Source organism: Magnetovibrio sp. PR-2, assembly GCF_036689815.1.
Lineage (GTDB): Bacteria > Pseudomonadota > Alphaproteobacteria > Rhodospirillales > Magnetovibrionaceae > Magnetovibrio.
Genome location: NZ_JBAHUR010000002.1, coordinates 1 through 227,657 on the forward strand (window position 1 = coordinate 1; position 227,657 = coordinate 227,657).

The 227,657-nt window shown below is 54.3% G+C and carries 235 protein-coding genes and 2 tRNA genes (1 of these 237 running past the window's edge); 91 read left to right on the forward strand and 146 right to left on the reverse strand.

Annotated elements, in window-relative coordinates; genetic code table 11:
* Positions 1–478: 478 nt before the first annotated feature.
* Positions 479–1,597, reverse strand: coding sequence for a YeeE/YedE family protein (locus V5T82_RS02375; RefSeq protein WP_332893988.1), 1,119 nt, complete (start codon positions 1,595–1,597; stop codon positions 479–481).
* A gap of 465 nt (positions 1,598–2,062) precedes the next feature.
* On the opposite strand from V5T82_RS02375, the gene dsrE2 reads away from it, so the two are divergent.
* From dsrE2 to V5T82_RS02405, 6 genes are all read left to right on the forward strand, one after another.
* Positions 2,063–2,560: a sulfur carrier protein DsrE2 gene (gene dsrE2 / locus V5T82_RS02380; protein ID WP_332893989.1), complete on the forward strand. Its 498-nt coding sequence runs from the start codon at positions 2,063–2,065 to the stop codon at positions 2,558–2,560.
* Between the two features lie 132 nt (positions 2,561–2,692).
* The gene (locus V5T82_RS02385) at positions 2,693–3,268 is read left to right on the forward strand and encodes a Tll0287-like domain-containing protein (RefSeq protein ID WP_332893990.1); all 576 of its coding nucleotides are present in this window, start codon (positions 2,693–2,695) and stop codon (positions 3,266–3,268) included.
* A 37-nt stretch (positions 3,269–3,305) separates the two neighbouring features.
* Positions 3,306–3,617 carry a ribbon-helix-helix domain-containing protein gene (locus V5T82_RS02390; protein WP_332893991.1) on the forward strand — a complete coding sequence of 104 codons (312 nt, stop codon included), beginning with the start codon at positions 3,306–3,308 and terminating at the stop codon, positions 3,615–3,617.
* A 77-nt stretch (positions 3,618–3,694) separates the two neighbouring features.
* On the forward strand, positions 3,695–3,919 hold the full coding sequence (locus V5T82_RS02395) for a sulfurtransferase TusA family protein (RefSeq protein WP_332893992.1): 225 nt from the start codon (positions 3,695–3,697) through the stop codon (positions 3,917–3,919).
* A 104-nt stretch (positions 3,920–4,023) separates the two neighbouring features.
* Positions 4,024–4,464, forward strand: a complete 441-nt coding sequence (locus V5T82_RS02400) for a thioredoxin fold domain-containing protein (protein WP_332893993.1) — start codon at positions 4,024–4,026, stop codon at positions 4,462–4,464.
* Between the two features lie 155 nt (positions 4,465–4,619).
* Complete coding sequence (locus V5T82_RS02405) at positions 4,620–7,553, forward strand: EAL domain-containing protein (protein WP_332893994.1); 2,934 nt, start codon at positions 4,620–4,622, stop codon at positions 7,551–7,553.
* Here V5T82_RS02405 and fliG read toward each other — a convergent pair.
* Both fliG and V5T82_RS02415 read right to left on the reverse strand, forming a co-directional pair.
* Positions 7,550–8,569 (reverse strand): flagellar motor switch protein FliG, encoded by a 1,020-nt coding sequence (gene fliG, locus V5T82_RS02410; protein ID WP_332893995.1) that lies wholly within the window; start codon positions 8,567–8,569, stop codon positions 7,550–7,552. The two genes, V5T82_RS02405 and fliG, sit on opposite strands and share 4 nt — an antisense overlap.
* Before the next feature lie 49 nt (positions 8,570–8,618).
* The gene (locus V5T82_RS02415) at positions 8,619–9,149 is read right to left on the reverse strand and encodes a glycine cleavage system transcriptional repressor (RefSeq protein ID WP_332893996.1); all 531 of its coding nucleotides are present in this window, start codon (positions 9,147–9,149) and stop codon (positions 8,619–8,621) included.
* Between the two features lie 130 nt (positions 9,150–9,279).
* On the opposite strand from V5T82_RS02415, the gene V5T82_RS02420 reads away from it, so the two are divergent.
* From V5T82_RS02420 to V5T82_RS02430, 3 genes are all read left to right on the forward strand, one after another.
* On the forward strand, positions 9,280–10,005 hold the full coding sequence (locus tag V5T82_RS02420; protein ID WP_332893997.1) for a DUF2927 domain-containing protein: 726 nt from the start codon (positions 9,280–9,282) through the stop codon (positions 10,003–10,005).
* A gap of 38 nt (positions 10,006–10,043) precedes the next feature.
* A complete protein-coding gene (locus tag V5T82_RS02425) occupies positions 10,044–10,451 on the forward strand; it encodes a Crp/Fnr family transcriptional regulator (protein WP_332893998.1) in 408 nt (135 codons plus the stop codon).
* A 116-nt stretch (positions 10,452–10,567) separates the two neighbouring features.
* Complete coding sequence (locus V5T82_RS02430) at positions 10,568–11,236, forward strand: DUF502 domain-containing protein (RefSeq protein ID WP_332893999.1); 669 nt, start codon at positions 10,568–10,570, stop codon at positions 11,234–11,236.
* On the opposite strand, the gene V5T82_RS02435 is transcribed toward V5T82_RS02430, so the two are convergent.
* Both V5T82_RS02435 and recG read right to left on the reverse strand, forming a co-directional pair.
* On the reverse strand, positions 11,230–11,856 hold the full coding sequence (locus V5T82_RS02435) for an SEL1-like repeat protein (protein WP_332894000.1): 627 nt from the start codon (positions 11,854–11,856) through the stop codon (positions 11,230–11,232). The two genes, V5T82_RS02430 and V5T82_RS02435, sit on opposite strands and share 7 nt — an antisense overlap.
* A gap of 76 nt (positions 11,857–11,932) precedes the next feature.
* Positions 11,933–14,014, reverse strand: coding sequence for an ATP-dependent DNA helicase RecG (gene recG / locus V5T82_RS02440; protein WP_332894001.1), 2,082 nt, complete (start codon positions 14,012–14,014; stop codon positions 11,933–11,935).
* Between the two features lie 65 nt (positions 14,015–14,079).
* Between recG and V5T82_RS02445 the strand changes: the two genes are divergently transcribed.
* Both V5T82_RS02445 and mfd read left to right on the forward strand, forming a co-directional pair.
* Complete coding sequence (locus tag V5T82_RS02445; RefSeq protein WP_332894002.1) at positions 14,080–14,340, forward strand: FAD assembly factor SdhE; 261 nt, start codon at positions 14,080–14,082, stop codon at positions 14,338–14,340.
* A gap of 3 nt (positions 14,341–14,343) precedes the next feature.
* Complete coding sequence (mfd, locus tag V5T82_RS02450; RefSeq protein ID WP_332894003.1) at positions 14,344–17,847, forward strand: transcription-repair coupling factor; 3,504 nt, start codon at positions 14,344–14,346, stop codon at positions 17,845–17,847.
* Here the strand turns inward: mfd and V5T82_RS02455 are convergent.
* Positions 17,844–18,482 (reverse strand): DsbA family oxidoreductase, encoded by a 639-nt coding sequence (locus V5T82_RS02455; RefSeq protein ID WP_332894004.1) that lies wholly within the window; start codon positions 18,480–18,482, stop codon positions 17,844–17,846. The two genes, mfd and V5T82_RS02455, sit on opposite strands and share 4 nt — an antisense overlap.
* A gap of 95 nt (positions 18,483–18,577) precedes the next feature.
* On the opposite strand from V5T82_RS02455, the gene cysC reads away from it, so the two are divergent.
* On the forward strand, positions 18,578–19,171 hold the full coding sequence (gene cysC, locus V5T82_RS02460; RefSeq protein WP_332894005.1) for an adenylyl-sulfate kinase: 594 nt from the start codon (positions 18,578–18,580) through the stop codon (positions 19,169–19,171).
* Positions 19,172–19,328: 157 nt separating this feature from the next.
* Positions 19,329–20,345 carry a hypothetical protein gene (locus V5T82_RS02465; protein WP_332894006.1) on the forward strand — a complete coding sequence of 339 codons (1,017 nt, stop codon included), beginning with the start codon at positions 19,329–19,331 and terminating at the stop codon, positions 20,343–20,345.
* Between the two features lie 9 nt (positions 20,346–20,354).
* Here the strand turns inward: V5T82_RS02465 and V5T82_RS02470 are convergent, their stop codons facing one another.
* Positions 20,355–21,695: a methyl-accepting chemotaxis protein gene (locus V5T82_RS02470; protein ID WP_332894007.1), complete on the reverse strand. Its 1,341-nt coding sequence runs from the start codon at positions 21,693–21,695 to the stop codon at positions 20,355–20,357.
* Between the two features lie 222 nt (positions 21,696–21,917).
* Between V5T82_RS02470 and V5T82_RS02475 the strand changes: the two genes are divergently transcribed.
* Positions 21,918–22,007, forward strand: a tRNA-Ser gene (locus V5T82_RS02475).
* A 171-nt stretch (positions 22,008–22,178) separates the two neighbouring features.
* Positions 22,179–23,360 carry a tyrosine-type recombinase/integrase gene (locus V5T82_RS02480; protein ID WP_332894008.1) on the forward strand — a complete coding sequence of 394 codons (1,182 nt, stop codon included), beginning with the start codon at positions 22,179–22,181 and terminating at the stop codon, positions 23,358–23,360.
* A gap of 10 nt (positions 23,361–23,370) precedes the next feature.
* Here V5T82_RS02480 and V5T82_RS02485 read toward each other — a convergent pair whose 3' ends face one another.
* Together V5T82_RS02485 and V5T82_RS02490 are read right to left on the reverse strand one after the other, a co-directional pair.
* Entirely contained in the window at positions 23,371–23,946 is a 576-nt protein-coding gene (locus V5T82_RS02485; protein WP_332894009.1) for a hypothetical protein, read from the reverse strand.
* A 13-nt stretch (positions 23,947–23,959) separates the two neighbouring features.
* On the reverse strand, positions 23,960–24,706 hold the full coding sequence (locus V5T82_RS02490; RefSeq protein ID WP_332894010.1) for a hypothetical protein: 747 nt from the start codon (positions 24,704–24,706) through the stop codon (positions 23,960–23,962).
* A 729-nt stretch (positions 24,707–25,435) separates the two neighbouring features.
* Here V5T82_RS02490 and V5T82_RS02495 point away from each other — a divergent pair.
* Positions 25,436–26,011 (forward strand): hypothetical protein, encoded by a 576-nt coding sequence (locus V5T82_RS02495; protein ID WP_332894011.1) that lies wholly within the window; start codon positions 25,436–25,438, stop codon positions 26,009–26,011.
* Positions 26,012–26,196: 185 nt separating this feature from the next.
* Here V5T82_RS02495 and V5T82_RS02500 read toward each other — a convergent pair whose 3' ends face one another.
* From V5T82_RS02500 to V5T82_RS02510, 3 genes are all read right to left on the reverse strand, one after another.
* On the reverse strand, positions 26,197–26,550 hold the full coding sequence (locus V5T82_RS02500; RefSeq protein ID WP_332894012.1) for a hypothetical protein: 354 nt from the start codon (positions 26,548–26,550) through the stop codon (positions 26,197–26,199).
* 100 nt (positions 26,551–26,650) lie between these two features.
* The gene (locus V5T82_RS02505; RefSeq protein ID WP_332894013.1) at positions 26,651–26,854 is read right to left on the reverse strand and encodes a hypothetical protein; all 204 of its coding nucleotides are present in this window, start codon (positions 26,852–26,854) and stop codon (positions 26,651–26,653) included.
* Positions 26,855–27,223: 369 nt separating this feature from the next.
* Complete coding sequence (locus tag V5T82_RS02510) at positions 27,224–27,610, reverse strand: hypothetical protein (RefSeq protein WP_332894014.1); 387 nt, start codon at positions 27,608–27,610, stop codon at positions 27,224–27,226.
* On the opposite strand from V5T82_RS02510, the gene V5T82_RS02515 reads away from it, so the two are divergent.
* Positions 27,595–29,349: a bifunctional diguanylate cyclase/phosphodiesterase gene (locus V5T82_RS02515; protein WP_332894015.1), complete on the forward strand. Its 1,755-nt coding sequence runs from the start codon at positions 27,595–27,597 to the stop codon at positions 29,347–29,349. The two genes, V5T82_RS02510 and V5T82_RS02515, sit on opposite strands and share 16 nt — an antisense overlap.
* 9 nt (positions 29,350–29,358) lie before the next feature.
* Positions 29,359–30,612 (forward strand): DUF2336 domain-containing protein, encoded by a 1,254-nt coding sequence (locus V5T82_RS02520; protein WP_332894016.1) that lies wholly within the window; start codon positions 29,359–29,361, stop codon positions 30,610–30,612.
* On the opposite strand, the gene V5T82_RS02525 is transcribed toward V5T82_RS02520, so the two are convergent.
* Complete coding sequence (locus tag V5T82_RS02525; RefSeq protein ID WP_332894017.1) at positions 30,597–30,878, reverse strand: hypothetical protein; 282 nt, start codon at positions 30,876–30,878, stop codon at positions 30,597–30,599. The two genes, V5T82_RS02520 and V5T82_RS02525, sit on opposite strands and share 16 nt — an antisense overlap.
* Before the next feature lie 6 nt (positions 30,879–30,884).
* Positions 30,885–31,325 (reverse strand): bacteriohemerythrin, encoded by a 441-nt coding sequence (locus V5T82_RS02530; RefSeq protein WP_332894018.1) that lies wholly within the window; start codon positions 31,323–31,325, stop codon positions 30,885–30,887.
* Between the two features lie 219 nt (positions 31,326–31,544).
* Between V5T82_RS02530 and V5T82_RS02535 the strand changes: the two genes are divergently transcribed.
* The gene (locus V5T82_RS02535) at positions 31,545–32,690 is read left to right on the forward strand and encodes a PP2C family protein-serine/threonine phosphatase (RefSeq protein WP_332894019.1); all 1,146 of its coding nucleotides are present in this window, start codon (positions 31,545–31,547) and stop codon (positions 32,688–32,690) included.
* Between the two features lie 9 nt (positions 32,691–32,699).
* Here V5T82_RS02535 and V5T82_RS02540 read toward each other — a convergent pair whose 3' ends face one another.
* Complete coding sequence (locus V5T82_RS02540; RefSeq protein ID WP_332894020.1) at positions 32,700–33,440, reverse strand: putative metalloprotease CJM1_0395 family protein; 741 nt, start codon at positions 33,438–33,440, stop codon at positions 32,700–32,702.
* A gap of 198 nt (positions 33,441–33,638) precedes the next feature.
* Here V5T82_RS02540 and V5T82_RS02545 point away from each other — a divergent pair, with 198 nt between their 5' ends.
* The 12 genes from V5T82_RS02545 (at position 33,639) to V5T82_RS02600 (ending at position 46,420) form a co-directional block, all read left to right on the forward strand.
* The gene (locus tag V5T82_RS02545; protein ID WP_332894021.1) at positions 33,639–34,040 is read left to right on the forward strand and encodes an ankyrin repeat domain-containing protein; all 402 of its coding nucleotides are present in this window, start codon (positions 33,639–33,641) and stop codon (positions 34,038–34,040) included.
* A 58-nt stretch (positions 34,041–34,098) separates the two neighbouring features.
* Positions 34,099–34,872, forward strand: coding sequence for a YdcF family protein (locus V5T82_RS02550; RefSeq protein WP_332894022.1), 774 nt, complete (start codon positions 34,099–34,101; stop codon positions 34,870–34,872).
* A 65-nt stretch (positions 34,873–34,937) separates the two neighbouring features.
* On the forward strand, positions 34,938–36,134 hold the full coding sequence (locus V5T82_RS02555; RefSeq protein WP_332894023.1) for a lytic murein transglycosylase: 1,197 nt from the start codon (positions 34,938–34,940) through the stop codon (positions 36,132–36,134).
* A 67-nt stretch (positions 36,135–36,201) separates the two neighbouring features.
* Positions 36,202–37,212 carry a septal ring lytic transglycosylase RlpA family protein gene (locus V5T82_RS02560; protein WP_332894024.1) on the forward strand — a complete coding sequence of 337 codons (1,011 nt, stop codon included), beginning with the start codon at positions 36,202–36,204 and terminating at the stop codon, positions 37,210–37,212.
* A 96-nt stretch (positions 37,213–37,308) separates the two neighbouring features.
* Positions 37,309–38,457, forward strand: coding sequence for a D-alanyl-D-alanine carboxypeptidase family protein (locus tag V5T82_RS02565; protein WP_332894025.1), 1,149 nt, complete (start codon positions 37,309–37,311; stop codon positions 38,455–38,457).
* Between the two features lie 29 nt (positions 38,458–38,486).
* On the forward strand, positions 38,487–39,128 hold the full coding sequence (gene tmk / locus V5T82_RS02570; RefSeq protein ID WP_332894026.1) for a dTMP kinase: 642 nt from the start codon (positions 38,487–38,489) through the stop codon (positions 39,126–39,128).
* Between the two features lies 1 nt (position 39,129).
* On the forward strand, positions 39,130–40,257 hold the full coding sequence (locus V5T82_RS02575; protein ID WP_332894027.1) for a DNA polymerase III subunit delta': 1,128 nt from the start codon (positions 39,130–39,132) through the stop codon (positions 40,255–40,257).
* A 38-nt stretch (positions 40,258–40,295) separates the two neighbouring features.
* A complete protein-coding gene (metG, locus tag V5T82_RS02580) occupies positions 40,296–41,855 on the forward strand; it encodes a methionine--tRNA ligase (RefSeq protein WP_332894028.1) in 1,560 nt (519 codons plus the stop codon).
* Positions 41,856–41,860: 5 nt separating this feature from the next.
* Positions 41,861–42,643 carry a TatD family hydrolase gene (locus tag V5T82_RS02585; RefSeq protein WP_332894029.1) on the forward strand — a complete coding sequence of 261 codons (783 nt, stop codon included), beginning with the start codon at positions 41,861–41,863 and terminating at the stop codon, positions 42,641–42,643.
* Between the two features lie 9 nt (positions 42,644–42,652).
* A complete protein-coding gene (locus tag V5T82_RS02590) occupies positions 42,653–43,426 on the forward strand; it encodes an MBL fold metallo-hydrolase (protein ID WP_332894030.1) in 774 nt (257 codons plus the stop codon).
* A 628-nt stretch (positions 43,427–44,054) separates the two neighbouring features.
* Complete coding sequence (locus tag V5T82_RS02595) at positions 44,055–45,917, forward strand: bacteriohemerythrin (protein WP_332894031.1); 1,863 nt, start codon at positions 44,055–44,057, stop codon at positions 45,915–45,917.
* Between the two features lie 14 nt (positions 45,918–45,931).
* The gene (locus V5T82_RS02600; protein ID WP_332894032.1) at positions 45,932–46,420 is read left to right on the forward strand and encodes a YchJ family protein; all 489 of its coding nucleotides are present in this window, start codon (positions 45,932–45,934) and stop codon (positions 46,418–46,420) included.
* A gap of 6 nt (positions 46,421–46,426) precedes the next feature.
* On the opposite strand, the gene V5T82_RS02605 is transcribed toward V5T82_RS02600, so the two are convergent.
* Positions 46,427–46,633 (reverse strand): hypothetical protein, encoded by a 207-nt coding sequence (locus tag V5T82_RS02605; protein ID WP_332894033.1) that lies wholly within the window; start codon positions 46,631–46,633, stop codon positions 46,427–46,429.
* A gap of 58 nt (positions 46,634–46,691) precedes the next feature.
* Between V5T82_RS02605 and V5T82_RS02610 the strand changes: the two genes are divergently transcribed.
* Positions 46,692–47,453, forward strand: a complete 762-nt coding sequence (locus V5T82_RS02610) for a YkgJ family cysteine cluster protein (RefSeq protein ID WP_332894034.1) — start codon at positions 46,692–46,694, stop codon at positions 47,451–47,453.
* Here V5T82_RS02610 and V5T82_RS02615 read toward each other — a convergent pair.
* Both V5T82_RS02615 and V5T82_RS02620 read right to left on the reverse strand, forming a co-directional pair.
* Positions 47,444–50,167 carry a cation-translocating P-type ATPase gene (locus V5T82_RS02615; RefSeq protein ID WP_332894035.1) on the reverse strand — a complete coding sequence of 908 codons (2,724 nt, stop codon included), beginning with the start codon at positions 50,165–50,167 and terminating at the stop codon, positions 47,444–47,446. The genes V5T82_RS02610 and V5T82_RS02615 overlap by 10 nt on opposite strands.
* 79 nt (positions 50,168–50,246) lie before the next feature.
* Positions 50,247–50,627, reverse strand: a complete 381-nt coding sequence (locus V5T82_RS02620; protein WP_332894036.1) for a hypothetical protein — start codon at positions 50,625–50,627, stop codon at positions 50,247–50,249.
* A gap of 71 nt (positions 50,628–50,698) precedes the next feature.
* Here V5T82_RS02620 and mazG point away from each other — a divergent pair, with 71 nt between their 5' ends.
* Together mazG and V5T82_RS02630 are read left to right on the forward strand one after the other, a co-directional pair.
* Complete coding sequence (mazG, locus tag V5T82_RS02625; protein WP_332894037.1) at positions 50,699–51,541, forward strand: nucleoside triphosphate pyrophosphohydrolase; 843 nt, start codon at positions 50,699–50,701, stop codon at positions 51,539–51,541.
* Between the two features lie 31 nt (positions 51,542–51,572).
* Complete coding sequence (locus V5T82_RS02630; RefSeq protein WP_332894038.1) at positions 51,573–52,202, forward strand: hypothetical protein; 630 nt, start codon at positions 51,573–51,575, stop codon at positions 52,200–52,202.
* Positions 52,203–52,250: 48 nt separating this feature from the next.
* Here the strand turns inward: V5T82_RS02630 and V5T82_RS02635 are convergent, their stop codons facing one another.
* The 15 genes from V5T82_RS02635 to V5T82_RS02705 form a co-directional block, all read right to left on the reverse strand.
* Positions 52,251–53,936, reverse strand: coding sequence for a methyl-accepting chemotaxis protein (locus tag V5T82_RS02635; RefSeq protein WP_332894039.1), 1,686 nt, complete (start codon positions 53,934–53,936; stop codon positions 52,251–52,253).
* Positions 53,937–54,089: 153 nt separating this feature from the next.
* Positions 54,090–54,968: an NAD(P)-dependent oxidoreductase gene (locus tag V5T82_RS02640; protein ID WP_332894040.1), complete on the reverse strand. Its 879-nt coding sequence runs from the start codon at positions 54,966–54,968 to the stop codon at positions 54,090–54,092.
* 12 nt (positions 54,969–54,980) lie between these two features.
* Positions 54,981–55,808, reverse strand: a complete 828-nt coding sequence (locus V5T82_RS02645; protein ID WP_332894041.1) for an inositol monophosphatase family protein — start codon at positions 55,806–55,808, stop codon at positions 54,981–54,983.
* A gap of 38 nt (positions 55,809–55,846) precedes the next feature.
* A complete protein-coding gene (locus tag V5T82_RS02650; RefSeq protein ID WP_332894042.1) occupies positions 55,847–56,110 on the reverse strand; it encodes a hypothetical protein in 264 nt (87 codons plus the stop codon).
* A 148-nt stretch (positions 56,111–56,258) separates the two neighbouring features.
* Positions 56,259–57,617 carry a GTPase HflX gene (hflX, locus tag V5T82_RS02655; RefSeq protein ID WP_332894043.1) on the reverse strand — a complete coding sequence of 453 codons (1,359 nt, stop codon included), beginning with the start codon at positions 57,615–57,617 and terminating at the stop codon, positions 56,259–56,261.
* 5 nt (positions 57,618–57,622) lie between these two features.
* On the reverse strand, positions 57,623–57,871 hold the full coding sequence (hfq, locus tag V5T82_RS02660; RefSeq protein WP_332894044.1) for an RNA chaperone Hfq: 249 nt from the start codon (positions 57,869–57,871) through the stop codon (positions 57,623–57,625).
* Between the two features lie 159 nt (positions 57,872–58,030).
* Positions 58,031–58,693: an HAD family hydrolase gene (locus V5T82_RS02665; RefSeq protein WP_332894045.1), complete on the reverse strand. Its 663-nt coding sequence runs from the start codon at positions 58,691–58,693 to the stop codon at positions 58,031–58,033.
* Complete coding sequence (locus V5T82_RS02670; RefSeq protein ID WP_332894046.1) at positions 58,690–59,538, reverse strand: D-amino-acid transaminase; 849 nt, start codon at positions 59,536–59,538, stop codon at positions 58,690–58,692. The genes V5T82_RS02665 and V5T82_RS02670 overlap by 4 nt, the downstream gene beginning before the upstream one ends.
* A complete protein-coding gene (gene trkA, locus V5T82_RS02675) occupies positions 59,539–60,915 on the reverse strand; it encodes a Trk system potassium transporter TrkA (RefSeq protein ID WP_332894047.1) in 1,377 nt (458 codons plus the stop codon).
* A 41-nt stretch (positions 60,916–60,956) separates the two neighbouring features.
* Positions 60,957–62,360: a nitrogen assimilation response regulator NtrX gene (gene ntrX / locus V5T82_RS02680; RefSeq protein WP_332894048.1), complete on the reverse strand. Its 1,404-nt coding sequence runs from the start codon at positions 62,358–62,360 to the stop codon at positions 60,957–60,959.
* 12 nt (positions 62,361–62,372) lie between these two features.
* Positions 62,373–64,586 carry a sensor histidine kinase NtrY-like gene (locus V5T82_RS02685; protein ID WP_332894049.1) on the reverse strand — a complete coding sequence of 738 codons (2,214 nt, stop codon included), beginning with the start codon at positions 64,584–64,586 and terminating at the stop codon, positions 62,373–62,375.
* A 93-nt stretch (positions 64,587–64,679) separates the two neighbouring features.
* Positions 64,680–66,119 carry a nitrogen regulation protein NR(I) gene (gene ntrC, locus V5T82_RS02690; protein ID WP_332894050.1) on the reverse strand — a complete coding sequence of 480 codons (1,440 nt, stop codon included), beginning with the start codon at positions 66,117–66,119 and terminating at the stop codon, positions 64,680–64,682.
* A gap of 9 nt (positions 66,120–66,128) precedes the next feature.
* Positions 66,129–67,295, reverse strand: coding sequence for a two-component system sensor histidine kinase NtrB (locus V5T82_RS02695; protein WP_332894051.1), 1,167 nt, complete (start codon positions 67,293–67,295; stop codon positions 66,129–66,131).
* Positions 67,295–68,296 carry a tRNA dihydrouridine synthase DusB gene (gene dusB / locus V5T82_RS02700; protein WP_332894052.1) on the reverse strand — a complete coding sequence of 334 codons (1,002 nt, stop codon included), beginning with the start codon at positions 68,294–68,296 and terminating at the stop codon, positions 67,295–67,297. The genes V5T82_RS02695 and dusB overlap by 1 nt, the downstream gene beginning before the upstream one ends.
* 122 nt (positions 68,297–68,418) lie before the next feature.
* Entirely contained in the window at positions 68,419–69,213 is a 795-nt protein-coding gene (locus tag V5T82_RS02705) for a cytochrome C assembly family protein (protein ID WP_332894053.1), read from the reverse strand.
* Between the two features lie 107 nt (positions 69,214–69,320).
* Between V5T82_RS02705 and V5T82_RS02710 the strand changes: the two genes are divergently transcribed.
* On the forward strand, positions 69,321–70,472 hold the full coding sequence (locus tag V5T82_RS02710) for a bifunctional 2-C-methyl-D-erythritol 4-phosphate cytidylyltransferase/2-C-methyl-D-erythritol 2,4-cyclodiphosphate synthase (RefSeq protein WP_332894054.1): 1,152 nt from the start codon (positions 69,321–69,323) through the stop codon (positions 70,470–70,472).
* 106 nt (positions 70,473–70,578) lie between these two features.
* Positions 70,579–71,526 carry a response regulator gene (locus V5T82_RS02715; protein WP_332894055.1) on the forward strand — a complete coding sequence of 316 codons (948 nt, stop codon included), beginning with the start codon at positions 70,579–70,581 and terminating at the stop codon, positions 71,524–71,526.
* A 1-nt stretch (position 71,527) separates the two neighbouring features.
* On the opposite strand, the gene cutA is transcribed toward V5T82_RS02715, so the two are convergent.
* Positions 71,528–71,860 carry a divalent-cation tolerance protein CutA gene (gene cutA, locus V5T82_RS02720; protein WP_332894056.1) on the reverse strand — a complete coding sequence of 111 codons (333 nt, stop codon included), beginning with the start codon at positions 71,858–71,860 and terminating at the stop codon, positions 71,528–71,530.
* 90 nt (positions 71,861–71,950) lie between these two features.
* Between cutA and V5T82_RS02725 the strand changes: the two genes are divergently transcribed.
* Complete coding sequence (locus V5T82_RS02725) at positions 71,951–72,238, forward strand: hypothetical protein (RefSeq protein ID WP_332894057.1); 288 nt, start codon at positions 71,951–71,953, stop codon at positions 72,236–72,238.
* Positions 72,239–72,532: 294 nt separating this feature from the next.
* Here the strand turns inward: V5T82_RS02725 and V5T82_RS02730 are convergent, their stop codons facing one another.
* From V5T82_RS02730 to V5T82_RS02770, 9 genes are all read right to left on the reverse strand, one after another.
* On the reverse strand, positions 72,533–72,889 hold the full coding sequence (locus V5T82_RS02730; RefSeq protein WP_332894058.1) for a hypothetical protein: 357 nt from the start codon (positions 72,887–72,889) through the stop codon (positions 72,533–72,535).
* A 313-nt stretch (positions 72,890–73,202) separates the two neighbouring features.
* A tRNA-Pro gene (locus V5T82_RS02735) sits at positions 73,203–73,279 on the reverse strand.
* Positions 73,280–73,358: 79 nt separating this feature from the next.
* The gene (locus tag V5T82_RS02740; RefSeq protein ID WP_332894059.1) at positions 73,359–73,799 is read right to left on the reverse strand and encodes a MerR family transcriptional regulator; all 441 of its coding nucleotides are present in this window, start codon (positions 73,797–73,799) and stop codon (positions 73,359–73,361) included.
* Positions 73,800–73,821: 22 nt separating this feature from the next.
* Positions 73,822–74,130: an integration host factor subunit alpha gene (locus tag V5T82_RS02745; protein WP_332894060.1), complete on the reverse strand. Its 309-nt coding sequence runs from the start codon at positions 74,128–74,130 to the stop codon at positions 73,822–73,824.
* 254 nt (positions 74,131–74,384) lie between these two features.
* Positions 74,385–75,356, reverse strand: coding sequence for a beta-ketoacyl-ACP synthase III (locus V5T82_RS02750; protein ID WP_332894061.1), 972 nt, complete (start codon positions 75,354–75,356; stop codon positions 74,385–74,387).
* Positions 75,356–76,408: a phosphate acyltransferase PlsX gene (gene plsX, locus V5T82_RS02755; protein ID WP_332894062.1), complete on the reverse strand. Its 1,053-nt coding sequence runs from the start codon at positions 76,406–76,408 to the stop codon at positions 75,356–75,358. The genes V5T82_RS02750 and plsX overlap by 1 nt, the downstream gene beginning before the upstream one ends.
* 41 nt (positions 76,409–76,449) lie before the next feature.
* The gene (gene rpmF, locus V5T82_RS02760) at positions 76,450–76,635 is read right to left on the reverse strand and encodes a 50S ribosomal protein L32 (RefSeq protein ID WP_332894063.1); all 186 of its coding nucleotides are present in this window, start codon (positions 76,633–76,635) and stop codon (positions 76,450–76,452) included.
* A gap of 119 nt (positions 76,636–76,754) precedes the next feature.
* Positions 76,755–77,333, reverse strand: a complete 579-nt coding sequence (locus V5T82_RS02765; RefSeq protein WP_332894064.1) for a YceD family protein — start codon at positions 77,331–77,333, stop codon at positions 76,755–76,757.
* Positions 77,330–77,899 carry a ubiquinol-cytochrome C chaperone family protein gene (locus V5T82_RS02770; protein ID WP_332894065.1) on the reverse strand — a complete coding sequence of 190 codons (570 nt, stop codon included), beginning with the start codon at positions 77,897–77,899 and terminating at the stop codon, positions 77,330–77,332. Before V5T82_RS02770 ends, V5T82_RS02765 begins: the two co-directional genes overlap by 4 nt.
* A gap of 214 nt (positions 77,900–78,113) precedes the next feature.
* Between V5T82_RS02770 and V5T82_RS02775 the strand changes: the two genes are divergently transcribed.
* Both V5T82_RS02775 and V5T82_RS02780 read left to right on the forward strand, forming a co-directional pair.
* Positions 78,114–78,500, forward strand: coding sequence for an outer membrane protein assembly factor BamE (locus tag V5T82_RS02775; protein WP_332894066.1), 387 nt, complete (start codon positions 78,114–78,116; stop codon positions 78,498–78,500).
* A 76-nt stretch (positions 78,501–78,576) separates the two neighbouring features.
* Positions 78,577–80,160: a tetratricopeptide repeat-containing sulfotransferase family protein gene (locus tag V5T82_RS02780; protein WP_332894067.1), complete on the forward strand. Its 1,584-nt coding sequence runs from the start codon at positions 78,577–78,579 to the stop codon at positions 80,158–80,160.
* A gap of 59 nt (positions 80,161–80,219) precedes the next feature.
* On the opposite strand, the gene V5T82_RS02785 is transcribed toward V5T82_RS02780, so the two are convergent.
* From V5T82_RS02785 to rpiB, 11 genes are all read right to left on the reverse strand, one after another.
* Complete coding sequence (locus V5T82_RS02785; protein WP_332894068.1) at positions 80,220–82,328, reverse strand: sodium-translocating pyrophosphatase; 2,109 nt, start codon at positions 82,326–82,328, stop codon at positions 80,220–80,222.
* A 212-nt stretch (positions 82,329–82,540) separates the two neighbouring features.
* Positions 82,541–83,029, reverse strand: coding sequence for a hypothetical protein (locus V5T82_RS02790; protein ID WP_332894069.1), 489 nt, complete (start codon positions 83,027–83,029; stop codon positions 82,541–82,543).
* Positions 83,030–83,150: 121 nt separating this feature from the next.
* Positions 83,151–84,146 carry a thiamine-phosphate kinase gene (gene thiL / locus V5T82_RS02795; RefSeq protein ID WP_332894070.1) on the reverse strand — a complete coding sequence of 332 codons (996 nt, stop codon included), beginning with the start codon at positions 84,144–84,146 and terminating at the stop codon, positions 83,151–83,153.
* Positions 84,147–84,172: 26 nt separating this feature from the next.
* A complete protein-coding gene (gene nusB / locus V5T82_RS02800; RefSeq protein WP_332894071.1) occupies positions 84,173–84,670 on the reverse strand; it encodes a transcription antitermination factor NusB in 498 nt (165 codons plus the stop codon).
* Positions 84,667–85,128, reverse strand: coding sequence for a 6,7-dimethyl-8-ribityllumazine synthase (gene ribH, locus V5T82_RS02805; RefSeq protein WP_332894072.1), 462 nt, complete (start codon positions 85,126–85,128; stop codon positions 84,667–84,669). Before ribH ends, nusB begins: the two co-directional genes overlap by 4 nt.
* 39 nt (positions 85,129–85,167) lie before the next feature.
* The gene (ribB, locus tag V5T82_RS02810; RefSeq protein WP_332894073.1) at positions 85,168–86,289 is read right to left on the reverse strand and encodes a 3,4-dihydroxy-2-butanone-4-phosphate synthase; all 1,122 of its coding nucleotides are present in this window, start codon (positions 86,287–86,289) and stop codon (positions 85,168–85,170) included.
* Positions 86,290–86,307: 18 nt separating this feature from the next.
* The gene (locus tag V5T82_RS02815) at positions 86,308–86,925 is read right to left on the reverse strand and encodes a riboflavin synthase (protein ID WP_332894074.1); all 618 of its coding nucleotides are present in this window, start codon (positions 86,923–86,925) and stop codon (positions 86,308–86,310) included.
* A gap of 5 nt (positions 86,926–86,930) precedes the next feature.
* Positions 86,931–88,028 carry a bifunctional diaminohydroxyphosphoribosylaminopyrimidine deaminase/5-amino-6-(5-phosphoribosylamino)uracil reductase RibD gene (gene ribD / locus V5T82_RS02820; RefSeq protein WP_332894075.1) on the reverse strand — a complete coding sequence of 366 codons (1,098 nt, stop codon included), beginning with the start codon at positions 88,026–88,028 and terminating at the stop codon, positions 86,931–86,933.
* The gene (gene nrdR / locus V5T82_RS02825; protein WP_332894076.1) at positions 88,015–88,470 is read right to left on the reverse strand and encodes a transcriptional regulator NrdR; all 456 of its coding nucleotides are present in this window, start codon (positions 88,468–88,470) and stop codon (positions 88,015–88,017) included. Before nrdR ends, ribD begins: the two co-directional genes overlap by 14 nt.
* A gap of 22 nt (positions 88,471–88,492) precedes the next feature.
* Positions 88,493–89,788 carry a serine hydroxymethyltransferase gene (gene glyA / locus V5T82_RS02830; protein WP_332894077.1) on the reverse strand — a complete coding sequence of 432 codons (1,296 nt, stop codon included), beginning with the start codon at positions 89,786–89,788 and terminating at the stop codon, positions 88,493–88,495.
* Between the two features lie 49 nt (positions 89,789–89,837).
* Entirely contained in the window at positions 89,838–90,281 is a 444-nt protein-coding gene (gene rpiB, locus V5T82_RS02835) for a ribose 5-phosphate isomerase B (protein ID WP_332894079.1), read from the reverse strand.
* Positions 90,282–90,593: 312 nt separating this feature from the next.
* Between rpiB and V5T82_RS02840 the strand changes: the two genes are divergently transcribed.
* Positions 90,594–91,211 carry an EF-hand domain-containing protein gene (locus V5T82_RS02840; RefSeq protein ID WP_332894080.1) on the forward strand — a complete coding sequence of 206 codons (618 nt, stop codon included), beginning with the start codon at positions 90,594–90,596 and terminating at the stop codon, positions 91,209–91,211.
* 134 nt (positions 91,212–91,345) lie between these two features.
* On the opposite strand, the gene V5T82_RS02845 is transcribed toward V5T82_RS02840, so the two are convergent.
* The 8 genes from V5T82_RS02845 to V5T82_RS02880 form a co-directional block, all read right to left on the reverse strand.
* Positions 91,346–91,846, reverse strand: a complete 501-nt coding sequence (locus V5T82_RS02845; protein ID WP_332894081.1) for a DUF4411 family protein — start codon at positions 91,844–91,846, stop codon at positions 91,346–91,348.
* Positions 91,843–93,033: an ImmA/IrrE family metallo-endopeptidase gene (locus tag V5T82_RS02850; RefSeq protein ID WP_332894082.1), complete on the reverse strand. Its 1,191-nt coding sequence runs from the start codon at positions 93,031–93,033 to the stop codon at positions 91,843–91,845. Before V5T82_RS02850 ends, V5T82_RS02845 begins: the two co-directional genes overlap by 4 nt.
* Positions 93,034–93,328: 295 nt before the next feature.
* Positions 93,329–93,781, reverse strand: coding sequence for an aspartate 1-decarboxylase (gene panD, locus V5T82_RS02855; RefSeq protein ID WP_332894083.1), 453 nt, complete (start codon positions 93,779–93,781; stop codon positions 93,329–93,331).
* Positions 93,782–93,924: 143 nt separating this feature from the next.
* Positions 93,925–94,899: a sensor domain-containing diguanylate cyclase gene (locus V5T82_RS02860; RefSeq protein ID WP_332894084.1), complete on the reverse strand. Its 975-nt coding sequence runs from the start codon at positions 94,897–94,899 to the stop codon at positions 93,925–93,927.
* Positions 94,900–95,111: 212 nt separating this feature from the next.
* Positions 95,112–95,906 (reverse strand): ABC transporter ATP-binding protein, encoded by a 795-nt coding sequence (locus V5T82_RS02865; RefSeq protein WP_332894085.1) that lies wholly within the window; start codon positions 95,904–95,906, stop codon positions 95,112–95,114.
* Positions 95,903–96,808, reverse strand: a complete 906-nt coding sequence (locus V5T82_RS02870) for an ABC transporter permease (protein WP_332894086.1) — start codon at positions 96,806–96,808, stop codon at positions 95,903–95,905. The genes V5T82_RS02865 and V5T82_RS02870 overlap by 4 nt, the downstream gene beginning before the upstream one ends.
* Positions 96,809–96,830: 22 nt before the next feature.
* Positions 96,831–97,799 (reverse strand): ABC transporter substrate-binding protein, encoded by a 969-nt coding sequence (locus V5T82_RS02875; RefSeq protein WP_332894087.1) that lies wholly within the window; start codon positions 97,797–97,799, stop codon positions 96,831–96,833.
* Positions 97,800–97,923: 124 nt separating this feature from the next.
* Complete coding sequence (locus tag V5T82_RS02880) at positions 97,924–98,151, reverse strand: DUF6898 family protein (RefSeq protein ID WP_332894088.1); 228 nt, start codon at positions 98,149–98,151, stop codon at positions 97,924–97,926.
* A 238-nt stretch (positions 98,152–98,389) separates the two neighbouring features.
* On the opposite strand from V5T82_RS02880, the gene hemB reads away from it, so the two are divergent.
* Together hemB and V5T82_RS02890 are read left to right on the forward strand one after the other, a co-directional pair.
* Entirely contained in the window at positions 98,390–99,358 is a 969-nt protein-coding gene (gene hemB, locus V5T82_RS02885; RefSeq protein WP_503629696.1) for a porphobilinogen synthase, read from the forward strand.
* Between the two features lie 86 nt (positions 99,359–99,444).
* Entirely contained in the window at positions 99,445–101,628 is a 2,184-nt protein-coding gene (locus tag V5T82_RS02890; protein WP_332894090.1) for an ATP-binding protein, read from the forward strand.
* Positions 101,629–101,694: 66 nt separating this feature from the next.
* Here the strand turns inward: V5T82_RS02890 and V5T82_RS18190 are convergent, their stop codons facing one another.
* Positions 101,695–102,333 carry a chemotaxis protein CheW gene (locus V5T82_RS18190; RefSeq protein ID WP_442917152.1) on the reverse strand — a complete coding sequence of 213 codons (639 nt, stop codon included), beginning with the start codon at positions 102,331–102,333 and terminating at the stop codon, positions 101,695–101,697.
* A 223-nt stretch (positions 102,334–102,556) separates the two neighbouring features.
* Between V5T82_RS18190 and V5T82_RS02905 the strand changes: the two genes are divergently transcribed.
* A complete protein-coding gene (locus V5T82_RS02905) occupies positions 102,557–103,780 on the forward strand; it encodes a threonine ammonia-lyase (protein ID WP_332894091.1) in 1,224 nt (407 codons plus the stop codon).
* A gap of 4 nt (positions 103,781–103,784) precedes the next feature.
* Here V5T82_RS02905 and V5T82_RS02910 read toward each other — a convergent pair whose 3' ends face one another.
* The 3 genes from V5T82_RS02910 to V5T82_RS02920 all read right to left on the reverse strand — a co-directional run bounded on the left by V5T82_RS02910 (position 103,785) and on the right by V5T82_RS02920 (position 105,399).
* Positions 103,785–103,988 (reverse strand): hypothetical protein, encoded by a 204-nt coding sequence (locus tag V5T82_RS02910; RefSeq protein ID WP_332894092.1) that lies wholly within the window; start codon positions 103,986–103,988, stop codon positions 103,785–103,787.
* Between the two features lie 93 nt (positions 103,989–104,081).
* On the reverse strand, positions 104,082–104,888 hold the full coding sequence (locus V5T82_RS02915) for a class I SAM-dependent methyltransferase (protein WP_332894093.1): 807 nt from the start codon (positions 104,886–104,888) through the stop codon (positions 104,082–104,084).
* Between the two features lies 1 nt (position 104,889).
* Positions 104,890–105,399: a flavin reductase family protein gene (locus tag V5T82_RS02920; protein WP_332894094.1), complete on the reverse strand. Its 510-nt coding sequence runs from the start codon at positions 105,397–105,399 to the stop codon at positions 104,890–104,892.
* A 310-nt stretch (positions 105,400–105,709) separates the two neighbouring features.
* Here V5T82_RS02920 and motA point away from each other — a divergent pair, with 310 nt between their 5' ends.
* From motA to V5T82_RS02950, 6 genes are all read left to right on the forward strand, one after another.
* Positions 105,710–106,573 (forward strand): flagellar motor stator protein MotA, encoded by an 864-nt coding sequence (gene motA / locus V5T82_RS02925; RefSeq protein ID WP_332894095.1) that lies wholly within the window; start codon positions 105,710–105,712, stop codon positions 106,571–106,573.
* Positions 106,574–106,608: 35 nt separating this feature from the next.
* Complete coding sequence (locus V5T82_RS02930; protein WP_332894096.1) at positions 106,609–107,538, forward strand: flagellar motor protein MotB; 930 nt, start codon at positions 106,609–106,611, stop codon at positions 107,536–107,538.
* Between the two features lie 90 nt (positions 107,539–107,628).
* Positions 107,629–108,366, forward strand: coding sequence for an arginyltransferase (locus tag V5T82_RS02935; protein ID WP_332894097.1), 738 nt, complete (start codon positions 107,629–107,631; stop codon positions 108,364–108,366).
* Between the two features lie 194 nt (positions 108,367–108,560).
* Positions 108,561–109,688: a TRAP transporter substrate-binding protein gene (locus tag V5T82_RS02940; RefSeq protein WP_332894098.1), complete on the forward strand. Its 1,128-nt coding sequence runs from the start codon at positions 108,561–108,563 to the stop codon at positions 109,686–109,688.
* A 102-nt stretch (positions 109,689–109,790) separates the two neighbouring features.
* Positions 109,791–110,822, forward strand: coding sequence for a TRAP transporter small permease subunit (locus V5T82_RS02945; protein ID WP_332894099.1), 1,032 nt, complete (start codon positions 109,791–109,793; stop codon positions 110,820–110,822).
* A 15-nt stretch (positions 110,823–110,837) separates the two neighbouring features.
* Positions 110,838–113,489 carry a TRAP transporter large permease subunit gene (locus V5T82_RS02950; RefSeq protein ID WP_332894100.1) on the forward strand — a complete coding sequence of 884 codons (2,652 nt, stop codon included), beginning with the start codon at positions 110,838–110,840 and terminating at the stop codon, positions 113,487–113,489.
* Positions 113,490–113,499: 10 nt separating this feature from the next.
* Here the strand turns inward: V5T82_RS02950 and V5T82_RS02955 are convergent, their stop codons facing one another.
* Together V5T82_RS02955 and parC are read right to left on the reverse strand one after the other, a co-directional pair.
* Positions 113,500–114,003 (reverse strand): DUF6314 family protein, encoded by a 504-nt coding sequence (locus V5T82_RS02955; RefSeq protein ID WP_332894101.1) that lies wholly within the window; start codon positions 114,001–114,003, stop codon positions 113,500–113,502.
* 62 nt (positions 114,004–114,065) lie between these two features.
* The gene (gene parC, locus V5T82_RS02960) at positions 114,066–116,309 is read right to left on the reverse strand and encodes a DNA topoisomerase IV subunit A (protein ID WP_332894102.1); all 2,244 of its coding nucleotides are present in this window, start codon (positions 116,307–116,309) and stop codon (positions 114,066–114,068) included.
* A 195-nt stretch (positions 116,310–116,504) separates the two neighbouring features.
* Between parC and V5T82_RS02965 the strand changes: the two genes are divergently transcribed.
* The gene (locus V5T82_RS02965) at positions 116,505–117,107 is read left to right on the forward strand and encodes a hypothetical protein (protein WP_332894103.1); all 603 of its coding nucleotides are present in this window, start codon (positions 116,505–116,507) and stop codon (positions 117,105–117,107) included.
* A gap of 91 nt (positions 117,108–117,198) precedes the next feature.
* Here the strand turns inward: V5T82_RS02965 and V5T82_RS02970 are convergent, their stop codons facing one another.
* Together V5T82_RS02970 and recO are read right to left on the reverse strand one after the other, a co-directional pair.
* A complete protein-coding gene (locus tag V5T82_RS02970; RefSeq protein ID WP_332894104.1) occupies positions 117,199–118,236 on the reverse strand; it encodes a M23 family metallopeptidase in 1,038 nt (345 codons plus the stop codon).
* Entirely contained in the window at positions 118,233–119,003 is a 771-nt protein-coding gene (recO, locus tag V5T82_RS02975) for a DNA repair protein RecO (protein WP_332894105.1), read from the reverse strand. The genes V5T82_RS02970 and recO overlap by 4 nt, the downstream gene beginning before the upstream one ends.
* A 102-nt stretch (positions 119,004–119,105) precedes the next feature.
* Between recO and V5T82_RS02980 the strand changes: the two genes are divergently transcribed.
* Complete coding sequence (locus tag V5T82_RS02980) at positions 119,106–120,293, forward strand: pyridoxal-phosphate-dependent aminotransferase family protein (RefSeq protein WP_332894106.1); 1,188 nt, start codon at positions 119,106–119,108, stop codon at positions 120,291–120,293.
* 57 nt (positions 120,294–120,350) lie between these two features.
* On the opposite strand, the gene V5T82_RS02985 is transcribed toward V5T82_RS02980, so the two are convergent.
* From V5T82_RS02985 to folK, 14 genes are all read right to left on the reverse strand, one after another.
* Positions 120,351–121,610 carry a S8 family serine peptidase gene (locus V5T82_RS02985; RefSeq protein ID WP_332894107.1) on the reverse strand — a complete coding sequence of 420 codons (1,260 nt, stop codon included), beginning with the start codon at positions 121,608–121,610 and terminating at the stop codon, positions 120,351–120,353.
* 74 nt (positions 121,611–121,684) lie between these two features.
* Positions 121,685–122,527, reverse strand: coding sequence for a DUF4349 domain-containing protein (locus V5T82_RS02990; protein ID WP_332894108.1), 843 nt, complete (start codon positions 122,525–122,527; stop codon positions 121,685–121,687).
* Positions 122,528–122,713: 186 nt separating this feature from the next.
* A complete protein-coding gene (gene era / locus V5T82_RS02995) occupies positions 122,714–123,613 on the reverse strand; it encodes a GTPase Era (RefSeq protein WP_332894109.1) in 900 nt (299 codons plus the stop codon).
* Entirely contained in the window at positions 123,610–124,290 is a 681-nt protein-coding gene (gene rnc / locus V5T82_RS03000; RefSeq protein WP_332894110.1) for a ribonuclease III, read from the reverse strand. The genes era and rnc overlap by 4 nt, the downstream gene beginning before the upstream one ends.
* A gap of 3 nt (positions 124,291–124,293) precedes the next feature.
* Positions 124,294–125,064: a signal peptidase I gene (gene lepB / locus V5T82_RS03005; RefSeq protein ID WP_332894111.1), complete on the reverse strand. Its 771-nt coding sequence runs from the start codon at positions 125,062–125,064 to the stop codon at positions 124,294–124,296.
* 23 nt (positions 125,065–125,087) lie between these two features.
* Entirely contained in the window at positions 125,088–125,495 is a 408-nt protein-coding gene (gene acpS / locus V5T82_RS03010) for a holo-ACP synthase (RefSeq protein WP_332894112.1), read from the reverse strand.
* Positions 125,492–126,241, reverse strand: coding sequence for a pyridoxine 5'-phosphate synthase (locus V5T82_RS03015; RefSeq protein ID WP_332894113.1), 750 nt, complete (start codon positions 126,239–126,241; stop codon positions 125,492–125,494). Before V5T82_RS03015 ends, acpS begins: the two co-directional genes overlap by 4 nt.
* Positions 126,238–126,831, reverse strand: a complete 594-nt coding sequence (locus V5T82_RS03020) for a DUF2062 domain-containing protein (RefSeq protein WP_332894114.1) — start codon at positions 126,829–126,831, stop codon at positions 126,238–126,240. The genes V5T82_RS03015 and V5T82_RS03020 overlap by 4 nt, the downstream gene beginning before the upstream one ends.
* 94 nt (positions 126,832–126,925) lie before the next feature.
* On the reverse strand, positions 126,926–127,684 hold the full coding sequence (locus V5T82_RS03025) for a methyltransferase domain-containing protein (protein ID WP_332894115.1): 759 nt from the start codon (positions 127,682–127,684) through the stop codon (positions 126,926–126,928).
* Positions 127,681–128,319, reverse strand: coding sequence for an alpha/beta fold hydrolase (locus tag V5T82_RS03030; protein ID WP_332894116.1), 639 nt, complete (start codon positions 128,317–128,319; stop codon positions 127,681–127,683). The genes V5T82_RS03025 and V5T82_RS03030 overlap by 4 nt, the downstream gene beginning before the upstream one ends.
* A 10-nt stretch (positions 128,320–128,329) precedes the next feature.
* On the reverse strand, positions 128,330–130,519 hold the full coding sequence (locus tag V5T82_RS03035; RefSeq protein ID WP_332894117.1) for a RelA/SpoT family protein: 2,190 nt from the start codon (positions 130,517–130,519) through the stop codon (positions 128,330–128,332).
* A 113-nt stretch (positions 130,520–130,632) separates the two neighbouring features.
* A complete protein-coding gene (gene rpoZ, locus V5T82_RS03040; RefSeq protein ID WP_332894118.1) occupies positions 130,633–131,058 on the reverse strand; it encodes a DNA-directed RNA polymerase subunit omega in 426 nt (141 codons plus the stop codon).
* A 220-nt stretch (positions 131,059–131,278) separates the two neighbouring features.
* Positions 131,279–131,911 carry an outer membrane protein gene (locus V5T82_RS03045; protein ID WP_332894119.1) on the reverse strand — a complete coding sequence of 211 codons (633 nt, stop codon included), beginning with the start codon at positions 131,909–131,911 and terminating at the stop codon, positions 131,279–131,281.
* A gap of 169 nt (positions 131,912–132,080) precedes the next feature.
* The gene (gene folK, locus V5T82_RS03050) at positions 132,081–132,617 is read right to left on the reverse strand and encodes a 2-amino-4-hydroxy-6-hydroxymethyldihydropteridine diphosphokinase (RefSeq protein WP_332894120.1); all 537 of its coding nucleotides are present in this window, start codon (positions 132,615–132,617) and stop codon (positions 132,081–132,083) included.
* 131 nt (positions 132,618–132,748) lie between these two features.
* On the opposite strand from folK, the gene V5T82_RS03055 reads away from it, so the two are divergent.
* Positions 132,749–133,411 (forward strand): LabA-like NYN domain-containing protein, encoded by a 663-nt coding sequence (locus tag V5T82_RS03055; protein ID WP_332894121.1) that lies wholly within the window; start codon positions 132,749–132,751, stop codon positions 133,409–133,411.
* A gap of 4 nt (positions 133,412–133,415) precedes the next feature.
* Positions 133,416–134,048 carry a uracil-DNA glycosylase gene (locus tag V5T82_RS03060; RefSeq protein ID WP_332894122.1) on the forward strand — a complete coding sequence of 211 codons (633 nt, stop codon included), beginning with the start codon at positions 133,416–133,418 and terminating at the stop codon, positions 134,046–134,048.
* Here V5T82_RS03060 and V5T82_RS03065 read toward each other — a convergent pair.
* Both V5T82_RS03065 and V5T82_RS03070 read right to left on the reverse strand, forming a co-directional pair.
* Positions 134,035–134,469 (reverse strand): hypothetical protein, encoded by a 435-nt coding sequence (locus tag V5T82_RS03065; RefSeq protein WP_332894123.1) that lies wholly within the window; start codon positions 134,467–134,469, stop codon positions 134,035–134,037. The two genes, V5T82_RS03060 and V5T82_RS03065, sit on opposite strands and share 14 nt — an antisense overlap.
* Positions 134,470–134,471: 2 nt before the next feature.
* The gene (locus tag V5T82_RS03070; RefSeq protein WP_332894124.1) at positions 134,472–135,038 is read right to left on the reverse strand and encodes a hypothetical protein; all 567 of its coding nucleotides are present in this window, start codon (positions 135,036–135,038) and stop codon (positions 134,472–134,474) included.
* Positions 135,039–135,303: 265 nt separating this feature from the next.
* On the opposite strand from V5T82_RS03070, the gene thrH reads away from it, so the two are divergent.
* Together thrH and V5T82_RS03080 are read left to right on the forward strand one after the other, a co-directional pair.
* Complete coding sequence (gene thrH / locus V5T82_RS03075) at positions 135,304–135,912, forward strand: bifunctional phosphoserine phosphatase/homoserine phosphotransferase ThrH (RefSeq protein ID WP_332894125.1); 609 nt, start codon at positions 135,304–135,306, stop codon at positions 135,910–135,912.
* 7 nt (positions 135,913–135,919) lie between these two features.
* Positions 135,920–136,114: a DUF4169 family protein gene (locus V5T82_RS03080; protein ID WP_332894126.1), complete on the forward strand. Its 195-nt coding sequence runs from the start codon at positions 135,920–135,922 to the stop codon at positions 136,112–136,114.
* A gap of 111 nt (positions 136,115–136,225) precedes the next feature.
* Here V5T82_RS03080 and V5T82_RS03085 read toward each other — a convergent pair whose 3' ends face one another.
* The 4 genes from V5T82_RS03085 to dapA all read right to left on the reverse strand — a co-directional run bounded on the left by V5T82_RS03085 (position 136,226) and on the right by dapA (position 138,577).
* The gene (locus V5T82_RS03085) at positions 136,226–136,468 is read right to left on the reverse strand and encodes a DUF4170 domain-containing protein (protein WP_332894127.1); all 243 of its coding nucleotides are present in this window, start codon (positions 136,466–136,468) and stop codon (positions 136,226–136,228) included.
* 146 nt (positions 136,469–136,614) lie between these two features.
* Complete coding sequence (locus V5T82_RS03090) at positions 136,615–136,980, reverse strand: response regulator (RefSeq protein WP_332894128.1); 366 nt, start codon at positions 136,978–136,980, stop codon at positions 136,615–136,617.
* Positions 136,981–137,189: 209 nt separating this feature from the next.
* Complete coding sequence (gene smpB / locus V5T82_RS03095; protein ID WP_332894129.1) at positions 137,190–137,678, reverse strand: SsrA-binding protein SmpB; 489 nt, start codon at positions 137,676–137,678, stop codon at positions 137,190–137,192.
* A 23-nt stretch (positions 137,679–137,701) separates the two neighbouring features.
* On the reverse strand, positions 137,702–138,577 hold the full coding sequence (gene dapA, locus V5T82_RS03100) for a 4-hydroxy-tetrahydrodipicolinate synthase (protein WP_332894130.1): 876 nt from the start codon (positions 138,575–138,577) through the stop codon (positions 137,702–137,704).
* A gap of 154 nt (positions 138,578–138,731) precedes the next feature.
* Here dapA and V5T82_RS03105 point away from each other — a divergent pair, with 154 nt between their 5' ends.
* Positions 138,732–140,738: a lytic transglycosylase domain-containing protein gene (locus V5T82_RS03105; protein ID WP_332894131.1), complete on the forward strand. Its 2,007-nt coding sequence runs from the start codon at positions 138,732–138,734 to the stop codon at positions 140,736–140,738.
* Positions 140,739–140,978: 240 nt separating this feature from the next.
* On the opposite strand, the gene V5T82_RS03110 is transcribed toward V5T82_RS03105, so the two are convergent.
* Positions 140,979–141,491 carry a bactofilin family protein gene (locus V5T82_RS03110; protein WP_332894132.1) on the reverse strand — a complete coding sequence of 171 codons (513 nt, stop codon included), beginning with the start codon at positions 141,489–141,491 and terminating at the stop codon, positions 140,979–140,981.
* On the reverse strand, positions 141,475–142,815 hold the full coding sequence (locus V5T82_RS03115; RefSeq protein WP_332894133.1) for a peptidoglycan DD-metalloendopeptidase family protein: 1,341 nt from the start codon (positions 142,813–142,815) through the stop codon (positions 141,475–141,477). The genes V5T82_RS03110 and V5T82_RS03115 overlap by 17 nt, the downstream gene beginning before the upstream one ends.
* Positions 142,816–143,149: 334 nt before the next feature.
* On the opposite strand from V5T82_RS03115, the gene V5T82_RS03120 reads away from it, so the two are divergent.
* Positions 143,150–143,644: a phosphatidylglycerophosphatase A family protein gene (locus V5T82_RS03120; protein WP_332894134.1), complete on the forward strand. Its 495-nt coding sequence runs from the start codon at positions 143,150–143,152 to the stop codon at positions 143,642–143,644.
* Positions 143,645–143,654: 10 nt separating this feature from the next.
* Positions 143,655–144,140, forward strand: coding sequence for a CinA family protein (locus tag V5T82_RS03125; RefSeq protein ID WP_332894135.1), 486 nt, complete (start codon positions 143,655–143,657; stop codon positions 144,138–144,140).
* A 9-nt stretch (positions 144,141–144,149) separates the two neighbouring features.
* On the opposite strand, the gene V5T82_RS03130 is transcribed toward V5T82_RS03125, so the two are convergent.
* The 11 genes from V5T82_RS03130 to V5T82_RS03180 all read right to left on the reverse strand — a co-directional run bounded on the left by V5T82_RS03130 (position 144,150) and on the right by V5T82_RS03180 (position 154,296).
* Complete coding sequence (locus tag V5T82_RS03130; protein WP_332894136.1) at positions 144,150–144,698, reverse strand: YaeQ family protein; 549 nt, start codon at positions 144,696–144,698, stop codon at positions 144,150–144,152.
* A gap of 542 nt (positions 144,699–145,240) precedes the next feature.
* Positions 145,241–145,690: a type II toxin-antitoxin system RatA family toxin gene (locus V5T82_RS03135; protein WP_332894137.1), complete on the reverse strand. Its 450-nt coding sequence runs from the start codon at positions 145,688–145,690 to the stop codon at positions 145,241–145,243.
* A 9-nt stretch (positions 145,691–145,699) separates the two neighbouring features.
* Positions 145,700–146,659: a lipoyl synthase gene (gene lipA / locus V5T82_RS03140; RefSeq protein ID WP_332894138.1), complete on the reverse strand. Its 960-nt coding sequence runs from the start codon at positions 146,657–146,659 to the stop codon at positions 145,700–145,702.
* Between the two features lie 39 nt (positions 146,660–146,698).
* Complete coding sequence (locus tag V5T82_RS03145) at positions 146,699–147,556, reverse strand: arsenite methyltransferase (RefSeq protein ID WP_332894139.1); 858 nt, start codon at positions 147,554–147,556, stop codon at positions 146,699–146,701.
* A 12-nt stretch (positions 147,557–147,568) separates the two neighbouring features.
* Positions 147,569–148,015 (reverse strand): GNAT family N-acetyltransferase, encoded by a 447-nt coding sequence (locus V5T82_RS03150; protein ID WP_332894140.1) that lies wholly within the window; start codon positions 148,013–148,015, stop codon positions 147,569–147,571.
* Between the two features lie 19 nt (positions 148,016–148,034).
* Positions 148,035–149,435: a dihydrolipoyl dehydrogenase gene (gene lpdA / locus V5T82_RS03155; RefSeq protein WP_332894141.1), complete on the reverse strand. Its 1,401-nt coding sequence runs from the start codon at positions 149,433–149,435 to the stop codon at positions 148,035–148,037.
* 12 nt (positions 149,436–149,447) lie between these two features.
* Positions 149,448–150,743 carry a pyruvate dehydrogenase complex dihydrolipoamide acetyltransferase gene (locus V5T82_RS03160; RefSeq protein ID WP_332894142.1) on the reverse strand — a complete coding sequence of 432 codons (1,296 nt, stop codon included), beginning with the start codon at positions 150,741–150,743 and terminating at the stop codon, positions 149,448–149,450.
* A gap of 17 nt (positions 150,744–150,760) precedes the next feature.
* Complete coding sequence (locus tag V5T82_RS03165; protein WP_332894143.1) at positions 150,761–152,140, reverse strand: pyruvate dehydrogenase complex E1 component subunit beta; 1,380 nt, start codon at positions 152,138–152,140, stop codon at positions 150,761–150,763.
* A gap of 18 nt (positions 152,141–152,158) precedes the next feature.
* Entirely contained in the window at positions 152,159–153,205 is a 1,047-nt protein-coding gene (pdhA, locus tag V5T82_RS03170) for a pyruvate dehydrogenase (acetyl-transferring) E1 component subunit alpha (RefSeq protein WP_332894144.1), read from the reverse strand.
* A gap of 355 nt (positions 153,206–153,560) precedes the next feature.
* Positions 153,561–153,884 carry an antibiotic biosynthesis monooxygenase family protein gene (locus V5T82_RS03175; RefSeq protein ID WP_332894145.1) on the reverse strand — a complete coding sequence of 108 codons (324 nt, stop codon included), beginning with the start codon at positions 153,882–153,884 and terminating at the stop codon, positions 153,561–153,563.
* Between the two features lie 55 nt (positions 153,885–153,939).
* Entirely contained in the window at positions 153,940–154,296 is a 357-nt protein-coding gene (locus V5T82_RS03180) for an FtsB family cell division protein (protein ID WP_332894146.1), read from the reverse strand.
* Positions 154,297–154,456: 160 nt separating this feature from the next.
* Here V5T82_RS03180 and V5T82_RS03185 point away from each other — a divergent pair, with 160 nt between their 5' ends.
* On the forward strand, positions 154,457–155,029 hold the full coding sequence (locus V5T82_RS03185) for an MOSC domain-containing protein (protein ID WP_332894147.1): 573 nt from the start codon (positions 154,457–154,459) through the stop codon (positions 155,027–155,029).
* Here V5T82_RS03185 and V5T82_RS03190 read toward each other — a convergent pair.
* The 8 genes from V5T82_RS03190 to tpiA form a co-directional block, all read right to left on the reverse strand.
* Positions 155,026–155,565, reverse strand: a complete 540-nt coding sequence (locus V5T82_RS03190; protein ID WP_332894148.1) for a tetratricopeptide repeat protein — start codon at positions 155,563–155,565, stop codon at positions 155,026–155,028. The genes V5T82_RS03185 and V5T82_RS03190 overlap by 4 nt on opposite strands.
* Positions 155,562–157,037: a polyphosphate:AMP phosphotransferase gene (gene pap / locus V5T82_RS03195; RefSeq protein WP_332894149.1), complete on the reverse strand. Its 1,476-nt coding sequence runs from the start codon at positions 157,035–157,037 to the stop codon at positions 155,562–155,564. The genes V5T82_RS03190 and pap overlap by 4 nt, the downstream gene beginning before the upstream one ends.
* 291 nt (positions 157,038–157,328) lie before the next feature.
* Positions 157,329–159,173 carry a PAS domain S-box protein gene (locus V5T82_RS03200; RefSeq protein ID WP_332894150.1) on the reverse strand — a complete coding sequence of 615 codons (1,845 nt, stop codon included), beginning with the start codon at positions 159,171–159,173 and terminating at the stop codon, positions 157,329–157,331.
* Between the two features lie 425 nt (positions 159,174–159,598).
* The gene (eno, locus tag V5T82_RS03205; RefSeq protein ID WP_332894151.1) at positions 159,599–160,873 is read right to left on the reverse strand and encodes a phosphopyruvate hydratase; all 1,275 of its coding nucleotides are present in this window, start codon (positions 160,871–160,873) and stop codon (positions 159,599–159,601) included.
* A 40-nt stretch (positions 160,874–160,913) separates the two neighbouring features.
* Positions 160,914–161,759, reverse strand: coding sequence for a 3-deoxy-8-phosphooctulonate synthase (gene kdsA, locus V5T82_RS03210; RefSeq protein WP_332894152.1), 846 nt, complete (start codon positions 161,757–161,759; stop codon positions 160,914–160,916).
* 167 nt (positions 161,760–161,926) lie between these two features.
* Positions 161,927–163,561, reverse strand: coding sequence for a CTP synthase (pyrG, locus tag V5T82_RS03215; RefSeq protein ID WP_332894153.1), 1,635 nt, complete (start codon positions 163,559–163,561; stop codon positions 161,927–161,929).
* 111 nt (positions 163,562–163,672) lie between these two features.
* Complete coding sequence (gene secG, locus V5T82_RS03220) at positions 163,673–164,032, reverse strand: preprotein translocase subunit SecG (protein WP_332894154.1); 360 nt, start codon at positions 164,030–164,032, stop codon at positions 163,673–163,675.
* A 117-nt stretch (positions 164,033–164,149) separates the two neighbouring features.
* On the reverse strand, positions 164,150–164,908 hold the full coding sequence (gene tpiA / locus V5T82_RS03225; protein ID WP_332894155.1) for a triose-phosphate isomerase: 759 nt from the start codon (positions 164,906–164,908) through the stop codon (positions 164,150–164,152).
* A gap of 230 nt (positions 164,909–165,138) precedes the next feature.
* On the opposite strand from tpiA, the gene V5T82_RS03230 reads away from it, so the two are divergent.
* The gene (locus tag V5T82_RS03230) at positions 165,139–165,696 is read left to right on the forward strand and encodes a flavodoxin (RefSeq protein ID WP_332894156.1); all 558 of its coding nucleotides are present in this window, start codon (positions 165,139–165,141) and stop codon (positions 165,694–165,696) included.
* Here V5T82_RS03230 and V5T82_RS03235 read toward each other — a convergent pair.
* Both V5T82_RS03235 and V5T82_RS03240 read right to left on the reverse strand, forming a co-directional pair.
* Positions 165,693–166,493, reverse strand: a complete 801-nt coding sequence (locus V5T82_RS03235) for a FecR family protein (RefSeq protein WP_332894157.1) — start codon at positions 166,491–166,493, stop codon at positions 165,693–165,695. The two genes, V5T82_RS03230 and V5T82_RS03235, sit on opposite strands and share 4 nt — an antisense overlap.
* A gap of 126 nt (positions 166,494–166,619) precedes the next feature.
* Positions 166,620–166,802, reverse strand: a complete 183-nt coding sequence (locus V5T82_RS03240) for a hypothetical protein (protein ID WP_332894158.1) — start codon at positions 166,800–166,802, stop codon at positions 166,620–166,622.
* Between the two features lie 274 nt (positions 166,803–167,076).
* On the opposite strand from V5T82_RS03240, the gene V5T82_RS03245 reads away from it, so the two are divergent.
* Positions 167,077–168,969 (forward strand): SurA N-terminal domain-containing protein, encoded by a 1,893-nt coding sequence (locus V5T82_RS03245; RefSeq protein ID WP_332894159.1) that lies wholly within the window; start codon positions 167,077–167,079, stop codon positions 168,967–168,969.
* 15 nt (positions 168,970–168,984) lie between these two features.
* Positions 168,985–170,502, forward strand: coding sequence for an anthranilate synthase component I (gene trpE, locus V5T82_RS03250; RefSeq protein WP_332894160.1), 1,518 nt, complete (start codon positions 168,985–168,987; stop codon positions 170,500–170,502).
* Positions 170,503–170,570: 68 nt separating this feature from the next.
* Here the strand turns inward: trpE and V5T82_RS03255 are convergent, their stop codons facing one another.
* Positions 170,571–170,720, reverse strand: a complete 150-nt coding sequence (locus V5T82_RS03255; protein ID WP_332894161.1) for a hypothetical protein — start codon at positions 170,718–170,720, stop codon at positions 170,571–170,573.
* A gap of 366 nt (positions 170,721–171,086) precedes the next feature.
* On the opposite strand from V5T82_RS03255, the gene V5T82_RS03260 reads away from it, so the two are divergent.
* On the forward strand, positions 171,087–173,015 hold the full coding sequence (locus V5T82_RS03260) for a penicillin-binding protein activator (protein ID WP_332894162.1): 1,929 nt from the start codon (positions 171,087–171,089) through the stop codon (positions 173,013–173,015).
* A 17-nt stretch (positions 173,016–173,032) separates the two neighbouring features.
* Here V5T82_RS03260 and V5T82_RS03265 read toward each other — a convergent pair whose 3' ends face one another.
* The 4 genes from V5T82_RS03265 to V5T82_RS03280 all read right to left on the reverse strand — a co-directional run bounded on the left by V5T82_RS03265 (position 173,033) and on the right by V5T82_RS03280 (position 174,834).
* Positions 173,033–173,191: a hypothetical protein gene (locus V5T82_RS03265; protein ID WP_332894163.1), complete on the reverse strand. Its 159-nt coding sequence runs from the start codon at positions 173,189–173,191 to the stop codon at positions 173,033–173,035.
* Positions 173,192–173,376: 185 nt separating this feature from the next.
* Positions 173,377–174,069, reverse strand: a complete 693-nt coding sequence (locus V5T82_RS03270; RefSeq protein WP_332894164.1) for a hypothetical protein — start codon at positions 174,067–174,069, stop codon at positions 173,377–173,379.
* Positions 174,070–174,080: 11 nt separating this feature from the next.
* On the reverse strand, positions 174,081–174,599 hold the full coding sequence (locus V5T82_RS03275; protein ID WP_332894165.1) for a thioredoxin family protein: 519 nt from the start codon (positions 174,597–174,599) through the stop codon (positions 174,081–174,083).
* A 34-nt stretch (positions 174,600–174,633) separates the two neighbouring features.
* Positions 174,634–174,834 carry a heavy-metal-associated domain-containing protein gene (locus V5T82_RS03280; protein WP_332894166.1) on the reverse strand — a complete coding sequence of 67 codons (201 nt, stop codon included), beginning with the start codon at positions 174,832–174,834 and terminating at the stop codon, positions 174,634–174,636.
* 149 nt (positions 174,835–174,983) lie between these two features.
* On the opposite strand from V5T82_RS03280, the gene V5T82_RS03285 reads away from it, so the two are divergent.
* Entirely contained in the window at positions 174,984–175,691 is a 708-nt protein-coding gene (locus V5T82_RS03285) for a hypothetical protein (protein ID WP_332894168.1), read from the forward strand.
* 109 nt (positions 175,692–175,800) lie between these two features.
* Positions 175,801–176,019 carry a hypothetical protein gene (locus V5T82_RS03290; RefSeq protein WP_332894169.1) on the forward strand — a complete coding sequence of 73 codons (219 nt, stop codon included), beginning with the start codon at positions 175,801–175,803 and terminating at the stop codon, positions 176,017–176,019.
* On the opposite strand, the gene V5T82_RS03295 is transcribed toward V5T82_RS03290, so the two are convergent.
* The gene (locus tag V5T82_RS03295; protein ID WP_332894170.1) at positions 175,998–177,296 is read right to left on the reverse strand and encodes a divergent polysaccharide deacetylase family protein; all 1,299 of its coding nucleotides are present in this window, start codon (positions 177,294–177,296) and stop codon (positions 175,998–176,000) included. The genes V5T82_RS03290 and V5T82_RS03295 overlap by 22 nt on opposite strands.
* Before the next feature lie 91 nt (positions 177,297–177,387).
* Positions 177,388–179,802, reverse strand: coding sequence for a heavy metal translocating P-type ATPase (locus tag V5T82_RS03300; RefSeq protein WP_332894171.1), 2,415 nt, complete (start codon positions 179,800–179,802; stop codon positions 177,388–177,390).
* Positions 179,803–180,005: 203 nt separating this feature from the next.
* Here V5T82_RS03300 and V5T82_RS03305 point away from each other — a divergent pair, with 203 nt between their 5' ends.
* From V5T82_RS03305 to V5T82_RS03340, 8 genes are all read left to right on the forward strand, one after another.
* Positions 180,006–180,248 carry a type II toxin-antitoxin system ParD family antitoxin gene (locus V5T82_RS03305; RefSeq protein ID WP_332894172.1) on the forward strand — a complete coding sequence of 81 codons (243 nt, stop codon included), beginning with the start codon at positions 180,006–180,008 and terminating at the stop codon, positions 180,246–180,248.
* Positions 180,249–180,251: 3 nt separating this feature from the next.
* Positions 180,252–180,542, forward strand: a complete 291-nt coding sequence (locus V5T82_RS03310; RefSeq protein WP_332894173.1) for a type II toxin-antitoxin system RelE/ParE family toxin — start codon at positions 180,252–180,254, stop codon at positions 180,540–180,542.
* A 177-nt stretch (positions 180,543–180,719) separates the two neighbouring features.
* On the forward strand, positions 180,720–181,304 hold the full coding sequence (locus V5T82_RS03315; RefSeq protein WP_332894174.1) for an anthranilate synthase component II: 585 nt from the start codon (positions 180,720–180,722) through the stop codon (positions 181,302–181,304).
* A 3-nt stretch (positions 181,305–181,307) separates the two neighbouring features.
* A complete protein-coding gene (gene trpD / locus V5T82_RS03320; protein WP_332894175.1) occupies positions 181,308–182,339 on the forward strand; it encodes an anthranilate phosphoribosyltransferase in 1,032 nt (343 codons plus the stop codon).
* A 4-nt stretch (positions 182,340–182,343) separates the two neighbouring features.
* The gene (gene trpC / locus V5T82_RS03325) at positions 182,344–183,141 is read left to right on the forward strand and encodes an indole-3-glycerol phosphate synthase TrpC (RefSeq protein ID WP_332894176.1); all 798 of its coding nucleotides are present in this window, start codon (positions 182,344–182,346) and stop codon (positions 183,139–183,141) included.
* A 3-nt stretch (positions 183,142–183,144) separates the two neighbouring features.
* A complete protein-coding gene (gene moaC / locus V5T82_RS03330; RefSeq protein WP_332894177.1) occupies positions 183,145–183,621 on the forward strand; it encodes a cyclic pyranopterin monophosphate synthase MoaC in 477 nt (158 codons plus the stop codon).
* A gap of 2 nt (positions 183,622–183,623) precedes the next feature.
* A complete protein-coding gene (locus V5T82_RS03335) occupies positions 183,624–184,844 on the forward strand; it encodes a molybdopterin molybdotransferase MoeA (protein WP_332894178.1) in 1,221 nt (406 codons plus the stop codon).
* Positions 184,844–185,344 carry a GNAT family N-acetyltransferase gene (locus V5T82_RS03340; protein ID WP_332894179.1) on the forward strand — a complete coding sequence of 167 codons (501 nt, stop codon included), beginning with the start codon at positions 184,844–184,846 and terminating at the stop codon, positions 185,342–185,344. Before V5T82_RS03335 ends, V5T82_RS03340 begins: the two co-directional genes overlap by 1 nt.
* A gap of 14 nt (positions 185,345–185,358) precedes the next feature.
* Here V5T82_RS03340 and V5T82_RS03345 read toward each other — a convergent pair whose 3' ends face one another.
* On the reverse strand, positions 185,359–185,787 hold the full coding sequence (locus V5T82_RS03345; RefSeq protein ID WP_332894180.1) for a hypothetical protein: 429 nt from the start codon (positions 185,785–185,787) through the stop codon (positions 185,359–185,361).
* Positions 185,788–186,078: 291 nt separating this feature from the next.
* Here V5T82_RS03345 and lexA point away from each other — a divergent pair, with 291 nt between their 5' ends.
* Complete coding sequence (gene lexA, locus V5T82_RS03350) at positions 186,079–186,789, forward strand: transcriptional repressor LexA (protein ID WP_332894181.1); 711 nt, start codon at positions 186,079–186,081, stop codon at positions 186,787–186,789.
* A 168-nt stretch (positions 186,790–186,957) separates the two neighbouring features.
* Here the strand turns inward: lexA and V5T82_RS03355 are convergent, their stop codons facing one another.
* Entirely contained in the window at positions 186,958–187,728 is a 771-nt protein-coding gene (locus tag V5T82_RS03355; protein WP_332894182.1) for a response regulator, read from the reverse strand.
* Positions 187,729–187,892: 164 nt separating this feature from the next.
* The gene (locus V5T82_RS03360) at positions 187,893–189,959 is read right to left on the reverse strand and encodes a ComEC/Rec2 family competence protein (protein WP_332894183.1); all 2,067 of its coding nucleotides are present in this window, start codon (positions 189,957–189,959) and stop codon (positions 187,893–187,895) included.
* A gap of 245 nt (positions 189,960–190,204) precedes the next feature.
* Between V5T82_RS03360 and gltX the strand changes: the two genes are divergently transcribed.
* The 4 genes from gltX (at position 190,205) to V5T82_RS03380 (ending at position 196,006) form a co-directional block, all read left to right on the forward strand.
* Positions 190,205–191,608 (forward strand): glutamate--tRNA ligase, encoded by a 1,404-nt coding sequence (gltX, locus tag V5T82_RS03365; RefSeq protein ID WP_332894184.1) that lies wholly within the window; start codon positions 190,205–190,207, stop codon positions 191,606–191,608.
* Between the two features lie 82 nt (positions 191,609–191,690).
* Complete coding sequence (gene gltA / locus V5T82_RS03370; RefSeq protein ID WP_332894185.1) at positions 191,691–192,995, forward strand: citrate synthase; 1,305 nt, start codon at positions 191,691–191,693, stop codon at positions 192,993–192,995.
* Between the two features lie 152 nt (positions 192,996–193,147).
* Positions 193,148–194,143: an ABC transporter substrate-binding protein gene (locus tag V5T82_RS03375; protein WP_332894186.1), complete on the forward strand. Its 996-nt coding sequence runs from the start codon at positions 193,148–193,150 to the stop codon at positions 194,141–194,143.
* Between the two features lie 6 nt (positions 194,144–194,149).
* On the forward strand, positions 194,150–196,006 hold the full coding sequence (locus tag V5T82_RS03380; RefSeq protein WP_332894187.1) for a sensor histidine kinase: 1,857 nt from the start codon (positions 194,150–194,152) through the stop codon (positions 196,004–196,006).
* A gap of 42 nt (positions 196,007–196,048) precedes the next feature.
* On the opposite strand, the gene V5T82_RS03385 is transcribed toward V5T82_RS03380, so the two are convergent.
* Positions 196,049–197,761: an aldehyde ferredoxin oxidoreductase C-terminal domain-containing protein gene (locus V5T82_RS03385; protein ID WP_332894188.1), complete on the reverse strand. Its 1,713-nt coding sequence runs from the start codon at positions 197,759–197,761 to the stop codon at positions 196,049–196,051.
* Positions 197,762–198,033: 272 nt separating this feature from the next.
* Here V5T82_RS03385 and V5T82_RS03390 point away from each other — a divergent pair, with 272 nt between their 5' ends.
* Positions 198,034–199,143, forward strand: coding sequence for a diguanylate cyclase domain-containing protein (locus tag V5T82_RS03390; protein WP_332894189.1), 1,110 nt, complete (start codon positions 198,034–198,036; stop codon positions 199,141–199,143).
* An 18-nt stretch (positions 199,144–199,161) separates the two neighbouring features.
* On the opposite strand, the gene V5T82_RS03395 is transcribed toward V5T82_RS03390, so the two are convergent.
* The 15 genes from V5T82_RS03395 to pyrH all read right to left on the reverse strand — a co-directional run bounded on the left by V5T82_RS03395 (position 199,162) and on the right by pyrH (position 212,481).
* Entirely contained in the window at positions 199,162–199,701 is a 540-nt protein-coding gene (locus V5T82_RS03395) for a shikimate kinase (RefSeq protein ID WP_332894190.1), read from the reverse strand.
* Between the two features lie 9 nt (positions 199,702–199,710).
* Positions 199,711–200,112 carry a lactoylglutathione lyase gene (gene gloA, locus V5T82_RS03400; protein ID WP_332894191.1) on the reverse strand — a complete coding sequence of 134 codons (402 nt, stop codon included), beginning with the start codon at positions 200,110–200,112 and terminating at the stop codon, positions 199,711–199,713.
* Between the two features lies 1 nt (position 200,113).
* Positions 200,114–201,262 (reverse strand): lipid-A-disaccharide synthase, encoded by a 1,149-nt coding sequence (gene lpxB, locus V5T82_RS03405; protein ID WP_332894192.1) that lies wholly within the window; start codon positions 201,260–201,262, stop codon positions 200,114–200,116.
* Positions 201,259–202,080 carry an LpxI family protein gene (locus V5T82_RS03410; RefSeq protein WP_332894193.1) on the reverse strand — a complete coding sequence of 274 codons (822 nt, stop codon included), beginning with the start codon at positions 202,078–202,080 and terminating at the stop codon, positions 201,259–201,261. The genes lpxB and V5T82_RS03410 overlap by 4 nt, the downstream gene beginning before the upstream one ends.
* Positions 202,070–202,870: an acyl-ACP--UDP-N-acetylglucosamine O-acyltransferase gene (lpxA, locus tag V5T82_RS03415; RefSeq protein WP_332894194.1), complete on the reverse strand. Its 801-nt coding sequence runs from the start codon at positions 202,868–202,870 to the stop codon at positions 202,070–202,072. The genes V5T82_RS03410 and lpxA overlap by 11 nt, the downstream gene beginning before the upstream one ends.
* 1 nt (position 202,871) lies before the next feature.
* Positions 202,872–203,321, reverse strand: coding sequence for a 3-hydroxyacyl-ACP dehydratase FabZ (fabZ, locus tag V5T82_RS03420; RefSeq protein WP_332894195.1), 450 nt, complete (start codon positions 203,319–203,321; stop codon positions 202,872–202,874).
* Positions 203,322–203,324: 3 nt separating this feature from the next.
* The gene (lpxD, locus tag V5T82_RS03425; protein ID WP_332894196.1) at positions 203,325–204,344 is read right to left on the reverse strand and encodes a UDP-3-O-(3-hydroxymyristoyl)glucosamine N-acyltransferase; all 1,020 of its coding nucleotides are present in this window, start codon (positions 204,342–204,344) and stop codon (positions 203,325–203,327) included.
* 9 nt (positions 204,345–204,353) lie between these two features.
* Positions 204,354–204,932 (reverse strand): OmpH/Skp family outer membrane protein, encoded by a 579-nt coding sequence (locus V5T82_RS03430; protein ID WP_332894197.1) that lies wholly within the window; start codon positions 204,930–204,932, stop codon positions 204,354–204,356.
* A 9-nt stretch (positions 204,933–204,941) separates the two neighbouring features.
* Entirely contained in the window at positions 204,942–207,221 is a 2,280-nt protein-coding gene (gene bamA / locus V5T82_RS03435; RefSeq protein ID WP_332894198.1) for an outer membrane protein assembly factor BamA, read from the reverse strand.
* A 153-nt stretch (positions 207,222–207,374) separates the two neighbouring features.
* Positions 207,375–208,490, reverse strand: a complete 1,116-nt coding sequence (gene rseP, locus V5T82_RS03440; RefSeq protein WP_332894199.1) for an RIP metalloprotease RseP — start codon at positions 208,488–208,490, stop codon at positions 207,375–207,377.
* 12 nt (positions 208,491–208,502) lie between these two features.
* Positions 208,503–209,690, reverse strand: a complete 1,188-nt coding sequence (locus tag V5T82_RS03445) for a 1-deoxy-D-xylulose-5-phosphate reductoisomerase (protein ID WP_332894200.1) — start codon at positions 209,688–209,690, stop codon at positions 208,503–208,505.
* Entirely contained in the window at positions 209,678–210,412 is a 735-nt protein-coding gene (locus V5T82_RS03450; RefSeq protein WP_332894201.1) for a phosphatidate cytidylyltransferase, read from the reverse strand. Before V5T82_RS03450 ends, V5T82_RS03445 begins: the two co-directional genes overlap by 13 nt.
* Entirely contained in the window at positions 210,357–211,094 is a 738-nt protein-coding gene (locus tag V5T82_RS03455) for an isoprenyl transferase (protein WP_332894202.1), read from the reverse strand. The genes V5T82_RS03450 and V5T82_RS03455 overlap by 56 nt, the downstream gene beginning before the upstream one ends.
* A gap of 33 nt (positions 211,095–211,127) precedes the next feature.
* Positions 211,128–211,673, reverse strand: coding sequence for a ribosome recycling factor (frr, locus tag V5T82_RS03460; protein ID WP_332894467.1), 546 nt, complete (start codon positions 211,671–211,673; stop codon positions 211,128–211,130).
* A 91-nt stretch (positions 211,674–211,764) separates the two neighbouring features.
* The gene (gene pyrH, locus V5T82_RS03465; RefSeq protein WP_332894203.1) at positions 211,765–212,481 is read right to left on the reverse strand and encodes a UMP kinase; all 717 of its coding nucleotides are present in this window, start codon (positions 212,479–212,481) and stop codon (positions 211,765–211,767) included.
* A gap of 335 nt (positions 212,482–212,816) precedes the next feature.
* Between pyrH and V5T82_RS03470 the strand changes: the two genes are divergently transcribed.
* From V5T82_RS03470 to V5T82_RS03490, 5 genes are all read left to right on the forward strand, one after another.
* Entirely contained in the window at positions 212,817–213,533 is a 717-nt protein-coding gene (locus tag V5T82_RS03470) for a helix-turn-helix transcriptional regulator (protein ID WP_332894205.1), read from the forward strand.
* Between the two features lie 104 nt (positions 213,534–213,637).
* Positions 213,638–214,306, forward strand: a complete 669-nt coding sequence (locus V5T82_RS03475; protein ID WP_332894206.1) for an acyl-homoserine-lactone synthase — start codon at positions 213,638–213,640, stop codon at positions 214,304–214,306.
* 100 nt (positions 214,307–214,406) lie between these two features.
* Positions 214,407–214,760, forward strand: a complete 354-nt coding sequence (locus V5T82_RS03480) for a hypothetical protein (RefSeq protein WP_332894207.1) — start codon at positions 214,407–214,409, stop codon at positions 214,758–214,760.
* A 99-nt stretch (positions 214,761–214,859) separates the two neighbouring features.
* Entirely contained in the window at positions 214,860–215,579 is a 720-nt protein-coding gene (locus V5T82_RS03485) for a helix-turn-helix transcriptional regulator (RefSeq protein WP_332894208.1), read from the forward strand.
* Between the two features lie 109 nt (positions 215,580–215,688).
* The gene (locus tag V5T82_RS03490; protein WP_332894209.1) at positions 215,689–216,042 is read left to right on the forward strand and encodes a hypothetical protein; all 354 of its coding nucleotides are present in this window, start codon (positions 215,689–215,691) and stop codon (positions 216,040–216,042) included.
* Positions 216,043–216,125: 83 nt separating this feature from the next.
* Here the strand turns inward: V5T82_RS03490 and tsf are convergent, their stop codons facing one another.
* A complete protein-coding gene (gene tsf / locus V5T82_RS03495; protein WP_332894210.1) occupies positions 216,126–217,022 on the reverse strand; it encodes a translation elongation factor Ts in 897 nt (298 codons plus the stop codon).
* A 61-nt stretch (positions 217,023–217,083) separates the two neighbouring features.
* On the reverse strand, positions 217,084–217,881 hold the full coding sequence (rpsB, locus tag V5T82_RS03500; RefSeq protein WP_332894211.1) for a 30S ribosomal protein S2: 798 nt from the start codon (positions 217,879–217,881) through the stop codon (positions 217,084–217,086).
* Positions 217,882–218,155: 274 nt separating this feature from the next.
* On the opposite strand from rpsB, the gene V5T82_RS03505 reads away from it, so the two are divergent.
* From V5T82_RS03505 to V5T82_RS03515, 3 genes are all read left to right on the forward strand, one after another.
* Positions 218,156–218,332 (forward strand): YegP family protein, encoded by a 177-nt coding sequence (locus tag V5T82_RS03505; RefSeq protein ID WP_332894212.1) that lies wholly within the window; start codon positions 218,156–218,158, stop codon positions 218,330–218,332.
* 126 nt (positions 218,333–218,458) lie between these two features.
* Positions 218,459–218,956, forward strand: a complete 498-nt coding sequence (locus V5T82_RS03510) for a GNAT family N-acetyltransferase (protein WP_332894213.1) — start codon at positions 218,459–218,461, stop codon at positions 218,954–218,956.
* A 101-nt stretch (positions 218,957–219,057) separates the two neighbouring features.
* A complete protein-coding gene (locus tag V5T82_RS03515; RefSeq protein WP_332894214.1) occupies positions 219,058–219,237 on the forward strand; it encodes a hypothetical protein in 180 nt (59 codons plus the stop codon).
* 88 nt (positions 219,238–219,325) lie between these two features.
* On the opposite strand, the gene V5T82_RS03520 is transcribed toward V5T82_RS03515, so the two are convergent.
* Complete coding sequence (locus V5T82_RS03520; protein WP_332894215.1) at positions 219,326–219,742, reverse strand: sulfur globule family protein; 417 nt, start codon at positions 219,740–219,742, stop codon at positions 219,326–219,328.
* Positions 219,743–220,145: 403 nt separating this feature from the next.
* On the opposite strand from V5T82_RS03520, the gene V5T82_RS03525 reads away from it, so the two are divergent.
* Positions 220,146–220,355 carry a cold-shock protein gene (locus tag V5T82_RS03525; RefSeq protein WP_332894216.1) on the forward strand — a complete coding sequence of 70 codons (210 nt, stop codon included), beginning with the start codon at positions 220,146–220,148 and terminating at the stop codon, positions 220,353–220,355.
* A gap of 311 nt (positions 220,356–220,666) precedes the next feature.
* Positions 220,667–221,737, forward strand: a complete 1,071-nt coding sequence (locus V5T82_RS03530; protein ID WP_332894217.1) for a GNAT family N-acetyltransferase — start codon at positions 220,667–220,669, stop codon at positions 221,735–221,737.
* Positions 221,738–221,746: 9 nt separating this feature from the next.
* Here V5T82_RS03530 and V5T82_RS03535 read toward each other — a convergent pair whose 3' ends face one another.
* Genes V5T82_RS03535 through V5T82_RS03550 form a run of 4 tightly spaced genes read right to left on the reverse strand, consistent with a single transcriptional unit; the run spans position 221,747 to position 226,610 of the window.
* Entirely contained in the window at positions 221,747–222,145 is a 399-nt protein-coding gene (locus V5T82_RS03535; protein WP_332894218.1) for a bacteriohemerythrin, read from the reverse strand.
* A gap of 27 nt (positions 222,146–222,172) precedes the next feature.
* Entirely contained in the window at positions 222,173–223,510 is a 1,338-nt protein-coding gene (locus tag V5T82_RS03540; RefSeq protein ID WP_332894219.1) for a hypothetical protein, read from the reverse strand.
* Positions 223,511–223,551: 41 nt separating this feature from the next.
* Positions 223,552–223,920: a response regulator gene (locus tag V5T82_RS03545; protein WP_332894220.1), complete on the reverse strand. Its 369-nt coding sequence runs from the start codon at positions 223,918–223,920 to the stop codon at positions 223,552–223,554.
* A gap of 56 nt (positions 223,921–223,976) precedes the next feature.
* Positions 223,977–226,610 (reverse strand): PAS domain S-box protein, encoded by a 2,634-nt coding sequence (locus V5T82_RS03550; RefSeq protein ID WP_332894221.1) that lies wholly within the window; start codon positions 226,608–226,610, stop codon positions 223,977–223,979.
* A gap of 298 nt (positions 226,611–226,908) precedes the next feature.
* On the opposite strand from V5T82_RS03550, the gene V5T82_RS03555 reads away from it, so the two are divergent.
* The gene (locus tag V5T82_RS03555; RefSeq protein WP_332894222.1) at positions 226,909–227,358 is read left to right on the forward strand and encodes a c-type cytochrome; all 450 of its coding nucleotides are present in this window, start codon (positions 226,909–226,911) and stop codon (positions 227,356–227,358) included.
* Between the two features lie 65 nt (positions 227,359–227,423).
* Positions 227,424–227,657: the 5' portion of a cytochrome b/b6 domain-containing protein gene (locus V5T82_RS03560; protein ID WP_332894223.1), read on the forward strand. 447 nt of this gene lie beyond the right edge of the window; the window shows 234 of its 681 coding nt (coding positions 1–234); its start codon is at positions 227,424–227,426; its stop codon lies off the right edge, out of view.

A 227,657-nucleotide genomic window follows, 5' to 3' on the forward strand; every position in this document is an offset into this window, starting at 1 on the left:
GTTGTATTTCATCATGTCTGCAGCTTGTGCATTGACGGCCAGGGTTCCGGCAATCAAGACGCCCGCAGCAGCACTTAACAATTTTATGTGTTTCATTATCCCTCCCATGACCCGCCTGGGCGTGAGCATCCCGTTATCGTCTGTGCGATGTTTTGGGGATGCCAAGTCCTATCGGCGAGGTCTCGGATATCAAAGTGGCTATCTGTCTTTAGATAGAAAGCCTTATCTGGTTATCAACCATTAAGTCCGCAGCGTTTTCCTTCGGGGGAAAATCGTCAAAAACGGGCCTAATCCCTCTGTTTTTTGGTGTGAATACGTCGCGTATTCACAAGTTGCGCCATGTGTATTAGCACCCGATTACATTAGAGACGATTCATGAGAGCCGCAACAGGGTTTTCGTGATTTTGAGAATTATTCAAAGAAAAAAGGCGGGGCCAAAACCCCGCCTTTTCAATATGTTGCAGTGCACAATTAAAGGTTATGCGCGACCAAGCATGGCTTTCAGGCCGTCGACGACGGAGCCTTCTTCGAGCGCTTTCAAGCCCCAAACCGCACCCACAATGATGGAGGCCAGAGCGATCAGCGAACCCAACGCCAATGTGGACATACCGGTCAAGCCTTGGCCGATGGTGCAGCCCAGAGCCAAAACGCCGCCGATTCCCATCATGATGGCGCCAATCAGGTGGCTTTTCATGTCATCCGCGCCGCTAAAGGCTTCGATGTGGAAAGACTTGGTGCCAACGGCCATGAGGAACGAACCAACGATCACGCCGCCCACGGTTGCGATGCCGAAGTTGATGGTGGAGCCGGTAAAGGTCATCAGGTACTGGATGGATTCGGCTGTCGGCGCGACGAAGGTGAACGAGAACAGCGTCGTCGGTTCAAAGTCGTCATAGCCCAGCACGCCGGTGATGTACCAGCCCACCGGAACCAACAAGCCGATGATAACCCCGCCAATGATGTCGGTTTTGGATTCGCGAAATTCTGCGCTTTTAAAGCAGTAAGCCACGATGGCGACCACAAACACTGCGGTCACGGCTATGCGCAAGCTTTCGGTTTCAGAACCGATGGCTGCAGCAATGAGCTCGACCATGGACTGGGTTTCGAGCCCCATTTCGCTGAGATCGAGGTTAAAGGCTTCCAACTCCAGACGCGCAAGCCCGAACAGCCCCCGAAGCGTCATGTAAGCCGTCACACCCATAACCAAAGCCACAACGATGGATTTGAGGTTCCCAGCCCCCAAACGCACCAGCGTCTTGTTACCACAACCACCCGCCATGGTCATGCCATAGCCAAACAGAAGTCCGCCAAGGATGGCACCCGGCCAGCCCAAGCTTGCGGTCAAATAAATCGCGCCGCCGTCCGCAGGGGACAGGGTCAAATCAATCATTTCCATGATGTGGAGGGTCTGGGTTCCCAAGATGGCAACCGCAATCGCCAACATCCAGGCACGAAACCGGGTGGTATCGCCCATCAAAACCATGTCGGACACGCCGCCCATGGTGCAAAAATTCGTTTTATTCGCCACCGCCCCAAATACGATGCCTGCAATAAAGCCTGCAGAAGCGACCAGTGTGGCCACGCTCATCTCTTCCATTGTCTGTCTCCAGAATGCGTCCTGTTATAAGCTTTTTTAAATGACGTATTTGCCCGCTTGAGTGTCCTAACCCAGACAGTCTTCACGAAAACGTCTTGGGTAGGGGTATATCGTATTTTAGGAACGTTGTATATTAGGTTTGTCTAAATGCATGAAACGTGTATATTAGGTGAGCCTTAAATGTGATTCTTGTATGGGCGTTCAAATATATGTGTTGAAAATGCAGCATATTGCGCAGCAATCCTTTGTTTTCAATGCATACGCCATATGGGGGCCTCATATCTGTGGGCACGGGATACTACCACGCGGTTGGAAAGCACGTTTAGGTTTAGTCTATATAAGAAGAACCTAAACCCGAAATCGCTGATATATGCGCCATTTTGGGCGCAAAAACTGAAATCAAGTGCCGCAAGGGCCCTCAGGCCCGGATGCTCTGGCAGGGATGGCACGCAGTGGGAGAAGAAGATGAGTGAAGGTAGCAACAACAAAAAAATGACGATCATCGTCACCAAAGGGACCCTGGACTGGGCATACCCGCCGTTCATTTTGGCATCGACGGCTGCAAGCTTGGACGTGGATGTGACGTTGTTCTTTACGTTCTACGGCCTTCAACTGCTGAAAAAAGACTTGGACCACCTGCAAATCTCAACCCTGGGCAACCCGGGTATGGAAATGCCGATGATGGGCATGCACATGACGATGCCCAATATCGTTTCCGCGATTCCCGGCGTTGATGCCATGGCGTCGAGCATGATGAAAAACATGATCAAGAAAAAAGGTGTGGCCAGCATTCCGGAACTGCGTGAGATTTGCGTCGAAAGCGACGTCAACATTGTCGGCTGCCAAATGACCTTGGACCTGTTTGAATGGTCTCCGGACATCATGATCCCGGAAATGGAACTGGGTGGTGCGGCCACGTATATGGCTGAAGCCCTGGAATCCGACATCAACCTCTACATCTAAGACACAGGCGCGCGCCGAGGACCCTTAATGGGCCGGGCGTGCGCTGTTGAGCCTTGAAGTGATGAGCAAGGCTTTGGCCGGTGGGTGATCGGCCGCTCGACCATAAAAAGACGAGTAAGGGGAAGACTAAAAATGAACAACAAACTTATGATCGGGGCCCTGGCCCTTGGACTTTTGGCTGCAAACGCAGTTCAAGCGGCGGACGCCAACATGGATGCCTTAAAAGCCGAAGCGAAAACAGTTGTGATGTCCTTTGGCGGACCGCTGAAAAAAGCTTTGGGCGGCGCCATGAAAGAAGGCGGCCCGGTCAACGCCATCGGCGTGTGCAACGAAAAAGCCCCGGGCATTGCCATGGCTGCTGCGAAAAAGTCCGGCTGGGACGTTGGACGCACCAGTTTGAAGCTGCGCAACCCAGGCAACCAACCCGATGCGTGGGAACTGGGCGTGCTGAAGATGTTTGAAGATCGCAAAGCCAAGGGTGAAGCCGCCAACGCCATCGCCTATGGTGAAGTCGTCGACATGGACGGCAAAAAGCAGTTCCGCTTCATGAAGGCTATTGGCACGGCTGATGTCTGCCTCAATTGTCATGGCAAAACCTTAAAGCCTGAAGTCGCTGCAAAACTGGACGGTTTGTACCCAGATGACAAAGCACGCGGTTTTTCCGCAGGCGACATTCGCGGCGCGTTTACGCTGAGAAAAGACTTATGAGAGGTGAAGGAAACCGCCCTGGGGCGGAGAACAGAACGTGAGTGACGATCACAGTGATCATCTTGGTGAGGTGACGCCTTTAAACCAGCTGTTTGGTTTGTGCGCCACCAACAATCAAGATACGGAGTTTTTGCCCGAACGGCGTTCCTTGCGCATCCACGGCCACTCCACCACCATTCGATTGGAGCGTGCGTTTTGGAACGTATTGGAGGAACTCGCTGCCTCGGAAGATCAATCCGTCGCTGCTGTGGTTACCAAGATTTACGATCATTGCCAGTTTGCCAACCAAAAGAACTTGGCATCTTGCTTGCGGGTCGTTTGTCTCAAGTTCATCAACATTGGCTTGTAGGCACACGACCGACATGAACCAATCCTATGCGGATTATTTGTTTTTAACCATCTGACCAACTACAAGAGAGATATAAAATGGCTACCCAAACTCTTGACACCAAAGGCATGAACTGCCCGCTTCCGATCTTGAAAACCAAAAAAGCTATGAAAGATCTGGGTTCCGGTGACACCCTCGAAGTGCTTTCCACCGATCCGGGTTCCGTCAAAGACATGGAAGCTTTCTGCAAATCCACCGGCAACACCTTGTTGTCCAGCGGTGAAGCTGACGGCGTCTACACCTACGAAATCCAAAAAGGCTAAGTTAGCTTTTGGTCAAAACGGCTTATATTTCTTTTTAGAGCCGTTTTTGGTATATTGGCATCCCGAAGCAGCGTTGCGCTGACTTCGGGATTGTCAGTTTTTGAATGACCACTGAGCAGGCACAACACATGTACCGTTGGCTTTTGAAATTTGCGGTTTTGGTTCCGTTTGCATGCGTGGTTCAGGCGTCTGCGGCAGAACTGGTCTATTTCGGCTCGACCGCGTGCTCGGTTTGTGAACGCTGGGATGAAGAAGTCGGTGAAATTTATCCCAAAACAGCAGAAGCCCGCGTGTTGCCTTTGCGTTATCAAGACATCCATGACGACCGCCCGGTCGAGATCGATTTCGTCCGCGGGGTTGTCTATACCCCAACCTTCGTTGCCATCGACAACGGTAAGGAAGTCGGTCGTATTGTGGGCTATTTAGGTGACTTTTTCTTCTGGGAACAGGTTGATCACTTGGTCACAAAGCTGGACCTTGAGCAAAAGCCTAATCAAAGCGCATGCACCCAGGACACGAAAGCAGCCGCACGTACACAGTGTTAGAGCTGTGAAGTTTAACACAACTGACGCCACACATCTGTCCTTATATAGTTCCAAGTAACTATCTTTTCTTGCATTTCGCCGTGTGCTTCGAAACAATGGCGTTGGAATCATAGACTTATTGGTCGTTGCGGTGGGGCAACGGCACGGATTGCGCGATGACGGCAAAAGCCAAAACGACTGATGCTGCAGGGGGAGCAGCCGGGGACAACGACAAGTCCTGGGCACGTGCTCTACTGGACAGCTTGCCGAACGACCTTGCCGTGTTGATACGGGGCGGGCGGATAACGGACATCAACACCTCTGGTGCACAGATTTTGGGATATGATAATGCCGAACAAGCTGTTGGCGAATTTTTTGCCGACCTTGTTGATCCAGAAGATTTAGGCGCGGCCTTGCCTTACCTGACCGGTGAGGCGCGTGCAAACCAAGAACTTTCCGTCTATCTCACCACGGATCGCTTATCAGCGCCGGTACAAGTCATTATCTCCTCGACCAAAGTCGAAGGGGATGAGGAAGCTTTGGCCCTACATGGCCGACGCGTCTTGAAGGGCGAGGACTTATCCCAACACAGCTTGATGGGGAGCGATCTCTACCGCTACCTTTTTGACCATTCTCAAGCCATGATCTGCGTGCTGGATGAGGAAGGTTATATCCTCATGGTCAATGACGCGACGGTAAACACCTTAGGACACGGCAGTTCCGCCAAACTGGCCGGAAAGCCGTTTTTACAAATCGTGCACCCCGATTATCACAATATGATGAATGCCGGCCTCGACATCATCGCCGAAGAAACCACGCCGTTGCCGCTGAAGCTGCTCAAGACTAATGAGCACAACATTGATGCCGAAGTCACGTTTTCACCCATTGGCGACGGTCAATATATGGTGGAAGCCCGAGATATTACCGAGCGCACCAGAACGGCAGCAACCCTGCAAGAGCGTGAGCAGCGGTTGCGCGGCATCTTGGATACTGTTGCCGACGCCATCATCACCATCAACGCACACGGTGAAGTGATGGCATTCAATATGGCTGCGGAAAGTATCTTCGGCTATGAAGCGCGCGAAGTGATCGGCCACAACATTTCCATGCTGGTGGGCTCTGAGCACGCTCACAATCACGATCAATACATCGCCAATTACATCGATACGGGTAAACCGAAAATTATTGACCTCAAGGGTCGTGAAGAAACGGGCCGGCGCAAAGACGGCACCGAATTCGCGCTTGAACTTGCTGTCACCGAATTACGCCACGGCACAAAGCGGTTTTTCACCGGTGTGGTGCGTGACATTACCGAACGCAAGGAACACGAAGAACAAATACGGCGCCATCACGATGAACTTGAAATGCGCGTCGAAGAGCGCACCCGTGAATTGACCCAAGAAATCTTGGAGCGCCGTCGTGCAGAAGACAAATTGCGTCTGGCGGGCGAGGTGATTGAAGCCCTCAACGAAGGCGTTGTCATCATCAATCCAGATTTCCGCATCAGCTCCATCAATCCGGCCTATACGTCGATTTCTGGGTATGAATCCGGTGAAGTTCTGGGCAACTATCCCATCAATCATACGGCACTCAGCCAGGGTTCAGCCATGTTTGACGACATGTGGAGCGGACTGGAAATGCAAGGCCGTTGGGAAGGGGAGTTTTGGAATCTGCGCAAAAGCGGGGAAGAATACGCTGAGCGTCTTTCTGTCACGGCGATCACCAGCCCGTCTGGCGAAGTGATGCAGTTCGCTGCAATTATTTCCGACATCACCAAGCGTAAGCAAGACGAAGAACGTATCCTTTATCAAGCCAACTACGATAGCCTGACCGGCTTGCCAAACCGCTCGTTGTTCCTGGATCGCTTAACCCAAGCCATCAACACCATGAGCCGCACGGACAAAAACCTCGCCTTGCTGTTTATCGACTTAGACGGCTTTAAACTGGTTAACGACACATTAGGCCATGATGTGGGCGACATGTTGCTCAAAGAAACCGCCAAGCGGTTGGGCACATGTGTGCGCACAGGCGATACTGTCGCGCGTTTGGGTGGGGATGAGTTCACCATCATCATGCCCAACTTGGATGATGCGAGAAATGCCCCCTTGGTCGCGCAACGGGTTTTGGATAGTCTGGGGCGGGCGTTCTTATTATCGGGACATGAAGCGTTCGTATCGGGTTCCATCGGCATTACAATCTACCCGGACGATGCAGACGATGCGTCGGATCTGTTGAAAAATGCCGACGCCGCCATGTACCGCGCGAAGGAAGAAGGCAAAGCCAACTTCCAATTTTTCACCGTAGACATGAACGAACAAGTGCAAGAGCGCATGGTCCTCAAAAACGGCCTGACCAAGGCTTTGGAGAACCAAGAGTTCAATTTGCTCTATCAGCCAAAGTTAGATTTGGTAACCAACCGTGTGACCAGTGCCGAAGCCTTGATGCGTTGGCAAAACCCTGAGCTGGGCCTGGTGAGCCCGGTGAGGTTTATTCCCATCTTGGAAGAAACCGGCATGGTGGTTGAAGTTGGTGAGTGGGCTATTCACACCGCGTGTAAACAACACAAGGCCTGGCTGCGCCAAGGCTTGCCGCCTATCAAGGTCGCCGTGAACCTGTCGGCCCGTCAGCTGCGCGATCCCAATTTCGTCGATATCGTCAAGTCCGCGCTAAAACGCAACGACCTGCCGCCAAGCGCCATTGAAATCGAGATCACGGAAAGCATGTTGATGAGCGATGCCACCGTTATTGTGGCGGCATTGGAAGACCTTCACAATTTCGGCATCCACATTTCCATGGATGACTTTGGCACAGGGTATTCGTCGCTGAGCTATCTCAAACGCTTTCCCATCGACACCATTAAGATCGATCGGTCTTTCGTGAACGACATTCATACATCCACTGACGATGCGGAAATCATTCACACCATCATCAACATGGGCCACACGTTGAACCGCAAGATCATTGCAGAAGGGGTTGAGATCGTCGAACAGCTCGACATCTTGAAGGAATACAACTGCGATGAAATTCAGGGCTACTATTTCTCCAAGCCCTTGAGCTCGGAAGACTTCACAACCTTCATTGGGGAATTGGCCAAAAGCTGGACGGATTAGTAAATCAGTTCGTCTTCTTCACCTTGGCCGGCAATGACAATTTCACCACTGTCCGCCAATTGTTTGGCGACGGTCACGATGGCGGCTTGGGCTTCGTCCACGTCTTTTAAGCGTACAGCTCCCATGGCATCCATATCTTCGCGCATGATCTTGGCCGCACGCTCCGACATGTTGCCGAAAAACAAGTCTTTGACACCCTCAGACCCGCCTTTAAGCGCGATGGACAGCTGACCTTTGTCCGTTTGGCGCAACAGCACCTGAATGCCAGCACTGTCGACGCGTTCCAGATCGTCGAAGGTGAACATCAACTGTTTGATGCGCTCGGCACTTTCGCGGTTGCGTTCTTCCAAGGCGGTCATAAAGCGCGTTTCCGTGTTGCGGTCCAGCGTGTTGAAAATGCCGGCCATCATTTCGTGACTGTCTTGACGTGCGGTGCGCGCCAAGTTGGTCATGAATTCGGTGCGCAAGGTCTTTTCCACGTGGTCCAAAATATCCTTCGAGACGGCTTCCATGGACAGCATGCGAATGACCACTTCCATTGCGAAGTTTTCCGGCAACGTCCCCAAAACATTAGCCGCGTGATCGGGGCGGATTTTGGACAACACCACAGCCACGGTTTGCGGGTATTCGTTTTTAAGATAGTTCGCCAGCACCGCTTCGTTCACGTTGCCCAACTTGTCCCACATGGTGCGACCGGCCGGACCGCGCAGCTCTTCCATGATCTGCGAAACACGTTCGTCGGGCAAAGCTTTCAAGAGCAGGCGTTCGGTACTATCGTACGAGCCCACCAGCGAGCCGGTGGAAGACAATTGGTCCGCAAAGTCGAGGAATAAGCGTTCGACCACTTTGGAGTTGATCGAGCCCAAGTTCGACATGATTTGGGAAATCTCACGAATTTCCTCGTCGTCCATCATTTCGAACAACGCAGTCGATTGGTCATCCCCCAAAGACAGCATGAAGATTGCCGCCTTTTGAGGTCCCGTGAGAGACCGATAATCGTCTTTTACATGCGCCATAATCCCTCTGTCTTACCTGGATTCTGGATCAAGTGGAAATTTATTCACGTCAGGGCACGGTTTTGGACCATTTGCAGGTCAATCCCAGCTCGCCAGCGGTGTTGGCGACGATGGCCATACAAGACTTTTCCGTGGCCTCTGGAATGGCGACGGAAGCGCTGATGACGTAGGTGGTGTGATCCCCGCCGGGCACTCGTTCAGAATTGAGCCGCACAATATTTGCGTCAAACTGTTGAAATACCTCGCATAAACGAGCCATGAGACCGGGGCTGTCGCCGCCGGATACCGTAATCATGTGGGTGATGGTCTCCCACGCGGGATGCGTGGTGGCGAGATCGAAGTGGCTCACATTGATCTTGCACTTTTCCGTTTCAGGCAAAGAGGCCAGCTCTTCGCGCAGACGGTCAATGTCCATGCCGTCGGGAAAATCGCATATGGCGGTAAATTCTGCGCCGCCGCCCAATACGGCGAATGACGTATCGCCCAAATCCGCGCCTAAATCGAACAGCAAGCCGGAAATCGCTGAAATCAGACCGACCCGGTCCGGGCCAATGATGGAAACCAAAGCTGTGGTGGACATGTTGCCTCTTCTTTTTAAACTGTGAGCACGCGTCTTTGGGAGGTCCAAGACATAGTCTATACCTCAGTAGGTATGGAAACAAATCTCTGATAAGACTATATTTCTCCTAATGAAGGGGAGGTTAACACTCATGCGAATGCTTTTAAGCGCGTTCTGTCTTGCATTTCTGTTGGCGACGCCTGGCGCAGCGCAAGAGCTCAGGCCGAAGCTGGACGATTTGGTGCGCCATTATGCCAAGGTCCTGTTTGGCTCGGAATACAATCCAAAACTCGCGAAAAAAGCCGTGAGCAAGTGGCAGGGGACCGTTGGCATTACCATCAACGGCAAGCCCACCCAACAACTTGCAGCCATGACAAGCAAGCACCTTAACACCATTGCCGGGCTCACTAAGCTGAAGTTCAAGCAGATTAAACCCGGCACGCCTATGCAGCGTATTGATCTGATCTTTATGAAGCGCAAGCACATGACCAACATCAACGGGCTGCCGGGGCCGTTTATGAGCAATATCCGTCAAATGGCCGCGGACCCGTCGATGCGGTGTTTTTTCCTGTCACAATCCAATGCTGAGAATCGCATCAATTATGCCCTGGTCATGGTCAATATCGACATGGACCCGGCACATTTAAATGCCTGCCTGCTTGAAGAGCTCAGCCAGGTTATGGGTCTGCCAAACGATGTGGATGCCTATTGGCCGACGATCTTCCAGCCCATCGACACGTCGACTGAGCTGTCCGTATGGGATCGGTTGTATCTCAAAACGCTCTATGATCCGCGCACCAAACCCGGCATGAAACCCGTCGATGCCGTATTTACAGCCAAAGGTATCTTTGCCGAGGCCATGGCTAAAATACCCTAACCGCGATATGGTATGAATAAGCCATAAGGAGAGACCCATTGAGCCGTGACACCATCGTAGAGCGCAAAGCTTATCCCGCCGGAGAGGTGATCTTTAAACAAGGGTCGCGCGGGCGCATGGCGTATATCGTTCAAGAAGGTCTGGTTGAAATTTTTCACCACCTGGATGCAGAGGGCAATGAAGGTGAGAAAACCGTTCTCGGCACCATTGGCAAGGGCGGCATGTTTGGCGAGATGTCCATGATTGACGACCGTCCGCGCATGGCAACGGCGCGGACAAAAGAGGCCACGACGGTGATCATTGTCACGGAACAGATGTTCCTGCACAAACTTAAAAAAGCCGATCCGTTCATTCGGGGGCTGATGAACATCATGTCCCAAACCATTCGGTCCATGAGCGACCACCAAATCAAAGAAGAACAACAAAAACGCACCCAGGGACAATGATCCCATAGTTTTGCCATCATTTAGCGGGTATAAGTTAATCATCATTTGATGAAACTCGTTGTCAGGCTTTACCGCCCATGTCCCCACAACAAAACAAGCCCCCAAGAACTGGGTTTATGAGCCGCTTGCGCGGTTATTTCATCGCGGGCATCCTGATTACCGCGCCGATTTCCATCACATTTTATCTCGCCTATTTGTTTGTCACGTATGTAGACAGCAAAGTCACGCCGCTGATCCCGGTGAAGTTTAACCCGGAAACCTATCTGCCTTACTCACTTCCCGGTTTGGGGCTGATCATCGTGATCGTCAGCTTGATTTTGATCGGTGCGTTCACGGCAGGCTTCATGGGGCGTTTTTTCCAACGTGTTTGGGACCGGGTTATGGACAACGTCCCGGTGCTGCGTGGTGTTTACAAAGCGCTCAAACAAATCCTGGAAACGGTATTGGCAAACCAATCCACAGCCTTTCGCGAAGCGGTGTTGGTGGAATACCCGCGCCGCGGCATGTGGGTGATTGCGTTCATCACCGGCAAGACCCAAGGCGAAGTGCAAGCCATTACCGAAGAAGACGTCATCAACCTGTTCGTACCGACCACGCCCAATCCGACGTCTGGCTTTTTGATCTTTGTTCCCAAAGAAGACATTGTGCCGCTGTCGATGAATGTGGAAGAGGCGCTTAAAATGGTCATCTCCGGTGGCATCGTCACACCGCCCGATCACAGGACACCTGAACAGATCGAAGCCACAAAGATGCATTCGACCGAGGGCACGGTTCACGATCAATAGGGCGGTCTGATATAGGGCCGGTAATCCTCTAAAATGTCTTGCGCTTCACTTTTTTGGTAACGATTGAACTTTTTAAATAACTCAGCCGCACGCTCAGCTGCTTTTTGATGGCCCAGTTCTGCTGCCAATGTGAAATGCGCCCATGCACTTTTCTTATTGCGCAAAAAATTCTTCCCCGTGCCGTTTAATTCCAGCAACCCAACTTTGTAAAAGCTTTCCGCATGTCGATAAAATCCGGCAACATCGAGGGCAATGCGCGCATTTTGCATCACTGAGGATGCCATCCGACGATCCTTTTTGTTTTCAGATTTTTCCATCTCCAAAGAACGGGCAACATCAAATATCGCCAAACGATGCACAGCATCAATGGGCAAGGCTTCGTTCGCCTTTTTGACCACTTCTTCATGCATGATATAGCGGATCACTTTGATGTAGGTGGGCTCATAAAATGCTCGGGCTTTGGCCCGATCCACCGGAACGCCTAAACCGTATTCATAAAGGACGCCGAGATAATACTGCGCCCAAAGACCCGAAGCGGTCTTATCTTGCGCCAGTATCATCCACTGGCTGTGGGCCGTGGCGTAATCTTTGACCTCATACGCGCCAAGGCCGTCTTCCAACGGGCCTGCGTAGGCCTTGTGCATGAGGCTAAGGGCAAGGAAGCAGACAACCGCAAATCGAAACATCGCAAACCTCCTAACCGGACCGCAAATACTTGATCGCAGCATCACGCTCGAACAAATAGAGCAGGGTGCGCAGGGCCTGGCCGCGTTCTGTTTGTAAGTCCGGATCGGTTTCCAAGATGACCTTGGCGTCGTCCGTGGCGACGGACAACAAATCAGCGTGCGCATCCAAATCCGCCATGCGAAATTCCGGCAAGCCGCTTTGACGCGTCCCCAGCAGTTCGCCTGCGCCACGCAGTTTGAGATCTTCTTCGGCGATGACAAACCCGTCTTCGGTCTCGCGCATGATCTTCAGGCGTTTCTCTGCCACTTCGCCCAAAGGCGGTTGGTAAACCAGCAAACACTGCGACGCCTCCGTCCCGCGCCCGATGCGTCCGCGCAATTGGTGAAGCTGGGCCAAACCGAAGCGTTCGGCGTGTTCGATCACCATGACCGTGGCTTCCGGCACATCGACACCGACTTCGATGACGGTGGTGGCGACCAAGACGTCGATCTTGCCGTCTTTGAAGTCCGCCATAACTGTGTCTTTTTCTTTGCCCTTCATGCGCCCATGGACCAGACCGACGCGTTCGCCATACATCTTCTTCAAATCTTCAAAGCGATCTTCGGCGGCAGCCAAGTCGAGCTTTTCGCTTTCTTCCACCAAAGGACAGACCCAATAGGCCCGCGTACCCGCATCCAGCTTTCGCGCGATGCCTTCGGCAATTGATCCCAATTTCGAAGACGGGAACACCCGTGTGTCCACAGGCTGGCGTCCGGCAGGCTTTTCCAACAAGCGTGATACGTCCATATCGCCGTAGGCTGTCAGCATCAAGGTGCGCGGAATGGGCGTTGCGGTCATGACCAACACATCAACCGCTTCACCTTTGGCCGCCAGTTCCAAACGCTGATGCACGCCAAATCGGTGTTGTTCATCAATCACGGCCATGCGCACATTGTCGAACGCCACATCGTCTTGGAACAAAGCGTGGGTGCCGACAGCAATTTTGGTTTCGCCCGACACCAAGCCCGCCAAAATGCCTTCGCGGTTTTTGCCTTTTTCGCGCCCCGTCAGGATAGCAAGGGTCACGCCTGCGGCTTGGGCCAAGGGCTCTATGGTTTTGAGGTGTTGGCGCGCCAAAATTTCCGTCGGGGCCATGAGCACGGCTTGCCCACCCGCTTCAATGGCGGCGAGCATGCTCATGAGTGCAACAACCGTCTTGCCCGAACCCACATCGCCTTGCAGCAAGCGCAGCATACGGTAATCGCTTTCCATATCGGCGATAATTTCCGCTAAGGATGTGGTTTGAGAATTCGTCAGCTCAAAGGGCAGGGCGTCTGTAACCTTTTGGCGGAGATGTCCGTCGCCGGAGCTTGGCGCACCCTTGGCTTTGCGCATTCCGCGACGGACCAATCCCAAAGCCAGCTGGTTGGCCAGCAATTCGTCATAGGCCAAGCGTTGGCGGGTTGTGTCCTTAGGGTCCAAGGCCGACGTTTCATCCGGCGCATGAGCCGCCATCAGGCTTTCATGCCAACTGGGCCACTTGCGCGAGGATTGCAGCGCCTTGTCGTGCCACTCCGCCAACGGTTTGGTTTCCCCCAAAGCCCCGTTGATGGCCTTCGCCAGGACTTTCTGGGTCACACCGTGGGTGAGGGGATAGACGGGTTCTAGACGAAGTACACTGTCTAACTCTTCCTCCTTGACGATATGGTCGGGGTGGGTGATTTGGACTTCATTGTTATAGTGCTCCACCGTGCCGGACACGACGCGCAGCTCACCTTCGGGCAAGGTCTTCGTCAGATAATCCGCGTGGGCATGGAAAAAGGTCAGCACCAACGTGCCCGTGTCGTCGTGGCACAGCACCCGGTACGGTCTGCGCTTGTTGGGCGGTTTGATGTGCTCACCCACGCGCACCGTGATGGTGGCCATTTCACCGTGCCCAGCCTCAGCGATCTTGCATTGATGGCGACGGTCCACCACGTTTGTGGGCAAGTGCCACAGCAAATCCACCACGTGCTCACCCGCCAAACGCTCCAAGGCCGGTTTTAAGCGCGGACCGACGCCCTTAAGGGTGTCGGTAGGCTTGAACAGGGGATAGAGGATTTCCGGACGCATGATGACCTATTGGGGCTGACAGAACGGGCTCAACGATTTATATACCATCTCCTTAGGAGATTACCATGGACCCCAAACGCAAACGCCTTTTGTATCACTGCAATCATATGGGCATGAAGGAAAACGACGTGATGTTCGGCAACTTTGCCGAGGCGCACATTGAAACACTCACCGACGCCGACGTCGTAGAGCTGGAAGCCTTGCTGCAAAACAGCGATTTGGACCTGTTTAAGTGGGTTTTGGGCAAAGAACCCGTGCCCGAACAATGGAATACTGCCCTGATGAAGCGCCTGCAGGACTTCAACGTTGGCGTTGAAACCGAATAAACCGTGAAGCATCTCATCGACAAACTCAGTCAGCCCGGACGTGTCCGCATTTGCGGGGCACCCGCAGGCCAAGACGCGCGCGTGGTGGCGGAATTGGCCGACGGCGGACAAGACGTTCTGTTCGTGGCGCGTGATGACATTTCCGCAGCCCGCATGACCGACGCCCTGCAGTTTTTTGCCCCAAACGTTGAGATCTTGGAATTTCCCGCTTGGGACTGCCTACCCTACGACCGGGTGTCGCCCAATGCCGCTGTGGTCAGCGCGCGGATTGATACGTTGACGCGCTTGCTCAACAAAGATTTGCGCGCGCGGGTGGTTATCGCCACCGTCAGCGCCTTTTTGCAACGCGTGCCGCCAAAGGACGCCTTTGCCGATTCCAGCCTGATTTTGCGGGCGGGCGACGAGATCGATCCGGACAAGCTCGACACCTACCTGGTCGAGCACGGCTATCACAACGCCCAGACCGTCATGGAGCCCGGTGAATTTGCCAAACGCGGCGGCCTGGTCGACATCTTCCCGACCGGATCAAAAGAGCCGGTGCGTCTGGATTTTTTTGGTGACGAAGTGGAAACCATTCGCCGTTTCGACCCGGCCTCTCAACGCACAACAGGGGAGCTGGAAGAACTGTCCTTGCGCCCCGTGTCCGAAGTGCCTTTAAACGAAGACGCCATTTCACGCTTTCGCACGGGCTATCGCGCTTTGTTTGGGGCGGTCACCAAAGAAGACCCGCTGTATGAAGCTGTGTCCGAGGCGCGGCGCCACATCGGTATGGAACACTGGTTGCCGCTGTTTTACGACGGGCGTTTGGACACCGTGTTGGACTACATGCCCAAGGCCGCCGTTCTGCTGGATCATCAAAATGCAGACGCGGTTGATGCCCGCCTCGACTTGGTTGAAGAATATTACCAAGCCCGCAAAATCATGATGGACGGGGCCAAAGGCACGCAGACCCAAGACGCACCGATTTACAAACCGATCCCGACCGAACGCTTGTATGTCCAGGCGAGCGAGATGGATACGCTGCTCAAAGCCTATGGGACGGCTGACCTTGACCCGTTCGACGCTCCCGAAACCGATGAGGTCCTCAGCGCAGGTGCCAAAGCGGGGCGCGAGTTTTCGGACGCGCGCATGAACCCAGACGCCAACGTCTTTGATGCGTTGGGCGAACACATTCAGTATTTGGCCGGGCAGGGCAAAAGCACCGTCATCGGCGCATTCACCAACGGCACACGCGAACGGCTCATGACGGTGATGGGTGAACACGGACTTGGCCCCTTGGTGGAAATTGAAGCTTGGTCGGAAGCAGGGGCGCTCAAAAAGGGCACGATTGGCGTTGCTGTCTTGGGTTTGGAACGCGGTTTTGTCACCGAAGACATCGCCGTCATTTCCGAACAAGACGTGTTGGGTGAGCGCCTATCGCGTCCCGGCAAACGCAAAGTCAGTGCCCAAAACTTCATCGCTGACGTCTCCACCCTGTCCGAAGGCGACATGGTCGTGCACGTGGAACACGGCATCGCGCAGTACGCGGGCCTTGTGACCTTGGACGTTGGCGGGGCTGCACACGATTGTTTAAAGCTGGTTTATTCCGGCGAAGACAAGCTGTTCCTGCCGGTCGAAAACATCGACGTGATCACGCGCTACGGCTCCGAAGATGCGGGCGCGCAGCTGGACAAGTTGGGCGGTGCCGCATGGCAAGCGCGCCGCGCGGGCATGAAGCAGCGCCTCAAAGACATGGCCGAACAGCTGATCAAAATCGCAGCATCCCGCGAACTGCGCGAAACGGCAAAAATGGTGCCCGACGCCGGTGCCTTGGACGAATTTGCGTCTCGCTTTCCTTATGGAGAGACCGAAGACCAAGCCCGTGCCATTTTCGACGTGGTGGGCGATTTGGCCAAGGGCCGCCCGACGGATCGTTTGGTCTGTGGCGACGTGGGCTTTGGCAAAACCGAGGTTGCCTTGCGCGCCGCCTTTGTCGCAGCCTTGTCCGGTCGCCAAGTGGCTTTGGTGGTGCCGACCACATTGCTGGCGCGCCAACACTTCAAGAACTTCCAAGAACGTTTCAAAGGCTTTCCGGTCAAGGTCGCACAGTTGTCGCGTCTGGTGACCAGTAAAGACGTGAAGCAGATCAAGGAAGGCATGAAAAAAGGGGACATCGACATTGTCATCGGCACACATGCGCTGTTGGCCAACGATGTGAAGTTCCGGGACTTAGGCCTTTTGATCGTTGACGAAGAACAACACTTCGGCGTCAAACACAAAGAACGTCTGAAATCCATGAAGTCGGACGTGCATGTTCTGACGCTCACCGCCACGCCGATCCCGCGCACATTGCAGCTGGCTTTGACAGGTGTGCGTGAAATGAGCTTGATCGCTACGCCACCTGTAGACCGCTTGGCCGTTCGCACCTTTGTGATGCCGTTTGATCCCGTGGTGGTGCGTGAAGCCATCATTCGCGAACGGTTCCGTGGTGGTCAGACGTTCTATGTCTGCCCGCGTATCCAAGATCAAGCGCATCTGCAAAAGAAACTCAAAGAACTGGTCCCCGAAGCCTCCGTCGCTGTGGTCAACGGCCAAATGCCGGCAAGGGATCTGGAAAACGTGATCTCTGAATTTTACGAGGGCAAATACGATGTGTTGCTGTCCACCAACATCATTGAAAGCGGCCTGGATCTGCCCAGTGTGAACACCATCCTTATTCACCGCGCCGATATGTTTGGGCTTGCTCAGCTCTATCAATTGCGTGGCCGCGTGGGGCGCAGCAAAACGCGGGCGTATGCCTACCTGACGTTGCCACCCGGCAAAAAGCTCACACCCACGGCGGAAAAACGCCTAACCGTGATGCAGACCTTGGACACCTTGGGGGCAGGCTTCCAATTGGCGTCCCACGACTTGGACATTCGCGGTGCGGGCAATTTGCTGGGCGAAGAACAGTCCGGCCACATCCGCGAAGTGGGAGTGGAGCTCTATCAACAGATGCTCGAAGAAGCCGTGGCCGAAGCCAAGACCTTGGCCGAAGGCGGGGAGGTGAGTTTGAGCGGGAATGAGGATTATTCACCGCAAGTCTCACTTGGCATTCCGGTGCTCATTCCCGACAGCTATGTAGCCGATTTGAACCTGCGCATGGAGCTCTATCGCCGGGTTGCTCGCTTAAGCTCCGACCAAGAAAGCGAAACCTTTGCAGCCGAAATGATCGATCGCTTTGGATCGCTGCCGGGCGAAGTGGAAAACCTGCTCAAAACCGTCGCGATCAAACGCCTGTGTCGTCAGGCACACATCGACAAAATCGACAGCGGTCCCAAAGGGGCTGTGGTGTCGTTCCGCAACGACCAATTCCCCAACCCTTTAGGCCTTGTCAAATACATCCAAGACCAAGTCGGCACGGCCAAGCTGCGCCCAGACCAAAAGGTTGTGCTCAAACGCGCGTGGAATTCCGGTGAGGATCGCTTAAAGGGCGTCACCAGTTTGGTCAAAACCTTAGCGCAAATCGCACAAGCTGATCCAGTTTAAGCGGCAGTTGTTGCCGCCGACGCGGCGTCCAGAAGACGCGCCAATATCTCTGACGGTTGTGCACCTTGAAGGGCCAACTCTCCGTCCAGCATAAAGCACGGAACCCCATTAACCCCTTGACGGTGGGCGAGGTTGTTTTGATCGCCGACCCAGGAGACATCCATGGTGCTGTCGAGGTACATATCCAATGCCCCGCCATCCAATCCAATGGACCGCCCGATGTTCGAAAGCTCGTCCGGTTCACCGATGTTGACGCCGTCTTGGAAGTAGGCGCAGAACAGACGCTCCACAGCTTGCTCTCCAAGTCCATGTTCGGCGGCATAACGCACCAAACGATGGGCATTTACGGTCGACGGGGTGTGTTGAATGCGATCAAATTGAAAGTCGATTTCTTCCGACTGTCCGGTTTCTTCCAAGGCCCCCAATAAACGTCGCACGCGGGCTTCCGATCCGAATTTATGCAGCATATAAGCTTGGCGATCCATGCCGCTGAGGGGCATTTCAGGGTTGAGCATAAACGGGCGCCACTTGAGCTCAGCACTGATGGTCGCACGTTGGCCCAGGGCGCGTTGCAGGCGGCGCTTACCGATGAAACACCACGGACAAATCGGGTCGAAATAGATGTCTATTTGCATGGCAACTATTCTTTCACTATTCCCTGTCATGGTCGAGAAGTTTACAAGTTCCATGTTGAACGTAATTTCATCTAAATGGTTTAAAGTTCTTTGTTATGAAATCAACGAATATCACCCGCGTCGAGCACCGGATTGCCGCAGAAGAACGCCATAAAGCAAACGGTCATCGCGGAGGCGTCATTTGGCTGACGGGGTTGTCCGGCTCAGGCAAGTCAACCTTGGCCTTCACCCTGGAAAAGCACCTGTTTGAGTTGGGCTTTCAAGCCTTTGTTTTGGATGGCGATAATGTGCGCCATGGCCTTTGTGGTGACTTGGGGTTTCATGAACACGATCGGCGCGAAAACATACGGCGCGTTGGGGAAGTGGCCGGTCTGTTCTCTCGCTCTGGTGTCGTCGCCATCGCGGCCTTTATTTCTCCATACCAAGAAGAGCGCCAAATGGCGCGTGAAATCGCCGGAGAAAACTTTATTGAAGTTCATGTTGCAGCGTCTCTTAAGGTCTGCGAACAACGCGACCCAAAAGGCCTTTATAAAAAGGCGCGTGCGGGAGAAATCAAAGATTTTACGGGTATCGATGCGCCATACGAAGAGCCTGAAAAACCCGATATTCGTATTGATACCGGTATTGAAACCGTAGAAACCTGTACCGCACAATTGGCAGATTTAATCCAAAAACGTTTTAAAATCTGACACATATAGCGCTGCATACTGTGCAACCGCAACCATTGGCGCACTGTTGTTCGTCTTTATAATGACAAAGATGGTCTACTAGGCTCCATAATCAAAGTCATTTTTTGCCATCAAAAGGTCACTTGGGTTCATAGCTAGGGATTGATATGTTTCCGTCATGAGCTTACCAGTGTCGATCCCTGTTAACCCCAAGATTAACCGCGCAGCGTTGTGCGATGGGCGCGCGCGCTTTCGTGAAATTGTGGACGCCATCAATGCAGATCATGGTGCGCGTTTGCACGATCACCGCGATACGGCAGACTTTTTCTACGATTTAGGCGAAGAGCCTGCGGGCAAAGCAAATCCGGTCGATATCGAACACACCATGGACGGCGTCAATGTCATCGTCGTGCCGGGCTTTATGGGTGAGTGCTTTGCCTCCATTGTGGATTGCCTCACCGACGGCTTATCGCACATCGAAACCTTTGGGGCTCGCACGTCCATTGCTCAAGTGGCAGGGCGGGGCGGGAGCTCCCACAATGGCCGGATCTTGCGTGAGCACATTCTGAACGTGACCCGCGACAGCGACAAACGCACAATCTTGATCCCCATGTCAAAGGGAGCTCCAGATACTTTGGAGATGCTGGATCAATTCCCTGAGATAGCAGAACGCATCGACGCCATCGTGTCTTTGGTGGGCTGTGTCGGGGGCTCACCGTTGAGATACACGGTGCCAACGTGGCTTCGGGTGTTTTTAAGCTCTTGGCCGATCCCCAATTGCAAACCCTATGGTATGGCCCCGGCCATCAGCATGGACCCCAGGGTTCGGGCAGAATTTTTAGAACGTTTTGCCTTCCCCCAAAGTGTCAAAACGTATTCCGTCGGGGTTGTAACGTCTGAAGATCAAGTCTGTAGGGGCATGCTGCACCCGTACCAAACGCTGCGTAAATTTGACCCTGTAAATGGCCATTTAAACGATTCACAGTTGATGCTGGCCGACCAAATTCTGCCCAACGCAAAGTTTTTGGGCGCGCTCAACAGCAATCACGTCGCAGCCGCCATGCCGGTTGAGCGCAGCCATCACTGGTTCGCGCGTTTGGTCGCAGGGGTCGCACTGGACAAAACGGCATTTCCCCGGGAAGTCCTGGTCGAAGCCATTGTGCGCCAGGTTCTGGAAGACCTTCCGATCTCTTAAACCCAGCTCCTATTTCGAAGCGATCAATTCGTCCAAGATCCGCAACACTTCCAAGGACGGCTTTTCGACCAACTCGATTTCCGCCAAAGCACCTTCCAAGTCGTGGTCCGCGTATCTGCGAGCGGCTTCAATACCGTGAATGTGAACCTGGGCGTGGGGCTCTTCCAAAGCTTTGAACGCCGGGTGGCTGAGGATCGTCGGATCCGTAATACCCGCAACCCATTTGCCCAAACGACAAGAGGTGTGATCCGCAAGCTCGTCCGGGTTCAGCGTCGTGCGGCCGATGACCATTTCGGCCAATTTCTTTTTCCAGATCACGTGATCCGATTTCGCCCGCACAATGGCCGCATTGGGGACTTGCATGGTCATCACGTCGTCCATGTCGGCGGTGATGCCTTTGTCGGCCTTGTCCATGGCGTCCACAACAGTGTCAATAGACTCCACGTTCTTGCTGGCCATTTGGGCGATCACCGCAATACCTTGGCTGACTTCGTTGGAGGCCTCGGTCTGTTGGCTCAAGACATTGGCGATTTCACCCATGCGCGTCGTCACATCGGTGATGCGCGTGGCAATGGTATCCATTTCGTTGCCCGTGGTTTGGATCACCTCACGCCCAGCAGCCACAGCGTTTGCGCCTTCTTCCATAGAGTGAACGATGACATTCATTTCACTGCGCAGGTGCTCAATACGCTTGGTGATTTCATCCGTCACGTGCGACGTTTGATTGGCGAGGTTTTTCACCTCAGAAGCCACAACGGCAAAGCCTTTACCCGCTTCACCTGCGCGCGCAGCTTCAATCGTTGCGTTCAGTGCCAACAAGTTGGTTTGCTTTGCAATACCGTCGATTTCACCGACCATGTCACTGATCTGCAAGGCGGCTTCTTGAAGGGTATCGACTTTGGCCGCAGCACCTTCGACAGCTTGCGCAATGCTTTCCATGGAGGTGATCGAACGCTCAGCAGCAGATTTGCCGGAATTCGCCGCCTCATGCGCCAATTCGGCTTCTGCAGCCGCAGCATCGGAGTTTGAGGCAATGTCTTTGACGGTGGCGACCATCTCTTCGGTGGCCGCTGCAATGGATTGAGAGCGATGATCGACCTCACGCACATCGCGGGTCATGGAAGCAGCACCAATCACAGCATCGTTCAACGCAACGGAAACACTGACCATACGCTCCAACGAACGACCGCCAAAGCCCATCATCTTATCGGCGACAAGTCTGATCTTATGCCCAATGCGCGACGAGCCTTCCGGAACTTCGATGAATTCACCGTCTTCCAGTTTAGACAGAGCGCCTTCGATATCTTCATCAATATCCGTGACGACTTCATCCGTGTTTTGCTCGAGCATGCGTCCTATCCCTCAAAGAATCAAAATTTGAATGCATCATAGTTTAGCAATACGTGTGAGTAAATTATTTCAAACGTGAAACTATTGAAATATATGTGATATTTTCCATACAATTTAAACCTTCGGGGGGGGCTCATAATCGTTTTTGTGGGTTTGGGCTTGTCAGCATGGATTGGCTGGGTTAAGAGACGGGCAACGCGAAAGCGCCAAAATTTTGGATACGGAGAGGTGGCAGAGTGGTCGAATGCGGCGGTCTTGAAAACCGTTGAGCCTTCGCGGGTTCCGTGGGTTCGAATCCCACCCTCTCCGCCAAAATCCTGTTTGCGCACGTTCGCGAAACCCTGGAAAAACAGCGGAATTACAAGCTTTTGAACCCTGAATGTATTCTTCAGGGTTCGCTTGCGTGCGCGTGTTTTCGGGAGCATAGTATAGGTCTATGTATAGGTTGGGGTGTTTGGCTCCCCACTGGATAGGTCTTTTGATATGCACACACTCACTGCATCTCGTTTGAAGAATCTCACAAAACGCGGCTTGCATGGCGACGGCGGCGGGCTGTACCTGCAAATCACTGCTGCTGGCCACAAATCGTGGATATTCAGATACCGCGTCGGCAGCAAGCTGCGTAACCACGGACTTGGCGCACTGCACACCGTATCGCTAGCAGAAGCACGCGAGAAAGCGCAGGCCTGTCGCCAGCTCCGCCTGCAGGGGATCGACCCTATCGAGGAACAAAAACGAAAGCGTTCAGTGGCAGCGCTTGAGGCTGCTCGCGCCTTCACATTTCAAGACTGTGCAGAAGGCTACATAGCTGCCCACAAGGCAGGTTGGAAGAATGCAAAGCATGCCGAACAATGGACACGGTCTCTGGAGATGTTTGTCTATCCCCATTTCGGCAGTCTGCCAGTTGCAGATATAGATGTCAGACTGGTGCTCAAAGCCATCGAGCCTATTTGGGCAACTAAGTCCGAAACGGCCTCACGAGTGCGCGGGCGCATAGAGGCAGTGCTGGATTGGGCAAAGGTGCGCGGCTATCGCAGCGGCGAAAACCCTGCCCAGTGGCGTGGCAACTTATCACACCTCCTACCTGCCAAGCAGAGGATTAGCAAAGTAATCCACCACGCAGCACTGCCTCATGCTGAGATGCCACGTTTCTGGGGTGAGCTGGTCAAGCAACCTGGCATGGGCGCACAAGCACTGCAGCTCACCATCCTCACTGCCTGCCGCACTGGTGAGGTGCTGCAGGCCACGTGGGATGAATTTGATTTTGAGAACGGCATTTGGACTATTCCAGCGGAGCGCATGAAAGGCGGGGCGGAACACCGTGTGCCGCTGTCGTCTGGCGCTGTGTCACTCTTGGAAAAACTACAGAGAGAACGATCTAGTGATTATGTCTTTCCCGGAAGCAAGGAAGGAAAGCCGCTATCCAACATGGCTATGAAAATGGTGCTCCGTCGCATGGGGCGCGACGACCTTACCGTGCATGGGTTTCGCTCAACGTTTCGAGACTGGGCTGCAGATGCCACAGATGCCCCCAGAGAGGTGGCCGAGGCCGCGCTGGCACACACCCTCACGAGCAAGGTGGAAGCAGCGTATATGCGCTCAGATTTGTTTGAGAAACGGCGGGGGTTGATGAAGGGCTGGTGTACTTTTTATTCAGCAAACTAGACCGAAAAGTCTATTTATTATCTTTTTGTTTGATCACATCAAGATCGCTTATTGCTTTTTTCTTGAGCTTTTCCTCATCATCCGCATCATTATTGTTTGCCAAATAGTACTTATTCGACATCGATGTATCAAGACAGTACCAAGCTGAAAACACGCCTCCAAAAAATAATATATAAATATACACAGCAAAAATAAACGCAACCGTATAGCTAATCAAATTCCAAAAAACCAACAGCAAATTGTTTCCGTTTGCCAAATACACGACAGAGTTGTTTATGAAATCATAAAAAAAGCGTAAAACAGAGCTATTGCTTCCTGAATAGTCATAGAATAAATATGAAAAAATGAGCAGCGTTGACGCTATAAAATACCAAGGGTATTCACGTGGGCTTTTTTTAGGATTTAGGATTTTGCAATCCTCAGTTAACTTTACAATGATTTTGTTAAGTATGAATATTGCAAAAATTGCAAGCGGATCTTTGTCCCTAAAGACAGTCCTCCATTTAACACCAACTACAAGTAGTAGCCATGCTAGCGCTCCAGCCAAAAAGGCCGGATAGATTAACTTGTCAGCAAGGTCATTCATCTTTCACCAAAGGTCACGCACTCAACTTCTTTGTATCTGAAATGAGAGATAGTTCCTGTGCATAAGAAGCCAACTCTTCTCCGTATTCGGGATCATTGACATTGGCAAACATTTTTCCATCAACGTTTACAAGATAGCTTTTAGAATCAACCAAGATAAATCGGCATTTGCATCGAGATATGTCACGCAGTTTTATTGTGCTCGACATATGATTGGCAGAAGAGTTTGCCAATGCAAGCAGAAGCATATTTCGATCCGCCCCCCCGTCCGGCTCATTCTTTAAATAGATGTCAATTGGAACGTTTTTTTGTGAAGCACTTAGGGCTGCATCAATGATCAGAGGACTAGCAAAATAGGGCCTCTCATTCATGCTGTTTGAGAGATTATCATCAAATATTACGATCTCTTCATTTGCGCGCTTCATAAGCTCACTGATCAAATAAACAATATCTGACTGGGTGGCTCCCATTTTGCTTAGTGCTAAAAATACATTTGAGTTGCTTTGGATTGCATCGCGAATTGTAGATATGGTTTGAAGAGCTTCTTGAGCATCTTCTTTATTACTAAACACATATGATCCTGAACGGATATGATATGAATGCATCCGCATAAGGATGCTTGAAAAAGTGCGCCGGTATCTGTCCAGGGTTTCCATAATTGTAAAAGTTCTCTCAGCCGTTTTGACATGGGATTTAACATCGCCAGATTCTGGTTTTGATGAACTATTATCCGAGTCTGCCTTTCCGCGCAATAGTTGCATAATATTATTTGTGCTCTTTTTAGCATATTACCAGAGTCACCTTTTTTTGACATGTATAAATATCCAACCAGTAATTCTGTCCTAGGCATTCCACTGAGGTACGGAGCACTAAGGGTGCAACCCTTAGCAAGATCGTATTTCGGAGCATCAAGGCTATGCTCTGTGCAGAAATGCAATCTTGCCGCCGTTCACCGCTCATTGTTGAGCGGGTTTCTAAGGGCAGCCGCCCTTAGCAAGTCGGAGTTCTGGCAGAGCATGAACATGCTCTGTGCAGATACTCAAACTTGCACCCAGCTCACCGCTCAATTTTCATCGCTTTTTTGCTCGTCATGTCGCACTCATTAGCAGTGAAAGAAAAAGGATATCTGAGATACTGGAGCACTACGAAACAACCCGCGACCTGGGTCATGCTGCGTGCTATAATTACACTGCATGTTGCGTTGGCGTTCGTCCTTGTTCGCTGGCAAGAGGACATGTAGCACGTATAGGTCAAAGTATAGGTACAGCATATGTACCACACACTAAAACATCTATTTTTACAGTAAAAACAATCGGTTAATGTATTCGGGCATCTCCACCATTTCGGACACCCTCTCCGCCAAAAGAAAAGAGCCCCAACCGGGGCTCTTTTCTTTTGGAGACGAGGGTTTGGTGAACGAAGCCAAGTTCGGCGGTTGGGGCAATGATCATTTCGCCATCACTTTGACTTTAGAATCCAAGCCATTATGATTGCCAAAAGCTTTGATACGGGGAAAAGCGATGCGTGTAATTTGGGGGATTTTATCATTTGCCGTGCTTTTGTGCTTTGGCGAGGCTCAGGCTCAGATCCAGGCCCCAAAGCCTCTTTACCAGCTGAAGACTGAATTTTCGGAAGATGCCTTCGTCTGGTCAAAGGCCAAAGGAACTGGGGTGATTGCCGGTCAGGCCAGCTTGGTCGCGCAAGGCGGGTTCGTTCAGTATCCGGGTGAAAAGCCGGTCATTTTGATCGCGCGCAATGCCTACACTGACGAAATCGTCTCGACCTCTCGTCAACCCGGTTTTTTCAACACGTACTCCGACGTTGCAAAACATCCTGGATATTTTCAATTTCGACGGGTCGTCCAACCGGATGAAAAAGGCCGTTTTCGCTTTGAAAACTTACCGGCAGGGGAGTGGTACATTGCCTCAACCGTCATCTGGTTTACCCGGGACCAGTTGGGACAAATAAGTGTTCACGGTGGAAACGTTTGGGGTCTTATTACACTTGATGACGGTGAAATAAGAAACAATCTACACTTAAACACGACAACAGATCTGTTGGAGTAAGGGAATCAGTGGTTGATGCTTTTTGCGTCTGAAAGAGGAGTTCACCTACAATGATGTACCCCTGTATGGGGCGCGCCCGCGCACGCTCGTTATCTTTACGTCGCAATTTGATGTTCAGCACTGTTGCCGCCGCAACGTTGGCGACAGCAATCGCTTTCACGCTTTAAGTCTAAAGGCTGAGTGCTTTAGCGCCACAAAGAGAATGCTGCGCGAACGGTTTTATTGAACAGCTCTGAGATACGGAACACGTCGCTTGTGGCTGTTTCCAGACTTTTGGCAAATTCCGCGTCAACAGGTGCGGTGCGGAGATCTTCGGCCAAGGACTGTCCCCGGTTCAAATTCACAATCTTTTGCGCATCCCCAGATAGGCTGACGGTGTCGTTAACCGTGCGATCTGGACCCGTACTATCTGCGTTGGACTTGGACGCATTTTGACCCGTGTCTTTCCCCGTGGCTGAGACCTGCTCACGACCGGAAGACATATTAAACGCATCACGAACCGAATTCGGCTGGGCGTTTTGGGCATCAATCGTATTCATAAGATACACTTTAGCACATTGTGCGCCGCTGCACAAAAAAATGGCCCGGCGGGGTTACCACCGGGCATACAGTGAAGGTATTGATCACTGAAGACCTATTTTATTTGATGGAATTGTACGCTGCCTTGAAGGCGTCGCGGTCCATATCCGTTTCGAAATAAACAGCGACGGCCTTTTGATGCAACTCCGTCGAAATGGCTTCGATTTCGACGTCCCATTCTCCGTTGCAGTTTTGGTCCAACCAATCTTCAATCTTCGAGATCGGCGTTGATGTTTTGAATTTAATGCCTGTGCTCAGGGCCATTTGTACACCTCTTATTTTCCAACCCTATTTTTAGACATACTTATCTTTTTGGAGGCTTTCAAGCGCAGAGTTCCGGGGGATTGGGCCACTTTTTTGCATTTTTTCAACAGAGCGTCACAAGCAGTTCCATTCCTTACGTTTTTTTAACGGCCAATCTTTATAAGTAATTGTGCCAGATGATGAATCATCGAAACAACCGCCTGTCAGAAGATGGGCGATGCACAAGACAGGACGTCGACGATGCAATATAAATTGGTGCTTTTGACCGCAGTTTTCTTGGGCTTGGTTGGCCATTCCACCACGCTGCAAGCGTCTTCTCAAAAATTGGCGCAAACTGAAATCGCCGCGGTCCCCGCTGCGCCCATGCGCTTAACCGTTCAGGGATTTTGCAAGGACGGAATTCCGACGTTTTTCCTGCTCAATAAGGGCAAAAAATGGCCCCGTAGCGCCTTGGTGAAATTGTACTTTGCGGATGATCAATCCCCCATTGGCCAGCGACGTGTCCGCCTGAAAGCGCGCCAGAAAATATCCTTGTCCGTAAAGGCCGGTTTGGGGCAGGGGCGTCCGCTCGCCCTTTGGGTTGAACCCAGCTGGTACACCCGCCACTTTAAGTTTGATGCGAACCTGAACTGCAGCGCGGAGCCATCTTCTTGAAAACAGGCCATAACCATCACTTAAAATACGCATTTTGGTGTTTTCGTGACTGGAATTGACCACCCGAATGCGGCTAAAGTGGTGCCATGACGCGACCTGCACCTGCAAATCCAACGACCGAGCCTGAACTTGGCCCCGATCGTGGCTCAGATCATGAAGAGCAACAAGCCTTGCAAAGCCCGCTTGGCACACCCGAAGCCGTCCTGGTTGCCGGGTATGCCGAACCTGCCGTTTTGCTGAACTTGGTAACCGGAACTTCCGTCGCCAATCGTCATGCCACACGGATTTCGGAATTGTTCTTGAATGGACTGGATGACAAACTTGCGACCTTGACCGCAACCTGCATACAAACCGGACAACTCACCAGTACCAATATTTCGCTCCCAACGTCTTCGGGCCAGGTGATTTATCAGCTCCACATGATCCCGCATATCATGGGCGATCAGATGCTTTATCTGTTCCACGACCAGACCTTGGATAGTAATTTGCGGGACGCGTTGATTGAATCACGCCAGCGCTTTAAGGACTTGGTTGAAGTCTCAAGTGATTTTTGCTGGGAAGTCGGCACCGATGGCAGTTTCGATTTTGTCTCGCGCACCGGGGCGCTTGGCTACACACCGGAAGAAATGATCGGGCGCGCTCCTGATGAATTCATCGTCGGCGCGGACGAATACGATCCAATCCCATTTTTAACCGACAGGCGCGTGGAAGATATTGAGATTTGGATGAACCGGGCCGATGGTGGCATGGCCTGCGTTGTCGTGTCCGCTATTCCTTTCCATGACGATGACGGCTCGTCCATGGGCGTGCGGGGGGTGTGCCGTGACGTCACCGCGGAACGCGAGCGGGCCACAGCCTTGGCTCAAGCCCATCAGCGCGAACAGGTCTTGGGCTACATCGTCAACACCATCCGCGACGAAATCAATCCAACCGATATGTTGGGTGCCGCAGCAGCCGCCACCGCGCGCGCCATGGGCGCCAGCGGTTGCCGTATTTTGCGCATCAAGTCCCATAGTGAAACAGGCAGCAGCCCTCATATAGACTACGAGACCGCCGCAGAATTCGGTGCGGGTGGACCAGGCCAGTTCGGCGACGATGTTTTGCTGTTTGACACCGACAAACCCTGGTTGCGCGAAATCGAGCTGGAAGGCTGGAACCTCATCGTGGCCCCGTGTCTACATGCCGGCACCATCAACGGTGTGATTTGCTTGTGGAAGCGCGGCACTTGGGTGGATGACGACCGCTTGTTGGTCAACGACATTTCCAACCAATTGGGCATCGCCATTGAACAGATCGAAAATCACGAAAGCATTCTGAGATTGTCGCGCACGGATGCGATGACGGGGCTATTGAACCGCCGGGCCTTTTACGACGAAGAGCTGCCGCGTCACTTCAAACGCTTGGAACACGACGACACCTGTGGCGCTTTATTCTATGTCGATATGGATAATTTCAAGCTGGTCAACGATGTCCACGGCCACCAAAAAGGGGACGAGGCAATCATTGCCTTGCGTGATTTGCTTTATGACTTCGTGCGTCCCGGCGACGTGGTTGCACGTTTGGGCGGGGATGAGTTTGCTCTGTGGCTCGACGGGATGAACGAAGACACCGCGACGTCGCGTTCTCACCAACTGTTGAAGCTGTCTGAACGTCTGCGCCCGTTGTCCGGTGCTGAGGATAAGCCGCTCGGCATTTCCATTGGCATCGCCGTTTATCGCCCACAATCGGGGGAAAGCTTGGAAAGTCTCTTGGCCCGCGCCGACGCGGCCATGTATGAAGTCAAGCAGAACGCCAAAGGTGATTCCTGTTTGGCCTCCCCATTTCAAGCATTAGAAGGTTAACGCTAAGCCATGTTCAAAAATTTGATGAACAAGTTTCGCGGCAAGCCCTTGGATTACGACGAAGCCAAACATTTGGCCCGTGATGAAGACGTAAAGGTCCGTCTCAAACTCGCCAAGCGCGAGGACTTGATGCCGGAAATTCTCTATTTCTTGGCAGAGGACCCATCCCCCGAAGTCCGGCGTGCCATTGCCAAAAATCCGCACACACCGCGCCAAGCCGATTTGTTATTGTCCAACGATGACGACGACGGCGTGCGGTTCAATTTGGCGGAAAAGATCGGGATGCTGATCCCCGGCCTGAATGCGGCCGAAATCGACAAGGTTGAAGAGTTCACCCACCAGGTGCTCGAACGCTTGGCGAAAGACCAAGTCACACGCGTGCGCCGGATCTTGTCCGAAACACTCAAAGACATTGCCGATGCGCCGCCTAACGTCATCAAACGCTTGGCCAGAGATGTTGAACTGGTTGTTTGCGCTCCGGTGTTGGAGTTTTCTCCGGTTCTGACCGATCAGGATTTGATTGAAATCATCACGTCCGGCCCGGTCATGGGTGCGTTGAGCATCATTTCCAAACGCAAGGACATCAGCGAAGACCTTTCCGACGCGATTTATATGACTGATGACATCGACGCCATCGGTTTGATGTTGGGCAACAACTCCGCACAAATTCGTGAAGATACCTTGGACCGTATTATCGATCGCGCACGCGACATCGAACCGTGGCACAAACCCCTGGTTGGGCGGCCAAAATTATCACGGGGTGCTGTGCTGCGCTTAGCTGAATTTGTCGCTGATTCCTTGCTTGGCAGCATGGCGGCGCGCACCGACCTGGGCGAAGACGCAGCCGACGCTGTGCGTGAAGAATTCTCGCGTCGTATGGAGGCCGCAGAACGGACCCGCGCACGTGACGAAGGCGGCCCCCCGGGTGAGCGCGCGAAGCAGCTGTTCAAGCAGGGCAAACTGGACGACAAAACCATTCGCGAAAATGCTCAAACTGGCGACGTGCCATTTGTTATGACGGCCTTGCATCTCAAATCGGGGCTGCGCATGGGGATTTTGCAACGCATTATCGACATCGGCAGCGTCAAGGGCATCGTCGCGGTGTGCTGGAAAGCTGAGCTGCAGATGCAAACCGCCGTGGTCATTCAAAAACGCGTGGCGAAATTGCCACCGCGCGAAGTGCAGGGCAGTGTGGATGGCGATTATCCGTTTACGGAAGACGAAATGCAGTGGCAGTTGGAATTCTTTCAAGAATCCGACTGATCGCCTTTTGCCGCAGCCCGTTTCTTGGCTTCCCACTTTTCGTCGGATTTACGGCCTAAATAGTCGATTAACCGGCCAAGGTTATAGAGCAACACCCCCGGCACCAAAGCCACCAACCACAGCGCCGTTTCTCCCGGTGCCGAGCTAACTTGCTTGACCAGATAGCCCCAGCCGTGCACAAAAATGATGCTGATGTGGCCAAAAACGACCAGGGCCGTGCCCACGCCTAAGAGAATCCAGCCGAAAAATTTGACGACTTGGCCCATGTCTCTTTAAGCGACGTCTTTGAGGACGGCATCGATGTCCGCGCCGGAGGCTGCAATTGCAGATTTGTAATCCATGTCGCTGACCAAAATGTGCGATTGCAACCAGCTGAGCAGGAAATCACGGATTTCGTCTTCTAAGTCAGGCGACGGGTTGAGCATGTAGCGACGCCGAGCGTCCAACAATTGCTCTTTGAGGCTATTGTGGGTTTGTTTGTGGTTGTCCAAATCGGCGTAACCACAGGCTTCCATAATCGCTTCTTCACGGGCGAAGTGGAAATTGGAATAGTCCAACAACACGGAAAAAATACCATCGGTGACAAAGACGCCTTCGTCATTTTCGACAGCTTCAATAAAATCATTCAGGGCTTGGACAAGGATTTTATGATCATCGTCGAGCTGCTTGCAGCCAACGCTCATATCTTCCGTCCAAACGATTTGGTCAACCATGTTGTTCCCACCCAGTCTTGTTATCTAACCCATATGCGAGCGCCCCATCTCTCACGCGGGCATTCAAGTGGACTGGATTGAGCCATGTTCGAATGCAAAGTTCAACTGATTTTCATATCCCTGTCATGAATAAGGGTTTTTGGCGCAATTGTATTAATGCTATGTATTGATAACGCCGGAAAATCCGGTGCTACTTGTGAAAAGGATTCGCATTTTTCAATGCCGAAGACATTAATCATCGACGACGATTTAGAGTTTGAAACCGCCATTCGTGCGCACTTTGACGGCATCGGGGGAGAGGATAAGAACGAATTTGTCTTTGCCCATAGCCACGACGAAGCCTTGAGCATCATGCATGACTTGGACGACATCGACATAGCTGCAGTGACCATTGATAACGACCACATCGGTGGGCTGGGTATCTTTCGCAAGTTACAAGACAAACGCCTGCGGGTGCCGCGCATCGCGCTGACGGGCACGCGGGACTTGTCCGCCATTCGTGAAGCCATGAACCAGGGGGCTGTGGATTTTTTGACCAAGCCCGTCGCCATGGACGATTTGACGGCAACCCTGGGCAAAGTCTACGCCGATTGCGAAGTCCGCCGCAAAGCCTGGAAGACCGAGGCTCAACTGGCCGCTATACGCCGTGAAATGGATTTGGCCGGCAACATCCAAAAACGCATCTTGCCGGACAGCTTCCCTGCATCGGATGACTTACAAGTGTTCGCACAAACCACGCCTGCGCGGGAAATGGGCGGGGACTTTTACGATTTCTTCGACCTCGACAACGGCAAAATCGCCATTGTTGTGGCCGATGTTTCGGGTAAGGGCGTGCCGGCCGCGTTCTACATGGCTGTGGTCCGCACGCTGTTCAGGGCCGCAGCCCCCACCGCGGACAAACCGGCCGAATGCTTAGACGAAGTCAATCGCTTGCTTATCGAACACGACATCCCAGGTATGTTCGTTACGGCTTTTTATGGCATTTTGGACCCCGTAAACTGGACGCTAAACTTCGCAAACGGGGGCCATTGCCCGCCGTATCTGGTGCGCGAGCACGGTGAGGTCAAAGCCATCGATACCGGGGGCGGGGTGGTTTTAGGCTTCGAGCACGAAGTCCCTTATCAAGACGATGTCATTCAGTTCGACAAAGGGGATGCGCTGTTCATCTACACCGACGGCCTCACCGAAGCGTTCGACGAAAACCGTGAACAATTCAGTGAAGAACGCTTAATCGATTGTTTGTTGGAAAATCGTTCGCTCTCCGCACATGCGTTAACGGATAATGTGTTCGGCTTCGTTAGCGGCCATACTGCCGGAGCGGAACAGTCAGATGACATCACCAGTTTTGTCATTAAAAGGTTTTAGGACAAGTCCTTAAGCCACAACGCTCAAGTTTTGCAGCAGCTCTGAAGCATCTTCTTGTTGCTGCTGAACGAATTCATATGCATTGACTGCGACTTGGGTCTGTCCGCCAATCTGTTCACTGCCTTGCTCACCTGTTTGCTCGCCTGTTTGTTCACCCCGGCGTTCAGCTTGCGCCTCTTGCGACACTTCATTCAAGATTTGGCGGGCTTGCGCCGCGACTGCGATGTCCTGTGCCGACGGGTTGGAGGGGGCGAGAGCGGCGCGAATGACGGCTTCCATTTTTTCCACCGTCGCTGACGCCGAATTCCCACGGCTGACATCGATGGAAACTTCACCGTTCACCGCATACTGCTGCCCATCGGGGCCGCGCACGTATTCATATTGCGCCGGGCCGGTCAGGGTCCCGCCTGCAGATCTGTGGGCGCGTTCGTGGGCGCGGACTTCACGATCCGTCTTTTTCAGCTCTTGCAGCTGCTGCAATTGTTCATCTGTAAGTTCCCGCCCGCCGACGTTGGTTGTGGACGTGTCGTCACGGCGCACGGACTGGCTGGCACGGGCTTCTTGGGCTTGTACCAAGGTGTCGGGAGCAACAACGTATGAGGCATAACTCAGCCCTTGGGCGGCAACCGTTCCCGAAGGTGTTGCGTTCACCGAAACCGGAGTGGGGGGCTGGGAAGGAGAAGGACGCTCCGGCCCCTTAAGCCCAAAGTCCGTTGATCCCAAACCTGCGCGGATTGGGGCGTCTAACATGAAAGCCTCCAAATCTGTTGCGCTTGCGCACATTTGGTGGATTTCTTCCGCCGTGCGTCACATTCTTGTGACGGATACCAATAAGATACAGAAAAACTGAGCAATTTTCTAGGTCTTTCCCTAATGCACTGAAATACGTTGAATTTCCATGCTGGCTCCCCCACGTATTGCCTTGCATTGCATTCACGGGAGCCTGCCATGATCAAGACAACCGCATTCTTATTCGCGCTCAGCACTTCGATGGTTACAGTGCCCGCTTGGGCCGGGAACGAAGGCTGTACGCTGTTGCATGAAGCCGCTTTTTTGGATGAGCCTGGCGAAATCCAAGACTTGATCCACGCTGGGGTGGACGTTGAATGCAAAGATGTATTGGGCCACACCGCCATTGTTACAGCGGTCAATGGCGCGTCCATGGACTCGTTCAAAGTGCTTTTGGACGCCGGGGCCAAAACCAATGTGAAAACGGAGTGGGGCAATTCTCTTTTGCAGCACACAAAAAGAAAGTTCCGCTCGGTTGACCATCAAAAGGGGTTGGAGCAATATCGCGATCTCTATCAATCCATGATCGCGCGGCTGCAAACGGCAGGCGCCACGAACTGAGGTCCCCTTGGACGGCGCAACATTATCGTTTCTCTTCGCAAAGCTCTTAGGCTTTTTGATGAACCCGTACACCTTGTTCATCACAGGGTTGAGCGTCGGTTTGGCCTTGCAATTGACCCGCAGCGCAGCCGATGCCGGTCGGCGACTGATTGGACTTGTTGTGGTGTGTTATGTGGTCTTCGCCATACTCCCCACGGGACAGTGGGCGCTGAACCAACTCGAAGAGCGGTTCCCCCGCGTGACGCAGTTTGAACAGCCCATTGCGGGGATATTGGTGTTAGGGGGATCGGTAAACACGGTCATGACCCGTGAACGCGGCCAAGTCTCCTTAGGTGGCAACGTTGAGCGCCTGACGGAATTTTACACTCTGTCACGCCTGTATCCCGAGGCCAAACTGGCCTTTATCGGTGGCCAAGGCCGTGTCTTCGACCGCAAACCGACCGAAGCTGAAGTCTCGCATATGTTTTTGAAACAAATCGGCATGAATACGCAAAACATCTGGTTCGATCTCAAATCGCGCAACACCGAAGAAGGTGCAAAATTGGGTTATCATCATCTTAAACCCGGCAATGACCCCTGGGTGTTGGTGACCTCTGCGTCGCACATGCCGCGTGCCGTGGGGCTGTTTCGCAAAGCCGGGTGGAACATTATCGCTTACCCCGTGGATTACAAAACTCTGCCTGGAACCCCCAAAGACTGGTGGCCCAACTGGCCGGGGGATCTGCACAGTACAGGCGCAGCACTCTACGAAATTGGAGGGCTTGTGTATGCCTATTGGCGTGGCAAAACCGAAGAGCTTTTTCCATCCCCCGCACAGCAGCCCAAAGGCTAAGCTTTCCCTCAATCCCGTGCTGTGGCACAAGTGATTATGGAATGATTCGCAACTGAGGGGCTGAAATGCGCACTTTAATCTTCGCCTTTTGCCTGACCGCTTTCAGCTTGTCCTCACCCGCTTGGGCAGAGGAACAAGGCTTTAGCCAGTGGCTCAACGATTTACGTGTTGAAGCCGCGAAAAAGGGAATTTCTGCACAGACCTTGGACGCAGCGCTCACGGACTTAGAGCCAATCCCGCGTGTGATCGAGCTTGACCGCCGCCAGCCGGAGTTCACGTGGACTTTCCGCAAATACATGGGCAAGTTGGTCAACCAGGTCCGCATCGACAACGCCAAAAAGAAACTTGCCCAAAACAACAAACTTTTGACCCAAATCGGTGAAAAGTATGGTATTCAGCCGCGCTTTTTGGTGGCGTTTTGGGGCCTGGAAACGGATTTTGGGCGTTTGGCGGAAGGTTACTTCCCAACCGTTGCCGCCTTGGCGACCTTGGCGCATGACGGACGTCGGTCTAAATTCTTTCGCGAACAGCTTTTGACCGCCCTGAAAATCATCGACCAGGGCCACATTTCCGTGGAGCGCATGAAGGGCTCTTGGGCGGGCGCCATGGGGCATTTTCAGTTCATTCCCACCACCTTCGACGCTTATGCCACCGACTATGACGGCGATGGCAAGAAAGACATTTGGGCCAACAAAAAAGACGCTTATGCCTCTGCCGCCAAATTCCTGACCTCTGTAGGCTGGAAAGGCGATGAGATTTGGGGCCGCGAAGTCAAATTGCCCAAAGACTTCGACTTTAATTTGGCCTCCATCAAGGTCAAAAAAACGCTGAAAGACTGGCAAAAGCTTGGCGTGCGCCGCATCGGCGGTGCGAGTTTGCCGAACGTTGAGATGAAAGCCTCCGTCGTCGCCCCCGCAGGGGCCAGCGGCCCGGCGTTTTTGGTCTACGGCAATTTCCGCACCATCATGCGCTGGAACCACTCGATCTTTTATGCGCTGGCCATTGGGCAATTGGCGGACCGTATGGTGGGACTGCCCGCATTTACCACGCTGGGGCCCAAGGCTGAACGCGGCCTCACGCACACCGAAGGGCAAGAGTTGCAACGCCGCTTAACCGCCATGGGCTTCGATACCGGCGGGGTGGACGGCGTGGTGGGGCCTATGAGCCGCGAAGCCATCCGCAAATTCCAACGCGCCAAAGGGCTGATCCCGGATGGGTATCCTTCGTTGGAGTTGTTCGCAGAAGTGAAAAAAGGGCTTTGAGTCTTTACCGTTGAGTAAGCACTCTTGTGTCATAAAAAACGATAAATAAACATCAGCTGAGCAAGCCATGACCACAAACCCCAAGCGCATATTGAAAATCGCCGCCGTATTGAGCGTGTCTGCGCTGTTTTTGGCCGCGTGTTCCGAAACCCGTTTTTTGATGCACACCGCCAAGCGCTTGGACAAAACGGCCCAATCCAAAGGCAACTATAAAGTCGGCAAGCCCTACAAAGTCATGGGCCATTGGTACTATCCCGAAGAAGACATGAGCTATGACCGCACCGGTATAGCTTCGTGGTACGGCCCCAATTTTGACGGCAAACCGACCGCAAACGGTGAGGTCTTTGACCAATGGGCCGTCTCAGCGGCGCACAAGACACTGCCGTTGCCGTCCTTTGTCCGGGTCACCAACCTGGAAAACGGCCGCTCTTTGGTCATTCGCATCAATGACCGCGGCCCCTTTGTGGATGACCGCATCATCGATTTATCGCGCCGTTCGGCGGAACTGTTGGGCGTCATCAAAAAAGGGACCGCCCGCGTGCGTGTTCAAATCATGGCGCGCGAAAGCAAAGTTGCGAAAGAACGCGCCATTGCTGGTGGACAGCAATTGGCGCTCGACGATTCCCCGATCAAAGTCGACGTGCAACAAGTCAGCTCCAAACCCGTCGCATCTCAGGCCTTGCCGGCACCGACGGACGTCAAAGCGAGCTCAAAATTACACGTAAAGCCGGGGAGCTCACCTTCCACAGCAAGCAATGCTCCGGTTATTTCGCAGCCCATTTATGACGCGCCTGTCACCACGAAAGCCGCACCAGCCATAGCGATTGCGCCCCAGCCGGGTTTGTACATCCAAGCGGGCGCGTTCTCAAATATCGAAAATGCACAAAAAGTAAAGAATAGCTTAAAATCCATTGGCCACGTCAGCGTAACGCCCATTCAAGTGAGCGGGCGGGAGCTTTATCGCGTGCGTTTGGGCCCCATTGCCGACCGGGCCCGCGCCGATGTCATTCATCAACGCGTGGTTCAAGCCGGCTATGCCAATGCCCGCACCATCGTAGATTTACCAGTGCCCAACTAGAGCCACATTTTTCCCTGAGTTTTCAGGGGTAGCGCCCACGTTCCCAGGGGCGTAAAGTTGAACCGATTCCAACCCTAGTGACAGACCTGTCTATTGATGAAATTTACGCATTTCTCGACCATTTCCGCCGTTTTTGCCCTGTTTGTGAGCACGAACGCCTTCGCCATCGACACTCCGGCCAGCCATGTCTATCTGGTCGACACCACAACGGATGCGGTGTTAATGGACAAGCAAGGCAGCGTGCCCATGGCACCTGCGTCCATGAGCAAGCTCATGACGCTCTATATGGTGTTCGAACGCCTGCAAGACGGGCGCTTGTCACTGGATGATAAATTCTATGTCTCGGAGAACGCTTGGCGCAAAGGTGGGGCGAAGACCGGTGGGTCCACCATGTTTTTGGAACCCAGCATGCGTGTGCGCGTTGAGGACCTGATCCGCGGCATCATTGTGCAATCGGGTAACGATGCTTGCATCGTCGTGGCCGAGGCCTTGGGCGGCAGCGAAGAAGCCTTTGCCCAGGAAATGACCGATAAAGCCCGCGAACTGGGCATGATGGAGTCCACATTTAAGAACTCCACCGGGTGGCCGAACCCCGAACATCGGGTCTCTTCGCGCGATTTGGCAAAACTCGCCAAGATCACAGTCGAACAATTCCCGGAGTTTTACCACTACTATTCCGAAACCAGCTTTGTCTATAACGGCATCAAGCAAAACAACCGCAATCCCTTGATCTACAAGGAAATGGGGGCGGACGGTTTGAAAACCGGGCACACCGAAGAAAGCGGATACGGCTTAACGGCGTCGGCAGAGCGCAAAGGCCGCCGCCTTGTATTGGTGGTCAATGGTTTGGCTTCAAAAAAAATGCGCTCGTCTGAATCCGAACGTTTGTTGGAATGGGGCTTTCGCGAATTTGGCAACTACGAATTGTTCCGCGCGGGCGATATGGTCACCGACGCCAATGTCTGGCTGGGGCAAAAGGGCTCGGTCCCGCTGGTGATCAAAGAAGACCTGACGCTCACACTGCCCAAAAAGGCGCGGCGCAAAATGAAGGTCTCTGCCAAGTTTGAAGGCCCTGTGCCTGCACCGGTCCAACAAGGCCAACAGCTGGGCGTGTTGACCATCACCGCACCAGAGACCGAGACTATTGAAATCCCCCTTTTGGCAGGCGAAGGTGTCGGTCGTTTGGGTGTGATGGGGCGCTTAGGCGCGGCTTTGGATTACATCTTGTGGGGAAGCTCCCACTAAACCCGTGAGCTTTTAAGGGGGCGCACAGCATGTCGGCTGCGCAAAAAGGGCGCTTTATCACCCTGGAAGGGGGCGAGGGGGCCGGAAAATCCACCCAAATTCGCCTGTTGCAGGATGCCCTCGAAAACGCAGGCCGTACGGTCATTTGCACGCGCGAACCCGGCGGGTCGCCCGGCGGTGAAGCCATTCGCGAATTGCTGGTCAAAGGCGATGCCGACTGGGAACCTTTGACCGAAGCCCTGTTGAATTATGCTGCGCGCCACGAGCACCTGGAAAAGGTCATTTTGCCCACTTTGGCCGACGGGACATGGGTTCTGTGCGACCGTTTTGCGGACTCGACCATGGCGTACCAAGGTTATGGCTACGGTATGAACCGGGAAGTCATCCGCCGCTTGCACCGCTTGGTCGTGGATGAGGTGACACCGGACCTGACCTTGATTTTTGACATGCCCGTGGACGAAGGCCTGAAACGCGCCGTCGCACGCGGGGACGGCGAAGACCGTTATGAACGCATGGGCAAGGACTTTCACGAACGACTGCGTGAAGGTTTCTTGGAAATCGCCAAAAAGGACCCGGCGCGCTGTGCCGTCATTGACGCGACCGGAGACATCGGCGCTGTCGCAATGGCCGTGCATGACGCTGTCATGTCCAAGTTGAGGATCGATTTATAACATGTTCGAAGACGATGCATTCGATCCAGAAGGCGCCCCGCTGCCCATCCAAAACACGGAACTTCGCGGCCATGAAGAGGCCGAACAAACTCTGCTCGACAGTTTCAATTCGGGCCGCATGCATCATGCCTGGCTGTTAACGGGCCCCAAAGGGATCGGCAAAGCCACCCTGGCGCATCGGTTTGCCCGCTTTGTGCTGAAAAACGGCGGCAAGGATGAAGGCCCCGGCCTGTTTGGCGATGCTTTGCCAGCAGAAGACCCAACCAGCCTGAATGTGCCTGCCGACGATCCGATCTTTCAGCGGATCGTCGCGGGCGGTCACGCGGATATGTTGGTGATTGAGCGCCGCTTTGACGAAAAAAAGGGCAAGTATAAGACCGTCATTGATGTCGACAGCGTGCGCGAAGTGGGTGGCTTTCTGCGCCTAACCCCGGCAGAAGGCGGATACCGCGTAGTGGTCATCGACAGCGCGGACGAAATGAACGCGAACTCGGCCAACGCTGTGCTGAAAGTCTTGGAAGAGCCACCGGCAAACGCAATGCTGATCTTGGTCAGCCACAATCCCGGCCGCTTGCTGCCAACCATCCGGTCACGCTGTCGTCGCCTGAAATTACGCCCGCTCAGCAATGATTTGGTGTCCGATTTGGTCAAAACCTATGCCCCCGACGTTTTGCCCGAAGACCGGGCCCACTTAGCCAAGTTAAGCGACGGGTCCATCGGACGTGCTTTGGGGTTGGTGGAAGAGGGGGGCTTAGAGCTTTATCAAGATCTCTTGAACCTGCTTCACACCCTGCCCAACTTAGACGTCCAAGCGTTGCATGCTTTTGCCGACCGCGTCGCGCGCGCAGGGGCGGAAGACGCGTTCGCCACCGTCACCGGGCTTTTGCGCTGGTGGATGGAGCGCATGATCTTAACCGCTGCCGGAAAAGCGCCCGCGACATCGAATGAAAACGACGACGAAGCCCTGTTCATGGCGGGTTTGGCGGCACAAGCGCCCCTTGATCATTGGTTCGTCGTGTGGGAAAAGATCAACTATCTGGTGGCGCGGGCCGACAGCCTTAACCTGGACCGCAAGCAAATTATCCTAGATGCCTTCTTAGGCCTCGAAAACACGCTCAGGCGCGGCTAAATATAGAAAAGCCCCTGAAGTCTCAAAGGTTTATTTTTATGAACACGAACCCCAAGCATTATTACGTCACCACGCCGATCTATTACGTCAACGACGTTCCGCACATCGGCCATGCCTACACCACGCTGGCCTGTGACGTGTTGGCGCGCTTCATGCGCTTGGACGGGTTCGATGTAAAGTTTCTGACGGGCACGGACGAACACGGCCAAAAGGTCGAAAAATCGGCCCAGGCCAAGGGCGTCGATCCGCAAACCTTCACCGACGAAGTGTCCCAGCGTTTCCGCGATTTGCTGGGCACCATGAACTTCTCCAACGATGATTTCATTCGCACCACGGAAGAACGCCACAAAGTCTCTGTGCAAGAGCTGTGGAAGCGTCTGATGGACAAAGGTGAGATCTATCTGGACAAGTATGCCGGTTGGTATTCGGTGCGTGATGAGGCCTTTTACGACGAAAAAGAGCTCACCAAAGACGCCGACGGCAACAAAGTCGCGCCCAGCGGGGCTCCGGTCGAATGGGTTGAGGAAGCCAGCTACTTCTTCAAGCTGTCCGAATGGGGCGATCGCTTGCTGAAGTTCTACGACGAAAATCCGGATTTCATCCTGCCCAAAACCCGCCGCAACGAAGTCACCAGCTTTGTCGAAGGTGGGCTTTTGGACTTGTCCGTGTCCCGCACCACGTTTAAATGGGGCGTTCCGGTTCCCGGTGACGACGACCACATCATGTATGTGTGGCTGGACGCGCTCACCAACTACATCACCGCCTGCGGCTTCCCCGACGAAGACCACGGCGAGTTCCAGACCTATTGGCCCGCAGACCTGCACATGGTCGGCAAGGACATCTTGCGCTTTCACGCGGTCTATTGGCCTGCGTTCTTGATGGCCGCTGGCGTCGAGCCGCCCAAGCGTGTGTTTGCCCACGGCTGGTGGACCAACGAAGGACAGAAAATCTCCAAATCCTTGGGCAACGTCATTGATCCCATCGATCTGGTGGAGAAATACGGACTGGACGCGGTGCGTTACTTCCTCATGCGCGAAGTGCCGTTCGGCAACGACGGCGATTTCTCTCACACGGCCATGGTGGCACGCATGAACGGGGAACTCGCCAACGATCTCGGCAACCTCGCCCAGCGTGTTTTGTCCATGGTGGCGAAGAACTGCGACGGCGCTGTGCCCACCCATGGTGAGTTCACCGACGACGACCGTGAAATGCTTGACCAGGCTTACAGCCTGATTGATGCGACGCGTGAGCATATGGATGTGCAAGCGTTTAACCTAGCACTTGAAGACATTTGGGTACTGATCAGAGCTTGCAACGGTTATGTGGATCGCCAAGCGCCGTGGAAACTGAAAAAAGAAGACCCGGCGCGCATGGAAACGGTGCTTTATGTACTGGCTGAATGTATCCGCCATATCGCCTTGGTTTTGCAGCCCTTTATGCCTGAAGCCATGGCGAAGATGCTGGACCTGTTGGCCGTGTCCCACGACCACCGCGATTTTGCCTTCTTGGGCGAAGGTCACGCTTTGGTTCCCGGCGCCGCATTACCTAAGCCCGAAGGGGTCTTCCCGCGTTTTGTCGAACCGGAAGCTGAAGGCTAAAACCCATGCTGGTCGATAGCCACTGCCACTTGGACTACCCAGAATTCGAGGACTTGTCGGAAACCAACCGTCGGGCCAGCGAAGCCGGTGTCGGCGCCATGCTGACCATCGCCACAGCCATCGACAAATTTCCAGGCGTTTTGTCCGTCGCTGAAAGCCAGCCCAACATCTGGGCCACGGTCGGTGTGCATCCGCATTCGGCGGGCAAAGGCGATATGGTGACGTTCAGCTGGCTGATGGAGAACGCCAACCACTCCAAAGTCATCGGCTTTGGCGAAACGGGGCTGGACTATTTTTATGAACACAGCCCGCGTGAAGCCCAGCAACAGGCCTTTCGCACGCACATTGCGGCTGCCCGAGAACGCCAATTGCCACTGATCGTGCACACCCGTGACGCCGAAGAAGACACGCTGGCGATCCTGCACAACGAAATGGAGAAGGGGGCTTTCCCCGGTCTGATCCACTGTTTCAGCGCGTCGAGCGCATTCGCCCAGGCGGCTGTCAGCATGGGGCTCTATATCTCCATTTCTGGGATCATCACCTTTAAAAAGGCCGATGAGCTGCGCGATGCTGTGGCGCATGTGCCACTGGACAGACTGCTGGTGGAAACGGACGCACCCTATTTGGCGCCCATTCCACATCGCGGCCAGCCCAATGAGCCGGCCTATACGCGCCACACGGCGGAAAAACTGGCTGAGATCAAATACGTGAGCTACGCTGAGTTGGAAACCGCCACGACCAACAACTTCTTTAAACTGTTCACAAAAGCTGAGCGACCTGCAGAGTAGGAGAAGAGGGTGCGCATCACGGTTTTAGGCTCTGGATCATCCGCAGGCACACCCAGCATCGAATCAGGTTGGGGCAAATGTGATCCCAACAACCCCAAAAACCGCCGCACACGGCCGTCAATCCTCGTCGAAGACGCAGGTAAGCGTATTTTGGTCGACACCTCTCCGGACTTGCGCGAACAGTTTTTGCGTCATGAAATCCAGCATATAGATGCTGTCATCTACACCCATGCACATTCTGACCACTTGCACGGCGTAGACGATCTGCGCGGCATCAACCGCTTGATGAACGCCGCGATACCCATGTATGCCGATGGACGCACGCTCAAATCCATCCGCGAACGCTTTGGCTATGTGCTGGACCCCTTAGCGCCGGAAGCTGAGTTTTATTACAAATCAACTTTAGTTCCCCAGGAAATCGGCCACGGCCAAACCTTTAACGTTGCCGGGCTTAACGTCAAAGCCATTGAACAAGACCATGCCTACGTGAATACCTATGGGCTCCGGTTTGGTGACTTTGCGTACTCAACAGACCTGATTGCCATGCACGAAGACGGGTTTGAAATGTTGGAGGGGATTAAGGTCTGGATGCTGGGCACTTTCAATGAAAGTGCACACCCAACACATTTGGGTGTGGATCAGGCTTTGGAATGGATCGAGCGCATCAAACCCGAACGCGCTTACCTGACGCATCTGAGCTTCAATCTGGACTATGAGACGCTTCAAAAGAAACTGCCCGACAATGTGTTTGTGAGCTATGACGGGCTGGTCATTGACCTTTAAGTTTATTTCAATTGCAAACGCGTCCTACAGCAACTGAAACACAAATAAAACCCCATAACTTCCTAACATTAAACATAACATATTATTTTCCATAATATAAATTATGCGAAAATAGTGTTGCGTTATTTGAGGTTCATTTAGAGCGTCCCTGTCTCAAACGGATTCATACGTGAAAGCAAATTTGAGACAGCGTAAGCTGAAACGTGCCTGTTTGTGGCGTTAGATCTCAATTTTCTAACGTTGTGTAGCTGCACAGCGCTATTATCGACGTTGCTTTCGGAATTGGTGCTCTTGGTTGATGACTTTTACTCCAATGGTACTGAACAGCGTCAGCCAAAACGTCACAGTGGAAATAAATGCATTGCGATGGTGTTTGCCAAAGGGCTATATGGCTCTGAATACACGGCCAATCAGGGAGGAAATACACTTCTCAGATAACCTACACCAAAAATTGTTCCATGCCCCACCGATCATCAATCGTTGTTATGAAATAGTATGACGTATTGCGTTGATAATATTGATAGATTTTACAGCACTGTAGGCCACTTACGCATTAGATATCGTACATGCAGTGTGATACATTCACATACAGATTGAAGGGCTTTTACATCTGGGCTTGAGGTTACCTGTGTACGACTATCTGATCGACAGCTATACATCATTCATTACCAACATTGGTCTGTTGTCTATACTCGCTTGGGTTATGTCGGTCTTTTGGACCAAACTTGAACCTGCCCGACTAGCTTCGTCAAAAAAATTATCCATTTTGATCGGACTGGCCTTCGGATTGACCTCGGCGTTACTGATGTTCCATCCCTTTGAATTTGAGACCGGAATATTCGGTGATGCGCGCGGCGCGCCCTTGTTGTTGTCGGGCATGATCGGCGGGCCTTTGGCTGCGGCAGTGTCCACCATCATCAATGTTTTTATGCGCATTCAGCTGGGTGGCCCCGGCGCTCTTGCAGGTGTGTTTTATTGCGTAATCTTTGGGTTTTCGGGCCTTATGGTTCACTACACTTGGAAAGTACGCCAAACCACCCTGCTCCCTCCCATTCGTATTTTGTTGGCCATAGCGTTCGCCACCACCTTGATCAGCATGCCTGTGGTGTATTTGTTGCCCGAAGACAAAATTTGGGGGGCGTTGATTACAGTTTGGCCGCAAATGTATTTAGCGAACATCCTCGGCATTGCCGTTTTGGGCAGTTTGCTCCAGTTGGAATACAATCGCCGGCGTGAAGAGATTCAACTCAACGAAATGCAGTTGGAGCTCCTCAAGGCCAAGGAACAGGCCGAAGCCGCCAACAAAGCCAAATCGCAGTTCCTTGCCATCATGAGCCACGAGTTGCGCACCCCTTTAAACGCCATCATCGGCTTTTCTGATATGATCCAAAACGAAATCATGGGCCCTATAAGACCCCTGTTCTATAAGGATTATGCCTCAGACATTCACAAAAGCGGCTCGCATTTGCTGGAGTTGATTAACGAAATTCTCGACATGGCGAAGATTGAATCGGGCAAATACACCGTGCACTTAGAGCCCGTACACATGTATTCCATTGCCGATGAAGCCTTAATGATGGTGCGCTCACGCGCAGATAAAAGCGATATTGCTTTGGTGAACAAGTTGAGCCCGCAAATCCCCTACATCACCGCTGATCGCCGAACGGTTTCCCAGGTTTTGATCAACTTGCTGTCCAACGCCGTGCGTTTTACCCCTTCTGGTGGACAAATCACGATCAATGCACAGATCATGGGGAACGCGATAACCTTTGAAGTCATCGACACGGGCCGCGGCATTGCCCCCCAAGATATTCACCGCGCCCTCCAACCCTTTGTTCAGGTGGAGCGCGAAAGTGGGCGCTCGCATGAAGGCACCGGACTTGGCCTGCCCCTTTGTAAACAGTTTATCGAAATCCAAGGTGGTCGTTTTGCCTTAACCAGCACACTGGGTGAAGGCACCATTGCGTCGTTCACTTTGCCCATCGACCATTCCCAACTCGACCACCCCCTGGCGACGTATGATCCCGAAGCGGAGCTCCAATGGATGCCAACCATGAGTGTTGGGGTCAAACAATGGGATGAAGACCACCACACCTTGCTCAGCATGATCAATGATCTGAAAGAGGCTGTGGACCATGAGAACCGTACGCTCATGGCCCAGTTTCTGAGCGAATTCGTCGTGTATGCTGAAACCCACCTGACTTCGGAAGAAACACTGATGAAAGCCCTGAAATACCCAGGGTTTGAGGCTCACAAGGCCCGCCACGACGATTTCCGTCAGTGGATGCGCGACAAACAAACGCTGTTTCAAGACCTTCCAGCCCATTTCGACGGCGACGCGACGGCGGCTTATTTGAAGAACTGGTGGTATTCTCACATTCTAAAAGAAGACATGGCCTATTCGATCTACTTTGAGCGCAACAAAGATATGGTTCAAAAGCATTTGGGCGGATATAAGGGGATCAAACACGAACCCGCCCCCAAATCTTAAGCGAGCCCCCTGCCATGACTGAGTGCCCTTGTAAATCCGGTAAAGCCTTTGAAGCGTGCTGTGGACCGATCCTAGACGGGTCCGCTAAAGCTGAAACAGCCGAAGCGCTGATGCGGTCGCGCTACACCGCGCACGTCAAAGGCAACTTCGAACACGTGGCCGCAACTCACGCCCCCGAAGCTGCGGCAGATTACAATATTTCTTCTGCCAAAGCCCAATTTGTCGGCCTGGAATGGCAAGGCCTGGAAATCACCGAAACCACCGATGGCGGGCCCAATGACGAAACCGGCACCGTGACCTTCACCGCCCGTTTTATTGAAAACGGCGAGCGTCAAGCGCACCGAGAAAAGTCCGATTTCCGCAAAATCGATGGCGCATGGATGTATGTGGACGGCCAAATCAACCCAGCCGTTGAGCCGCGCCGCGTGCAAAAGGTCGGCCGCAATGACCCCTGCCCCTGTGGTTCGGGCAAAAAATTCAAGAAGTGCTGCGGGGCAAACTAATCTGGGCTACATCCGAGCCCTGTGCTGCGCGATGTAGATCAAGCCGTTCCACATCACAAACACCATCAAAGCCAGGCCGATCAGCCCCGTGATGGCGGTGCAGTTGGTGTCTTCAACACGCAGGCACGAAATAAACACCACCAAGTCGACGATGGACAAGGCCCCGCCAGCGGTGGCTTTGATTAATCTGGGGTTCTTCCAGTTCAGCTTCATGGACTCACACCTGCATTCTGTGCACACTCGCCCCAGTATATAGACAACTGGGTTCAAAATGGATCGTCATTTTAACTGCACTGCGTGTGGAAAATGTTGCCAAGGGTGGCTGCCGCTGACCATCCCCGATGCCTTAGCCCATGCGGACCGATTTCCCTTGTTCATCATGTGGAGCCCGGTGCGCCAAGGGGGCAAATCCTTCGCCCGGACTGAAGAGCTGGGCGTGACGGTCCAGTTGAAAAAGAAAAAACACGCTGCTGTGCGCATGACGCCGTTTTCCTATGTCCCCAGCGGTGTGAACTGCCCGGCTCTGTTGCCCGACGGTCTGTGCGCCGTACACGAGACCAAGCCTCAGCGCTGTCGCACCATGCCTCTGTCGGGTGCCCGCGCAGAAGACGACCAAGGTGATCTGCTGATCCCCAAGGCAGGCTGGACCTGCGACATCACCGAAAACGCGCCATTGGTGTATCAAAACAAATCCATTGTCGAACGAACCGAGTATGAGGCTGAACTCAGCGCCTTGAAAGCCGATGCAACGACACTTAAGGCCTACGGCGAATTTATGTTGGCGGGAAACCCCAAAGTGCGTATGGACGTGGAAAAGATGGCGAATAACCCGCGCGGCGGACATGTGGTGGTGAATTTCTCAACCCTCACCCCCCGCCTGCCCCAAGTCGACATGTTCGCGTTTGCCAAGCTCCAACTCCCCATCATGGAAGACTTTGCACAACGCACCCAAAGTGTGGCGGAGCTCGCCAAAGACCACGCCCGCTACCGCGCGTGTGCGGACGCGTACCGCCGCATGCTCGATCAGGCGTGATTTCGACGGAACAGAGCTTTTTCAAGCTCGACCAAAAACAACACGCTGGAAGACACCAAAACAATCTTCAACCAGTCCGTCCAGCCAATGGCTTGAGTACCAAACAGAGTTTGCAGGGGCGTTAAATACGTAAAGCCCAGTTGGAACACCACCAACACCGCAATCGCCATCAGAACATAACGATTGCCAAACAGCCCGTTCATATTGAGGACTGGGGCCGTGATAAAACGTGCATTGAACAGATAGAAAATTTCGAAATAAATCAGTGTGTTGACGGCGATTGTTCGCGCACGCTCTACACTGGCACCGTTTTCCATTTCCCAAATGAAGAACCCAAACGTGCCGATCAGCAAGATGATCGACACAAACATGATGCGCCACACAAACAACGGGCCCAAGACAGGCTCGTCACGTCCCCTAGGTGAGCGGCGCATGATGTCTGCTTCCGGTGGTTCAAACGCCAAAGACAGCGCCAATGTCACCGCTGTGATCATGTTCACCCACAAAATTTGCAGCGCCGTCAGAGGGAGCTCTTCAAAACCGACCATGACGGCCGCAAGAATGGCTAAGGCTTCACCGCCGTTGGTGGGCAGAATGAACAAGATCGCTTTGCGGATGTTGTCGTAAACCGTGCGGCCTTCTTCAACAGCATTGGCAATGGACGCAAAGTTATCGTCCGCCAACACCATTTCAGAGGCTTCTTTGGCCGCCTCGGTCCCCTTTTCACCCATGGCAATGCCCACATCGGCGCGTTTGAGCGCGGGTGCGTCGTTGACCCCGTCCCCGGTCATGGCCACGGTCAAGTCTTGGGCTTGCAAGGCGCTCACCAGACGCAGTTTGTGTTCCGGGCTGACCCGGGCAAAGACGTTGATGTCTAAAACGCGCTGGGACAGCTGCGCGTCGTCCAGCTCCTCTAACGCGACCCCCGTCAGGGTTTCGTTGGGGTTGTGCAAATCCAACTGCCGCGCAATGGCTGAGGCTGTCGCCCGGTGATCCCCTGTGATCATCTTCACCAAGATGCCTGCGCTCTTGCAGGTCTTGACGGCCTCAATCGCTGCGTTGCGCGGCGGGTCAATGAAGCCAAACAACCCCAACAGGACCAAGCCGTTGTCCACGTCTTGGAAATTCAGCTCCGTTTGACGCGACACCCCGGATTTGGTCGCAATGGCTAAGACCCGTTGCCCCCGCCCGGCAAGCTGATTGATCCGTTCATGCCACGCGTCTTTATCCAAAGCCGCCACCCCGCTTGGGGTGCGGACCTGTTTGCACTTGTTCAACACAATTTCCGGCGCACCTTTGACAAAGATATGCGCATCCCCAGCGTGACTGTGGTGCAACGTCGCCATGAACTTGTGTTCGGATTCAAACGGGATCAAGTCGGTGCGGGGGAATTGTTGGTTAAGGGCGTCCGGTTCTAGCCCGGCTTTGTCACCCGCAATCAACAACGCCCCTTCCATGGGATCGCCCTCCACCGACCACTGTCCCGGCTGTTGGACCATGCGGGTGTCGTTGCACAGCGCGGCGGCGCGTAAGGTCTCCTGCAAGACTTGAAAATCCGCAGCGTCCACATCTTGGCCGTCCATTTCAAAACCGCCATGGGGGTCGTAGCCCGTACCGCTGACACCGAAGCTATGACCCGCTGTCACAATGGTGCGCACCGTCATTTCATTTCGGGTCAAAGTCCCGGTCTTGTCCGAGCAAATCACATTGACTTCGCCCAGCGTCTCAACTGCGGGCAGCCTGCGCACAATGGCGTTTCTTGCGGCCATGCGCTGCACACCGATGGCCAAGGTGATGGTCATAATGGCAGGTAGACCTTCGGGGATCGCCGCCACGGACAAGCCGACCGCCGCCATGAACATCTGTGTGGCGGTATAGTCCTGCACCAACACACCATAAACAAACGTTGCCCCCGCAATGGTCAAAATCGCCCCGGTCAGCCACATGCCAAAACGCGCCATTTGGGTCAGCAGCGGCGTGATGAGCTGTTGCACATTGGCGACCAAAGTGCTGATTTGGCCCAATTCGGTGTTTACGCCCGTTCCGATCACCACCCCTGCCCCTTGGCCCGACGTCACCAGCGTGCCGGAAAAGGCCATAGACGTGCGATCGCCCAAGACGGTTTCGGTGTCTAAGGCTTCAACGCCTTTTTCCACAGGAACGGATTCACCCGTAAGTGCGGCTTCTTGGACCATTAGCCCTTTGGTGCGAAACAGCCGCAGGTCGGCAGGCACGCGATCGCCCGACTGCAACACCACAACATCGCCAGGCACCAAGTCCACCGCGTCTACGGTTTGACGCTGTCCGGAACGCAAAACCATAGCCTGGGGTGACAGCATCAGACGGATAGCGCGCAATGCATTTTCCGCCTTACCTTCCTGCACAAAGCCAATGATGGCGTTGATCAGCACCACGCCCACAATGACGGCCGTATCTAACCAGTGGTCCAACACGGCCGTGGTCAGCGCCGCGCCCAGCAACACGTAGATCAAGACGTTGTGAAACTGGGCAAAGAACCGGAAAAACGGATGCGTCGGCTTGACGTCTGGCAGCTTATTGGGGCCATGGCGCGCGAGACGTTCGGCGATAACGGCTTTGTCCAAGCCATGCTCAGAGGTTTCGAGCCGCTTGAACACATCGGCAGGGCTTTGGGCGTGCCAAATCACGCCGTTTGGGGGTTTTTGCGGGGGGTAATGGGCGCAATTCATAGGCATAAGAAGCCTCCGAAACCCAAAAGAGTGAAGTCCCTCTGCCTTTAATTATTCCACCGAAGTCCAGTCGGGAAAAGCAAAATCAGCCGTCGTCCAAGACCTTCAAAGCGTCCGTAGGGTCTTCATCTTCCAAGCGGCGCTGTTCGGGGGTTGGCGCGCCCGCTTCCAAATAGCGCTCGACCCGTTCGATCCGGTTTTGTTTGATCTTTTGGATCACGTCCATAAGCTTTTCGCGGGCGTTTTCATTGCCCGATTGCAGCAATTCGTCGATGGCTGCGCTGAATTTTTCGCGGTACGGCGGGTCTTCTTCGCGGATGAACAGTGAATTCACAATTACATGGGCACACCGGGCCAAAGCCTCAGTCGAGCGGGTCGACGTCACAAAATGGATCAATCCCGTGGTTTCGTCTTCAAACACGGTTTCCCAATCGACGGTGCCGTCTTCGCGATGCGGCCAGCTCATGCGGCTATCTCCTCTTCTTTTTCACGATTCGGATATTAGCATTATGCGGCTGCTCAGGCATAATCAGGTTCATGACCGATTCTTCTCGTCCACTCCCGTCTGCCAACTTAGAAGGCTTGTTGGAACTGATGGCGCAGTTGCGCGCGCCCGACGGGGGATGCCCTTGGGATTTGGAACAAACCTTCGCCACCATTGCGCCGCACACCATTGAAGAAGCTTACGAAGTCGCCGACGCCATTGATTCCTTGAATCGGGGGGGTGACATGGCACATTTGAAGGACGAGCTGGGCGATTTGCTGTTCCAAGTGGTGTTTTATGCCCAGATGGCCAAAGAACAAGGCGATTTCGACTTTCACGACATCGCCGCCGCCATCACGCAAAAAATGATCCGCCGCCACCCCCATGTGTTCGGCGAGCAGTCCGGCATTGACAGCGCCGACGACCAAACGGTGAATTGGGAAGCCCTGAAAGAACAAGAACGCAAGGCCAAAGCCGAAAATGCCGAAGAACCCCACGGCGTTCTGGACGACGTCAGCCACGGCTATCCGGCCTTGATGCGCGCCAACAAGTTGCAAAAACGCGCCGCGCGTGTGGGCTTCGATTGGCCCGACACCCTGCCCGTCATCGACAAAATCCACGAAGAAATCGACGAAGTCAAAGCCGAGATCGACAGTGGCGACCGAGAGGCCTTGGAGGCTGAGCTTGGCGATTTGCTGTTTGCGTGTGTGAATTTGGCGCGCAAAACCGGGATTGATCCCGAAACCGCGCTGCGATCGGCCAATTCAAAGTTCGAAACCCGCTTCAAACATATCGAACACACGCTTTGGGACCAGGGCAAAGAGGTTCAAGAGACACCCTTGGACGAACTTGACCGTTTGTGGAACGAAGCCAAATCTTTGCAAAAAGAAACTTGAGATTGGTGAGAAACCCGCCATCATGGGACTTATGATTTCAAATACTTTCAAACGCGTTGCCACAAAGACCGCCACCTTGGGCTTAGCCGCCATGGTCCTGGCGTCGTGCTACCTGCCTTCGCGCTTCGATGCCGAAATCGAAGTGGACCGGGCGGGCTATTATTCCATGATCTTCGACGGCTATATGGCCGATGTGTATCTGTTCGACGGGCTGCGCAAAGGCAAGATCAGCCGCGCGGAAGAAAAAGAAAAAATCGCCGTCATCGAACGCGATTTCTCTAGAGACGCCAATACGCAAGAGTTTCAGTACTACCGCGAAGGCCATTTCCGTGTGAAGTGGGAGCGCAAAGGCGATCTGCTGAAAGCCAAAACGGTCACATTTTTGCGCCGAAATGAGCTGATCTTACAGCTGAAATATGTGGCGAATTCGGGCTATGTGGTGTTGGAAGGCAAATCCATCAAGCAGGAAAACCGCAAACGCATTTACGACATGGGCCTGAACATGCAAGGCACCATCCGCGTCAAAACCGATATGCCGATCAAAAGCCACAACGCGACGATCGAAAAGAAAGACCCCAAGGACCCACGCTACAAGTGGCTGTCTTGGGACATCGAAAGCATCATGAGCCCCCGCCCCCGCGCGGTCTTTATCATCGAATAAAAAAAGGGCCCCAAACCAGGGGCCCTTTTTCGTGATGCGTCTGCGTGTTTATGCCGAACGCACATCCGCAAGGAACGTGCTCACCGTGCTTTTCAGCATTTCCGACTGGCGTGATAGCTCACCAGATGCCGACAACACCTGGCTGGCTGCACTGCCCGTTTCGCTGGCGCCGCGCGTCACTTCGGTGATGGAGCCTGAGACCTCTTGCGTGCCTTGGGCTGCTTGTTCGACATTGCGTGCAATCTCAGACGTCGCGGCCCCCTGTTCTTCAACAGCAGCCGCAATGGCGGACGAGATCTCGTTAATTTGGTTTATGATCCCACCGATGGAGCCAATTGCAGCAACCGCATCTTGCGTCGCCCCTTGGATCCCGCCGATGTGGCTGGAAATCTCTTCCGTCGCTTTGGCCGTTTGGTTGGCGAGGTTTTTGACCTCTGACGCCACAACCGCAAAGCCTTTACCCGCTTCACCCGCACGCGCTGCTTCAATGGTCGCGTTCAAGGCCAACAGGTTGGTCTGATCGGCAATGTCCGTGATCAAGGCCACCACTTCGCCGATTTTGTTGGCCGCGTCCGCCAAACCTTGGACCTTAGTGTTGGCGCCGTCCACTTCTGACACCGCTGTACCTGCGATTTGTGTGGATTGGGCAACTTGGCGCGAAATTTCGGAAATGGAGCTCGACAGCTCTTCCGCTGCCGACGCAACGGTCTGCACATTGGCGGACGCTTGTTCCGAAGCGCTCGCAACGCCCGTGGACAGTTGCATGGTTTGGTCCGCCGTTCCCGTCATGGACTGGGACGAAGATTGCAGCTCCGTCGCGGCGGACGAGACCGTTTCAATCATCCCAGCCGCGTCGGAATCAAACCGTTGTGTCAGATCCATAATGCGCTGAGCACGGGCTTTGCGACGCTCTTCGTCTGCTTTTTGCTCCTCAGCCAGTTGGTCGGCACGGATCATAGATTGTTTGAACACATCCACGGCACCTGCCATACTGCCCATTTCATCGCCACGGTCCATACCGGGGATTTCGACGCCATGATCGCCACCCGACAGGGTCACCATGGTTTTCGACAAAGCAGAAATGGGTTGGGTGATCGAGCGACCAATCAGCATGGACACGGCCACCACAGCCCCCACCACGACAATGAAGATAATGCCGAAGAACACGGCTTGGTTCATAAACGCTTGGTCCACGTCATCAACGTAGACGCCCGTACCAATGACCCAGCCCCAGGGTTTAAAACCGGCGACATAGGAAATTTTTGGCTGGGGAGCATCTGCGCCAGGCTTTGGCCACATGTACGGCACGTAGCCCGCCCCGTTGGCTTTAACTTCATCGACCATGGCAATGAACAGCTTCAGACCGTTGGGGTCTTTGACGTTACTAACATCCTTCCCGTTCAAGGCCGGTTTAATCGGATGCATCACCATTTGTGCATCCAGATTATTGATCCAGGCATAGTTTCCGCCGTCGTAGCGCATGAATTCGACCGCTTCTTTGGCCAAAACTTTGGCGTCTTCAACGCTAATTTCGCCGTTTTGGGCACGACTTTCGAAGTGCGAGACGATGGATAAGGACGATTCAACAATACTTTTGGTCTTTTGCTGACGGCTTTCCATCATTTCGGAGCGCAGAGACATCAACGAAATGACAAAAAAGGCCACCATGCCGGCGGCCACCAAAGCAACGATCAAGAGCAATTTTTTATTGATGGGGAGGTTTTGCAAATTCATAGTCGCACCTAATAGTCATGTTCCACTCAACGATCCACGAAAGTGGTATCGGTGATGCTACATAACACGAATTGTGCAGGTGCAACAGTAAATGCGCTGCAGCGCAAAAAAATGTTCAATTAATTGTAACTATTTGAACATAGAAGACAAAGGTTATGGCTTTTCATCATTTTGCCGCAATCGTTTGATCAGGCTAGATGTATCCCAGCGTCCACCGCCCATGGCTTGGACTTCTTTATAGAACTGATCAATCAAGGCGGTCATGGGCATTTGAGAGCCGTTGTTGTCGGCTTCGCTGAGAACGATACCCAAATCCTTGCGCACCCAATCGACCGCAAAGCCAAAATCAAATTCATCATCGACCATGGTGGTGCCCCGGTTGTCCATTTGCCAAGACTGTGCGGCCCCTTTGGAAATCACTTCAAGGACCTTTTTGGCATCCAACCCAGCACGAACAGCGAAATTCAGACCTTCGGAAAGACCTTGAACCGTGGAGACGAAGCAAACTTGGTTCACCATTTTGGTGAGCTGACCAGAACCGCTGGGCCCCAGCAAAGTTACAGCTCTCGCAAAGCAATCAATGACGGGTTGAGCCGTGGCAAAGGCGTCTTCATCCCCACCGCACATAACGGTCAAGATTCCTTGCTGGGCGCCCGCTTCACCACCCGACACAGGGGCGTCGATGAACGCAATGCCGCGTTCTTTGCCAGCTGCATAAAGTTCACGCGCCACTTCTGCGCTGGCCGTTGTGTTGTCGACGAAGATGGTGTTTGGCGTCATGCCTTCAAACGCGCCGTTTTCGCCCAACACGACCGCGCGCAGATCATCGTCATTACCCACGCAGGCAAAAACGATGTCCGCACCTTTGGCGGCCTCGGCAGGGGTTTCTGCCATGCTCCCACCAAACTCTTCGGTCCAGGCGACGGCTTTGGCAGACGTGCGGTTGTAAACGGTGGTCTCATGGCCGCCTTTTTGCAGATAGCCAGCCATGTGGTAGCCCATCACGCCCAAACCAAGAAATGCGGTTTTCATTACGTTTACTCCTTAAAATAAGGTCTGTTCCAGCACATCGAAGCTGGCTTCTGTGGGCGCGATGAACAGCTCGCCCCCTTTTGCGCCGTTGGCCGGTTGGTACGCAGTTTTCTTGCGGCGGTGGCGCGCATAGGCACCGATTTCGTCCATCATCAACTGCCCGGCGGCGTGATCCCAGGGATACAACGCCCCGCCGTAGTGAATGAAATGGAGCTTACCCACCAAAACGTCCAGGTATTCCCGCCCACAACAGTGGTGGCGGATGAGATGACGCGGCAAATCCGCCTCACCTTTGTCCATGCGCGCCTGAATTTTAGGACGCGTCTTGTCGCCCAAAGACCCGGTCATGTCCGAAACGCTTTGAGGTGGATCAAAGGATATGGCGCGACCGTTCAAAAACACACCTTCGCCGCGCTTCACCGTCGCACAAACGTCGGCCACGGGATCCAAAATCCAGCCCATGAGGGTTTCGCCATTTTGGATCAAGGCGCAAATGGTGGTGAAACACGCCTTGCCCTGGGCGAAGTTGTTGGTGCCGTCCAAGGGATCGATGGTCCAAACCGGCTGCTCACCATGCAGACGGTCCAACACCGAAGCATCGCGAAAGGATTCCTCTTCGCCGACAAAAACGGACCCGGGCAACAACTTTGCCAGACCTTCAATCATGCGGACCTCGGCTTCGAGATCGGCAATGGTCACCAAATCAGTGGGACGGGCTTTGGCCCTGATGTCGTGTTTGTGCAACTGACCAAAGCGTGAAAGAATTTCTTCTTTCGCGACCACGCGCATCAGTTCTTCCACATCCCGAATCAACTCTTCCATGAAGCGATCTTGGGTCATTCCAACCCTCGGGGCAAGTCCCGTAAACGGACTATGCTTCAGCTGTTGTCCCGCTCGCGTTTAAAGCCGGACTTGAGCGCATCGATGTACAAAAACGTGGTCGCGTCACGCTCGCTCTTTTGCAGCAGAGCTTTGAGGACATACGCGCAAAATGCAACGGCGTCGGCTTTGCCGTTGAGTTCAAAATGCTCCGAAATCTCGTTGAGATTTTCGTGTGTCGATTTATGCGCCATGACGTTCAGTTGCGATTTGACGAGCTTATGCTTCTCGCGCCATTTTCGCTGTGCTTGAGCACTGGCCATGATCTTCCCTTCCAAGCTTTTGCTGTGATCGCCTTCGTTTTTTTGGCGATTCTCCACTCAGGATATCTACTAGGATATAAGAAGTGGTTAACGCGAAACCTAAGGATTTCTGCGTGTTAGGCTGTAGCTTAGGATAAAATGTAGATAATTAGAGCTGTTCGAAGCGTCTTGCGTTGGCGGGATCTAGCTCAACCACCAATTCGATGCCGACTTCAGTGTCTGTCCGGGCTTTCACATCGCCATGGGCATAAAGCCAGGACAGACGTTTGCCGTCTGCAGGGTCCAACGTGGTGGTGAGCGTCTCGAGCCCCTTGGCGAGTTGATCTTCGACAGCCGCCAAGAAGTCGTCCACCCCTTCCCCGGTCACGGCAGACATGGGGATCACCGGCTGCTCGGCACGTTTGGCGAGGTTGATTTGCACGTCGTGCTCGTCTTCGTCCAACGCATCCATTTTGTTGCGCACTTCGATGAAGTTGTCGCTGAGGCGTTCTTCGTCCACGCCCAGGCCCTTCATGACCTCCTCCACATCCAGCATCTGCGCTTCGCTGTCGGGGTGGGAAATGTCGCGCACATGCACGATGACTTGGGCTTCCAAGACCTCTTCCAACGTGGCGTGGAAGGCTTCGACCAGCTCGTGGGGCAAGTCCGAAATAAAGCCCACGGTGTCGGACAAGATGATCTCTTTGCCCGATTTCAACTCAATAGAGCGCATGGTGGGGTCCAGCGTGGCGAAAAGCTGGTCTTTGACGAACACTTTCGCTTCGGTCAGACGGTTGAACAAAGTCGACTTGCCCGCGTTGGTATAGCCCACAAGGGCCACGATAGGGAACGGCACCTTTCGACGGCTTTCGCGGTGCAGCTCGCGGGTGCGCTTGACCTCTTTAAGCTGTTTTTTGAGCTTGGTGATACGCTGGTCAATCAAACGCCGGTCGACCTCAATTTGGCTTTCGCCGGGACCGCCCATAAAGCCCGCGCCGCCGCGTTGGCGTTCCAAGTGGGTCCAAGACCGCACAAGTCGTGATCTTTGATAGGTTAAATGTGCCAAATCGACTTGCAAGCGGCCTTCTTTGGTGCGCGCCCGCTCACCGAAAATTTCCAAGATGATGCCCGTGCGGTCCAGGACCTTGCACTCCCATTCACGCTCCAAGTTGCGCTGCTGAACGGGGCTGAGCTGGGCGTCGATGATGATTACACCCACGTCACGGCCTTTGACTATGGCGTCTAAGCGCTCAATCACGCCTTTGCCGAAGTACGAGCCGGGTTTGAGTTGCGACAGGCCCACAATCTCGGCCGCGACAATCTCCACCTGAATGGCGGAGGCAAGGCCGATGATCTCTTCCAGCCGTGCTTCAGGCGCACGAAAGGCCGCCCCGGTTTCAGAGCGTCCTGTATTTTTCAAATGCGGATGAACAACCAAACAACGTTCGCCTCTGGCGTAACCTTCACCTTCGTCACCAAAGGTGAATACGTTGCTCCCCTTTTTCCCCCCGCCAGTGCGGTCAGACAAAGGGGTTATTCCTCATCGACCACTTCGGGTTCGAACAGCGAAATGGGCTGTGACGGCATGATGGTCGAGATCGCGTGCTTATAGACCAACTGCGTGTGTCCGTCGCGGCGCAACAGGACAGAGAAGTTGTCAAACCACGTCACAATACCTTGCAGCTTCACACCGTTGACCAAAAAGACGGTCACGGGTGTTTTTTGTTTGCGGATGTGATTGAGAAAGACGTCTTGGACGTTCTGTGATTTATCTGAAGCCATGGTGCTTCCTTAAGTCAGTTTATGTGCGCCAGAAGTTGGGAACAACCCGCGCAATTATTATTTCCATGTAGGCCGTGTGGATTTCATCAAGACGCTGCCCCCAGACATCGTCACTGATTTCCCCCTACGATAAGGCCCCCCCAGATGGACCGTGCGATCTTACAGCGTCTTCGTAAAATTTAAAAGCCCCTGTAGTTCTTTAAGATATACAGCAGGTTCTGCGCCTAAAAATTCTTCCGTCTCGGGCGGCTCTTCACGGATCAACACGGGCAAACATCCGGCGTTCACGGCGCATTCCATATCGATCTTGGAATCCCCCACAAACCAAACGTCAGCCCCCAAATCGATGTCGGAGCCTTGCAAAGACATTACAACCGGATCAACTGCAGGTTTGTCTTGGGGTGCGTCGGTCGCGCCAATAATTTGGCCGAAGTGTTTGTCCCAGCCCAGTTTTACAGCCTCTTTGCGCAACAGCGTGCCGGTCTTATTGCTGACCACGCCCAAGTAAATCCCCTCACCTGCGAGCTCAGCCAGCATATCGGCTGCGCCGGGCAGCGGGGTCAGGCGCTCTAAGTGAATGGCTTTGAAATGGCCGTAAAACACGTCTTTAGCCTCTTCCCAGCGATCGCCGAACAGTTCGGGGAAGCTATCGCGCAGGGATTTTGCCACCCGCGCTTTGGTTTCGTCTAACGTCCATTCTTCTACATCGAATTCGCGAAACGTCGCATTGAGCGCGTCTTGGATAATCAGCCAGCTGTCCACCAGGGTGTTGTCCCAGTCAAAGATGATGGCTTTCGGTCGCGTGGGTTGGGTGTCAGTCATAGGTTACCTTGAAGATAAGCGCCATAGAGGTCGATGACCTTGCGCGAAAACGGGCCGATTTCACCGTCGCCGACCTGAGCGTCGTCGATTTGCACCACCGGGCGGATCATCACGGTCGAAGACGACGTGAACGCTTCACGTGCCGCTTTGGCTTCGTCCAAGCTGAACGCGCGCTCGGTATAGGTCAGACCGTGCTGTTTAGCCAGTTTCAGCACGGCTTTGCGTGTGACACCGCCCAAAATGGCGCAATCGGTATGACGCGTGATCAGTTCGCCTTGCTCGGTCACAATCCAGGCATTGGATGCCGAGCCTTCGGTGACAAAGCCGTTTTCGTCCAATAGCCAAGCTTCCACAGCCCCCTGGGCCGTGGCTTCGGTTTTGGCCAGCACGCCGGCCAACAGCTGTACGGTTTTGATGTCGCAGCGTTTCCAACGGATGTCCGGCTGGGTGATGACTTTTGCAGGTTTCACAGCGGCTGCGTCGAACGGTTTGGTGCGCCAGGCCGTAATCACCAAGGTGGGTCTTAAGCCCTCAGGTGCAGGGAAGTCCCGTGGCGCAACCCCCCGGCTGACCTGCAGATAAAGCGCGCCGGTTTTGATGCGGTTGACGGCCAACACCCGGCGCAAAACCACTTTCATCGATCCGTCCGCCATGGGCTGGGCAATGCCAAGCTCCGTCAATGAGCGGTTCAAGCGCGACAGATGGCCGTCTTCGTCGATGATGCGACCGTTTTGCACAGCAAATACTTCATAGACCGAGTCTGCGAATTGAAAGCCCCTGTCTTCGATGTGCACGGTGGCTTCATGATGCGGCGCATAGCGCCCATTGACGTAACAGATGGACATCTAGAAATACTCCAACTGCACCGAGAACATCTTTTCAACCTGGGCAATGATATCGGTTGCGGCAAACACCACGACGCGGTCGGTGGCTTGAATGACCGTGTTGCCGCGCGGGCTGATGACTTCGTCACCGCGCACAATGGAGCCGATCACCATACCATCGGGAAGATCGGCTTCTTTCAAGGGTTTGCCGACCATGGGCGAGGTTTCCAGGGCTTCGGCCTCAATCAATTCGCCAAAGCCTTCACCCAGTGTGTGGACCGAATGAATCCGTCCGCGACGCACGTGCTGAATAATGGTCGAAACCGTAATGTTGCGCGGATCGACAACCACATCCACACCCAGAGAACCGATCAGGGTTTCGTATTCCCCTTTGTTGATCAGCGTGATGGCGCGCTTGGCCCCTTCGCGCTTGGCCATCAAGGACGACAGAATGTTGTTTTCGTCGTCGTTGGTGACCGCAATCACGGCTTCGGTCATGGCGATGTTGGCTTCGTCCATGATTTGCATGTCCAGGGCGTCGCCTTGAATGACCATGGTCTTTTTCAAGCGGCTGGCGCAGAACCCGGCCCGTTCGGCGTCCCAATCCACCAACTTGATGTTGAGGTTGCTTTCGGTGGTTTCTAGCTCTTCGGCCAAGAACAGACCGATGTTGCCGCCCCCAAAAATCACCAAACGGCGCGCTTCTTGTTCATCGTGGCCAAAGGCGGCCATGGCGCGGTCTTGTTTGTCGGAGGCGACGACAAAATACACATTGTCGCCCGGCTGCATCTGGCTTTCGGCGTCCGGGGTCATAAAGTGACCGTTGCGCACAATGCCAATGACCGTAATCGCCAAATCTGGGAACAGCTGGGTGATTTGGCGCAAAGGCGTGTTGATCAGCGGGCAGGTATCTGTGCACCGCACGCCCAACAGTTTCACTTTGCTTTGCACCAGCGGAATCATCTCAAACGCACCCGGCACCGTGAGGCGGCGCTGAATGGCGCGCGCGACTTCAATTTCCGGCGAAATGATGACGTCAATGGGCATGTGTTCGCGCGAAAACAGGTTGGCCCACATGGGTTGCAAATAGGACTGAGCGCGAATGCGCGCAATTTTGGTGGGCACGTCGAACAAAGAGTGCGCCACTTGGCACGCGACCATGTTGGCTTCGTCGGCTGCGGTCACGGCAATGATCATATCCGCATCACCGGCCCCAGCACGTTCCAGCACATCGGGACGTGAAGCGTGACCGATCACACCTTGCACATCCAAAGTGTCGGAGATGCGACGGATCAATTTCGGCGATTGGTCGATCACCGTGACATCGTTGTTTTCACGGGACAAATGTTGGGCGATGTGAAAACCCACCTGCCCTGCACCGCACACGACAACTTTCATGAAGCCTACCCCTTAGATTCTCAAGACGCCTGGATGATCAATCAACCGGACTTTTTCGTCAACTCATCACCGCTCAGACCCAACGATTTGAGCTTGCGGTGAAGGGCGGAACGTTCCATGCCGACGAACTCGGCCGTGCGCGAAATATTTCCGCCAAAGCGCGCCACTTGGGTTTTGAGGTATTCACGCTCAAACAGCTCACGCGCTTGTTTCAGTGGTAGCCCCATCATTTCCCCCGCACCATTGGTCGGAGCAGCGCCACCGTTCCCAGACACCACTTCGCTGGGCAAGTGTTCAGACGTGATGGGCTCACCAACATCGCCGGGGGCCATGATTAGGACGCGTTCGATGATGTTTTTAAGTTCACGCACGTTGCCCGGCCATTCATAGGCCTGAAGTGCAACAATGGCGTCTTCCGATAGCTTGCGCGCAGGGTGTCCCGAGCGTTTAGAGGCTTCGGTGATAAAGTGTGCCGTCAACATCGGGATGTCTTCACACCGGTTCTTTAACGTCGGCACTTCGATGGGAACCACCGATAAACGATAAAACAGGTCTTCGCGAAACCGCCCTTCGCCAATGGCGTCTTGAATGTCTGTGGATGCACTGGCGACCACGCGTACATCAACCTCGACACGGGTGCTGCCACCGACCCGCTCAAAGATTTGCTCTTGCAGAACGCGCACGATTTTGCCCTGCGTTTCCATGGGCATGTCTGTCACATCATCCAGCAACAAAGTCCCCGTGTGTGCCGCTTCGAAATAGCCAACACGCCGACCGCCTTCGCCGTCGTCGCCGGGCGTTTCGGTGCCGAACAGTTCAATTTCAAGACGTTCCGGCTCCATGGTGGCGCAGTTGACCACAACAAAGGGGCCGGAGTTGCGGGTTGAGCGGTCATGCAGCATGCGTGCAACCACTTCTTTGCCGCTGCCGCTGGCCCCGGTAATCAAAACACGAGAATTCGCCGGCGCCACCCGGTCCACAGCTTGGCGGACTTGGGCGATGGAGGACGATGTGCCGATGAGCTCATCATCCGTGTCCGTGCGCATGCGCAAGTCTTCGTTTTCACGGCGCAGGCGCGCCGCTTCAATGGCGCGTTCCACCACCAACACCAAACGATCCGCCTTGAACGGCTTTTCAATAAAGTCATAAGCACCGTCTTTGAGTGCTTTAACCGCCGTTTCCACTGTGCCGTGGCCACTCATCATCACAACGGGCAGGCTTGGGTGGCGTTTTTTGATGGCGGATAGGATTTGCAATCCATCCATTTGTGAGCCTTGCAGCCAGATATCGAGCAAGACCAAGCTCGGCCTGCGCGTTTCAATCATGCTCAAGGTTTCTGTGTCGGTTCCAGCTTCGCGCGGCTGGTAACCTTCGTCTTCCAACAATCCGGCGACCAATCCCCGGATATCGGCTTCATCGTCAACAATCAGAATATCTTGGCTCATTTTCTCTGCTTCTTATTTGACCAGCAACTCTTCGGATTGTCCGGGTCTTTCGGGTGAGCTTTGCGCGTCTTGAGGGGGGAAGGTGAGCACAGCTCTGGCCCCACCTTCAAGCCTATTTTCCAAATTTAAATCGCCACCGTGCTCTGACATGATCTTTTTCACAATGGCGAGCCCCAGCCCGGTGCCTTGATCGCGCGTGGTTACATAGGGTTCCGTCAGCCGCACCAGGTCCGTTTCGGGCAACCCCGGGCCGTTGTCTTCAACCAAGATTGAGGTACGAACACCTTTGCGCACGTTTTGCTGGGACAAGGAAACGCGAATCCAACCGTCTTGGTCCATGCCGGATTCGCTCACCGCTTCCGATGCATTTTTCAAAACATTGGTGAGAACCCGGGTGATTTGCTGGGCGTCGCACGAAACCGTGACGTCTTGGGCGGGTAGGTCCGTCTCAATGGACAAGCCTTCGACCCGGTTGCGTTCCAAAAACACGGTTTGACGACACAGCTCCGACAGGTTTTCCGGGCGCAGAACGGCCTGAGGCATGCGGGCAAACGATGAAAATTCGTCGACCATGCGGCGCAAATCGTCCACTTGGCGCACGATGGTGTCGGTGCAGGTCGTGAACGTGTCCGGATCTTCATGAATTTGTTTGAGATATTTGCGTTTCAAGCGCTCCGCAGCCAACTGGATTGGGGTTAGCGGGTTCTTGATTTCGTGGGCAATGCGGCGCGCCATGCCGGCCCAGGCGGCCTTGCGTTGAGCCGATTGCAGTTCAGTCATATCGTCGAAGGTGGCGACAAAGCCGATCACGTCGCCTTCCAGCAATTCAGCCGCCATGGTCAAGTTCAACACCCGGTCGGGCTGGCCTTCGCGCGAAATGATAATTTCATCGTGCTGGGCATGGTTGGGGCTTTTCTTGACGGCAGACAGGGCGTTCTCCATTTCCGGAATGATATCGGCCAAGTCTTGTCCGCAGGCGGCTTGAAGGTCTGTGTCCAGCAATTGGCTAGCGCTGCGGTTGGGCAAATCGATGCGCCCGTCCCCATCCAACCCGATGACGCCTGCACTGACACCTGACAGAACGGTTTCGGTAAACCGACGCCGCTCATCCAGGGTTCGGTTCATTTGCATCAGGCCCTGTTGTTGCTGTTCCAATCGGCTGGTCATGGCGTTGAAGGCGCTGGTGAGCGATCCCAATTCACCGATGGTGTCGTCAACTTCTACACGTTTGGATAAATTGCCGCTCGAGATCTGCGCAGACGCCGCAATCAAGCGCGAGATCGGACGCACCATTTGGTTGGCCAAAGCCATACCGATCCAAACGGCGGCGAACAACAACAACAAAGACACCATAGCGAAGATTGCAACAAAGGTGATTTGGATTTTGCCGCCGCTTTCTTCCATGCGCAAATAGGTCTGGGCGGCTTGGCGCACACGGTCCATGTTGGTCAGCACCTGAGCGTCAATGAAACGCCCCACCATCAAATAGGCACTGGAATAGGCTTCCAGGCGCATCAGGGCGCGCACCTGGTCGGCATCGGTGGCGGTCAAAACCACCAACTCGCCCCGGTTCGCCCGGTCAATGGCGTTGGGGGGAATGCGCCCGACACCGATGGTCGGCAGTTCCGTTTCACCCCGCGCCAAAACATCGCCGAAACGACTGATGACAGACGCTTCGGTCAAATTGTGTTCCTTGGCGTAGTTGGATAACGCCAAATTCAACAGGTTCGGGTTGGCGCTGAGTAGCGCCTGATCGCGGTTCAAATCCGCCGCCATAGACATAACATCTGCACCAATGCTTTGGATATGTTCTTCAAAATAGGCAGAAGCGACGGCTTGTGATGCATCCACTGCGGTTTTCACCCGATCAGAAAACCATGAATTGAAGCCAAAATTCAAAAACAAGGCGGCAAAGACCGTGACCAAGATAGCAGGCGTCACCGCCAGGGCCGAAAACATAACGACCAAGCGCATATGAAGCGCCGAGCCCGCCATCCCTTGGCGGCGCTGCGCCCACATGCGTGTGATGCGCAAAACGATGACCAAAGCCAAAAGCAACAAGATCACCAAATCGGCGATTAAAAAGGCTTCAAGTTTTGCAGGGTCCGGCGTGCCTGTACCTGTCGACGTCCCGGTCATCAAACCAAAGGTCGCGGTGCCCAGTACAATGGCGCTCGCCGCCAACACAAACGCCACGCGGCGGCTCATCAAGACGCGCGAAAACATCCCCCGGGGTCTCAGTCGGGGCTTGTTAACTACGTTTGGCTGTTGGACAGCTTCTGTCATGCCAGACCTTTCGCCAGCTGACCTTAAAGGGGCCTATTTACCGCCGCCACGAATGACGGGAATCTCCAGCTCACGAATTTTCTTGCGCAACGTGTTGCGATTCAAGCCCAAAACATCAGCCGCCTTGACTTGGTTGCCACGCGTGGCATCCAAGGTGAGCTGCAACAAAGGACGTTCGATTTCGTGCAAAATCCGCTCATAGAGGCCCGGAGACGGCAATCCGTCACCGTGGGCGGAAAAGTAGGTCTTCAAATGGCGTTCGACCGATTGAGACAAACCGCCGCTATCGCTTTCGGGCACACTTGGCGGGGCTTCAGCCAACTCGACCTCGATGGTCTCTAGGCTGATTTCCTCTTCCACACTGAGCGCGGCCAGGCGTTTGACCATGTTTTCCAGCTCGCGCACGTTGCCGGGCCAGCTGTGGCGTTTGAGGCGGTCCATGGCTTCGGGCGACACGGTTTTCCACGGAAGCCCCTCACCTGCCGCCACGGACAGGAAGTGACGGATCAATTCAGGAACGTCTTCATTGCGCTCGCGCAGCGCAGGCAAGCGCACAGGGGCAACGTTCAAGCGGAAGTACAAGTCTTCACGGAACGCCCCTTGACGGATCAATTGTTTCAGATCGCGGTGCGTGGCGGCGATGATGCGCACGTTGGTCTTGATCGGCGTACGCCCGCCAACGGTGGTGTACTCGCCTTCTTGCAGAACACGCAAAAGCCGGGTTTGAGCTTCGGGCGGCATGTCGCCGATCTCATCTAAAAACAGTGTACCGCCTTGGGCTTGCTCAAACCGCCCCATGGAGCGGTTGGTTGCCCCCGTAAACGCGCCCTTTTCGTGGCCGAACAGTTCCGATTCAATCAGATCGCGTGGAATTGCAGCCATATTGACAGCCACAAACGGTTTGTTGCGCCGCGCGCCGAAATCATGAAGCGCGCGGGCCACCAGTTCTTTACCGGTGCCGGACTCGCCGGTGATGATGACGCTCAAATCCGTTTGCATCAGACGCGCAATGGAGCGGTAAATCGATTGCATCGCGCCCGAACGTCCGATCAAAGGCAGTTCTTCGTCTTCTTCAGCTTGCGCGGTTGAATGTTTGGCGGTCTTGCTAATTTCAAGCCCTCTCCGAACAACAGCCAGCACCTCATTGATATCAAAAGGTTTTGGCAAGTATTCAAAAGCCCCACGCTCGGTGGCTTTTACGGCGGTCAAAATGGTGGTCTGGGCGCTCATGACGATGATGCGCAAGCTTGGGCGGATCTTCAAAATGCGCGGCACCAAGTCCAAACCGTTTTCGTCTGGCATGACGACGTCGGTGATCACGATGTCACCCTCACCGTCCGAGACCCAGTTCCACAGGGTTGAGGCATTGGACGTGGTTTTGACGACGTAACCGGCGCGCGTCAGCGCCTGATCCAAAACGGTGCGGATCGAAGCGTCGTCGTCAGCAATCAAAACGGTCGAGCCTGCGGTCATATCAATCCCTTATTCTTCATAAGCGCTGTCTGGAGACCCGTCTAAGTCTTCCGGCGGCAGAGGTTCTTTGGACATGGGTAGCAAGATACGGAACTCGGTGCGTCCCGGACGGCTGGAGAAGTCAATCACCCCCCCATTGTCGCCGACGATTTTCGACACCAACGCAAGGCCCAGGCCTGAACCTTTGGGCTTGGTGGTGACAAATGGGTCAAACAGGTGGTTTTGCATGTCCAGCGCAATCCCGGGGCCATTGTCCATGATGGTGACAGACAGAGGCAAATGCACGCGGCTTTGGGTGCCGGGCATAGCAAAACGCACACCGTGTTGATACGCCGTTTTCATATAGACCAGGCCTTCTTCAACGGACACGGCCTCGCACGCATTTTTGATCAGGTTCAAAAACACCTGGATCAACTGATCCCGATTACCCGAAACCGGGGGCAAGGACGGGTCGTAGTCGGCAACGAACCTGACATGCTTACCAAAGCCGTTTTCCGCAATGCGGCGCACGCGGTCCAGGACTTGGTGAATGTTGACCGGTCCGGTTTTGATCGGTGCGGATTCAGAGAAAATCTCCATGCGCTCGACCAAATCTTTGATGCGATCCGATTCATCTTGGATCAAGCGGGTAAGCTCTTGATCAGCCTCGCTCGCCCCCGTTTCCAACAGTTGAGCCGCCCCGCGAATGCCAGACAGGGGGTTTTTGACCTCATGGGCCATCATGGCCGACATGGCCGCAATGGAGCGCGTGGCGTCGCGATGGGTCAAACGATGATCGATCTGATCGGCGATTGAGCGTTCTTGAAACGACAGCACCACCGTTCCCGGCAGCTCCACCATCGGTGCGGCCTGCACATTGACCAAGCGCTGGCCCGTGCGCGGTGTGTCGAGAACCACGCCGTGTTCCGTAATGGCGCAGCGTCCGCCGCGCACCTGCGAAATCAGCTCAAACACAGGGCTGTCTTGGGGCAACAGGGTTTTGATGTCTGCATTGGCCAAACTGGTGCGCGATTGCGCGAACAGCTGCTCAGCCGCTGCATTTGCGTACATCAAGGTATCATCGGTGCTGACCAGCACAACGGCAGAGCCCAAAGCGTTCAAAATGGCCGATGGCTCAAAGCAAGCGGCCGCGTTCCGTCCGGTGAGCTTATTGAAATTGAACATGCTGCCTGCCATCAGGCCGCCCTTTCAGGGGCGACACCCTGTTCAATCAGAGGTTCAAAGAAGACCCGGATCATGTCTTTGACCTTTTCGGCCTCGTCACAGGTGAAGACCGTCGCACGGAATTCGGCAGAATTCGGCAAGCCTTTGGAGTACCACCCCAAATGTTTGCGCATGTTGCGCATGCCCAGCTCTTTGCCGTAATGCTCCAACATGGCTTCGTAGTGGCGCAAAATGATGTCCATTTGCTGTTCAAGACTTGGGTCCGCCAAGCGCTCTCCGGTTTCGATGAAGTGCTCGACCTGATGGGGGAACCAAGGCCGCCCGTAGGTGCCGCGCCCGATCATCACACCGTCTGCACCGGAACGTTCTAGCTTTTCTTTCACATCGTCCAAACTGTTGATGTCGCCGTTGCCCGTCACCGGAATGCTCACAGCGTCTTTGACCTCGCCAATGAAATCCCAGTCGGCGGAACCTTTATACATCTGCATGCGCGTGCGGCCATGGACCACCAGGGACTGGATGCCACATTCTTCAGCAATACGCGCCAAATTCGGCGCATTGCGGTTGTCGATGTCCCACCCCGTGCGCATTTTCAGCGTGACTGGCAAATCGACGGCTTTCACAGCCGCCTCCATGATGCGTCCGGCCAGCAGTTCGTCCTTCATCAGGGCTGAGCCTGAATAGTGGTTCACCACCTTTTTCGCGGGGCACCCCATGTTGAGGTCGATAATCGCCGCGCCGCGGTCTTGGTTGAGCTTCGCAGCTTCGGATACATCTTCGGGATTGGTGCCCGCCAGCTGCACCGACATGGGGTATTCGTCTGCACAGCCCGTCGACATACGCAGGGTTTTCTTGTTGGCGTAAATCATCGCTTTGGATGCAATCATTTCCGAAACCACAAGGCCCACCCCGAACGATTTCACCAATCGGCGGTACGGCATGTCTGTCACACCGGCCATGGGGGCCAGCATGACATTGCTGTTTAATTCAACGGAACCAATGCGGTAGCTCATGAAGAGCCCTCTTGCCCGGGGACGAAGTGCCCATTTATTGTGCAAAACGAGTAAAATTGCAAGCCGCACGATGACGGCTGTGCAATATTTTTGATCAAAGACGGAATGAAGAGCTCTACGCGTTAGCCCAACAAGACGCTGGTGACGACTTTGACGCCCAAATAACCCAGCGTTAACAACAAATAGGCCAGCAAGACAACGCGGGCTGCTTTGCGCCCCCGCATGCCGGTTTTGTGATGGGCATAGAGTAACGCGCCAATGACACCAAAGGCGAGGATGCTCAGCACCGTTTTGTGGTCAAACGACAGCAACGCTCCTGTTGTGTGGTAGGAGGTCGCCATACCTGTGGCCAAGCCCAATCCCAAAATCGCTTCGCCCCAGCCCAGCAGGCGCACGGTGATAAACTCGCAATCCGTGACGGACGGCAATTTGTGGGTGAGCTTGGTCGGGCGTTTGTTTTTTAAGGCACGCTCTTGCAAAAACGCGGCAAGCGCGGCAACGGCGGAAATGGTCACCAAGCCATAGGTGACCACCGACACACCGATGTGCAGCAAAACCCAACCGTCCAGGGTCTGCGGTGCCATCCCGGCGTCTTGAGGCCAGTGCACACCAAAGATGCCCATAAAGATCATGTAAGGCGCCATCAACGGCGTGAGGCGCCAAGCCTGGGAAATGGACCAAGACACCATGGCGAACAAAGCAAAGGTTATAGCAACCGTCGTCCACAGGGTCGTTCCCAGCCCGACGTGCCATGTCCCGGCGTTGAGCGCCAAAGCCCAAACGCCTGTTCCCATCACGCCCAAAACAATGGCCGCCCAATGGGCCCGGTCATTGGTGGCTTCTTTGCGCAAAACCACCAAGGCCGCAGGCAGCAGCGATAAGAGCGCGATAAAACTGTACATGATGTGTATGGACATGGGCGCATTGTTTGCCAGAGCCCACTGATATGCAAGCGAAATGGTTGGGAAAACAGCTTTCAAGTGTTAGCTTGTCCGCCGCATTTGAACCTTTGGGAAACCTGGGAATGACAAAAACGGTGGCATTGGTGGTGGCTGCGGGGCGCGGACGGCGCTTTGGCGGCACAAACCCGAAGCAATACGCGCCTTTGGGTGACAGTGTTGTGCTGCGTCACACCGTAAGCGCACTCTTAAAGCTGGACACGGTCGACGCGGTTCGCTGCGTCATTCATCCCGACGACCAAGACCTCTACGCAACGACAACAGAGGGCCTCGCCCTTCTCCCCCCTGTCTTTGGAGGGGAAACCCGTCAAGACTCGGTCCGCCTGGGGCTGCAAAGCCTGGAGGGTGAAGGCATTGACTTTGTTCTCATCCACGACGCCGCACGCCCGTTTGTTGACGAAACCCTGGTACTAGGGGTGCTGGATGCGCTCAATACCCATCCCGGCGCCATTCCGGCTTTACCTGTGACCGACACCCTCAAACGGGGACAAGACGGTGTTATCACGGACACCACAGCGCGCGACGGGCTTTATCGCGCACAAACGCCTCAAGGCTTTCATTATGGCGACATTCTCAAAGCCCATCGGGAATTTCAGGGCCAAGAACTCACAGACGACGCCCAGCTCTTCGAAAAATCCGGGCTCACTGTCGCCCTCAGCCCCGGGGCCGAACACAACTTCAAAATCACAACGCCCGAGGACATGATGCGTGCCGAACGCCAACTCAGCCAATCCGTCGAATACCGCACAGCCTCAGGATACGATGTGCACCGCTTTGAAGACGGCGACTTCGTGACGCTGTGCGGCGTTAAAATTCCCCACACACAACGTCTCAGCGGCCATTCCGACGCCGACGTGGCTTTGCATGCCCTGACGGATGCGTTGTTGGGCTGCATCGGTGCGGGCGACATCGGCCAGCACTTCCCGCCCTCTGACCCGCAGTGGAAAGGTGCCGCGTCGGATCAATTTGCACAGCATGCCGTGAAACTCATTGCCGAACGCGGCGGCCAAATCGTCAATGTGGACGTCACGATCTTGTGTGAAGCGCCGAAAATCGGTCCCAACCGAGCCGCCATGGTGACGAATATGGCTAAAATTCTCGGTATTTCCGAAGATCGCGTGTCTGTGAAGGCAACCACCACCGAAGGCCTTGGTTTTACCGGACGGCGCGAAGGCATAGCCGCTCAAGCCCAAGCCACCATTCGTCTTATGAATTAGAACTCGTCTAAACTGATTATTGAATTTGACGTGATTACCCTCCATTTTTATGAGAGAATCAAAGTTGTGAAGACATGGTTCTCGGGTGTAGGGAAATGGGGTAAGCATGTCGTCCTTAAGTTTAGAAAACGTCGATATTCTTGTCATCGACCCGGACCGGTCGGTGCGCACGACCTTTCGCAATATTTTGACCGATAATGGGTGTCGCTACATCACCGTCGGCTCCTCCATGGAAGACATCGAGATTAAGTTCCGTCTGGGTATGCCGGATCTGTTGATCGCTGACATCAACATGGCGGACGATGCAAATTTGTACGCTTTCGTCCATGGTCTGCGCCATCATATCGTCGGGTCCAACCCGTTCATGTCGATTATCGCCACAGCCTGGTCGCCCACCACGGAAGAGGTCCGCAACATCATTCAGGCCGGAGCGGACGACTTGATCATCAAACCCATGTCGGCCAATCTGGTCATTCAGAGGATCAAAAACCAAATCAATGCGCGCAAACCCTTTGTCGTAACCAGCGCTTACATTGGCCCGGACAGGCGCAAACCCGGCCCCGACCACGACCGAGGGCAACACATTGACCCCATTGAAGTCCCCAACACGCTGCGGGCCAAAGCCTTAAGTGAGAACTCCGTTGACATCCAAATGGTTCAGTCCCAAATCGACAGCTGCATTCAGAAAGTGAATTTGGAAAAACTCGATCGTCATGCCTACCAAGTCACCTGGCTGGTGGACCGGCTCATACCCTCACTGAAATCGAACGAAAGCAAACCCAGCACAAAGCACCAACTGAACCGATTGCTTTATGTCGTCGAAGACATTTCCCGGCGCATGGTCGGCACCGAGTTCGAGCACGTTGGAACCTTGTGCCGGTCTTTGCGCGACGTGACACAACGCATCATCGGCACACAAGGCCAAGTTTCAGACAAGGACATAGAGCTGATGGCCCCGCTGGCCCAGTCCATCCAACGCGGCTTTGACAAGTCCGATGAAGAAGCGCAACGCGCCGCCAAAGAAATTTCAAACACGGTGGCGGGTCAAAACTGATTTAGCGCTCGGTTTCGCTCACCAGCCAATCCAAATACGCGCCGTTTCCATTTTGAATGTCAAAGCTGACAACGCATGGGCAGTCGTAGCTATGCAGTTCCTTGACGCGTGTCGTAAGTGGGTCCACCAGCTCCGCACGGGTCTTGAGGATCAACACCGCTTCGGTGTCTTCTTGAACGGTGCCGTCCCACCAATACAGAGACGTCATCGGCTCCAAGACATTGGCGCACGCGGCGAGACGCTCTTGGACGATGGCTTTGCCGATTTCCAAGGCCTGGGCCTTATGGCGCACGGTGACATAAACCAATTGTAACGGAACGTTCGGTGTGGGCATGGATTTTTCCTCAAATGCCTGTATTGAGCCAAAGGCTTAAGCATCGTATCATGTCACAACACGCGGATCATCCCAGCAGGAGAACCCGGCATGCCCACGGCAGGTCAAACATCAAGCGAGAACAGCGAAAAAGCGAAACCGGCAGGCGGCGCCGCGACCCATCCCAGCGATGCGCAATATGCATGGTTAAGCCGCGGTCTGAAGCAACCGGGTGGTAAACTGCCTCTGTTCGACGAATTGGGGCAGCAAGTCTCTGAGCGCACGGTGCGCAGCTGCATCGACAAAGGCTGGGCCGAACCGTGGTTTTCCAACCCGCTAAAACCGGACTGGATCGTCTGCAAGCTGACCGAGCAAGGCCGCGCCGTCATCCAACAATAATCCCCTTCCCGCGCATAAAAACACCCCGCAGACCCATTTATCTGAGATCTGCAGGGCAGGTCTTGAGTGGAATTATATCCGCCCGCTCCTGGTTCGGTGGTGATGTGGGGGGAAGGAGGAGTTGAACCAAAAGCGAGCGGCTTGTCTTAAACGTGGGGGTAAAACGCCCAAACCCCAATCACCATTTCTTGATCGCAACGTTTTATCTGCATTGGCAGTTGCTTCATTGCCTTTGCACAACAAAACGCCCCCCAAACGGAGGCCGCTTCATGTGTTTTCCGTAATTTCAGAGCCTTAAGAGCCGCTGGACTCTTCAACCGCGACGTAGCCTTGCTCAATAGCGTAGCGTAAAGCGTCAAATGCGGCGCGGGATTCTTCATAAGCTTCGCGATGCATGCGCAGCTGTTTCACTTCACTTTCGTCCAAAGGCTCCCCTTTATCCGTGTCAGACGCGCGAAAAGCGGCTTCCAGATACCGCGCCCGGGTGCGCGCAATGGTGACGGCAAACGTCAAAACCGAATCACGTGTGACTACGGGGATGCGCTTGTCGATGATTTCGCGGTTGGCGATGCGAATGCCTTGTTCGATATCGTTCAAGAACCGTTTTTGGTTCATCAATTTGCGATAATCGTCTGTATGTTCGTCTTGCATGGGGTTTTCCGATCGTCATAAGCACCAACAGTGGTCCGCTACTCTACGAGGAAGTGATGAATAAAATCATAACACCCCTTTTATATGTAATACAAATACTACTTTCTTATAATTTTTTGCTCGTGTGTGACGATTATCACAGCAATCAGAAGAGGAATCGTGCATATTTATATATGTGAAGCGGATCACATGATCTGCTTCCATCCCTCAAGAGCACAAACTTAGGCCGACTATCTTTTGATAGTCGGCCTCCTTTTTTGAGGAAACGCAGACACAAAAAAAGGGGCTGAGCCAAAGGCTCAACCCCTTTCTTTGGTCGGAGCGATAGGATTCGAACCTACGACCCCTTCACCCCCAGTGAAGTGCGCTACCAGGCTGCGCTACGCTCCGACAAAAACTGGTGAGGCTCCCAAGAACTGGAAGCGGCGCGAATATACGCGCGCTGCCCCGCCAAAGCAACGGCTCAAATTCAAGAAATGTATTTTTTCAACCCGTCGCGAATGTCTTCCAATTCGCCGACCAAAGCCAATACGTCTTCCATCGGTAATTCAGCCAATTGTTCAGTGGGTTCCGGGGCTGATACAGGTGCTGGCGATACGGGTTCTTCAGGTTCGGGTGTACTGGGTTCGGGCAGGTTGTTGAAGCCTGCGTTCAACAGCTTTTGCACACCTTTAATGGTGTAGCCATCTTGGTGCAGCAAACCCTTGATGCGTTCCAACAGTGACACATCTTCGGGGCGGTAATAGCGCCGACCGCCGCCGCGTTTCATGGGCGAGATTTGGTGAAACTTGGTTTCCCAAAAGCGCAGCACGTGTTGCGGCAGGTCGAGCTCTTCGGCGACCTCGGAAATGGTGCGAAAAGCTTGATCCGACTTGCCCTCACGGGTGCGGTTCTCTGAACGATCCGTCATGAAATTCAGGCTCTATGCCGAATTAAACGTTGGGTGCGCGCTTGGAATTGATGCGGGCTTTCATGACTTGAGACGGGCGGAACACCAAGACCTTGCGTGGAAGAATGGGAACTTCCTCACCGGTTTTGGGATTGCGGCCGATGCGCTGGCCCTTCTGGCGCACGGAAAAGCTGCCAAACGATGAAATCTTCACGGTTTCACCGGATGCCAAGGCATCCGACATCATGCCCAGAACGGATTCCAACAGTTCCGCAGATTCATTGCGGGACAAGCCAACTTCTTGATATACCGCTTCGCTCAATTGTGCGCGGGTAATGGTACGGTCCGACATTCACCAGCCCCTTTCTTGCTCTCTGATCAAAAAAGAGTATCCCGGCTGACAAAATCCGTCAATATCAAAGGGATGCAAGATTCTCAAGAATCTGGTCCTAAAGCGATAAATGGTGCAGTGCACACCCGCTCGACCATGGATTTTTATCGATTTTTGAGGAAAAAACCTACCAACGCACCAAAGCCGCGCCCCCAAAGAAAGCGGCCCGCGTTACCAACGCACCAAGGCCGCGCCCCCAAAGAAAGCGGCCCGCGTTACCAACGCACCAAGGCTGCGCCCCAAGTGAGGCCGCCGCCCATGGCTTCCATCAGCACCAAATCCCCCGATTTGATGCGTCCGTCACGCACAGCTTCGTCCAGAGCCAGCGGCACCGAAGCGGCCGAGGTATTGGCGTGGCGGTCCACCGTAACCACGACTTGGTCGGCGGAAAGGCCCAGTTTGCGGGCTGTGCCGTCCAAAATGCGTTTATTTGCTTGGTGCGGAACCAGCCAGTCAATGTCCGATTGCTCAAAACCGTTGGCTGCGAGCGCTTCACCGACCACAGCCGCCAAATTGGTGACCGCATGGCGGAACACTTCGCGGCCCAGCATGCGCACATGGCCGACTTGTTGGTTGGTGCCCGGTCCGCCGTCGACATAGAGCAGATCGCGCAATTTGCCGTCGGAATGCAGGTGCGTGGACAAAATGCCCACATCAGCGCCCTCTTCCACTTCTGTGGCCTGAAGCACAACGGCGCCTGCGCCGTCGCCAAACAGAACGCAGGTGGTGCGGTCTTCCCAGTCCAAAATGCGCGAAAAGACTTCGGCGCCGATGACCAAGACCGTCTTGGCTTGTCCGGCGCGCACAAAATTATCTGCCACCGATAAGGCATAAACAAAGCCCGAGCACACCGCCTGAACGTCAAACGCGGCACCATGGTCCATGCCCAACATGGCCTGAACCTTGGTCGCGGTGGACGGGAACGTGTTGTCGGGGGTGGTGGTAGCCACAACAATCAAATCGACATCCGCGCCTGTGAGGCCTGCGGCGTCCAGGGCGTTTTCAGCGGCCTGGAAAGCCAAAGCAGACGTGCTTTCGCCTTCACGCGCGATGTGGCGTTGTTTGATACCAGTGCGTTCGACAATCCAATCGTCGGTGGTGTCGACCTTTTTGGTCAGTTCTTCATTGGTCATGACTTGGGCAGGCAAATGAGAGCCTGTGCCCACGATACGTGAACGAAATGCCATCAGCTTTCCACGGGTTCGAGGGGAATCGTGTGGTGTTCGGAACTGAAGCGAGCATAGTCCTCTTTGATGCCTTCGTTCAACTGATCTGTGATCAGTTCGTGCGCCACCTTCACGGCGTTGCAAAAACCGTAGGCATCCGTACCGCCGTGGCTTTTGACACAAATACCACCAAGGCCTAGGAACATTGCACCGTTGTAGCGGCGCGGATCGAATCGCGTGCGGAAGCTATCAATCGCCGGTTTGGCAATCAAAGCGCCGATTTTTCCGGGAATGGAGTCCATCAGCTCTTGTTTTAAGGCACTGGCAAACAGCTTGGCTGTGCCTTCGATGGTTTTCAAAGCCACATTGCCTGTAAAGCCATCTGTGACGATGACATCCACCGTGCCGGCACCGATATCGTCACCTTCGACGAAGCCGTAAAAATCGATGGGCAACTGGGTCTCGGACAAGATTGTACCGGCTTGTTTGACCGAATCGTTGCCTTTGAGAACCTCTGTCCCGACGTTCAAAATGCCGATGGACGGCTTTTTGATGTGCAGAACATTACGCGCAAACACTTCGCCCATGACGGCGAATTGCACCAGGTTTTCAGCGTCACACTGAATGTTCGCGCCCAAATCCAACATCACGCTTTCGCCCTTCATGGTGGGCAGCAGCGATGCAATGGCTGGGCGGTCAATGCCGGGCAAGGTTTTGAGGACGAATTTCGCCATCGCCATGAGCGCACCGGTATTGCCGGCGGACACCACGCCGTCGGCTTCGCCGTCGCTGACCGCATTGATGGCCAAGCGCATAGACGACTTACGCCCGGACCGCAAAGCGATGCCGGGCTTTTCTTCGTTGCTGACCGTATCGTCGGTGTGACGCACTTCGCACGTTTCTGCCAGTTCGGGGTACTGGCTCAACAGCGGCGTCAGTTTCTCAGCGCGGCCATAAATGATGAACCTGGTGCCGGGCAAATCCCGTAGGGCCAAATCCAACCCTGCCACCACCATGTCGGGGGCGTTATCGCCGCCCATGGCGTCGATCGATAGGGTAATGGATTGCGGCACGCGCTAAGTCCTTCAGCCGAGCTGTGATATCTGTACGTAACTTATGCCGCGTCTTCGGCAGAAATCACTTCGCGATCATTATACTGACCGCAAGCTTCACACACATGGTGCGGGCGTTTCAGTTCACCACATGACGGGCACTCTTCATAGGAAGAACCTTTCAGAGCGTCGTGCGCACGGCGCATGTTGCGCTTCGATGTGGTGACCTTGTTCTTAGGAACAGCCATCTTTTTATTCCTTTATTTCAACAGCATCTTGCCAGGGCGTCCCGATTTGGAAGCCCTCACAGACAAGAGGGGGTGATACTTAACCAAAAAAAGCCCCTGGGGCAAGGCTTTCCCTGCCCTTATTCAGACTTTTCTGATGCGTCTTTCAGCTTCGACAAAACCGCAAACGGGTTCTTCTTCTCTTCGACGGGCTCATCATCGCCCGAAACACCAGCAGAGAAGCCGTCGAAGGTAGCGCCTTTTACGCGGGGAAAGGGGTCGATTTCAAGTGCCAATTGCTGAATAACCGCCTCTCCGATGTCGATTGTGCCGTCCACAATGGGCTCGGAGGGTTCTAATTCGAGGGCGTGTTCAGCCTCTTCTTCTTCTTCCGCACCAAAATACTCTTCGGCGGTTTCAGAGTAAGTAATTGAAAATTCTTCAGAAACATCGCTTTCGACCGGTTCCAGCGTCACCCCGCAGGTCTGTGTCAGATGCGCGGTATATCGGCCCTCCACCACCACGTCGTTGTTGGGTAACAATTTTAAAGAAAGTTCAGCGTTTAAGCTGTCCAGCCGATCAATTTGAAGGCGCGCGGCCAAAGCTTCAAATTCTTGTCCGCGCGGCTTGATGTTTTGGTTGTAGTCCTGAAGGCCCAGTTTCGCCACCTGTACAGGGCGGGAGAATTCAGATTTTCCGTCCCTTCCCTCACCCGTCATTGGTCTGTTCCCGTCTGAAAGGTGAAACGTCCGGCCAAAATATCCTCATCGCTGGCGCCGTCCAGTTCCAAAGAATAGTCGATGGCGCGCCGGGCCAACTTATCTGCCCCAGACGTGTCTTCTGTGTCGCGATAGACATTGCGCAGCACGGCGTCTTTCATTTCCTGGAACCGTTGCTGTTCGTCCATCGGCGCCAAAGCATCTGCGTAGCCCTTCACCCGGCCCAAATGCTGGCTCGCCATGGGCTTGATCTTGGACCGCATGCCCTCGTCCGAAACCCCGCTTTCGCGCAAGTTGGAATCGATGTCCATAAACATCACGTCGAATAATTCTTGGGCCAGATCGTTGATGCGCACCGCATTTTGGCGACCGGCCAGACCGATGCGCCGGTTCAACAGCGACACCACCAAAGACAACATGTCAAACCGCCCCTCCAAGGTGTCGGGCACACCCATTTCGGTGAAATGGTCTAAGCGGCGCGCCGCTTTGATGGATTCAGTATACAGAGCGACAGCAGCCGGATCGGGCTTTATGAAACCGAGCTTTTTGAGAAGAGCGATAAACATCAGTCAGCTTTCTTAGAAGTAAATTATGCGTGCATTGACACGGACGCCGTCCGGTGCGATTTTCTGAGCACAACAATTCTGGCCAGAATGTAGGGCAATGACACACACAAGAAAAGCCCCCTCCGCATCGCGGAAACACAAAACAGCCGAAAGGCTTTGCAATAACGAGCCCCATTGGCGCGCGCTCGTTGCTGCGACCTTCGTCGTGGGCGTCTTGTCTGCATGCTCCCCCAGAGTTGATCTGCGCGGAAATGCAATCCACTTGGAAGATGTTGCCGCCATTGAAGTCGGTGTGCACACCAAAGATCACGTTTTGAACAAGTTGGGATCGCCGTCCAACCGCTCGACCTTCGGACAAGACACTTGGTATTACATGTCCGAACGCACGGAAACCACTGCCTTTTTTGCGCCTGAGCTCAAAGAACGCCAAATCATCGTGGTCAAATTCAATGACCACGGCGTTGTCGAAGACTTAGACCTGTTGGGTAAAGACATCGCCGAAAACGTTGTCCCCGCTGAACGCAAAACGCCAACGGCAGGCAATAGCATGAATATTTTCGAACAAATGATGTCCAACCTGGGCCGCTTCAACAAAAATTAGTGCCTAACCATCCTGAAAGACTGGGTCAAAGAAACCTCGCTTTACGGTGTTCGCGACCGACTGGGAACAGCCATTCATGAACCGCAAAGACCGTCGCAAGCAAAAGAAAAGCGTGCCTCAGGCCGCGCTTGACTTCCAGACGGCTCAAGCCCTCAACACCGCAAAGCAACATCACCAGTCCGGCCAGCTGCAACAGGCCGACGCGCTCTATGCGCACGCTCTCAAACAAAGCCCGAAACATGTCGAAACGCTCTATTTCTTTGCCCGCTTAAAGATGGAGATTGGGCGGCTTGAAGACGCCGAAGCGCTTTTGCACAAAGCCGTCAAGCTTGCCCCGAAAAACCCAAATTGCCACAAACTTTATGGTTCGGCCTTGCGCCAAATCAATCGCTTTCAGGATGCAAAGCGGGCTTTTGAAAAGGCGCATCGCATCGCCCCAGGCGATCACGCCTGTCAGATCGAAATTGCCGACGTTTTACACCAACTCGGCAAATACCAAGACGCGTTGGACATCTACCAGAGCGTTTCAACCCAGATCTCCGATGTGGCCCCTATTTTCACCAGTATGGGGCTTTTGAACACAGACCTGGGACAGCTTGAACAGGCCGAACACGATTACCTAAAGGCCATTGAGTTGGATGAAACCTTTGGCGAAGCTTTTCGCAACTTAAGCCTCATCCATAAATTCACCGCCGATGATCCTTTGGTCGGCAAAATGGCCTCACGTGTTGAAGACCCCAGTCTCGCCGCACCGCGCAAGGCCTCCATACTGTTTGCCTTGGCCAAAGCCTATGAAGACCTCGGTGATTTGAGGAAATCCTATAGCTATTTGAGCGAAGCCAATGCCATGCGCAAGGCTGAAGGCGGATTTGATCCTGGACGCTATCCTCAGATTTTTGAGAAAATCCAACAGCGGTTCGAAAACATCACTTTTCCCGAACCCACCGCTGCAAATCCAAAACGCCAACGCCCCATATTTATTCTCGGCATGCCGCGATCGGGCACCTCTTTGGTGGAACAAATCCTCGCCAGTCATTCCCAAGTGTATGGCGCGGGAGAACTTGAAGCCATGCGCCGCGCAAGCCTGCCCTATTTGTCGGATAACAGCCTCGACAACGCAGCCGCTGCGATCCGGCGAACTTACTTTTCGTTTCTCAAAGATTTCGATGTTCAAGAGCCCGTCATCGTCGACAAGATGCCGTCGAACTTTTTGTGGATCGGGTTCATAGCTCTCGCCTTTCCCGACGCAAAGATCGTTCATATGAAAAGAGACCCCCGCGCGGTGTGCTGGTCGGTCTTCAAATCCTACTTCGAAGAGAGCGGCCCGGCCCTCGCCTATGCCTTGGATCTGGACGACACGGTCCACTATTACAAACTCTACGAACAGCTTATGGACTTTTGGCGGCGCGTTTTGCCCGGACGGATTTATGAGCAATCCTATGAGGCACTAACCGAACGTCAAGAAGACGAAACACGTCAATTGCTGGCCCACTGTGAGCTGGACTGGGAAAACCAATGTTTGTCTTTCCACGAAAACAAACGTGTGGTCAACACGGTGAGTGCGCTGCAAGTGCGCAAAAAAATGTACCAAGGCAGCTCAGAAGCCTGGCGCAAGTTCGAGCCATTTATCGGCGATAAATTTAAAACGCTTTCACCTTAAGCCAACAAAAAAGCCCCAAAGCAAATGCTTCGGGGCTTTTTGTTTGGTTGTGCGAAGGATCAATTCGCCAAGATCGCCAGCAGCAAAATCGCCACGATGTTGATGATTTTGATCATCGGGTTCACAGCCGGACCCGCCGTGTCTTTGTACGGATCACCGATGGTGTCGCCCGTGACCGCAGCGTGGTGGGCTTCGGAGCCTTTGCCGCCGAAGTTACCGTCTTCGATATACTTCTTGGCGTTATCCCAAGCACCGCCGCCGGACGTCATGGAAATTGCGACGAAGATACCCGTCACAATCGTGCCCATGAGCATAGCGCCCAGTGCAGAGAACGCAGCCGCTTGATCGGCAATGCCCAAGACCACGAAGTACATGACCACAGGGGCCAAGACCGGCAGCATACTGGGCACGATCATTTCTTTGATCGCGGTTTTGGTCAGCATGTCGACACACCGTGCATAGTCAGGCTTTTGCGTGCCTTCCATAATGCCCGGCATCTCTTTGAACTGACGGCGAACCTCGACGACCACTTGGCCGCCTGCGCGGCCCACGGCCATCATGCCCATGGAGCCAAACAGGAACGGCAGCAAACCGCCAACGAACAAGCCAACCACAACGTATGGGTTTTGCAGGCTGAAGTTCACCTTCTCGTAAACGTCCGGGAAATAGTGAACCAAGTCTTCGGTGTACGCTGCGAACAGCACCAGTGCAGCCAAGCCAGCAGAACCGATGGCGTAGCCTTTGGTGACAGCCTTGGTGGTGTTGCCCACCGCGTCCAAGGTATCCGTCGTTTGACGCACGTCTTCGGGCAGTTCAGCCATTTCAGCGATGCCGCCTGCGTTATCGGTCACCGGACCGAACGCATCCAGCGCCACCACAAAACCGGCCAAAGCCAGCATGGTCGTCGCCGCAATGGACAAGCCATAGAGACCCGCTGCCGAATAGCTCACGATAATACCGCCGCAGATCACCAGCACGGGAAGTGCCGTGGATTCCATGGAGATCGCCAAGCCTTGGATCACGTTGGTCGCATGACCCGTGGTCGAAGCTTCGGCCACCGATTTCACCGGACGGTATTCTGTCCCGGTGTAGTATTCGGTGATCCAAACGATCAGACCCGTCACGCCCAAGCCCGTCAGCGAGGCCACGAACAGGCTGCTCGCCGACACAACTTCTTTGTCGTTCATGGAGAACATGTTGTCCATGCCGCCCAGCAAGTATTCGATCAAGACATAGATCAAAACGGCTGAGATGACCGCCGAAGCGATAAAGCCTTTGTACAACGCGCCCATGACAGACTGGTTGGAGCCCAGCTTGACGAAGAACGTCGCGGCAACGGATGCCACGATGCACGCCGCGCCGAGCGCCAGCGGGAACAGCATCATCAGTTCTTGATCCGCACCGACGAAGAAGATAGCCCCCAGCAGCATGGTGGCAACCACCGTCACAGCATAGGTTTCGAACAAGTCGGCCGCCATACCGGCACAGTCACCAACGTTGTCGCCCACGTTGTCCGCAATAACACCCGGGTTGCGGGGGTCATCTTCGGGAATACCGGCTTCGATCTTACCGACCAAGTCGGCACCGACGTCGGCGCCCTTGGTAAAGATGCCGCCGCCCAAGCGCGCAAAGATGGAAATCAGCGAAGCGCCAAAGCCCAGAGCCACCAACGATTCCAGAATGTGGCGCATGTCGGCAGCGTTGCTCGGATCGAAGTACGACCGCAGCGCAACGTAGTAACCCGCAACCCCTAAAAGTGCGAGCCCAACAACCAACAGTCCGGTGATGGCACCGGACTTAAAGGCCACGTCCAAACCGCCGGATAGGCCGCGTGAACGAGCGGCTTCGGCTGTGCGAACATTGGCGCGAACCGACACGTGCATGCCGATATACCCAGCAGCACCGGACAAAATCGCACCGATGAAGTAGCCAACGGCAACGGCCAAGCCGAGCTGCCAGCCCAGCAAAAGACCGATCACCACACCGACAGCGCCGATGGTGGCGTATTGCCGATTCAAATAAGCCGCCGCGCCCTCTTGGATCGCAGCGGCAATTTCTTGCATCCGGTCATTGCCGGCAGGTTGAGCCAAGACCGAACGAACGGCATAAGCCCCGTACAGTACAGCGAGCAAGCCGCTGGCCAGTACCAAATAGTAAGTCATAGACATTCAAATCTCCCCACTGGTTCTCTGACTGAAAACCCAGATTGGTCCCCTTGACGAGGATGGGAGACTCCACAACAAACTGCTTCCCGATCCCCGAATGATGACGAAGCCTGACAGAACTTCAGCCAATTGGCAACCTACTGGCGCAAAAAGGCATTGTGCAGCGCAGCATGGCAGAAATGTCGGATGAATTGAGGTCTGGTGGAGGCAGAAATCTATTGATCGTTGGTGTTGGTCATGGCCTGGATCAAAGCATCGGAAACAATGCCTTTGCCCAGCAATTTTTCCGCCGTCATCATGATGCGGTACTTGATCAACGTCACATCCAAGGTCTTGTTGTTGCGCAGCGTGCGCGGGATGTAGAACGAAAAATCCTTGATCAAGGCATCACCTAAGCGGCGCTGGGCTTTGGCGACGATGCGCTCATTGTCTACGTTCAAGACTTCCAGCTTGTAGTGGATCATGATGGTGCCCTGAACATTGTCGTTGTTGAACACCGGAACGTGGATCGCGTCCATTTCCACATAACGTGGGCGCGCTTCAAAGATTTCGCGGGCTTTATCGCGATCGGCTTCTTCGGCTTCGATGCGCGCCCGCTCTTCTTCAGAAATTTCAAACGGACCCACGGCCAGATACTTCAGCAACGTCACAGTGCCGCCCGCCAATAAAATCAAAACCGCAAAGGCGATAACCAACTTTTTCATAGGCGTCGTACTCTCTTTGTGAAGGCGTCGTGCTTGAAAGACAAAAGAATCGCAATTTCCGGCGATTATAATCAAACCCTTCGCCGTGAAAACCCCAAGAATGGCTTATTAAACTTCAGGTTTAGAAATGGCGATAACCGCCTGCGCCAACGTCCACTCGATTACCATGGTCGTCCAAGACCTGAACGCGCGGATGAGAAACGGACGCAGCTTCGATGCGGCCCATGACACAAACGTCAAGGCTTAAGCGTTCAGCCAAGTCTTCAATGGCGCCTAAGTGTTCGGGAAGCGCTGTGAAAACCAGTTCGTAGTCGTCCCCGCCACTCAAAATCTCCCTTTGGCGTTGCGGTTCGGCGTCCAAAATGCTTAGGGCTGCATCAGATACATTGATCTGATCCCACTCCAACACAGCCGACACGCCCGAAGCACCACAGATGTGGCCCAAATCCTGTACCAACCCATCAGACACATCCACGCACGCTGTGGCTAAGCCTAGTGACGAAAGCTTGGCCCCAAAGACATTGCGAGGCTCAGGCCGAGCATAGCGCCGGGTTAGGTGCTTTTCGTGACCATCCAAAACGCCCATGATCTTGCCCTGCCAGAGCGCCAAGCCCAAGGCTGCATCGCCAAACGTACCGGTCCCCAGCACCAAGTCCCCTTCTTGCGCCCCGCCACGTGTCAGGGCCTTGCCCTGTTCCACATGGCCCAGTGCGGTTATCGTAAAAGCTTGGCTGCCAAAGGTGGTGACCGTGTCGCCGCCCAAAAGCTTGGCGCCGGACGGCTTCAAGGCCTCACCCAGACCTGCGGCGAAACCTTCCAACCAGTCTTCCGATACGTCGGGGGAAAATTGTGCCGCCAAAAACACAGCATGCGGTGTAGCGCCCATGGCCGCCAGATCGGACAAATTCACACCGACTACCTTATGCGCAATGTCTTGCGGCGGCAGAGTTTCCAGATAATGCACCCCACCCACGACGGCATCCGTGGTCACGACCAACTCGCACCCTTCGGGAACGGAAAGAACGGCCGCGTCGTCAAGCAAGCCCAAAGCCTCCCCCGAGCCGTGAGCCAGGGGGCGGAAATAATTGGAAATGATGTCGAATTCGCGACCAGCCATAGGAAATAGTCCCACAAAAGGTTGGCTTAATCCATCTTGCCGTCACGCAGTGTGTGGCCCAGCTTATCCAGCACACCGTTGACCATTTTCGGCTCGCTTTCGGTAAAGAACGCGTTGGCGATGTCCATGTATTCGTTGATCACCACTTTGGCCGGGATTTCAGAGCGTTCCAGAAGCTCGTATGCGCCGCAGCGCAAGATTGCGCGCATCAAAATCTCGATGCGCTCCACCGACCATTTGGGGCCAAGCGCGCCATTGAGCATTTCGTCTAAATCCGTTTTACGCTCCCCCACACCGCGCACCAGCTCGATCAGGAAGGTTTTGTCCGGATCGTTAAACTCCGCTTCGCCGATTTCGTCGCCGTCTTCGTCTTCGACCATAACGGTCCAGCGTTTTTCGATAAAGGTGCGCAGCACCGGATCTTCGTCACCGTCGACCATGTCCAGCTCATACAAAGACTGAACCGCAGCCATACGGGCTGCGGCACGGGACTTCACATCAAATGAAGTGTCTTCTGCGCTCATTGGGCAATTCCGTGCATCATGTGGTCGCGCAGCTCAATCATGCGCAGGCACGCTTGTGCTGCGTCGCCACCTTTGTTTTTTTGGTCAACGTTACAGCGCACCAGGGCTTGGGCTTCGTCTTCAACAGTCAAAATGCCGTTACCGACGGCAACACCTTCCAATGACAGGTCCATCAACGCGCGGCAGCTTTCGCCCGCGACATAGTCGTAGTGGCTGGTTTCACCGCGAATGACGCAGCCCAAAGCGATGTAGCCGTCGAAGTGCTTGGACGCCAAGGGGTGGTCTTCTTGCGCCATCTCCGCAAACGTAATGGCGCCGGGAATTTCAAAGGCGCCGGGCACTTCGGTGCGTTCGTACTGCACGCCCTTTTCAGCCAAGACAGCCAGTGCGCCTTCAACCAATTGATCGGTGATGTGCTTGTAAAACGGGGCTTCGATGATCAGAACCTTGGTGGCCATCTTGTGTGCGCTCCTCAAAGGGTGTTTTTATGATTTTTGTTATTCTGGGATCGGCTGTTGGCCGGTCACGGTCAAGCCATAACCTTCCAATCCAATAATGGTGTGTTGCGTGTTCGACAACAAGGTCATTTCTTTAATGCCCAAGTCCAGCAAGATTTGCGCACCGACGCCGTAGTTGCGCAGTTCCGCGCTCACACCACCTGCATCACCCTCTTCCTGTTCGACATTTTTCATGCCGCGAGAAGACAAGGCGTCCAGGCGCGGGTTGCGAATGACCACAACAGCGCCCCGCCCTTCTTTACAGATTGCTTGCATGGACCGCTGGAGCGTTCCAGCTTTACCGCCATCAGTGTCAAAGAACGCATCAACCAAAATGTCCATGGCGTGCATACGCACCAAAACCGGACCGTCGCTGGTCACGTCACCACAGGTGAGGGCCATATGCTCGGTCCCGTCCAGTTCGGAGCGATAAACTGTCATGGTGAACGGGCCGCCGTGGCTGGAATTGAACGGGCGAGACGTGACCTTTTCCACCACGTGGTCGTTTTTCAAACGATACGCGATCAAGTCGGCAATCGTCGCAATTTTAAGGCCGTGCTTTTCAGCATACGGAATCAAATCGTCCAGACGCGCCATGGTGCCGTCTTCGTTCATGATCTCACAGATCACGCCCGACGGGTTGAGCCCGGCTAAGCGCGAGATATCGACCGCGGCCTCGGTATGGCCTGCGCGTACCAAAACGCCGCCGTCGCGCGCTTCCAACGGGAAAATGTGACCGGGCGTGGTGATGTCTTCTTTGCCGCGATTGCCGCCAATGGCGACAGCGATAGTGGTGGCGCGATCAGATGCCGAAATGCCCGTGGTGACACCTTCGCGGGCCTCAATCGACACGGTAAACGCGGTCGAGTGGCGCGAGACGTTGGATTGCGTCATCAGCGGAATGCCCAAGTGCTCCACCCGCTCGCGGGTCAGCGTCAGGCAAATCAGGCCGCGTCCGTGGGTCGCCATGAAGTTCACAGCTTCCGGTGTCGCCATTTGTGCGGGGATCACCAGATCGCCTTCGTTTTCGCGATCCTCGTCATCGACAAGTACGAACATACGGCCGTTGCGCGCATCTTCGATGATGTCTTCGATGGGGGAAAGTTTATCTTTGTATGACACGTCGTTCGTCCTACCCACTCAATCTTGTTCTTTGTCTTCTTGACCCAACAAGCGCGCAACATAACGCGCCAGCATGTCGATTTCCAGATTGACCATGTCACCCGCTTGAAGATCGCCAATGGTGGTGACCTCTTGCGTGTGGGGGATTACATTGATGCCAAACACGGGACCTTCTACTTCGTTCACCGTCAAAGACACACCATCGATGGTGATGGAGCCTTTGGGTGCGAGATATTTCGCCAAACCTTCGGGGCTTTGGAACTTAAAGCGCACGCTGTCGCCTTCCGGTTCGCGCGAAACCACTTCGCCAACACCGTCCACATGGCCGCCGACCATATGACCGCCCAGCTCGTCACCCAAACGCATGGCGCGTTCTAAGTTGATGCGTTCGCCTTCTGTCCAAGCGCCCAGTGTGGTTTTGGACAGGCTTTCGGCGGACACCTCGATGGCGTACCAATCCGCGCCTTTGTCGACCACAGTCATGCAAGCACCGGCGTGCGCAATGGACGCGCCGATGTCCAAATCGGATAAGTCCAATCCGGTTTCGATTTCGAAGCGACGGCCTTCGCCGTCCCCTTCACCCGTGGTGGAAACGGAGCGTACACGCCCCATGTCGGTGACAATGCCGGTAAACACGTCTCTCAGGTCCCCAAATGGTAGATATTCAAAAGGTCAGGCCCAGCGTTTAGCACGGCTTTGGGGCCCGGGGCTAGTTTTTCCAGATCGAAATCGTGAAATAAAACGTCTCCAGCCGCGCCGAGCTCCTTTTTCGCCTTAAACCACTGGATTTCATCAACCAAATCAGCGTTGAGGACGGCATTGACCAAGGTCGGTCCGGCTTCCACCAAAACCCGGTTGAGTTCACGTGCGGCAAGCTGTTGGGCGACCCAAGTGAGTTCTGGGCGCTCTAAAGGGCTTTGAATGACAGTTACACCCTGGTTTTGCAGCTCTGCAATTCGGTCATTTGAAGCCGCCGATCCACAAAAAATCCACAGCGGTGCTGCAGAAATGCTGCGCAGCAATTGGCTGTTTTGTGGGAGCGAAAGCAAGCTGTCTAAAAGTATGCGCACGGGGCTTTGATCGGTCAGTCCAGGCAGCCGACAGGTATAGGTCGGGTCGTCGTCCAACACCGTGCCAATGCCAAACAGCACGCCGTCATGATTGGCACGCAGCAAATGGCCGCGAGCGCGTGCCAGGGGCGACGTGATCCACTTGTCTTCGCCTTGGGCGCCTTTGGGCGGAATGCGGTTGTCGGCACTGGTGGCGAGTTTCAAAGTAAATTGAGGGCGGTTTTCGATGATGCGCTTGAAAAAGCCCAAGTTGCCGCGCCAGCCTTCATCGGCCATGACCCCTTCGACGACCTCAATGCCTGCATCTTTGAGGATGCGCACACCCTTACCCGCCACCCGTAAATCCGGGTCCGACGAAGCGATGACCACACGCTGCACGCCTGCGTCAACCAGCGACACAGCACACGGCGGCGTTTGGCCTTGATGGGCGCAAGGCTCTAACGTGACGTAAGCTGTGGCCCCTTGGGCCGCATTACCCGCTTGGGCCAACGCCATGGCTTCGGCGTGGGGTCGTCCGCCCGGCTGGGTCCAGCCGTGCCCGACGACGACACCGTCGTTGACCAAAATGCATCCGACAGAAGGATTGGGGGCGGTATTGCCCAAGCCACGCCGCGCCAAACCCAGCGCAGCGCGCATGAAGTCTAAGTCACGCGGTTTATTCGCGCTCACCCAAATCCCCAATAAACTCGTTGAAGTCTTTGATTTCGTGGAAGTCTTTGTAGACAGAGGCAAAGCGCACGTAGGCCACTTTATCCACTTCCATCAGCCGTTCCATAATCAGTTCACCAATGGCTTTGGACGGGATTTCGTTGTCGCCCGAAGTCTCCAAACGGCGCTGGATACCGTTGACGATGCGGTCAATCTGGTCCGTGTCCACCGGACGCTTGCGCAGGGCAATGTCCATGGAGCGTTTGACCTTTTCGCGATCAAAGGGAACCTTTTCGCCATCCGACTTGATGACCGTCAGCTCGCGCAGGTGCACGCGCTCAAACGTGGTGAAGCGCGAACCGCACGACGGGCAGTAACGCCGTCGGCGAATGGTGGCGTTGTCTTCGCTGGGACGCGAATCTTTCACCTGGGTGTCGTTGTTTCCACAAAACGGACAGCGCATGGTTCCCTTCCCCTTTTATCTCTTAACCGTAGATCGGGAAGCGCGCACACAGCGCTTCGACCTTCACACGGACGTTCTTTTCGACGTCCCCGTTGCCCTCTTCACCGTTTTCGGCCAAACCGTCCAGAACTTCGCAGATCAAGCCGCCGATTTGTTTGAATTCGTCCACGCCAAAGCCACGCGTGGTGCCTGCGGGCGTGCCCAAGCGGATACCGGACGTGATCATGGGCTTTTCGGTGTCGAACGGAATGCCATTTTTGTTACACGTGATGCCGGCGCGATCCAAAGCATGCTCAGCCGCGTTGCCTTTCACGCCTTTGGGGCGCAAATCGACCAACATCAGGTGCGTGTCGGTGCCGCCCGTGGAAATCGCGTAGCCGCCTTCGACCATGGTTGCGGCCAGGGCTTGGGCGTTTTCGATGACGCTTTTTGCATAAACTTTAAAGCTCGGCTGAAGCGCTTCACCAAATGCCACAGCTTTGGCAGCAATAACGTGCATCAGCGGACCACCTTGAAGACCTGGGAAGATGGCCGAGTTGATCTTCTTGGCGATGTCGCCGTCGTTGGTCAAAATCATGCCGCCGCGCGGGCCGCGCAGGGTTTTGTGCGTGGTCGTCGTGGTCACATCAGCGATGCCCACGGGGCTGGGGTGCAGACCGGCAGCCACCAAGCCCGCAAAGTGGGCCATATCAACCATCATGTACGCACCGACGCTGTCACAGATTTCGCGGAATTTTGCAAAATCGATGTGACGCGGATAAGCAGAACCACCCGCCACGATCAGCTTCGGATTGTGTTCTTTGGCCAAGGCTTCGACTTGGTCGTAATCAATGGTCAGCGTGTCTTCTTTCACACCATACTGAACCGCGTTGAACCATTTGCCGGACTGTGCGGGCGGAGCACCATGGGTCAAGTGACCGCCAGCGTCCAAGCTCATGCCCAAGATGGTGTCGCCGGGCTTCAGCAGCGCCATGAACACGCCGCCATTGGCTTGCGCGCCCGAATGCGGCTGAACGTTGACGAACCCGGCACCGAACAGCTCTTTGGCGCGCGAGCGGGCCAGGTCTTCGGACACGTCCACATATTCGCACCCACCATAATAACGACGCCCCGGATACCCTTCGGCGTATTTGTTGGTCAATACGCTGCCTTGGGCTTCCAACACTGCACGCGAGACGATATTTTCCGACGCAATCAGTTCGATCTGATTTTGCTGACGGCCAAGTTCATCGTTCACGGACGCCATCAAATCCGGGTCGGCATCCGCCAAAGAGGTGGAGAAGAATTTTGCGAGTTCGTCGTTGGGATAGCTGGTCATAAGCTTCAGCACTTTATCCTAGGGGTCAAAATCAATGGCAACCGATCAATCAGGTCGGGTTGGACAGTTTGTCCACCCGGCGCTGGTGGCGGCCGCCTTCAAAGTCGGTGTTCAAAAAGGTGTCGACACATTCTTCGGCCAAGTCAGAGCCGATCATGCGTCCACCAAAAACAATCACGTTGGCATCGTTGTGTTCGCGGCACAGGCGCGCACCCGTCACATCGTGAACCAAGGCCGCGCGCACATGGGCGTGGCGGTTGGCGGCGATGGAGATGCCGATGCCCGATCCACACAGCAAGATGCCGCGGCTAGCTTTGCCGTCTTTAAGGGCGCCAGCCATGGCGTAACCGTAATCGGGATAGTCAACGGAATCCGTAGTTTTGACGCCCAAATCCAAGACGCTCAGGCCTTTTTCCTCGGCGTAGGCTTTCAAGTGCTCCTTCAGCGCAAAAGCGCCGTGGTCACATGCGATGGCGATGGTGTCGTTCGACATTAGCTCTCGTCCAAATCCAGTTTTTCTGCAATATCCTGGGGAAGGTCCGTCAATCCGAAATGTGAGGGGCTGTGTTACCATATATCGTGCCCCTCTGCCAAGCGGGCACAAGCACTCGGGGGCACTTTTATCCCCCCTATCCACAGACTTTTGCGCAACATTCTGTGATTTGGACTGTCACAAAATTCCCGTGGCACGAAAGGCCGCACATGTGTTAAGATTGCCATCGCACTTGAAAACAGGTGCCAGACACTCGAGGGAAGCAAACGAAGACTTGCACACCAACCTCTTGACGCATGGAGAAGCATGACGATGAGTGCCATTGACGCAATCGGAGCCAACACCGATCAGATCAGAGCGACGCTGCAACGCATTGACGCTCAAAAAGTTTCCGAAATTCAGAAGGTCGACGGCAAAAAAGGCCAGCCCAATGCGGCTGAAGCTGTCCAGACATCGCTGCACGTTGCCGGCGTGGGCGAAGTCGAGCCGACGGACTTCACCAATGCTTTCCAGCAACTGTCCACCGTGATGCAATCGGCTTTGGTGAGCCTGCAGGAAAATGGTGGAGCCGCCTTGGCCCCGCCGCCTCCGCCACCGCCGCCGAGCCCTGAAGATCTTTTCGCCCAAGTGGACGAAGATGCCGACGGCGTGGTCACCAAAGACGAATTCCTCAACAACCAGCCCGAAGACGTGAGCGCCGAAGAAGCCGAAGCCCGTTGGACCGCGTTGGCTGGCGAAGACGGCGAAAGCCTCACCAAAGAGCAATTTTTGACCAACTTGGCCGAACTCCCGCCCCCGCCGCCACCCGGTGGCGTCGGCAACCCGTCGTCCGCACTGGTGGCTGAGTTCATCAACGCGCTGCAGGCCTATGAAACCGCCGCCACGGATTTCAGCGAGGAAGTCACGACCACCACATCAGTTGAAGCCTGACGAATATATCCGTATTCGCAAGCAAAAAACCCCGCCGAGCAGAACGCGAAGCGGGGTTTTTGTTTGGGGGGCTGTCGTTGCCCGCATGAAAAAATCCTGTTTAGGGGGCGGTATGCGAAGGGAATACGTTTGATTTACAGACTGATCCCTTCAGCACGTAGGAAGTCGTTAAAGGTAAGGTGTGTCACGTCCTCAATTTTGCAAACATTGGGTATACGCCGCTTCTTGGGTGAAGTCTGAATAAGGACTTCCATACTGATGACGGGGAGTTCGAGAGTTTTGGCAAGTGCTATGATTGAGATGTCGTTCAACCCAACAGTGCCCTTTAGATTGCCATTGTATTCAGAAATGAAGTCATGATGATCAACATTCATTTGGTTCGAGTTCTCGACGTAGCTCTGCCATTCCCACGTTGGGTCATTTACCTCTAGTACCATATCATCTTCGCATTTTTCGATGACGTTGCTGATTTCACCATCAATCAAAATCAGTTCGTCATAGATTTCGGGTGTAACAGCAAACACGCCTTGTTCAATCAGATCATAAATTGCCTGCCAGAGTGACGAATAAATATCCTCTGGCATTGTTTCCAAGGGGTTAGAAAAACCTGATGTATCAACACAATATCGCTTCATCCGCCGTAATACTCTCTACGAATGTCATTCAAGTGCTTCAGGTTTTTGATGCCCATATACTCGGCTGCGTTATGGTTCGTGAGGCGTCCAGATGACCATGCCTCCATAACGAGTCCGGTATACATATTGCCAAGTTGGGATTGGTATCGTGTTCCATAAAATTTTGCTCGACCAAATCCCTTTGCGTTGTGTTCCCACTCGTCAAATTCTGGCTTTTTGACGCCCCAATAATATTTTGCACTGACGTATTCCAAATGAACCAATCGGACGAGCATTGCATGGGGGCTTACTCTGAAAAGCGTTGCAGCTTCATCAAGGTCTTCATCCGAAATGCTGGCTTTTGGAAGCGCAGGCGTTTGACCTAGGGTTTCTTCAACCAGAGATTTAGGCATAAGAAAGGCTGCCGCAAAGCGATCACACCACCTTTCTTCGGGCACGCTGTCATAATCTTTACTTTTAGGTCCTGTCACTCCGCTTGCCTTCAACAAGATATGGGCAAATTCGTGCGCAACTGTAAATGCCTGTGCAGTCGGAGATTCTTTGGTGAAAACAATTGTCGGCAAAGGAAATTCCGCAATGCACATTCCCCGAATACCGTAATGTTTCAATTGGCTATGACGTAGAGTCAGAATGCCAATTGCTTCGAGTCTGTCCCGAAGAATATTTGGCAACGTATAGGCTTCCGCCTTTTTCAAGCCAAACTGATCGTCTTTTGAAAAGCCAACAGTTTTTCGTGCAATCTCTGCTGCCGCTTCAGGTTCATCACGAAGTGAGAAAAACAGTTTCGAATCAATTTCCGCTGGCGCTTCACCGACCTCTTGAAACAGGTCAATTGCTGCTTCGCGCTGTGTTTCCACCCATTGCTGGAGTTGTTCAACTTCCCATTCATGGGAAGCATCTAGAACATCCTTATGAAGCCTAAAGTCTGGCAGGGTTATCGGCTTTGGAACATCTGGCGGTGAAGGAAGGAAAAATTCAGAAAATGATCTGCTGTAGAGCTTAGCAAGTTTTCGTGCCTGTTTGACAGTTGGGCTAGCTTCATTTAGTTCCCATGCCCGAATTTGCTCCGGTGTTTTTTTGAATCTTTCGGCTACATCATCAAGCGTCAACCCACGCCAGTTCCTTGCCCATTCCAGCATTTCTGGATTGAGCCAAAGATCATCTGGATTATGTGCTGATGCGCCCATCAGATTACTACCTGCCTCTTCTATATATATGGCACTCTACAAGAATACTTTTTATACAATCCTAATGTGAAATTGAAGCTTGGAACACATTTGATGTTTGGGAAACAGTGCGGACCCCATAATTGTCACGTAAACCCATTTACTCACGAAGAGGTATTAAATGTGAAAAGCCTTTTTAATTACAAGCCATTAATAGGATTTGCCTGATTATCTAATACCCGCCTAAATAATAGCAAAACCCCGCCGAGCTGAACGCGAAGCGAGGTTTTTTATTGGCTTTTTTGTCGTCTTAAGATCAGACAGTTTTCTTCGCGCTGTCGCGGAAATCGATGACGTTTTCACCGTGCATGATGCGGAAGTTGTGTTCGTCTTCCGGGGTGGAATAGACGTCGTAGTAAAGCTCTTGGTCGATTTCGTTGCCGTCTTTAAACGTCAAAACCTTGGGCTTGATGTCGTGGATTTCTTCGCGCTGGATGTATTCGCGTGCGGCGATGATGATTTCGTCGCCCGGCTGGCACGTGCGCGCGGCGGAGCCGTTCAACACACAGCATTTCGACCCGGCTTCACCCAAAATCACATAAGTTTGGATGCGTTGACCATTGGTCTTGTTCCAGATGTCGACAAATTCCATGGGCAAGATGCCAACGGCTTTGCAGTGGTCCGGGTCCAAGGTGATGGAACCTTGGTAATTCAGATTGGCGTCGGTGACGCGAATACCGTGCAGCTTTGCGCGTACGATCTGGATCATGTGTGTAGCCTCAACCCTAGCTGACTGTTTGTTTATTATCGCTTTAGTTCTGATCTTTAAGCTCAAGCGGGTCACAGAACATACATAAAATAGCACCCAATTGCAAAGCCATTGTGCACTGCAGCATGAAAAATTATCAAATGCTAAGCACCTGGATCGGCGCTAACCACCTGATTACGCCCGCATTCTTTTGCTGCATAGAGGGCTTCGTCAGCCATGTCGATGATGGCCGCTTCCGTCACCTCTTCACTGGGTTTCAGGCAGACCGTGCCGATACTCAGTGTAACACGCCCGTCTTTTTCGTTGCCTTTGTGGCGTTCATTAAGCTCGAACACACCTGCGCGGATGCGTTCCGCCACGCGTACGACACCTTCAACATCAATACCGGGCAAGATCACGGCAAACTCTTCACCGCCATAACGCGCCGCCAAATCGGTCGGACGTTTGACTTCCTCGGCAATGGCATTGGCCACCTGTTTGAGACACTTGTCCCCACGCTGATGGCCGTAGATATCGTTGTAGGGTTTGAAGTGATCGATATCGCACAACAACAAGGCAAGGCTGGTCCCTTCCCGTTTGGCATGCAACAGGTCGGCTTCAAGGGTCATGTCGAAAGTGCGCCGATTGGCCAACCCCGTCAGGCCGTCCTTATGCGCCAAGCTTTTGAGCGCATTTTCGGCCTGTTTTTGTTCCGTCATGTCGCGCAGGGTTTCAACCACGGCAATCAGTTTGCCGTCGTCGTCATAAATCGGGCCGGAATTGATCGCCAGATAGAGCCGTTTGGAGGCTTTGGGCATGTTGCACCAGTTTTCGGCGCGCAGACCTTGGTGACGCTCCCCTGGGTTGGAGTGCTCGACGTAAAGACCGTCCAGGTCTTCGACCTTGTCCTCAACCAAAACGTCGGCCAAGCATGCGCGGGGCTCTTCGTAAAAGGCGCGCCAGTGTTCCTTGGTGCCCAAAACGTCTTCCGCATCGATGCCCGTCAACGCTTCGCAGGCTTTGTTCCAGATAATGACCTTGCCGTCAGCGTCGAGGACAAACGTCGGCACAACCAAGTGCTGCATCAGTCGCACAGAAAACTGATGATCGTTCATCTTCAAAAATGTCTCGTCAACCAAGCCCGTTTCTCCCCAAGAAAAACACACCGCGCTTTTGCACGTTTTTTATGGCCCCTCCCCCGAAGGTTCTTCTTTGTTATCGCAAAACGTGTTGCAAAACAAACATCTTTGCCGATTTTACGTGTATTTCTGCAACAAACGTGTCGAAAACACATCAAAAACCGCCCTACTCTTTCAAGTGGGGCGGTTTTGTGTGATTTTCTAGGGCTGATTTAGCTCAGTAACAAGGCGTCATCGTCGATTTCACTGCCGCGCACTTTTTCGAACATATGCAGCAAATCTTCGACTTTAAGGCCTTTGCGTTCGTCGCCTTTGACGTCCAAGACCACACGGCCTTCATGGAGCATGACGGTGCGATTGCCGATGTCCAAGGCCTGACGCATGGAGTGCGTCACCATCAAGGTGGTGAGCCCCCGTTCAGCAACGATTTCGCGGGTCAGATCCAACACGAACGCCGCCGTTTTGGGGTCGAGAGCCGCCGTGTGTTCGTCCAACAGCAAAATTTTCATCGGTCGCAGCGCCGACATCAACAAGCTGACGGCTTGGCGTTGTCCGCCGGACAACAGATCAATGCGATCGCCCAAACGGTTTTCCAGCCCTAAATTCAGCCTTGCGATGTGGCTGCGAAAGACTTCGCGCACATCGCCATCTACCGCAGCGCCTAAGCCACGGCGTTTACCGCGGGCATTGGCGAGGGCTAAGTTTTCTTCGATGGTGAGGCTGGCGCAGCTGCCGCCCAAGGGGTCTTGGAACACACGCGCCACCAACCCCGCCCGTTTGGCTGTCGGCCAATTGGTGACGTCGGTATCATCGATTAAGATTTTGCCGCTGTCGGGCTTCAACTCACCCGCTAAGGCGTTCAAAAACGTGCTTTTGCCAGCCCCGTTGGATCCGATCACGGTGACGAAGTCGCCTTCGGGGATGGTCAGATCAATGCCGTGCATGGCGGGCGTTTCCATGGGCGTGCCGGCGTTGAATGTGACGGCGATTTGTTTGGCTTCGATCATGACGCGCCCCCTTTCTTGCGAAACGGATTGCGCACGCCGGGCAAAACCATCGCCAGCGTCACCAACACAGCCGTAATCAAGTTCAAGTCCTGTGCTTTCAAGCCGATGGCGTCAGAGTTAAGCGCGCCCGCAACGGCCAATCGATAAATGATCGATCCAATGATGCACGCCAACGTGGCGCGAAACACGGTGCGCGTGTTCATCACCGCTTCACCGCCGATCACAGCGGCCAAGCCAACGACAATCACACCGACGCCCAAGGTCACGTCCGCAGCCCCTTGGCTTTGGGCGAATAAAGCCCCAGCCAGCGCCACCAAGGCGTTGGACAACGCCATACCGCCCAAAATGTAGCCGTTGGTATGGATACCCTGAGCCCGTGCCATGCGCGGGTTTTCACCCGTGGCGCGCATGGCCAGGCCGATTTCGGAGTTCAAGAACCAGTCCAACGCGACTTTTACGATAATCAACAAAACCGTCAGCGCGATTGGCAGCGCTACATACATGGGCATGTCGTAGGTTTCTTCGAGCCATTCGAGCGGCGAAAACACCGTCTCTTCACCCAAAAGCGCCACATTGGGCCGCCCCATGATGCGCAAGTTGACCGAATACAGCGCGATCATGGTCAAAATCGACGCCAACAGGTGCAAGATCTTCAACTTGACGTTCAACCACGCGGTCACGATCCCGGCGGCAGCACCGGCAAACATGGCGCACAAGGTCGACAGGTACGCATCATAGCCCACCACGATCATGGACGCGCTCACCGCAGCGCCCAGCGGGAAGCTGCCGTCCACGGTCAAATCCGGGAACTGCAGGATGCGAAATGATAAATAAACGCCGAGTGCGACCAAGGCGAACAACAGTCCCACCTCGATCGCGCCCAGAAGAGCAATTTGGCTCATATATACAGTCTCTTACTTCGTCTTATTCAAAGACTTTTTTGGCTTCGCCAACCAAGCCTGCGTCCAAGGTGATGCCTTGCTTTTTGGCAGACTTCAGATTGACGTAAAGCTCGGTCTTGCTGACACCTTCGACAGCCATGTCGGCTGGCTTGCCGCCTTGCAAGACCTTCACAACCATTTCGCCGGTTTGACGGCCGACGTCGTAGTAATCAAAGCCCGCAGCTGCAACCGCACCGCGTTCCACAGAACCCGTGTCGCCCGCCAAAACGGGGATGTCGGCTTCGTTGCCCACCTTCACAACGGCTTCAAACGCAGAAACCACGGTGTTGTCGGTGGGGATGTAGATAGCATCCACTTTGCCCACCAAAGAGCGCGCTGCCGACAAAACATCGCCGGATTTGGTAGCGGCGGCGTTAACCACGGCCATGCCTGCTTTGGGTGCCTCAACTTCGATGAGTTTCACCAAAGACACGGCATTGGCTTCACCGGGGTTGGAAATGATGCCCAAGGTTTTTGCGTTCGGCACCACGCGTTTGACCAGCTGCATGTGCGCCGCGATCGGCGTCATGTCGGTCACGCCCGTGACGTTTTTGCCGGGCTTCATCATGTCGCCCACAAGTTTAGCCCCAACCGGGTCGGTGACAGCGGAAAAGACGATGGGGATCGATTTGGTCGAGGCCACAGCCGTTTGCGCAGACGGCGTGGCGATAGCGACGATGACGTCGGGGCCCGCACCTGCGAATTTCTTGGCGATTTGCGCCGCCGTGGCTGGGTTGCCTTGCGCGCTTTCGTAAGACCACTTGAGGCCCTTGCCCTCTTCATAGCCATTTTCGGCCAGAACGTCCTTAACCCCCTTACGAACAGCATCCAGTGCGGGGTGTTCAACGATTTGCGTGATGGCGACGTGCGCTTCACCCGCTTGAGCCGCGGCAGAAATCCCCAAAGCGACAACGGAGGCCATTGCGGCCATGCCTAAACGTTTTGCAAACATTGTCTTTCCCTTATGTTTCAATTGAGTCCCGATTTCCCCCTCGGAAACTGGGCCATATCGTAGCGAATTCATGCCCCCATTCAAACTCTTTTGCAATGTGCAAAACGGCGTATGAGGACGGGGCTTAGAGATATTTGTAAGGGTCTTTTTTCGCGGGCTGTTCTTTGGCCTGCTTTTTTGAAAGAACATAGGCCAGCTTGCGCGCGGCCAGTTTCTTGATGGAGTCCTGGCTGTGGCGCGGGTCGGCGATCATGGTAACCTCTTGACCTGACTTCGGGTCAATGGCGACCACGCGCATAATGTTGCCGTGGCGCTGAAATTCAAACAGCACTTCTTTCAATTGGCCTGGCAAGGCGCGTCTTGTGGGTCTTTTTATCATTTGACATACATAGCGCTTGAAAGGCGCTTGGAAAAGATTTCTGTTGGTTTCTTGTGCACGAACGATATTTTAGACGAAACTTGCTATCACCTAAAGCGTTCAAAATGCCGGCACTCATCAATACCTTTCGTGTCCTGTCGGCACGTTTGACTGACAACAAAGGGATCAAACGTTGACTTCTTCTCACATTGGCTCATTTCCCAACGTGCGCATGCGCCGCAACCGTCAATACGACTGGTCGCGCCGTTTGATCTCTGAAACGACTTTGAGCCCCAGCGATCTGATTTGGCCCTTGTTCATTATTGACGGTGACAACACTCGTGAAACGGTGACGTCCATGCCTGGCGTTGAACGTCTGTCCACGGACCTCATCGTCGAAGCCGCGGGCCAAGCCATCGATCAAGGCCTACCCGCCATAGCCGTCTTCCCCAACACCGACCCGGCGCTGAAGACCCCCGACGCCAAAGAGGCGCTCAACGGCGATAACCTCGTGTGCCGTGCGGTCAAAGCCGTTAAAGACAAATATGGCGATGCCATCGGCGTGATCTGCGACGTGGCGCTTGATCCTTACAATTCCGACGGTCACGACGGCTTGGTGCAAGACGGGAAGATTTTGAACGACGAAACGACCGAGCTGTTGTGCCAACAATCCATCGTGCAAGCGCGTGCGGGCTGCAACATCGTGGCACCGTCCGACATGATGGACGGGCGCATCGGCCAGATTCGCGAAGCCCTGGATGCTGAAGGCTTCCAACACGTTCAAATCATGTCTTATGCGGCCAAATATGCGTCAGGCTTTTACGGCCCCTTCCGTGATGCCGTGGGGTCGGGCGGCGCGCTGAAGGGCGACAAGAAGACCTATCAAATGGACCCGGCCAACACCGACGAAGCCATCCGTGAAGTGGCCTTGGATATTGCCGAAGGTGCAGACATGGTCATGGTCAAGCCGGGCATGCCGTATCTGGACATTGTGCACCGCATCAAAGACACCTTCGCCCTGCCCACCTTCGCTTACCAAGTCAGCGGTGAATACGCCATGATCGAAGCCGCAGCGGCAAACGGTTGGCTGGACGGCGAAGCGGCCATGATGGAAAGCCTCATGGCCTTCAAACGCGCCGGCGCCGATGGTGTGTTGAGCTACTATGCGCTCAAGGCTGCCCAAATGTTGAATAAGAAATAGCACAAATAAATCCCCCAAGTTGCGCACTCTCTAATATAATAAATAACGGGCGTATAACGAATCTGGTGAGTTGGGGAATTCTCCGAGTGTCTGAACGCGTGCCGTTTTCCACCAAAACCGTCGTATCGGTTGGTTTTCTGTCCGTTTTAGGACTGCTGGGCAACATGGTGTCCATCCCAATGTTTTTTGGGGTAGATCAGATTTTCGGCTCGATTTTCGTTCTGATTTCCGCCGTTCTTTACGGCCCCCTTGGGGCCTTGGTCAGCGGCGCGATTGCCCATGCCTATACCATCGTTTTGTGGAACCATCCCTACGCTTTCATTGCCTTTGTCGCGGAAGCCGTGTTTGTGGGCTACCTCTGTTACCATCGTAAATCCAACCTGTTTGTCGCGACATTGCTGTTTTGGGTGTTTCTCGGCATGCCCATGGCGTGGGTATTTTACCACCATGTGCTGGGCTTGGCCGACACGCAAAGCCTCATTGTCGCGCTCAAACAGCCCGCCAACGGGCTGTTCAACAGTTTCGTTGCAAGCTTGTTGCTATTGGCCTTTCCGCTGAGACGCTGGTTTCGAGGTGACAACACCGTTGAGCTGATCTCTTTTCGCGATGTTTTGCTAACGGTCATTATGGCATTTGTGTTTTTCAGCTCATTCGTCACCGCGCAATTCAATGCCCGCAAAATTTTAGAAGAGTCCCAAGCCCAAGTCTTTGCGGAACTTCAAGGCTACGGCCAGCACCTGCGCGATCTGTTATCGGCGTCTTTGCGATTGCAGCGCATCGGTATTGATGGGCCGTTTTGGTACTACCCTCACCAAATATTGGAAGAAGAAGCGTGCCATCAACACAAGCTCTTATCAGGCAACGAACAAGACGGCATTGTTCAGCTGTATTGGTCCTTTGAGCAATGCACCCTTCACACCATCCCCGCTGAAGATTTCTCAAAATACTTAGAAAAAATCTTTGGCCACCAACCCTTTAAACTGAGCATTTACGACGGCAACGGCCAGAGTGTGTTGAGCTTTTCAGAAAACCCCAAGCCCCACACCCTGACGGAACGTTTGCCCGGCACTCAGACGCCCATTGACGGCATGTATCATGAGCTTGGCGCATCGCCCGACAAGCCGCTTATGTTGCAGTGGAAGCTGTCCAAAGTGATGCAACCCCACACCTTCCCAGACATTTCCGACTGGACGTTTGTCATCGAACTTCCGTTCGCAAAATATGTTGACCGCTTGCAACAGACCTATATATCGGCCTTTGCCGTCATGCTGTCTGTGACCTTCGGTGCATTTTTGGTGGTGAGCCTGATCCGAAACCGTCTGACACGTGACCTGACCAGTCTGATGTCCACAACCCTCCACTTGCCCGAACGGATCCAAGCGGGCGCAGACATTTCGCTGCCACGCTCTCAAATCTCTGAAGTTGACGAGATTGCCAACAACATCAAAAGCGTCGCCGATGCTCTGTCAAATATGGTCGAAGAAATGCGCATTCAGCACGAAAACCTTATGGACGAAGTGCGCGGCCGTGAAAAGGCGGAAAGTGCCAGCAAAACAAAGTCCGAATTCCTGTCCATGGTCAGCCATGAACTGCGCACGCCCTTGACCTCCATATTGGGGTCTTTGGGCCTGCTTGAAAACGCCACTAAAGGTTCGCTTGAGGCGTCTGACGCGCAGCTTCTGTCCATCGCCAAACAAAACACCACGCGTTTAAACACATTGGTTGACGACTTGCTGGACTTGGAGAAAATCCAATCGGGCAAACTGGACATCGTGCAAGAACTGATCGACGTGCCCAGCTTGGTCGATAATGCCGTCAGCTCCAACCTGGGCTACGCCCACAAGCTCGGGGTTGAGCTTCGTATTGTCGGCGACAAGCCCCCTGTTCAAGTCATCGGCGACAAGGGGCGTTTGTTGCAGGTGTTGGCAAATTTACTGTCCAACGCGGCTAAGTTCTCGCCCGTTGGAGATGTGGTTTCTGTGTCTTGGGCCATCTCCACCAAAGGACGCGCTGGTATCGGCAGCGTCATTATTTCCGTCAGTGATAACGGCCCAGGGATTCCTGAAGATTTTCAAGACAAGCTGTTCTTGCCGTTTGAACAAGCCGATTCTTCCGCGACCCGAAACATCGGTGGCACCGGACTGGGGCTGAGCATCTGCAAAATCATCTCCGAGCGCCACAGCGGTGAGATCACCTATGACACCGAACAGGGCAAAGGCACAACGTTCCACCTCACCTTGCCCATCGTTCCTAAATTTGAGCTGGTCTAAACTCAAAAAGAAACGGCGCCCTAAAAGAGCGCCGTTTGCGTTTGGGAAGTCCGCGTTTGAAAGCTGTTAAGCTTTGAAATCCAAAAGGCGTTCCACGTCCAAAACCACCATCAGGTTGTTGTCCAAGCGATAAACGCCGCTGGCGAATTCGCGCCAGACCGGGTCCAGCGTGCTCGGGTTGCCTTCATAGCTGTCTTTAGCCAGCCCGATGACATCACCAACGCTATCGACCAAAAGGGTGTACAGTTCGTTTTGTTGTTCGACGGTCACGCCCATCATGTGGTCACGTTTTTTACGTTTGACCGCTTCATGTGCGCTGACATCAACACCGTCCTCACCTTCGACGGTCTCCGTGACTTCAGGCGTTTCAGGTGCTTCAGCCGTACCACCTTCGATGAGCTCCAACTCAGGAGCTTCATCTTCTTCGGTGATTTCGCGATGGATTTCGCGCCGTTCCAAGCCCAAGCGCACGCGCACATCAACAACCGTGACGATGCGACCGCGCAAGTTGATGGATCCGCGCACTTCAGGCGGGGCCAAAGGAATGGATGCAATGTTTTCCGGAAGCAAGATGTCTTGAACAATCAACACCGGAATACCAAACAATTGGCCCGCTATGTTGAAGGTGACAAATTCGGAAAGGTGTTCGCTGCCCACCACATCTACGTCGGTGCTGCCAGCTTGTACAAGCGCCTGTCCACTCATGTAATTTCCACTCCCTCTTCCCCGTTTGGGGGTTATGCAACGTCTTGCTTAGACTTTATCAAAAAGCAAATCGCATCAAACAGATATTTGAGTTTAACCCATAGATTCTGACGCGGCAATCACCGTTCGTATGTATTTTCAAGTTCTTAAGGCCTAGAAAACACCGCCCTACCACCCATTCTGGCAGTTGTGCGGGCTGAGAAGTGCTATACACTCCGCGTCCATGTTAAATGTAACCTACGCCGACATCGAAGCCGCCGCCCTCCAGGGCGAAAATCACATCTTGCGCACGCCGTGTTTCCCCGCCGCGCGTTTGTCCGAACTCACGGGCGCAAATGTGATTTTGAAACTGGAAAACCTGCAACACACCTGCGCGTTTAAGGTGCGCGGCGCGCTGAATAAATTGATGTCATTAAAGAACGAGCGCCAGTGCAAAGGGGTTATCGCCGCCTCTGCCGGGAACCACGCCCAGGGTGTTGGTTACTTTGCCCGCCAGCTGGACATACCGGCCACAATCGTCATGCCGAAGAACACGCCGTTCACCAAAATCGCGCGAACCGAGGCCTTGGGCGCAAAAATCGTGTTGAAGGGCGACGACTTCATCCAAGCGCGCGATCACGCCCAGACCTTGTCCGATCAAGAAGGCCTGTGTTTTGTTCATCCCTATGACGACCCTCATGTCATCGCCGGACAAGGCACCATCGGCAAAGAAATGTTGGAAGACCAACCCCATCTTGACAGCATCATCGCGTCCATTGGCGGTGGCGGCTTGATTTCAGGCATTGGCATTGCGGCGAAACACCTAAAGCCCGGCATTGAAATTTTCGGCGTCCAAGCCGAAACCTATCCATCCATGTATGACGCCTATCACAAATGCACCTCGGCTGCCGAATACGGCCAAACCATTGCCGACGGCATTGCGGTCAAAACGCCGTCCCCCAACACCCAAGCCATCATCGAAGACGTGGTCGATGACATCTTCACGGTGAGCGAGCTGCAGATCGAAAAGTCTCTGCACACGTTCTTGGATCTCAAGCGCTTGGTGACCGAAGGTGCTGGCGCTGCCCCGTTGGCCGCACTTTTGGCGAACAAAGAGAAATTCAAAGACCGCACCGTGGGCCTGGTGGTCAGCGGTGGCAACGTGGATTCGCGCATGCTGTCGACCTTGCTGATGCGCGGACTTGCGCGCGAAGGCCGTTTGGTCAGCTTGCGCATCAAAATCATTGATGTGCCGGGTGCGTTGTCAAAAGTTTCGAAAATTATCGGCGACAGCGGTGCGAACATCATCGAAGTGCACCACCAGCGATTGTTTTCGGATGTTCCGTTGAAACAAACGGAAATGGACGTTGCGGTCGAAACGCTTGATCAAGACCACGTGCAGGCCTTGGTCCACACATTGTGTAAAGCCGGGTTCGAAACCCGCGTGCTGAGCGCGACGTCGGCCTAAGTTTTTAGCTTTGATCGCCTTCGACCCAGAGCTGTAAGTCCCTGTAATACTGTCGCGTTTTGAAATCACGGCGGGTGCGGATCGGCCCATCGCTTTGAGCCGCATCGAACGAAGCTGCAGAAGACGATTGGTGCGCACTATCGCGCATCAAATCTTCGGATCGGCGCAACAAGTGATCTTTTTCTTTGAGGTGGCTAGTCGCTTTCATGTCCGTTTTCCGATTTTTGGGTAGAGGGCGGCGCACCCTTATCAAGAATTATGATAATTTGACTCAAAATCCAAGGCTGTTCTGTGACTGCGGTCACAGATATTTCATAAAAATTTGCGTTTTTCGGCCATCGTTCACTTCAAGTTCTTGATCAAAAGCACGATCTTGGGACCAAAATGAATTGCTGAGGAACTGGGTTTTGGGTTTCATTTCCGCCTCGACCTTTTTGAGCAATTCATCCATCGGTGCGGGCGACAAAAAGGCATAGGCAACCTGCACCTTGGACAGGTCCGCATCCCACAGGCTTTTGAAAACAATGCTGGCATTGCCCCGACCCAAAAGGCGCAGCTTCGCAGTCAAATAAGGCAACGGTGCGTTTTCCAGGCCGACGAAGTCCCAATCTGGATGCTGCCTCGACAAATAATGGAGCATACCGCCAAGGCCGGCCCCAAGATCCATGAATACAGGGCGTGTGCCCGGCTCCACCTCAATCGTGTCCAGGTGTTGCGATAAGGCGGCCCAGGTGGTGCGGTTGGTCAGGTAAAGCGGCACCCGTTCTTTTGAGACATTGGTAAAGATCAGCGCCAAGAGAACAAACGCCAGCAAGTACACCCACGCCGGAAGGCCGAACATCAACGCCCCCCAAGCCAATGGGACCAGCAGCGCTTGGGCGACAATCCATTTGCCTTTCAGGCCGAACCAATAGCTAAAACCGCCCGCAGCTATGGCTTGCAGTCCGACAAACAGCCAAAACCAATCTTGGATATAAATGCCGTTGCCGGAAATGGACCAAACCAAAAAGGCAAACACGATAAACGCCGCAATTTGCGCGCCCAACACGCGCGGCAACATGGGAAACTGACGCTGGCCCGGAGAAAGTCCGGCGTTTCGTCCGTTCACATCAAGCCTCGCCGTCTAACTTTGCGTAGCTGCCGCGATAATAGAGCAAAGGCTGGGTGTCGACGTTGGTGGACAATTGCGTCACACGTCCAACCAAAATGGTGTGGTCGCCGCCCGGATGCTTGGCTTCAACGTCGCATTCGATTTGCGCCGCAGCGCCTGGGATCACCGGCGCACCGTTGCCACCCATTTCAACCATGCCCTCACCCGCCAAACCTTGACCCGGTTGGGCAAAATGATTGGACGCGTCCATCTGTTGATCGCTCAGGATCGAAATATTGAACCGCCCGGCATTAATGAGAGCCTGGGAACGGGCCGAATCAACACCTAAGCAGACCAAAACCAACGGTGGCTCCAGCGATAGGGAAGAAAAGGAGTTTACGGTCATGCCGATGGCTTCACCGCCGGCATTGTTGGCGGTCACGACACAAATACCCGTCGCAAAACTCCCCATGGCGTCGCGAAATTCGCGCGCATCAATGGTATTTGAGGTCTTGTCTTGTGCGGTCACTGGGGGAAATCTCCCTATCGATGTGCTTGGGGCTATATTTTTAAAGCGGGTATGCCCCACCTTAAAAGTATGTGGTGTACATTGGCGCTAAAATCAAAAAAAGTGCGAAAAACAACGCCAGATCGCAAATTTGATGCCTTGTTATCGTTCTTTTTGATTCCTGTCCATAACCAGTTGATGTAAAACATCACCAACAAACTTTTATGAAATGATATACATCCGAATTGCACTTGATATATACGGGCTGCATCAATACCCTGCGAATGTTCACGGGGTGCATTGGTAAGATTCGCTTGAGGCGTGTGACTGAATGAAGTTTATAATTGGTTTTGTGGTTGTGACGGCATGTGTGCTGGGCGGGTACGTCCTGGCAGACGGTCACTTAGAAGTTTTGTGGCAACCGCTTGAATTCTTGATTATTTTCGGTGCCGGTATCGGTGCGTTCATCATTGCCAACCCCGGCGTGGTGATCAAAAGCGTGCTAGGCATGTTCGGCAAGATCCTTAAGGGATCGAAATACAATCAAGACAGTTATCTTGAGCTTCTCAGCGTGCTCTACACCGTTTTCAAACTGGCCAAAAGCAAGGGTGATCTCGCCCTGGAAAGCCATATTGAGAATCCTCACGAAAGTACCATTTTCGCCCAATATCCCAAGTTTGCCTCCGACCATCATGCGTTGGAGTTCATGTGCGACTACCTGTGCATGCTGACCCTCGGCACCTCGAACGCGTTCGAGGTCGAAAACATTATGGATATCGAGCTGGAAAACCACCACAGCCACGACCACCAAGTCCACAGCGCCATGGTGAACTTGGCTGAAGGCCTGCCCGCCTTGGGTATTGTGGCCGCTGTGTTGGGTATCATTCACACCATGGGCTCGATTACGGAACCGCCGGAAATCCTCGGCCACCTGATCGGTGCTGCATTGGTGGGTACGTTCTCGGGCATCTTGTTTTCTTACGGTTTTGTGGGCCCCATGGCCAACTCCGCCGGTTCAATCTTGGAAGAAGAAGCGCTGTTCTTCAACTCCATCAAAGCCGGGATTTTGGCCCATATGCAAGGCTATGCCCCACAAGTTTCGGTGGAATTCGCACGCAAAGCCGTGCCTGGCCATTTGAGGCCATCGTTCAAAGACTTAGAAGAAGCCTTGCAGGGTGCCGGAAACGCTGAGTAGTGCTGAGTAATGCCGAATAACGGAGCCCCAGAGCTTTGGCTGACAACGTAACCATTGTCGTAAAGAAGATCAAAAAAGGTGGCGGCGGCCACCATGGTGGCGCGTGGAAAATTGCCTACGCTGACTTCGTCACCGCAATGATGGCGTTCTTTTTGTTGTTGTGGCTGCTGAACGCCGTGTCCCAAGAACAATTGGAAGGCATTGCGGATTACTTCGCCCCCACCGTGACCTCGACTTCGCAATCGGGTTCTGGCGACATCCTGGGCGGCACCACCGTGGCTGTGGATGGTGCCTTGGAAGACACCGTTAGCCGCCCCTCCGTCACCATGGATCTCCCCCCACCGTCTGCCGGTTCGGGCGGTGAAGCCATGCAAGACGAAGTCGTGCAGGCCGAAGTCGACGCCGAAGAGATGAAGAAAAAGGCGGAAAACGACCAATTCGAGCAAGCCGAACAAGAGCTTAAAGAAGCTTTGCAGACCATCCCAGAATTCCAGCAGCTGGCCGAAAGCCTGATGGTGGACAACACACCGGAAGGCCTGCGCATTCAAGTGGTGGACCAAGACGGCTTGTCCATGTTCCCGTCCGGCAGCTCTGCCATGTATGAGCACACCGAACGCGTGTTGAAGCTGGTCACGCAGATCATTCAAAAGATGCCCCAAGACATTGCCATCAGCGGGCATACGGACGCCGTGCCCATGTCGGGTGGTGACTATGCTGAGTACACCAACTGGGAGCTGTCATCGGACCGTGCAAACTCTGCACGACGCCAGCTACTGCAAATGGGCGTGCCACCGGAGCGTTTCGCCCGCGTGGTGGGCAAGGCCGCAACCGAGCCGCTGTTGAAGGATGACCCCCAAAACGCGCGCAACCGCCGTTTGTCCATCGTCATGATGCGCGGCACCGGCGATCAGCCGGATCCGACCAAGCCCAGAGAACCGCCGAAAAGCATCATCAGCGGCGAGTAATCATCTTATCAAATACACCCTCCGTATGATTGCGCGATCACGCTCTTTCTGGTTTTATTGGATTCGTTAAAAACAGAAACTGGGCTCTCCATGCGTCATCGCCCCGCATCGAAGACACATTTCTTCTTCACCACCACACCACTGCCCTGCCCTTATCTAGAAGGTCGGGTGGAACGGCGTATGGTGACGGAACTGATGGGGCCTGAAGCCGTTGGACTGAACGACCAGTTGTCCATTGCGGGTTTTCGTCGCTCACACACCATTGCCTATACCCCGGTGTGCGACGGGTGCTCGGCCTGTGTGTCGGTGCGCATCCCTGTGGACGAATTCACCCCCAACAAAACCCAACGCCGCATCGCCAACCGCAACATAGACTTGGTGGTGGGCGAGCGCGCGGCCATCGCGACCCGCGAACAGTATGACTTGTTTAAAGACTACATCGATGAACGCCATGGCGACGGCGATATGGCCCTGATGGGACATTCGGATTACCGCGCACTGGTCGAAGAAACTCCGGTCAAATCTAATTTGGTTGAATTTCGCACCACCGATGGCCAGCTAATAGCTGGGTGCCTAACCGATCGCCTCGGCGACGGTCTCAGTGCCGTGTACAGTTTCTTTAACGCCGAAGAAGACAAACGCAGCTTAGGCACCTATGTGGTTTTGTGGTTGGTCGAACGGGCCAAAGAACTGGGGTTGAGCTATGTCTACTTGGGGTATTGGGTGCAAGGCAGTCCGAAAATGGACTACAAGCGCAACTTCCGTCCCCTGGAAGCTTACACCCCTGGCGGTTGGCAACGCTTACCCGCAAAATCCAAAAGTCGCTAATCATACAAATTTAGCCAATGATACAAACAGACTAACGCTGCAACATTTGTTCAAAAACCCCATTGCGAACAGATGAAAAAGCGCGCTAGTGTTTCACTTATGGACACCCCGTAAAGAGTGGTGAATATGGAAATTGAAGCATACGTGGGCGGACACCCAGAAACATGCGAACCTTTAAGGGAGGTATCTCAAGAATGAAACGTCGTGATTTTGTCAAAGGCGCAGCCCTGGCTGCCGGTGCTGTAGCCCTGACCGCTTGCGGTAAGGAAGAAGAAGCGAAAAAAGCCCCGGCTCCTGCAGCGCCCATGATCAACAAAGAGCGCATCGAAATGGTGATGGTTGCCACGTGGGGGCGTGACTTCCCGGGGTTGGGTACAGGCGCACAACGCTTGGCCAAACGCATTTCCGACATGACCGATGGGCGCATTCAAGTTCAATACTTCGCCGCCGGCGAACGCGTGGGCGCCTTCGACAGCTTTGACGAAGTCGCATCTGGCAACGCACAGGCTTATCACGCTGCCGATTACTACTGGAAAGGCAAACACCCGGGCTGGGCGTACTTCACCGCTGTTCCGTTTGGTTTGACCTACACCGAAATGAACGCCTGGATCCGTTTTGGCGGCGGTCAGGAACTGTGGGACAAGCTGGCCGGCGATTTTGGCCTGAAATGCTTGGCTGCGGGTAACACCGGTGTGCAGATGGGCGGTTGGTTCAACAAAGAAATCAACACCGCCGACGACCTGAAAGGTCTGAAAATGCGCATTCCGGGTCTTGGCGGCGACGTCATGGCCAAGTTGGGTGCTTCTCCGGTTTCTCTGCCGGGTGGTCAAATCTATGAAAACTTGGTATCCGGTGCCATTGACGCCACCGAATGGGTGGGCCCGTGGAACGATCGCGCCATGAAGTTCTATGAAGCGGCCAAGTACTATTACTATCCGGGTATGCACGAGCCGGGCTCCACCCTCGCCATGGGCATGAACGCATCTTGGTTCAGCAAGCTGTCCAAATCGGATCAAGCCATCCTGGAAGCCGCTGCGGCGCAAGAAAACGACTTCATGATGTCGGAATACAACGCCAAAAACGGTGAAGCCCTGGCCGATCTGGTCACCAACCAAGGCGTCAAGCTGCGCAAGTTCTCCGACGAAGTCTATGACAGCTTCGGTGAAGCTGCAGACGAAGTCTTCGCAACCGTGCTGGAACACAGCCCGTTGGCGAAAGAGATCCACGAAAGCTTCGCCTCTGCCCGTAAAGACCTGGGCGCCTGGTCGAAAATTTCCGATCAAGCCTACGTCGCACAGCGCAACCGCGTTCTGGGCGTTTGATCGAACAGAGTTAGAACATAGAAAACGGGGCCCCAGGGCTCCGTTTTCTTCTCTACACTGACGTTCGGCCTTCGACTTAGACCACTGGGGTGAGCGCGTGACATGACGACCACAGTTCCGCATACGGCCAAAAGCCGTTTCGACTTCATCAATCCCAATCTGTTGCGTCAAATTTTGCGCTTCTTGGGCTTGCTCGGCGCGGCTGTCGCTATTCAGTTTGTCATCAATAACTTTCTCAATTTTTGGGCCGGTTGGCCCGGCTTAATCAAATTTATCAATGGCTCTTCTAGCCAAGTTGCGCTGGGGGCCACGCAAGTGGTGCTCAACATTTTGCCCGCTCTCGCCATTGCGTATTGGGTGTTTGTGCGCAACCCAAACGAACTCATGCGCAAGGACGCCGACCGCCTAACGGCGCTCACGGCTTACATCATCCGTTCGTCCTTTTGGGCCGTCGTCCTGGTTGGAATGGTGGACGGCACCATTTCATTTTTGCGTGTCGAAGGGCTTTTGCCGGCACTCTTCGGGACTGAGATGGCCGATCAGTTGGGACGGTCCAACTTCCGTGGCGCATACGTGCACTACCCGTTGGTGGCCGTGGGCTTTGTCATCGGTCTGTTCACCCGCACCTTGGGCTTTACGTGGCTGGCGCTGTTTATCGTCGGCGCGGAAATTCTGATCGTGTTCACCCGCTTCATCTTTTCCTATGAACAGGCCTACATGGGCGACTTGGTGCGGTTTTGGTACGCCGCTTTGTTCCTGTTCGCCAGCGCCTACACCTTGATCGAAGAAGGCCATGTGCGCGTCGACATCTTGTTCAACACATTCTCAAAGCGCAAACAGGCGTGGTCGAACGTGCTGGGCACGTTGCTGTTGGGCCTTCCGGTGTGTTGGGTGATCATGACCTTGGGGATGTGGCGCGAAGTGAATTTGATCAACGCCCCTTTACTCAGCTATGAAGTCACGCAAAGTGGCTATGGCATGTATGTGAAGTATCTCATGGCTGGCTTTTTGATGATTTATGCGCTGAGCATGATCATTCAGTTTTGCGGTTTCATCCTGGACAACTTGGCGACGCTTTTAGAAGAGCCCGAAACCCACCCCCATCCCGATCACGACAACACGTCAGAGATTTAGGCGGTAGCCCGAACTATGGAAGTCTTTTTTCTTATCCTTCTTATCGCCGTTTTGATCGGTGCTTTGGCGTCGGGCTACCCTGTTGCCTTTGCCCTGCCCGGCTCTGCACTGATCACCATCGGGCTTGCCGCTGCGTCGGGCTATCTCTTTGCCGGGGACACGGCCGCGTTCTTTGACCAAGGCGATCCGTTGCAATGGCTCAACGCCGCCGTCACAAACTTCAGGGGCATCTATTTCGAGGTTGAGCGAGACACACTTATCGCCATCCCCTTGTTTGTGTTCATGGGGATTATGCTACAGCGTTCCAAAGTCGCCGAAGACCTTTTGGTGGCCATGGCGCAGTTATTTGGCCCCATCCCAGGCGGCTTGGGTATTTCCGTGATCTTCGTCGGTGCGCTGTTGGCAGCGACCACGGGCATTGTGGGTGCTACGGTCATCGCCATGGGGCTGATCTCGCTGCCGGTGATGTTGCGTCACAAGTATTCCATCCCGCTGGCCACCGGGACCATCAGTGCGTCCGGCACGTTGGGCCAGATCATTCCGCCAAGCATCGTCTTAATCATTTTGGCCGACCAATTGTCCAGTGCCACGGACCGGGCGTCGTCTTTGCGCAAAGCCGACTACAAAGAGATCACTGGCGACTTTTCCATGCCCAGCGCCTTCGACCTGTCGTCCACCAGTGCAGGCGAAATGTTTTTAGGCGCCATGGTGCCAGGTTTGGTGTTGGTGGGCATCTACATGCTCTACCTCCTCGTCATGGCGATCGTCAAACCCAAGAGCGCCCCACCCGTCCCTTATGAAGGCAAATACGACCGTGAATTCATGCGCCGTGTGGCGTTGTCGTTGATCCCGCCGCTGACTTTGATATTCGCTGTGCTGGGCTCCATCGTCATGGGCATTGCGACCGTCAACCAAGCGGGCGCCATCGGTGCCATTGGTGCCATGATTATGGCTGGATATCGTTTGAAAGCCGGTGAGTCCAACGCGTTCTACCCGGCCATTTTGGCTGCGGTTTCGATCTTGGTCATCGGGGTGTTGCTGTCCTTTAACGACATCAATGTGCGCAACATTTCCGGGACCATGGACGTCGCCGTCATCACTGCAGCCTTTATGGCCGTCATCGCGCTGATCGTCGCCATCGTCTGGAGCGGTTTTCGCGCCTTTAAAATCGAGGACACCTTAACCGGGGTCATGGTCGAAACGGCCAAGACCACGTCGTTGGTGTTTATTATCTTATTGGGTGCAGCCATGTTGACCGCCGCGTTCCGTGCATTTGGCGGCGAAGAAATGGTGCGTCATTTCTTGAACGATCTTCCGGGCGGCTTCACCACCAAATTCATTGTCGTGATGGCGGTGATCTTCGTGTTGGGCTTCTTTTTAGACTTCATCGAAATCGCTGTGGTTGTGGTACCCATCATCGCACCGATTTTGCTGGCCGATACCTCCGCCAACATCACAGGGGTGTGGCTGGGCGTGATGATCGGCGTCAACATGCAGACATCGTTCCTGACCCCACCGTTCGGCTTTGCCCTGTTTTACCTGCGCGGTATTGCCCCGCCCGAAGTCAAAACCTGGCAAATCTATAAAGGCGTCGTTCCGTTCATCGCCTTGCAGTTGGGCGCATTGGCCATCGTGGGCTTCTATCCCAGCTTGGTAAACTACCTGCCCAACCGCGTGTCGCTGACGTCTGAAACCGCACCGCCGCCGCGCAATCCGCGCCTGCAGCTGTGTGTTGAAGAATATCTGTTCCCCGAATACGACGCGCTGAGGTCCAGTTTGCGCACCTCCATCGCAACGGCCAGCGCGCTCGACTTCTCCGCCCTGCCCGACGATTTGCAAAAATCCATGACGGACAGCTTTGTCAAAGCCAAAGCCACATTCGACAAAGTCGAAGCCGTGCGCCAAGCCGGACGCGAGCTTGCAGCCTACACGCCCAGCTATCGCCCGCTTCACGTCGAAGTCCGCGGCATCCAAGCTGACGTTCGAAAAATAGAAAAGAAAATTCTCAAGTTGTCCCAACAAAGCCGCCGCATGCGCTCCAATGGCTATGACACCTCGTCCGTCGAAGCCGACATCCAAGAGGCCCGCGCTGAAATTTCAGCATTAAACGCGGCGATCCCGGCCAACTGGACGTCCCAGCGCGCCGAATACGAACGCTTGTCCAAGGCCGAAAGCAACGCCCGGCGCGCCTATCGCCGCACCGTTGACGAAGCCTATGAGCCCTTGCAAAACGTTCAGGCTTTGATCAGCAATACGGCCAATTTGCAAGCCTATGAAGGGCGCATCAATGCCCTGTCCGATCAAGTCCGCAGTTTGGACGGTGAAGGTGCGCAAAACGCCATACGTTTGATCGAGTCTGAAATCGGTGCGGTCAACGGCACGACGAAGATTAAATCGGCGCTCACCAAGGCCCGGCGCACGTTGAAGAAAAATGCGAGCGATAAAACCACGGCTTTGACCTTCGTGGCGGATGCCAGCGCATTGCTCATCGCCGAGATGGCGTGGCGCACCAAAGCGTTCAGGGTTCTGTCAGCCCCCCTCACCACATACAACGACGCGATTAAAGGCAACATCGGCCTGCGTCTGCAAGAGCGCCTCACCAGCGATCAAGCCGACGTCATTGCCAGCTGCAAATCGCACCATCGGGATATTTCTCTAGACTTCTAATTGGGGATTTCTAGTTGGGCTGCACACGAATATAGCGCGTCGTGACGACTTGGGATTTGCCCGGCCCGTCGATGCGCCAGACCGAGAGCCAGCCGTCTTCGCCCAAGGCGCGGAACACGCCGCTGAACGTGTCTTCGCCACAGTTGTGATCGACGCGCACGATGCCTTTGCTCATGTCGAGAACGTGAAAGAACCGCCCGTCGGTAAAGCGCACTTCAGCCAGAGCTGAATTGGTGAAGTTGTAACGAAACGCGCTTTCAAGCTCCAACTGCGTGTCGCCTAAATCCGCGCCGCCTTCTTCGCTGTAATCGAGAGTGTCTTGGCCGTTATGAGGCTCTCCCGCTTTGAACCAAGCGACACCGATGGCGTCTTGCTCGCTGTCCGATTTCATGTCGTGGACTTTGCGTTCGAACTGCCATGTGCCTTCCAAAAAACCGATCAAGTTTTCCACATTGTGCGGGGCTTGCGCGCTGGAGCGGCCTGTTTCCACGCCACGATCATTGGGGTCCTTCACAGGCTGCCTCCTCATTTCTTTTTATTAGCTGAAACGAATATAGGGCTGCGCGCGCTGAAAACCTAAGAGAATTTATTGGACGTCGGGAAGCCGCGCGGCGCCATGGCCCCAGCCCCGGCGCGTTTGCCCATCCAGCGCAGCAAATCCGTTTCCGTGCGCCAGCCGCTGCCGAACGGGAAGCTGAGACCCTCGTCTAGCTTAAAGGCCTTCACATCGTTCAACACAGCGCCCCCGCCTTTTTTGTAGCGCTGCAAGATAACCCCCTTGCCACGGCCCATTTCCGGAACTTCGTCCAGCGGGAAGATCACGATTTTGCGGTTGGACCCGATGGCGGCCACATGGTCGGCGCCTTCAGGCACCACAGTGCACGTGGCCGCTTCGCCGCCACCTGAAACGTTCAAGACCTGCTTGCCGTTTTTGGTTTGGGCCAAGAGGCTGTCTTCCTCAACCACAAAGCCATGGCCTGTGTCGGCCGCGACGATCAGTTTGCGGCCCGGTTCGTGGACCATCATGGTGGTGATATCGGCGTCGTTGGGCAGCTCGAACATCAAACGCAAGGGCTCACCATGCCCACGCCCACCCGGCAGCTTGTCGCAACCCAGGGTATAGAACCGGCCATTGGTGGCGAACACCAACATCTTGTCCGTGGTTTGGGCATGGATGGTGAAACGACCTTTGTCGCCTTCTTTGTATTTGATGTCTTTGATCTGATCGTTTGACATATGCCCCTTGATGGAGCGCACCCAACCTTTTTCGGAACAGACCACGGTGATGGGTTCGCGCTCAATCATGGCTTCCAGCGGCACAATCACAGCCGTCGGGGCCTCGCCAATGGTGGTGCGGCGCTTGCCCAGCTCGGTCTTTTGGCCGTAATTGGTTTTGAGCTCGTTGATTTCGCCCGTGATGGATTTCCAGCGCAAGTCTTCGTCTTTGAGCAGCGTGTTGAGCTCTGCCTGTTCTTTTTCCAAGCCGTCGTGTTCGGTCTTGATTTCCATCTCTTCTAACTTGCGCAACTGGCGCAAACGCATGTTCAAAATGGCTTCGGCCTGGTTTTCGGTGAGCTTGAAGGCCTTCATCATGTCTTGTTTGGGGTGGTCTTCTTCGCGAATGATGCGAATGACCTCATCCAAGTTCAAGAACGCGATGAGCATACCGCCCAAAATTTCCAAACGCCTTTCGATCTGGCCCAAACGGTTTTCAGAGCGGCGCACCAAAACCACCATGCGGTGGTCCAAATACGCCCGCAGAACTTCGCGCAGGTTCATCACGCCTGGGGTGTTTTCCGCATTCAACACGTTCATGTTGAGCGAAAAGCGGCTTTCCAGATCGGTTAAGCGATAAAGCTGTTCCATCAGCATGCCCGCTTCGACCTTGCCGGTGCGCGGTTCCAAGACAATGCGAATGTCTTCCGCACTTTCGTCGCGCACGTCGGTCAGGATCGGCAGTTTCTTGTTGGTGATCAGTTCCGCGATCTTTTCGATCAGCTTGGACTTTTGCACCTGATAGGGAATTTCCGTGACGATGATCTGATACGTGCCACGGCCCAGGTCTTCGGTTTCCCATTTTGAGCGCATGCGGAACCCGCCTTTGCCCGTCTTGTAAGCTTCGACAATGGCGTCGCGGTTTTCCACCAGCTCGCCGCCCGTGGGAAAGTCGGGACCGGGAATGAATTCCACAAGTTTTTCAATGCCTGCGTTCGGAAACTTAATCAGATGCTTTAACGCATCGCATAGCTCCCCCACGTTGTGGGGCGGGATAGACGTCGCCATACCCACCGCAATGCCCGCCGCACCGTTGGCCAGCAGGTTGGGGAAGTTGGCCGGCAGCACGACAGGCTCGGATTCCTCACCGTCATAGGTCGCCCGAAAGTCCACCGTGTCGTCGCCGATGCCGTCCAGCAGGTTCATGGCGACCTGGGTCATGCGCGCTTCGGTGTAGCGCATGGCGGCGGCGTTATCGCCGTCGATGTTGCCGAAGTTGCCCTGGCCGTCCACCAGCGGATAGCGCACCGCAAAATCCTGGCTGAGGCGCACCATAGCGTCGTAAATCGCCATATCGCCGTGGGGGTGATATTTACCCATGACGTCGCCAACCACGCGGGCACATTTTTTGAAGCCCGATTTGGGGTCGAGTTTCAACTGCTGCATGGCAAACAACAAACGCCGGTGAACCGGTTTTAAGCCGTCCCGCACATCGGGCAGCGAGCGCGACATAATGGTCGACAGCGCGTAGGACAAATAGCGTTCTGACAACGCATCGGCCAAGCGGGTATCGCGGATTTCACCAAGTTCTGCAGGATCGGACATACTTCAGCTTCTCAACTCGAATCGGGAATAAGGCTGAATTATACCCGAGTTGTGCAGCAATCCAGGCTTCCAATGTCACCGAAACTCAACGGCGTGCAGAAAATTGATTTCCACGTTAATATACCCTTTGTTGTTTATCAAAATAGAATTACACTTTTTTAGTTCATTCATGCATTCAACCGAGGGGGGGAAACCATGTCGAGCAAGTTCATAGGGGTTGCTGTAATCTTGTTCATCGGGCTGATGGCTTGGAATATGCACCCTGGACAACTGGAATTCGAAGTCGGTGAAGACCTTCAAATCCCGAATATGTTGGCCATTTTATTGGTGGCGTCCTTGGTCTTGGAACGCGCAATCGAAGTCTTTTTATCGGCGCTTCGCAGCGAAAAGGCAGATGAAAAGGACACAGAGCTTTCCAATTTACACGACAACCTTCAACAGTTATTGGCTGCCGATCCAACTGATCCTGCTAAAATTCAGGACCTAAGAACTGATCTGGAAACCAAAAACTATGAACGCACGGTATACAGTGCACAATCGCGTCAAATCGCCCAATGGCTTGGCCTAGGCTTGGGCATTATGATTGCGTTTGTTGGGGTTCGTATTTTAGGGAACTTGGTCACACCACCAGCAATAAAGGCTGAGGGCTATCCTATGTTCGTGGTCGTTGACATCTTCTTGACCGGTGCGGTTTTGGCAGGTGGGTCGGACGCCATTAACAAAATCATGAAGCTTTATACGGGCTATATGGATACGGCGACCAAAAACCTCAAAAAAGCAGCCGACGCCAAAACGTAACCCACGCAATACTTGAGGCACTGGGTCAAACCAAATGGCGCTCTGCGGACTGGGAGAGCGCCATTTGGTTTATCTGTGTTTGTGGGCTGGCTTAGCGCACGTCGAAAGTTCGTTCCACCACTTCACTTTCCAAGCCGCTCTTCAATTCAAAGCGCACCTTGTAGGTCCCCGTGGGCCACGCCTCACCTTTCAAACGTTTACCCACATATAAATACTGATAAGCCTTGGCGGCTTTGATGGGGGCGATTTGGTGCAAAAACACCTCTCCGCCGGGCTCATGCATGATGATTTCCAGGCGGTCATTTGGGCGCACACGAAACATTTCTGCCCACGCGATCATCACAGGCGCCTTTGCGGGAAAGCCTTCGGTCTCATAATCTTGGTAGGTCCCGGACATCATGGCGTCGCGCTTGGGTTCTTCTGGGGAAAAGCCAGTGTTGAAGATGGCTGTCGGCTTATAAGGCAAAGCTTCCAAGGTTTCAGCGGTCCACAGAGGCTTTTCCCCCGCGCCACAGGATTTTTGACGCGAAAGACCCACAAACGGATCCAAAACCATTTCCCCTTGAGACACTTGGAAATGGAGATGCGGAAACGCCGTTTGCCCGGACAGCCCCACCAGCCCCAGCACGTCGCCTTGCTCAACCGTCTGCCCGGCTTTGATCTTCACACTGTTTTGACGCAAATGGCAGTACTGGCTTACCAGTCCGCTGTCGTGCTTGATGCGCACACCGTTGCCGCACTCTTGACCTTTGACGTCGTGGGTATGGCCCTCATCAGCGTGGCTGTCGCCGTGCTCATGATACTTTTCGTCCTTGAGGCCGTCGCGCGCACCAATGACCGTGCCCGCCGCCGCCGCAACCACATCGACACCTTTCGCAACGGCTTTCATGTCGCGCAGGGCAAAGTCCGTACCTTTGTGAAAGCCCCCGGGCTCAGCATCATAGCTGGCATCGAGGCACTTATAGTCCAAAACCCCATTGCCCCTTTTGAGATCCACGTAATTGGGAATCCAGCAATCCGTGCCCAAAGTGCATTTCAGCGGCTGAATAAGGCCCCCGCTTTGGTCCTGAGCTTGCGTCTCAACGCCCCAAGTCAGGGCCAGAAGAAGAAAACCTAAGATGCGTTTCATCTGTTTAAACCAACCAATCGTTCCACCAGTCTTGCGCGTGCGCGCGGCATGGTGCGATCATGGGTGGAAAAAATATGGCGGTCAAGAAAATATCCTGTCAGTTTAAGGCCTTGGACGACGTCTGCGTGGGTGTCTGCAATTCCGCCCTCCTCACACAAGAACTTGGGCAAAGCCAAAAGCTTGTCGCGGTAAGGCTCCCCCGCTTCCCGACTGACGGCACGGGCCGACTTGGGCGACACCCAGACCAAGTCGTCCGTCACCCCCGTCGCCGCGCAATGGTCGAGATCCAAACGAAAGCCAAGCTCTTTGAGCAAGCCCAGCTCCCACTTCACATACAGCGAGCCCCAGGCCTCCACGTGCGCGGCGATATCGGCGTGCTCTAAAGCAGCCAAAAAGGTCGAGAGCACTTCGAACATGGCCGGATGCGGCTCACGTTCGGGCAGCGCCCCTGCACACATGGACAAAGCCGCAGACATGGCCGCCAGCAAATCGCGGCTTTCCATCAAGCCTGCACCGTGGCTGTGTTGGGTTTCCAACTGGTATTGGCCAAGATGTTCCGCCAAACGCCCCCGCCAGCGGGCCTGCACGATGTTGCCCGGTTCGATGGTGGCGCGGGTGCGCTTGGAAAAGCCACCTTTCACCAAACCGCCATGAACGCCCCGCTCACGGGTCAAAACCTGCACAATCGCAGAAGTTTCGCCATGCCTGCGCGCGCTGAGAACAATGCCGTTGTCTTGCCAATCCATGACATGCATTGTATCCACCATGAGAAAGTCTGAAAGCAGATATTGAAATTACGTGGGAGCGACCCCAATTCATTTGGGACCTCCCCCATATGTCAAAACTTTAAGTGGGAGCAATCCGCCCAAATGACCGTTTCTTCCTTTCACCCGCCGATCCGTATGCTTATGGGTCCCGGTCCCTCCGATATTCATTCACGCGTTCTCCAAGCCCTGGGCCGTCCCGTCATTGGACACTTGGACCCCGAATTCGTCTTGATGATGGACGAAATCAAGGGATTGCTGCATTACGCCTTTCAAACCACCAACCAAATGACCCTGCCCGTCAGCGCGCCGGGGTCTGCGGGTATGGAAAGCTGCTTCGTCAACTTGATTGAGCCCGGCGACGACGTCATCGTCTGCATCAACGGTGTGTTTGGCGGGCGCATGGTCGAAAACGTGGAACGTTGCGGTGCCACGGCTCTTAAAGTCGAAGACGACTGGGGCAAACCGATTGACTTGAACAAGCTGGAAGAGACCATCAAAGCGAACCCAGGCGCCAAAGCCGTGGCCTTTGTGCACGCCGAAACCTCCACAGGCGTCCAGTCCGACGCCCCCGCCATTTCCAAGCTGGCCCAAGACGCCGGCATACTCACGATTATGGACGCGGTGACCAGCCTTGGCGGCACCCCGGTGATGATTGACGAGTGGAAAATCGACGCGTGTTATTCCGGCACGCAAAAATGCATGAGCTGTGTGCCCGGCATTTCTCCGGTAACCTTTAGCGACCGCGCGCTTGAAGTCATCCGCGCGCGCAATCACAAGGTTCAAAGCTGGTTTTTGGACATGAACCTGATCATGGGCTACTGGTCCAGCGAGGGCGCAACGCGGTCTTACCACCACACCGCCCCTGTGAACGCGCTCTATGCGCTGCACGAAAGCTTGGTGATGCTCAAAGAAGAAGGCATAGAGAACGCCTGGAAACGCCACCAGAAGAACCACAACGGCTTGAAAGCGGGCTTGGAAACGTTGGGCCTTGACTTGATCGTGGACGAAGCGTGCCGTTTGCCGCAGCTCAACGCCGTTCAAGTTCCCGAAGGCGTGGACGAAGCCTTGGTGCGCCGTCGCATGCTTTCTGAGTTCGGCATTGAAATCGGCGCAGGACTGGGTGCGTTGGCCGGCAAAGTCTGGCGCATCGGCCTGATGGGTCAAAGCTCTACGCCGCGTCACGTCACACTGTGTTTAGCGGCGCTTGAAGGCGTGCTTACCGATATTGGTGCCCCGCTGAAAGGCACAGATGCCGCAGCAGCTGCGCAGAAGGTTTTGCTGAGCGCTTAATCACACTGAACAGAAACGAAAAGCCGCATCAGCTCAGAGCTGATGCGGCTTTTTTCGTCAGCATTTCGGCGCGCCCTTCAAGGCGCCAAAGCCGAACACGTCGTCGCGTCCGGGTGAGCCCAGATCGTTCACCACCTTGCTCAAGATTTTGCGCAGGGTGTCTGGATTGGGGGCTCTTCCCGCTTTGCGCAGGATCGCCGCAACAGCTGTCACGAACGGCGCCGCATAAGACGTCCCATAGTAGGTCGTGCCGCCGTCGCTCTTGGCCTTTGCCGCCCACACCCCTGCACCGGGGGCGGCGATGTCGATGTGCGGGCCTGCATTTGCTTTTGAATAAATCTTATTGGGACCGGACAGGGCTGTGACCGCCACCACGTCTCCATATGCCGCCGGATAAGCGATGCGGTCCGATTTACCCCACCCACCAATGGAGGCAATCACCAAGATGTCCATGTCTTTGGCACGGTCCAAAGCCCGGCGGATGACTTTGTTTTCCTTACCCGCCATGGAAATATTCACGGCGTGCACATCGGCCCCGACCAACCAGGCCATGGCTTTGACGAAGGCAGCGGCTGTGCCGACCATTTTGCCCTTTTTATTGATTTCAAACATATTCGCGTGATACAGCCGCGCGCCGGGCAGCAAGCCGCCCCAGTCCGCCCGGGCCGCAAGAATGCTGGAAACGGCCGTGCCGTGTTTCTGGTTACCCGCTTTGCGTCCCGGTTTGGGGAACGACAGATAAGACACCAGTTGGTCTTTAAACGCGGGGTGATAGAGATCGAGACCGGTATCGATCACACCGATTTTCAAACCCTTCCCACAGCTGTTGGACGTTCGGGTCCACCCCGCCATTTTGCGGGCTGTGCGGGCGTTTTTCGGGGCGGCCCCAGCTTGCACATGATAATGCGCGTTCACATCGAAGGTCGTGCCCGGAAAGGTTTTGGCGAGCTCTTTAATGGCTTTTTCAGGTGTCTTGGACCGGGGGATGGTCAGGCGCAAAATTTTGAGGCCCAGTTCCTTCGCGCCGATGGTTTCTTGGACCCGGTAGCCCATGGTGATGGCTTTGCCGACAAAGTTTGCGCCCGGGTTCACCACAAGAACTTCACCCGGTTCATGGGTGAACAATTTATCGATCGTCTTGTCTGTGCGAGAGCCTGAACCTTTAGAAGACCCGCTCTTGCCCGAACCGTATTTCCCGGATTTGTATTTATCCTGTGAAATCGGACGTCCCTTGGAATCATACTTCAGGATTTGAGCGGTGGCCTCACCAGCCCAGATAAAGGCCGTCAACACTACGCACGCATGGATAAATTTCATCTAACCCTCTCACAAACACCTTCAATATACGATTAAGTATAAGCACGCCCGGCCTGAGAGAGAACACAAATCACTTAACCATCATCAGAACGCCGTCTGCGCCACAGCCAAAGCCCCAACCCGGCCAACAGAACCACAGGCAGCCAACGCGCAATCCAGATGGTGGTGGCGCGTATGCCGCGGATGAAGGCGTTGAAGCTGTCGCTTAACAATCCCGACAGCGGACCTAAGTTGACATCCCCCGCTTTGGGTGGGCGCAAAGCATAGCTGATGGAAAAGGTGACGTTGTCGGTGACCTTTTCGATGTTTTGCTTTTGGCGCGTGAGGCGTTCGATATCGCCTTCGACGCGCATCAGCTCACGTTCCACCTGGACCAAATCGCCGATCTTGGAAGATTTTTTATCCGCCAAGGCATAGAGCCGTTCACGCATGAAGTTCAAGCGTTTGATGCGTGCTTCGGTGTCTTGATAAGCTTGATCGCGGTTGCGCGCGGTTTCATTGAAATTGACGATATGACGGCCTTCCCCTTCGGACAGGAAGGCGTGAAATTGATTGGCCTTTTCGCCAGGGACCTGGGCACGCAGGTGCGCCGTGGGGCGTTGCGCGTGACCGGTTTGGGATTGATTGGTGATGACACAGTTCAGTTTCAAGCATTCCGTGCGGTCGCGTTCTAACTGGGCGTTGATGTCGTCATCGATTTCTAAGCTGTAATTGCGCCCGATTTCCATGCGCGGGCCAGCGTTGGACGCCATGGCGGCTTCCGAACGCATCATCGGTGCGTCTGCAGCCATCAGCATGGCCTTGCCCATGGGCGGCGCGCTGGAACGGCTGTTGTCGTCGCTGGATTCGGGATCGCACGCGCTGAGCAACACGGACACAGCAACCAAGACAACACCAATTCTCACTGGATTTTTCATTCCCACCACCTACATAGACTTTTAGGACACAATTGTCATAGACACACACTGTGGCGAGATTGTGGGGCAAAACGGGACGATGACTAACGATTGGAGCCCATCATGCTTCTTGGACGCTATATCATTCACGCCCTGCTTTTGGCCGGAGCCCTCTCTCTGATACCGTTTATGGTTCAGGTGTAGAGCTTAGGCGTCAAAATCCAGGCCCCAGTCGCGATAGCGCTCGGGATCGTCGGCCCATTTTTCGCGCACTTTCACAAACAAGAACAAGTGCACGCGGGTGTCCAAAATCTCTTCCAATTCCGTACGCGCCGCCTCGCCCAGTTTTTTGATCTGCTGACCACCCTTGCCCAAGATAATGGACTTCTGGCTGTCGCGTTCGACAAAGATCACTTGTTCGATCTTGACCGAGCCGTCTTTGCGATCTTCCCACGTTTCGGTTTCCACCGTCGTCGCATAGGGCAGTTCTTGGCGCAGCTGCAAATAGAGCTTTTCACGCGTAATTTCAGCAGCCAGCAGGCGTTCCGCCTGGTCGGACACTTGATCTTCGGGGAAGTGCCACGGACCTTCGGGCATGTGCCCGGCCAAAAACGACACCAAGTCGTCCACACCGTCGCCGTTCAACGCTGAAATCATGAAAATATCGTCGAAGATTTCATGAGCGTTGAGGTCAGAGACCAAAGCCAGCAATTGCGGCTTTTTGATTTTATCGATCTTGTTGATCACCAAGTGCGCGCGCTGTTTTTCTGCTTTCATGCGCTCGATAATGCTGGCCGTGTCTTTGTCGATGCCTTTATCGGCATCCACTAACAGCAATTTGACGTCAGCGTCCCCGGCTCCACCCCAGGCGGCCGCGACCATGGCACGGTCCAAGCGGCGGCGCGGCTGGAAGATGCCGGGTGTGTCGATGAAGACCAGCTGTACGCGGTCTTGGATAGCAATGCCCATGACGCGCGCGCGGGTGGTTTGAACCTTGGGCGAAACGATGGAGACCTTCGTCCCCACCACGCGGTTGACCAAGGTTGATTTGCCAGCGTTGGGCGCGCCGATGACGGCGATGAAACCGCAGCGATCTTGATCGGTCATGATTGTCCTTCCAGCTCAGCCAACAGTTTGGCGGCAGCGTCTTGTTCGGCGGCGCGGCGCGACGCACCCTGGCCTTCGCCTGCACCACTGTCTTTGACCGAGACCTGGATGGTAAAGGTCGGCGCGTGGTCGGGGCCTGAGCGCCCGACAATATCATATTTGGGCAAGCCAAGCGCGCGGCCTTGCGCCCATTCCTGCAATGCGGTTTTGGCGTCTTTGGGCGGTTTGATGTCTTCGGTGACCAAATCCGCCCAACGGGTTTGAATGAAGGCCGCGGCAATGTCTAGGCCTCCATCCAAATAGAGCGCGCCCAAAACGGCTTCCAGCGTGTCGGCCACCACACTGTCGTGGGAGCGTGCAGACGTTTCCGCATCGACGGATTGGGTGTGGACCAAGTTCGCCAATGCAAAACCATCCCCAACACGGGCCAAGGTGTCGCGGGACGTGAGGCCGGCAAAGCGGCGCGCAAGTTCGCCTTCTTCTTCATCCGGGAACTGCGCATACAGCATTTCCGCCATCACCAAACCCAGCACACGATCGCCTAAGAATTCGAGGCGTTCGTTGGAGCTGGTGCGCTGTTCGGTGGTCGAGGCATGACGCAGGGCTTGGTTCAACAAATCTTCGTTGGTGAACGCATGCCCCAACAGGTCTTGTAGGTGGTCTAAGTCGGTGGCCATCGTTTAGTCCACCGACGTAAAGAAGCGTTCGAAACGAAGCGACCAGGGCCACTGCCAGAACTTCCAAAACGACCCGTCGATGGAAAAGAATTTTGCGTCCGCACGGCCCACTAGGTTTTCTTTGGGGATATACCCAATCACACGCGAATCCGACGAATTGTCGCGGTTGTCGCCCATGCCGAAATAATGGCCCGCGGGCACGCGGTACAGGGCCGTGTTGTCGAGGACCATGCGGTCGCTTTCTTCGATGATTTCGTGGCTGACCCCGCCCGGTAAAGTTTCCAAATAGCGCACCGTGTGGTGGAAGGAACCGTAGCGGTCTTCGTAGACAAACTCGCCCACCCGTTCACGCTTTACGGCCTTGCCATTGATGTGCAAAACACCGCGTTTGACCTGAATGGTGTCGCCCGGCAGACCGACGATGCGTTTGATGTAATCGGTGGTGTTGTCCGTGGGCGTTTTAAACACGGCGACATCGCCGCGTTCGGGTTCTTCGAACATCACGCGTTCGGGCAAAACCGGCAGGCTGAACGGCAACGAGTGCTTGGAATAGCCATACGACATTTTGGACACAAACAGATAGTCCCCTACCAACAATGTCGGAATCATAGACCCCGACGGGATGGAGAACGGCTCATAGGCGAACGAACGCACCACCAGTGCAAACAAAACCGCATAGCCGATGGTCTTGACGGTATCCCAGAGGCTTTCTTCATCTTCTTGGGGTTTGCCGTCGAACAGGTCGTCGTCTTTGGCGGGGGTGTTGTCGCTCATAAAGTATCCATTTTTGTCTGTTTTTAAGGCTTGAGAACCGCCGAAATGACCACCATGGCGTGGGCCAAGGGGTATTCATCGGTCAGCGAGATATCAATCTTCGGCTCATAACCTTCGGGTGTGAGGCTTTGTAGCCTGTCTAGCGCCCCGTTGGAAAGGGTCATAATGGGCTGACCGCTGGGTAAATTGGTGACGGCTATGTCTTTCCAGAACACATTTTCGCGAAATCCGGTGCCCAAAGCCTTGGCCGTGGCCTCTTTGGCGGCAAAAAACATGGCGTAGCGGCTGGCCTTGCCCTTCTCGCCCCGCTTTTCGGCTTTGGCGCGTTCTTCGTCGGTATAGATGCGCTCGACAAAGCGAGCTTCAAAGCGCGTCAGCGTCTGTTCGATGCGACGAATGTCGCAGAGATCTGTGCCGACGCCCAAAATCATGCGACACCTCTGGCTTCGTCCATCAAGCGGCGCATGTCTTTAATGGCCGCTTCAAAACCGATGAAAATCGCCTCACCCACCAAGAAGTGTCCGATGTTGAGCTCTTTGAGGGTGGGAATGACGGCGATCGGCTTTACGGTGTCGTAGATCAAACCGTGTCCGGCGTGGCATTCCAGGCCAAGTGTGTGTGCATGGGCTGCGGCTTTGATGACACGTTCCAACTCTTGATCGCGCGCCTCCCCCGTCTTGTCGCAATAGGTCCCGGTGTGCAATTCGACCACCGGCGCGCCAAGGGCTTTTGAGGCATCCAGGGCTTCTACGTCGGGCTCGATAAACAACGAAACGCGAATACCAACATCGGACAAGCGGCCAATGACCGGCTTAAGCTTGTCAAATCCGCCGACAACGTCCAAACCGCCTTCGGTGGTGCGCTCTTCGCGCTTTTCCGGCACCAAGCACGCCGCGTGGGGCTTGTGGCGCAGCGCAATTTCCAACATCTCGTCCGTTGCTGCCATTTCCAGGTTCAACGGCAAGTCAATTTCATCGCACAGGCGCAAAATGTCCGTGTCCGTGATGTGGCGGCGGTCTTCACGCAAGTGTGCCGTGATTCCGTCCGCACCTGCGTCTGCCGCCATATGGGCCGCGCGCACGGGATCGGGATAATCGCCGCCGCGCGCATTGCGGATGGTGGCAACGTGGTCAATATTAACGCCTAGCCGAAGATCGGAGAGCTGTGGGGAGGTCATTGTTCAGCACTTTCATGAGTGGTGTGTTTGCGCATGCGCTTGTGATGGCGTGCCGCTTGATATTTCGAAATCACCGGGCGCAGCGGCACGTAAAAGGCAAACCACACCCCGATAACCCAGGGCACGCAACCGACCAGCATGGGCCACATCACCGGACCGCCGACGTCTAAAAACAAGTCGAAATCCAGCTTGTACAAGGCTTCGGTGCTTTCGGTGAGCACGTCGATAAAGTCAATGTCTTTGGGGTTCACACCGTCTTGACGCAACAGCCATTGTCCGGTGTTGAACACCCCGATCCAAATAAACGGAAAGGTCCAGGGATTGCCCACGGCGGTGCCAATGGCCGCCGCCAACATATTGGCGCGGATGATATATGCCATCGCCATAGAAATTACGAAATGCAAGCCCATGAACGGCGAAAATGAAATCGCAGCACCACAGGCAAACCCCGCAGCCAGCGAATAGGCAGAGCCCGGAATCCGCGCCACACGATGAAACACATAGCGCGTCGATCGGTTCCACCCGGCCTTGGGCCAGAAGAACTGTGCGATGCGGTGCAACAGGTTGAGTTTTTGGCGGCGTTGAAACATGGGGTTGGGTTCACGTCAAGGTTCGCGGAATATGTGGCTTTTTCTCACATATCCGCCTGTTGGGAAAGGATTTTCCGTCCCATTCACCAAAGCGTCACGATTTGATGAAACATGCATAAACAATATGATAGCTATCTGTGAAGTTTTCCCCCAGATGCGCCGATATGCGGCGGAAATCCTTTGGGCTCAGGGGTTTGTGTCCAGACGCTGGCGTGTTTGCGCCTATGGTCTTCAAACGCCGGGCAAAGACGTGGGCGTCGTCATAGGCGCGCTCAATCCGCTCTTCCCAAAGCACAACCGAACCGCCGGAGGGCATCAGCGCTTCGATTTCAGTCAAATCGGGATAGCTGCGCGTGCCGTCTTTCAGGCCCAGCGCCGCATGGGCCGCGCGCCAATTGGCGAAGGTTTCGCAGCCCAGCGTCGAAAACAGCAGCTGTCCGCCGGGCTTCAAAAGCCCCGCCAACTCGGCTAACCCGGCTTGTAAGTCTGCAAACCATTGCACCGCGAGGCTGGAGACGATCAGATCGAACTGCCGCCCCTCAAGGCTGGGTCGCTCGCCGTCCATGCACAAATAATCGACACGCGGATCGGCACATTGGGTTTTGCACTTGTCCACCATGTTGGGTGCGATGTCGGTGATGACGAACCGGCCGCCTGAAGTGCCCGTCAGAAGGTGGCGCGTCAGACCGCCCGTGCCACAGCCGATTTCCAAGACGTCCGGGGCAGAAACTAAGCCGTCCAACGCCAAAGCCGCAACCTGGGCGGCCACTTGGGCTTGGACCTGGGAGGCTTGCTCATAGCTGTCGGCGGATTTCGAAAACGCGTCGACGATTTGGGACTTTTGCGCGCTCATTTGGAAAGTCCCGCAACAAAACCATTGATGTGCTCTGCACACCAGTCCGTCGCACTTAACGGCAAAATGTGGTCCCCGCCTGCTTTCATGCGCAAATCAAAGCCGTCAAAGGACGCCTGGCTCATCTCAGCAGACACCACTTGATCCGCGTCCCCGGCCAAGGCCAAGACGGGAACGTTCAGTTCTTTAAGTCCAGCGCGTTCATCCCAATCCATCATGGCGGTTAAATCTTCGGCTAAGCGGTCCCAGTTCAATGAACCTTCATATGGGGTGACGTCGCCACATTGGCCCATAAAATCGGCAAAGACTTGGTTAGGTTTCAGACCAAATCCCTGGATCATGCGGTTAAGCAATTTGGGATGCACACCTTTTGGAAAATCGTCGGCTTTGGTGAAGCGCGCAAAGCCATTGATGGCTATCAATGCTGCAGGTTTATGCTGCAGCATTTTGTGCAGCATAAACTGTGTGCCAAAGGAATGCGAAATGACAACATCCGACTCATCCAACGGGGGAATGTCTGACGTCTGCGCTGCACGGTAGCCCAAATCAAGGCACTCGCCTGCGCCCACACGCTCCATCAGCGGCTGCCAAAAGCGCGCATCAAATCCCCAGCCATGGATGTAGACATACCTCATGCCGCCCGCCTTACCCGCGTGCGCGTTCAATGGAGTTGATTTCAGGTGTTGCGCGCAAAGCGGCGATGATCTCGTTCAAGTGCTTCACATCACGCACTTCGATGTCGACCATCATGTCGTAGAAATCAGAGGCACGGTTTTGGATCTTCAAGTTGGAGATATTCCCCTCCCCCCGTGCGACGACGTTCGACAGCGAGCCCAAAGCCCCCGGCACGTTCAACAGCGTCAGATGCACCCGCGACACGTGGCCAGCGGTCTGTGCGACCTCTTCGCCCATATCCCAAGACACGTCGATCCAGCGTTCCGGCTCATCGTCGTATTTACGCAAACCGTCGCAGTCGATGGTGTGAATGGTGACACCCTTGCCCGTGGTGATGATGCCGACAATGCGGTCCCCCGGCAGGGGATGACAACACCCCGCATAGTGCATCGCCATGCCGGGAATCAAACCACGGATGGGGATGGCTGCGTCGCGTTTGGATTTTTTCTTTTGGCGCCTTTTGGATCGCGACAGCGGCATCATGTCACTGATTTTGCGCGCCACGCTTTGTTTTTTGGTGCCGGGATAAACCGCTTCCAACACTTCGCGTGCCGTGGTGTGGCCCATGCCAACTTCCGCGACCAGCTCATCGACGCTGTCTTGTTGAAAAATTTTCAAGACCCCTTTGAGGCCCTTTTCCGTCAGCGGATAGTCTTCTTCGACAAAGGCGCGTTCCAACATGGCGTTGCCGAGCTCGATGTATTGATCACGCTCTTTCAAACGCACATAGCGCCGGATGCGCGCCCGCGCCTTGCCCGTGACGACAAAGTTGTCCCACGTCGGTGACGGTGTGTGGGTTTTCGAGGTGACGATGTCCACCTGATCACCGTTTTTTAAACGTGTGCGCAACGGCATCATGCGGCCATTGATCTTGGAACCGACACAACGGTCCCCGACTTCGGTGTGAACGGCGTAGGCAAAGTCCACAGGCGTCGCGTCTTGGGGCAGGTTGATCAGGTCGCCCTTAGGGGTGAAGCAGAACACTTGGTCTTGGAACATCTCAAGTTTGGTGTGTTCCAAAAACTCTTCGGGCTCGGCCGCAGTTTCCAAAATTTCCAACAGTTCGCGCAGCCAGCGGTACTGCTTGCCGTCGGTGGGTTTGCCCGACACATCGTCCAGAAGATCACCTTGTTTGTACTGCCAGTGCGCCGCCACCCCGCTGTCGGCAATGCTGTGCATATCGTGCGTGCGGATCTGAATTTCGATGCGATGGCGCTCAGGGCCAATCACCCCGGTGTGCAAGGACTGATAGCCATTGGGTTTGGGGACTGAGATGTAATCCTTAAACCGGTCCGGCACGACCCGGTACGCATTGTGAATGACGCCCAAGGCCTTATAACAATCTTCGTTGCTGTCCACCGCAATGCGAAACGCCATGATGTCGGACATGGCTTCGAACGGCACGTCCTTTTTCTGCATTTTACGCCAGATGGAGTACGCCGTTTTTTCCCGGCCCGTCACCTCGGCGACGACACCGTTGTCTTTCAGGGTTTGACGCAATTCGTTGATGATCAACGGCACCAAAGTTTCGCCTTCGTCGCGCAAGTATTCCAAACGCTTGAGGATACTGTCGCGTGCCTCGGCATTGATTTCAGAGAACGACAAGTCATCGAGCTCGTTTTTCAGCTCCTGCATGCCGATGCGCTCGGCCAGCGGAGAGAAAATCTCCATGGTCTCGGTCGCAATGCGTTTGCGCTTTTCCGGCTTTTTGATGAAGTGCAGCGTGCGCATGTTGTGCAGCCGGTCCGCCAGCTTCACCAACAACACGCGGATGTCTTCGGACATGGCCAACAACAACTTGCGGAAGTTCTCAGCCTGTTTGGAGTGGTCGGACTGAAGTTCGATCTGGGTCAGCTTGGTCACACCGTCGACCAGCTTTGCGACCTCGGGGCCGAACATCTTTTGCAGCTCTTCAATGGTGGCACCCGTATCTTCCACCACGTCGTGCAGCAAAGCTGTGGCAATGGTTGCGGCGTCCAGACGATAACTGGTCAAGATGCCCGCGACTTCCAACGGGTGGGAGAAATACGGATCGCCCGAAGCACGCATTTGCGAACCGTGGGCTTTCATCGCATAGACGTAGGCTTTGTTGATCAGGCCCTCGTCGGCAGCCGGATCATACGCTTTGACAATTTCAACAAGTTCGAACTGGCGCATCACGCAAAAGCCCTCCGCTCGAAGTGTAGAGCAAAGGGCTTTCGATAAACAGGTTTAGTGGCCGTAGACCCAAAAGGACGGCACGCCAAAAACGTCGTGTGAGCGCGCCTAATCACTTAGTCCCCCTGAACTTCAGCCCCTTCCATCATGGCTTCGGCTTCGGACATGGCTTCGGCCACGTCTTCGGCGGCCACGTCGTGCACGGTCAAGGCGTCAGCGTTGACTTCAGCGTTGTCGTCCGCTTCGCCCATTTCGCCGGTGACGTCTTGTTGCAAAGCGCGCATGTCCATTTCGTCTTCGATGGGGTCGTCGCTTTCGACGTAGCGCTGCAGGCCCTTGACCAGGGTTTCTTGCAGTTCGTCGTAGTTGACGGTTTCATCGGCGATTTCGCGCAGGGCAACAACAGGGTTTTTGTCATTGTCACGTTCGACGGTGAGTTCACCGCCTGCGGAAATGTCGCGCGCACGCTGCGCGGCGGTCATCACCAGCTCAAAGCGGTTGGGAATCTTGGTAACGCAATCTTCGACCGTAACACGGGCCATAGATGTTTCTCCAGCTAAAGGGTGTGAAACGTGTGTAAAATGTGAGTGATTCTGGCGATTATATATTGGGTTGGTGGAATAAGTGCAACACAAAACAGACAAGTCTGTATACAGAAAACTTAAACAAAGAAAAAACCACACCCCAACTCGCTAAAGGGTGTGGTTTCTAAATCTATTCCTGACACAAAGGGGTAGGCTGTTAAACTGTCAAATTGGTGGCTTAAAAGTTGTAGTTAACACCAATTTGAGCGTTGTGAATGACAAGGTATTGGTTCACCCCTAGGTCGCTCGTCGGAGCGCCCAAAAGAGAATAGGATCCAACCAAGTCAACTGCAGGGCTCAATTCATACGACACGCCCAAGCCGACTTGGCCTGCAACGGTAACAGCTTCGCCATCCTCGTAAGACGCTTCGCCATCGGTGTCGGTGTAATTGATTTCACCATCAGCATAAAGACCGCCAAAACCTGCGCTTACAAAAGGCGTGAATGCAGAGTCCATGTCAAAGTCGTATGCACCATTCAGCATGGCTGTATAAATGCCAACATCACCGGAGACACCTGTCAAAGTAGATTGACCAGTAACAGCACCGATAGAGGAATCGCGATAGCCGAGTTCGATTTCAGCACGTATACTGCCATATTTGCTGCCAAAGCGTGCAAGAACACCAAGGCCGTTATCCAGTTCACTATTGTGCGAAACAGTGGAACCGCCAGAAAAGGAGTTCTTAATTTTAGGATCGTTGTACGAACTTCCTACAACAGATACACCAGCGTAGAGATCAGCTGCTTGCCCGGTGCTTACCAAAACAAATGGCGCAGCAAAAGCAAACAAGGAAAAAGCGAGTTTCTTCATATCTTCAAGCCTTCAAATTAAAAATGGCATCCAAAAGCACCAGCTCCAGAATCTTGTTAACTTCTATAGAGTTTTCCGTGTAGCCGCAATGATAAAATCATAGAATTACGAGGTGTTGAGCGCAGGCGTGATAAATTTACAACATCAAATCGAACGCACAGTTTAGGGCTTAGCCCCCCTCTTCTTCGTCATCAATATCTCGATGAAGCATCTCTTTGGGACGAGTAACTTGGTCTTCAGGAAGGTTTTTAATGAGCATTTCCAGGCCCTTAAATAAAACCGGATGCGTCCAGCCCGGCACCAAATCACGAATGGGCAACAAAACGAAGCCACGCTCATGCATGCGCGGGTGCGGCACAGAGAACCCCACTGTTTCATCCGTAATCAGGTCATCAAAAGCCAGCAAATCCAAGTCCAAGACGCGGGGGGCATTACGCTCGGCCCGCACGCGGCCAAAATCGGTCTCGATTTGATGCAAAACAGCCAAAAGCTCCGCAGGCTCCAGGGGCGTCTCAACGATACACACACCGTTGACGTACCAAGGCTGGTCGCTCATGGGCACAGGTGCGCTTTCAAACCAGCGCGAACGGCGCAATACGCGCACCTTGGCGTGCGCACTCAAGGCGTCCAGCGCGGCCTCCAAGGTTTGCACCGGCGAGCCAAAGCGGTCCGAGGGTAAATTCGCGCCTAAACCAATCAAAATCATTTATTTTCGATCCAACTTATAAATAGCCCCCAAATCTGCTTGCACGGGTCCGGGGCAAAGCCTACCTATAAGGCATCCATCGTATTTCGGATATCTTTTCGTTTTTTTCATTTTATAAGGGATTGATTAACATGATTTTTTACCCTCAAGAACGCATCGGCCTTTTCATTGACGGCTCCAATTTGTACGCCGCCGCCCGCGCGCTCGATTTCGACATCGATTATAAACGCTTGTTGGAACATTTTGCCGGCAAAGGCCAATTGGTCCGTGCGTTTTACTACACCGCACTGATGGACGACGCCGAATACTCCCCGCTCCGTCCCTTGGTGGATTGGCTGGACTACAACGGCTACACCATGGTGACCAAACCCACCAAGGAATTCACCGACAGTGCGGGCCGGCGCAAAATCAAAGGCAACATGGACATCGAGCTGGCCATCGACGTGATGGAAATGGCGGAAAACTTGGACCATGTGGTGCTGTTTTCCGGCGACGGTGACTTCCGCCGCCTGATCGAAGCCATTCAACGCAAAGGTTTGCGCTGTTCGGTGGTTTCCACCGTTAAATCGTCCCCACCCATGGTCGCCGACGAATTGCGCCGCCAAGCGGATCACTTTATCGAGCTCACCGATCTGCAAAAAAGCATTGGCCGCGGTGGCGATCGCCCGTCCCAACGCCCGCCGCGTGAAGACAGCGATCACTTCCAAAGCCATTCCGAACAGCCGTCCCCCGTCGTTGACGACGACGACGATGGCGCACCCAAAGCTCCCGGCGACTTTGCTGAACTGATCTAAGCCCATGTCCCAGCCGATTGAGCCGCCAAAAGGGTGCACCCAGTGCGCCCGTTTGGTCGATTACCGCACCGCCAATCAAGCCGCCTATCCGGATTTTCACAACGCCCCGGTGCCCAGTTTTGGTCCGCTTTCAGCGGAACTTCTGATCGTGGGCCTTGCCCCCGGGCTCAAAGGGGCCAACTGGTCGGGACGACCGTTCACGGGCGATTATGCAGGGGATTTGCTCTACCCCACTTTGCTGACATTCAAACTGGGTACAGGCACATACGGCGCCTGCGCCGACGATGGGCTGGAGCTCACCAATTGCCGCATCACCAACGCGGTGCGCTGTGCGCCCCCCGAAAACAAAGTGAACGGCACGGAGATCAAAGCCTGCAACCCCTATTTGGTGGCAGAGATCGCGGCTATGCCCAAGCTCAAAAACCTAATCGCCCTGGGCACGGTGGCGCACAATGCGGTGCTCAAGACCTTGGGCATCAAACAGTCCGTGCACAAATTTGGTCACTGTGCCCAACATGATTTGGGAGATGGGCTAACGCTGACCGACAGCTATCACTGCTCGCGCTACAACACCAACACGGGACGTCTCACCGAAGAGATGTTCCACGACGTGTTTCGCACGGTTATTGGCCCATAGAGGGCTGCTCGTTCTCCAAAAGCTGCATCTGCTCTGGATTGAATGGGGATGGCATTGTAACGGTACCAGGGCCATCATGGTCCTCTAACGGGCCGCTAGAGACATCCCCAAATGCGGCCCCTCCGCTCAGGGTGGGACGGAACTGGACGCTGGCGTATGCTTTACATTCATTTTCCAGCAATGCGTCCTGCAATTGGGCCGAGTGCTCATAGACGCCGTCACTGGCACGCTGAGAATTTTTGACTTTTAGCGCAACAATGCAGCCCATATACCACCCTGCATTATATTGGATTTGCAGCGCTTGATCGAGGGCTTGAGCATTTACCGTCAACTCCTGCGCATCGACATTTGCGGGTAAAAAGCCAGCGCTTATCCCGAGGCTCATAAGGCCAAGAAAGGGTGTCAGTTGTTTCAAAACCATCGTCAGTTCCCCCCAGTTTGTGTCGTTGGACCGTCAATCAAAGACTGGATCAATGCTTGTCTGCTGGCTGTTGCTTCGGCACTCGCACTGGGGTTGCTTTCAACCCCGCCTGCCCCTGCTCCGAGATTCGCCGTCTCGCCGACGATCGCACCGACAAAAGCGGCTTTATCTTTCACCGTGATTGGATTGAAAAAATAGTGCGGCACGCAAATCAAAATGCCGCCGAAAAAAGCCAACATCAAACCCGGCGAAGACGTCACCAAAGAGGCACTGACCGTGCCAATGTCCACATGGCCTTCATTGCTTTCGGTCTTAATGCGCCCCAAAACGAAACTGCACCCGATAACGATCATGATGGAGCCAAATGCCGTCGTCATAAACTGCATCCAAGTCCGGGTCGCCAGTCCAGAATTGATTCTGTGTTCGCGCAAGATCAAGAGGTCCCGTTCCAAAGCCACTTTTGCTTTGGCCTGAAACGCACCGTTCATGTCTTCGACCGTGGCGTTTTGCAACAGCGTGTCAACTATGGGAGGTTTCAGGTTGTAGATTTCTGTATGAATTGTTTCCATGCGCGCGAAACTCTCGAGCAAGAAAAAACCCGAAGGCACCACCAGCACTAAAAACAAAGCTATGTGTGAAATGATTGACTTGTAACGGATTAAAAAATGCATCGCCTCCCCCGTTTTCCCACCGCACCCCGTAAAGCACCCTTAAAGTGCATCCAAATAAATACAGTAGCGCCTTAGTTGAGTTCAAGGAATTTCTGCTGACAGCTCGGTTTCCTCTGCTAACATCTGGACTTTGATTAAACGATTCCTGAGATTTGAGAGAAACATGCGCGTTATTTGTTTAGATATGGAAGGCGTCTTGGTCCCCGAAATTTGGTTGGGCGTCGCCGCAAAAACCGGGATTGAGGAGCTGAAGCTCACCACCCGCGACATCAAAGATTACGACGAGCTGATGCGCCATCGCCTCAAGGTCTTAGACGAACACGGCATCAAGATGGACGTGATCGAAAGCGTCATCGGTGATTTGGGCCCCATGGACGGCGCCAAGGACTTCTTGGACGAGCTGCGCAAACACGCCCAGGTCATCATTTTGTCAGACACGTTCTACGGTTTCGCCAAGCCGCTGATGGAACAGCTCAACTGGCCGACCTTGTTCTGCCATTATCTGGACGTCGCCGACGACGGACACATTTCGGGCTATCGTTTGCGCACCACGGACCACAAAACCAAGTCCGTGAATAAGTTGAAAGAACTCAACTTTGTCACCGCCGCCATGGGCGACAGCTACAACGATACAGGCATGATCCAAGCCGCAGACGTTGCCGCGTTCTTCCGCAGCCCGCAAAACGTGCTGGACGACTTCCCGGATTACCCCCACTTCACCGACTACGGCGAGGCGGCGGAGTATCTGTTGACAACAGAGCCTAAAGGTTAGGACAAAGATGTCCGACGTCGTCAACTTAAACAAATTCCGCAAAACCAAGGCACGTGCTGACAAAGACAAGCGCGCGTCGGAGAACCGTGTGAAATTTGGACGCACCAAGGCGGAAAAACAGGCCGAAAACACCAATCAGGCGTTGATCGACAAAAAGCTCAAAGGCAAAAAGCTGGGCGACGATGACCAAGACCCCACTTGAGCTCACCCGCCGTAAGGCAGGCTAGCCCTCCCCCACTCAGCTTGCACAAACACAAAAGCCGCGAAGGCACATACACCTTCGCGGCTTTTGAGGATTCAACAGGCTGAAAACCTATTCGTCTTCGTGTTCGGGGTCTTCCAGCATGCGGTGTAGATGCACCAGGACGTACTTCACGTTGGCATCGTCTACGTTGGCGTGAGATTTCGCACGCCACGCGTCCAAGGCTTGGGCATTGGACGGGTAGATGCCGACGACATCGATGTTGTTCAAATCTTCGAATTCGACACCTTGGGGGTCTTTGACACGACCGCCAAATACCAGATGCAAAAGCTGTTTGTTTTCAGGGGTACTCATGGACTGACTGGTCCTCACTCTGTGATTGGACAGATATACACATTATTGTTTTGTGCGGTGCGGCATTTGTACGCAAACACTTGCGCAAAATCAAGCAAAACCCGCCCAAAAGTGTAGAGACAACAAACGTTTATATAAGAGTTTTCTTAATCTTTGAGGATGTCGTTGACAGCTTCGAGCACGTTTTCAACGCTCAACGGCTTTTCCAGCTTGTAGTGCGCGCCAATCAGTTCCGCAGCTTTCAAGTAATCCGTCACGCCCTCACCCACATAGGCGGTCATGGCGATGATTTTGATATCGGGGTAAAGCACCCGAACTTCGCAGATAATGTCCAGACCGTCCCGGTACGGCATGAAAATATCGGTGATGATCAAATCGAACACAGACTTTTCACACGCGACCATGCCTTCTTCACCATTGGCAGCCGTTGTCACGGTGTGAGTGTCTTCAAGACACGAAGACACAAAGTCTAAGATATCCTGATCATCATCAATAATGAGAATTCGGGCCAAGGTGATTCCTCCACGGAACACAGCCCCCCACCCCTAAGGCACTGCACTCGTAATTTTAGTACTATGAAATGGTTTTACCGCAACCTCTTAAGCGTGATGTTGCCACGATTGAAAAAGTTTGCAAGAAGATTGTCCCCAAAATCTCGTTATTCTACTTATGAGCTAGCGCACTCGCTTAAAAAGAGAAAAATGATGCACAACGCCCCAAACTACTGGTTTTTGTGGCTCAACAAACGGGCTTTGTCACGCTTCCAGTCCCGGTCTTTCGAAGATTGACGCTTATCGGATTTGTGTTTGCCCTTGGCGAGTCCCAGTTCAACCTTTGCGATACCACGGGTGTTGAAATAGATACTCAACGGCACAACCGTGTACCCTTCACGTTGGATGTTACCCATCAACCTGTAAATTTCTCGCTTGTGCAACAACAACTTACGTTCGCGCCGGGGCTCATGGCCGTTGTATTTGGCAGCGGGGGCGTATTCGGGGATGTAGGCGTTGGTCAAATACATCTCACCCGACTTGTCCACCGCGTATGATTCGCCGATAGAGCCGGACCCCTTGCGCAAAGATTTCACCTCGGAACCCATGAGCTGAATTCCGGCTTCCACCGTGTCTTCAATGAAGTAGTCATGACGAGCTTTGCGGTTTTGCGCGACGATGGTGCCGTCAGGCCCCTTTTTCTTCTTTTTCTTGGCCATACGCCCCCGCTTCCCCGATCAACTTAGTCAATCAGGCCCAGTTCCCGGATGGCTGATTCCACCTGGATTTTGGAGCTGTCGCCGATTTCCACCAACGGCAAACGCATTTCCGCCGCGCACAGGCCCATCAGTTCAGCCGCATGCTTCACCGGGCCGGGGCTGCTTTCGCAGAACATGGCCCCGTGCGTGCGAATCAGGCGCTGTTGGATGTCCATGGCGGTTTTGACGTCGCCTGCGTTCCAAGCCGCGTGCTGTTCGGCGCACAGTTTCGGCGCGATGTTGCCGGTCACCGAAATGCAGCCGTGACCGCCTGCGGCCAAAAATGGAATGGCCGTGGCGTCTTCGCCCGACAGCAGACAGAAATCGTCCGGCAGCTCACGGGCATACACAACCGGGCGTGCAACGTCGCCCGTGGCGTCTTTGACGCCCGCGATGTTGGGCAGCTCGGCCAACCTTTTGAAGGTGTCCAAAGAGATATCGACTACGGAGCGCCCCGGAATGTTGTAGACGATGACGGGAATGCCCACCGCATCGTTCACAGCTTTGAAATGCTGATAGAGGCCTTCTTGGGTCGGTTTGTTGTAGTACGGCGTCACCACCAGGACCGAATCTGCGCCCGCTTTTTCGGCGTGCACGGCCAAATCGATGGCTTCGGCGGTGGAGTTGGAGCCCGCCCCCGCCATCACCGGCACGCGGCCTGCGTTCACTTCGATGCACAGTTCCGTCACGCGCTTGTGCTCTTCGTGGGTCAACGTCGGCGATTCGCCGGTTGTGCCACACGGAACCAAGCCGTTGGTGCCCTCTTTGACTTGCCAATCAACAAACGATTGGTAAGCTTTTTCATCCACAACACCGTCTTGGAACGGGGTGATGAGAGCGACGAAAGAACCCTGATACATCTGAGGTCTCCTGGGGATAAGCTAAATTAGGTCGGGGAACTTAACGCCAATAAAGCCCTTGAGCAAGCGAGACTTGCGCGATTGTTATATACGGCGTCTTGAGCCTGCTTGGGCAAACGCGTACCCTTTTTGCAAGTTAAGCGATTCACCTGTCATGAACGGACACCCCGTGCACGTCTCTACGCTGCTCAAGTCTGCTGCCCGGCGCCTCATCCCAGCCTATTTTGCGGCTGTGGTTTTGCTTGCCCTTTTTGTGGCCTCCCCAGCCACGGCCAAAGAGCTGTCCACCTCGGACATCAAAAACGCCACGGCGGTGTTTAAGGCCATCGATAAGAACCGCTTCAAGGACGCGCTGAAACTCACCCGCCGGATCAAAAGCCAGGACTTGGTGCGCGTGCTGGTGTGGAAGTATTTAACCGCGCGCAACACGCCAGCGGATTACAACGACATCAAACCGTTCTTGAAAAAGCATCCCGGCTGGCCCTATCGCAAAGCCATGCTCAAACGCGCCGAAGAAACCATGCCGTCCAAGCTCAAACCGTCCCAAATCCTCGCTTGGTTCGATGAATACGGCGGTCCGGTATCTACTATGGGGCGGGTCAGGAAGGCTCAGGCCGACTTCACAATGGGCCGAAAAAAGGCGGCAAACCTAGAGTTTCGCAAGATTTGGATCGAAGGCAACTTCACCAAACGCCAAGAAAAGAACTACTACCGCAAACACAAGAAACTGATCACCAAAAAAGACCAAATCGCCCGGCTTGAGCGCTTGATTTGGGAAGAACGCTATTGGCCTGCGCGTCGCCAACTGTGGAAAGTCGGCAAAAAAATGCGCAAGCTCGCCATTGCGCGCATTTGGCTGATGCGCCAAGAAGGCAATGTCGACAAGGCGATTTCCGAACTCAAAAAAGCCGCACCGGAGCTCATCGACCACCCCGGCCTGATCTACGAGCGCATGCGCTGGCGCCGGCGCAAGGGCCGCACGGAAAAGGCCGCCGAACTGCTGCCCAAGGCCAACGGCGATCCCATGCGCCCCGACAAGTGGTGGAAGGAACGCGCCATCATGGCGCGGACCTTCTTGCAAAAGGACAAGTTCAAGCGCGCTTACGCCATCACGTCTGACCACGGCCTCTCGCCTAAGGATGCAGCTGAATATTCCGATGCTGAGTGGATTTCGGGCTGGATTGCGCTGAGATTCCTCAACCAGCCCAGCAAAGCCTATAAACACTTTCAAAACATGTTGGGCGCAGTGAGCTACCCTGTCAGTGTGGCGCGCGGCTCCTACTGGTCCGGGCGCGCATCCGAAGCGCTCGGCCAAAAGAGTGAGGCCAAACGCTGGCTGGGACAGGCTGCGGGCTATCCCACCACCTACTACGGCCAGTTAGCGCGGGCCAAGCTGGGCCGCTCCGTCACCGCTGAAATCCCCCTACCCCAACCCACAGCCGCCGAGAAGAAGGCCTTCAGAGCCCACGTGCTCACCAGCGTCGTGGATTTGTTGGGCGAAATGGGGGGGGAAGAGCGCATGAAGCCGTTTTTGCTGGCGCTTTCGAACTATCACGACACCCCCGGCTGGAAGCGCTTGGCGGCAGATTTTGCGCACAAAAGCGGACGGCCCGACGTCGCCATCCGCATTGCCAAGAACTCCGAACAAGCCGGTATGGCGCTGGGCAAGCTCGGCTACCCCATGCTGACCCCGCCAACGCCTAAAAAAGGCAAAAAGCCAGAAACACCCTTGGTTTTGGCGGTCATTCGCCAAGAAAGCCAGTTTTTCACCAAGGCCAAAAGCCACGCGGGTGCTCGTGGTCTCATGCAGGTGATGCCTGCGACGGCCAAAAAAGTCGCCAAGACCAACCGCCTGCCCTATTCGCGCGCCAAGCTGCAAAAGGACGCCAACTACAACATGATGATCGGGCAGATGTACCTGTCCGACATGGTTGAGCAGTTCGACAGCTACCCCATGGCGCTCGCCGCCTACAACGCAGGCCCCCACCGGGTCAAACGCTGGGTGCGCAATTTCGGCGATCCACGCAAGACAGACACAGACGTCATCGACTGGGTCGAAATGATCCCCTACAAGGAAACTCGCAACTATGTGCAGCGGGTGCTGGAGAACTTAGGCGTTTATCGGGCGCAGTTGGGCGCTAAGCGAGTGGCGGAGCGATAACGCATATAGCCGTCATTCCTGCGCAGGCAGGAATCCATGGGCAAGGGCTCAGAAGTGATCGTGAGAAACTTTATACCGAGAGGCCCATAGGCTCCTGCCTACGCAGGAGTGACTGTGAGTTTTGGGCTAATACTTTGGAAAATAACGTCATTTAAAGGAGATGTCTAACGAGACTTAACTCAGCAACAACAAAAAGCCCCCGCACTGCGAGGGCTCTTCGTAAAACTTTGACACGCTGACTTAGCTGGCCGCTTTGGCCTGCTTTGCTGCGGGTTTGACCTGGCCCGGTTTCGCGTCTGGCTTGCTGCCGGTTTTGACCACCAAGTTCACGCGGTCTTCGCCCGGTTTGCCGTCTTTTTCGGCTTCGGGTTTCGGCGCTTCCGGAACCTTGGGTTTTTCGCTCATGTGGGTCATGTGACCTTCCAAGAACGCGCCCTCTTTGATGGACAGGTTTTCGTGCAGGATGTCACCCACAACATGGGCGGATTTGGCCAAGTTGACGTTGGTGGCTTTGATTTGGCCGTCAACGCGCCCGTGAACCTGAACGGTTTCGGCGCGAATTTCGCCTTTGATGTGTGCCGTTTCACCGACCAACAGAACTTTGGTGGCGATGTCGCCGTGGACTTCGCCATCGACCTGGATTTCACCCGTAGACGCCAAATCGCCCACGACTTTCAAATCGACACTGATGATGGAGGGTACAGAACGCTGTTGCTGAGCGGGCTTGGGGGGATTTTTATTCTTTGAAAACATAACGACCTGCCTTGATGAGCTTCATAGGATCGATGGCCTTGTCACGGAACAGAACTTCATAGTGCAAGTGCTTGCCCGTGCTCCGGCCCGTGTTACCGATCACGCCTATCTTATCGCCAAAATTAATGATTTGTCCTTTTTTAACATTAATTTTATTGAGATGACCGTACCGGGTCCGGATACCGGCGCCGTGATCAACCTCGATCAACTTGCCGAAACTGCCTTTCCAGCCCGCATATGTGACTTTACCCGGTGCCGTAACATAGATCGGAGCCTTGGGTGAAGAGCCGAAGTCCACGCCGTAATGCATCGACCACTTGCGGTTTTTCGGATCGCGGCGTTTGCCAAACTTCGACGTTGTGTAATAGCCGTGAAGCGGCACCGCGAAGGGGATCTTTTTGACCACCGTTTGCAAACTGTCGGAATACGCCAAGCGATTTTCCAGGTTTTGCAGCTTGGATTTCAAGCGTCCGGCCGGACGTCCGTCGCTTTGTGCGGCGATGAACGGGCCACCTTGACCCGCGACCAAGTCGTCGTCACCCGACATCAAATCTTCCACGTCCAATCCTGCCGTTTCGATCAGGTTTTCCATGGAGCTGATAATCACCTCGGCTTGACCAGCCAAGCGGTCGACGGTTTCATTCTCTTGTTCATCCAAACTGACAAGTTTGTTTTCCAACACCTTGATGTCACGACGCATTTGCGTGCTTTCCATCAGCGCTGTGTTGCGTTGGGTCAGCGCGTCTTGCAGCTCGCCTTCCATGGTGCTCATGGAGTTTTTGATGGAGAAATTACGCTCAGCCAAGGACTGCATCTGGCTTTCGACGGAGCCCAAACGCTTGGTCATGGCGACGCGGGAGGCTTCGATTTCGGCGCGTGCCTTGCGCGATTTGTTGAGGGTTTTGAGATCTTTGTGCAGCTGGGAGTTCTGGGTCGCCAGCTCCAGCATCATGGCGTGGTTTTCTTCTAAGTTTTGGACCACGCCGGAGAACCGTTTTTGATAATCCGCGACCTCGCCCATCAACGAGCGGTACGCCACCCGGACTTCCGCGATTTGCGCGTCCTTGGCCGCCAGTTCCATTTCGTGAAGCATCATGGAGCCCGACGTGTACGCCACCCAACCGCCGCACGCGAGCATGACGGACGCCACACCCCCTTGAATGCGCGGCGTTAGGTTCAGACATTTGGTCTGCCCTTGGGAACGATAGAGGAATTGCTTGAACGGGAACAGAACGCGCAGGCGCTCATTTCCCCATTCCAAGACCTCTTTCACCACGGGTAACCTGTCCTTTTGGACCCCATCTTGACGCTTTTCAGCAGCCATAAACTTCAAAACCCCTCACGCTGTTTTTGCAAAATTCATCAACGAACTGCATACGCGTGTACTTCATTTGTCTTATAGCGAGGAAAAACGTATATGGATGCGCGCCTTCGAGCAAGCAAATTCAACGCGTCTTACCCCTGTTACCAATGCATATGATCATCCTGCATGATCCACATTAACCCTTTAGTTTCTGTCAGTTAGCGTATCTTTTCGCCCATAGGGTGTGGTGTTTTTCTTTTCACGCAGGTGCAATAAACTTTGTGAGAGCCCCAAAACGCCCTAATGTGAGGCTTCTTTTGCCCTCAAATTCAGGCCCCATCACCCGATTTTTGCCATGACAAACAGTATTTTAGACAATTCCCGCCCGAGTCTCTCCATCCCCGGCGTGCTGCTGGCGACCTGGTTTGGTTCGGGGTATCTGCCCAAAGCACCCGGAACCTGGGGCTCCCTCGCCGCCTTGCCGTTTGCTTGGGCCATCGTTCATTTCGCTGGGGTTTGGGCCTTGGCTGCGGCGTCCGTGGCGGTCTTCTTTGTCGGCATTTGGGCGTCCAACGTCTATATGGACAAGACCGGAACCCATGACCCGGGTGCCATCGTCATTGATGAAGTGGCGGGTGTGTGGTTGGTGCTTCTGGCCGCGCCCCTGGACCCGGTGGCATACTTCATAGGCTTTGTTTTGTTTCGCTTTTTCGATGTCTTGAAGCCCTGGCCCATTTCCTGGGCAGACAAAAACATTGACGGGGCCTGGGGCGTGATGGTGGACGACGTGTTGGCTGGGGTGGCCGGACTAGCCGTGCTCTATTTCGCCCTGCCGTATCTGCCGTTTTAAGGAGACAGGGATGTATCCGGAAATCCTCTATGTCATGGTCGAAGACCTGTTTGACGCGTGCACAGAGCAAAACCTCAAGCTCGCTTTGGCCGAGTCCTGCACAGGCGGGCTCATTGCGGGCTGTGTGACGGCGGTTGCGGGCTCTTCCGATATCTTGGACCGGGGGTTTGTCACCTACTCCAACGCCGCCAAGGCCGAAATGCTGTGCGTGGACGAAGACTTGATCGAAACACATGGTGCGGTCAGCGAAAAGGTCGCCATTGCCATGGCCGAAGGCGCGTTGATGAACTCCGAAGCAGGCATCACCCTGTCGGTCACCGGCATCGCCGGCCCCGGTGGCGGCACGGACGACAAACCCGTGGGCCTAGTGCACATGGCGGTGGCCCGCGAAGGCCAAGCCACGCACCACCAACGCCATGTGTTCAAGGGTGACCGCGAACGGGTGCGCATCCAGACAGTGGAAAGTGGATTGAAGTTGTTGTTGATGAACGCTTAAGCCTTACGCTCAATCACCCACCGTTTTCCAATGAACCGGCGTCACGTTCACGGTGCTTTCGTCAACATTGACCATCACGTCACCGTCTTGAATATTCACCTGTAGGCTCATCAAGCGGCTGGCCAGATTTCCCAGTTCGGTGGTGTCTTGCTTTGAAAGGTTGGTCACCTGAAGGTTGTCAAACCGGGTGGTGCTGTTTTTGATTTTCTCCCACCACGCCTCAGCCGCGCTGCCGCCGTAAGCATAGACAATCACCTTGTTGGCCTTGGCGCACGATTGGCGAATAATCTTCTCAGCAGGAAGCCCCAAAGCCACCCACACCTCATGCTCACCGCTTAGGCTTTTTTGCCAAATATCGGGCTCATCTTCCGTTGAGATGCCCTTTGTGAACTCCAAATGCTCATGAGCATTCAGCGCAAAGGCGAGAATGCGCACCATGAGGCGTTCATCCGTCTCGGACGGATGTTTGGCAACGGTGAGGTTATGGGTCTCGTAATAGTGACGATCCATATCGGCAACGGAAAGTTCAACTTTATAGATGGTGGCTTTTTGCGCCATGGTTCGTCCCTAACCTGTGATGAAGGGGAAGTTTTAGGGTGTCTGGGGAGATTGTGAAAGGAGAAAGGGGCTGTGGGGCAATATAGCCTGTGCGCCGCCTTCTCTCGGTGAAAGGTAAGAATAAAATAACGTCCCCATAACGGCTCCCTCACCCGTCATTCCTGCGTAGGAGCGACGGTGGTGTATGTAATCTAAGATATTGAATAATGAGGTCATTGCGAGAAGCGCAGCGACGAATCCATCCAGGCTGCTGCAAGCTGAGAGATGCTGGATGGCGTCGCTCCGCTCGCCATGACGACAGCTTATTTCACCACAGAGGTCACAGAGAACACGGAGGAAATGATGCAACAACAGTGCAGCCTAAAATCATAGCGATATAAAACTCAATCTACTTCTCTGTGCCCTCTGTGTCCTCTGTGGTTCAAAACAAACAGACATCGTGAAGCGCCGCCCATGGACCCCGGATCTAGTCCGGGGTGACGGTCTTCGTGGTGTGGGCATTCTGGATGGATTCACTGCGTTCGCAATGACGCCGGTTTGTATTAGCTGTAAACCGCCTCAGCCCGCTTCACAAAAGCCTGCATCATTTTATGAGCCGCTTCCGTAAAAATCGCGCCCATGGTTTTTTCCAAGAGGCGGGAGCTGAATTCGAAATCGATGCGGAAATCGACTTCCACGTCTTCGCCCTTGGGGTGGAACTTCCAATCCGTCTCTAAAAACTTAAACGGGCCGCCGGCGTCTTTGATGTGCATGTGAAAGCCCCCGCCCTCTTCCTCGGGCAGTGGGTTCCAGGTGATGTGGGACGAGTATTTTTCGCGCAGCATTTTGAAGCCCACGGCCATGTCGGCGAACATTTCGGACTCGCCGCGGCGCTTCACGCGCAGCGCCACGCACCAGGGTAGGAATTCCGGGTACTTTTCCACGTCCAGGACCAGATCGAACATCTGCTGGGCGCTGAAGGGTAGAAGCTGGGTTTCGGCGTGCGTCGGCATAAAACTCTTTTATGCGCCTGCCTTTTGTTTGGCAAGTTGTGCGTTGCGCGCCGCTTTCAACTGGGCGAAATCTTTGTCCGCGTGATAGCTCGACCGCGTCAGCGGCGTGGACGCCACGTGCAAGAAACCTTTGGACAGGCCGATGGTCTTGTATTCCTCAAACTCTTCCGGCGTCACGAAGCGCTCAATCGCCGCGTGTTTCGGGGTCGGCTGCAAATATTGGCCGATGGTGAGGAAGTCGAGATTGGCCGAACGCATGTCGTCCATGACCTGCAAAACCTCTTCCCGGGTCTCGCCCAAACCCACCATCAGGCCGGATTTGGTGAAGATGCCCGGGTCAATTTCCTTCGCCCGGTCCAAGATGCGCAGCGAGTGGTAGTACCGAGCCCCCGGGCGGATGCCTTGGTACAGGCCCGGCACGGTTTCCAAGTTGTGGTTGAACACGTCGGGCTTGGCTTCGATGACGATTTCCAACGCGCCGTCTTTGTGGCGGAAATCGGGGGTGAGAACCTCGACCGTGGTGTCGGGCGAGTGTTCACGCACCTTCAAGATTGACTGGGCAAACTGGTTGGCTCCGCCATCGTCCAAGTCGTCGCGGTCCACGGATGTGATGACCATGTGACGCAAACCCATTTCGCGGGCCGAGATGCCGGTGTTTTCGGGCTCCATGGGGTCAACCGGGTTGGGTTTGCCCGTGGCCACGTTGCAAAAGGCACAAGCGCGGGTGCAGGTGTCGCCCAGGATCATCACGGTGGCATGCTTGGCCGACCAGCATTCGCCGATGTTGGGGCACGCGGCCTCTTCACACACGGTGTGCAGGTTCTTTTCGCGCATCAGGCGCTTGGTTTCGCCGTATTCTTTGGACGTCGGAGCCTTCACGCGGATCCACTTGGGCTTGCGCGGGCTCGGATTGTCCGGATTGTTGCGCTTTTCCGGGTGGCGGTATTTGGGTTTTTCTGCAGTCGTCATGGGCCTTGGTTTATCCTTTTGAGCCCCCCTCAACAAGTGTTATCCGCAACACGTCGGCGCGCAGCAGTCCCCACCGGGCTTTTGGGCGGTGATGATGGCGGAAACCACATATTTTTCGATGCCGCGACCCGGGGCCCAGTCGGCGATGCCTGCGCGGCTGTCTTCTTTGATGTCGATGTCGATCTTTTCGAACCCGGCCTCTTCCAACCAGGTTTGCAGATCCGTGGCGAGGCTCGCACCCGTGACACAGCCCGACAACAGATGGTCGTCGTTTTTGATGTCGTCGGGCATGTCCGCCGTCGCCACCACGTCCGAGATGGCCAAGCGACCGCCTGGGCTCAACACGCGAAAGGCTTCTTTAAGCACCTGAGGTTTGTTGGGGGACAAGTTGATGACGCAGTTGGAAATGATCACATCCACCGTGTCGTTGGCGACGGGCAGATACTCGATCTCGCCCAAACGGAATTCAACGTTTTGATAGCCGCCCTTTTGCGCATTGCTGCGGGCTTTGGCGAGCATTTCGTGGGTCATGTCGATGCCGATGACGCGGCCTTTTGCACCGACTTTGCCGGCGGCCAAAAACGCATCGAAGCCTGCACCGGCACCCAGATCGACCACCACTTCACCGGGTTTCATGCCCGCGATGGCTTGAGGATTGCCGCAGCCAAGACCGAGGTTCGCGCCTTCGGGCACGGCGGCCATATCGTCATCCGTATAGCCCCAAAACGCACTCATTTGCTCCGCCGACGGCACTTCGACGTCGTCTGGTGTGCCGCAACAGGCCGATGCCCCATTGGACGTCGGCGCACAACAGCCCGAGTTCCCGCCGTCCGTGGCGATGGTGGCATAGCTGTCGCGCACGGTTTTGCGCACATCGTGGTGGTCTTGCTGGCTCATGAAGGGCTCCTGTTAGAGATGATGCTCGTACATCACCCAATTGTTATCAATGGCTACCTTCTCATATAAGTCACGCGCCGCCTTATTGTCAGCCTTCGTTCGCCAATAAACGCGATGATGGTTAAGTTCTTGAGCTTTGGCATAGACGGCTTCGATCAACGCCCGGCCAATGCCCTGCCCGCGTGCAGCTTCATCGACATAGAGGTCTTCCAGATAACAGATGTCGTTCATGGTCCATGTGCCGGGATGCACGACGCAAATGGTGAAGCCGATGACGTCTCCGTCCTTTTCGGCCACCAGGCCAAACATGTCCTTTCGGCCTGGATCAAGCACCCGCCGCCAAGTCTCATCCGTGACCTCTTGCGGGAGTTTGGTCTCGTAGAAAGAAAGGTAACCCTCCCCGAGCTCTAACCAGCGGGCGTAGTCTTGTTCTTGGAAGTCGCGGACCGAGACGGACATGCCTTGGCTCCTGAAATGATTAGAAGTGGATCACGCGCCCAAAGGCGTCGAGCACGCTTTCATGCATCATTTCAGAAAGTGTCGGGTGTGCAAAGACCGTATGCATCAATTCAGCCTCGGTCGTTTCCAATTCCATGGCGATGCCATAGCCCTGGATCATTTCGGTGACTTCCGCGCCGATCATGTGCGCGCCGAGCAATTCGCCCGTTTTGTCGTCGAAAAGCACCTTGATCAGACCTTCCGGTTCCCCCAAAGCAATGGCCTTCCCATTCCCTTGGAACGGGAAGCGGCCGACTTTGACCTTCAGGCCTCGTTCGGCGGCTTGGGATTCGGTCAAACCCACCGACGCGATTTGCGGGTGGCAGTAGGTGCAGCCCGGAATGCGGTCGGGGTCGATGGGGTGCAGGCCTTTGGTGCCCGCGATGTGCTCGACACACAGCACGCCTTCGTGCGATGCCTTGTGCGCCAACCACGGGGCCCCTGCCACGTCGCCGATGGCGTAGACGCCGGGCTCGCCCGTTTCCAGCCACTGATTGGTGACGATGTGCGTACCTTCAACTTTGACCTTGGTGCCTTCGAGACCGATTTTTTCCACGTTGCCGACGATGCCCGCCGCAACGATGACGCGGTCGAACTCACGCTCTTGGGCTTTGCCGCCGACTTCCAAAGTCGCAGTGACCGTGTCTTTGTTCTTTTTCAAAGATTTCACGCCCGCAGACGTCAGGATTTCCATGCCGTCCTTGGTGAGCGATTTTTCCAAGAAGGCGGAGATTTCGGCGTCTTCTGCCGGAACAATACGATCGACCATTTCCACCACGGTGGCTTTGGCGCCCATGGTGTGGAAAAAGCTGGCGAATTCGATTCCGATGGCCCCGGAACCGATCACCAACAAGCGTTCGGGAATTAGGTCGGGAACCAAAGCATCTTTGTAATACCAGATCAGCTTTCCGTCCGGCTCCATCCCCGGCAGGATGCGTGCGCGTGCGCCCGTCGCCAAGATGATGTTCTTAGACATCAGGTCGGCCACAGCTTTACCGTCTTTTTCAACGTGCAGTTTGCCAGCCCCATTGAGCTTGCCGTAACCGTCGAACACGGTGACTTTGTTTTTCTTCAGCAAGTGTCCCACGCCGCCGTTGAGCTGCTTGGAGATTTTGCGCGAACGATCCACGATGGACGGCAAATCAAAACTCACACCTTCGGCAGACAAGCCATAGTTTTTGGCGTGTTGCATCTGGTGATAAATCTCGGAAGAGCGCAAAAGCGCCTTGGTCGGGATACAACCCCAGTTGAGGCAAATGCCGCCCAAGTGGTTGGCTTCCACCAAAGCCACTTTCATTTTCAATTGTGCTGCGCGAATGGCGGCCACATAACCGCCCGGACCGCCGCCAACGACGATGACGTCAAAATTCATGTCACTCATTTTATCAGGTCCTTACAGCATCATAGAGATGGGGTTTTCGAGAATGGCTTTCAGCTCTTTGGAGAAAGCCGCAGCCGTCGCACCATCGATGCAGCGGTGATCCACCGCCAACGTCAACGTCACCACGGTGGCAATGGAAAGCGCCCCATCCTTCACCACCGGGCGCTGTTCGCCCGCACCGACGGACAAGATGCCCCCTTGCGGCGGGTTGATGATGGAGTTGAAGCCTTTGACACCAAACATGCCGAGGTTCGAAATGGTGAACGTGCCGCCTTGGAACTCTTCAGGCATCAGCTTGCCGTCGCGTGCTTTACCAGCCAGCTCTTTGGCTTCCTTGGACAAGGTCGCCAGACCTTTGCTTGCTGCGTCTTTGATGATCGGCGTGATCAAGCCGCCTTCGACGGCAACTGCGATGGACATGTCGACTTTTTTGAACTGCAAGATGGCATCGTCGGTGAAAGCTACGTTGCATTCGGGCACGCGGGTCAACGCCAAGGCCGTTGCTTTGACGATGAAGTCGTTCACGGAAATTTTGTAGTCCGCACCTTCGTGAGAATTGAGTTCCTTGCGCACGGCCATGAGCTTGTCGATTTCCACATCCACCGTGAGGTTGAAGTGCGGAATATCGCGGGCCGAGGCAGTCAAGCGTTCGGCAATGATTTTGCGCATGGATGAATTCGACACAGCGTCGAAGTCCGGCATGTTGGCAAACACCGGATCGTCCACGGTGGGCGCTGCTGCCGCCGTAGCAGGCGCAGCAGCAGATGCTGCCGGTTTCGCACCCGGCTGAGCATTTTCCACGTCACGTTTGACAACACGCCCGCGCGGGCCGGTGCCCGTGATGGAGGACAAGTCCAGCCCTTTGTCGGCTGCAATCCGACGGGCCAAAGGCGACGCGAAAACGCGATCTCCTTTGGCTGCCGGTGCTTCTGTCTTGCCGCTGTCTGCAGGTGCGACTGTGGGGGATGCGCCCGCAGGTTCAGCAGCCGGAGCATCAGAAGGTGCCTCGGCGGGGGTTGCCCCACCTGCAGACGGCGTGAAGCCTTCCAAGCTCGAAGCGTCTTCGCCGTCTTCCAACAGCAAAGCTATGATCGAGTTCACAGCGACATTTTCCGTGCCGCCCTGAACCAGAATTTTTCCGATAACGCCTTCGTCCACGGCTTCGACTTCCATGGTGGCTTTGTCGGTTTCGATTTCACAAATCACGTCGCCAGCTGCAACCGCGTCCCCTTCGGCGACGTTCCAGGTCGCCAAGTTGCCTTCGGTCATGGTGGGCGACAGGGCGGGCATCAACATTTCGATAGGCATGGTCTTTATCCCTTCCCTTATTTGTAACAAACGGCTTTGGCCGCTGCTGCAATTTTATCGACGTTCGGAAGCGCCAAGGCTTCCAAGTTGGCGGCGTAGGGCATGGGCACATCTTCGCCCGAAACCCGTGTCACCGGAGCGTCCAGATAATCGAACGCTTGTTCCATCATCACCGCTGCGATTTCGGCACCAATGCCCGATTGCGGCCAGCCTTCTTCGAGCGTGACAATACGGTTGGTTTTCTTCACCGAATTCACGATGGTCGCATGATCCATGGGGCGAATGGTGCGCAGGTTGATGACCTCGGCACTGACGCCCTCTTCGGCCAACTTGTCAGCGGCTTCCAAAGCAAATCCAACCATGCGCGAAAACGCGGTGATGGTGACGTCTGTGCCTGCACGCTCGATCTTGGCTTTGCCGATGGGCAGAACGAAGTCTTCGCTTTCGGGCACTTCGAAGGTCGCGCCGTACATGAGTTCGTTTTCCAAGAACACAACCGGGTTCGGGTCGCGAATGGCGGCTTTCAACAAACCTTTAGCATCCGCACCGGAATACGGTGACACGACTTTCAAGCCCGGCACTTGGCTGTACCACGCGGCAAAACATTGACTGTGTTGCGCGCCAACACGTGACGCCGCGCCGTTGGCACCACGGAACACGATGGACGATCCCATCTGACCGCCGGACATATAGAGCGTCTTGGCCGACGAGTTGATGATGTGGTCGATGGCCTGCATGGAGAAGTTGAACGTCATGAATTCGACGATGGGCTTGAGACCCGCAAACGCTGCACCCGAAGCCAAACCGGTAAAGCCAATTTCGGTGATGGGCGTATCGATGATGCGTTTTTCGCCGAACTCTTCCAACAAACCTTGAGAAACTTTGTAAGCCCCTTGGTATTGGGCGACTTCCTCACCCAACAAGAAGACCTTTTCGTCTTTGCGCATTTCTTCGGCCATGGCGTCACGGAGCGATTCACGAAGCGTTTGCGTAACCATGGGGCCGTCGTATTCGGGCTCCAGCACTTCCGGAGCCGGGGCCGGGGCCGGAGACGCGTGCTCGGCTTCGGCCGGCATGTCGGTGGCGATGGGTGCAGGTTCGGATTTCGGCGTCTGCGCTTCGATCTCCACCAAGTCAATGGCACCGGCGTCTTCGCCGTCTTCCAAGATCATGGCGATGACCGCGTTCACTTGAACCGCTTCGGTTCCACCAGGCACCAGAATTTTGCCCAAGACGCCTTCGTCTACGGCTTCGACTTCCATGGTGGCTTTATCGGTTTCGATTTCGCAAATGACGTCACCGGCGGCAACTTGATCGCCTTCGTTGACATTCCATTTAGCGAGATTGCCTTCTGTCATCGTCGGCGACAGGGCGGGCATGAGGACTTGAATAGGCATATCTCTTTCTCCCTACCCTTAAGCTTCGACTAAAATATCGGTGTAGAGTTCCGCCGGATCGGGCTCGGGGCTCGATTTGGCGAAGTCTGCGGCTTCGGTGACGATGGCTTTGATCTCACCGTCAATCTCTTTCAAAGCGGCTTCGTCGGCCGCTTTGGATTTCAAGATCATCTGGCGCAAATTATCGATGGGGTCTTGTTCGGAGCGAACCTTGGACACTTCGTCTTTGGAACGATACTTCGCCGGATCCGACATGGAGTGACCGCGATAACGGTACGTCAGCATTTCCAAAATGTAGGGACCGTCGCCACCGCGCACATGCTCCAAAGCTTTGGCCGTTGCGTCGCGCACGGCAATGACGTCCATACCGTCGACTTGTTCGCCGGGGATGCCATGGGATGCACCGCGTTGGGCCAGTTCCGTGGTGGAGGATGCCCGGTCGATGGAGGTACCCATGCCGTATTTGTTGTTTTCGATGATGTAAACCACCGGAAGCTTCCACAGCTGCGCCATGTTGAAGCTTTCGTAAACTTGACCTTGGTTAACCGAGCCATCACCGAAGTAGGTGTAACACACGCCGCCGTCTTCGTTGTACTTGTGGGCAAAGGCCAAACCTGTGCCCAGGGGAACCTGTGCGCCGACAATACCGTGACCGCCGTAAAAGTTCTTTTCGGTCGAGAACATGTGCATGGAACCACCCTTGCCCGCCGACAAACCACCGGCGCGACCCGTCAGTTCGGCCATCACGCCATTGGGGTCCATACCACAGGCCAACATGTGGCCGTGATCGCGGTACGACGTGATCACACTGTCTTGGGGCAATGCATTGGCCTGCACACCCGTAACCACGGCTTCTTGACCGATGTAGAGGTGACAGAACCCGCCGATGAGCCCCATGCCATACAACTGGCCGGACTTTTCTTCAAATCGGCGGATCAACAACATTTCGCGATAGTAGCTCAACAGCTCATCTTTGGTGGGGGCTGGAGCTTTGGATTTTGTCGTGCGACGACGTGCTGGTTTTGGGGCTGTTTTCTTCGGCGTGGTCTTTGCGGCTTTGGCCATAGCTGTTTTCCTCTTAAGCCATGCACCATCCCTCAAACAAGTCGGTTACACGGCCATACCCCCGCCCAGAAAACTGGAAGTGCGGGACATGTGGGTTGGGCTTTTCTCCCCCCTGAGTACTTCGGCACACGGGACAAACCTTCTTGTGTTCTTGTTGGTCAAAACCATACCCCTGAACAGCACCACAATCAAGCGAATTTATTCACATTAAGTAACTGAAAACGAATAGTTATTTTTAATTAACCCTGTTTTAGTTAACGATAAATTTTAGCACAATTGCGCGATTACGTGTGTGCTGCACCGCACAACAACAGGGGATTTGTGGAGAACAAAACTGAATTCGATATCACGAATGTTATTTGGTGAAGGAATACGATTTTTCAATCTTGGCAACATGCAAATCGAACGTCTCGTACCACTTATCACGCCCAAGGCGCTGCGCCTCAAGATGCTCACTCACATCACGCCACGTTTCAATGGCCTCTAAGCTGACCCAATAGGACACCGTTATGCCAAAGCCGTCCGGCCCGCGCGCGCTGTCTAGACCCAAGCAGCCGGGCTGCTCGGCAGCCAGCTCGACCATGCGCTCAGCCATGGCTTTGTACCCCTCCCCGTCTTCGCCGGAGAACTGATTTGGAAAAATGACGGCGTATTGACCGTCCCTGGTTGGATTGCCCATAAATTACCCCTCACATTGTCTAGCGGGGGTATTATACCATCGAATTGCAAAGATTCTAATGAGGAGCGAACGCCGCCAAGGCTTTTAGGTCGGTGTCGTTTTGATGAAAAATCACCACCAGCTCGTCTGAGCGGCCAAAGCCTAGCTGCAGGCGTGCTTGTTCGTCCAGAAGATCCGGGTCAAGGGATTCCGCGCGCAGCATTTGCACTTTTTTGTCCAACTCAAAGCGCGCCTCACGAACGTCGAGGACCTGCGCCTGAAGTGTGTCCACTTCACCACGCAGCTGACCCAGCGCTAAAATGCCCCGGTCGCCTTGCACAGCGTGATAAGCAAAGTAGACCACCATGCTCACCCCGATGACGGGTCCGAGAATCTGTTTTGCGCGAACTTTGAGCTCACGAAATAAACCCATGACCAGACCTTCTTTCCGATCGATTGGACACATATGCAGCGAATTCTTGCCACCGATTCTTTAGAGCATGAGATTCACTAAGAAATCATTAACCTCTAAAAAATTGGTTGTGGACAGATGCATCATCAAAGAGTCATGAAGCTGTGTTTTTGTGACGCTCATGATGGATACAGCGACATTTTCACAGGCCCTGTTGGGCACTGTGCAAGCCGTCAGCCTCAACCCGGCGCACGGCTTTTCGAAACAAAACCAAGACCGCATTCGCGTGCTCAAAGGATTGGGCGTCGAGGGTGACGCGCATATGGGCGAAACGGTGCAGCACTTGTCGCGCATCGCTCAGAACCCGCTACAGCCGAACCTGCGCCAAGTGCACCTGATCGCGTCCGAACTGTTCGAGATGCTCTCAGAGAAAGGCTACCAGCTGTCTGCGGGCGATCTGGGTGAAAACATTCTCACCACCGGGCTGGATCTCATCAGCCTGCCCGTGGGGACTAAACTCCATATCGGCGAAAGCGCCGTGGTCGAGCTCACAGGTTTGCGCAACCCGTGCAAACAAATTGACGACTTCCAAGAAGGCTTGATGGGTGAGCTGGTGTTTAAGGACGCCGACGGCAACATCGTGCGCCAAGCGGGTGTGATGTCCGTGGTGGAAACGAGCGGTGAGGTCTCCCCCCAAGATACCATCCGCATCGAGCTGCCGCCGGAGCCGCATCAGAAAATGGAGCGGATCTAGCCTTCCGGCTTAAGTGTCCTGGCAAGCAAATCTGCCCTCTTGCGGGCTTGCTTGTGACCTTGCTGGGCTGCGGCCTCCCAATAGGCAAGTGCACGCTTCGCATCTTTGTCGACGCCTAAGCCCTTCGCGTACATCTTGCCCAGATTATACTTGGCGTCAGCATCGCCTTGCGCTGCGGCGCGTTCGTACCAGGTGATGGCCGTTTTGTAGTTTTGCGTAACACCAAAGCCGTTGTCATACATGACCGCCAAATTGTACTGCGCATTCGCCAGCCCCTGTTTGGCCGCACGTTCATACCACGACACAGCTGCCGTCAAGCCTTTGGGGACACCTTGAGCGTTTTGATGCATCAGGCCGACGTAGTACTGCGCCAAGGCATTACCCTGTTCGGCCAAGGGAGTCCATTCGCTCAGCGCGGCTTTGAAGTCACCTTGGCGGGCGGCGTGCAAGCCTTTGTCAAAGTTTTGGGCGAGCGCCGGGAGCCCACCCCCGAGCGCCACAGCCATGAGAACGAGGGTGAGAGCGATTGCCCTCAAAGCTCATCCTCCAAACGCTTACACAAAGTCTTTAACACCTTCACCCGCGCATAGTATTTTGAGTTGGCTTCTACCAAGGTCCATGGTGCAATTTCGGTGGATGTGCGTTCGACCATGTCACACACAGCGTTTGAATACTCATCCCATTTGTCGCGGTTGCGCCAGTCTTCGTCGGTGAGTTTGAAGCGTTTGTAGCCGGTGGCTTCGCGTTCATTGAAGCGGTGCAGCTGTTCTTCCGCCGTCACCGACAGCCAGAACTTGTGCACGATCACGCCGTGGCGCGCCATTTCTTCTTCGAAGTCGTTGATTTCGCCATAGGCGCGCATCCAGTCGGCATCGGAACAGAAACCTTCGACGCGCTCGACCAACACACGGCCATACCAGGACCTGTCGAAGATCGCCGTCTTGCCCTTGCCCGGAAGGTTGCGCCAAAACCGCCAAAGATACGGCTGTGCCTTTTCTTCATCCGTCGGTGCAGCGACGGGGATAATGTCGTAAAAGCGGCTATCCATGGCGCCGATGATGCGCCGGATAGAACCGCCCTTGCCCGCAGCATCGTTGCCTTCAAAGACCAAGACGACTGAACGGTCGCGGAACTTTTTGGAGCGCGTCAGTTTGTTCAAGCGGCCTTGGTATTTTTCCAGCTCTTTCTTGTAAGCTTTCTTTTCCAGCGTCTTGGTGTAATCCAGTGCTTGAAGAATGTTGATGTCTTGGGTTTTGTCCAAGGCCACAGGCACAGAGGTCTGTGTCGGCTTGCTGTCATCTTCCAAGCGCGCTTTAACGGCGCTGAGCAGTGTGCGAGCGACGGTCAAGTTGCGATATTTTTCGTCCGAGCTTTCAACCACCACCCACGGCGCATGGCCGCTCGACGTGCGGCGCAGAACGTGTTCCGCCACAGGCATCATTTTGTCGTAGCTGTCGTAGCGTTCCCAATCGGTCTTGCTGACGCGCCATGCGGTGTTCTTATTGCCTTCCAGTTCTTTGAGACGATCCTTCAAGGCGTCTTTGGACAGGTGCAGCCAGAACTTCAAAATTAATGCGCCTTCGTCGGCAAGCATGCGTTCAAAGCGCAGGAAGTCTTCCAGGTAGCTGTCTAAATAAGCGATGTCTTTGCCGCCTTCGATGTGCATTTTCATGGGGTGGCTGTACCAAGAGCCAAAGAAGAAGCCAATGGCCCCCTTCGGCGGCAGGGCGCGCCAATAGCGCCACATGGCCGGGCGTTCCAACTCTTCGTCCGTGGGGTCGCCCAGCGCGTGCGCGTGAATATTGCGTGGGTCCATCCAGAAGTTGAGCGTGTTGACGGTCTCCCCTTTGCCGGCACCGTCAACGCCGGAGATGATGATCACGACCGGGAACTTCTTTTTCTCTCCCAGCTCGAACTGAACATCCAATAGCGCTTCGCGCAGCTTCGGAACTTCTTCCTTGTAGGTTTTTTTATCGACCGTATGGCCCAGCTCTGCGGCTTCGAACATTTTGAGTTCCCCCTTAACACCTTGACGCCAAATTAAATTCTAGCACGAGCAAAAGAAACATCACCTACAAAAAAAGGGGGGGGGCGGAGCCCTCCGCAGTTCAACCAAACGGTTAAAGCGCGAATAGCAATCACCTGCCCCCCAGATTATCGAGACATAAACGTGTCATTGACCATTTAGTCCGCTTTAACCCCTATAGCGGAAAGGTTTCTGACTGACAGGAATAGGCCGCTTGTGACCCAATACAGTCATAACTGTACGTGATGAAAAATTGGACTTATTCGCCGGTATTTATTGAGCAGCATCTGCTTGGTTTTTCATCGGTGTGACGATCTCAATACCTTTAATGCGCTCCGCTGGCAGGATGATTTCCGCACGCGTCCCTTTGTTCAATTCCGACGTTAGGTGCAAATTACCATCGTGGAGTTCGACCAGGTTTTTGCTTAATGGCAGACCCAGACCAGTGCCATCGTGTTTGCGGTTCAGCCCACTGTCAACTTGCCCGAATTGGGTCATGGCTTTGGCGATACCATCGCTATCCATGCCGATGCCGTTATCGATTACGGCAATACAGAGACTGTTATCATGCAAGCCGTGGCTTGTAAGGGTCACAGTACCGCCTTCGGGGGTAAACTTCACGGCATTAGACAGTAAATTGAGTATGACCTGCTTCAAACGCCGATTATCGCCAAAAATAAGTATGTCATCATTCGTATTCTCGATATTCAGATGTACGTTTCCTTTTTCAGCGCGGGGACTGATCAGCCGGGAAGACGCTTCAATCAAACCCTCTAGAGCGATGTCTTCTTCGTGTAGTTTTAGCTTGCCAGCCTCAAAGGCTGAAACATCCAAGATGTCATTGATCAGCTCCAATAAATGCTGGCCGGAGTCGAGAATATCACTGGCGTACTCATTATATTTGTTGTGTCCAATCGGCCCATAGAATTGCTGACGGATGCTGTCAGAAAAGCCAATAATAGCATTGAGAGGAGTACGCAATTCGTGGCTCATGTTCGCGATCAACTCGGACTTTGCCCGGTTTGCGATTTCCGCTTGTCGACGGGCATTCTCAGTGCGCTCTTCGGCCAGCTTCTTTTCCGTAACGTCTTCATGAACTGCAATGAAATTGGACAACTCACCATGTTCGTCAAACACGGGTGCGGCTACCATGGACGCCCAAAAGAAACTTCCATCCTTGCATTTATCCCTAATTTCACCACGCCACTCTTTACCAGACATGAGGCTTTGCCATAGGCTTGCATAATGTTCTGGCGGCGTGTCACCGGACTTCAAAAATCTAGGATTTTGACCGATGGCTTCTTCACTGGAATAACCTGTCATCTCTGTAAAACGTGGGTTTACATATTCAATGATGCCATAAAGGTCCGTGATGAACACCATGTTGGGGCTTTGATTAAGTGCTTGTGACAGTTTGCGCAGGTTCGCATCAGCGCACTTTCGCTCAGAGATTTCCTGGCGTAGTTCCTTAGTCTGGTCTTCGAGTTTGCGAATGAGTGGGTTGGTGATGCGATAAAACAACCAACTGCCAATGAATATGGTGATCAATGCGATCACCCCCACGGTCAGACCTGCTTGGACAAAAGGTGCCTCGATTTCTGAGATGTTAATCTTAGCAACCAAACCCAACTCCAATTCACCGATGGACTCATAGGCAGCGAGGACTTCGACGCCTTGATAATCCAAAGCAGTAATGGTTCCGGAACGGCCGGTGAGCGCTAAGCGCATGGGCTGTGCAAGTGCGGAAGCAATCGGTACGGGTTGTGGTTTTGTAAGTTGAATATTGCGCTGACGCAGAATGAATACGATGTTGTCACCCTCGCGTTTACCTAAAACGAATTCACCAGTTTCACCGAAACCGTTATAAGTGCTGAAAGCGTCTTTGACCTGACTGAGGGTAGCGTCAGATGCGTCGAGAAAAGTAGTTGGATTGTTATCACGGTCAAACCGGGCAACTGCATCAATCAGTTTGGCTTGTGTTTTGACTGCGGCGATCAGCTCTGTCTGCGCTTGCTCAAAAGTTATTGTGCGGAGCAAGGTGATTGAAACGCCACCGATGACAACAGCCAGTGCCGCCATGATGGCGGCCAGAATGAAAATCGGCTGCCTTTGTCCCATATCAATGCTGTCCAGTTTCCCAGGGTAACCGAGCGCCCCCTGTCTACGATCAGCTGAGTTCCTCAATGCCAAATAGAGCGATTATCAGAACATAAAAGATAGTCTATATTTATTTGGGAGAACTTGATATGGCTTTCAAGCCGGAATGAACTTTAATTCTTAAATCTTGGATCAGATCCATACCCGATGGCTTCCAACCCACAGAGATTCTGGTGTTGCCAAGGTCAGCTAGTGGCCAATCCATGACATTCATTCCGTCAACCTGCGATGTTCGTTATCGAAAAGAAAGCAGACCTGGATTGTTTGAGCCAATAACAATCCAATAACAAAGGCCGCCCTTTTTTGAGAGCGACCTTTGGATCATGATTCCACCAAAAACTGAAAGGCTAGGCCCAAAGGCCGCCTTCAAATCAAAACAATACGCCTTAGCGCAGGATCGAGCGTCCGGCGTACTTGCCAACGGTTTCCAGCTCTTCTTCGATGCGGATCAGTTGGTTGTACTTGGCCATGCGATCCGAGCGGCTGAGCGAGCCGGTTTTGATTTGGCCCGCGTTGGTCGCGACGGAAATGTCGGCGATGGTGTTGTCTTCGGTTTCGCCCGAACGGTGCGAGATCACAGACGTGTAACCCGCACGATGAGCCATTTCCACGGCTTCGAAGGTTTCGGACAGGGTGCCGATTTGGTTCACTTTGACCAAGATGGAGTTCGCAGCCCCCATGTCGATGCCGGTTTTCAAACGTTTGGGGTTGGTGACAAACAGATCGTCGCCCACCAGCTGGCACTTGTCGCCAATTTCGTCGGTCAGGGCTTTCCAGCCGTCCCAATCGTCTTCGGCCATGCCGTCTTCGATGGAGAAGATCGGGTACTTGGCAGCTAAGTCGGCCAAGTATTTCACCATTTCGTCGGAGCCCAGGACTTTGCCTTCGCCGGAGATGTTGTATTTGCCGTCGGCATAGAATTCCGTCGAAGCGGCATCCAAAGCCAGCATCACATCGTCGCCCGGTTTGTAGCCGGCCTCTTCAATGGCTTTCAAAACGAAGCCGATGGCCTCGTCCGTGCCCGCAACGTTCGGGGCAAATCCGCCTTCGTCACCGACGTTGGTGTTCAGCCCGGCATCCGACAGGCCCTTTTTCAACTGGTGAAAGACTTCCGCACCCATGCGCACACCGTCGGCCAAAGTGTCGGCGCCCACGGGCATAATCATGAATTCTTGGAAATCGATGGGGTTATCAGCGTGCTCGCCACCGTTGATGATGTTCATCATCGGCGTCGGCAAGACATGGGCATTGGGGCCGCCCAGATACGTGTAAAGCGGCAATGCAGCTTCTTCGGCAGCGGCTTTGGCAACGGCCATGGATACACCCAACATGGCGTTGGCGCCCAAGCGGCCTTTGTTGTCCGTGCCGTCCAGCTCAATCATGGTTTTGTCGACCAGCAACTGGTCTTCGGCGTCCATGCCGATCAAAGCGTCGGCCAGTTCGCCGTTGACGCTTTCACAGGCTTTCAAAACGCCCTTGCCCAGATAGCGGCCTTTGTCGCCGTCGCGCAGTTCCACAGCTTCGTGGGCACCCGTAGATGCGCCGGAGGGAACGGCTGCGCGGCCAAACGAACCGCTTTCCAAAATCACGTCCACCTCGACGGTGGGGTTGCCGCGGCTATCCAAAATCTCACGGCCGTAAATGTCGACGATTGCCGTCATTTTTGAGTTCCTTTTCGTATATCTTTTGGTCGCGCCGGGACTATAACGATATCGGGTGCGCTTTGGCTACCTTATCTATCGCCATCAAAATCTCGAGCACGTCGGGGAGGTCCCTTAAGGGGATCATATTCGGCCCGTCAGAGGCCGCGTTGTCGGGATCGTCGTGGGTCTCAATAAAGACCCCCGCAATGCCCAACGAAACTGCTGCGCGGGCCAGAACCGGCGCAAAACGCCTGTCCCCACCCGAAGAGCCGCCCTGCCCGCCCGGCTGTTGCACCGAGTGGGTGGCGTCGAAAATCACAGGAAGCCCCGTGTCGTTCGCCATTTGCGGCAGGCCCCGCATATCTGTAACCAAAGTGTTGTAGCCGAACGAGGTTCCGCGTTCGGTGATCAAAACATTTCCGTTGCCGCTGTCGGTGACTTTGGCAACCACGTTCTTCATATCCCAAGGGGCCAAGAACTGCCCCTTCTTCACATTGATAATCGCGCCCGTTTGGGCGGCAGCCACCAATAAGTCGGTCTGGCGGCACAAAAATGCTGGGATTTGCAACATATCCACAACTTCGGCCACCGGGGCGCATTGTTCTTTTTCGTGAATGTCGGTGACCAGTGCGACGCCAAGCTTGTCTTTGATGTCGGCAAAGACGCTCAGCGCCTTGTCCAACCCCAACCCCCGCTTGCCGCCCAAAGACGTACGGTTGGCCTTGTCGAACGAGGACTTGAAGACAAACCCGATGCCAAGCTTTTCGGTGAGTTCTTTGAGCGCCGCCGCCATTTCCATGGCGTGCTGGGCACTTTCCATCTGACACGGCCCCGCAATCAACGCCAAGGGCCTGTCGTTACCAAAACCGACATTGCCGACGTGAACGTGTTTGGGCTGAGCCATAATGTTAATTCTTTCACCACAGAGGACACAGAGTCCACAGAGTTAATTCTTTGCTGTGTTGTCATGCCCGGGCTTGGCCCGGGTATCCACGTCTTTGTCTGAGACCGTTTAAGACGTGGATCACCGGGTCAGGCCCGGTGATGACGGAGTATTCTTAAACCTTCACCCTAAACCAAACGCGCCTGGTGCACGGCGGCCTCGATGAAGGAGACGAACAGCGGGTGCGGTTCGAACGGACGCGATTTCAGCTCCGGGTGGAACTGAACCGCTACAAACCACGGATGGTCCGGCCATTCAACAATTTCTGGCAAAACCCCGTCCGGAGACATGCCGGAAAAGACCAAACCCGCCTCTTCCAAGCGCTCCATATACGCCGTATTGACTTCATAACGATGACGGTGGCGTTCGGAAATGTTGTTGGAGCCAAAAATCTCCAGCGCTTTGGTGCCGTCTTTGATGGTGCAGTCATAAGCACCCAAGCGCATGGTGCCGCCCATATCGCCGTCGGCGGCGCGTTTTTCCAAATCGCCCTCTTTGGCCCATTCGGTCATCAAACCGACCACAGGCTCTTTCGGATCACCCAGCTCGGTCGAGCCGGCACCTTCGATGCCGGCGGTATTGCGCGCGGCTTCGATGACGGCAACCTGCATACCGAGACAGATTCCAAAGTACGGAATGTTGTGTTGGCGGGCGAACTGAACGGCTTTAATTTTGCCCTCGGTCCCCCGCTCACCAAAACCACCCGGCACCAAGATGCCATGCTTGCCGTTTAAGTGGTGGATAACGGACTGTTCGTCTTCTTCAAAGATCGAAGCATCGATCCATTCCATGTTCACTTTAACATGGTTGGCGATGCCGCCGTGGGTGAGCGCTTCGGCCAAAGATTTATACGCATCCAAAAGCTCGACATACTTGCCGACCACAGCGATGGTCACTTCGCCTTCGGGCTTGGTCACGCGTTCGACCACTTCGATCCAACGCGACAAGTCCGGCTTTTGCGCATCGTCCAGGCCAAAGTGCTTCAACACCTGAGTGTCGAGACCTTGTTCGTGGTAGCTGATGGGAACTTGGTAGATGGAAGACACATCCAACGCCGGGATGACGTTTTCTTGGGCGACGTTACAAAACAGGGCGATTTTTTTGCGCTCACCCTCTGGAATGTCGCGATCTGCGCGACACATCAACAGATCGGCTTTGATGCCAACCTGCAGCAATTCTTTGACGGAGTGCTGCGTCGGCTTGGTTTTCAGCTCGCCCGCCGTGGGAATGTAGGGCAGCAGCGTCAGGTGCACATACATGGTACGTGACGGGCCCAATTCGTTACCCAGCTGACGAATGGCTTCCAAGAACGGCAAGCTTTCGATGTCACCCACCGTGCCGCCGATTTCGATCAGCACAAAATCTTCGTCACCTTCGTGGGAAATCACAAAATCTTTGATGCTGTCGGTAATGTGCGGGATGACCTGAACGGTCGCCCCCAGATAATCGCCCCGGCGTTCCTTGGCGATCACTTCCGAATACACACGGCCTGTGGTGACGTTGTCCGATTGGCGTGCACTCACCCGGGTGAACCGTTCATAGTGACCAAAATCGAGATCAACCTCAGCGCCGTCATCGGTGACGAAAACCTCACCGTGCTGGTAAGGGCTCATGGTGCCCGGATCGACGTTGATGTAGGGGTCCAACTTGCGGAGACGAACGCTATAGCCACGCGCTTGAAGCGCCGCGCCAAGAGCTGCGGAAGCGAGACCTTTTCCAAGAGAGGAAACCACGCCACCAGTGATGAAAATATACCGTGTCATGGGACTTCAATATACCCAACTGAGGAGAGCTGTAAAATGAAAGAGGCGGCAATGTTTTGCCGCCTCTGATGTTCGATGTGGCCCATGGGCCTGTAGCCCTTGCTGAGCCTGTTATTCCGCCACCGGGGCAACAGGTGCGGCGGGCACGACCGGAGCCGCCGGTTCGACCGGTGCTGAGGTCGCCGGAACCGGGGTTTCGACCGAATCGAGGATTGAACCGCGCTCAATAGAGTTGTTCGTCACAATGGCGATGGCCAGGCTGAGGCCCATAAAGGCGGTCGCCAAGATCGCGGTGGTGCGCGTCAGCAGGTTGGCTTGTTCGCGTCCGGTCATGAAACCGCCCATGCCGCCACCGCCGCCGCCACCGGACCCACCGATGCCGAGCGCGCCGCCTTCGCTTTTTTGAATCAGCACAATGCCGATCAATGCGATGGTGACCAAGACGTGAATGACTAGCAAAACAGTCAGCATGACCAAAAAACCTAATGCCAAAAAACCAATGAAAGAGCCCGGACAAATCCGGGCTCAGTTAATCTTGCGTCGTATTTAGTCCCAAAATCGCCGTTTGGCTAGGGAAAAAGTGACTTTTTATGCGCTTTGTGCGACAGCCCAGAAGTCATCGACTTTCAAGCTGGCGCCACCGATCAAGCCGCCATCGACGTCGGCCAAGGCCAACAGCTCTTCGGCATTCTTCGGATTCATAGAGCCGCCATAGAGGATACGGGTCTTATCCGCTTCGTCCTGGCCGATTTTTTTCGCCAGTTCAGCGCGGATATAGGCGTGAACGTCTTGCACTTCGGCAGAGGTCGGCGTGCGCCCCGTGCCGATGGCCCAGACGGGCTCATACGCAATCACAGTGTTGGCGGCGGTGGAACCATCCGGAACAGAACCGGCGATTTGGCTGCCGTTGACGTCCAAGGTCTTGCCCGCGTCGCGCTCGGCTTCTGTTTCACCAATGCAGATCACAGCCGTCAGGCCATTGGCTTGGGCCGCAGCCGCTTTGGCTTTGACCGTTTCATCAGTCTCGCCGTGGTCGGTGCGACGCTCACTATGACCGACGATGGCGTAGCCACAGCCTGCGTCTTTGACTTGAGCCGCAGCGGTGTCGCCCGTGTGCGCACCCTTTTCGTTCATGTGATTGTCTTGGGAACCCAATTGCATGGTGGTGCCGGAGATTGCATCGGCCACCACCGGGATCAAGATGGCGGGCGGGCAGACCAACATTTCGAAGTTGGCATCGCCTGCGCCGTTCAGTTTTTCAGCCAAGCCGCCTGCCAATGCTTTCGCATCAGCCGTCAGCATGTTCATTTTCCAGTTCCCAGCAATCAAAGTGCGCCGTGCGCTCATGTTCGTAACCCCCGTTAATCGGTCGTTTTCAGTTAAAATGCGTTGGCGAGAGTTCTAACACAGGGGCTGCGTCGCGCAATACTCTTTGGGGTGGGCTGTTTGTGGGGCAAAGACGACAACCTGTCATATATCCGTCTAGGCCAGGATCAAAATCCGGCGCAAACCATCAGCTCTGTTATTGGCACGCTTCCTGCTGTTCTCCCCCTAAACCCAACGAAGGAGAACACCCCATGCCCCCCATCGGCCTTTTTTTTGGAACCGACACCGGCAAGACCCGCAAGATCGCGAAGACCATCTATAAACGCTATGGCAATGAAGAGGTTCTTGCCAAGCCGCTTAACGTCAATCGGATTGAGCCTGCCGACATGCTCGCCTATGACAAGCTAATCTTGGGCACCTCGACGCTCAAAGGTGGGCAGTTGCCGGGGCTGGACAGCACCGCGCAGATGGAAGGCTGGTTGGAGTTCTTGCCCAAACTAGAAGCCGCCGGAGCCGATTTCACCGGCAAAACCATCGCGCTGTATGGTCTGGGATGTCAGGAGAAGTATCCCGACACCTTCGTTGACGGGCTGGGTATTTTGCACGACTTCTTAAAAGAGCGTGGCGCAAACTTCGTCGGCGCGTGGTCCAGCGCGGGCTACACGTTCAATGCTTCCAAGGCGCAAGGCGAGGATGGAGACTTTGTCGGTCTCGCGCTGGATTTGGACCTAGAGAACCTGAAAACGGACGAGCGGCTGGACGGATGGATCAAACGAATCGCACCCGAATTGGGATTGCCAGAGGCTTAGTGCCCTCCTCCACCATCACCGTGATCGTCACCATCATCCGGGTGGCTGTCGGCTTCGCCCGCTTCACCGCCGACTTTGCCGCCACGGCCACTGGAATCATGGAACGCCCCGCCTTGTTGAAGGTCAATGGCATCCGTCCCAAAATCAGATACTTGCTCGTCCTCGCCAGGTGTATAGTCCGGAACCGAAAGGCCCACCTGCAAGTCTGAAACCGGCCCCCCGACCGAGACGCTCACACTTCGATTTGCGGGCACGTCGACCGCTTGGTCGCCTCCTCCGGTAATCGACATCACGCTAAAGACACCGTCGAGCACGCTGACCGTCGTGCCACCGTCAGGCGCAACAATGATGAGGGCATCGGAACCACGCAGTCCGATGGCAACGGACGGGGTATTGATCGTCACGCCTGAAGTGTTCATTTGTCCGGAGACAAAACGCATAACGCCAAGCGTAAAGTTGTATACGGCACGCTGTGAAGTGACGTTGTCGGGGTCGTACACAAACTCATCCAACGTGAGCTTTGCGCGTTCGCCCAAATACAGCTCGGTCTTGTCGTCCAGCTTCATTTGCACAGCTGAGCCGCCCGAGGTTTCGATCAACTGCCCCATATAGACTTTGTATCGCGGAAACAGCCGTTCGCGGTCATCTTCCGGCAAGGTTCCGTAAACATCGTGACGCTGTTTGTAGACTTTGCCGATCGATTCCGCAGCCCAGGTGGTTTGGCTGGCACAGATCAATCCCAGCACCACAAATACACTGATAAGACTTTGTAGAGGGCGTAAGAGAATTGCTGACATCGTCCCCTCCATTCAGTTGGAGACCCTGGGGCCAACACTTCATTATACACCTGCTCTTCACATAAAAAAACGGAGCGCTAAACCAGCGCTCCGTTTTTTGTTTTTTAAATCAGAGGAAACCTATCTCTATTTCCCCTCCATGGCCTTAGCCACCATGAATGAGACCGGAATAGACACCACTGTGCCGAGACCCACAGCACCTGCAATCCCCATGAACATATCGATCCCCATCGGAATGGTGAGCACAGCCAAAACCAACACGCCTGAGAATGTAACCATGGCCATCAAGAAAACGACGAAACGTAACATGTAGAAAGACCCCCCTTTTAAGGTTCATTAAGACTCGAAAACTTGGGCAACATATTAACAAAGACACATGCACAGGCAAGGCTTTTACAAAAACGTTACGTAATTTAGCCAAGTTTCAAGCGACAAAACCTTTCGCTATCCTTACCCTGGAACGAAGATGTTCTTGCCCTTGGTTCGCCCCCCTTTTATGATGCGCAGCTTCGTGATGGGATCGCTTGATTCCCTTCAGTTTTTTTTGATTTTTCAGCCCAAAACGTAGGACACGATCGCCGTCATGCTCGAATTCATGCGCAAATCCGCCAACACCATTTTCATCAAAGCCTTTTTGCTTTTGTTGGTTTTGAGCTTCGCCGTTTGGGGCATTGGCGACATCTTTAGGGGCCGCGCCAGCGAAGTGGCTGTGGCAACGGTCGGCGACATTCCCATTCCGGTGGAACGCTACCGCGCCGAGCTCACCCGCGATGCCCAACGCATGTCGCAGCTGTTCAAGCGTGAGTTTACCCCGCAAGAAGCTCAAGCCATGGGGTTGGGGCAAGCTTTGGTCCAACGCATGGTCCAAGAAACCCTGGTCACCTTGGGCGCACAGGATTTGGGGCTGTACATCAGTAATGCGCAGATTTTGGATGCGGTGCGCAAAGCCCCGGAATTCAAAAATCAAAGCGGTCAGTTCGACCGCAACGTCTTCATGTCCAAGCTGGCCCAAGCCGGCTTCAGCGAAGACCGCTACTTCAATCAAGTGCGTGGCAATATGGAACGCCGCCAGCTGCTGGCTCCGGTCGAAAGCGGCGCGACCCCGCCCAAAGGTCTCATCGACGCGCTGTATGTGCACACCTATGAAACCCGCACGGCGGACGTTATTCGCATTGAACACAACACGCTGACCAATGTTCCTCAGCCGACGGATGCGGACTTGGTGAAGTTCCACGAAGACAACGCATCTCGCTTCATGGCGCCTGAATACCGCCAGCTGGCCGCCGTCATCTTGAAAACCGCCGACATCGCCAACACCATCACGCTCACCGAAGACGACATCCAAGCCGCCTATGACGAGCGCGAAGCGGAATACTTAACCCCGGAAAAACGCAAACTGCGCCAAATCCTGGTCAACGATGAAGCCGCTGCGACCCAAGCCAAAGCCTTGCTGGACGCGGGCAAATCCTTGGACGACGCGGCAGCCGAAGTCGGCGCAAACAAAGCCATGATGGACATTGGCCAATTCACCAGTTCCGACGCCGCCAACCTATCGCCCGAAATTTCCACCGCAGTCTTCGCTGTTGCCAAAGGCGGCTACACCGCCCCACTGAAAAGCCCGCTGGGCTGGCACGTCATTGAAGTTGCCGACATTGTGCCCCAAGTGGTCAAACCCTTGGCCGATGTGCGCGACGAGCTGGCGGCTGCGTTGAAAGAAGACCAATCGCTGAACCTGCTCTACGAACAATCCAATCAACTGGACGACTTGCTGGGCGGTGGTCAGACGTTTGAAGAAGCTGCAAACGCCTTGGGGCTTCAAGCTGCCACCGTCGCCAACGTCGATGCCCAGGGGCTCACCCCTGCGGGTACGCCGGCACAAATGCCCTACTTGGCCGATGTCTTAAAACAAGCCTTTAGCTTAGGCGAAGGCCAAGACAGCACCATGACCGAAACAGACGACGGCAAGGCGTTCTTTGTTGTGCGCGTCGACGGCGTCACCGCACCGGCGCTGCGCCCGCTCGACACCGTTAAAAATGACGTCGCAGCCGCTTGGGAAGCCGGTGCGCGGGCAGACTTGGCCGCTGAACTCGCCAAAACCGTCACGGAGCGCTTAAAAGCAGGCGGTACCGCCACAGACGTAGCCCAATCGTTCGGCCTCACCGCCAGCACCACCACGCCGTTCAACCGCAACGGCGACGGCTTGCTCAGCGGTACAATCCCGGCAGCCATGATAGTGGACCTGTTCAGCATAAACCAAGGCGAAGTGACTTCTGCCCCCGGCACAGGTGCGCACACGGTGGCGCGCGTCGGCTCGGTGACCAAAGCCCAAGTGAATCAAAAAGATCAAACCTACTTGGCGCTGCAAGACAAAGTCTTGGGCGACATGCAAACTGATTTGCTGTCCCAGTTCACCCAAGCTTTGCAAGGCAAGTATGGCGTTCAAGTCCACCCCAACGTCATCAACGAAGCTTTCTGATCCGGACGGTTTGACATGGACTTAAATCCCGGACAATCCGCGTTTGAAGCGACCTATGACAACGGCGAGCCCCAAGTGGTGTGGACCACGTTGCTGGGCGATTTGGACACGCCCGTGTCGGCTTATATGAAGCTGGTGGGTGCGGACCAATTGGGATTTTTGATGGAATCCGTCGAAGGCGGCGCCAACCGCGGACGCTATTCCTTCGTCGGCTGCAAACCCGACATCATCTGGAAAGCTACCGGTGAAAAGGCCGAAATCAACCGCCAAGCGCTGACGGATGAAAACACCTTTGTCCCCTGCCCTGTGGCCGAACAACATGGCACGCTGAAATCGTTACGCGCCTTGATGGCCGAAAGCCGCATCGACATGCCGGACTCTCTGCCGCCTATGGCTGCGGGCCTGATTGGGTATTTGAGCTACGACAGCGTGCGCTTGGTCGAAAACATTCCCGACACCAATCCAGACGTCTTGAACGTGCCAGATGGCCTGTTTTTACGGCCCACCGTGATTTCCATTTTTGATAACGCCTCCGACAACGTCTACGTCGTCACCCCAGTGTTTCCCAGCGCAGACATGAGCGCCGAACAAGCGTATGAAGCCGCGCAAGACCGCTTGGCCAAAACCATTTCGGATTTCGAAAGCGCGCTGCCGCCACAGCCCGTGCAAGACGCCCCCATGGAGCTGCCCGAGCCGGTGTCCAACATGGCGCAAGACGGCTTTTTCAACATGGTGCGCAAAGCCAAGGAATACATCTTGGCGGGCGACATCTTCCAAGTGGTGTTGAGCCAGCGCTTCAAGCTGCCGTTCACGTTGCCGCCGTTTGCCTTCTATCGTTCGCTGCGCCGCATCAACCCGGCCCCGTTTTTGTTCTATCTGAACTTCGGCGGCTTCCAGGTTGCGGGATCGAGCCCTGAAATTTTGGTGCGTCTGCGCGACGGCACCGTTACCATCCGCCCCATTGCCGGAACCCGCCCCCGTGGCGCAACGCCCGCTGAAGACAAAGCGTTGGAAGAAGACCTTCTGGCCGATCCCAAAGAGCGTGCCGAGCACTTAATGCTGTTGGATTTGGGCCGCAACGACGTGGGCCGTGTTGCCAAAGTTGGCACCGTGCATGTAACGGACAGCTACTTTATCGAACGCTACAGCCACGTGATGCACATCGTGTCCAACGTCGAAGGCGAGATTGAGGTGGGCAAAGACGCCATCGATGCGCTCTACGGCGGTTTCCCGGCGGGCACCGTGTCCGGAGCCCCCAAAGTCCGCGCCATGGAAATCATCGACGAGCTGGAACCCGAAAAACGCGGCATTTACGCTGGCTGCATCGGCTATTTCGGCGCCGACGGCGAAATGGACACCTGCATCGCGCTGCGCACTGCTGTGATCAAGGACGGCTGGCTCTATGCCCAGGCGGGCGGCGGCATCGTCAACGATTCCACAGAACTGGGCGAGTTCGACGAAAGCTGCAACAAAGCCAAAGCGCTCATCCGTGCTGCGCAAGAGGCTGTGCGCTACGCTCGGCGCAACAACTAACCGCTAAGACCTTCAAAGACAAAGGGCACGCCTGAGCGTGCCCTTTGTCGTTTTGAAGAAGCGAACGCTCAGACAGGCAGAGCGTCTTTCGGATCTTCTTCAATAAATGCAGCTTTGACGAAGCCACGGAACATATTCCGCACCAAGCAAAAGCTCAAAAAGGCGAGAGTGGCGACGCCAGCGGCGGCCAAAATCCACAGAAACAAAAGTTCAAACATGCTTCGATCCTTTCGGGTTACGAATCGACTGGGGTTAATTAGTTAATGCTAATATACAAGCGTTAACAAAGATTAAAACCCCTTCAGAAGCATGACTGCCATGCAATTGACGCATGGCTTGGCACCTAATGCATGTCACAAAGCCTCAACTGCGCACATCTGAGCAGCGCCTTTCAGCCCTGCTGCCCCTTACAAAAACCATTATGTGTTGCCCAATTTTCCTATCGGTGGGACAAAACGCTGATGACGCCATATTTTTGTTCGTCATCGGTGCAATAAATGCCTATTGTACGCTTGATTTTTCACGAGCAGAGCCGCCCACAACCTCTGCTGGGGTGCCATGACACGCGTTTATATTCGGATTTCATGTCTCGTTTCTTAACACTCAGTTGTCTTGTCGGATTGGGATTGCTCACTGCATGCGCAGGCGGGCAGCAGCAGGTGCGCCAAAAGCCCAGCCCGAAGCCTATCGTGCAAAAAAAAGCCGTCACGCCGGCACCAAAGGTCTCAGACACCTATCGCATTGCCCTGTTGCTGCCGCTTTCCGGGCCGTCTAAGGAGCTCGGCCAAGCCGCGCTTAACGGCGCTATGATGGGCTTTTATGAGAACCATAGCCCCAAAGAACTAGAACTTGAGCTCTATGACACCCGCGGCACCCAAGACGGTGCCCGCCAAGCCGCACATCAAGCTCTGAGCGATCAGGCCAACATCATCGTCGGGCCGATCTTTTCCGCCAACGTTGGCGAAGTTGCAGACATCGTCGGGCCCGAAGGTCTCAGCGTCTTGGCCCTGTCCAACGACAAATTGGCCGCGCGCGAAAACGTCAAGGTTTTGGGGCCCCACCTAGAAGGCGAAGTCGAAAAACTGCTGCAATTGGCCGTCAGCCAGCGCTCAAACAGCGTCTTACTGTTCGCCCCGCAAAACGGCTACGGCTTTCGCTTGGAGCAAGAGTTCGGCCGTTTGATGGAAGACAACCGGGACTTGGTGTTCAACACCGTGCTGTTTCCCGACCGCGCCAGCGTTGATGAGTTGACCCAGTTGATCAGCGAAACCGGCAGTTATGAACAACGCACCAGCCAACTCCAAGACATCTTGGACGCCTTTCAAACTCGCTTCAGCCGCGTTCAAGACGCCTCCCAGGCGCTCACCTACGCCGTTGACCGCGCAGACTTCACCCAGCGCTGGGTGGAGCGCCATCCCCTCACGTGTGAATTGCCCAAACCCAGCCCCGAAGACGAGCGCCTCACCGACGCAGGCACCGTCGAAGCCGACGGCACGTTCCGCCTAGGGGGCTTGCCCGGACCTTTTGTGGGCGGCGAGCAAAAGATCAAGACTTATACGCATTCACGCATTTGCGACATCGACGTTCTCGAGTATGCCGAAGACTTGGCGCGCGCATACGCCTTAAAGCAAGAAGCAGACATGTTGGCCGACGTCGAGCGGCCTCTGGCTGAGGACTCAGCCCTCGAAGAGCCTGAAGAATTGGCGCCGCAAACCAACGAGCCCGCCCCTCTGACCCCGGACTACGTCTTCAGCCAAGACGAACTCAAGGCCTTGATGGACAGCGTGCCCGACGTACCCAGCGCCGCAGACCTGTTGGCTGAACGCCTCGAGACAGAGTTGGAGGATGCGCGCTTCGCGCTCTTGAACGACATGGCCGTGTGCATCGGCTTTTTGGCGGAAAAAAACTACGACCAGGATAAAGGCGTAGACGCCATGGTGCGCACCCTGGCCAAACGTGAGGTTTTGGGCCCGGCCCAATTCGACACGGTGATTTTGCCCTTGGCAGGCGACCAGCTGCGCATGGTGTCCAGCCTGTTCGATTTTTATCACGTCGGCCCGCCCGCCGTGCGTTTCTTCGGCGACAGCCAATGGGACAAGGTTGAACGGCTTCACGAAGAACCGTCCCTGCGCCAAGCCAAATGGCTATCGGTTTCGCGGGCGTTTTCCGAACAAGGCCATGCCCGTTTTGAAGCCAGCTTCCAATCGCCGCCCAGCTATATCTCTGCCTTGGCCTTCGACGGCGTGCGCTTGGCTTTTGAGGCCGCCAATCCCGAGCAAATGCGCAAAGCTCCGCCACAAGCCGACGGCTACATCATGGGCGAAAGCGGCGCGTTTCGCATCAACGAAGACGGCACCAACAAACGCGTGATTTCCGTCAGATCGCTCAGCGGCGAGGAACTTGCCAAAGCCAAAAAGAAAGAACCGGAAGCCTCCATCTTGAAAGCTTCCGGTCCTCAGTTCGGCGAAGATCGGGAAATGTACCTCAAACGCACCTGCTTGGGGCTGTATTGAGGTTATTCGGCTAAACCTTATCCCGTGACGACGGCTTCTTTCGGTGCATCATCGGTTTCGATAAATGCAGCCTGTGCAATACCACGGGCCATGTTGCGCAGCAGGCAAAACGCCAACAAGCCCAACGCGGCACCACCAAATGCAGCCAACAACCAAACAAGCAACAAACCAGTCATTTTTTATGTCCTTTCGGGGGAGATCGGATTCGCTTTTAATTAGCAAAAACTAATTTAATGGTGTTACATAAAAATGTAAGCCCCTTCAGTCACATAACAGGCATGCGCTGTACGCAAGGCAGCAAAAACAAGCGCCCTCCCCCAGTGCGGGAAAGGGCGTCTTGCACATGCGGTGAATGGTGGGTTTAAAGCCCGGATAAGGCCGATGGGATGGGCTTACCCGTCGCAATGGCAATCTTAGCTTCGATCAAGCGACATTCACCCACAGCCTTGGCGTAGGCCATTTCCGCCGCAGTCATCGCGCGCAGATGGTCGCCAATGGGTACATCGCGGGTTTCGTCGTAGCGTTGCTGCGCATCCAACAAAATCAGCCGTTCGTCTTGCCATTTAGTTTGAGCAGCTTGCAAGGCGTCCCACGACGCAGCTTGCGCCTTGATCAAGTCTGCCGGTGCCCCAACAGGGGCTTGCGGCTTGGCCAAGGGCGCATCCGGGATCATCACCAGATCGTCGAGAAACTCAACACCCGAGACGGCTTCCAGTTTCAAGCGCAGGGATTTGTTGTCTTCCACGACTTGTTCGCGTTTTGCCACCACGGCTTTTTGGTGTTTTTCGGCTTTGGCGACAGCACCCGCGCCCTTTTGCTGGGCCCGGCGCATGGCAAAGAACGCGCCTGTGCGCCGTTCGTTCATATACTGAAGGTTCAGTTCCGATACATGGAGCTGGTAGTACAGATCCAGCGCTTCTAAAACCTTTTCAGCCGGCGCGTCTTTCATCATCTCCACAAACGCAGCGTCCGTTTGCGGCGTTTCGGCGTGCGCCGGAAGAGAACTGAACGTCAAAGCGATGCCGATTAAGGCCAGTTTGATGGATTTCATCATCAGTCAGTCCCTCACTTACCGCTGCGCACAAATTTGATGAACGAGGTGCCGTCCTTGTAGGCATCAGAGCTGACATAGCGCCCCGCCGTCATGAACATGGCCGGGTCTTGATAGCCCGTCAGACGCAAAGCTTCTTGGCCGTCTTTGCCAAAGAACACAAACACCGGGGTGGCGCGTACACGCATGTCTTGGGCGTATTTCTTTTCCGTTGTCGCTTCACCTTTGTGGGTCACGACCTCCAAATCGCCCGCCATGTTGATTTCGAACATGTAGAACGTTTCGTCGTATTGGTTGGAAACTTTGGGATGGGGAAAGACACGTTTGTGCATTTTTGCGCAGTACGGGCAGCCGTTGGTGGAAAACATCACCACCAGGTTTTTGTTTTCTTCCGCTGCGGCTTCCACTTCGGCTGGAATGTCATAGTCGATGGGCTCGATAATAAACTCGGTCGCTTGGCTGGGTGTTGCCACCAAAATCGCGAGACTTAAAGTCACGGCGCTTAAGAAAGCCCGTAGGATGGATGTCGGCATCGTCTGAGGTCCCCCTGCTTTTTGTTGCGTTTGCTTAAGCCACACCGGCAAATTCAAATCCGGCGCCCTCTACGGCTTGTTTGACGGTGGCCTCATCGGCCCCGCTTACGGTTACGGACTTGGCGTCCAAGTCCACATTCACATCTGCTTGTGGGGCGGCTTCTTTAATCGCGTTGGTGACGGAATTTGCGCACCCGCCGCAGCTCATACCCAGCACAGAAAACGTTCCACTCATTTTGGTCCTTTTCACGACCTTAGGTCGTCTTGTATGATAGTCTTAACCAATTCTAATATAAAGCTTTCCCAAAGGGGAAGCAAAACGCACCGATTTTTCAGAAAGAAATCAAGGTAGAACACCTGCTCGGCGCACCCACAAGGTGTTAAATGGCTGATATTGCAGGAACATCTGCATCTTCCATTGTGAACTCCGTGACTGCGTTACGGAGCATATCTGGTGCGCGCACGGCAGCAGCCCAAAGCTATTCGCGCCCACCGGATGCGTCGCAATCAACATCGTCGGGAAGCAAAATTGTCATATCGGGCGACAAAGCCGGGTCTACAATCCAAGCTTCCATATACATCGGCAACAACATTGTCGGCATGTTGAAAAGCTTGTCCAATCTCTTGCAGGTGGCGTCTTCTTCTCAAGCCTTCAGCTATACCAACATCCACGTCGGCGACGGCACACGGGTGAGCGTGGTCAACGCGTCCGGCGATTTGGGCCGCACGTTGGAGCGCATCAACGAACTGGTCGAAAAGGCAGAGGTCAACGGCGGCAACCTGTTGTCAAGCAAATCACGGGATTTAACCTTGAAAACCACGCAATTTGGGGGGTCGCTGGATGTCCGCACACAGCCGTTGGACTTAAAAGGGCTGGGACTTGAAGACCTCAATTTGTTCGACGAAGGCGGCGTGGAAAATGCGCTGGCGAAAATCGATATCGCCATCTCCATCGCCCAATCGCGGGTCGACACGCTCAGTCAGTTGGACAATGCCCTCAACGGCACCGGCGGTTTTTCCAGCGCGTATGATAACTTCAGCGCCACAGGGCGCACCGAGCTGCGCGGCGTGTTGGTAAATCTTTACGCCTAAAACCCGATTTAGTTGTAATTTTATCCACAAAACAATCATTTGATGTGCCGGTGTTATTCCCTCACAATCGGTTCCGGCCCCCCTGCTCTTGGAATTCAGGATGGAACCCATGGCACACAAGCCACGTATGGTTATTTACTTTAATAACAACACTCTACCGCTCAGCTCACTCAAAGACACCAAATACACAGACGTCGTTTTGGCCTTTGCGTTGCCGGAGAACACAACGTCCACCAAGCTGAAGATCACAGGCAACCTGCCCCAAGGCGATCAGCTAGCTGCGCTCGCCATGACATTGCGGGTGCTTCAGCCCTTCAACTTCTGCTGACGCAAAAACAAGCGCTTTTTCATCAGTGTGGAAATCGGCACGATGGCGAAGCCGCGCTCTTTGGCGTCCTGCACCCACGTCTTCAGCACTTTAATGGTGGCATCGCGGGGGTGACCTATGGCTATGGCATGACCGTATTTTTTCGCAAGGCGCTCGGTTTCATAGAGTTGTGCCAAGACCTTAGCCGGGTCGTTTGCATTATCCAAAAACACATTGCGCTCCAAAAACGGCAAGCCGATTTCGCGCGCCACCGTGCGCCCCACCGTGCGGCTGGAGGTGCGGCTGTCTAAGAAGAACAGCCCGCGTTTTTGGATTTCCTCCAACACCACACGCATGCCCCGTGCGTCTTCGGTGAAACGGCTGCCCATGTGGTTGTTGACCGCGACGAAGCCGTCAAAGCGGCTCATCCCCCAATTGGCCAGCGAGCGGATTTCTCCGGACGGCATGGCCGTTAACAAGACGTTTTCCCCCGCATCAATAGAACGGCTGGACGGCTCCATGGACATGTGCAGCATCAGCTCGTGGCCTTGGGCCCGTGCGGCTTGGGTTTGTTGTGGCAAGTCCTTAGCGTAGGTCATGAACGACAAGGTGAGCGGCCCCGGCACACGGTCCCACATGATTTTGGACCGACGGCGATCCACCCCCATGTCGTCAATCACAATGGCGATTTGCGGCTTACCCTTAGGCGGCGCGTAATCCAGCGCGTTTTTCAGCCACAAAGGCCTGGGGCCGGCCAGGGCAAGTTCGTAGCTTTCGACCTCCGCCACTTGTGCAACGGGTTCGGGCGCGGGCTCAGCTTCAGCCACTGGCACAGGTTCTGCAACCACTTCCGGCACGGGCACGGGCTCTGGTTCAGGCTCGGGGGTATAGACCTCTTCCGCGACTTTTTCTTCATATGCCGTTTTGGGCACATGCTGGTCCGGCTCGGACAAGATCACGGCGTGTTCCATATCAAACGTCGTGTGGGGGCCACCGTTGTTTGCGACAGATGTCGGTGTGCTGTCCTTGCCGAACAAAGCCTGCGCGCCGCCGTACCCGGCCCCCATGGCTGCACCCAAAAGCAAAACACCCCCCAAAAGCGGCAGCAAAGGCACGTTGAGGTCGAGCTTGGGGATCTGAACGTGCTTTTCCAGCAAAACGTCGAGCACGGACTGCAGTTTGCCCACCACGCCGTCTGCGGCTTTGCGCGCACGATGCTTAGCCGCAATGCGTTTGGCATGCGCTTGTGCCTTTGAAGGCTTAGCCTGAGGTTTGCCTTTGTGGGTTTTGCGGGCCACGGGGTCGTTCCAACGTCTCAAAGAATCCGAGCCGTTAGAGTCCTATGCTTCACCGCCGCCGTCAATGACGCCCGTCACGCAAAGTTGGGGATTATTCGCCGAGCTTCCAGCGTTTGAGCAACAGCGAGTTGGTCACCACCGAAACCGAGCTCATGGCCATGGCAGCACCCGCAATCGCCGGGCTCAACAAACCGCTGGCCGCCAACGGCAGCGCGATGATGTTGTAGATGAATGCCCAAAACAGGTTTTGGCGGATTTTGCGCAATGTGGCTTGGGACACACTCAATGCCCCTGCCACCAATTCCGGCGCGCCGCGCATCAAGGTGATGGTCGCCGTGTGCATGGCCACATCCGAGCCCGTGCCCATGGCAATGCCGATATCGGCCTGGGCCAGCGCAGGCGCGTCGTTCACGCCATCTCCCACCATGGCAACCTTGTGCCCCACCGATTGCAGGCGTTTGACTTCTACGGCTTTGCCTTCGGGCAGGACTTCGGCCATGACATTGTGCACACCCAGTTTTTCCGCCATGACTTCCGCAGAACGACGGTTGTCGCCGGTCATCATCCAGGTGTCCATCTCCAGCGCTTCCAATTGTTCCACAGCTTCGACGGCCATATCTTTGGGGCGGTCCCCAACGGCAATCGCCCCCAACAAACCGCGCCCGACTTCTGCCATCCACACTATGGTGCTGCCGCTTCGCTCCAGGCCCGAACAGGTTTCGTCCAGCGCAACATCGTTCAGACCGATTTCCATCATCAGTTGGCGATTGCCGATGTAGATGTGGCGCAAGCCTTCTTTGGCTTTCAACACACCTTCGACACCTTTGCCGGGGTGTGCTTTAAAGTCTTTGACCGGTGTCAGACGCCCAACCACCACGTTCATGATCGCTTTGCCGATGGGATGCTCGCTGCCGTGCTGAACGCTGCCTGCGACGCGGATGAATTCTTCTTCGGTGCCTTCCAACGGGTGGACGGATTTGACCTTCAATTTACCTTCGGTCAGGGTTCCGGTCTTATCAAAAACGACAGCGGTGATGCCCTGGGCCTGTTCCATGGCGGAGGCGTCTTTGATCAAGATGCCGTGCTTGGCCGCAACCCCTGTTCCCACCATAATCGCGGTCGGCGTCGCCAGTCCCAACGCGCATGGACAGGCAATGACCAACACCGTGACGGCGTTGATCATGCCGACTTCCCAGCCTTCCCCGGCCCACATCCAGTAACCCCACGTCGCAAATGCAATGAGGATCACGATGGGCACAAAAATCGCCGCAATATTGTCTACTAGCGTTTGCACCGGAGCCTTAGAAGATTGAGCGTTTTGAACACTTTGGATGATTCCGGCGAGGGTCGAGTCTTTGCCCACCCGCGTGGCTGTCACTTGGATCATTCCGTCGCCGTTAATGGCCCCGCCAATGACGTCATCGCCCACCTTTTTGGTGATGGGCAGGCTTTCGCCGGTGATCAGGCTTTCGTCCATGGACGTTTCGCCGTCCAGCACTTGACCGTCCACCGGAACGCTTTCGCCGGGACGGATGACAACCACATCGCCCGCTTTGACGGCGGTGGCGGGAATTTCCACTTCTTCCCCGTCTTCGGAAATGACTTGGGCGGTCTGTGGGCGCAGGCTCATCAGTGCGCGAATGGCCCCCGTGGTGCCGCGCTTCGCCCGGCTTTCCAAGAAGCGTCCGAACAAGATCAATGTGATCACCGTCGCCGCACCTTCGAAATAGATGTGACCTTCGATGCCTTGCACCACACGGACAGCGCTTAAGCCCCAAGCCGCCGTGGTGCCCAGCACCACCAAAAGGTCCATATTGCCACTGCCCGCGCGCACAGCTTTGAACGCGGGAACGTAAAACCGCAGCCCGGCACCAAACTGAACGGCCGTCGCTAAGATCAGCTGAGACATATGCGTCATCGACCAATCGATGCCGATCATGCCGGAAATCATGTCGATCCACAGCGGCACGGTCAGGGCTGCTGCGAAAATCAAGTTCACGAAGTCTTTTTCCAGACGCTTCGCGTCCTTTTTGTCGTCTTCAGCGCCAAATGCCTCCACATCTTCGATAATGGCGGCGTCGAATCCGGCTTTTTGAATGGCGCGCACCACGGACGACGGCCGTGCGTGGCTCAACACCACCCGCGCCGTTTCATCGGCCAAATTGACATTGGCTTCCGTGACACCAGGCAGCTTGTCGAGCTGCTTTTCGATGCGCGAAGAGCACGACGCACACGTCATGCCTTCAACCGACAGCTCGACCACACGCTCAGGCACGACAAATCCGGCCTTTTCAATGGTGGCTTTCACGTCGCGGGCGCGCAGTTTAACGGGATCAAAGGTCACATCCGCCATTTCCGTGGTGAGGTTCACGGCGGCTTCGACAACGCCGTCAAGCTTGCTCAGCTGCTTTTCAATGCGCGCAGAGCACGACGCACACGTCATCCCTTCGATGGGATAGGCGATGTGTTTGGTTTCGAGAGCGGACGCGGTGACATCTGACGGCATGGGGTGTCCTTTATATTAGAACTTTATGAAATACTTAACCCCGTCCAGCTCCAAAGGTCAAGCTTATACAGCGATCAATTGTTAAATTAGCGGTCGATAACTACCCCACATCCTTCAGATGAAAGCCGGCTTCACAAAGATGTGCCAAAGATTGTCAAAGTTTGTTATCATCTGAAAGCTACGACATCTAAGGATTTTCCGAAATGAACTTGTCATTGACCCCGAAGCTTGAGGAATTTATCCGCGATAAAGTTGACACTGGCATGTACAACAATGCGAGCGAAGTCGTTCGTGAAGCCTTGCGGATGATGAATGAGCACGAAAAAATGAAGCTTGCCTGGATGCGCCAAATGATTGAGCGCGGGGAACGCCAGATCGAACGCGGCGATTACACAGCGTATCAAGCCAATGACATCGAGCAAATGTTTAAGGATGCTGGCTGGTAAGGTATGGTGGTTTTTAAATTATCCGACCAAGCCAAGGCTGATTTGAGACAAATTGGTGAATATACCCTCGAAAATTTTGGAGCCGAGCAAAAAGCAAAGTATGCGGAGATTCTGAAACATCACTTCCGCCAACTCGCCCAACATCCCGAAAGCGGCCAGGTTCGCGATGACTGGAAAGAAAACTACCGATCTTTCCCCGCCGGTCGACATATGATTGTTTATCGAATTACGGACGGCGGCATAGAAATCGTCGGCATCCCGCACCAGAGCAGGGATTTAAGTCGGGAAAATTAAGTTCGGGCAATCATCCACTTTATGCGTATTTACAGGCAACCATGTCTCAATGGTTGATGCTTGCGTTTGAAAAAAAATGATCGACGAGCATGCTTGACGTTGAGGGCTACCAACAGGCATTCTTCGCGTCTGCATTTTTGCCCGGTTTGGGCGCTTTTTTTCTGACAAGATACCAATATGTTCCTGCTTATCGACAACTACGACAGCTTTACCTACAACCTGCTCCACTTTTTAGGCGAATTGGGCGCCGAGGTTGAGGTTCAGCGCAATGACGCCATCACCGCTGACGCTGCCGTGAACGGGGGCTACGACGGCATTGTGCTGTCGCCCGGGCCGTGCGATCCGGATCAAGCCGGAATTTGTCTGGAGGTTGTCGAAAAAGCCCCCGACGATTTGCCGATTTTCGGGGTATGCCTGGGCCATCAGACCATCGGTCAGCACTTCGGTGGCACCGTGACGCGCTCGCCCGCGCCGATGCACGGCAAAATCTCGGACATCACCCACACCAACCGTGGCGTTTTCCAAGGCCTGCCCTCACCGCTGACCTGCACGCGCTATCACTCGCTGATGGTTGCGAAGGAAGGCCTGCCCGATTGCTTGGAAGTCACCGCAGAAAGTGCCGACGGCGTTATTCAGGGCTTAATGCACAAAACCCGGCCCATTTTTGGTGTGCAATTTCACCCCGAAAGCATCGCGTCCGAGCACGGCCACGACATTTTGAAGAACTTTATCGATATCGCGAAGACCCGAAAGGCTGCTTAAGTCATGAACGATACGCCCACCGCTTTGAAACCGTTGCTGAACCATGTGGCCGACGGCAAAACGCTGTCCGCCGCACAAGCCGAAGAGGCGTTCAACATCATCATGTCCGGCGACGCCACCACAGCACAGGTCGCAGGCTTTTTGATGGCTTTGCGCGTGCGCGGCGAAACGGTTGACGAAATCACCGCAGCCGTGAAGGCTATGCGCGACAAGATGCTCACCATCGAAGCCCCCGAAGACGCCATCGATATCGTCGGCACGGGTGGCGATGCGTCGGGAACGTACAACATCTCCACGGCGTCGGCCTTTGTCACCGCCGCCTGCGGCATTCCGGTCGCCAAGCACGGCAACCGCGCGCTCTCAAGCAAATCCGGCATGGCCGACGTTGCCACGGCGTTGGGTGTAGACTTGAATTGCGATATGGAGCTGGTGAAAAAGTCCATCTTCGACGCCAAAATCGGCTTCTTGGTCGCACCGCGTCATCACAGTGCCATGAAATACGTCATGCCCGCACGTGTGGAGATGGGCGTGCGCACGATCTTTAACCTGTTGGGCCCGCTGTCCAACCCCGCAGGCGTCAAACGCCAGCTCACGGGCTCGTTCAGCCGCGATTGGATTGTGCCCATGGCGCAAACCCTGGGCAACTTGGGCTGTGAGAAGACCTGGGTCGTGCATGGGTCTGACGGTTTGGACGAAATCACCACCACGGGCCCGACCTATGTGGCCGCTTGGGAAGACGGAAAAGTCACCGAGTTCGAAATCAGCCCCGAAGACGCAGGCCTGCCGACAGCCAAGCCCGAGGACCTCAAAGGCGGCACGCCGGAAGAAAACGCGGTGGCGCTGAAAGGTGTGCTCAGCGGCGAAGCAGGTGCATATCGCGATTGCGTGCTGTTCAACGTGGCGGCAGCTTTGGTGGTTGCGGGCAAAGCCAGCGACCTCAAAGACGGTGTGGCCCAAGCCGCCAATGCCATCGACAGCGGTAAAGCCCAAGAAACCTTGGATACACTCATCGCCATTACCACCGGAAACGCATAAACAGATGTCTGATATATTAGACGAAATCAACGCCTACAAACGCATCCACATTGAAGGCCGCAAGGAAGTGCGTTCCATCGACGATTTGGAAAACCGCGCCCACATGGCGGCCACGCCGCGCGGTTTCATCGATGCGCTGAAAAAGTCCGTCGCCGAAGGGCGTTACGGCCTGATTGCCGAGGTCAAAAAGGCATCGCCGTCCAAAGGTCTGATCCGGGCGGACTTTCACCCGGCCCAATTGGCCAAAGCCTACCAACGCGCTGGGGCCAGCTGCATTTCCGTTCTGACGGACGAAAAGTATTTCCAAGGTGCGGATTCTTACCTGGTGGACGTCAAGGGGGCGGTGAAAATCCCCGTGCTGCGCAAAGACTTCATGCTCGACCCCTACCAGGTGGTGGAAGCGCGAGCCTATGGTGCAGACTGCATCTTGTTGATCATGGCGTCGCTCAGTGATGATCAAGCCCAAGAACTGGAAGCCACCGCCAGCGAATTTGGCATGGACGTGTTGGTCGAAGTCCACAACGCTGAAGAACTGGAACGCGCTCTTAAGCTCAAGACCGAGTTGATCGGCGTCAACAACCGCAACCTCAAAACCATGGTCACGGACCTCGCCACCACCGAAGAGCTGGCCGCTATGGTCCCCGAAGGCCGTATGTTGGTGTCCGAAAGCGGGCTCAACACGCCTGAAGACTTGGCGCGCATGTCCAAGGTGGGGGCAAACTGCTTCTTGATCGGGGAAAGCTTGATGCGTCAAGACGACGTCGAAGCTGCGACCCGAGCGATCTTGACCAAAGAGGATTAAACCATGGCCGACTTCACCCACTTAGACCAAGACGGCAACGCCCGCATGGTCGACGTTGGCGAGAAATCCCATACCGAGCGCACGGCGACCGCCAAAGGCACCGTTCTCATGGCCGCAGAAACCTTGGCGAAAATTGAGGAACGCGGCTTTAAAAAGGGTGACGTCCTATCCGTCGCTCAACTGGCCGGCATCATGGGGGCTAAGCGCACCCCGGATCTGATCCCGCTGTGCCATCCCCTCATGCTAACGTCCGTGAAAGTCGAACTCACACCCGATTCCAGCCGCAACGCCGTGGATATCGAAGCCACCTGCAAGCTTTCCGGCCAAACCGGGGTGGAGATGGAAGCGCTGACCGCTGTGTCCGTCGCGGCGCTCACGGTCTACGACATGTGCAAAGCGGTGGACAAAGCCATGCACATCACCGACATCCGTTTGGTTCACAAAGCCGGAGGCAAATCCGGCGAGTTTAAAGCTGACTGATTATGGCCCTGATCCCCGTCACCGAAGCCTTAAATACCGTGCTATCGAAAATGCCTGAGATGTGCACGGAGCAAGTCACCCTGCCCGACGCTTTGGGCCGGGTCTTGGCTGAAGACATCACCGCACGCCTGACCCAGCCCTGGGCCGACGTGTGTGCCATGGACGCCTATGCCGTGCGCCAAGACGACGTGACAACTGTACCGTGCGAATTGAAGGTTGTCGGTGAAAGTGCCGCAGGCGGCAGCTATGACGCTGAAGTTAAACCCGGCGAGGCCGTGCGTATTTTTACCGGTGCTCCGGTGCCCCAAGGGGCCGACACCATCATCATTCAAGAAGACGTGGAACGGGACGGCGACACGGTCAAAGTCTTGGAATCCGCGCCTGCGGGCAAGTGGATCCGCCGCGCGGGCATGGACTTCGCCGAAGGCAAAGTGCTGATCGCAGCGCCCAAAATCATGACCGCGCGGGATTTAGGCTTGGCCGCCGCCGCCAATGTGCCCTGGGTCACGGTCTACCGCCAACCCCGCGTCGCCATCATCGCCACAGGCAACGAAGTGGTGATGCCGGGCGATCCGTTGGCTGACAATCAGATCATCAGCTCCAACTCTGTCATGCTCAACGCGTTTGTGCGGGCCTTGGGCGGGATTGCGCTGGATTTGGGCATTGCACGGGACGACGAAGGCTCGCTGACCCGCTTGGTGCAGTCCGCATCCCAAGCCGACATGCTGATCACCATCGGCGGGGCTTCGGTGGGCGATTACGACTTGGTGGGCAAGGTTTTGACCAACGAAGGCATGGACGTGTGCTTCACCAAAGTCGCCATGCAGCCCGGAAAACCTGTGATTTTCGGAACCCTCAACGGCACGCCCGTTCTGGGCATGCCCGGCAACCCGGTGAGTGTGGGCGCAAGCTCCACCGTTTATCTGCGCCCGTGCATGCGGGTGATGCAGGGCCTGCCCGCCGACGAAGGTCCGCTGGAAACCGCAAAGCTCGCCATTGATGCGCCCGAAGGCGGTGCGCGTCAGGAATACATGCGCGCGACTATGGAGATCAACACTGACGGCGAAAAACTGGTCACGCCATTTTCCAAACAAGACAGCTCTTTGCTGGCGAACTTCGCCGCTGCCGATTGCCTCGTCATCCGCGCCCCCCACGCCCCTGCGGCCAAGGCTGGGGAACGGGTTGAGATCATTGCGCTGAACACGGGCCGGATTTCTCTGTAATGGAAATCCGCGAAGAACTGGACCACGAGCGTCAAGGTGTGTTCGCGGTCATGATTGCCACATTCGGCGGGACCGATGAAGCCAAGCTTGTCGAAAGCCTGGATAACGACGGATCGGTGATCTCCTCGCTTGTCGCGGTTGAATACGGCGAAATTGTTGCTCACATCCTGTTTTCTGCGGTCCAAATGGCCTCTGACGACGGTGAGACGCTTTTTCGGGCTGCCGCGCTCTTCCCCCTTTGTGTCGCGCCGACACACCAACGCATGGGCATTGGCTCCGAACTGGTTCGCCAAGGCCTTGAAATTTGTCAGAAAAAAGACGTGGATGCGGTTCTTGCTTTAGGACAAGAGAATTTCTTTGCCCGCCTAGGCTTCAGCACCTGGAAAGCCGAAAATCTGAAAAGTCCGTTTTCTCCCGGTTTTTTATCGATATTGAGCCTAAATCCATCAATTTTAGACGATTTCTCTGGAAAGTTGGTTTTTCCACCTACCTTTGGGTAGATGTCAAAATAAGATCAATCCGCCAGCTCGAAGATCGGTACGGGGCGAAATGGGGACTTATTGAGAAACTGCAGCTCGCGTTTCGACAAATACCGCCCGCCATACATGACGCTGTCCAACTCAACGATACGTTCGGGGTCGGAACGGTTCGCCAATGTGAACGGATATGTGCACTGGATGGTGTCCTTGGTGCGAGCTTCAGGATCGCTTGCGGACGGATAGCTAAACCGAAGCCGCACGCCCCGAATGCCTTCGCTATCCCATTCGCGAAGCTTGTAAACAATCAGTTCGTTGTATTCATCCGTCACCCGCCCGGCAATGGTGGCACAATCGAACGCTTCGGGCGAAAAGTCGTGATCTGCCACGTCACAGGCCACAAGGCCCATGGTGCACAGCCCAATCCATGCAATCCAGTGGTGTTTCATGCCCCCATTATGGGCCATGCTGGGTTGATCTGACAATTAAACGATCACGACCTTCCGTCACATCCAACGTAAAATTCACCACAGAGGACACAGAGCACACAGAGAAGAAGAAAATATAGCTCTGTGCACTCTGTGTCCTCTGTGGTTCAAAAATCGCTTTGTCAGCTTTGCACTGCGCTCGGTTTTGGTCCTGAAGCCCCTTGTTGGATTTCGCGCTTGACGAATCGAAGAGAACTAAAGTAGAACATATGTATGTTTTTGTTTTGTTCCGCAGCGCATGCGTGCCCTGTGGATTTGGGGAGACGACCCATGCTGACCAAGAAGCAACACCAACTGTTGATGCTGATCGACGAACGCTTGCGCGAAACGGGCGTGCCGCCGTCATTTGATGAAATGAAGGATGCGCTGGGCCTGAAGTCCAAATCCGGCATTCACCGCCTGATCAGCGGCTTGGAAGAACGCGGCTTTATCCGTCGCCTGCCCCACAAGGCGCGGGCCTTGGAAATCCTCAAAATGCCGGAAAACGTGGATGCAGGCAGCAAAGCCCCAGCTCCCGAAACCGCTACGCCCGGAAACGTCGTGCGCGGCCAATTCGGCGCAAAACCGACGCCTGCACATTCCGGCAACGGCAATGGCATGGTCGAAGTGCCCATGTTGGGCCGCATTGCCGCGGGCACGCACCTGCACGGCATCGAACAGACTGCGGAATACCTTAACATCCCGCCCGATATGCTGGGCGGTGTGGGGGATCACTTCTGCTTGGAAGTTGACGGCGAATCCATGATCGAAGCTGGCATTCAAGACGGCGATACGGTGATCATCGAAAAAACCGAAAATGCGCGCAATGGCGCCATCGTCGTGGCGCTGGTGGACGGCGAAGAAACCACGCTGAAGTACATTCACTCCAAGGGCGACACGGTGGCCCTGGAACCCGCCAACAAAGATCACGAAACCCGCATTTTTGGGTCCGACCGCGTGCTGGTTCAGGGGCGCTTGGTGGGGTTGTTGAGGAAGTATTGAAGCCAATAGGCGTCCGTGCAAGCAAAGCTATTCCATCCAGATTGCCTGCGCAACGAACAGCCTGGATGGCTTCGTCGCTTTCGCGCCTCGCCATGACGGATACCTGGACAACTTAACCTAATTTTTTAGGTTATGTTATGCGTGCATCTATTTGACTTAGTTTAATTCTTAAACTTCGGCTCGCGCCAAAACATCATCCACAACCTCAAAAAGCTGTTTTGGTGTAAAGGGCTTTTTGAGCGCGGCGTCGGCACCGACGAGCTCGGCTGCTGTGAGGGTTTTCTCGCCCATCATCTCGTCTTTCCAACCGCCCGATACGGCAATAATGCGGATGTTGGGCCAGTTCTTGCGGATCTTTTCGATCACCGCCAGACCGCCCTCACCGGGCATGAAGATGTCCGTGACCAACAGATCGACACCGACGATTTCACGAGACGTCAGAGCCTCTTCCGCCGTCTCGGCTTCGAACACTTCGTGGCGCCCGTCTTCGAACATGCGGCGCATGACTTTGCGCTGAACGGCGCTATCTTCGACGATGAGAACGCGGGTTTTGCTGACCCCGCCCCGGCGTGACAGAAGGTATTCAATACGCTCGCTCAAAGCCTCGATGGTAAACGGCTTTTGCATGATGGCGTCAGCACCAATGTTGCGCGCTTTGAGCAGCGTTTTATCGCGCCCGCCCTCACCTGCACCTGCCGACATGGCGATAACAGGGACCGACGGCCAACGGCTTTTAATCTCGCGGATGCCCTGATAGCCGTCCATACCCGGCATAATGATGTCGGTGATGATCAAATCCACCGTGTGCCCGGCGTATTTTAACGCATCTTCCATGCGCACGGCCTGGACGGTTTGGTAGTTTTGCTTCGACAAACCGCGAGCAATGAACTCGCAGACCGTCGGACTGTCGTCGACAATCAAGATATTTGTAAACTGCAAGAGGCCCCACCCCTATTCACTTTTGCCCCGGTTATGATTTGTTTTGGGGCACTCCCATATGGCCCATCCCCATGGGCCAACTGCATACAGGATGATACGCCTTTCACAAGACCGTCACAATCTTTTATAAGATTTTTCGCATGCAACTTTGAACGCTTCTAAAATTATGGGTTGAGCGTTTCTCGGATAACCCAGGGCCTGTCGCCGCGCGCACCGTTCACCGTCTCAATCCGTGCAACATTTCCCGCTGCGTTAAACCAAATGGCATGGGTGCCTTTTTCAGCCAAATCGTCTTGGCTGATCAAGTGGTTCATCCCTTGGCAGAGATTCAAGGGGGTGTCGACCACGACCACGTCGGCCAGGGCGCAGTCTTCCAGCTGCGCATCTTCCGTTTTGGCGAAGGCCACCACACCACCGCCCAGACGATAGAGACACCCTTGCGCATCGCAAGACACACCCGTCTGTGTGAACGCCATCTCCTGCCACCGATTACCAGTGTCCCCTGCCCCTGCACGACGCTGCCAAATGGCGCGTTCAAATTTTGCCGAACGCAATGTTGAGAACACATATTCCCCGTTATGGTCCACCACAGCCGCCAATTTGCCATCCTGATGGATCAAAACATCCGGCTGTGACGTCCACCCAATAGCCCCGACCAACCCCAGGGCCACCAATGGCGCACCCAATGCACGCACCCGGCCCCGCCAAAGTGCCAGCCACAACGCGCCCAACACCATGAGGCTCAGCCCCCAAACGGGAAAGGCGGGCACCAAGGTGACCGACCCGGGCCAACTGGCGACCTCGTGCGCGGTGGCTAGGACCACATCAATGCCCCAGCCCATGGGCGTCAAAGCCAAGCTTTCCAGGCCAAGCGGCATTAAAACAAAGCCCACAATGGCCCACGGCATGATCCACAGTGCCATGACGGGCACCGCCACAACGTTCGCCGCCAAGCCGAAATCCGCCACCCGGTTAAAGTGGAACGCTGCAAACAGCCCCGTCGCCAGCCCAGCCACTGCGGTCGTTATGGCCACGCCCAAGAGATAGCGCCCCACCCGTCCCCACAAGGTTTGTGCAGGTTTGGCGTACAAGCCGCGCGTGCGCAGAGCTTCGTAGACGGCGACAAGCGCCACCACGGCGGAAAAGGACATTTGGAAGCTCGCCCCCAACACACTTTCCGGCGACAACACCAAAATCACCAACGCCGCCCACATGACCAAGCGCATGGATACGGCTTTGCGTTCAAACAGCACAGCCAGTAACACCAAAGACACCATCATAAAGGCGCGCTGGGTCGGCACCGTAGCCCCAGCCAACAGGGCATAGCCGAACGCCGCTGCAATCGCCCCCACCGCCGCCCACTTTTTGATGGGGAAGCTCAATGCAACAGAAGGCCACAGCGCCAAGGCCCCGCGCAGGGCAAAAAACACCAAACCAGCGATGAGGCCCACATGCAGCCCCGAAATCGCCAACAGGTGCGCCAAGCCGCTTTGGCGCATGTCTTCCATCACACCCTCAGGGATTGTGCCGCGCTGTCCGGTCATCAGCGCCGCCGCGACTTTTCCCGTCGCACCGTCCTCGCTGGCTTGGATGGAACGCGCAAGCTCGAGACGAAACTGATTAAATTTAAAAACCAAGCTATTGATGCCGCGCACCGGTGCACGCCCCACGACTTTGGGCGCACCAAACGAAAAGCCCACCGCACCGATGCCTTGGAAATAGCTGTGGCGTTGGAAATCAAACGCACCGGGCATAGCGGGTGGCGGCGGCGGCGCCAGGTTGGCGCGCATTTCCAACCAATCACCGGGCTGAAAAGGCGGCAGAACCTTCGCGCTGAGACGAATGCGCGCACGTTCAGGCACCAAATCCGGGCTGAGACGCGTGACCGTCAAATGGCTAAGGGTCACGCGTTTGCCGCGTTCCAAATCCTCAATCCGCTCGACCTGTCCTTGAACCGTGACGGGCCCGGTTTCTGCGATCAGCGCGGGCGCGGCCACCCACCAGGTGCGCACCATGGCCAGCACAAGCCCCAGGGAAATCAGAACCAAGGCCAAAAACACCCACGAAACGGCCTTAAAACGAAGGACTGAAATCGCCCAAAAGATGCCCAAGATGACCAAAAGCCCAAACCCAAAGGCGCCAGCAGGCTCAAACGGCAAGGCGAAATAGAGGCCGATTCCCGTCCCCAACAACACAGGCGACCACAAGGCCCAGCGGTGCCTTTCAGCCACCAAAGCCGCAGAAAACTGGGAAATCCCCCACTGATCGATCCTGTGTCTTAGGATTTTAACTATCCTTTTTCAGCCGTTTGACGTATGTATTCGCCAGCTTTTCAAAAAAACATTTCGCTAACGCCGCATCAAATGCTGCAATTGCGAAAACAATGTGCTACACACCTACCCGAATGGTTAGGCACCGTGAATATGTACGCGCATAAGATTACAGCAATTTGGTCCAAACTGATAACCGGGAAAACATGACGGTCGTAACGCGCTTCGCGCCCTCACCTACTGGATTTTTACACATCGGCGGTGCCCGTACCGCGTTGTTCAATTATCTTTATGCTAAACATACCGGCGGCAAATTCCTGCTGCGCATTGAAGACACCGACCGCGAACGCTCCACCCAAGAAGCCTTCGACGCCATTCAAAACGGAATGAAGTGGCTTGGCCTGGATTGGGACGGCGAGCTGGTCTCCCAGTTCCAAAATGCTGAGCGCCACGCCGAAGTTGCCCAAGAGCTTCTGGCCAAGGGCAAAGCCTACAAATGCACCTGCACGCCCGAAGAACTGGCCGAGATGCGCGAAAAGGCGAAGGCCGAGGGCCGCTCGACAGGCTATGACGGGCGCTGCCGCGACAAAGACCATGATCCACAAGACGGCACATATGTCGTGCGCATCAAAGCGCAACACGACGGCGATACGGTGATTGAGGACCTGATCCAGGGCCAAGTCACGGTCTCCAACTCCACCATTGACGATTTTGTCATCCTGCGCACGGATGGCTCACCGACTTATATGTTGGCCGTGGTCGTTGATGACCATGACATGGGCATCACCCATGTGGTGCGCGGAGACGACCACCTGACCAATGCCTTCCGCCAAATGCAAATCTATGACGCATTGGGGTGGGAGCGCCCAGTCTTCGCCCACATGCCCCTGTTGCACGGCGCAGACGGCAAGAAGCTGTCCAAACGCCACGGTGCGCTGGGTGTGGAAGCATACCGCGATATGGGTTTGTTGCCCGAAGCCGTGAACAACTACCTTTTGCGTTTGGGCTGGAGCCACGGCGACGACGAGATCATTTCCCAAGACCAAGCCATCGAATGGTTCGACGTGGTGGACGTGGGCAAAGCCGCGGCACGTTTTGATGCCGACAAGCTGACACACGTCAACGGCCATTATATGCGCGAAGCGGACGATCAGCGTTTGCTCGACCTCATTTGGCCCTTAATCGAAGACAAGCTGGGCGATCACATCGCGCCTCACGGAAAGGCCCATGTGCTTGCGGGCATGAGTAGCTTGAAAGAGCGTGCCAAAACGACTTTGGAACTGGCTGAAAACGCCGCGTTTTATGCGCAGGCGCGTCCGCTGGCTCTCACCGAAAAAGCCGCCAAGCTGGTTTCCGGCGATGGTGCGACGGTGTTGCAAGACATCGTGAACAAACTGAACGATTGTGAAGATTGGCAATCCGCTTCCCTTCAAGATCTCGCTAAAGCCTACGGCGAAAAAGCCGGGCTGAAGCTTGGAAAAGTGGCCCAGCCGCTGCGCGCGGCTCTGACCGGAACCACCGTATCTCCAAGCGTGTTCGAGATTTTGGAAATTTTGGGGAAAGAGGAAAGCCTAGGGCGTTTAACAGACGCCATAAGCGGGGCTGAATAACCATTGCAAGAGGCGCAAAAGTGCCCAAATTGTCAGAGGAACCCCCGTCCCGCCCCGGACGGTATATGATTGGCGAGGAACCATGAGTACGAAAAAAGAAAATACGTTTACATTGACTAATAATGAGACCGGCGACAGTTGGGAGCTGCCCGTTCTCGAAGGCACCGTGGGACCGCGCGTCATCGACGTGCGTCGCTTATACGCCGACACCGGCCACTTCACTTACGACCCGGGCTTTACCTCCACAGGTAGCTGCCAATCCGAAATCACCTACATCGACGGTGATAAAGGTGAGCTGCAATATCGCGGTTATCCGATTGAACAACTGGCCGTTTCTTCCGACTATGTCGAAACCTGCTATCTGTTGATCTACGGCGAACTGCCCAGCGCAGAGGAAAAAGACCGGTTTGAGCACCGTTTGACGTATCACACGATGCTGCACGAACAGATTCACAGCTTCTACGACGGCTTCCGCCGCGACAGCCACCCGATGGCCATCATGGTCGGCGTGGTCGGCGCATTGGCTGCGTTCTATCACGACAGCTTGGACATCTCCGACCCGAAACACCGCTTTGTGGCGTCCACCCGTTTGATCGCCAAGATGCCGACCATCGCAGCCAACGCGTTCCGCTATTCCATCGGCATGCAGTTCGTCTATCCGCGCAACGATCTGAACTACTCTGAGAACTTCTTGTACATGATGTTCTCCAACCCGTGCGAAGAGTACGTCGTGAACCCGGTTCTGGCGCGCGCCATGGACCGTATTTTGATCTTGCACATGGATCACGAACAAAATGCTTCGACCTCGACCGTGCGTTTGGCCGGTTCGTCCGGTGCCAACCCGTTTGCGTGTATTTCCGCAGGCATCGCATCCCTTTGGGGTCCGGCCCACGGCGGTGCGAACGAAGCCGTTCTGAACATGCTCGAAGAAATCGGCTCGGTCGATCGCGTTGACGAATACATCGCCAAAGCCAAAGACAAGGAAGATCCGTTCCGCCTCATGGGCTTCGGTCACCGCGTCTACAAAAACTTCGACCCGCGCGCGACCATTATGCGCGAAACGGCGCACGAGGTTCTCAAAGAGCTGGGTTTGGAAGATGAGCCACTTTTGAAGCTGGCTATGGCCTTGGAAAAAATCGCGCTGGAAGATCCGTACTTCGTCGAGAAGAAACTGTATCCGAACGTCGATTTCTATTCCGGCATCATTTACCGCGCCATGGGGATCCCGACCGAAATGTTCACGGTGTTGTTCGCCGTGGCCCGTACCGTCGGCTGGGTTGCTCAGTGGAACGAAATGATCGAAGATCCGTCGCAAAAGATTGGCCGTCCGCGCCAATTGTTCCAAGGCTCAACGCCGCGCGACTACGTCGATATCAAAGACCGCTAAGCCGGTTTCTCGACTTGAACAAACGGCGGCCCTATCATGGGGCCGCCGTTTTTTGTTTTCCACACAGAACGCGTTGCGAATGTATTATATTTCAGGCATCATTCAAAACGCTGCTGGGCACCCCATTGGATTGAACTAAACGGAACACATTCATGTTGCCGAAACTTCGTCGTTTGCCTATCTCAACAGCGCTCCTCCTTGCTTCCAGCCTATGGCTTGGCGCATGCTCCCAAGAAGAACAAAAGCCGAAAGATATCGGCTTCATGTTAGGTGTAGACGTCTTTACCAACGTCTATAACGGCTTCAAAGACGGCATGACTGAGCGCGGCTATACGGAAGGCCAAACCGTCAATTATTTCTTTGGCTCCGCCAAAAGCAACAAGAAGACCATGGCCAGCATTTGCCGCCAATTCGTGCAGCAAAAAGTCGACTTGGTCGTCACCACCACCAATGGCGGGGCCTTGGCCTGTAAAGAGGCGCTCAAAGGAACTTCGATCCCCATGGTCTTTACCGTGGTCTTGTCTCCGGTGGGCTCCGGTGTTGTGGACGACATGCAATCACCCTCCGGTAACATCACAGGGGTGCGCAACCCGTTGAACGAATTCATCGGCAAAAGACTAGAGTTTCTCAATGCTCTGTCTCCCGAAAGCAAGCGGGTTTGGCTGCCCTATACGCCCAAATACCCCACGACGAAACACTTCCTCGGCCCCCTGCGCAAAACGGCAGAAATGTTCGACTTGACGCTGGTTGAAACCGAAGTCAATTCGACAGGAGACCTTCTGCAAGCCCTGGAACAAAACCCAGAGCCCCCCTTTGACGCCATTTTCATTGCCCCCAATTTGGTGCCTCAATCCAAAGCCGGGTTTGGCGCTCTCAAAAGTTATGCGGATCAACACGGCCTGCCCATTGTCGGCAACACCTTCAAACAAGTCGAACAAGGGGCCTTGTTCAGCTATCACGTCGACAAGTTTCAAGTCGGCAAGCAAGCGGCTTATTTGACAGATCAAATTCTCAGCACCCAGGACCATATAGCCTTCCCGGTCATCAATTCCGAACCCAGCCTGTTTCTCAATATGGAGCTGATCAAAAAGTTAGGGTTACAGCCGTCAGAAACGTTGATGTCTCTCTCCGCAAACGTTGTCGAGTGATCACACATGACAACGCCAAAACGCCAAACCCCTGAGAGTTTGGACAAACCGTCCGGAACCTCCATGAGCAAAAGCCTAGCCTGGACATTTGCGGGGCTCAGCGTCATGGCGATCATTTTGGTCGGTGCGTTTTCAACTTGGAACATCTGGCAAAGTGAACACCGCGCCCAAGAAGCGGATATGTCGTATCGCGCAGAATTGGCGGCCACCCAAGTGCACGAGTTTTTAACGACCCTCCAAGACAGTTTGGACACTGGGGCCGTGTTGGTTCAGGCCTCAACGGATGCGGCGTTTAAACAGCATAACTCCGGCGTATTGGCGCGCTTGATGTCACGACACAAAGGTGTGCGCAGCTTGTCCATCATCAATACGCAAGGTGCCGAAGTTGATAAGATTTCGCGTCTGACCGTCGTTCGCACCTTAAGCGCGACAAAGTGGGCCGACCACAATTTGTTGAGCACAATTCGACGCGGGGACGATTTCATCGGCCTGTTGACCGTATCGAAAGTCACGCATGAACCTATACTGACCTTCGCCGTCCCTATCCGAACCATCTTCAACGACATCCAAGGCGCTTTGATCGCCGAGTTTAATTTACGATTTATGTGGGAGGCTTTGTCCGCACTGGATCTGCGTGACAGCCAAGTCGCTTTTGTGGCCGATGACACAGGCCGGGTTTTGGGACATTCCTTGCTGCATCAGGTTTTGCGTGAAATGCGTCTGAACACAGCCGATATGGCCTTGCTGCAGACCTCTGCCAAAAACAAGGAATTGATTTTGATGCAAGACCCAGATGGCACAACGTCCGTGGCTTACAGCGTCAAAATTTCGCGGATCAATTGGCTGGTGGGTATAAAGATGCCGCTCAACATTGCCCAGGCCAGGATGTATCAAGGCTTAATTCTGTCTGTTATCGTTATTGTCTTGATTGGAACCATCGCAACATTTGCCGCGTTTTACTTTGCGCGGCGCTTCACACAACCGGTGCACGACCTCATCGGTCAATCCGAAGGCATCGCCCGCGGACAGTTTGACCAAGACGCCCTGAAACAAGGGACACATGAAGTTCTGCAACTGTCATATGCCTTGAACAAAATGGCGGCCCAGTTAAAGCAAGCCTTTAGCAGCCTCGAACACGCCAAGACCGAAGCCGAACGCGCCAGTCAGGCAAAGTCCGAGTTTTTAGCCACCGTCAGTCACGAATTGCGCACACCGCTGACCTCCATCAAAGGGGTGACGGGCCTATTGAGCAATGGCACGGTGGGCAACCTTCCGCCCAAAGCACTCAACATGTTGAGCATGGCCGACAAGAGCACGGATCGTTTAACCTTTCTGGTCAACGATATCTTGGACGCTGAAAGAATTCTGTCCGATCGCATGACGTTTACGTTTGGCGACCTCAGTATTGATGCGTTGGTCAACCAAGCCATCAAAGAAAACGCCGGCTATGCTTTGCACTACGGTGTGTCGTTTACGGGTCCGGATCAAACGTGTGGCATAAAGGTTCGCGGTGATTTGGACCGCCTTCATCAGGTGCTGGCCAATCTGATGTCCAATGCCGCAAAGTATGCCTGCACCAATGACAACATCAAAATTGAAGCCCAACAGCTCGAAGACTGGGTCCGTGTCAGCGTCACCGACCATGGTCCCGGCGTGCCGGAAGACTATATTAAAAACCTATTCGAATGGTTCTCCCAGGCCGATAGCAGTGACGAGCGCAAATCCTCCGGCACGGGGTTGGGGTTGTTTATCTCTAAATCCATCATCCAAAGCCATGGTGGACGGATCGGGCTGGAACAAAAGCCCGGCGAATTCACGACCTTCTTTTTTGTGTTGCCCATTGAAAACAAAACGGCGGACTGATCAGCCCGCCGTTTGGTCATTCAAGGTCGTTTTTTTGGACGCCTATTGATCCAACAACCTGCCCATCATTTCCGTCACTTCATCAGCACGCAGGCGTGACGTTTTGTTGGTCGGCGGCAAGGGTTCATCGATGAAGAACTGTGGCAGCTCGTTATCTTCGACCCCAAAGCCTGCGTCTTGATTAAACTGGCGTTCCAACAGCAACGTGTCGCGGCCGATGTCGGCGTAGAAGTTCACCGGCAAGTCCGTCCCCAACGCATCGTTCAGAGCGTCAATCACCATCTGTTGATTGGCGTTGCTGACGGCGCGGCCAAACAGGCAGAGGCCTAAGCTGTCGTTGCTGGCGCACAAGACTTGTAGGTTATAGCTTTCCTGCACCAGTTCTTCGACCGTGTGCTCTGTGCTTGGGAACGTCGGACTGTTGCCCACCGTGTGGTCCGCACCTTGGACCGTGGTCATCATAGAAATTGCCGTGACTTCCGTGACACGCGGATCGTAAGCGCTGAGCGCTTGTTTCTTGATCACAGGCAGACGTTTAAGGCCACGTTTCTCACCGACGATGGCCACACCCTGGGCGAGTTCGCGACCGCGTTCGGTGCCGTCCATCATGTCTTTCATGACTTGGCGCATGAAGTCCACGTCGCCAAACGCACCGTCACCCGCTTCCATCAACACGCCGATCAAAGCACCGGCTTCGATGGTGTCGATGCCCAAATCGTTGCAGTCGTAATTCATATACGCCACATCGTCCGGGTCTTTCAGACCACAGTTGGTGCCCAACAGGCCGATGGTTTCATATTCCAGGGGGGAAACAATCTCTTCCCCCTTTTTGTCGACATAGACGTTGGAGCACTTGATCTGGCAGCCCGGCATACAGGCGTGGGACACATCACCGCCCCGCGCTTTGTTTTGTTCATGAATGGCTTCGCCACCCATGGGGAACGGTGGATCCATGTCAATGGTCGCGGAACCGATCGAAAAGTTGTTAACCGGAAGCGCGCCGATGTGGTTCGTCACGTCGGCAGCCAAGGCCGTGCCCAACGTCGCCAAGCCTTGCGCCTTGGGATCGGCCACGATTTTATCGCCGTAAGACTTCACCGCCATCATCAGCTTTTTTCGCTCATGAAACTGCGGCATTTTGTGCTTGTCTGCGACGATGGCTTTGACCTTTTTCGAGCCCATGACCGCGCCCACGCCACCGCGTGCCGCCAAACGCGACGGACGGTTATCGGTATCGCTAAAGGCAATGCCCGCGATCAAGCCTTGGTACTCACCCACAGGTCCACACAGCGCGATAGAGGTCTTATCGCCATACTTTTCGTGAAGCATGGCGGCGGCTTCCATGTTGCCTTTGCCCATGTAAGGGGATGCATCATCAAAGACGATCTCGCCGTCTTTGGGGATGTAAATCACCACCCAATCGTCCGACGCATCGTTCAGCGTAATGCCGGAAATTTCCAGCTGTCCCATGGCAAAGGCGAAGGTGCCGCCTGCGTTGGATTCTTTAACGCCACCCGTCAGCGGGCTTTTGCAGCCGACGCTCAAACGGTTGGCATTGGAAAAGTTCGTGCCCGCAAAGGGACCGGCTGAGAAAATCAGCGGGTTTGCAGGCGCCAAGGGAGAGGCCTTGGCCGCTCCGCTCTCCAACAGGGTTTTTGCAATCATGTAACGCCCGGCACGGGCCAGCGTTTCACCACTTTGTTCTTCTTTTCGGACCGAACGGGTCTTCAGGTCGATGTGTAAGTAGGTGCGCATTTTCTAAATCTTACTTTTCTTATGTTGCACTGCATTATGATCACGGGACACTGCTTATACCCGACTTTCGCGAAAATTGAAAAGGTTTATTTTACACTTTAACATCACACATTACTTATTAACAACAATAATTATATGGTGATTATTTTTCACTGCGAAAAATTCTCTCTGAGTTGCGATATTGTGGTGCGACACTGGGTCCTCATCGGTATAAAATGCTTTCAAACGTGCAATCACCATTAACGTCCCTCTGCTCATATAGGCCTAAACGTATGGCATTCAAAGTCTCTGAGAAAGTTCCACTCGTATCTTATGCGAAGGTGATTGTGGCCTGCTTCCTCGTTGAGCTGGCGGTCTTGAGGTTTATTCATGGCCTTTCTGAGGACTCATTGCTGATTGAAGCCGTCCTCCATGCTGTCACTTTGACGGCAACTCTAACGGTTGGCTTTATGTTTTGGGTCTACCCAGAACACCGCAAGGACCGGGAAATTGCACAAAATGAAACACGGTTTCTGCAAACCCTGATCAATGCCATCCCCGCTCCGGTTTTTTATAAGGACGAAAACGGCATCTACATCGGCTGTAACGACAAGTTTGGAGAATACTTAGGAAAGCCGAGTGAAGAGATCATCGGCAAGTCCGTTTTTGACATTGCGCCCGCAGATTTAGCCCGGATTTACCACGATGCGGATATGTCGTTGATGCTTTTTGGCAATGATCAAGTCTATGAAACCCAAGTAAACCATGCTGACGGCAAAGAGCACGATGTTTTGTTCCACAAAGCCGTCTACCACCGCACATCCGGTGAGGCCGCCGGTATCATTGGCGTGATGGTCGATATTTCCGAACGCAAAGCGTTGGAGCGCCGTCTTCAGTCCCTAGCCACCATTGACGCCCTGACCAATATCCCCAATCGCCGCGAGCTTGACCATCGATTGGAACAAGCGTTGTTGCGCAATAAACGCACAGGCGAACAGCTGGCCTTGCTGTTTATTGACATGGACGGGTTTAAAGACGTCAATGACATCTACGGCCATGAAGCCGGCGATGAAATCCTGCGCCAAATCGGGGCGCGCTTAACGGAGCTGTTGCGCAAGTCCGACGTTGCCGGTCGCATGGGGGGAGATGAATTTGCCGTGGTTTTGGACACCCAGGTCACACCACAAAGCGCCATGACCGTGGCCGACAAGATTTTAGAGGAGCTGGCTGCGCCTTACACGGTCCAGGGAAACACCTTCTCCAACCTATCAGCCAGCATTGGCATCGCGGTTTCCCCGGATGATGGACAGAGCCTCAAAACCCTGCTGTCCAAGGCGGACAAAGCCATGTACCAAGCCAAAAACGATGGGAAACACCGCTATGCCTTAGCCAGCGACCTTTGAGCTTGCTATAGCCTAACCCTAAAGCTTGTCTTCGAAAATCTTGAAAATCTCTTCGGCCAATTCAGGGCGTTTTTTGCCTTCAATGTCGACGACGATGTCAGCGGCCTTTTCATAGAACGGCAGACGGCGTTTCATCAGTGCCAAGGTAGAGGTGCGGCTGTCCAATGTGGGGCGGTTGTTTTTCTTTTCGACCTTTTCGACCAAGCGCTCCATATCGCCCTTGAGCCACACAACCGTGCCTTTTTCTTTCAACGCTTTGATTTTGCGCTTGGAGTAGACTTCCTTGCCGTCTTGGTCCAAATCCACCACGACGCCACCGCCGCAATCTACGATCACGTTGTCCATGAGACCGATTTTTTTGACGGTCTCAAATTCCAAATCGCGGAACTGAACCCAGTCGCCCTTGTTGTCGGCAATGATGTCGTCAATGCTCTTGCCGCCGTTTTCATAGACAATCATGTCGTCGGTGGCGAACACCGGACGTTTGACCAAAACGGACAAGCGGCGCGATACGTTGGATTTTCCAGCGCCGCGCATGCCGATGATGACAATGTTCATGTACTCAAATCACTTTCGTTCAATCAGTTCGATTTTGTAGCCATCCGGATCTTCGATAAAGGCGATCACGGTGGTGCCGTGCTTCATCGGACCGGGTTTGCGAGGGATGTTCACGCCGTCTTGTTCCATCTTTTCGCACGCCGCATAAATATCGGGAACCGCCAAGGCCAAGTGTCCGAACCCGGTTCCCAGGTCATACGGCTCGTCTTGATCCCAGTTGTGCGTGAGCTCAACCACCGTGTTGTCTTTTTCCTCGCCATAGCCCACAAACGCAAGGGTAAATTTGCCGTCGGGGTAGTCTGTGCGGCGCAGCACTTTCATACCCAAATGCCGGGTATAAAAATCGATTGAGGCGTCCAAATCCTTGACCCGGATCATGGTGTGCAGAAAGCGAAAATTTGGCGTGTCCATATCATGCGTTCCTTGCTGTTTTTATGACAACGTCAGCGGCTAAATCCCCTGGGGACGGCCCACCGTAACCCAACGCGTTCAACGCAGCTGTTGCGGCATCAATCTGTTGGTTGCGCAGCGCTTCATCATCCATCAAACGTGACAATTCGTGCGCTAAGTTATCCGCCGTGCAATTTTCCAATAAAAGCTCCGGCACGGCTTCGCGGCCCAAGCAGATGTTGATCAAGTTGACAAACGGTGTCTTGATCAGACGACGCGCCAACATGGCCGTCAGGGCGTTCATGCGATAACCGATGACGTGGGGAAGCTTCGCCATGGCAAGCTCCAAAGTCACCGTGCCACTGGCCGCAATGGCGATGGTGGAAGCGGCAAAAGCGTCCGCCTTTTGCGCAGGACCAACCACGGTGACGGGCATGGTCCAAGACGACGTCATCTCTTCGATGTGTGTTTTCAAATGATCGACGGATGGGATAACGACAGAAAGCTTCGGGTACTGCGTTGCCAACCGCGATGCGGTTTCGCCAAACACCCCCAACAAACGTGTGACTTCACCCGTGCGCGACCCCGGCAACAGGCACAAGAGCGGAGCTTCGGGATCTATGGCGTGGTGGGTGCGAAAAGACGGACCGTCGCCCGCATCTAAATTCCCGGTCACCACAGGGTGGCCGACGAAGGTGGCGTCCAGACCTTCCTTGTGGAAATACGGCGGTTCGAACGGCAACAGACACAAGAGGTGATCCAAGAACTTGGCGACTTTCTCGGCCCGCCCTGCCCGCCAAGCCCAGACACTCGGCGCAACGTAGTGCACCACGGGAACTTGGTTGTGGCGCTTTCTCAGTTTTTTCACAACGCGAAAACAAAAGTCAGGTGCATCGATGGTCACAACCACGTCCGGCTTTTCGCGTTCTATGGCGTGGGCCGTTTGGTTCATGCGTTTGAGCAACAGGCGTAGACGCGGCAACACTTCGAACACGCCCATAACAGCCAAGTCCGTCATCGGGAAAAGGCTGGACAAACCTTGGGCCTGCATCTCCGGTCCGCCGACGCCACGAAACTCAATCGCACCATCCGTCTTGGCGGTGAGCGATTTCATCAAGCTTGCACCCAAAGCATCGCCGGAATTTTCCCCTGCTATGACGAACACCTTCATGGTTTCATCCCCACCACGAACACATCCAACGCGTCCGCCTTGGCCAAGACCTGATCACGGTCGACGATAATGGAGCTGCCCGCTTCGACGACGATGCCCCGCATCCCTGCACGTTTCACGTTCTCCACAGTGCGCAAGCCAATGGTGGGCAAATCCACACGGGTTTCTTGCCCGGGTTTGGTCATCTTCGCCAAAACAGCGCCCAAGGCTTCGCCACTTGCAATCAACTGTGTCAGCATGGCATCCGTGCCGTCTGGTCCTTCGAGAGCGATGACATCGTCTGCCCGGCCGACGGCAGCTTGGCCTTTGTCCTGGGCGCCCAGATCTTTTGCGGCACGGACAGCGGTTTGAATGGATCGGTCGTCTTTTGCAGAGGGCTGCACCCGTCCCAACACGCCTTCAGGAGACAGCAATTCAGGACGCACCTGATGCGCACCGCGTATGCGAAAGCCTTCTTGGGTTTCCAGTGTGCGGACAATCGCGCGGAGCAATCCGTCATCGCCTTTGGACAACCAGCCGCCCAAGAAAAACTTAAACGTCCGCCAATCGGGCAACACCGACCAAAAGCCCGGACGCTTGACGGCTCCTGCCATCACCAAGTCCCGCACACCAGCCTTTCGCAGTTCAGAGATCGAAGTCCCGCCCGCACCAATGCGCACCCAGGCATGGTTCACACCGTCAACGGTTTCAGGGTCGCAGTGGTCTTTCAGAGCAATGACAAAAACGTCCCGCCCCTGTTCACGACATGAGCGGATCAGCAGACGCGGCAGCTCGCCGCGGCCGGCCACAATACCAAGCGGGCCCGGGTCAGTTGGCATCTTCCATTTTCGGCTGACAGATCGAACGCGAGCTGTCGTCGCCAATAAATTCGATAATGTCCATCACCGGCTCGTTACCATCGAACATTTCCGCAACGTCTTTTTGACGTTCCGACAGGGTGCCTTCTTGGGCGAACAACAACCGGTAGGCATTGCGCAAGGCATGGATGGTTTCTCGGTCGAACCCACGACGTTTCAAACCGATCAAGTTCAAACCCGACAAGTGTGCGCGGTTGCCTGTCACGGTACCGTAAGGGATAACATCGTTTTCAATGCCCGACATACCGCCGATCATGGCGTGTTTGCCGATACGCACGAATTGGTGGACGGCAGACAGACCGCCGACGATAGCGAACTCGCCCACTTCGACGTGTCCAGCCAAAGTAGCATTGTTCACCAAAATGACGTTATTCGAAACTTGGCAGTCGTGCGCGACGTGTGCGCCGACCATGAACAAGCAATTGTCACCGACTTTGGTCAACAGACCGCCGCCTTCCGTGCCCGGGTTCATGGTTACGTGTTCGCGGATGACATTATTTTTGCCGACTTCCAAACGCGAAACTTCACCTTTGAACTTCAAGTCCTGAGGCTGACCGCCAATGGAAGCAAACGGAAAGACCCGCGTCCCCTCACCGACAGCGGTGTCGCCGGTAACAACCACGTGGCTATCCAACGTCACGCCATCACCCAGCGTTACGTCTTTGCCGACGATACAAAACGGTCCGACGGATACGTCGTTGCCCAATTGGGCACCGTCTTCAATGATGGCAGAGGAGTGAATATCGCTCATATCAGCTGTCCATAATCATGGCAGAGAACGTGGCCTCTGCCTTTAAAACGCCGTCAGCATGGGCTTTGCCTTCGAACTTATATACGTTGCGGCGCGATTGAATTTTCGTCACCGTAATTTCCAGCACATCTCCGGGAATCACAGGCTTGCGGAACTTGGCGCTATCCACGCCCATGAAGTACACCAGCTTACCTTCAGCTTCGACGCCCAAGGTTTCGACGACCAACACAGCAGATGTCTGCGCCATGGCTTCGACAATCAACACGCCCGGCATGACCGGGTGGTTTGGAAAGTGTCCCTGAAAATGAGGCTCGGATGCCGTCACGTTTTTGACACCGACGCAGCTGGTATCGGGAACCACATCTTTAACTTTGTCGACCAACAACATGGGATAGCGGTGCGGAATCATTTCCATGATCCGGTTGATGTCGATGATGTTCTCGGAGCTCATAACTCAGTCCCCCTTTTTCTTTCTCGCCAATTTGCTCAGTGTTGCAACTTGACGCCAATATTCTTTAGCCGGCAATGCTGGTGTGCCGGCAACAGTTTGGCCTGGTTCAACGTCACGCATGATGCCGCAATGCGCCGCAATGCGTGCGCCGTCGCCAACGGTTAAGTGACCGGCCAATCCAGCCCCGCCGCCCATCATAACGTAATTGCCCATTTTGGTGCTGCCGGAAATCCCGCTGAGTGCGGCAAACAAGCATCCAGCACCGATCTCAACGTTGTGAGCCACCTGGACCATGTTGTCGATTTTCGTGCCGGAACCAATCTTTGTATCGGGGCCTGTGCCCCGGTCGACACATGCATTTGCGCCGATGTCCACGCCGTCACCCAGGATAACGCGTCCCAACTGCGGCACTTTGATGTGTTCCGCACCCGGCGCAAAACCGAAACCGTCTTGACCTATGCGCGCACCCGGATGAAACACACATCCCTTGCCGGCAAGGGTGTGCTGGATCGTCACGTTCGGACCGACCTGACAGCCATCCCCAAGAACGACGCCCGGACCAATAAAGCTGTTTGCACCAATGACACACCCCGCGCCAATCTCCGCCCCGGCTTCGATGACCGCGCACGCGTCGATTTGGCAAGCTTCGCCAATGAAGGCCTCAGCGCTGATAACGGCGCGTTCATGAATTTGACCGTTGGATCGGTTCAGCGGATAAAACGCCTGGGCAACCCGGGCATAAGCGCGATAGGGCTCTGGCGTGACCAACAAGATCATGCCGTCAGGCGCTTGGTCCGCATACTTGGCATCACACAGACATGCGCCGGCTTCGCTGGTTTCGAAAGCGGAAACATACAATTTGTTGTCTAAGAAGCTCAGGTGCTCTTTGCCGGCCACTTGCAGGGGTTGAACATCAACAAACACTTCTTCGCCAGTGCCTCCTTGGATTTCAGCTTCGGCGATCTCCGCCAGCTGAGCCAAGGTAAAGGGCCCGGCGTTATCAAAGAATTTCGGGTCGGCCATATTCGCCCCTTATTTTTTCCAGGGGTTTTCAACCGCTACAGCAGGAAGACGGGTGTTGAGCTCCGCCGCCACCAAATTGGTGATATCCAAGTTGGGATGGGCAAAGAAGGTTGCACGTTTGTCGAACACAATCGTGATGCCATTTTTCTGGGCCAAGCCGCTGACCACAGCCGCATAGACTTCTTCAATTTTGCTCGTCGCTTTGGTGCGCACTTTCGCCAAATCAATATTGCCCTGTTGAACTTTGCGTTTCCACGCCACGACACTTTTGGCGAACTTATCTTGTTCCGCTTTAAATTGTTCCGGCGTTTGCAGATTCTTTTTGCGTTGCAATTCTTTGCTGGCTTTGTCGAGAGCCGCTTTTTGGGCATCCAATTCTTTTTTGAACGCCGTTTGATATTTCACAATTTGCTCGCGAATGTTTTTCAAAGCCTTGGACTGATCCAGCACAATGTCTTTATCCAAAACCGCCATGTACACGCCTTGGGACTTAGCCGCGCCTGAAGCATTTTGCGCCTGTGCTTTCGGCGTCATCATCAAGACGCAAAAGACGGCCACACAAATGTGTACGATAGTTTTGTTGATCACAGGTCTCTCCTAGAACTTTGTGCCGAAATTAAAGCGGAAGAATTCGGTTTGATCGTAGCTTTCTTTAACCACGGCTTGAGCAAAATCGAGGCTGATGGGGCCAACTGGCGAAACCCACGTCAAGCCAGCACCGACAGAGGAGCGAATTGATCCTTCATCCGCGACGTTCACACCTGAGGCATCCACGTTCATCAAGCTGCCGAAATCCGTGAAGAGCTTGCCGGAAATGCCCAACTCTTGCGGCAGGCCAAGGGGCACAGCAAGCTCGGCAGTGCCGGTGTACATAAACTCACCGCCCAAAGCGTCAGACGTAGAAATGTCACGTGGGCCGATCCCGTTGTTTTCAAAACCACGCAGATCATCACCGCCGATGTAATAGCGGTCCAACAGACCGACATCTTCACCAATGCCGACAATCACGCCGGTTTTGCCTTTTAAGGTGGTGATCCAGCCATCGGCAATTTTGTAGTAGTACGCGCCACGAACCGTGTTGCGCAAATAGCGGCTATCCCCACCCAAACCGGACAAGTCGTTGGTCAATTTGGCCACGTAACCTTCGGTCGGGCGAATTTTACTGTTGCGCCGGTCATAAGCAATAGAGTGGCTCAGCTCTGACAGGGTTTTGTCACCAGCTTGCTCTTGCACATAAATTGACGCGTCACTGGGAACGTTGGTGACGGAAGAGCTTTTCAGTGTGTACACCCAACCCTGAGATAAGTTCGTTGAGATCGGATAGCCAAAGCGCAAGGCAAAGCCTTTGTCTTCGGTGTCGTAAGAGCTCGACGATTGGTTATCGGTTTCCGTGCTGAAGATGTTAAAGCCTGCCGAAATATCCCGGTTCAAAAAATGTGGTTCCGTGAACCCGAGATTAAGCAAGGTTTGTCGCTGAGAAATGGTCGAGTTAAAGCTCAACTCTTGACCTTTACCCAGCAAGTTACGTTCGCGAATACCGAACTCAGCCAAGGCGCCGTTGGTCGTCGAATACCCCGCACCGATGGACAGCGAGCCCGTGGATTTTTCTTCCACCTCAACATTAACGACAGCCTTATCCGGTGCCGAGCCTTGAACTTGCTTCACGTCCACACGTTCGAAGAAGTCGAGATCTTCGATATTGGTGATGGACTTGCGCAGCTTAGCCGAGTTGAACGCATCCCCTTCAACCACGTTGAATTCGCGGCGGATGACATTGTCATGGGTCCGCACGTTGCCGGTGATGTTGATCCGTTCAACAAAAACGCGGGGACCTTCTTTGATTTCGAAATCCAGGTTGATCACGCCAGCTTCGCTGTCCCGATCGACTTTAGGCCGCACGTCAACAAACGCATAACCCAAGTTGCCGGCAGCGTCGGTCAGGCTTTGAACCGTATCGTCCACCAAATCGGCGTCGTACCACTCGCCTTTTTCAATGGCAATGGTTTCGGACACATCATCAGCCTTCATGTCGCGCAGGTCGGCCTGAATAGAAATATCGCCAAAGGTATAGCGGCGGCCTTCTTCTACGGTAAAGGTGATGAAGAACTGATCGCGGCTGGGGGTCAGTTCCGCAACGGCGGACAAAACCTTGAAGTCGGCATAACCGTTTTTCAGATAATACCTGCGTAACAGTTCGCGGTCGAAGGTAATACGGTCGGGATCATATGTGTCATCCGAAGACAAAAAGCGATACCAGCGGGTTTCGCGTGTGCGGATGATTTCTTGCAGATCGCCGTCATCAAAAACGCGGTTGCCAACGAAACGAATGTTTTGCACTTCGGTCAGCGCGCCTTCATCGACTTCGAACACCAAATCAACGCGGTTTTGCGGCAGTTGAATCAGCTTCGGTTCAACCGTGACAGAAAAACGCCCGCTTTTTTGATACAGCGTTTGGATGCGGTTGACATCGTTTTGCACCTTGGAGCGGGTATAGATCACGCGCGGCTTCAGCCCAATTTCCGACGAAAGTTCTTCATCGTCAATGCGTTGGTTGCCTTCGAACGCGATGCGGTTGATGACCGGGTTTTCCACCACAACGATCACCAAAATATCGCCTTCGCGGCGCAGGCTCACATCGGCGAACAGTCCGGTTGCAAACAGGGATTTTAGGGACCGGTCAATGCGTACCGGATCGAACGCGTCGCCTTCACGCACCGTTAGATAGGAACGCACCGTTTCCGCATCCACACGGGCAGCGCCTTCGACGGCGATGGCCTCAATGGTCGGAACGCCTTGGGCGCGGGCAAAGTCGGTCGGCAGCAACACTGCTGCACCCATTGCCATGACGACTAAGAGATTGAAATATATTGCCTTCACGCTCTTCCCTGCCTTCAAAAACGTAGCCACGTTCTGTTTGTACGCACTTTTACTCATTTGCCCCTCAGCAAAACCACAAGCTCAAACCTGCTCGAACACCAAAAAACGCCTTCGGAAGCTCCTTTTTGATTTGGATCATTCTTATCCAAAAATTCAGCCAAAAAGGCGCCCAAAGTCGTTCCAGGTCGCAAATACCATCAACAGCAATACCAGAACCAGACCGAAACGGAAACTGTATTCTTGTAGCTGTTGACTCAAGGGCTTACCGCGAACCGCCTCGGCCGCGTAAAACACCAAATGCCCACCGTCAAGGACCGGAATCGGGAACAGATTGATCAGCCCCAAATTGATCGAGATAAAGGCCAAAACACCCAGCACCGATGTCAGGCCTGCTTTGGCGGCTTGGCCACTCACCTGCGCGATGGAAATAATGCCACCCAGTTCCTTGGCGCTGCGCTCTCCGGCGAACATTTCTCCAATGCCGCTCAAAATCCGCGCGGTCATGGCATAGGTTTGCTCAACGCCCATAAACAACCCTTCGACAACGCCGGTTGGGTTGTATTCAACGTGCTCAGGGCTCGGACGAATGCCCAATAAGCCTTTGGAAACATTGACACCATCAGCCCCTTCCCCGGTCCAGGGGCGCGGCGTCGCGTTGAGCACGATCATGTCGTTATTGCGCATAACGTCAAAGCGCAGCGCGACATTGGCGCTGCCAGAAACCACCTCGCTCAGTTCGGAAAACAGCTTAATTTCTTGGCCGTTGATGGCAACGATCCGGTCACCGGCCTCAAACCCAGCTTCTTGAGCGGCGGTGTCTTTGATGACTTCCCCCACACCCGCCAGCACAGACGGCATGCCATAAACCGCGTTCATGCCCCAATAGACCAAAATCGCAAACAGGAAGTTGGCAGCGGGTCCGGCGGCGACAATCGCAGCGCGCTGGCCTAAGCGTTTGTGATGAAACGAAACTTTTTGCTCTTCTTCGGTCATGGGGCGGTCTTCGGCGTCGTCCACACCGGTGACCATGTCGCCTTCGCCAAACATTTTGACGTAGCCACCCAACGGAATTGCGCTAAACCGCCAGCGTGTGCCGAGCTTGTCCGTCCAACCGAACAGTTCTTTGCCGAAACCGACCGAGAACACCTCAACCTTCACACCGTTCTTGCGGGCCACCCAGAAGTGGCCGAACTCGTGCACAAACACGAGCACGGTCAGAAGTACCAAAAGAGAAACCGTGTTCAAGAGCGTGTTATCAAATAAATCCATATGACCAGTACCTTACCCTGCAACCAGGGCTGTTGCGCGCAATCGGGCTTCGGCGTCTATGTCGAACACTTCGTCAAGAGAGCCCACATCCGTGCGCCCCATCATGTCCATCACAGCCTCAACCGTGCGTGCAATTTCCAAAAAACCGATTTTTTCGTCCAAAAAGCCCGCGACAGCGACTTCATTGGCGGCATTTAATACAGTTGGCACGGAACCGCCGGCGCGCAAGGCCTCCCCTGCCAAACGCAGTGCCGGGAAGCGTTCCAAGTCTGGAGCCTCAAACGTCAACGTCCCAACAGCCGATAAATCCAAAGGTTCTGACGGGGCGGCCATGCGCTGAGGCCAAGCCAAGGCGTAGGCTATGGGGGTGCGCATATCGGGCGTCCCCATCTGCGCCAAAACCGAGCCGTCCACGTATGAAACCGTCGAGTGCACCACCGATTGCGGGTGCACCAGCACCTCAATTTGATCGGCCGAGATCGGGAAAAGGTGAAACGCCTCAATCATTTCGAGGCCTTTATTCATCATCGACGCGCTGTCGATGCTGATCTTCGCGCCCATGTCCCAGTTGGGATGCGCGACAGCCTCATCGGGCGTCATTGCCGACATTTCGTCTAAGCTTTTTTCCCGAAATGGCCCGCCGGAAGCCGTCAGGGTGATTTTGGCGACACCTTCGGGACGCTCAAAATCGAAAACTTGGAAGATCGCACTGTGTTCGCTGTCGACCGGAATGAGAGTCGCATTGCCCTTTTGCACTTCGGCGGTCATGACTTGGCCTGCAGAAACCAAGGTCTCTTTGTTGGCCAAAGCCACCAGCGCACCGCGCCGGGCCGCTTCAAGGGTCGGCTTCAGCCCTGCTGTCCCAACAATGGAAGCCAAAACGATATCCGAGGGCCGGGCTGCCGCATCCGACACAGCTTGATCGCCCGCAGCCGCCTCAATGGAGGTGCCGAAAAGCAAATCCTTGAGCTCACCATAAAGGCTTTCGTCCGCCACGACGGCTTGTTTTGCGCCCAATTCTTTGGCTTGAGCGGCCAAAAGCTGAACATTACGGTTGCCGGTCAGAGCTTCGACGACAAAATCGGACGGATTGCGTTTCAACAAGTCAACGGTACTGGTGCCGATGGACCCGGTCGAACCCAGCACCGTTACGGACCGAGGTGCCGTTTGAGGCTTTGGGGATGCGCTTACAACAGCCATGCCAACACAGTCTCTTGCAAAGATAAATTCACGAAGGCCAACGCGATGGCCGCTGCCACCAAACCGTCCACCCGGTCGAACACGCCGCCGTGGCCGGGAATGATTGTGCCGCTGTCTTTAACGTCAAAGCGGCGTTTGACGCTACTTTCCAGCAAATCGCCGATCTGGCTAACCACAGCCAGCGCAGCACCCAGCAGCACCACGGAGAGACCGGCATCGTTTAGCGCGACTTCAGGGCGAAAATAAGACACGACCCCCCACCCCGCCAAAGCGGCTAACAAGGTCCCGCCCAAAAAACCGGACCAGGTTTTGTTCGGGCTGATGCGCGGCGCCAATTTTGGTCCGCCGATGTTCTTTCCAAACGCATAACCGCCCGTATCCGCCCCCCAGACAACGGCCAGAAGCCAAAAGATGGTCAACCGCCCAAATTGCGGGTCCTGGCGCAGGGCCCACAATGCCCAAACGGATAGAGCAACGTAGAAAACGCCCAACACCATCCAGGGGGCGCGTTTTTCAACCATATTGGCCCACTCTGACATCAAGATCAGACCCATTAGGGCGATCAATGCCACGTAAATCCAGCCGCCAACGTAAACGCCAGCCAACACCAACGGCGCCAGCACAAAAGCAGACAGCAGGCGCAATTTCAAAGCTTGGTTCATGGAGCTAGACACCGACAGCACCGTACCTGCGTTCGCGCGTTTGATACTGGGCGAGAGCATTTTGGAATTCCTCGGCACGGAAATCGGGCCAATAGGTGTCGACAAATACGAATTCAGAATACGCCGTTTGCCACAAAAGGAAATTTGAAATGCGTTTCTCGCCACTGGTGCGAATGAGGAGGTCCGGGTCGGGAACATCTGCCGTTTCAAGTTGGCTTGAGAACATGGTCTCATCAATATCGGCCGGGTCCAGATCACCGGCTTTAACTTGCTCGGCCAACGCGCGTGCTGCGTTGCTGATTTCCGCGCGCCCGCCATAGCTCAGCGCCAAAACAAGATTGAGGCCTTGGTTGTCCTTGGTGCGCTCTTCGGCCGTGCGGATCAGGTCTTGAATATCCTCAGCCAAGCGTGCGCGTTCCCCGATCACACGAAAACGCACCCCTTGTTTGTGCAGATCCGCCAGCTCTTTTTTCAGATACAGGCGCAAAAGCCCCATCAAGTCCATCACTTCAACAGACGGGCGCTTCCAGTTTTCCGAAGAAAAACCGAATAAGGTCAGATACTTCACACCCGACGCAGTGGCTTCCTTGATGATGACGCGCACGGATTCAGCGCCCCGACGGTGCCCTTCGGTACGCGGCAGCCCCCGGCTGGCCGCCCAACGGCCATTGCCGTCCATAATGATCGCCACGTGAACAGGCACGGGCGCATCACCATTTTGGGACTGAGGTTCTATGGGCATTTCAGTACACTCGCTTCGAAAAGACCAACAGGATTAGACCTGCATGATCTCTTCTTCTTTGTGCGCCAAGGTTTCGTCGATTTTTGCGACGTTTGCATCGGTCATTTTCTGGATTTCATCGCCGTATTGACGGTGCTCATCTTCAGAAATATCGCCGTCTTTTTCCGCCTTTTTCAGCTCGTCCATACCATGACGGCGCACATTGCGCACGGCCACACGGGCTTCTTCAGCGTATTTGCCGGCAACTTTCGCCAATTCCTTGCGGCGCTCTTCGTTGAGCGGCGGAATGGGAATGCGGACCAACTGACCGTCGGCTTGCGGGTTGAGGCCCAGACCGGCGTCCATAATGGCTTTTTCGACCGATTTCACCATGCCCTTGTCCCAAACCTGGACGGTGAGCATGCGCGGTTCGGGAACGCCGACGGTACCGACTTGGTTGAGCGGCATGGCTTGACCATACGCTTCGACAGTCACAGGGTCCAACAAACTGATCGAGGCGCGTCCTGTACGCAGCCCCCCACATTCCTTGTGCAGAACCTCCACTGCGCCTTCCATGCGCCGTTCCAGGTCCGATTTCATCGCTTTAATATCAGCCACGTGTGATCCCCTTTAAATCTCAAATCTGTTCTTTCACTTTGCGCTGGCAGCGCCCGAACCGCAAGCGTTTGCATCACTCTACAATGGTGAAGGTGCCTTTTCCATGCACCACTTCACCAAACGCGCCTGGGGTATGTAGCGAAAACACTAGGATGGGTAAAGCATTGTCGCGCGCCAAAGCAATGGCGGAGGTGTCCATGACCCGCAAATCGTCTGCTAAAACCTGTTGATAGCTGAGCGTATCGAAACGCGTCGCGTTCACATCTTTTTTCGGGTCTGCGCTGTAGACACCGTCGACCTGGGTGCCTTTCAACAATGCATCCGAGCTCATTTCAATGGCGCGCAAAGCTGCTGCCGTGTCGGTGGTGAAAAACGGATTACCGGTGCCGGCGGCAAAAATCACCACGCGGTCCTTTTCCAAATGACGCACGGCGCGGCGGCGAATGAACGGCTCGCATACGGTGTTCATGGGTATAGCCGATTGAACCCGCGTCGCAACCCCCTTGCCTTCCAACGCGCTTTGCATCGCAAGCGCGTTCATCACGGTGGCCAGCATGCCCATATAGTCCGCGCTGGTGCGTTCAATATTGGCCGCTGCGGAAGACACACCGCGAAAGATGTTGCCCGCCCCGATGACCAGACAAATCTGCACGCCCATATCGTGCACATCTTTGATTTCTTGGGCAATGCGGGAGACCGTGTCGGTGCACAATCCGAAATCCTTATCGCCCATCAATCCCTCGCCCGAGAGTTTCAACAAGACGCGCCGATACTTCGGTGCTTCGCTCATGGCCAATTCCCCAATCTCATGCATTTCGGTGATCAAAATCGAACCCAGAGAATCCACGTTCGAAAGTGCCCAGGATATTACACCAAGATGGTCGTTTTTCCAGTATTTTAGCGCTAATGCATCCGCTCTCGGCCACGATAAAAAACCTCTTATTAGTGTATTTTAAATCGATAGCCCACCAGGGATATGCGCAATACATCTGAGAGTTCAGTTGATTTTTGAAACTTATCGTAGTCTAGTATCTATTACGTATAGGGGGTAACTCTCAGTCACATGGGAGTTGAGGTGTGAGGACGTGTTACTGAACACAACACGACCATAAGGAACGGATGGTTATGATTGCTGATTTTGTAACGACCAGCAACAGGGCAACAACTGATGCTGAGCTATTTGAGCTTTTGGGTGATTTTCTCAAAAAGGTTGGGCTTGATGCAGGGTATGCATACGGTGCTCTAACACATTTTGACGCCTACGACTTCAAATCCCCCCTGCCTCGCCCTGCCGTCACCACCACATATTCATCGGATTGGATACACCGTTACGCCGCAGAGAATTATGCAGCTGTTGATCCCACTGTTGCTATGGCCCCCAAAGCCACAGGCCCTTTCCAGTGGAAGGATTTGAATATTACTGATGAAGCCGCTATCGCGTTCTTAGATGAAGCCAAACACGACGCTGGGCTAAAACAAGGACAATGCATTCCTTTGCATGGACCTTATGGGGATACGTTTGCGATTTCTGTAGCAAGTTCCGAAGATGATACTCTTAGCCCTGATGAGCTTTCACAAGTGTTCTTGGGGTGCGCACAGTTTCATCAACGCTTCATCCAATTGAACCTTAAATCCCAAAAGCAGATCAGCCTCACTCCGCGCCAGAAGGAATGCCTGCACTGGGTTGCGGCAAATAAAAGTAACTGGGAAATTGGTATGATCATGGGGATCAGTGAACGTACCGTTCGTTTTCATCTAGAAAAGGCATTTGAAGTGCTTGAGGTCGCCTCACGTGAAGAAGCGATCGTCAAAGCCATTATGTTTGGTCTCATATCCCCTTAAATATCAATCGATAAAGACACCCTGGCGAGGTCGCCAGGATGTATTCACAGTAAAAAGAAAGCACCCTCCTCTCACAACTATTGATGACCTGGAGGGGTTCTGAAATGCTTACTGTTGATATCGTAACTTGGGCCAATGCCCACCACTATGACGACGCTTTGGCGCAATCGTACAAAGTGCGTCACCGCGCATTCATTGAAAAACAAAATTGGGACGTGCCGCACTGTCATGGCATGGAATATGACACCTACGACACACCCGCAGCCGTTTACCTCTTAGCGCGAAACGAATTTGGAAACGTACTTGGGCTCACGCGCCTGATTCCGACATTGCGCCCATACATGCTGGATGAAATCTGGCCGAACATGTTGGGCAAACATGCAGGAACACGTCAGGAAACAATTTGGGAAGCAACGCGCTTTGCCGTGGATCCGACACTCGATCAGGAAGAGCGCAGCGGCGTAGCCTTAGCAATCACTCAAGCCTGTTTAGAGTTTGGCTTAGCCAATGGCATCCAATCGTATTTGGTCCTGTCTCCCCTGGCCATCTTACGTCGGGTCATTGGCCCGGGTGGTGCTGGTTGTGAATACACACAATTGGGTGACCAGGAAGTCTTTGGGCGCACTCGCGTAATGGCCGCTGAAGTCACTGTCAACGCAGAAACTTTGTCAAACGTCAAAGACAAATTCGGCACTGACAATGTCATCAACCACCGCTCCTTGAATATCTACGGTCAAGAGCTGGGCCAAGAGCTGTATCAACAAGCTGCGTAACTTTAAGTTGGGCTTTCCATTCCAGGAAAGCCCAACCCTTAAACTTTATAGGGGAAGTTGCCCCCCCCTTTTGAAACTTATTTGTCATCGGGGAATTCAGATGAACAATGTTCGTATTGACAACAATCTCTTAGGCATATTGGCTTACATACGCGAAGAAGTCGAACGTGCCGAAACCGTTGGTGAAATCAACGAAAGTCTTTTGCTGCTGGAAACAGCCATGAAAGAAAGTAAAAGTGTCTCGCCTATCCAAGGCTTGCCGAACATCAACGTTGAATATACGTCCACTGAAGCGCAATTTAATGTCGCAACCAATGTTCCGGATTGTTTGGTATCGACCTTTTACGACCTTTCTGAAAAAATGAACCAGTTGCAAGTTGATGACCCGGAAACGTTCTCCAATGCTTCAACCGCGCTGCACTGGCTGGCGAACAACGACAAAGTTATAAGCTGATCCACCTCAACACCTCGCCTATAGGTGGTTGATCGGCTCTTTTTTGTATGATTTACTTGCGTCAACATCTGGTTGGGCAAAGTTGGTGGTGACTGTCTAATGACAGCAAAAGTTGCGCAATTTATTGAAGAGTCTATGGGGGCGACCAGCCCTCAGGACTTATTTTCTCTCTATTGCGCGAGCTTATCGGCACTCGGCATAGATCGCGCAGTGTATAGCGCCATGCGCAACACCCCGCGCTTTGAAACCAAAGTTCCTGCGATTTTTTGCAGCTATCCTGAAGACTGGGTAAAATATTATTTTGAGAATGGCTTTATCGAAGCGGATCCAGTTCGAATCCGCGGTCTTCATACACGCCGGGCGTTCACTTGGGACTCCATGATGGCGCAGCATGACCTGAACAATGCTGAGCAAGAGATCATGGATTTAGGCGAAGAGGCCGGGCTCAAAAGTGGGAGCGCCATGGTCTTTCATGGGCCCATGGGCGAGGCTTTTGGTGTCGGCTTGGCGTGCAGCGAACACAACCCAGATGTTGAGCACCACCTCAAAGAAATTGAAATTCTTTCCACCCAGTTTCACGTTCAATTTTCAGCGCATTTCGGTCAGGACCAATCATCCAAGGCTCCGTTGACGCCCCGGGAATTGGAAATTTTGAAATGGGTCGCAAGCGGCAAAAGCAACTGGGCCATCGGTGAGATCTTAGCGCTTTCAGAACATGGCGTAGAATACCATGTGCGCAATATCCTCAAAAAGATGGACGCGGATTCTCGGCTGAGCGCCGTGGTCAAAGCTCTCTACAACGGCTACCTCACCTTATAGTGCTTTAAATACAATAGATTACAAAAACTATGGAGTTCCGTAGTCGCTTATTTATGTCCAATGATGAATAACTTGTGCCACAACACATGCACAAAAACAGGGCATTGGAATGAGCTACGCTGATGAGCAACTTTTCGGGTTAATCGCCTACGTTCGCCATGAGATTGATCGCGCGCGAAACGTGAAGGACCTGGACGACATCATACTGCTTTTGGATTTAGCCCTGAAACAACATTCCACAGCTTCACCCATCCAGGGGCTAAAGCACATTCAGGCCGAATATCCGCTGCACAACATTCATCGTGGCGTCAATGTCACCACCCGTGTCCCCAAAAGCTTGGTATCAACGTTTTACGACCTCTCGACCAAGATGAACCAGCTTCAATACCAAAACCCTGAACTGTTTGCCAACGCCTCCACAACTTTGTATTGGATTGCCAACAACGACTGTCTCGTCGATTGAGCACGCCAAACCATCGCGGACACAAAAAAACGGGGCCTCCCACTGGGAAGCCCCGTTTTGTTTGTTGAAAAAGACAGCAGGGCTTAGACGCCGGCAGCGGCAGCCACTTCAGCTGCGAAGTCTTCTTCTTTTTTCTCGATGCCTTCGCCCAGACCGAAGCGAGCAAAGGCTTTGACGTCAACGCCAGCTGCAGAAGCGGCTTTGCCGACTTTGCTTTCGCCGTCGATGACAAAGGTTTGTTCCAACAAGCACACTTCGCCGTAGTACTTGTTGATGCGGCCCATGATCATTTTTTCGATGATCTCTTCGGGCTTGCCGGACTCGCGGGCTTGTTCGGTCAGAACTTGTTTTTCACGCTCGACCAATTGCGGGTCCAAATCGTCGCGGGACAAGGACGCCGGGTTCGTCGCAGCCACGTGCATGGCAACTTGCTTGCCAAAAGAAGCAGCGTCAGAACCCGTTGCAGCAACCAACACGCCGATTTTGCCCAGGCCGTCGGTGACCGCGCCGTGAACGTAAGCCGCGACTTCGCCGCCTTCGGCTTCCAAAACGTCAACGCGGCGGATGTTCATGTTTTCGCCGATGGTCGCGATCAACTGGGTCAATTCGTCAGCCACGTTGCGGCCCGTTTCCGGGTAATACATGGCTTTCAAAGCGTCCAAGTCGCCACCGGAGCTCAAAGCCAGTTTGGCAACGGTGGACACAAAACCTTGGAACTGATCGTTACGCGACACAAAGTCGGTTTCAGCGTTGACTTCGACAACAGCGCCTTTGGCACCTTCAACAGCAACACCCACCAGACCTTCGGCAGCGATACGGCCAGCTTTTTTCGCAGCCGTGCCCAAACCTTTGGTGCGCAGCCAGTCAATTGCGGCGTCGATGTCGCCGTCGTTTTCGTTCAGCGCTTTTTTGCAATCCATCATGCCAGCGCCGGATTTTTCGCGGAGCTCTTTCACCAGAGCAGCGGTAATAGCAGCCATCTTAAATTTCTCCGTTAAGATGATGAGGTCATAGCATCAAGCCATGACACATTATTGAACCTTAAGCAGATGCTTCTTCAGCCGGGGCTTCTGCGGCAGCTTCTTCAGGAAGCGCTTCCACAGCAACCTCTTCAGCTTCACCCAAATCGCCACCGCTTTTCACAACTTCAGCTTGGATGCCGTCCAGAACGGAACCCGCAATAAGTTCGCAGTAGGTGGTGATGGCGCGAATAGCATCATCGTTGCCCGGGATCGGGTAGTCGACGCCTTTCGGGTCGGAGTTGCTATCCAGCACAGCCACAACCGGAATGCCCAGTTTGTTAGCTTCGGCGATGGCAATGGATTCTTTGTTGGTGTCGATGACGAACATGATGTCCGGCAGACCGCCCATATCTTTGATGCCGCCCAGAGCCAGCTCCAGCTTGTCGCGTTCGCGGGTCATTTGCAGCATTTCTTTTTTGGTCAAGCCTTCGGTTTTGGCTTCGTCACCCAATTGAGCGTCCAAGTCGCGCAGACGCTTGATGGAACCGGAAATCGTGTTCCAGTTCGTCATCATGCCGCCCAACCAGCGGTGGTTGACGTAGTACTGACCGCAGTTTTTAGCGGTTTCAGCAATTTTGTCTTGAGCTTGGCGCTTGGTGCCGACGAACAGCACACGACCGCCGCCAGCGACAGCTTCGCGGACAGCTTCCATAGCGCGACCCAGCATGGGGACGGTTTGACCAAGATCGATGATGTGAACACCGTTGCGCGCTCCAAACAGGAACGGCGCCATTTTCGGGTTCCAGCGACGGGTGTTGTGACCAAAGTGAATACCAGCTTCCAAGAGCTGGCGCATCGTAAAGGTTGGCGTAGCCATTTTTTATTTCCTTTTCCGGTTAAGCCTCCGCGGACAATCGTCTCTCAAATGAGAGACACCGGAGCGACGATCTGGTGAATTGGCACCAGGGCCGCACGTCCGCGTGCGAGATAACACCCCACCATGGGATGCTTGCGGCGGGTTTTAAGCGCTTCCCCACCCGAATGCAAGCAAAAAAAGAGCTGAAAATCAGCCATTTTTGGCATTCACACCTGTTCGCGTCAGCCGTCCATCCTTAGAACGCAAATTTCACCTGACAGGAGATCGAAAAACCATGGCTGACCGTTATGAAATTTATAAGGACAAAGCCGGCGAATGGCGTTGGCGTTTTGTGGCGTCCAACGGCAACAACATGGCCAACGGCGGCGAAGGCTATAAGAACAAAAGCGACTGCGAAAACGGCATTGAGAAGTTGAAAAACTCCAAAGATGCCGAGGTCGTCGAGGTCTAAGGCCTGAGTTCGCTGAACCTCAAGCCGGGAGCGTGAAAAAACATGCTCCCGGAATGGGGTTCGCATCCCCAGAAAGCTTCACTGTTCCGTCATGCGAACGTCATGCCTGGACGGGATAATGGCGCTATGCTTGATACGAAATCCTTATCATTTACAGCGTTCAAACCTGCGGATTTGCCGCAGGTGCGCGCGCTTCACGCCCTCTCCTTTCAGTCGTTGGCGTCTGGGGCGCATTCCGCCCAGCAGATCCATGCGCATGTAAAGTATATGCACACGGACGAATATGCCGACGATCTGGATCGCTCAAACCTACAATGTGCTTTGGACGGCAACGGCGATTTGATTGCGACGGCCGGTTGGGTGTGGATGGACGAAGCCCCAACGACGGCGCGCTTGCGCAAAGTCTTTGTGCATCCCGACAACGCCGGAACCGGTCTGGGCCGGACTATGGTCGAACGTGTTGAAGGCTTAGCCAAAGACAGCGGCAGCGAAGACTATTTCGTGCGCGCCAACATCAATGCCAAGGGTTTCTATCAGCGCTTAGGCTACGCGCCCATCAAACCAGGAACCATGGACGTCATGGACGGCATAAGCTTGCCCATCATGTTCATGCACAAAGGTTGAGCGCTTCACAAACCACTGATTGATCCGTTTTACAAGTAACAGCCGCGACTAAACACCTGCTAAGCACTTGTAATCCTGTACAAATGGCCCATATGGAAACCATGACAACTGAAACAAAATTCCTGATCCGATATGGATTGCAAAACTACGTGCGCCACACCCGAGACGGTGAACGGCACACCTTTGTCATTCACGGCCAAGCCGATCCCAAATTGGTTGGGCATGCACAATCGCTGATTGCCGAGCGCTATGGCTCTGGCGCAGAGATCTTGATTTCTTGACAATTTCTGGGGGCTAGCCCCCTTTTCAACATGAAATGGGAGCGCCTGTCACCAGGCGCTCCCACAGTCATGGTCGCAATAGGCGTGGTTACTGCTGCGGTGCAGCGGGTGCCGGAGCCGGAGCCGGGTAACCCGGAGCCGCACCATAAGGGGCACCATACGGAGCACCGTAAGGCGCACCATAGGGAGCACCGTAGCCATAAGGCGCGCCGTAGCCGTAGCCAGGGCCGCCACGGTATCCGTTGTAACCGTTGTAGCCGTTATTCATGTTGTTGTTCATGGAGTTGTAGCCGTTGCCGGAGCCATTGCCGCTCATGCCGAAGGAAAAGTTACCCGATCCATCGCCAGAGCCATTGTTGCCCCAGTTGCCGTTATTGTTGCCCCAACCATTGTTGTTGCCCCAACCGTTGTTGTTGCCAAACGGGCCCCAACCCCAAGCGTGTGCTTGACCCGCAAACGCACCAAGCGATACGGCAACAGCCGAAATCATCAGAATTTTTTTCATGAATTATTGTCCTCATACCCCCCTCAAATCTGTGAATGAGAGAAGACGGGTAGAGGGAAAAGGCCCATTATCTCCAACGAGATGGAGACACCCCCTCCAATATTAAAGGTGCACAGGAAAACGCATGACAAACGTGGTAAGCAACCCGTGCAGGAACTGTCATTAAATCTATTCTAAAGCGTTTTCAAAGAATTGCGAAAAAAAATTTATTTATACAAAGCTTGACTTTGCGATGGTTTAGACCACTTATCACCCATACGTTTTACAATTGTTTGGCCTACCTAGATATTCGGTACGCTGATTAGCTTCGTTTTCCCCTGACAATGTAATCCTCGACCCGCCGCTCCCAACCTTATGTGTGGAGACGGTTTGCTAATGAACGCCTGTTAGAAGGAAAATAACAATGGCTATCGGTACTGTTAAATGGTTCAACCCGGACAAAGGTTTTGGTTTTATTGAGCCCAAAGATGGTGGGAACGACGCATTCGTTCACATCTCCGCTGTCGAGCGCGCCGGTCTGCGCACGCTCAAAGAAGGTCAAGAAATCTCTTACGATTTGATCGCAGGTCAAAACGGCAAATCTTCTGCCGAAAACCTGATCATCGAAGGTTAACGCCGTTCGCAGCCCTCTCGAGCGATCGATGAGGGCTGCACGCGACGGCATTTAGGATACAAATGAATCACGCAAATAAGTTCCTATTACGATACGGACTACATAATTTTGTCCGCTACAGCCAAAACGGCGAGCGGCCTACGTTTACCATCCACGACCAATCCAATCCCAAATTGGTCGGACACGCAAAATCTCTCATCACTGACAGCTTTGGTTCTGGCGCCGATATCCTCGTTCCTTAAGGATCGGTAAGCCCAGGGCCTTTCCTGCTTAATATTTACAATACGAACCGTCTCGTATATATTATGTGCATGATGAGCCTATCGACACTCCAGACACCAACACGTGGCGCGCCGCGGTCTAAGAAAAGCCATGATGCGATCTTGGCGGCGGCGTTAAGCTTGGCGGACAGTGGCGGGCCGCAGGCCTTGACCATTGAAGCGGTGGCGCGCGAAGCCAAGGTCGGCAAACAAACCATTTACCGCTGGTGGCCCTCGCGCATTGAATTGCTGATTGAGGTTTACGACACCCTCGCCCCCATCGGCCAAAAGCTGATCGTCAAACGCGCGTTCAAAGATGTCTTGATGACCTTGTTCGAGGTCTATTTGGGCGGCCCCGCAGGTGAACTGTTGGCGGCTATTGTATCGTTGAGCCAGTCCTCCCCCGAAGCGAAACGCATCTTCGAAGAGAAGTTCTTAAACCCACGCCGAAACGGCCTGGCGCATTATTTGGAGTTGAGCGGCACCATTCAACCGGGCCAAGCCCAAGAAGCGACCAACCTGGTCGTGGCGCAAATCTGGTTTGCCCTACTCACCGATCCGGCTCTGTTGGACGAAGACTACGCCGAACGCATATGCCGCACCTTGAAGGACTTCACAAAGACGGAAAAACTGCACATCCATGAAGGCTTCGTGCCCGGTTTCGCAGCCGAGATGATCCGCCTGCACATGGATTATTATGCACCCCATTGGGGATTGGGCCAAAACTTCAAAACACACATCTTGCGGGATTTCACAGCATTGATGGACGTATTTGACGCAAACCGCGATCAGATCCTGACCCTACAAAACCAGAACGGGGACATCTTAGGCACACTGGTGGTCGAAGCCTCTACACAAGAAAGCGTGGACACCGCCCGTCTGCGTTTCTTTGTCATGAACGAACGAACCAAAGGCCAAGGCTGGGGCCATAAGATGATCGAACACGCCTTGGCAACCTGCAAGGCACGTGGACAAACCAAGCTTTGGCTGACCACATTCAACGGCCTGGAAGCCGCCAAATCGCTTTATGAACGTGCAGGCTTTCACCAAACCGAAGTCTATGCGCAAGACACCTGGAACGAAGGCACCGGCGAAGTGCGCTATGACTTGGCGTTGGATTGAACCTACCGCTCAGTCCTGACACGCCTTATACGCATCTTGGTCCGAGCCCGTCATGTGGGGGATCAGGCGGCTTTCGACCCAGCCGAGGATGGCTTGTAAGACTTCATCTCGAAAACCCATCATATCGTCTTGCCAAAGAGCCTTGATCTCTTCGGCGAGGATTTCGTGCTCTTTGACGTGTTCTTCCAATTGCGTTGAATTGTGTTTCTTGAAATACGCTTCTTCATCTTCGAAGTGTTTTTTGGTGTAGAGCAACAACGCATCAAATGCGCCCCTGACAACGGTATCATCAGGATCATGCTCCACGGCTTCGAGCAGCAAGTCGGCGAGCACGACCAATTGCTTGTGTTGAGCGTCGATTTCAGAGTGATCGATTTCCAAAGTACTCGACCATTGAACGTGTGACATAACAAGACCCTCCTAGATTTCCGCTTCTTATAGTTTTCGTGTGTAAAGATCGATCAGGGACAAAGGTTCCATCCCGGTGATGGTATCGATGGCGTCACTCAATGTGCTGCCGTCTAGATAGTCCACACCGGTTGCCATGGCCGACGTGTTGAGACTTAGTGAGCGGATGTGGTGCACAAAGGTTTTCAGTTGATGCTTGTTGGCAGCTTCAACGAACTCATCCATGTCTTTGACGATTTTGCGCTCGGCCGCAATGACGTCGTGTAGATCAAATCCAACCGCATGCAGACCGGCGGCGTGATAACCGTCGAACTTTCGACTTTCTATTGGAAACCCTGCCAAAACCGCGCGGCTGTGACTGCGCAATGGGCCGATGATCTCTGCTAGGCGGGAATCGGGAATGCCCGTCGGCAACCCGTGAAGCTCAAAAATCAAACGATCGCATACCTGCTCGGGCACATCGTTCAGCAATCCAAAATACGTCATGCGGTGATTGCGATTGCCCAAAGTTTCAAAGTGCACCGGCATGCAAATGATCGCCGCTATTTTGTTCTCCAGCAAATTGAGCTGCTCTTGGATCGCTTTTTTGGCCACGGCGATATCGATATGGGCCAAGGAGTTTGGATCAACGTCCGCCACTTTATTAAAATCAAAGGGTACCAGCGTTCCTTCAGCTGAAGAGAACACCGGCACGCAGGTGTACGTCGAAATCACATCGCGCTTTGCATTCCAAACCGGCTGGAACACAAAATCGAGTTCTTCTTCGAACCGCTCGCCATCTGAAATTTCGCCGTCACCAGGGTCAGCCTCAAGCTCTTCGAATTCTGCGACCATGGACTGAACGCTGGGCATGTCTTCGTACGAAGCTTTGCCGTCTTCTTTCACCAACATGGTTTTGACGGAAATGACACCTTGGGTATCCGCCTTCCCCAACAGGCGTTGCGCGATTTCTTCCACGATCAAAGCCGTTTTTAGACGGGCTTTCTTTTGATCCACGCTGGTGAACACGATGACGTAGCGAAAGTCGGCATAGTTGGTGAAGATGTCCTGAGGCGACAGACGGCGCTGGATCGCTTCTTTGATGATGGTCTCTATGGCCTCTTTATGGGCCGTGACGGCTTTCCCCAGCTTCTCTTCAATCTTTTGCAGGTTCAACAGCTCAACGTTGCCGGCCATGATGGTCTTTTGCGCGGCAATGATTTTCGAAATTTTGTTTTCAAAAATCGCTTGGTTGGTTTCAAAAACATCAGGAGACTTTTTTTTAGGGGGAGATTGTTTGCTTTCAACATGCGTGCCACCAGCTGCGCCTGCTTTTGGGCCAGCGCCGATAATGCGAAAGAGTTTATCGACGACGTTTTCCATCATGGTCTCAAACCCCAGTCTAACCTAGGTCTTGGTCTATACCATCACGCCGCAATGCATGCCCGAACCTGAGCAATCAGCTCGCGCGCCGAAAACGGTTTCGACATCACACTGTGTGCTCCAAACTTTTTGGCAACTTCCAAAAAATCCAGATTCTTCATTCGACCACCCCCCGATATGGCGATGATTTTTGTATCGGGAAACTCTTTTTGAAGCTCGATAATGGTTTCTACGCCTTCTTTTTCCGGCATGATGATATCCGTGATCACCAACTCAGCCGGATCGGCACGCTGAGCGTTCAGGCCTTTGTTGCCATCGGATGCTTCCGAGACCTCATGCCCGTCAGACTCCAAAATCTCGCGCAGCGTAAAGCGCACAATTTCTTCGTCATCTATGATCAATATTTTTACCATTCATCTATCTCTTACTTCAGTATAGCGCGCCACGTCTGATTTATCAGACATAATTGTTAAGTTTCCTTACCCCCGTCAACCAATGGTAAGTATATTTCGAAAACCGTGCCCTCACCCGGTGTGGAGCTTACTTTTATACCGCCTTGGCTCTTTTCAACAACGTTAAACACCAATGCCAACCCCAGTCCTGTCCCTTGACCGACAACTTTGGTCGTGTAGAACGGGTCGAATATGCGTTCAAGTTTCTCTGCACTCATGCCTTCACCATTATCCTCGACCAAAATGCGGGCATAGTTGTGATGACGTTTGATTTGAGGCAAGGCCTGTTCAAGTTTCTCATTGGCGACAATGATGTCCAAAGTAATGCGTATTTTGCCGCCCGTTCCTTCTATGGCGTCAATGGAGTTCGAGACCATGTTGATCAAGACCGTATGGAACTCGGTTGGATCGCCGCGCGCCATTAGGGGTTCAGAGAAAAGTCGTCCCTCAAAATCGATGGTTGTTGGCACAGTCGATTTAAACAAATCGAAGGCTTCTTGCGCCACGACATTGAGATCGTAGGTTTCGTCGGGACGATCGGATTTGTGCGAAAACGCCAAAATCTTCTCGACCAACTTTTTCGCCCGGATGCCAGCCTCGTGTATTTTTTCCAAACGCGTGCGCCCGCGGTGATCTTCGGGGAAATCATCAATGGTCATTTCACTGAGCGCGACGATGGGCAACATCAAGTTGTTGATGTCGTGCGCAATGCCGCCCGCCAATGTGCCCAAGCTTTCGGCCTTTTGCATTTGCCAGAGCTGTTGTTCGGCTTCTTGGCGTTCGGTGATGTCAAGCACCACACCTTGATAGTTTTTGACATTGCCGTGCTCATCCAAGATCGGCCAACTGCGTTCATCCACCCAGCGCACCTGCCCGTCACGGTCCACAAGACGGTAGCTGTATGTCTTCAATGCGCCTTCAGAAGGGTTTTGAGTGCTCCATTTGGCTTGCACACCTTCCAGGTCTTGCTCATGAATCAAATCCGCATACGACACACCGCCACCGTAGAAATCTTCAGGGCTGTAGCCCCACTGACTGACATTTTCAGACACATACTCGACGGCCCAGTTTTGTGTCGTCCCCCAAACAAAGGCCACTGCGGGGCTGCGGTTCACCACACTTTCCAGCTCATGCAATTTAGACTGCGCCCGTTTTCGCGAGGCAATCGACCAAACGTAGTCTGCAAGGATTTGCAGGTTTTCGACGTCGGCGTCTGTGTAATGCGTCGCCTTGTTGCCAACCCCCAAAAGCGCCACGATTTTCCCCGCTTCGAACATCGGTAAAGAGATCAAGCGTTCCAAATGGGCGTGGCCGTCCGGCAAACCTTTTTTATTTGGCGCCGTGGTGTAATCGTTGATCACCGTCGGTGCTAGATTGCGGAACGCATCAGCCCAGATGCCGGCTGCTGAAATTGGATAGTGCCCGTCCAACTCTTCCACATGGCAATACGCCGCAAGGGTATGTTTCGACCAGGCGATCAACTGGATGGTTTCTTGATCGTCATTGATGAAGTGAAAAAACGAAATGGTCGAGTTGGTGAGGTTCTCACACCATTCCAATGCAGACTGCAGAAGTTCGGTTTCGTCCATCTCTTGTGCATCCAACGCCAACTGGGACATGGCGAGGTTGCGCAGATACTCCGCCTTTTGCTGCGTCACATCAGTCCCGGCACTTTGCACTTCGATCAATTCACCGTTCGCATTGAAAAATCCCCGGTTTGTCCAGGACGTCCAGATCAAATCCCCCCGTGCGTTGATCGCCATATTTTCGTGTTCGATCACGGGATGCTCAGACGTAAAGTTCGCGATCATCTGGCGAAAGCCAATGTGTTCGTTCTGGGGCATCAGGTCGAAAACAGACATAACCTGCACGGCTTGGGGCGCAAATCCAAACGTGTCGGCGTAATACCGATTGGCATAGCTCAACTGGCCGTCAGGTTTAAAGCGGCAAATCATTTCAGGGTGATCGGAGATGATGGATTCGTATCGGGCTTCGCGATATTCCAAGCGGGAAAAAAAGCGCAAAGACACGCGATACAAAATGAGTGACCCCAGAACAACCACGGCCAAACCGAGGGCATAGACCCATAACAATTCCCGAATAATCGGCGTGCGGATTTCGGCCAAATCGATTTTTGCGACCAATCCCAAATCCAAGAGCTTAACCGGTTCAAAAGCCGCAATCACTTCAACGCCGCGATAATCCTGACCGATCATGGTGCCCGATTGACCGGATAAAGCGGCCTTCATGGGTTCGGCCACGCCTTGTTCCCAATTCACAATAGAACCCACGCCCGCAACTTTGTGGCGATGTTTGAGAAGAAAGACAATATTGTCGCCTTTAAGCTCGGCCAAGGTGAACTCGCCCGTCTCGCCAAAGCCTTCAAAGCGATTGTGAGCATCGATAATTTGGCTCAGAGTATGTTTTCGCCCCACATGTGTAGGCAGCCCGAATTGCTGGGCAAATGTTTTGTCATGTTGGGCAATGGCTTCGATGATGCGTGCGCGACTGGCGGCAAGTTCAATCAGGCGCTTTAAATGTGTGTTGACGCTTGACGTATAGTGCACATACGACGAAATACCGCCGATGCCCACAGCCGTGAGCAGCAAGACAGATACAAAAAGAATAAGCGTTTTCGAAGTGAGCTTCACAGCCGACACCCTTCCCCGAAGCGGTGTGATTAACGTTGATGTCTGGCTCATCATCGTTTGAATTGGGGCCGATTTAGCGACTATTGATTCAAAAATTCTAGCTGAAATTTCATATGACCAACAGGAAAAAGCCCATTTTCATACCAAATAACACCGCCTCGCCCAGTTACATTCTGTTACACAAAAACCGCGATTAGACATCTCACTGTTACATAACGCCATTAGGTTGCACACCACAGGCCGCATCAAGCGGTGTCCGAATAACATCTTGAATTTATTTATAGACAAGAGGTCCCTCATGAAAAACGTTGTCTTGGCTGCTGCTCTTGTGGCCACCACTTTGACCGGTTTTGGCGCTGTGGCGCCGGCATTAGCCGAAGAAACCAATCCGTCGATTGTCCACCGCAAAGCCACCTATTCCGTCGTTGGCGGCCATCTGCATTCTTTGAAAGCCATCTTGTTTTTGGGCGGACAAGGCGATGCGACGTATCACGCCGAAAGCATCAAAGTCGCGTTCGAACACATGGGCAACGCTTACCCGGCTGGATCGGACAAAGGCGAAACCAAAGCCAAAGCCGAAATCTGGTCCAACATGGACGACTTCAAGGCCAGGGGTAAAGACTCCTACGGTGCGACTGTCGCTTTGATCGAAGCCACCAAAGGCGGCGACAAAGCGGCCATGGCCGGGGCGTTTAAAAAGCTCGCCGGTACCTGCAAAGCTTGCCACAAAGAATACCGCGCAAAATAAACGCGTTTGGTTGGGTCCGGGGATGACGGTTTCATCCCCGGCCTGACACGGAAAAGCCCCTGCCCATGCCTGATTCCTCACACACTGCACCACAACACACCACCCCGGTCTGGGACGTCCCCACCCGCCTGTTTCATTGGTCCTTGGTGGCGATGATGGCGGCTGCGTTTCTCACCTATGAGTTTGCTGACATCAACATGACGTGGCACAAATGGAACGGCTATGGGCTGTTGACGTTGGTCGTCTATCGCGTGTTGTGGGGTGTGTTTGGGTCGAACACCGCCCGGTTCGCATCTTTT

Coding starts and splice junctions, on each gene's coding strand:
- V5T82_RS03535 (WP_332894218.1), bottom strand. CDS start 222,145: ATGTCACACGTTCAATGGTCGAGTACTTTGGAAATCGATCACTCTGAA.
- gltA (WP_332894185.1), top strand. CDS start 191,691: ATGAGTACGAAAAAAGAAAATACGTTTACATTGACTAATAATGAGACC.
- V5T82_RS03030 (WP_332894116.1), bottom strand. CDS start 128,319: ATGAGGTATGTCTACATCCATGGCTGGGGATTTGATGCGCGCTTTTGG.
- V5T82_RS02950 (WP_332894100.1), top strand. CDS start 110,838: ATGGAAGTCTTTTTTCTTATCCTTCTTATCGCCGTTTTGATCGGTGCT.
- V5T82_RS03345 (WP_332894180.1), bottom strand. CDS start 185,787: ATGGCCCATAATGGGGGCATGAAACACCACTGGATTGCATGGATTGGG.
- tsf (WP_332894210.1), bottom strand. CDS start 217,022: ATGGCTGCTATTACCGCTGCTCTGGTGAAAGAGCTCCGCGAAAAATCC.
- V5T82_RS03455 (WP_332894202.1), bottom strand. CDS start 211,094: ATGCCCATAGAACCTCAGTCCCAAAATGGTGATGCGCCCGTGCCTGTT.
- V5T82_RS03185 (WP_332894147.1), top strand. CDS start 154,457: ATGATGGATACAGCGACATTTTCACAGGCCCTGTTGGGCACTGTGCAA.
- V5T82_RS02535 (WP_332894019.1), top strand. CDS start 31,545: ATGCCGAAGACATTAATCATCGACGACGATTTAGAGTTTGAAACCGCC.
- pyrH (WP_332894203.1), bottom strand. CDS start 212,481: ATGAGCGAAGCACCGAAGTATCGGCGCGTCTTGTTGAAACTCTCGGGC.
- V5T82_RS03180 (WP_332894146.1), bottom strand. CDS start 154,296: ATGGGTTTATTTCGTGAGCTCAAAGTTCGCGCAAAACAGATTCTCGGA.
- V5T82_RS02415 (WP_332893996.1), bottom strand. CDS start 9,149: ATGTCCACCACAGCTTTGGTTTCCATCATTGGCCCGGACCGGGTCGGT.
- V5T82_RS03510 (WP_332894213.1), top strand. CDS start 218,459: ATGCTTGATACGAAATCCTTATCATTTACAGCGTTCAAACCTGCGGAT.
- V5T82_RS18190 (WP_442917152.1), bottom strand. CDS start 102,333: ATGAGTGGACAGGCGCTTGTACAAGCTGGCAGCACCGACGTAGATGTG.
- V5T82_RS02455 (WP_332894004.1), bottom strand. CDS start 18,482: ATGCAAATAGACATCTATTTCGACCCGATTTGTCCGTGGTGTTTCATC.
- rpiB (WP_332894079.1), bottom strand. CDS start 90,281: ATGTCGAACGACACCATCGCCATCGCATGTGACCACGGCGCTTTTGCG.
- lexA (WP_332894181.1), top strand. CDS start 186,079: ATGCTGACCAAGAAGCAACACCAACTGTTGATGCTGATCGACGAACGC.
- ntrX (WP_332894048.1), bottom strand. CDS start 62,360: ATGAGCCAAGATATTCTGATTGTTGACGATGAAGCCGATATCCGGGGA.
- V5T82_RS03045 (WP_332894119.1), bottom strand. CDS start 131,911: ATGAAGAAACTCGCTTTTTCCTTGTTTGCTTTTGCTGCGCCATTTGTT.
- rpmF (WP_332894063.1), bottom strand. CDS start 76,635: ATGGCTGTTCCTAAGAACAAGGTCACCACATCGAAGCGCAACATGCGC.
- lpxA (WP_332894194.1), bottom strand. CDS start 202,870: ATGAGCGATATTCACTCCTCTGCCATCATTGAAGACGGTGCCCAATTG.
- V5T82_RS03080 (WP_332894126.1), top strand. CDS start 135,920: ATGTCCGACGTCGTCAACTTAAACAAATTCCGCAAAACCAAGGCACGT.
- V5T82_RS03145 (WP_332894139.1), bottom strand. CDS start 147,556: ATGAGCCAGCAAGACCACCACGATGTGCGCAAAACCGTGCGCGACAGC.
- V5T82_RS02940 (WP_332894098.1), top strand. CDS start 108,561: ATGAAACGTCGTGATTTTGTCAAAGGCGCAGCCCTGGCTGCCGGTGCT.
- V5T82_RS03130 (WP_332894136.1), bottom strand. CDS start 144,698: ATGGCGCAAAAAGCCACCATCTATAAAGTTGAACTTTCCGTTGCCGAT.
- V5T82_RS03530 (WP_332894217.1), top strand. CDS start 220,667: ATGATGAGCCTATCGACACTCCAGACACCAACACGTGGCGCGCCGCGG.
- V5T82_RS03020 (WP_332894114.1), bottom strand. CDS start 126,831: ATGTTTCAACGCCGCCAAAAACTCAACCTGTTGCACCGCATCGCACAG.
- trkA (WP_332894047.1), bottom strand. CDS start 60,915: ATGAAAGTTGTCGTGTGCGGTGCAGGGCAGGTGGGTTTTCACATCGCC.
- tpiA (WP_332894155.1), bottom strand. CDS start 164,908: ATGAGCGCACGGCGCACTTTGATTGCTGGGAACTGGAAAATGAACATG.
- V5T82_RS02965 (WP_332894103.1), top strand. CDS start 116,505: ATGTCGAGCAAGTTCATAGGGGTTGCTGTAATCTTGTTCATCGGGCTG.
- V5T82_RS03165 (WP_332894143.1), bottom strand. CDS start 152,140: ATGCCTATTCAAGTCCTCATGCCCGCCCTGTCGCCGACGATGACAGAA.
- V5T82_RS02405 (WP_332893994.1), top strand. CDS start 4,620: ATGACGGCAAAAGCCAAAACGACTGATGCTGCAGGGGGAGCAGCCGGG.
- V5T82_RS02605 (WP_332894033.1), bottom strand. CDS start 46,633: ATGAAGCTGAACTGGAAGAACCCCAGATTAATCAAAGCCACCGCTGGC.
- V5T82_RS03470 (WP_332894205.1), top strand. CDS start 212,817: ATGATTGCTGATTTTGTAACGACCAGCAACAGGGCAACAACTGATGCT.
- V5T82_RS02725 (WP_332894057.1), top strand. CDS start 71,951: ATGCCCACGGCAGGTCAAACATCAAGCGAGAACAGCGAAAAAGCGAAA.
- panD (WP_332894083.1), bottom strand. CDS start 93,781: ATGATCCAGATCGTACGCGCAAAGCTGCACGGTATTCGCGTCACCGAC.
- V5T82_RS03305 (WP_332894172.1), top strand. CDS start 180,006: ATGAACTTGTCATTGACCCCGAAGCTTGAGGAATTTATCCGCGATAAA.
- V5T82_RS03335 (WP_332894178.1), top strand. CDS start 183,624: ATGGCCCTGATCCCCGTCACCGAAGCCTTAAATACCGTGCTATCGAAA.
- V5T82_RS02665 (WP_332894045.1), bottom strand. CDS start 58,693: ATGACTGACACCCAACCCACGCGACCGAAAGCCATCATCTTTGACTGG.
- V5T82_RS02705 (WP_332894053.1), bottom strand. CDS start 69,213: ATGTCCATACACATCATGTACAGTTTTATCGCGCTCTTATCGCTGCTG.
- V5T82_RS03055 (WP_332894121.1), top strand. CDS start 132,749: ATGATTTTTTACCCTCAAGAACGCATCGGCCTTTTCATTGACGGCTCC.
- V5T82_RS02770 (WP_332894065.1), bottom strand. CDS start 77,899: ATGTTTATCGCTCTTCTCAAAAAGCTCGGTTTCATAAAGCCCGATCCG.
- ribH (WP_332894072.1), bottom strand. CDS start 85,128: ATGGCCACCAAGGTTCTGATCATCGAAGCCCCGTTTTACAAGCACATC.
- V5T82_RS03025 (WP_332894115.1), bottom strand. CDS start 127,684: ATGAGCGCGCAAAAGTCCCAAATCGTCGACGCGTTTTCGAAATCCGCC.
- V5T82_RS03260 (WP_332894162.1), top strand. CDS start 171,087: ATGTCTCGTTTCTTAACACTCAGTTGTCTTGTCGGATTGGGATTGCTC.
- V5T82_RS02630 (WP_332894038.1), top strand. CDS start 51,573: ATGATTTCAAATACTTTCAAACGCGTTGCCACAAAGACCGCCACCTTG.
- V5T82_RS02480 (WP_332894008.1), top strand. CDS start 22,179: ATGCACACACTCACTGCATCTCGTTTGAAGAATCTCACAAAACGCGGC.
- nusB (WP_332894071.1), bottom strand. CDS start 84,670: ATGAGCGCAGAAGACACTTCATTTGATGTGAAGTCCCGTGCCGCAGCC.
- rpsB (WP_332894211.1), bottom strand. CDS start 217,881: ATGGCTACGCCAACCTTTACGATGCGCCAGCTCTTGGAAGCTGGTATT.
- V5T82_RS02490 (WP_332894010.1), bottom strand. CDS start 24,706: ATGCAACTATTGCGCGGAAAGGCAGACTCGGATAATAGTTCATCAAAA.
- V5T82_RS02870 (WP_332894086.1), bottom strand. CDS start 96,808: ATGAGCCAAATTGCTCTTCTGGGCGCGATCGAGGTGGGACTGTTGTTC.
- V5T82_RS02620 (WP_332894036.1), bottom strand. CDS start 50,627: ATGAGCTGGCCGCATCGCGAAGACGGCACCGTCGATTGGGAAACCGTG.
- V5T82_RS03230 (WP_332894156.1), top strand. CDS start 165,139: ATGCCCCCCATCGGCCTTTTTTTTGGAACCGACACCGGCAAGACCCGC.
- V5T82_RS03255 (WP_332894161.1), bottom strand. CDS start 170,720: ATGTTTGAACTTTTGTTTCTGTGGATTTTGGCCGCCGCTGGCGTCGCC.
- pap (WP_332894149.1), bottom strand. CDS start 157,037: ATGTTCGAAGCCGCAGAGCTGGGCCATACGGTCGATAAAAAAACCTAC.
- thiL (WP_332894070.1), bottom strand. CDS start 84,146: ATGGCTGGTCGCGAATTCGACATCATTTCCAATTATTTCCGCCCCCTG.
- V5T82_RS03545 (WP_332894220.1), bottom strand. CDS start 223,920: ATGGTAAAAATATTGATCATAGATGACGAAGAAATTGTGCGCTTTACG.
- dsrE2 (WP_332893989.1), top strand. CDS start 2,063: ATGAGTGAAGGTAGCAACAACAAAAAAATGACGATCATCGTCACCAAA.
- lpxB (WP_332894192.1), bottom strand. CDS start 201,262: ATGAAGGTGTTCGTCATAGCAGGGGAAAATTCCGGCGATGCTTTGGGT.
- frr (WP_332894467.1), bottom strand. CDS start 211,673: ATGAAATCGGACCTGGAACGGCGCATGGAAGGCGCAGTGGAGGTTCTG.
- V5T82_RS02945 (WP_332894099.1), top strand. CDS start 109,791: ATGACGACCACAGTTCCGCATACGGCCAAAAGCCGTTTCGACTTCATC.
- V5T82_RS03120 (WP_332894134.1), top strand. CDS start 143,150: ATGACAAACAGTATTTTAGACAATTCCCGCCCGAGTCTCTCCATCCCC.
- V5T82_RS02610 (WP_332894034.1), top strand. CDS start 46,692: ATGGATCGTCATTTTAACTGCACTGCGTGTGGAAAATGTTGCCAAGGG.
- V5T82_RS03315 (WP_332894174.1), top strand. CDS start 180,720: ATGTTCCTGCTTATCGACAACTACGACAGCTTTACCTACAACCTGCTC.
- acpS (WP_332894112.1), bottom strand. CDS start 125,495: ATGATTTTGGGCGTCGGCACAGATCTCTGCGACATTCGTCGCATCGAA.
- V5T82_RS02600 (WP_332894032.1), top strand. CDS start 45,932: ATGACTGAGTGCCCTTGTAAATCCGGTAAAGCCTTTGAAGCGTGCTGT.
- V5T82_RS02560 (WP_332894024.1), top strand. CDS start 36,202: ATGACCACAAACCCCAAGCGCATATTGAAAATCGCCGCCGTATTGAGC.
- V5T82_RS02565 (WP_332894025.1), top strand. CDS start 37,309: ATGAAATTTACGCATTTCTCGACCATTTCCGCCGTTTTTGCCCTGTTT.
- V5T82_RS02530 (WP_332894018.1), bottom strand. CDS start 31,325: ATGGTTGACCAAATCGTTTGGACGGAAGATATGAGCGTTGGCTGCAAG.
- V5T82_RS03555 (WP_332894222.1), top strand. CDS start 226,909: ATGAAAAACGTTGTCTTGGCTGCTGCTCTTGTGGCCACCACTTTGACC.
- V5T82_RS03485 (WP_332894208.1), top strand. CDS start 214,860: ATGACAGCAAAAGTTGCGCAATTTATTGAAGAGTCTATGGGGGCGACC.
- dusB (WP_332894052.1), bottom strand. CDS start 68,296: ATGAGCTACCGCATTGGTTCCGTTGAATTAAACAGCAATGTCATGCTG.
- V5T82_RS03380 (WP_332894187.1), top strand. CDS start 194,150: ATGACAACGCCAAAACGCCAAACCCCTGAGAGTTTGGACAAACCGTCC.
- V5T82_RS02525 (WP_332894017.1), bottom strand. CDS start 30,878: ATGGGCCAAGTCGTCAAATTTTTCGGCTGGATTCTCTTAGGCGTGGGC.
- V5T82_RS03520 (WP_332894215.1), bottom strand. CDS start 219,742: ATGAAAAAAATTCTGATGATTTCGGCTGTTGCCGTATCGCTTGGTGCG.
- ntrC (WP_332894050.1), bottom strand. CDS start 66,119: ATGACCGCAGGCTCGACCGTTTTGATTGCTGACGACGACGCTTCGATC.
- V5T82_RS03115 (WP_332894133.1), bottom strand. CDS start 142,815: ATGGCTGCTGAAAAGCGTCAAGATGGGGTCCAAAAGGACAGGTTACCC.
- metG (WP_332894028.1), top strand. CDS start 40,296: ATGAACACGAACCCCAAGCATTATTACGTCACCACGCCGATCTATTAC.
- mazG (WP_332894037.1), top strand. CDS start 50,699: ATGACCGATTCTTCTCGTCCACTCCCGTCTGCCAACTTAGAAGGCTTG.
- V5T82_RS03175 (WP_332894145.1), bottom strand. CDS start 153,884: ATGGGCAATCCAACCAGGGACGGTCAATACGCCGTCATTTTTCCAAAT.
- V5T82_RS03135 (WP_332894137.1), bottom strand. CDS start 145,690: ATGCCGACGCACGCCGAAACCCAGCTTCTACCCTTCAGCGCCCAGCAG.
- V5T82_RS02550 (WP_332894022.1), top strand. CDS start 34,099: ATGAACCCGTACACCTTGTTCATCACAGGGTTGAGCGTCGGTTTGGCC.
- V5T82_RS02935 (WP_332894097.1), top strand. CDS start 107,629: ATGCGTCATCGCCCCGCATCGAAGACACATTTCTTCTTCACCACCACA.
- V5T82_RS03450 (WP_332894201.1), bottom strand. CDS start 210,412: ATGCTCTCGCCCAGTATCAAACGCGCGAACGCAGGTACGGTGCTGTCG.
- V5T82_RS03275 (WP_332894165.1), bottom strand. CDS start 174,599: ATGCCGACATCCATCCTACGGGCTTTCTTAAGCGCCGTGACTTTAAGT.
- V5T82_RS02540 (WP_332894020.1), bottom strand. CDS start 33,440: ATGTTAGACGCCCCAATCCGCGCAGGTTTGGGATCAACGGACTTTGGG.
- V5T82_RS02910 (WP_332894092.1), bottom strand. CDS start 103,988: ATGAAAGCGACTAGCCACCTCAAAGAAAAAGATCACTTGTTGCGCCGA.
- lepB (WP_332894111.1), bottom strand. CDS start 125,064: ATGAGCGACAACACCCCCGCCAAAGACGACGACCTGTTCGACGGCAAA.
- V5T82_RS02420 (WP_332893997.1), top strand. CDS start 9,280: ATGCGAATGCTTTTAAGCGCGTTCTGTCTTGCATTTCTGTTGGCGACG.
- V5T82_RS02585 (WP_332894029.1), top strand. CDS start 41,861: ATGCTGGTCGATAGCCACTGCCACTTGGACTACCCAGAATTCGAGGAC.
- V5T82_RS02375 (WP_332893988.1), bottom strand. CDS start 1,597: ATGGAAGAGATGAGCGTGGCCACACTGGTCGCTTCTGCAGGCTTTATT.
- tmk (WP_332894026.1), top strand. CDS start 38,487: ATGTCGGCTGCGCAAAAAGGGCGCTTTATCACCCTGGAAGGGGGCGAG.
- V5T82_RS02840 (WP_332894080.1), top strand. CDS start 90,594: ATGAGTGCCATTGACGCAATCGGAGCCAACACCGATCAGATCAGAGCG.
- V5T82_RS02465 (WP_332894006.1), top strand. CDS start 19,329: ATGAGCTTACCAGTGTCGATCCCTGTTAACCCCAAGATTAACCGCGCA.
- V5T82_RS02395 (WP_332893992.1), top strand. CDS start 3,695: ATGGCTACCCAAACTCTTGACACCAAAGGCATGAACTGCCCGCTTCCG.
- V5T82_RS02500 (WP_332894012.1), bottom strand. CDS start 26,550: ATGAATACGATTGATGCCCAAAACGCCCAGCCGAATTCGGTTCGTGAT.
- V5T82_RS03015 (WP_332894113.1), bottom strand. CDS start 126,241: ATGACCTCCCCACAGCTCTCCGATCTTCGGCTAGGCGTTAATATTGAC.
- V5T82_RS03480 (WP_332894207.1), top strand. CDS start 214,407: ATGAACAATGTTCGTATTGACAACAATCTCTTAGGCATATTGGCTTAC.
- lpxD (WP_332894196.1), bottom strand. CDS start 204,344: ATGGCCGACCCGAAATTCTTTGATAACGCCGGGCCCTTTACCTTGGCT.
- V5T82_RS02615 (WP_332894035.1), bottom strand. CDS start 50,167: ATGCCTATGAATTGCGCCCATTACCCCCCGCAAAAACCCCCAAACGGC.
- V5T82_RS02970 (WP_332894104.1), bottom strand. CDS start 118,236: ATGAAACGCATCTTAGGTTTTCTTCTTCTGGCCCTGACTTGGGGCGTT.
- V5T82_RS02545 (WP_332894021.1), top strand. CDS start 33,639: ATGATCAAGACAACCGCATTCTTATTCGCGCTCAGCACTTCGATGGTT.
- kdsA (WP_332894152.1), bottom strand. CDS start 161,759: ATGGCTCAGCCCAAACACGTTCACGTCGGCAATGTCGGTTTTGGTAAC.
- V5T82_RS03240 (WP_332894158.1), bottom strand. CDS start 166,802: ATGTTACGTTTCGTCGTTTTCTTGATGGCCATGGTTACATTCTCAGGC.
- recG (WP_332894001.1), bottom strand. CDS start 14,014: ATGCGTCCGGAAATCCTCTATCCCCTGTTCAAGCCTACCGACACCCTT.
- V5T82_RS03410 (WP_332894193.1), bottom strand. CDS start 202,080: ATGCCAACTGACCCGGGCCCGCTTGGTATTGTGGCCGGCCGCGGCGAG.
- dapA (WP_332894130.1), bottom strand. CDS start 138,577: ATGTATCAGGGTTCTTTCGTCGCTCTCATCACCCCGTTCCAAGACGGT.
- pyrG (WP_332894153.1), bottom strand. CDS start 163,561: ATGACACGGTATATTTTCATCACTGGTGGCGTGGTTTCCTCTCTTGGA.
- smpB (WP_332894129.1), bottom strand. CDS start 137,678: ATGGCCAAGAAAAAGAAGAAAAAGGGGCCTGACGGCACCATCGTCGCG.
- V5T82_RS03245 (WP_332894159.1), top strand. CDS start 167,077: ATGCTCGAATTCATGCGCAAATCCGCCAACACCATTTTCATCAAAGCC.
- moaC (WP_332894177.1), top strand. CDS start 183,145: ATGGCCGACTTCACCCACTTAGACCAAGACGGCAACGCCCGCATGGTC.
- V5T82_RS02750 (WP_332894061.1), bottom strand. CDS start 75,356: ATGGCATTTCGTTCACGTATCGTGGGCACAGGCTCTCATTTGCCTGCC.
- V5T82_RS02445 (WP_332894002.1), top strand. CDS start 14,080: ATGGACCCCAAACGCAAACGCCTTTTGTATCACTGCAATCATATGGGC.
- cutA (WP_332894056.1), bottom strand. CDS start 71,860: ATGCCCACACCGAACGTTCCGTTACAATTGGTTTATGTCACCGTGCGC.
- V5T82_RS02635 (WP_332894039.1), bottom strand. CDS start 53,936: ATGAATTTGCAAAACCTCCCCATCAATAAAAAATTGCTCTTGATCGTT.
- V5T82_RS03290 (WP_332894169.1), top strand. CDS start 175,801: ATGGCACACAAGCCACGTATGGTTATTTACTTTAATAACAACACTCTA.
- fabZ (WP_332894195.1), bottom strand. CDS start 203,321: ATGAGCTCCGAGAACATCATCGACATCAACCGGATCATGGAAATGATT.
- V5T82_RS02875 (WP_332894087.1), bottom strand. CDS start 97,799: ATGTTTGCAAAACGTTTAGGCATGGCCGCAATGGCCTCCGTTGTCGCT.
- V5T82_RS03285 (WP_332894168.1), top strand. CDS start 174,984: ATGGCTGATATTGCAGGAACATCTGCATCTTCCATTGTGAACTCCGTG.
- trpC (WP_332894176.1), top strand. CDS start 182,344: ATGTCTGATATATTAGACGAAATCAACGCCTACAAACGCATCCACATT.
- gloA (WP_332894191.1), bottom strand. CDS start 200,112: ATGGACACGCCAAATTTTCGCTTTCTGCACACCATGATCCGGGTCAAG.
- glyA (WP_332894077.1), bottom strand. CDS start 89,788: ATGACCAGCTATCCCAACGACGAACTCGCAAAATTCTTCTCCACCTCT.
- rseP (WP_332894199.1), bottom strand. CDS start 208,490: ATGGATTTATTTGATAACACGCTCTTGAACACGGTTTCTCTTTTGGTA.
- gltX (WP_332894184.1), top strand. CDS start 190,205: ATGACGGTCGTAACGCGCTTCGCGCCCTCACCTACTGGATTTTTACAC.
- V5T82_RS03265 (WP_332894163.1), bottom strand. CDS start 173,191: ATGACTGGTTTGTTGCTTGTTTGGTTGTTGGCTGCATTTGGTGGTGCC.
- motA (WP_332894095.1), top strand. CDS start 105,710: ATGAAGTTTATAATTGGTTTTGTGGTTGTGACGGCATGTGTGCTGGGC.
- V5T82_RS03280 (WP_332894166.1), bottom strand. CDS start 174,834: ATGAGTGGAACGTTTTCTGTGCTGGGTATGAGCTGCGGCGGGTGCGCA.
- V5T82_RS02650 (WP_332894042.1), bottom strand. CDS start 56,110: ATGGCCAGTGCTCAAGCACAGCGAAAATGGCGCGAGAAGCATAAGCTC.
- V5T82_RS02575 (WP_332894027.1), top strand. CDS start 39,130: ATGTTCGAAGACGATGCATTCGATCCAGAAGGCGCCCCGCTGCCCATC.
- V5T82_RS02470 (WP_332894007.1), bottom strand. CDS start 21,695: ATGCTCGAGCAAAACACGGATGAAGTCGTCACGGATATTGATGAAGAT.
- V5T82_RS03200 (WP_332894150.1), bottom strand. CDS start 159,173: ATGGGACAAAGGCAGCCGATTTTCATTCTGGCCGCCATCATGGCGGCA.
- V5T82_RS02515 (WP_332894015.1), top strand. CDS start 27,595: ATGACGCGACCTGCACCTGCAAATCCAACGACCGAGCCTGAACTTGGC.
- V5T82_RS03515 (WP_332894214.1), top strand. CDS start 219,058: ATGACAACTGAAACAAAATTCCTGATCCGATATGGATTGCAAAACTAC.
- V5T82_RS03375 (WP_332894186.1), top strand. CDS start 193,148: ATGTTGCCGAAACTTCGTCGTTTGCCTATCTCAACAGCGCTCCTCCTT.
- V5T82_RS03070 (WP_332894124.1), bottom strand. CDS start 135,038: ATGGAAACAATTCATACAGAAATCTACAACCTGAAACCTCCCATAGTT.
- V5T82_RS02985 (WP_332894107.1), bottom strand. CDS start 121,610: ATGAAATTTATCCATGCGTGCGTAGTGTTGACGGCCTTTATCTGGGCT.
- V5T82_RS02865 (WP_332894085.1), bottom strand. CDS start 95,906: ATGATCGAAGCCAAACAAATCGCCGTCACATTCAACGCCGGCACGCCC.
- cysC (WP_332894005.1), top strand. CDS start 18,578: ATGAAATCAACGAATATCACCCGCGTCGAGCACCGGATTGCCGCAGAA.
- V5T82_RS03525 (WP_332894216.1), top strand. CDS start 220,146: ATGGCTATCGGTACTGTTAAATGGTTCAACCCGGACAAAGGTTTTGGT.
- V5T82_RS02850 (WP_332894082.1), bottom strand. CDS start 93,033: ATGGGCGCATCAGCACATAATCCAGATGATCTTTGGCTCAATCCAGAA.
- nrdR (WP_332894076.1), bottom strand. CDS start 88,470: ATGCGCTGTCCGTTTTGTGGAAACAACGACACCCAGGTGAAAGATTCG.
- V5T82_RS02640 (WP_332894040.1), bottom strand. CDS start 54,968: ATGAAAACCGCATTTCTTGGTTTGGGCGTGATGGGCTACCACATGGCT.
- V5T82_RS02740 (WP_332894059.1), bottom strand. CDS start 73,799: ATGACGGATCGTTCAGAGAACCGCACCCGTGAGGGCAAGTCGGATCAA.
- eno (WP_332894151.1), bottom strand. CDS start 160,873: ATGACGGCAATCGTCGACATTTACGGCCGTGAGATTTTGGATAGCCGC.
- V5T82_RS02645 (WP_332894041.1), bottom strand. CDS start 55,808: ATGACCCAAGATCGCTTCATGGAAGAGTTGATTCGGGATGTGGAAGAA.
- V5T82_RS03105 (WP_332894131.1), top strand. CDS start 138,732: ATGAACGGACACCCCGTGCACGTCTCTACGCTGCTCAAGTCTGCTGCC.
- V5T82_RS02730 (WP_332894058.1), bottom strand. CDS start 72,889: ATGCAAGACGAACATACAGACGATTATCGCAAATTGATGAACCAAAAA.
- hfq (WP_332894044.1), bottom strand. CDS start 57,871: ATGGCTTCAGATAAATCACAGAACGTCCAAGACGTCTTTCTCAATCAC.
- V5T82_RS03445 (WP_332894200.1), bottom strand. CDS start 209,690: ATGGCTGTTGTAAGCGCATCCCCAAAGCCTCAAACGGCACCTCGGTCC.
- rnc (WP_332894110.1), bottom strand. CDS start 124,290: ATGGCCACCGACTTAGACCACCTACAAGACCTGTTGGGGCATGCGTTC.
- V5T82_RS03385 (WP_332894188.1), bottom strand. CDS start 197,761: ATGCGCACCTACTTACACATCGACCTGAAGACCCGTTCGGTCCGAAAA.
- V5T82_RS02430 (WP_332893999.1), top strand. CDS start 10,568: ATGAGCCGCTTGCGCGGTTATTTCATCGCGGGCATCCTGATTACCGCG.
- pdhA (WP_332894144.1), bottom strand. CDS start 153,205: ATGGCCAAAGCCGCAAAGACCACGCCGAAGAAAACAGCCCCAAAACCA.
- V5T82_RS03390 (WP_332894189.1), top strand. CDS start 198,034: ATGGCATTCAAAGTCTCTGAGAAAGTTCCACTCGTATCTTATGCGAAG.
- V5T82_RS02780 (WP_332894067.1), top strand. CDS start 78,577: ATGAACCGCAAAGACCGTCGCAAGCAAAAGAAAAGCGTGCCTCAGGCC.
- V5T82_RS03125 (WP_332894135.1), top strand. CDS start 143,655: ATGTATCCGGAAATCCTCTATGTCATGGTCGAAGACCTGTTTGACGCG.
- secG (WP_332894154.1), bottom strand. CDS start 164,032: ATGCTGACTGTTTTGCTAGTCATTCACGTCTTGGTCACCATCGCATTG.
- V5T82_RS03065 (WP_332894123.1), bottom strand. CDS start 134,469: ATGGTTTTGAAACAACTGACACCCTTTCTTGGCCTTATGAGCCTCGGG.
- V5T82_RS02385 (WP_332893990.1), top strand. CDS start 2,693: ATGAACAACAAACTTATGATCGGGGCCCTGGCCCTTGGACTTTTGGCT.
- V5T82_RS03160 (WP_332894142.1), bottom strand. CDS start 150,743: ATGCCTATCGAAATGTTGATGCCCGCCCTGTCGCCCACCATGACCGAA.
- V5T82_RS03395 (WP_332894190.1), bottom strand. CDS start 199,701: ATGAACATTGTCATCATCGGCATGCGCGGCGCTGGAAAATCCAACGTA.
- V5T82_RS02485 (WP_332894009.1), bottom strand. CDS start 23,946: ATGAATGACCTTGCTGACAAGTTAATCTATCCGGCCTTTTTGGCTGGA.
- V5T82_RS03235 (WP_332894157.1), bottom strand. CDS start 166,493: ATGTCAGCAATTCTCTTACGCCCTCTACAAAGTCTTATCAGTGTATTT.
- V5T82_RS03490 (WP_332894209.1), top strand. CDS start 215,689: ATGAGCTACGCTGATGAGCAACTTTTCGGGTTAATCGCCTACGTTCGC.
- recO (WP_332894105.1), bottom strand. CDS start 119,003: ATGGTGGATACAATGCATGTCATGGATTGGCAAGACAACGGCATTGTT.
- thrH (WP_332894125.1), top strand. CDS start 135,304: ATGCGCGTTATTTGTTTAGATATGGAAGGCGTCTTGGTCCCCGAAATT.
- V5T82_RS02505 (WP_332894013.1), bottom strand. CDS start 26,854: ATGGCCCTGAGCACAGGCATTAAATTCAAAACATCAACGCCGATCTCG.
- V5T82_RS02670 (WP_332894046.1), bottom strand. CDS start 59,538: ATGTCCATCTGTTACGTCAATGGGCGCTATGCGCCGCATCATGAAGCC.
- trpD (WP_332894175.1), top strand. CDS start 181,308: ATGAACGATACGCCCACCGCTTTGAAACCGTTGCTGAACCATGTGGCC.
- V5T82_RS02715 (WP_332894055.1), top strand. CDS start 70,579: ATGTCGTCCTTAAGTTTAGAAAACGTCGATATTCTTGTCATCGACCCG.
- V5T82_RS03085 (WP_332894127.1), bottom strand. CDS start 136,468: ATGAGTACCCCTGAAAACAAACAGCTTTTGCATCTGGTATTTGGCGGT.
- folK (WP_332894120.1), bottom strand. CDS start 132,617: ATGATTTTGATTGGTTTAGGCGCGAATTTACCCTCGGACCGCTTTGGC.
- V5T82_RS02785 (WP_332894068.1), bottom strand. CDS start 82,328: ATGTCTATGACTTACTATTTGGTACTGGCCAGCGGCTTGCTCGCTGTA.
- V5T82_RS02745 (WP_332894060.1), bottom strand. CDS start 74,130: ATGTCGGACCGTACCATTACCCGCGCACAATTGAGCGAAGCGGTATAT.
- V5T82_RS02990 (WP_332894108.1), bottom strand. CDS start 122,527: ATGAAAAATCCAGTGAGAATTGGTGTTGTCTTGGTTGCTGTGTCCGTG.
- hemB (WP_503629696.1), top strand. CDS start 98,390: ATGCGCCGCAACCGTCAATACGACTGGTCGCGCCGTTTGATCTCTGAA.
- V5T82_RS02710 (WP_332894054.1), top strand. CDS start 69,321: ATGACAAAAACGGTGGCATTGGTGGTGGCTGCGGGGCGCGGACGGCGC.
- V5T82_RS03110 (WP_332894132.1), bottom strand. CDS start 141,491: ATGTTTTCAAAGAATAAAAATCCCCCCAAGCCCGCTCAGCAACAGCGT.
- V5T82_RS03475 (WP_332894206.1), top strand. CDS start 213,638: ATGCTTACTGTTGATATCGTAACTTGGGCCAATGCCCACCACTATGAC.
- V5T82_RS02520 (WP_332894016.1), top strand. CDS start 29,359: ATGTTCAAAAATTTGATGAACAAGTTTCGCGGCAAGCCCTTGGATTAC.
- V5T82_RS03340 (WP_332894179.1), top strand. CDS start 184,844: ATGGAAATCCGCGAAGAACTGGACCACGAGCGTCAAGGTGTGTTCGCG.
- V5T82_RS03505 (WP_332894212.1), top strand. CDS start 218,156: ATGGCTGACCGTTATGAAATTTATAAGGACAAAGCCGGCGAATGGCGT.
- V5T82_RS03150 (WP_332894140.1), bottom strand. CDS start 148,015: ATGTCCGTCTCGGTCCGCGACTTCCAAGAACAAGACTACGCCCGCTGG.
- V5T82_RS03270 (WP_332894164.1), bottom strand. CDS start 174,069: ATGATGAAATCCATCAAACTGGCCTTAATCGGCATCGCTTTGACGTTC.
- V5T82_RS02400 (WP_332893993.1), top strand. CDS start 4,024: ATGACCACTGAGCAGGCACAACACATGTACCGTTGGCTTTTGAAATTT.
- parC (WP_332894102.1), bottom strand. CDS start 116,309: ATGTCCGATCCTGCAGAACTTGGTGAAATCCGCGATACCCGCTTGGCC.
- V5T82_RS02905 (WP_332894091.1), top strand. CDS start 102,557: ATGTTAAATGTAACCTACGCCGACATCGAAGCCGCCGCCCTCCAGGGC.
- era (WP_332894109.1), bottom strand. CDS start 123,613: ATGACCGATCAAGATCGCTGCGGTTTCATCGCCGTCATCGGCGCGCCC.
- V5T82_RS02790 (WP_332894069.1), bottom strand. CDS start 83,029: ATGAAAAAGTTGGTTATCGCCTTTGCGGTTTTGATTTTATTGGCGGGC.
- lpdA (WP_332894141.1), bottom strand. CDS start 149,435: ATGAGTGACATGAATTTTGACGTCATCGTCGTTGGCGGCGGTCCGGGC.
- V5T82_RS02845 (WP_332894081.1), bottom strand. CDS start 91,846: ATGAAGCGATATTGTGTTGATACATCAGGTTTTTCTAACCCCTTGGAA.
- V5T82_RS03310 (WP_332894173.1), top strand. CDS start 180,252: ATGGTGGTTTTTAAATTATCCGACCAAGCCAAGGCTGATTTGAGACAA.
- V5T82_RS02980 (WP_332894106.1), top strand. CDS start 119,106: ATGACCGTTTCTTCCTTTCACCCGCCGATCCGTATGCTTATGGGTCCC.
- V5T82_RS03060 (WP_332894122.1), top strand. CDS start 133,416: ATGTCCCAGCCGATTGAGCCGCCAAAAGGGTGCACCCAGTGCGCCCGT.
- rpoZ (WP_332894118.1), bottom strand. CDS start 131,058: ATGGCCCGTGTTACGGTCGAAGATTGCGTTACCAAGATTCCCAACCGC.
- V5T82_RS02695 (WP_332894051.1), bottom strand. CDS start 67,295: ATGGCAGGCAGCATGTTCAATTTCAATAAGCTCACCGGACGGAACGCG.
- V5T82_RS03300 (WP_332894171.1), bottom strand. CDS start 179,802: ATGCCGTCAGATGTCACCGCGTCCGCTCTCGAAACCAAACACATCGCC.
- lipA (WP_332894138.1), bottom strand. CDS start 146,659: ATGACGACTGCAGAAAAACCCAAATACCGCCACCCGGAAAAGCGCAAC.
- trpE (WP_332894160.1), top strand. CDS start 168,985: ATGGACTTAAATCCCGGACAATCCGCGTTTGAAGCGACCTATGACAAC.
- V5T82_RS02555 (WP_332894023.1), top strand. CDS start 34,938: ATGCGCACTTTAATCTTCGCCTTTTGCCTGACCGCTTTCAGCTTGTCC.
- V5T82_RS03540 (WP_332894219.1), bottom strand. CDS start 223,510: ATGATGGAAAACGTCGTCGATAAACTCTTTCGCATTATCGGCGCTGGC.
- V5T82_RS02765 (WP_332894064.1), bottom strand. CDS start 77,333: ATGACGGGTGAGGGAAGGGACGGAAAATCTGAATTCTCCCGCCCTGTA.
- fliG (WP_332893995.1), bottom strand. CDS start 8,569: ATGGCGCATGTAAAAGACGATTATCGGTCTCTCACGGGACCTCAAAAG.
- V5T82_RS02685 (WP_332894049.1), bottom strand. CDS start 64,586: ATGTTTTCGCGCGTCTTGATGAGCCGCCGCGTGGCGTTTGTGTTGGCG.